Source organism: Acuticoccus mangrovi (assembly GCF_016411865.1).
Lineage (GTDB): Bacteria > Pseudomonadota > Alphaproteobacteria > Rhizobiales > Amorphaceae > Acuticoccus > Acuticoccus mangrovi.
In genome coordinates, this window is sequence record NZ_JAEKJA010000015.1 from 1 (window position 1) to 192907 (window position 192907).

Below are 192907 nucleotides of genomic sequence, written 5' to 3' on the forward strand. Positions count from 1 at the left end.
TCAGTCGGCGACCGGGTCAGTTTTCCAGCGGCGGCAACACCGCCCGCGGTCATCGCATCTCAACGGCAAGGTCGAACGGGTGCAACGGACCGCGCTGGAGGAGTTCTGGCCGACGGTCGACCTCAAAGACCCGGAGCTCGAAGCGCGATCGGCGGAGTGGCAGAACGTCGACAACTGGGTGCGTCCGCACGGCAGCCTCGGCGGCATCGCTCCCACCGGCAAGGACATCGCTGCGTCGTATGACCCGAACGCCGAGCCCATTCTGCCGCGCAACCACTGGTCAGCGCGACGCTGACGATTGAAACGATGTCAGCAGATCACACAGCTTGCCTCGCGTGCCGCTCGGCAGAAGCGGCGCGAGGCCCTCGAACTGCGCCTCGCTTAGCCATGAAGTGCTCTCGGATCATGGCGATCTCCCTTCGGAGATCGTGGAAGCAGATCCGCCTTTACCAATCGTGCTTATGAGCCATCGGGGAATTCGGGGCTGCTGATTGGTCGGCTGGCGGCGACACTTCTGGGAGCGGATGCCTGGAAGGAGGGGAGCCATGAGCCGATTTGCCGGATTGGACCTGTCGATGGAGACGACCGCGATCTGCGTCGTCGACGACAAGAGCAGCAGGATCACCGCGGTGAAGGTGGAGAGCACGCCGGCGGCGATCGCCGAGGCGCTGTCGGATGCCGGCCCGATCGAGCGCGCAGTGATCGAGACCGGGCGGATGGCGGCAGCGATCTGCCTCGGCCTCAGGGAGCTCGGCATCCCTGTCGTCTGCCTCGATGCGGTCCAGGCCCACCAGAGCCTGAAGGCGATGAAGGCCAACAAGACCGATCCGGGTGACGCGGCGGGCCTGGCGCAGCTGGCACAGACCGGCTTTTACAAGGAGGTACACGTCAAATCGGCCCCGGCCCAGGGCGTGCGGTCGGTGATCACGGCCCGCTCGCATCTCGTCGAGGCCCGCGTCAGGCTGGACAACACCATCCGCGGATTGTGCGTGGCGTTCGGCATCAAGGTCGGCCCCAGCCAGGGCAAGGACTTCGTCGCCCGCGCCGAGGCGGCGATCGGAGTGCCCGGCCTCGGCGAGGCGGTCGCATCGCTGCTTGGCGTGCGCGAACGGTTGGTTCGGGAGATCAAGCGGCTCGACCGTATGCTCGTCGTGTTCAGCCGCCGGTCGAGTGCCTGCCAGATCCTCATGGGCATTCCCGGTGTCGGGGTGCAGACCGCCGCAGCCTTCGCCGCAGCTATCGACGACGCCGGCCGCTTCAAACGCCCCCGCTCGGTCGGCGCCTCCTTCGGCCTCGTGCCGAAACGCCATCAATCCGGCGAGCTGGACTGGGTCGGCCGCATCACCAAGCAAGGCGACACCATGGTGCGCAAGCTCCTCTACGAGGCCGCCAACTCCATCCTCACCCGCAGTCGCCGGACCTTCGGGCTGAAGACGTGGTCGTTGAAGATCGCGCGACGGCGCGGGCTGAGGAAGGCCCGTGTCGCGCTGGCTCGTTGCCTCGGGGTGATCATGCACGCGATGCTGCGCGACGGCACCTTGTTCGAGGCGTGAGAGCGCGTAGTCTGAGAGGGCCAGAGGGGTTCGGCGTTCGCCGACCCAATGACGGTGTCCCGAGAGGGGACGCAGGGACAGATGAGCTGCGAAGGTACCGGATAAGCCTGGTCTGCCAGAGCCCGCTTCGAGTCATTGCACCACCCGGCCTTGTGAGACCCGATAGCGCACGGCGTCCACCACCGCGCGGATCGTCAGTGCGGACAGATCAATGAAACCCTCGACGGCACACCGCAACCGCAGCGCAAATTACAGATCCTCAGCCTAAGCGCTCTTACGGTCTCCCGAACGTCGTGACGAGAGCAACGGACAGGCTGGCACTCGATGACCTCGGCAGTGGATGAGAGGGTCCCTCCGCAGCGCACCGGCCAATGTGTCTTGAGTTAGAATTTGCCTCCTTCTATATTAAAAATTCATGTGGATATCTGAGATTCCTGCGCAATGAGCATGCCGACGAAGAACACCGCACTGGCAACAGACACGCCCCCGAAACCGACAGGTTACTCGCATACCTATTCTTTAAAATATGCGTCTTGTGTTTCTTGGCCGCGAAGCGGCCATCACCTCTTGGTGAGACTCCTCTCTGCTGCTTTCGGCGACAGTTTTCAATATTGCGAATATTACAAGGCTCAACAGGAGCCGGGCCATGATTGCTGCGGCAGCTTTCCGTGCACCAAGCCGGGAATCTCGATGAGCAAGCAGCATGATTTTGATCTGAAACACGATCTTCCGAGAGACGCCCGTTTGATCGTTCAATTTCGCAAGTTCCTTCCCGCGGTTGTCTCTGAATACGAACTTTACTGCAATAAACGCCCGGCTGAGCATGATACAAAGGCATCTTTTATCCGATATGCACGCGGCAGAGCAAAAGAATACCCTATCTTCATCCACAAATGGGTTCGGACTCCTCGGAGCAATCGCGTGGTCATCGACTATGACGATCTCATGCAGTCACCGAGTGAACAGTTGAATCGCGTCGCCAAATTCTATGGAGTTGACCTAACCGCCGTGGATTTAGATGAAATCCTCAATTCCGCTCGACATATAAGCTTTAAAAGCGGCAAAGCGGCTGTGCACCAGGCAACCGGAGTCAAGAATCGGCGAGACTACAAAAATTTTCGTTATTATGATGAGAAATTATTTGGTCTCCTACAGAAAGAATCTGAGAATTACCCCGAATAACAAATGACTGTTTATATCATCAGAATAAATTACGACTTGTAACTGCCTCGCCCATCGCAATGTGACCTTGGTGGGGTGAGGATGCCGGAGTGCTTGGAGCACCGCACGAGCGCGGACATTGGTCGGAGACGACCCGTGACTGCACCGGGGCGTGTACCATCCAAGCGATGAGGCGGTGGGCGAGGTCACTGCTCTGTCGACGGACGTGGCGATCCGATCGACCGGATTTGACGTCACCTGCCGACCTGCTTCACCCACGCCGCCGTTGACACCGCCACCGACGGCAACGTGACCGCTCCATCCCCGATCATGGTCCAAACTTCGGAACCTCATCTCGTCGCTCGGCTTGAAACGAGCGCGAAAGGGCTAAAGCACGATCGCGCCGAGTGCCGCTCACTCGCCATTTGTTCAATTCGCCGTCGCAAGCCGCCGCGGTGCACGACGGTTTGCGCTCGGAATGGTCGCCGCGTCGATCAAGTCAGTCGCCACACCACAAGCGCTTCTCGCGATCGATTTGGATCTGCACGGCGGCCTCGCTGATCATCGCAAATGAAGGTGCCTCGCAAGATCACGATGGGGAGGTCGGTGGCTCAGACAACTCGAGTCGCTTCGCTCGCACTGATGCGCGAGACTGGGCGGATTTCACCCACGACGGGCTATCGACTTGATGTGCGGTGCCTCTTCGTCGCCCCTAAAGCAGGCACCGAGTGGTTCGATCGAAACGGATCGAGCCACTCGGCATATTCTCTGATAGATCGATTTTTCGAGACATTTGAGTGATTTAGGCTCAGACTCTCGAACCGAGAGGCGGGCCTCAAATGTCTCGGCCGATCCACGAGAGTGGTTGGATAAGGGCTTCAGCGTCGCCCCCCCCCCCCGGCACGGGGTGCCCCGCCCGCTCACACGCCTCGCCCCACCTACAGTCGGTAAACGTCGCATCTTGAAATAGGCGTGCTCGGCGGGTCGCTGCGATGCTGCGATCAACCAGACGGCATGATCGGTGCCGCCTGACGGGCGAAGGGACGTGACGGATCCCTATGTCCGGCAACCGGTTGAGCGCTCAAAAGCTTGTCAGGCATCTGTCGCATGGAGAAGCGGGCGATCCCCGGACCAGTCGTCGTCGAGCGGTCGACGGTGTCGTGGATGTGCTCCGGCGATTGCCGCCGGCGCGATATCCCTGCGACCTTCAGCCCACGGACAAGCGTCTGCGAAAACCTCGACAAATGGTCGACGCATTCGCCTCTGCCGAGTCTTCTTCCGAGGAGTCGCAGAGTAACATACTGAATCTCAAGGCTGATCTCCCATCCCCAACCGGTCGTGCCGACAGTCATGCGCTTGTTATGATATAACATTATTGCAGCGCTGGAGTTTGTCCGCACTTTGGGAAACGGAGACACCATGCTGTCCTGCCAACGTCTTGCCCTGCTTCTGGGGGTTTCGGCCGCCCTCGTCCTGCCGGCCTCGGCGCAAGAGGCGCCCGCCAAGAACGTCATCCTGATGATCACCGACGGTGCCAGCATCGAGACCTGGCGCGCGGCGAGCTACTATCGCTTCGGCGCGCTCGGCCACGAGGTCTACGACGACTTCGACGTCAAGCTGTTCGCCTCGACCTACCCGCTGAACACCGAGCGCGAGCCGACGATGACCAACGAAGGCGCCGTGACCTTCGACCCGGCCGAGCTCTGGGCCGCGGTGCCGACCGAGACCGTCTACGAAGGCTCGCTCGGCGACTATCAGGGTTATTTCGTGGGCTATGACTATGCCCGCCACGACTATACCGACAGCGCGGCCGCCGGCACGGCGCTCGCGAGCGGCCAGAAGACCTACAACAACGCCCTCAACTGGTCGAACACCGACACGCAGCTGAAGCACATCGGCGAATATGCCGTCGAGAGCGGCCGCGCGCTCGGCTCGATCTCCTCGGTCCAGTGGAGCCACGCGACCCCCGCCGCCTTCCTCGGCCACAACCGGAGCCGCAACAACTACGAGGCGCTCGGCCAGGAGATCATCGGCTCGGGTCTCGCCACCGTGGTGATGGGCACCGGCCACCCCTACTTCGACCAGAACGGCGCGGCCGTCGCCGCGCCGGGCGACAAGGCGTTCCGCTATGTCGGTGGCCGCGAGGCCTGGGCGCGCCTTGCGAACGGCGAGACCGAGTACAAGCTCATCGAGAGCAAGGCGGACTTCGAGGCCCTCGCCGCCGGCACGCTCGACATGGGCGGCAAGGAAAAGCTCATCGGCACCGCCGAGAATGCCGCGACCCTCCAGTTCAACCGGCCGGGCGTCGCGATGGGCGACATGCTCGACAACGTGCCCGACCTCGCGACGATGACGCTCGGCGCCATCGCGCTGCTGTCGCAGGACGAGGACGGCTTCTTCCTGATGGTCGAGGGCGGCGCCGTCGACTGGGCCGCGCACGCCAACAACCTGCCGCGGATCATCGAAGAGCAGATCGACTTCAACGAAGCGGTCGAGGCGGTGGTCGCGTGGATCGAGGCGAAGAGCTCTTGGGACGAGACGCTCGTGATCATCACCACCGACCACGGCAACGGCCTGCTGCAGGGGCCGAACTCGGACGAGGTGGCCTATGCCCCGGTGATCAACCAGGGCGCGGGCGCGCTGCCGCTGGTGCGCTGGAACTCCGACACCCACACCCGCGAGCTGGTGCCGCTCTATGCGAAGGGTGCGGGCGCCGACTTCTTCCTCGACGCGGCGACGCCCGAGCCCGGCCTCGCGATCTACGACGTCGCCGAGGAGAGCCGGCAGTATGTCGACAACACCGACGTGTTCCGTGCCGCAATGCATGCCTTCGGCCTGACCGAAGACGCGCGTTAGTCCATCCCTTCGGGGCGCCCGCCGACGAGCGGACGCCCCTTTTCTCGGGCACGTTTTCCATGAAAATTCTGCAACGCCTCGCTCTCGCCGCGCTGCTCGGCGCCGTCGCGACACCCGCCTCGCACGCCTTCGATGCCGCGGCGCTGCCGCAGACGGCGAGCGGCCACGCCTACGCCGAGGTGCGCCGCGCCGTGCGCAAGGCCGATGCGCTCACGATCGAGCTGCGCTTCGTGACCGACGAGGCGGGCTATTCGGGCGAGGCGATCTACGCCGATCTCGACGAAGCGAGCCTCGGTGCGATCCACGTCGAGGCCGGCGGGCGGCGCTACGATCTCGCCCGCGACGCGGCCGGCAAACCGCGGGCGCCGACCGCGCTGGAGCTCACGTTCAACTACGATCCGTCGAAGAACCCGCGCGTTGGGTCGTGGAAAGGGGTGTTCTCCGCCCCGCCCGGCGACGTCGTCGACGCGACCCTCTTCCTGCCGAACGTCGCCGTGATCGGGCCGTTCGCGATCTCCGATCACTGATCGGGACGGATCGGCCGCCGCCCTCGGACGACCCCTACCCCGGTCGGACGAAGGCGGCGCGGGCGCGTTCGACCGCCTCGTGCACGGCGCAGTCCGGGACGTGGTCGTTGATGAGGCCCATCGCCTGCAGGAAGGCGTGAACGGTGGTGGGGCCGACGAAGCGCCAGCCGCGCCGCTTGAGGTCCTTCGACAGCGCGATCGAGGCGGGCGACGTCGAAGCGCTCTGCGGTGGCGCGCGGTCGGCGGCCTGCGGCTCGAAACCCCAGACATAGGCGGCGAGCGAGCCCTCCCGCCGCACCATCTCCTGCGCCCGTTTGGCGTTCTCGACGACGGCGGCGATCTTGCCGCGATGGCGCACGATGCCCTCGTCGGTAAGGAGGCGAGCGATGTCGGCCTCGGTGAAGCCGGCGACGGCGTCGATCTCGAAGCCGCGGAAGGCTCTGCGGAAATTCTCGCGCTTGGCGAGGATGGTGCGCCAGCTGAGGCCCGACTGGAAGGTTTCGAGGCACAGCTTTTCGAAGAGCCGACGATCGTCGCCGACGGGGAAGCCCCACTCGGTGTCGTGGTAGGCGAGGAACTCGGGCGCGGCGGCGCACCAGCGGCAGCGCGGCCGGCCGTCCGGCCCGGGGATCGTCGAACCCATCGCTCAGGGCGCCAGGAACGCGAGCCGCGCGTCGGTGCGCCCCGGCGCGACCTCCAGGATGTCGGCGACGACGACGCCCTGTGCGACGAAGGGGTCCTCGTCGACGCGCCGCTCGAGCGCGGCGCGTGAGGCCTCGTGGGCGAGGATCGCGCCGCCGATGCCCGGCAAGAGGCTGCCGACGAGGAGGAAGACGCCGTCGTCGAAGCCGCGCTCGATCCACGCCTTGTGCCCCTCCATGAGCGGGGGCGCCTTGGTTTTGTCGGCGAAGAGCAGGGTGATGATGAACATGGGTGCTCCGTCAGGACGGCCGTTGGGGGGCGGTGGGGGTCGGCCGCGACGCCTCCCCGACCTCGGCGGCGAGCCACGCGGTGAGGGCCGCGACCTCGCGGTGGATGATGGCTTCGTCGTGGAAGGCGGTGGCGAGCGTCGCGATGCCCTGGCTGCGCATCAGGACGTGGAGGGCGAGGCTGTCGGCGTCGGCGGCGCGGCCGAGCGCCGCGAACTCCCCGGCGAGCCAGCCGCGGTAGGCGCCGAAGATCGCGGCGGCGTCGTCCTGGGCGGCATGGTCGAGCTTGGCGAGCTCCTCGCAGAGGGTGCCGACGGGACAGCCGTAGGCGATGATCTTCGCCCGGTTCATGACGAGGATGTCGATGAAGCGGCGGATGCGGGCGACGGGCGACGAGGCGCCCTCCTCCCATGCCGCGAGCATCGCCTCGGTGGACGCGAGGCGGCGGGCGATGACGGCGCCGAGAAGCTCGTCCTTGGTCTTGAAGTGGTAGTAGAAGTTGCCGCGCGAGAGCCCCACCGCCGCGGCGATGTCGGCGAAGGAGGTGGCCGCGTAGCCGTTTTCGTAGAAGAGCCGGTCGGCCGCCTCGACGATGTGTTCGCGGGTGTCCGTCGCGCCCATGGTCCTCACCCTCGCTCCGGTGACGCTCGTGACGGCGGGGCGGCTCGCGGCGTGGTCGCCGAGCCCTCTAGGTCAAGCGTCCTACGAAGCTCTTTAGGTCGAGTGACCTAGAGGGTCAAGTGCCGTCGGCGGCTTGCGACGCTCGCGGGCGACGCTTCGAGGTGGTGTGCGGGACGGCGGGGTCGCGTCGTTCGGATCTGCTGCGGGCGCATCATGAGGTGGCGCGACGCGGGGCACGTCTTGCGGCGAGACGCCGCCCGGTGCGTCGTGGGCGGGACGTCGCCCGATGCGTCGTGGGGCGGAGCGTCGCCCGGTGCGTCGTGGGCGGAGCGTCGCCGGGCGGCGATGCCCGGGCGCTCCGCCCGTCCGGTCAGAAGGACAGGACCGAGGTGCCGCCGCCGTCGACCACGAACTCGGAGCCCGTCAGATAGGCGGACTCGTCGGCCGCGAGGAAGACGACGACGTTGGCGACGTCGCTCGTCTCGGCGATGCGGCCGATCGGGGTCAGCCGCTGACCGAGCTCGCCTTGCGACATCCCCGTGGTCTTTTCGGCATACTCGGCCATCGCGGTCTTCACATAGGTGGGGTGGATCGAGTTCACGCGGATGTTCTGCGGCGCGAGCTCGGCGGCGAGATCCTTGGTCATGATCCGCACCGCCCCTTTGCTCGCGCCGTAGAGGGCGTGGCCGGCCGCACCCTGGAGCCCCGCGACCGAGGACATGTTGATGATCGATCCACCGCCGCGCTCCACGAGATAGGGGATGACGTGCTTGGCGCCGAGGAACACGCCGGTGACGTTGATCGCCATCAGCTTGTTCCAGGTTTCGAGCGAGGTCTCGGTGACCGGCGCGATGATATAGATGCCGGCGTTGTTGACGAGGACGTCGACGCCGCCGAAGGTCTCCTTGGCCTTGGCGAGGACGCTGATCCAGTCGTCTTCGGAGGCGACGTCGTGCTTAAGGGTCAGTGCTTCGCTGCCGGCCTTGGTGACGAGATCGGCCGTCGTCTTCAGGCCGTCCATGTTGATGTCGGTCGCGACGATCTTGGCGCCGCCTTTGGCGAAGAGCTCGGCGGTCGCACGGCCGATGCCGGCCCCCGCTCCGGTGATGACGACGACCTTCCCGCTCACTGTCAGGCTCATGGTTTCTTCTCCAGTCCCAGCGATTGACGCTCAGTGTCGGCGCAGGATCGGCCCGGGCTGTGGGACGGCATGCCGTTGCGGCATCCCTTCGAGCCACCGTTCGGGTGCCGCGACGGGGCGGCGCCTGCGCCACCTGCGACCTTCGGCCGATGACCGCCGATCGCAAAGGGATCGATGCCCGATCCGCCGTGCAGCGTTGTCGCACGCCGCCGCACCGACGCGCTGCGCGGACGCCGATGCCGCCCCGCCACCACGCGGCCATGGGATGGTTCGGAGCGCTCGTCGACGGCGGATGAGGTGGGTCCTTGCGCTGACGACACAGCACTCATCGACGTCGCCCGCCATGGGGTCGTGGAAATTGGGTTGATGCGCTCAAGTCGAGCTTTGGTGAGCCACGAGTGATCGGACGTGAGCAATTCGCCCTGCTCATGTGGCTGACGCGTTGCGCAGGAGACGAATCCCCGAAGCTGCCATTCGCGATGGGGCGCGTTCAGCACAGACCGCGAGCAGGCGATCTGGAGGTATTGGCCCATTCCGGTTGTTCAATAGAGTGTGAAGAGACCCCGTTAGCGGACATCGGGCGGGGTGGCCCGCCTCCACTCAAAACTCGCCGAGCTCGGAAGTTTCGAGAGGTCGAGTTTCACGAGACAGATTTGGGAGGTGGTGCCTTCAACCGAGTGAGGCGGTCGCGACGGGGCGCTGACAGGAGACGAAAACGTTCGTTTTTGATAGTATGGCTGCCCGGCTTGCGGACGAAGCTCCCGGCCGCAACGTCGCCAAAAATGCAGATCGCCGCGCTTTCCGGACGGATCACGCTTGGAACAAGCCATCGCCAACCCAGGTCGGTATTTTCCAGCACCTCCGCTGGTCTACAGTCGGACGAGGCTCGGCGGAATGGCTTCCGGTCGGTAGCTTGCCTACGGACCCTTATGATAAACTGTGGTACTCGTGTTCCGGTCTTTCGCTTGTATGGAGATTTGGATGTCCCGTATTGCTGTAAGTACTTTTTTGCTCGAGCACTTCTTCCGCTGCCTGGTATTTCTTCTGACTTGCCTTGCCCCGTACTTCGCGATGGCCCAAGATGCACCGCTGGTCGGTCACTGGAGCGGGCGCTATGGGCTCTGCAACGGGGCCTTTGTCGATGTTGAACTCGACATTGGACTGCCGAATTACAACGCGACCGGATACAGTGGCTTTCTGACTGCAAAGACCGCAAGCGCCACCGGCACCGCTAAAGCGCGGATTGCCTACGAGGATTTCGATCCCTTCCAGACGGTCATCGGCTTGCGCGACTGGCAGGGCCTGCCCGAAGACATGCAGGCATCCGATTTTTACGCTGCACGTTCGAAAGGCGGCACGGGGATCTCAACGACAGAAGAGAAATCCTGCAAGACACTATCACTGAGCAAAGCGCCCTGGCCGGAGATGTCGGAAGTCGACCGAAAGGCGCTCTTCAACCGCGGACTAAACGGTAAGTGGCAAGCGGAAATGGCCTGTGATCAAGTGGGTGAGGTCGCCATCGACGTCGCCTTCCGAATGGATCCGGTCTCGGGGGCGTTGCAGGCCGAGATGGCGCTGTCGCCTTTGACGCAAAACGATCGCGTTCCGCGCGCACGCTTTGTGTCGCGGGTCGATGCGCTTCCCGACGGCCGGCTGCGCCTTCTACCCGTCTTGCATATGTCGGAGCCCGCCGACTATTCCCCGCCGCCGCCCACGCTGGCAATCGCGCTGAGCAATGACGGGCAGGAGCTCGAGGGCGAGCAGGTGGGGCTCTATGACGAATGCGGCCCAGTGGCGGGCTGGAAGATCGAGGACGGCCCGCCACCGGTTGTCCTGTCAGACGATGAGATCTCGGCGGCCAACAACTTTGCCCTCAGCCTGAGCGGCCCGTGGTACGGACGGGTTCAATGCACCGACGGCGCATATGTGACCTGGCTGACCCTAGAGCAGACCGGGGACGGGATCTTCATCGGAAAGCAGAAAGCCAAGGGTCGCGGAAAGGCCCCGGGGTTCGAGATTCACACGCTTTCGGGCCGGGTCGACCCGATTGGCCCTGCGCTCGACCTCAATCCGTTGGAGCTTCTTGGCGGCGGCACCGACGGGTTCTCGCTTTTACCAACCCGGCTCTGGCCGTCGGGTGAAGAAGGTATGCTGGCGGCAGAGATCAATCGGGCCGGCTGCGACGAGGCGATTTATCGCCAGTATCCAGTTCCCGACGTCGCCGTCATGACCCAGCCCGGCCCGTCCCAGACGACGATCTTCCAGCGCGATACACGGCGGCCGAACCGGCTGCGGGTAGCCAAACCCGAAACCGCCTGCGCCGCCTATGAGGACTGGATGGCGCAGGCCGGCACCGATGCGTTCATAGGGACCGTCGTGCGCGCTGGCTCGGAGCACTACGGACGTCTACCGATGTTGCTTCAGGACAGCCAGTTCGTGCCGTTCTTCGGCCTGCCATATGATGAGCTTGCCGGCAGCGATCAGGTCGAAGTCGAGCTCGGCCGGTTGGGAATGACCTGCCGGAAGCAGTTCCAGGCACAAGGCGGCCTGCCTCCGGAGTTCAATCGCTTTAACAGCTTTCTGAAGGTCGCAATGCAGGTGGACCCGAACGATCCGCTGCGGCTGATGGTCGAGGATCTGGCCTTGCCGGACGGTTCTCTCGATATGTTCCGGGAGTATCTTGCGGCGCTTCCCGACACGAAGATGGGATTAAATGCGCTTGATCGGCTTCCTCCGGACATCGCGGCGCTGCGCGACCGAATGACGACCGCGGAGCGCGCGGTGGGCGACGATCTGATCGAGACCCGGCGCGTCGAGATCCGGGAGGCAATTGTCGACGGCTATGTGGCCGAGCTTTCGAGGGAGGAGGCAGACAAAGCACGGATCGTAGAGCTAGAACGCGAAGCCGCGACCTTGCCGCGCCCTCTGGTCGATAAGCTGGAGGCGGCGCTCAACGCTGCAAAGGCGCGGCGCTTCGACCTCCAGGAACGCCAGGCAAAGGCGCAGGCGCAGGCCAAGCGGTCTCAGGTCACTCTCGACGCGAACCGGATCGTCGACGAGATGTACAGCAAAGCCTTTGGCACCGATCCGATGGCGCGGATCAAGAAACTGGCCGAGCTTATGGGCAACGGGATGACCCGGGACGAAGCTATCGCCGCGCTGAATAGCCCCGAGAACCTGGCGCAGGAAGAAACGGAGCGGCGGGAACGTGTCGGCTGGATTTATGCACCAGAACCGCTTTATGCGCAGATGCGCAACCCTTATTACCTATCGATGCTCTATACTGGCCAGATGCACATGACGTCGCCCAATGTCTATTTCGCGGTGGCCTACTGGTATCTGGTCCTGTCCGGCAGCGCCTATGCCAAATGTATGCCGGATGCCGCTAAATATGAAAAGACGACTGTCTACACGCAGTACGAACGGAACGGATTTCTGCCGCCTGTCGTGACCAACCAGTCTGAGACTTCGCAGATGGTCACCATCAACCGTCGCTTCGCCGATGTGTTCCCGGTGCTCTACCGCGCGATCACGCAGCAGGACGGCTCAAACCCGCGCTATATCTTCGATTTTGCCAACAAGGGCCGATTCATGCCTACCGTCGGTGTAAAACCGACCCAGCTTACCGACTATTCGCGCGAGGACTTGATTCACGACATCGGAGTGATCCTGGCGTCCGAGCCTTGCGATAGCGAGATCCACAAACGCTTCGAAAACGCGATCGACCCGATCCTGGACGAGTTGCGGAACTTCAAGCCCGGCCTTGGTGCGTTGAAGCGCTAGACTAGCACAGCCCGTTGCGGTCGAATCGTGGCGATTGGAGCAACGTCTGGCAGTGCCATGCGCGCGGCCAGGCAAGCGCGTCACCGCATTTGGTGGGTTATCCGAGGTCTTCCTCCCTGCAACAGCGTCAGCCAGTCTCGAGACGCGTGAAAGACACGGATCAGCTCGATCCCGTCACCGCCCTCCAGAGGGCGGTAGAGGATCAGAGCTGTCGCCGGCGTCGCCAAGGCTTGCGGGGTCGCGACTGTCCCCGGACACTGGGACGACCTTTCGCCATCGCGACCTCTCAAAATCGGTGGTTTTCGCGAATGCCGAACGTCCGCTTCGAAGGATCCTGCCTCGCGCAGCCTGCGTCCGCAATGGGCACAAATGTTCGCACTGGTTCGGTGTCGCCGACAGTACATGTAGGGTCACCAGTAATGTCCGCTTCCCGTCCACAAAGCACGACGATTGGCGTTGCTCCCTCCCCCCTCGCCTCATCCGATGCGGACGGTGTCGGGATCGCTGGCGGCGACGGGGGGCCAGAGCGACAGAACCTCCGGGTCGTGACCCGGTAGGATGATACCGTCCTCGCCGGCGAGCTCGCGCAGGCGGCGGTAGCCCTCGAGCGTCGCCGGATAGTCGAACAGCACCGGGAAGGCGTCGTCCCTGTCCATCAGCCGCGTGAGATGCAGCGCGTCGGAGGCGACGACGACGCGGCGCGGCCCCTCGACCGTCAGCACCTGCAGCCCCATCGAGTGGCCGCCGATCAGATGGGCGGCGACGCCCGGCGCGAGCACATAGTCGCCGTCGTGGAACACCACCTGCTCGCGATAGACGAGGCGCACCGCCGCCACCACGTCGTCGACGTCGAACGGCCGGCGGATCGGCTTGTGCACCATGTAGCGGCCGGTGGCGAAGGTCATCTCCTTGTCCTGCAGGTGAAAGCGTGCGTTGGGGAAGGCGGCGAGGTTGCCGGCGTGGTCGTAGTGGAGGTGGGTGATGACGACGTCGGCGACGTCCTCCGCCGCGATGCCGATGCTTGCGAGCGCCGCCACCGGATGACGCAGCAGCGTGCGCCCGCGCGCCCGCGCCGCCGCCTCGCTGAACCCGGTGTCGACGAGGATCACTCGCGCCCCGTCGCGCACCACCCAGACGAAGTAGTCCATCCGCCCCATCCGGTCGTGCACGTCGGCGTCGAGCGGCACGCTCAACAGCGTGGAGTCCAGCGTCGCATACCGCAGCGCCAGCACTTCCCATCGACCGGACATGGCTTCCTCCCCGTCCCTATTGTCATACAATCATATAATGATTTGCCCGATCGCCCTCCCCCCGGCCCGGCGCCGGGCCGACGATCGCGCGTTAGACTCGCGATGATATTGACAGATTGTCTGATTGCATGAAATCACAAGATTCTAATCCATGGGGACCCCGATGAAAGAGCTCTCACCACCCTGCACCATCGCCTTCATAGGCCTCGGCCAGATGGGCGCGCCGATGACCGTGAACCTCCTGAAGACGGGGTATGGGGTTCGCGGATGCGACCTGTCGCCGGCGGCACGCGAGGCGCTGGAGGCGGCCGGCGGCACGGCCTTCGCCTCGCCCGCCGAAGCGGCGGCGGGCGCCGACGGGGTCATCACGATGCTGCCGAACGGGCGCGTGGTGCGCGACGCGCTCCTCGGGAACGGCGGCGCCGCGGCGGTGCTCGCCCCCGGCACGGTGGTGATCGACATGAGCTCCAGCGCGCCGATGGACACCCGCTCCCTCGGCGAAGACCTCGAGGCGGCCGGCCTCAACCTCGTCGACGCGCCGGTGTCGGGCGGCGTCGCCAAGGCGATCACGGGCACGCTCGCGATCATGGCGGGCGGGCGCCCCGAGGTCGTCGCCGCGGCCAAGCCGGTGCTCGCCGTGCTCGGCGGGCGGATCTTCGAGACCGGCGCGCTCGGCTCCGGCCACGCGACGAAGTCGATCAACAACTTCGTCGGCGGCGCGGGCGTCGCCGCCGCGCTCGAGGCGCTGGTGCTCGCCAAGTCGTTCGGGCTCGACCTCGACCTTCTCGTCGACGTCCTCAACGCCTCGACGGGGCGCAACAACGCCACCGAGAACAAGCTCAAGCAGTTCGTGCTGTCGGAGACCTTCGCCGCCGGCTTCGGGCTGGCGCTGATGGCCAAGGACATCGGCATCGCCGACGGGCTCGCCGAGGACATGGGGCTGGAGCTGCCGACGCTGCACAACATGGCGAAGCTCTGGGCCGACGCCACCGCGGCGCTGCCGAAGGGTGCCGACCACACCGAGCTCTACCGCTATCTCGCCGAGCGGGCGACGGCCGCGACATGACCGCCCGCGACCCGGCCCGGCGCGCGAGCGGCCCGGCCGGCCCCTTTCTCGACCCCGTCCTCTGTCTCGCCCCCCTCCTCTTTCTCGACCTTTGAATCGGAGAACAACAATGACCGACTCTTCCAAGATCACGAGTACCGCGCCCGACGGGTCCGACTTCACCGAGAAGTTCAAGAACGGCCTCAAGACGCGCCAAGAGGTGCTGGGCGATCAGTACGTCGCCGCCTCGGTGAACAAGGCCACCCCGTACAATTTCCCGATGCAGCAGCTCGTCACCGAGTATTGCTGGGACGAGATCTGGAACCGGCCGGACCTCGACCGCCGCTCCCGCTCGATCCTCAATCTCGGCATGATCTCGGCGCTCGGGCGCAATCACGAGCTGAAGCTGCACGTGCGCGGCGCGATCAACAACGGCCTCAGCAAGGAGGAGCTGCGCGAGATCTTCATGCAGGTGGCGATCTACTGCGGCGTTCCGGCCGGCATCGACAGCTTCCGGATCGCGCAGGAAGTCTTCGACGATATGGGCATCTGAGGGCACTCGGCGCCCGGCCCGCCGCGCGGCGGGTCGGGCGTCGCGTGTCGCGGGAGGACAAAGGACAGGAATGATGAGAACACGCAGCGCGATCTTGCGCGAATCCGGGATGTCGACGCCCTACGCCGAGAGCCGGCCGATCACGATCGAGGACGTCGAGCTCAAGGGCCCGGGCCGCGACGAGGTGCTGGTGAAGATCGAGGCCGCCGGGGTCTGCCATTCCGACCTGTCGGCGATCGACGGGGCCCGGCCGCGCCCGTTGCCGATCGCCCTCGGCCACGAGGCCTCGGCGCGGATCGAGGCGGTGGGCGAAGGCGTGACCAAGCTCGTCCCCGGCGATCCGGTCGTGATGTCGTTCCTGCCGGTGTGCGGGGAGTGCCCGATGTGCGCGGAGGGGCGCGCCGCCCTCTGCGAGGAGGGCTATGCGGCGAACGCGGCGGGCACGCTGCTGTCCGGCGCGCGCCACATCCATCTGCGCGGCCTGCCGGTGAACCACCACAGCGGCGTCTCCGCCTTTTCCGAGTATGCCGTGGTCTCGACCAAGTCGGTGGTCAAGATCACGCCCGAGATCGACCTCACCACGGCCGCCGTGTTCGGCTGCGCCGTGATGACGGGCGTCGGCGCGGTGATGAACACCTGCAACGTCTCGCCGGGCGAGTCGGTCGCGATCATCGGGCTCGGCGGCGTCGGCCTCTCCGCCCTCCTCGGCGCGGTGGCGAGCGGGGCCTATCCGATCATCGCCATCGACATCGCCGACGCCAAGCTCGAGCAGGCGAAGACGCTCGGGGCGACGCACGTCTTCAATGCGGGCGACCCCGACATCGTCGAGCAGGTCAAGGAGGCCAGCAAGGGCGGCGTGCGCTACGCGATCGAGATGGCCGGCAACACCCGCGCCTTCGACCTCGCCTACAAGATCGCGCGGCGCGGCGGCGTCACCGCCACGGCGGGCCTCACCAACGTCAACTCACGGTTCGAGATCTCGCCGCTGCCGCTCGTCGGCGAGGAGCGCACCATTCTGGGCAGCTACATGGGCAGCTGCGTGCCTTCGCGCGACATCCCCCGATATATCGAGCTCTATCGTGCGGGACGGCTTCCCGTCGACCGGCTGATCTCGAGCACCGGCCCGCTCAGCGAGATCAACGAGGCGTTCGACAAGCTGCGCAAGGGCGAGGTGATCCGCCATCTGCTGATCCCCTGAGGGGACGCGATGCCCGACCGCGGAGGGTCACGCCTCTTCGCGGTCGGACGGCGTCGCGTTGCTGCGCATATAGTCCAACGCGACGTGGGCGGCGTTGTGGATGTGGCGCCGGCAGGCGTCGCCGGCAGCGGCGACGTCGCCGGAGCGGATCGTCGCCGCGATCTCCTGGATCTCGGTGATGCTGTGCTTCAGCCGGTCGGGCTGGGTCATCGAGGTGAAGCGCAGCAGGTTGATGCGGTTGTGGAGGCTCGTCAGCGTCTGGGCGACGAACTTGTTGCCGCAACCGTTCAGGAGAAGATTGTAGAACTCGGTCTTCGTGGCGACGAGCGCCTCCCGCTCACCGGAGTGGGCGGCGGCGACGAACGCCTCGACCGCAGCGTCGAGCTTGGCGAGGAAGGCGCCGTCGGCACGCGCGGCGCACTGCTCGCCGGCATAGCCTTCCAGTAGCCCCCGCAGCGCGTAGAGCTGCTCGGCCTCCTCGATGCGGATGTTCGACACGGAGGGACCGCGATGAGGCAGGCTTTCGATCAGGCCTTCGGCCTCGAGCTGGCGCAGTGCCTCGCGCACGGAGGTGCGGCCGACCCCAAGGATCTCGCAGAGTTCGCGCTCGATCAGCCGCTGGCCGGGCTTGAAGAGGCCGGAGGCGATCGCCTCGCGCAGCTTCTCCTCGACCCGGCCGCGCAGCGTGGCGCTCTTCCGTTCAACCTGTAGATCCAGCTTGTTCATCCCGCTCCTTCCAACCTCGCACGGCAGCGGTCGGATCGCGACGGGCGCGTTCCCCCTCCGCCGGCGCCTGCATGACACCATAAGATCGTAGGCAAGTCATATTGTCGACCAGGAGCGTATCGGCAACGCCCCGGCGCGCGGAGCCCCACCGCGCCCTGGTCATAGCACCAGGGCTGTGAAGTTGAAGGCGAGCGCCAAAACCAGGAGCTGCATCAAGATGAAAGGAATAACCCCGCGATAGATGTCCGAGACGGAGAATTCTCGCGAGGCGGCGGAACGGAAATAAAAGAGTGCAAAGCCGACCGGCGGCGTGAGGAAAGAGGTCTGCAGGCAGATCGAGAAGAGGATGGTGAACCATACGAGATCGTAGCCGAGATCGGACACGATCGGGGCGACGAGCGGCAGCACGATCAGCGTGATCTCGATGTACTCCAGGAAGAAGCCCAGGATGAAGACGATCGCGAGGATGGCGATGACGACGCCCGATCCCTCGAACGGCAGGCTCTTCAGGAGACCTTCGATCAGCTCGTCGCCGCCGAGGCCGCGCAGCACCAGCGAGAAGGCGGTGGCGCCGATCAGCACGCCGAAGATGAACGCCGTCATGCGCGTGGTGGCGGTGCAGACCGACCAGAAGGTGCCCCAGGTGAGCTTGCGGTTGCAGGCGGCGAGCACGGTGGCGCCGAAGGCGCCGACGCCGGAGGCCTCGGTGGGGGTGGCGATGCCGGCGAAGATCGAGCCGAGCACGGCGACGATCAGGAGCGCCGGCGGCACCACCGCGCGCAGGATGTCGAGCGCGGCCGCGAGCGAGAACTTGTCGTTCCCGTCGACCGCGGGGTAGCGCTGCGGCGCCAGGATGCCGGTCACGATCAGGTAGACCGCGTAGAGCCCGCCCAGCATGAGGCCGGGCAGCAGCGCGCCGCGGAAGAGGTCGCCGACCGGCAGAGCGAGCTGGTCGGCCATCAGCACCAGCATGATCGAGGGCGGGATCAGGATGCCGAGCGTACCGACGGAGCAGACCGTGCCGGCGATGATCCGCCGGTCGTAGCCCGACTTCATCATCGTCGGCACCGAGAGCGTCGCGAGGAGGACCACGGAGGCGCCGACGATGCCGGTTGAGGCGGCGAGCACGATGCCGACGATCGTGACGCTCAGCGCCATGCCGCCGCGGACCCGGCCGAACACGCGCGAGATGTTGTGGAGGAGCTGCTCCGCCGCGCCCGACCGGTCCAGCATGAAGCCCATGAAGACGAACATCGGCAGGGCGACCATCACCCAGTTGTTCATCAGGCCCCAGATCCTGTCGACGATCAGCGACAGGAAGGACATGTCGACGCCGATCCAGGTGTCGAAATAGGTGTCGAGCACGATCGAGAGGATGGTGAAGAGGAAGGCGACACCACCGAGCAGCCAGGCCACCGGGAAGCCGGTGAACAGGAGCAGAATGAAGGTCGCCATCATGGCGACGGCCATCGAGTCGGTTTCAGACATGGGAAGCTTGTGACCTCAGGCGCGGCGGGTGCCGAGCTGGCGGAAAGCGACGAAACAACGGATCAGCCGCGACAGCGCGGCGAGGACAAGCATCAGGCTGCCGATCGTGATGAAGCCCTTGACGATCCAGCGGGAGGGCAGCCCTCCAGGAGAGTTCGACGTCTCGCCGAGGATCCAGGCGTTGGCCACGAAGGGGAGCGAGTACCAGAAGATCACCGTTGCGATCGGGATCAGGCAGAACATCAGGCCGAAGATCTCGATGACGATCCGGGCCCGGCGCGGCAGGAGCTGCTGGGCGACGTCGACCCGGACGTGGTCGTCGGTGACGACGGCGTAGGACAGTCCGAACAGGAAGCCGGCCGAGTAGATGTGCCACTGGAGTTCTTCGAGAGAAACCATCCCCATCGAGAACGCGTAGCGCGCGACGACGTTGAACAGGATGACCCCGATCAGGACGCCCCAGAGCGGGGCCAGCACCTCGTTGAACTTGACGATGAAGCCGTCGAGCGCGGCGCAGACCGCCGGCCGCTCGGCGGCGAATACGCTGTCGGTGACCTCGCCGACTCCGGGGGCTTCTGCGGACATACGACTGCCTTCACACTAGGAAAGAGGGGGAAGCGGCGCCTCCCCCCGGTTTCGGTCGATGGGACGTCAGTCGTCCTGCGCGGGCAGAACGTCGAAGATCGAGTCGAAGTCCCGCGGCAGGTAGGCGAGCCGCTTCCAGCGGCTGTACTGGGACATGAACTTCGCCATGCTGTTGTAGATCTTCGCATAGCCGGGGTCACTGTCGATCTGCTCCTGGATCACCTTCTTGGAGGCCTCGCGCAGCTCCAACAGCAGCGGCTCGGGGATCTCGCCGATGTTCACGCCCTCCTTCTCGAACTTGGCGAGGGTCGGGCCCTGCTGGCCTTCACCGAAGGTGATGCCCTTGGCGTTGGTCGCCATGCAGGAGGTCTCGATCTGCGCGCGCTGCACGTCGTCGAGGTCGTTCCAGGTGTCGAGGTTCACCACCAGGTAGTGCGCCGCGATGAGCTGATGCCAGCCGGGGAAGTAGTTGTACTTGGCGATCTGGTAGAAGCCGAGACGGTCGTCGATGGACGGCATCGAGAACTCGGTGGCGTCGATCGCCCCCTTGTCGAGCGCCTGATAGAGCTCGCTGCCCGGCAGCACCGTCACCGACGCGCCGAGCGACTGGACCACGGAGCCACCGACGCCGGCGAAGCGGATCTTGAGGCCCTTGAGGTCGTCGACGCTCTCGAAGGGCTTGCGGAACCAGCCCGCCGTCTCCGCACCGACGGTGCCGCACGGGATCGGCTTGATGTTGTGCGGGGCGTAGATCCCGTCGACGATCTCGCGGCCGCCGGCCTCGTAGAGCCAGGCGTCGTATTCCCAGGGCTCCATGCCGAACGGCAGCCCGCCGATGATGCTCGCCGCCGGCACGATGCCGGTGTCGTAGCCGATCCAGATGTAGCCCGCTTCGAGCTTGCCGGCCTTCACCGCCTCCAGCACGCCGAGCGCGGGGACGATCTTGCCGGGCTCCTCCAGGCGGAAGCGGATGCTCCCACCCGACACGCTCTCCACCGTCTTGGCGAGATACTTCGCCATGTCGCCGAGCACCGGCAGCTCGGAGGGGAAGGACAGCGGGATCCGCCAGCGGATATCATCCGCATGCGCCGCAGTCGCGGTCAGCGCCGCGAGCGCGGCGCACAAGAGGGTCCGTTTGATGGGCATGGGGATCTCCCTATTGGATTTATGAACCGTTATGTCCGCACAACTTTCATAGAATCAGACAATCTGTCAATAGTGCCTCGTCCCGCCCTCATTGCGGGACACACACTGGCAAAACTGAGACAAGGGAGAGTGCGATCGTGGGTGATCTTGACGGAAAGGCGGCGATCGTGACGGGCGCAGGCAGCGGCATCGGCCGTGCCACGGCCGTCCTTTTGGCACGGGAAGGCGCCCAGGTCGCCGTGGTGGACAAGAACGAGGCGAGCGCCAACGCGGTGGCGGCCGAGATCGGCGCGGCGGCCGCGGCCTTCACCGCCGACGTCGGCCGGTCCGACGAGGTGCGGGCGATGGTGGAGGGCGCCGAAGCGCGCTTCGGCCGGCTCGACATCCTGATCAACAACGCCGGCTATGGTTTTCGCGGCAACGTGGTGTCGATCGAGGAGGACGCCTGGGACGCGCTGATGGCGGTCAACCTCAAGGGCGTCTTCCTGTGCTCCAAGTACGCGATCCCGGCGATGGAGCGCGTCGGCGGCGGCGTGATCGTCAACACCACCTCCTATACGGCGACGAGCGCGATCGCCGACCGGGCGGCCTACGTCGCCTCCAAGGGGGGCGTCAGCGCGTTGACGCGGGCGATGGCGCTCGACCACGTCAAACAGAATATCCGGGTCAACGCGGTGGCGCCGGGGACGATCGATTCGCCCTATTTCGCCAAGATCTTCGCCGCCGCCCCGGACCCCGACGGGCTGCGCGCCCAGTTCGACGCGCGTGCGGCGATGGACCGCATGGGTCAGCCGGAGGAGATCGCCGAGGCGATCCTGTTCCTCGCCTCCGGCCGCTCCAGCTTCGCGACCGGCAGCGTGCTGACGGTCGACGGCGGCTCCTCGATCGGCAACCATCTCGTCGAGTGACGGAGGGGGCGAGGGAGCGCACGCCCCCTCGCCCCGCCCTCAGACGACGCTGCAGACGTACTTCAGCTCCAGATAATCCTTGATGCCGTAGCGCGAGCCTTCGCGGCCGAGGCCGGACTGCTTGACGCCGCCGAACGGGGCGACCTCGTTGGAGATGAGCCCGGTGTTGTGGCCGACCATGCCGTATTCGAGCGCCTCCGACACGCGCACCATGCGGGCGTGGTCGCGCGTGTAGAAATAGGCGGCGAGGCCGTAGATGGTGTCGTTGGCCATGCGGATCGCCTCCGCCTCCTCCTCGAAGGTGAAGATCGGTGCCATCGGGCCGAAGGTCTCCTCGCGCGCGACCATCATCTCGGGCGTCGCGTCGGTGAGGACGGTCGGCGCGAAGTAGCACCCGTCGCGCCGCTCGCCGCCGCACAATAGCCGCGCCCCCTTGGCGAGGGCGTCGCGCACGTGCGCCTCCACCTTGTCGAGCGCCGCCTCGTTGATCAGCGGGCCGATCTCGACGCCGGGCTCGGTCCCCTCCCCGACCCGCAGCTTGCCCACCTCGGCGGCGAGCTTCTGGGCGAACGCGTCCTTGACGCCGCGCTGCACGAGGATGCGGTTGGCGCACACGCAGGTCTGCCCGGCGTTGCGATATTTCGACAGCATCGCCCCGGCGACGGCGGCATCGAGATCGGCGTCGTCGAACACGATGAAGGGCGCGTTGCCGCCGAGCTCCAGGGAGAGCTTCTTGATGGTGGGAGCGCACTGGGCCATCAGGAGCCGGCCCACCTCGGTGGAGCCGGTGAAGGAGAGCTTGCGCACCGTCTCGCTCTCGGTGAGGACCTTGCCGATCTCGCGCGCCGGCCCGGTGACGATCTGCAGGACGCCGGCGGGGATGCCCGCCCGTTCGGCGAGGACGCCGAGGGCGAGCGCGGTGAGCGGCGTCAGCTCGGCGGGCCGCACGATCATGGTGCAGCCGGCGGCGAGCGCGGGCGCCGCCTTGCGCGTGATCATCGCCGCGGGGAAGTTCCAGGGGGTGATCGCCGCCGTGACGCCGACCGGCTGGCGCAGCACGGTGATGCGCTGGTTCGGCTGCGGCGCGGGGATGGTGTCGCCGTAGACGCGCTTGGCCTCCTCGGCGAACCACTCGACGAAGGAGGCGGCGTAGAGGATCTCGCCACGCGCTTCGGCGAGCGGCTTGCCCTGCTCGCGCGTCATGATGAGGGCGAGGTCGTCGGCGTTCTCCACGAGGAGCTCGAACCAGCGCCGCAGCGCCGCCGAGCGCGCCTTGGCCGCAAGGCCCGCCCATTCGGGCTGGGCGCGCCGGGCGGCCTCGATGGCGCGCTCGACCTCGCCGGGGGCGAGCATCGGCACCACGCCGACGACGGTGCCGTCGGCCGGGTTGGTGACGCCGATCACCTCGCCCGAGGCGGCCTTGATCCAGGCGCCGTCGACGAGGCAGGCGTCTTTGAGGAGGGAGGCGTCTCGGATCTCGGCCATGGCGTACCTGTCGATTGTCGGAAGGTCTGCACTTTATGGGGCAGGCTTATAGGCAGTCAATCAGACAATATGACGATGCGAGGGCTTGGGGGCCGGGGGTTGGTGCGCGCCTGGGGTGGCTTCGCGGGCGCGCGACGGGGATGTGGGGAGCGGACGTGTGGTGCATCTCGTGACGCGCGCGCTGGTGGGCGTCACGCGAGGATGCTGGGCGCGAAGGGGGTTTGGGGCTTGGGCCGGGAGATGGGATGAGCGGCGCTTGGGCGCTCTCCGGCGGCCGAAGCGGGTGGTTCTTGTGAGGGTGGTCGGAGAGCAGCTGCCTTGTGCCAATTCCGACCATACAGTCTCGGATGCGAGCCGGACCGAAGCGAACATTGGCAGGATTGCGAAAACCACGGTTATTGAGAGACCACGGCGCTTAAGCTTTTGACCTACTCCAATTTCACTCGGCGGCTACACAAACTCGGAGACGGATATTCCTGCATGAGAGCGAGTTGGCAGGCAAAAGCGGCTCCCGAATGCCCCACGCCTGTCGTTCACGCAAGAGAGAACGAGCTCGAATAGCAATGATTGGCTTTTCGTGCATCTCGTCAGCCGTGCAGAGAGCGCTGACGGCCGCATCTTTTCACCATCGCGTGGTATTGTGGGGCTTCCGCTTTGCCCTTTTTACTGCTAGTATTCCATTTTGTGAACTCTCAGCGTTGTCGTAGTACTAGATGTACACGGCAGGGCGTTGAATGCGATTCGGCCTATCGAAATATCGACGACGATCCCCTGCATGTCGTTGAAAATCAAGGCACACGCGAATGGTTCAAAGAAATCACCAAGCCCGAGACAATAATATTGAATGCACAGGTGCCGCAGAAAGCATCAACATTCGCGCCGAAGGACTTACCCGCCCTGAGCGCGAGAAAGCAATCAAAGGAGAACTCCGCGCCGCATATTTTAGAAGCATTTCCGGTGTATTTGTAGTGCTAATTGGAGTCTTTCTAATCTTTCTTGGAATAGGGGATGTTGTTGATTTTGGATTTGAAGCGCCGGCCCTTGTAACTAAAATTACTAATTCAAGCCCGGGGCTAGTCATCATAATCATTGGCGCTGTTCTTATATTAACAGGCAGTCCGAATATAAATATAAAGTAAGAAATGTTAATGTCAATTCTTAAGGCTACAATACTAACAATGCTATTCTCAACCGCATTGTCACTGACAATTGCTCTGTCTATTATTGTTTTATTTTTCAGATTTGTTATATTATCTTTACTACTTTGTATATTTTATTATATTGGAGAATATTTATTCTTTATAATAACTGAAAGGCACAGAGATTTAAACATTTACTCACAGATTTCGAGTGGTATTACTCTAATATTTGTCATTTCTGTTTTATTAACATTGATAGTTATTGTATATTCTGTGATTGTCTTTCTTTTTGGGCCTTTAATTATTTTATCCAGCACTCGCAATAGCAAAATGAAATCGAGCAATGTCGCTGACAGAAAACTTGACGCTGTCAATCAATACGTTGCAAATACAATGAGAAGAGAGATTGTAAAATTATTCACGGAAGCCCGAAGATTTTATGTCGGGGCAATTATTACTGGTTTCAGCAAGAGATTTATTCTTGATCGGAGGGTATCTGAATTAATGTCAGATGCCCAAGTGGCAGCTATTCTATACCATGAATACAGTCACTTCAGTGAAGGCACAACATTCCCATATATATTCTTGAGACGTGTTCACATATCTACTGAATTTTTGGCACAACAACTTTGCGCTACCGGAAATGAATCCCTATATTCTACTATGATAAAGTGGTCTACTTGTATTATCCCAGATTTCTTTTCAGCAAGAACTCTTATTAGAGATAGTATACGCGATGCAAATTTTATCATTGTTTCTTTATGCAGATATACTGTGAAGTATTTTATTAGGCGGTTTCGGCTTGATTTTTGGGTTGCTGAATTTGTCGCTGATTCGCGTGCGGCGCAGTATTGCGGGGCAAACGCCCTTGGTAGCGCTCTTGTCAGACTCTCCGCGCTTCAGCTTATCGACAGCCTTGAAACCATACCAAGCGAAGAAATATTTCTCCGAAACTGGCGATTATTAGCAGGAAAATACACTGAGACTCACCCATCAATTAACGATCGACTCAATAATATCGGGTTCAAACAAATCAATGATATTGTTATCATCGCGTATAGAGACTACAGATCAACGTTTGTAACAAACAACCCGTCGAGAAATTACTTAGCGCCGCGCGTTATTGATCCGATCGATACGAGCGGCATTGCAATCATTGGTTTCGCATTCGTCGAAATGCATGAATGCTAGGTGTACGATTTACTCTCGTATGAGGTGAAACGTCATCACAATGAGGCGGGGTTAATCCCTCTGAGCTTTACACCGGACCAGCGCCCAGATTGATGGACAGCGCCTTACCTGAGCGCCCCGGCTGCGGGCGAACGCAGTCCCATTGTCTTGTTCTCAAACGGCTCGGGCCATCGAACTCTCTCCCGTCCAGGGACCTGCACGCCCACCTTGCGCAGTTTTGGCACTCAGCGGGCAGCCGCGAGTACCATCGAAAACGAACGATTTTGCTTCTTGTCAGCGCCCCTACCGGGTCCGCCCCAATCCGTTGGGGCACCCCCTCCCAAAACCATCTCATGAAACCCGGGTTCTCGAAACCTTTGTGCTCAGCGAGTTTTGAGAGGAGACGAGGCGCCCTCGACCGATGTCCGCGTCCCGAGTCTGTTCACCTTCGATTTAACTGCAACTCCGGGCCAAAAGCCCACGCTCTCCGTCCCCAAACGCCCGCCTCCGCCAAACCATCCTCCCCTCCCCAGAGCCGTCCGCCGCGGACGCGTGCGCCGTCTGCGCCGCCGGGGCGGGGCGGCGTCGCGCAATGTCGCAGGGGCGGCGGAATCGACGCGGCGATGGGCATCGGGGGCTTGCCGCCTTATGACGGGCCGCCAATTGCGGTGAGGGTCGGTGCGCAGGGTGGTCTGCCGGTCCACGTGTCGTCGACCATCCCAAATGCGGGGACAGCCATGCGCAGAACGATCCGGGCCGCCACGGCGCACGGCCGGGGCCGGACCCACCAAGGACGCTCCCCGGCGTGACCCTCGCGCGGCTCCCGAACGTCCTCGCGGCCCGGCTCGGCCTCTCCCCCCTCTGGCTGATCAGCGGCGCGATCCTCCTCGTCATCATCGCCAACACCGTGGCCCAGGTCCGCCTCAACACGTGGAACGGCGACTTCTACGGCGCCATCGAGAAGCGCGACTTCGCCACCTTCCTCAACCAGCTCGTGGTGTTCCTGATCCTCGCGGCGGCGCTGCTCGTGTTCGTGGTGAGCCAGACCTGGCTCACCGAGATCGCCAAGGTGCGGCTGCGCGAGAAGCTCACCGGCGAGCTTCTCGACCGCTGGCTCCAGCCGCGCCGCCCGTTCGAAATGAGCCTTGCGGGCGAGATCGGCGCCAACCCCGACCAGCGCCTTCAGGAGGACGTGCGCCACCTCGCCGAGCTCTTCGTCGGCCTCGCGGTGGGCCTCCTCCAGTCGACGCTCCTCCTCTTCACCTTCATCGGCGTGTTGTGGACGCTGTCGACGCCGATGCCGCTCCACGTCTTCGGCACCACCATCGTGGTGCACGGGCTGATGCTGTGGGGCACCCTCCTCTTCTCCATCGCCGGCTCGGTGCTCACCTGGTGGGTCGGCGCGCCGCTGGTGCGCCTGCATCAGCGGCGATACGCGCAGGAGGCGCAGTTCCGCTTCACCATCGTGCGCGCCGCCGAGGCCGCCCAGGAGATCGCCTTCCACCGTGGCGAGAGCCGCGAGCGCCGCACCATCGGCGGTGCCTTCGCGCAGACGGTGGACGTGATGATCGCCCTCGCCGGGGCGACGGCGCGGGTCACCTGGGTGACGTCGGGCTACGGCTGGCTCGCCATCGTGGCGCCCGCCGTGGTGGCGGCACCCGCCTACTTCTCCGGCGCGCTGACCTTCGGCGAGCTGATGATGGTGGTGCAGGCGTTCTACCAGGTGCAGCAGTCGCTGCGCTGGTTCGTCGACAACTACGGCACGATCGCCGACTGGCGGGCGACGCGCCACCGCGTCGACGAGTTTCGCGACGCGCTCGACGCGGTGGAAAAGCTCGGCGCCGACGCCGAGCGCATCACCGTGCGCCCCCACCCCGAGGGCAAGCTCGCCTTCGAGCGGCTGCGGATCAAGCTGCCGCAGGGCGCCGCGAAGTTCGACGACGAGAGCGTCACCATCGCGCCCGGCGAGCGGGTGCTCATCCTCGGCGATGCGGGGGTGGGCAAGAGCATGCTGTTCCGCGCGATGGCGGGGCTGTGGCCGTGGGGCAGCGGCACGATCTACCTGCCGCCCGAGGACGAGGTGGCGTTCCTGTCGCAGCGCCCCTACCTGCCGCTCGGCGATCTGCGGGCGGCCCTCTCCTACCCCGACGATCCCGACCGATGGAGCGACGACACCTATCGCGAGATGCTCGCCCGCGTCCATCTCGACACCTATGCCGGTGACCTGCGCGTCGCCAAGCGATGGGACCGGGAGATGACGGTGGAGGAGCAGCAGCGCCTGTCCTTCGCGCGCCTGCTCTTGCAGCGCCCCCGCTGGGTGTTTCTCGACGAGGCGGCGAGCGCGTGCGCGGAGGACCATCGCGCGACGATCATCACCGTGCTCCAGGAGGAGCTGCGCGGGGTGGCGGTGGTGGGCCTGTCGCGCGAGCCGCAGACGAACGGGCTGTTCCAGCGCCGCATCACGCTGCGGCGCTGCGAGGCGCCGAGGTTGCGGCTCAAGCTGCCCTCCGGCGGCGCGACGGCAACGGGCACCGACGCCGATACTGCCGCCGACGGCGCCCCCGTGCCACCGTTGCCGGCCACCAAGCCGCCGCGGCCGCGCACCGAGGACGTCGAGCCCGGCACCACGACCGCGGTGCGCGTCGCCGGCACCAAGCCCTCCGCCTCCGAGCCGCGGGAGGGTTGAGACCGAGCCCGACCGGCCGCGACCGGGTTAGGCGCCCGTGCAGAGCGTGTCGGCGCGGGCCGGCCTTTGCGCCAGGCGTTGCTCGAAGTCCGCGGCGAGGTCGGCGACGCTGATCGCGCCGAAGCGGGCCATCAACAGGGCCTCCGCCTCGCCCAAGGTCTGTTCCAAGCGCGCGTCGACGGCCTGCTCGACGAGGCAGTCGGGTCGATCGGCGTGCGGACCGATGCTGAAGAGCGGCGGCTCACCGATCGCCCGATAGACGTCGAGCAGCGTGATGGCGTCGAGACCACAGGCGAGCGCCCAGCCGCCGCCGTGCCCCTTCTCCGACGTGACGTAGCCCTCGTCCCGCAGTCCCGCCATCATCCGGCGCACCACGACCGCGTTGGTGCCGAGCATCCGCGCGATCTCGTCCGACGTCACGCGCATCGCGTGCCGATCCATATGGATCAGCACGTGGAGCATGCGGGACATGCGGCTGTCACGGGGCATCGGGTCGTCCTTCGAGGTCGCGGCGATCTCTAGCAGCTCTCACGTAACAATGAAAGTTTTCTGAGTTGACGCCTTCGGCTACATCATGCAACTCGTCGAAGTACATAACGGGAGGGTAGTCCTATGGAGTTCGATGTCGTCATCGTCGGTGGCAGCTTCGCGGGTCAGGCTGCGGCGCTGCAGCTGGGTCGCGCGCGTCGGCGGGTCCTGATGGTGGACGCCGGGCGCCCGCGCAACCGCTTCGCCCGCTCTTCTCATGGCTTTCTCGGCCAGGACGGGCAGACGCCCGCCGCCATCATCGCGACGGCCACCCGCCAGCTCGCCGTCTACGGGACGGTCGACGTCCATCAGGGGGAAGCCACCGATGCGGTCGCGACCGCCGACGGGTTCGCCGTGGCGCTCGCCGACGGCAGGGAGATCACCGCGAGGAGCCTGATCCTCGCGACGGGGGTCCGGGACATCCTGCCCACGCTGCCGGGTCTCGAAGAGCGCTGGGGGATCAGCGTGTTGCACTGCCCCTACTGCCACGGCTACGAGCTGAACCAGCGTCCTCTCGGTGTCCTCGCGACGAGCGAATTGGCCCTCCACCAAGCGATGCTGGTGCCGGACTGGGGGCCGACGACGCTGTTCACCCAAGACGCCTTCACGCCCACGGCCGAGCAGCGGGCCGAGCTCGCGGGCCGCGGGGTGCGGATCGAGCCAACGCCGGTCGCCGAGCTCCTCGGCCCGGGCTCCGCGCTCGAGGCCGTCCGCCTCGCCGACGGCAGGACGGTCGCGCTCTCGGGCCTCTTCGTGGCACCGCGGACGGAGCCCGTCAGCGATCTCGCCGAGCGGCTCGGCTGCGCGAGCAAGGCGTCCCCGCTCGGGCCGATCGTCTCTGTCGACGAGCGCCAGGGCACGTCGGTGCCCGGCGTGTTCGCCGCGGGGGACATGGCGCACCCGATGGCGAACGCGACCCTTGCCGCGGCCGCCGGCGTGATGGCGGCAGGCGGGGCACACTACGGACTGATCCACGGCCGCTGAGAGCCTCCGCGACGCGCCGCAGACGCGCGGGATGGGCGCATGTCTGGCCACATCCGCCGGCCGCGCGCCGCTCTGGGTCGTGGACGCATTGGCAGGCGACTGTGACGGCGGCGAGAGCGGTGCCGGCGAGGCGGTCTTCGGCATGGCGATCCGCATTGGGTGGCGATCCGGCGGCGGCTCTTCAGCTCGCAGAACATGCGCTCGAGGACGTTGCGGCGGCGGTCGGCGCGCCGATCGAGGGGATGGGGCGTGCGGCGCGGGGCGGTCGAGGGGACGGTCGCCTCGATGCTGTCCCTTTTGCCCCGGCGGCGGAGCGGTCCGCCTCGAGGGACTGCTGTCGAGCGAGAGTTCGTCCGGGACCGCTCCCGTTGCCGCCATTTTCTCAGAGATGCGCCACCCGATGCGGCGCCGGGACCATCTGTTGACGCGGCCGTAGACGGTCGCCGGTCGTCGACCCGAGATCAAATTCCGGCGTGTTCTCCCGGCCCGGCCGGCTCGGGGCCGGCCGGGCATGCCCGCTGCTCGGCATCGCCGGAGAGCGACGACACATAAGATAACACGTCTTAAAGAACGGGACCGGCCCGAGCGCGTAGTCGGCTGTCACCTTCATCGATCTGCTGAAAGCGACACGACATGCGCGCGCCACGCTCCGTTCGCTGGGGTCTCGCGAGAGACCCCAGTATCCGCGCAGACCACACGGGGACAGGAGTTCTCGACCGTCCCTCGACGAGGGGAACGAACAGAAAGGAGCTGCTGCGGCACATCAAGCGCGCCTATGGCGCGTTTGCCCAGGCCGTTCCCGGCATTTGGCCGGGGGACTCGATCTATGGCGAGCGCCAGCTCGACGAGTTCGGCAGATGGCTTGCGAGCCTCGGCGCGATCTATCACCTCCAACGCATGATTGCCCTCGACATCCCCTGGTGGAATGTCGACGCCACGGCCGTGATCGCCGATTTCCTGACGTGCCGCCCCGATGCACGTGTCTTCGAGTACGGGAGCGGCGCCAGCACCGTGTGGCTCGCGCGCCGTGCTCGCGAGGTGCTCACGGTGGAACATGATGCGCTCTGGGCGTCCGATGTCGCCGTGGCGTTGTCTGGTCGTGACCGTGTTCGTCAGATCCTCGCCGGCAGCGAGAGCGACGACGTCGGTCCATCCTATGCACGTTCGATCGAAGGCCATGGGCTCTTCGATCTCATCGTGATCGACGGTCGCCACCGTGCCGACTGCCTCGCCGCCGCCGTGCCGCACCTCGCGCCGGCCGGCCTCATCCTGTTCGACGACAGCGGCCGCGCGCGGTACCGGCCGGCGATCGCCAACTGCGGCCTGATCGAGATGCACTATTTTGGCTTATCCTACTGCGTCGTCTATCCCGATCACACGAGCATCCTCGCTGCTCCGCCGGTGCTTGCGATCTGACAGCGGCATTGCTCGGCGGCGACCGCTTCGGGGTCGACGGGCAGAGCGAGCCCGTTCGAGGCCGCTCAAGAGATGTGGTCGGCTTGGCGTTTGGGGGCCCGCCAGTCGATTGCCTCACCCGTGAACTCGGTCGAGGCCGCATTCACCCGGGCGACGGTCGCGTCCCGCAGATGCATGGTGAGACCTGTTGCCGAGGCGCGCTGTCGAAGCGGTCGCTGCCGGGTCGTTGGCGGCGGGCGGGTCGATCCATCGGCGGCCGGTCTCGAGGGCGTGCGGAACGCCGTCGATCACGCGCCGGTCATCCGCCCGTCGCTTGGCCGTCCTGCCGTGCGAGGAGTGCGGCTCGATCGCCGAGGCTCGGCAGCGCGTCGACGAAGCCGCCGACGAACTCCGAGCCCCACGGGAAGAGGTCTTCCCCGGTGTGAAGAGCCCGGGCCAGCACCGCCGGAACGGCTTCGGGACCGAGCAGGTCGTGCGCGAGCGGCACCCAGCTCATGAGGTGGCGGGAGGAGTGGTAGCCGCGCAGGAACGTGAGGTCGGTGGCGAACGGGTTCGGCCCGTGCGCCGGGTTCGGAAACATGTTCTTCCTGGCGAGGTGGTGGACGATCGTGGGGTCCTCCACGCCCGCGGCAAGGGCCGCGATGGCGCGCTCCAGCACGGCGCGATCGACGAGCGCCTCCCCCGCGATCGCGCCGATACGCGTCAGCGTCACGAGAAGCATGACGGCAAGGTTCGAGTATGCCAGGGCGCTCGCGCCGCGCACGATCTCGCTCGGGAAGAAGCCGTCGGCGTCGATTTGGCCGACGAAGCGGTCGATGTGCGCGCGGGCGAGGTCCATCATGCCGGCGTCGCCGTCGATATTCGCCCAGAGCGCCAACGCGGCGGCGCGCATGAGAAGGTGGTTGTTGCGCGAGCTGAGCCGCAGCGGGTCGGACGCTCGTTCCGGCTCCGCCGCCAGCGGGGCGACGACGGCGGCGACGTCGCGACGGAGCGAGGCATTGCTCGCGAGAAGGGCGTCGGCGGCGGCGAGCGCGGTGAAGAAGCTCTTTGCGACGGCGAAGGTTTCCGCCGCGCCCGCCTCGGGGCGAAGCAGCGGCGAGAGGACGCGCCGATGGGCCGCGACGAGGGGACCGAGCCGCGCCGTCGCGTCCTCGGCCGCCGCAGGAGCGCCGCGCGTGCGGGCAAGCGCCACGGCCATCAGCGCGAAGTTCGCGACCTTCAGCCAGCCCTCGCGCGCGCTGAGGGGCGCGTCCGCGGGAGGCTCCGGGGGAAGGGTCGGGATCGGCACGAGGGGTGCCGCGTCGGACCCGCTGTCGGCGCCCTCGGACCAGGCGTCGGTCCTAAGGAAGCGCTGCGTCAACCAAAGTCACCGAGGAGCCATTCCTGGATGCGCCGTTCGACGGAGCGGACCGTCTCGTCGCTGAGCTGCGACGACATCTCCTCGTAGAGCTCCTGCGAGCTCGCGTGGCCGGCCCGGGCGGCGAGGCCGTACCAGAACGCCGCCTCCTCGGTGCTCGGCTGCGGCGCCGTCCCGCGGCGATACATGTCGCCGAGGTTGGTATAGGCGGCGCGCCGGCGCAGCTGGGCCGCGCGGCGATAATATTCGAAGGCCTCGGCGTTGTCCTGCGCGACCCCCTCCCCCTTGCGGTAGGCGGTGGCGAGGTTCACGAGAGCCGACGGATCGCCGAGCTCGGCCCCTCGCGCGAAATATTCGGCCGCCTTGGCGAGATCCTTCTCCACGCCGAGGCCGCCGCGGTACATCAGGCCGAGCTTGTCGAAGGCGGTGGGATAGTCCTGCTCGGCGGCGCGGTTGAACCACATCAGCGCCGCGTCGTAGTCCTTCGGCCGCTTGGGCGTGCCCTGAAAGGCCATGACGCCCACGTTGTAGGCGTCCTCGCGATGGCCGCGCTCGGCGGCATAGAGAAAATATTCGTAGGCCTCGTCCGGATCGCGGGGGACGCCGTTGCCCTTTTTGTAGTGGTTGCCGAGGTTGTGGTAGGCGCCGAGATAGCCCGCGTCGGCGGCCGCCTTGTTCAGCTCCAGCGCCTCGGCGAACTCGCCCGCCTTGTCGAGCGCACGCGCGAGGTTGGTCATCAGCCGCGGGTTCTGCGGGTCGGCCGCGAGATCGGCCCGGCAGGCCCGGATGGCGGGCGCCGGCTTCATCAGCGCGTAGTCGATGCCGGGGTGGATCCGCTCAGGGTCGGAGGGATGGCCGGCGAGAATGTCGCATTCGGTGATCTCCTTCCCGGTGGAGGCTTCGGGCAGCAGGAAGAGATCGCGGGTCAGCGACGAGTTCTCCCAGGGCACCTGCTTGAAATCGGTGGCGCCGATGACCTCGGAGCGCGTCAGCTTGAACACGCTCTCGATGCCGAGGCCCGGCTTCCGCAGGCTGTCGGCGAGCGCCCGGGAATAGGGGCTGTTGCTGCCGTCGCCGTCGAGGGCGACGCGACCAGGGGCAGTCGAGAACGCGATCAAATTGCCGGTGAACGCCACCTCGATCGGGGCCAGGCCACGCGAGGTGCCGCCCGCGAGCGAGCGATAGCGGCCATCCTCGAACGGGTTGTTGCGGCAAGCGTCGAAGATGAAGATGTTGGCGATCGTCTCGCGATCCTTGAACATGCGCAAGAGATCGTTCGCGGACAGCGAGACGAACGGCAGATCCGACGGCGTCTCGGGCGCCGCGTCGACCGGCACGAGGTAGTTCTCTCCGTCGACCTGCACGCCGTGGCCGGCGTAGTAGACGATCGACACGCTGCCCGGCGTCAGCTCCTGCGCATAGGCGAGGACGGTCCGGTTCATCGTCACGTAGTCGGCGTCGATCGCGACCCGAACGTCGAAATCAAGCGCGCGCAGCGTGTCGGCGATAAGCTCGGCATCGTTGTGCGCGTTGCGCAGGTCCGCGACGTTCTTGTAGGAGGCGTTGCCGATCACCAGCGCGTGCCGGCCCGCCGTCGCCGGCACCACGTCCACCTGCGCCGCCGCCCCTGCGAGCGAGGCGACGACGACAAGCGCGGCAAACAAGACGGGAAGACCCCACCGGTTGATCGGCAGCATAGCGCAGCATCCTTGGTTGGCCCGACCAATGCGACTTGGGTGATCTCGACGCGGGCCGCCGGCACGCACCGGCGGGCGCGCCGTACTAGTAGTTCGAGCTCGCCACCCGAGCCGTCGTAGATTTCGCGCGCTTCTGTGAGCTAACCCGACGCTTCTGCTGGGTGGTGGCCGGCTTCGTCGTGGTGGTGGCGGTGGTGGTCACGCGCGGAGCGCTCACCGGCTCGACCTGAGGCCGCTCGTCCTGCACCTGACATCCTGCGGTGATGATCGCCGTCGACATCAAAGCGCCGGCAACGGAAAGCAAGCCGCGGAGGCTGGGCATCTACCGACTATCCATTTGCTGATGAAATATTATCGAATTTCCATTTGTTCCTAAAGATCTACCATGTTCGCCACATAAGCGTCAAACCCGATTCCGTACGTCAGGACCCAGTTCGGCTGCCATTTCTCGCGAATCAGCGCGAAGCGACGGCGGACGAATGCGGCGGTCTCCGCGGCGGGAGCGGCGAGCGGCCGACGCGTCGCGGGCGGCAGCACTTCGACGGTGAGGTCCCGGCGCACGAACGGTGAGAGATCGGGGTCGGAGACGACGAACACGACCCGGTCGAAGCGGGCGAACTGCCCAGGCGCCGCGGTGAGAAAGTCCTCGGTGGCGCGCGCCGAGCGTTCGAGCAACAGAACGAGCGCGAGCGAGGCCGGCGGGGCTTCGGCAAAGAGGTAGAGCTCGCTCGGGCCTTCCGCGGGGGGCGTCGGCGGCGCGGCGGCGCGCAGCCTCGTGAGCCAGCTCAGCACGCTTCGTCCGCCGCGCCCCGAAGCGGCGTCCATATTCCTATGGACAGTCGCCGACTTCGCATGGTGTGGTTCCCGCCGGCCCCGCGACCGGCTGCTCCACCAGATCCTTCCCCTCGATGGTGCACTACACCGATCTCCTCTTCATCGCAGATCCGCGTTTTCCCGGCGGGACCTCGACCGCGCTGGCGACGGAAATCGCGGCGGCGCGCAAGCTCGGCATAGCCTCCGCGCTCTTGCCCGTGAAGGGACCGGCGCTCGTCAAAGGATGGCCGTTCCACGCCGAGATCCGGGCCGCCCTCGACGCGGGCGAGACGCGCCTCGTCGAGCCGGGCGCCCGCATCCACGCGCGCGTCGCCGTGATCCATCACCCTTCCCTCTTCGAACTCTTGCCGTGCACCCCGTTGCGCGTCGAGGCCGACGTCGGCGTCATCGTCCTGCATCATCCCCGGTTCGATGCGGCGGGCAAGGTGCAATACGACCTCGAGCGCGTCGTCGCCAACGCGCGGACGGCGCTGGGTACCGAGCTCCGTCTCGGACCGGTCGGGCCGCTCGTTCGCCAGCAGCTGCCGCCGGACGGGGTCGCCGGGGCGCCGCTCCTGTCGCGCGACTGGGTCAACATCATCGACGTCGACGACTGGCCGGCCCGCGGCGAGCGGCCCGTGGCGGCGCCCGCGCGCATCGGCCGCCACTCCCGCCCGAGCCTGGACAAATGGCCGACGACGCTGGAGACGGCGCTCCTCGCCTATCCGGACGATCCGGCGTTCGAGGTCTCGATGCTCGGCGCAGACCGCTTCCTCGCCGACCGCTACGGCCACGTGCCGCTCCACTGGCGGCTGCGGCCGTTCGAGGCGGGCGTCGTGAAGGACTATCTCACCTCGCTCGACTTCTACGTCTACTATCACGCGGACGACTGGATCGAGGCGTTCGGGCGCTCGATCCTCGAGGCGGCGACCGTCGGCCTGGTGGTGATCCTGCCGCCGCACTTCGAGGCGCTGTTCGGCCCGGCCGCGATCTACCGCGAGGCGGACGCCGTCGCGACCACCATCGCCCACTTCGCCGCCCGCCCCGCCGAGTACGCCAAGCAGAGCGCGCGGGCCCGCGCCCACGTCGCGAAGACGTTCGGCCCGCACACCCTGCGCGAGCGCCTGGAGCTCCTCGACCCCGAGCGGATCACCCTGTCGAAGGCCTGGCCGAAGCCGGCATTTCCCCTTGCGGCGGCCCCGAGCCCGAAGCGCGTCGTGTTGATGTCCTCCAACGGCGTCGGCCTCGGCCACCTGACCCGGCTCCTCGCGGTCGCGGACCGGTTGCCGGCCGACGTCGAGCCGGTGTTCCTGACGCTGTCGCGCGCCGCCGGCCTCGTGGCGCAGGCGGGGTACATGGTCGAGTACCGGCCCTTCCACCGCGGGCTCGACTGCTCGATCACCGCGTGGAACGCGAACCTTGCCGAAGACATCGTCGACGTCCTCTCCTACTACGGCGCGCAAGCGTTCGTGTTCGACGGCAACATGCCCTATGCCGGCGTCGTCGAGGCGCTCGAGACGCTCTCCGACCGCCGTTCCGTGTGGATCCGGCGCGGGTTCTGGACCGACGGGCACCGCTCGGCGTTGGCGAAGGCCGGCGCGTTCGACGCGGTGATCGAGCCCGGCGACATCGCCGGCGCTCTCGACACCGGGCCGACGGCGGGGGCGCGTGCGGGCGTCCACCTCGTGAACCCCATTGTTCGCGGCGATCCCGACACGTGTCTGCCGCGGGCGGAGGCGCGCCGGCAGCTGGGGCTTGCCGCCGACGGCGTCCACGTCCTCCTGTCGCTGGGCAGCCGCACGAACTTCGAGTTCGGCGATGCGCCGGGCCTCCTCGTCGACATGCTCGCCGCCCACGACGGCGTGCACATCCACGATCTGCGCTCCCCGCTCGCGACCCGCGTGGCCGACGAGCGGCCGGACGGCGACGGGGCACGGGCCGACGGGGCGCGGGCCGACGGGGCCGCCGGCGCCGTGCTCCCCCTCGAGCGTTATCCGATCTTTCCCTTCCTCCATGCCTTCGACTTCCTCGTCGGCACCTGCGGCTACAACACGTTCCACGAATGCGTGCTGGCGGGACTGCCGGCGATCTACGTGCCCAACGACGCGCCGGAGATGGACCGGCAGGACCTGCGGGCGCGCTTCGGGGAGATTGCCGGGTTCGCGCGCGTGGTCTCCACCGCCGACCCCTACGTCGCGCGGCAGGCCGTGGCCGACCTGATGGACGCGCCGACGCGGCGGGCGATGGCGCGCCGGGCCGCCGCGTTCGCCTCCGCCAACGGCGCCGCCGAGGTCGCCCGCTTCGTGAGCGAATATGCGAACCTTCGCAAGATGGGGTCGCGCAGCGAGGTCGTCGCCGCCCGCGGCGGTGGCGGGCAGGCTGCCCGCCAAGGCACCGTCGGCCGCCCCGCCACCAAGGACGGCAGCGCCAAGACGACCGTCAAGGGCCGGTGAAGAGGCCGATGCGGCCGGCCTGACAGCGCGTGTTGCCGAGCGCGGCCACGACGCGCTCCGGCTCCGGCGCGGCTCCGCCGGAACGCCGCAACAGATCGTGCAGGCCGAGCGGCGGCCGCTCGCAGAACAGCGCCACGAGCTGATCGGCGCCCGCGGGAGGCGCGACGCGGAAGCGCATCGTCGCGGGCCCGCGCAGCGGGGCGAGCCGCTCGACGCCCGGAGGCTCGAGCCCCCACTGGACGGCCCCATCGCTCGCGATGTTGAAGAGCGTCAGGTAGGCAAGGCTCGACGAGGGCGGCGTGAAGCGGAAGCCGACGATGGTGCCGATCGGATGGCGGCGCGGCGGCTGCAGCGCCGCGACGCCTGCGGGTGCGAGGTGCGGGTCCTTCAGCGCATCGACCGTCGCGACGAGTTGGGCACGGCGCACCTGCGCGAGCGCCGCATCCACGCTCGCGACCGTCATGATCCGGTCGCCGGTGCGGTTGTAGACGGTCCATCCGTCGTCGGCGGCCTCGAAGGTCACCGCGGCGCCCCGCCCGCCGGGCACGCAGACGGCACAGGCGGCAAGGTCGAACGGAGCCGGCCCGACGAAGTGGACGGAGACGGGGCCCGGCAGTCTGGCATCGTCGAGCGCCCCCGCGGACGGCCGCGCGGTGGTGCCGCTGCGGCGGCCGAGCGGCAAGGCGACGGCCGCGCCGTCGCGCGGCACGACGCGCGGCTGCTGCTGCTGCTCCATGGCGGTGAACACCCGGTCTTCCAGATAGTCGCCGAGCTCGGCCTGGGACAGCACGCCGTCCTCGTCGGCATCGGCCTCGCCGTCGATGGCGCGGGCGAAGAACCAGGAGAGCGCACCGTGCGCCTCGCCCTCGAAGCTCGTCTCCATCACGAGGCGGCTCTCGGAGGCGGTGGCGAAGACCTGAGTGACATGCGGCGGCGGCGCGGCCCCCTCCTCCGGTACGGCGTCCGCGACGACCTCGGCCTCTGCGCTTTCGGCGGGTGCCGCGAACTCCTCGAGCGGCAGTTCCCACACCCCGGCATTGCGGCTCAGTCCGGTGATCCGGGCGGCGATGTCCCGTTCCAGCCCGGCCGCGTGGCAGGCATCGCTGACGAAGACGATGCGCGTCGGCGCGGCGGCCAGGAACATCGCCTGCAGCGCATCGTCCGTCAGCCGGCCGAGGCTCGGCCGCGCGGGATCGAAGTCGTGGAAGAGCAGCGTCTCGTCGCGCCCGTCGGTGGTCTCGTCGAATGGCGGCCGGGTCTCGATCTCCTGCCCGCCGTGGCCGGAGAAGGTGACGAGCACGACATCGTCAGGCCCGGCCCCGGCAAGCGCCCGGTCCCAGGCCTGCAGGAAGGCGGAGAGGGTCGCCCGATCGTCGATGAGGAGCTGCTCGGGCGGCACGACGACGCCGGCGGAGCGCAGCGCGCGGGCGATCTCCTGCGCATCGTTGCGCGCGCCGGCGAGGTCGGTCGGCGGAGCGGCCGCGCCGGGGTCCGGAAAATGCGCATAGTCGTTGATCCCGACGATGACAGGGCGGATCTCGGCGCGGGCATCGGCGAGGGCGCCGGCGGATGCGACGAACCCTCCGGCGAGAACGGCGAGGACGAGCCGCCGGATAGGCGAGGTCACGATCGCTGCTCGAGCACCACCTCGACGCGGCGCGCGATCGCCCGCCGCTCCTCCTGGTCGTAGGCGTCGTCGGAGGTGAGCACCGGCGGCTCGCTCTCGCCCTTGCCCAGAACGACGATGCTCGCCGCGACGCCCGCATCGAGCAGCGCCTCGCGCACGCTGCGCGCCCGGCGACGCGAGAGCTCGAGATTGTAGGCCTCGTCGCCCACCTCGTCGGTGTGCCCGACGAGGGTGACGTGGGCGATATTCGCGACGATCAGGAAGGCGGCGAGGCGCTCGGCCTCGCGGCGCCCCTCCTCGGTGAGCGTGTTGGAATCGAAGGCGAAGCGGATCGGCGCAAAGATGCGGGCCTCGGAGACTCCGGCGGCGGCTCCGTCGCCGCTCCCGACCGTGGCTTCGGCGGTCTGTTGGGCTCCAACCGTCGGTTCAGATTGGGCGGTCTCGTCGGTGCCGCCGTCGCCGGCGGTTCCGGGTGCGGGGTCGGCGGGCGCGTCCGGATCCCAGGAAAGGCCGCGCGTGAGGTAGCGCAGCGCGCCCGTCGGCTCGCCGCCGCGCGAGAGGGTGGTCTCGAGCGAGCCGGCGAGCATCATGTTCTCCTGCGCGAGCTTGGCGAGGGTGCGGGCTGGCGCGTCCGTCCAGGGACCCGGCGGGGTGACGGCGGGATCGGTCAGCGCGTCGATGGCGGCATTATAGTAGCGGGCCGCGGCGGCCCGCTCGCGCCGGGAGGCGGCGACGTCGCCGCGCACGGCGATGACGGCCCAGTGCAGGGCGGGCGCTTCCGACAGCGCCTGTTCGGCCCCGGCGGCGTCGCCTTCGGCGAGGCGCTGGCGGGCGATGGCCGCGATCGCCGCGGAGGCCTGGCGGCGGACCGTGCTTCGCGCCGCGCCCTGGCAGCCGCCCGCCTCGGCCGCGGCAACCATCTGGAGGACCTCGGCCGGCGCGTCGGCGCGAACGGCCGACTTGAGCCGTCCGCCGTCGAGCGCGCAGGGCCCACCCGCGGCAAGAACCGGCGCGGCGGGCGCCGTCAGCAGCGCGGCCGCGGCGAGGGGGATGGCGAAGCGGGGCAGAAGCGGCATGGCTGGCCTTCCGTCAGTCGGTGCGCGGGGCGACGGCGAAGCGCATCACCGCGGTCGCGCGGTCCGGCTCGGCATCGTCGGCGACGGCAGCGGCCGTCCCGTCGGCTGCGGCGAGCGCGGCCTCGACCCTGGCCGCGTCGTCTTCGCCGAGGATGCGTCCCGCGTCCGACGGCCCGGCCGCGCACGCCGGCCCCTTGATGTGCCGCACGGAGCCGAGCGCCAAGGGACCCGCATCGCAGAGGGCGACGAAGGTCTCCTCCCCCGCCGACGTCAGCGTCGCCCGTCCGGTGGGCGGGAAATAATAGGGGGTCCGCGCGGTCATCACCACGTGCGGAGTCCGCGGGTTCGGCACCAGGAGGCACAGCTCGCCGTCGGCGCTCGCGTTGAGGATCGTCAGCCGACAGTCGCGCCGGCTGACGATGCCGACGCGGAAGCTGTCGCCGACACGATAGGCGTCGCGGTCGGGGACGAGGTAGACCTCGTTGCGCTCGACCGCGGGGACGGGCGCGACATCGGCCGCGGCCGCCTTGGGCGGCGGCGGCTCGCAGCCTTCGAGGATGACGGGCTCGGCGAGCGCACGGAAAGCCGCGATGGCGCGTCCGTCCGCAGCATCGACACGCACGGCGAGCGCGTTGGCGGCGCGCCGGTCGGGCCGCACCACGATCGATGCGACCTCGGAGGGGGGTGCCGAGCCGCCCTCCCCCACAGCCTCCCCGATCGCCCCGTCGGCGCGCAGCTGCGCCGAGAGGCGGGCGACGAGGTGGCGCAGCTCCGGCGCGATCTGGCATGTCTCGGCGACGTTCGACGTCACCTCGATCGCCGGGGACACGGCAAGCCCCGCCGCCGCGATCGAGCGGAGCGCCGACTTCAGCCCCGGTCCCAGAAGGACGTAGTCCGCGTCCGCCCCATAGGTGCGCTTCCTGACCCGGAAGGTCGCCGCATCGAGGGCGAGGACAGCGGTTTCCGAGCAGCCATATTCACCGTGGCGGTCGCGGCCGAGAAGGTTGAGCTGGACGACGACCTCGTCGGGAGACGGCCGGATCGCGTCCGCCGTGAGCACCAGCGGGGCCTCGTAGCGCCGCTGCAGCGTCTCGACGAGTTCGCGCCGGGCCTCCTCGCCGCCGTGCAGCAGCGTCGGCAGGACGTCGACGGTCTCGATCTGGTTGGCGCGCCACAGCGCGATGGAGTTGACGGCACCGGTGATCGCGATGTTGACGAACGTGCGGTCGACCTCGGTGAAGCGCAGGGTCGTGCGGGGCACGCCGATGACCAGCACCTCGCGCACCTTGTCACCCTCGACCTGGAGGCAGCCGCTGATGCGCTCGGCCATCGGACCGAGCGCGGTGGCGAACGCGTCCTCGAGGTCCTGCGCGCGCGCCGGGGTGGCGAGCGCCAGCACCAATGCGACGACCGCGCCAACGTAGGCCCTCGTTCCTCCCATGCCGTTCCTTTCGACCTGTGGCGTGCATCTCACATCAGAAGACGCCGATGCCTCAACCTACGATTCTGTGAACGGCACGGACAAGCGGCCTCGGGCCGGACCCGTGCGACGGCCCGAAGGCGGCGGGCGGGACAACGACCGACGCGCCTCCCCTTCCGGCGCGCCGCGCCGGCTCGCACGCACCTCGCCGAGGGCGGGGACGGGTGCTCGCCCTCGGCGTCTCGGCGCGTTATGCGGCGAGTGCCACCGCGTCGGCACCGGCGGGCTGGAAGAGCGGGCAGCTCGGATCGGTCACCGCGCGCCAGATGGCGTCGACGACATCGCGAGATTGCGTGACGACGGCGCCCGCGGCCTCCATGTGAGCGGCGAGCACCTCGTCGGCGAAGGCGCGATAGGGTTCGGGAATCCCGGCCACCTCCGCCATCTTGCCGCGCGCGTTGTCGGCGAAGCGGGTTCCGGGGGCGAGGCCGGGCACCACCAGGCGCGTGCGGATTCCGAATGGCGCGAGCTCCAGCGCGAGACACTGGGTGAAGGCGTTCACCGCCGCCTTGCTGGCCGTGTAGATCGGCAGCAGGGGCAGTGACTTGAGCGTGGTGCTCGACGAGACGTTGACGATCGTGCCCGCGCCACGCTCGCGGAACTGGGGCAGCACGGCGCGGATCATCTCCATCGTGCCGAAGGTGTTGGTCTCGAAGATGTCGCGGATCGCCGCTTCCGGCGTTCCCTCCAAAGGCCCCATCCAGCCGATGCCGGCATTGTTGACGAGGGCGTCGATGGGGCCTGCCGCCGCCACCGCACGGTCGATCGAATCGCGATCGGTGACGTCGAGCGGCAGGATGCGCAGCCGGTCCGAGGTGGGCAGCACGTCCTGCCGCGGGCTGCGCATCGTGGCGACGACCGACCATCCCCGGTCGAGGAAGTGGCGTGCGGTCTCCAGCCCGAAGCCGGAGGAGCATCCGGTGATCAATACGCTGTTCATGATCGCGTCTCCTGTTCTTGGACGCCTCGGCATATCGACGTTGCGGCTCGGACTTTCTATAATCGGAAGTCCGCCGTTCTCCATTGATCGTCCGACATGTCCGACCCTCTCGCCGAGATCATCGCCCTCCTGCACCCGCGCGCGCCGTTCTCGAAGATGGTGGAGGCCGCCGGCGCCTGGCGTGTCCGGCGGGCGGAGGTGGGGCAGGTCTACTACTGTCTGCTGCTCGCCGGCCGGGTCCGTCTGGACGTGAACGGCAAGCCGCCCGTGGAGCTGAGCGAGGGCGACTTCGTCCTGGTGCCGGCGACGCAGAATTTCGCCGTGTCGAGCGTCGATCCCGTCGCGCCGCCGGGGTTCGAAAGCCGCCCCCTCGTCCGCCCGGACGGGACCGTGCGGGTCGGCCCCGAAGACGCTCCCGTGACGGTCAGGCAGCTCGTCGGCTATTGCAGCTTCGGCTCGCCCGACGCGGGGCTGCTCGTGTCGCTTCTGCCCGACATGGCCGTGGTGCGGGGGGAGCGGCGGCTCTGCGATCTGGTGCGCCTGGTGCGGGAGGAGGCGCGGGCCGAACGCCCGGCGCGGGACGTCGTTCTGGAGCATCTGCTGCAGGTGCTTCTGATCGAGGCCCTGCGCTCCTCCACCCAGACGAGCGGAACGCCGGGGCTGCTGCGCGGCTTGGCGGACGACCGGCTGAGCGGCCCGCTCCGCGCCCTCCATGCCGCGCCCGACAGGGCCTGGAGCGCCGCGGACCTTGCCCGCGAGGCGGGGCTGTCGCGCTCCGCCTTCTTCACGCGGTTCAACCGGGTGGTGGGGATGGCACCGATGGAATATCTCCAAAGCTGGAGGATGACGCTCGCGAAGCACCTGCTGCGCTCGGGGCGGCACGGCATCGCCGAAGTCGCCGCGCGGACCGGCTACGGCTCGGCCAGCGCCTTCAGCCTGGCGTTCTCCCGCCGCGTCGGCCAGCCCCCGGCCCGCTACGCCCGCGGCGACTGAGCGAGCCCGGCCCGCGGGCGGGGCGGGTTCGACGGCACCGCAGCTCCGGCGCCGACACGGTTCTTCCCTCCGCGCCCTCCGACGACCCTCCCCGCCAAGGTCAGAGTCATGTGATGGTGATGGCCCTCTCCCGCCGAGAGCGGCAGCCGGCGGTGCGTGACAGCGGGCCGCCGGCGCGGTGGCAGACGGCACCCGCGCGGATGGCGCGGGCCGGGAGCGGCCATCGCGATGTTCGTCCTACTCGCACATGGCGTTGTGAAGCCGGTTCATCAGATCGACGGCATCTTGAACGCAAGCCGGATGGACGGCAGCCTCCAGCAAGTCCTCCACCCGCATCACCGCGGCATTTGCGGCTTCGGCCTTCAAACGCCCCTCCCCCGTCAGCCTGGCGAGCTGGCGGCGACCGTGACGAGCGTCCTGTCGCCGCTCCACCAACCCCGATCCTTCCAGCTTCGTCAGAACGCCCTGCATCGACTGGGGGGTGATGAAGGCCCGCTCGGCAAGGTCGGCATTGGTCTGGTCCGGCCTCGCGTTCAGTTCGGCCAACACCGCGTATTGGGCAGGACTGAGCCCGAGCGGTCTGAGCGCCTCCTCCATGCGCCGATGCAGGGCATGCTGCGCCAGCTTCAGCCGGTACCCCAGCAACGGGGTCATGTCCTTGGTCATTGCTATATCAGGCACCTTATATTATATCAGGATCCTGATACTACCCATCCACCCGGAGGAGGCAACCATGCCCGGACTGATCGGCCCCGACTTCATCGCCCTCCAAACCGAAGACCTTCAGGCGGCCAAAGCGTTCTATGGAGACCGGCTGGGTCTGCCGGTGCTGCACGAGACGCCCGACGCTGTGGTGTTCGACAGCAAGCCCGCTCCCTTCGCGGTCCGAAAGCCCTTGGTGGATCTCGATGCGGCGCCGGGGAAGCTGGGATGGGGCATCGCCCTCTGGTTCGGCTGCGACGACGCCGATGCGACGCACGAGGCGTTGCAGGCGGCGGGCATCGCCATCGCCTTTCCGCCGAAGGACGGTCCGTTCGGCCGGTATTTCGCGTTCCGCGATCCGTTCGGCTACACGATCACGGTTCACACCGCGTGACGACACGCTCGTGGATCCGTGTCGCGAGCCGCGCCCCCGTCAAGATCGCCGAGGTGGGTGGGTCTCGTCAGTTCCACCACGGCCGGGGGCGCCGATCCGGCGGACGGTTGTCGGCTTGAGGTGGCGTCGCCGACCATTCGCCCCGTGAACGCACGGGTGACGGCGCGCCCATTGCCGCCTTCACGGCAAGCGGCACGGCGCGTCCGGAAGCGATCCACCCTGCGGACCAGTCCGACGGCGTCCAGCCCTGGCGCTGAAATGTCGACTATCGGCTTGCGCGCGAAGCACCGATCCCCGCTTTGCTCGGCCGGCCGTCGCTCTCCCACGCAGACCATGTTCCGTCACCGTTCGCACAAAACCGGACTGTAGCGGGACTACCGGCTGGCCGCACGCCGCCGCTCTCGCGTCGTCCGCCCACACCACCATTTGCGGCAGCTTTTGGCCCAGAACCACCGTTCATTTTGACGTTAAGTGATCTGCGGGGCGGACATCTCCGAATGGCGGCATTGTTCGCCAAGGAACGGCCCATTCTTCCTAACGGGCGCCGGGGCCCTCGGGGAGACGAGCTCCCTTCCGCGACTCCGACGCTACCACCTCCGCAACCGACAGGGGGCCGCGAGCGCCGCCGCGACGAGCGCCTCGCCCACCCCGGCAAGTTCTGACGTGGTGCGGGTTTCGATGGGGCGGTCGGCGAGAATCCGCATGGTCCGGTCCTTCGGTCACTGACGCGGCGCGTAACAGCCGAACACGGTGGGATGATGAAGGCTGGGTTCGACCGAGGAGGATGCCTTCGGTTGCGGCGCGCTGCGCGGTCTGGCAACCTGTTGTCGACGTCCGGGAGCAGGCCATGGCTGTGATCGCGCGGGACGGACGACGGGTGGCCTTTGGGGGGCGGCGGGCGGCCGATCTGTTTCGCACCGCCGAGCCGGAGGCTTCGCGCGCCGGCGTCGTCTTCGACAGCGCCGACCTGCCAGCGCGCCACCGCTACGAGGCCTTCCGCGCCTTCTGGGGTGGGCTTTACGACGTCCGTGCCCCGACAGAGCCGGCGCACGACGCACGCGCCCTCGTCAAGCTGTGGACACTGGGCGAGGTCACCTTGGGGCAGCTTCTTTTGCCGCAATGCAACAGCTTCCGCTCGGCGAGGCAGGCGAAAGCGTTTCACGGGGACGTCCTCGTCCTGCGCATTCCGACGCAGGGGACGATGCGTTTCGTGCTCGACGGAGAGATGGCGCTGCTGCGCCCCGGCGCGGCCTATCTGTGCAACGAGATGGCGCCGTGCGCCTGCGTCCACGGTGAGGACTTCGCTCTTTCCGTGCTGGTCGTCCCGTTCGACGCGGTCGGCTACGATCCCTACCGCCACCCGCGCATCACCACGATCCCGCTCGATACGGCGGTCGGGCGGGTGCTCATCGCCCTGGTCGAGGCGGCGTCGCGGGAGGTCGCGAGCGCGGGTCGAGAGGGGTTGTGCGCCCCGCTCATGGCTTTCCTGCGGGCGCTGCTCGCGGACCTTTATCAGGGCGGGCCCGACGAGCCGTCGGTGGAGGCGTTCCGCGCCCTTGCGATGCGGCTCTACCTCGAGGAGCACCTCTTCGACGAGACGATCGACGCCAGCACCATCGCGCGCGCCGTCGGCACCTCGCGCGCCTCGGTCTATCGGGTGTTCCAGGGCGAGGGCGGCGTGCGGCGTGCGGTCCACCGCCGGCGGCTGCGCGGGGCGCTGATGGACCTTGTGGAAAATGAGGCGGTGCGCGGTGCCATCGGCCAGGCGGCACAGCGCTGGGGCCTCATCGACGCGAGCCGCTTCGCCAGGATGTGCCGGGCCGAGTTCGGCTACCCGCCGGGCGCCGTGATGGAGTTCCTCAAGACACCGCCGGAGACCGTCGCCTGAGGCGGTGGGGTGAGCGGACGGGAGTCTCACCAAATTTGAGATTCTGAACTATATTTGTCTAGTTTCCATTCTGCTATAGATCCGACAGTATTAGAGTGGTCGGATCCGTGAAATTATCTCATTTATTGCTCGTTCTTGGATCGAGAGGGTTGATCATGGCGACGATCGACTATGACGAAATCATGGCGCGTAGCCGTCCGAACAGCGCCCTCCGCACGCAGAGGCCGAAAGGCTCTGCGCCACCGGACGGCTGATCGTCGCCGACGCGCAGCCCCGACGTCAGCATAGCCCTGAAACAGCAGTGAACCGACCCGGCCGGCCGCCCCGCGCCGGTCCCAAATCGTCGTGCGCCCATGCTGCGCTCAGCAACGAGAGCACGACGTTCACAGAGGGAGGCCTCGATGAGCCTGGTCGCACTCAACCACACCAACGCAACCGTCTTCGGCGAGGACGACAACGCCGGCTACCCGACCAACTGGTACATCGAGTACGGCAGCGACTGGAGCTCGCTCTCCGGCAGCTACACTGGCTACGAGATCGAGCCGAGCGTCATCGCGTATTACGGCGGCAACGACCTGCTGATCGACAGCTTTCACGTCAGCTTCATCGGTGCCAGCGACGCCACCTCGGACGATTCCTTCTCCGCCCCCGGTACCGGCAGCATCGCCGCCACCGGGCCGGGCAACGACACGCTGACCGGCTCCCAGAGCGTCGACACCCTCCTCGGCGGCGACGACGACGACCACCTGACCGGCAACAACGGCAACGACCTCCTCTACGGCGACTACGCGAACAACCTCACCGACGAATACAGGGTCGGCGAGCAGAACACCGACCTCTCCGGCGGCGACACGATCGATGGCGGCGACGGCAACGACACGCTCTACGGCAACAGCGGCGACGACGTGCTGTCGGGCGACAACAACAACGATCACATCGAAGGAGACGACGGCGACGACTCGATCGATGGGGGTTCCGGCAACGACTACCTGTCAGGCGGCGATGACGACGACACGCTCGACGGCAGCGACGGCAACGACACCCTCCTCGGCGGCGACGGCGACGACCTGCTGCAAGGCGGTGACGGCGCCGACAGGCTGAGCGGCGGCGACGGCAACGACCAGCTCTATGGCGGTCCGCGCGGCGACGGCTACACCGACATCCTCACCGGCGGGGCCGGGGCGGACGCCTTCTACCTCTCCTACACCGACAGCTCGTCCGGCAATACCGACGGCTTCTGGGCGAGCTTCGCCAACACGTACCTGCCGGGCATCGGCGCGTCGGCCGTCTCCGCCGGCGTCACCGCGCTCGGCAAGACGGTGGCACCGGAGTTCTTCGACAACCCCCTCGGCGCGATGGTGCTCGGCGGCCTCTCGACCGGCCTCGGCGATTTGACCGAGGAAGGCATCGACCACCTCCTCGGCATCCACAAGTCGAGCACGCCCAAGCCGACGGGCGAAGACACCATGGTGGTCACCGACTTCGACCCGCGCGAGGACGTCCTGTTCCTCCCTACCGCGACGGGGACGACGCTCATCATCGAGGTCGTCTGGTTCGCCTCGAGCAGCGACAGCGCCGGCGGCCTCACCGGCTACGGCCTCAAATTCACCGACGGGGACGCCGACACGCTGTTCGCCGAGGTCTTCATCGATACCGACTTCCTCGCCGAGTTCGGCATCACGTCGGAATCCGAGGCGGCGACCGACCTCATCACCGACATCGTCTCGACCTCGATCTTCCTCAACGAGGACGGCGCCTATTCGGGCCGCCAGACCGATTTGTCGGACCCCACCGCGACCGACTTCGACAGCTCCGTCTACCCCTTCCCGACCGACCCCGACGACTATACCAGCGGCACGCTCCCCGCCGTCACCTCGACCATCGCCCTCGAGGCGCCCTCGGGCACGCAGACCCAGGTGCTCGGCGCCTTCGGGCCGCTGATCCTGCTCGGCGCCACCCACGCCAACCCCGCCTCCCTCGCCGGCACCAACTTCGGTGACCTGATCTTCCTCACCAACGACGGCTTCGCCCCCGACGATTGGGACGACGCGGGCATCGTCGAGCAGGTTTCCACCGCCTCGCTCATCCTCGGCTTCGACGGCAACGACATCATCAACGGCTCGATCGGCCAGGATGACATCAACGGCGGCGACGGCGACGACATCATCTACGGCTGGGGCGCTGACGACGCTCCCAACCGCGACCAGCTCTACGGCGGCGACGGTGACGACACCTTGTCCTCCGCCAAGGCGCTCGGCGGGCGCGCAGCGGCCGACTTCTTCGGCGACGACGGATCCGACACCGTCTCTTTCGCCTACTCCCGCTACACCGTCTATGCGAGCCTTGCCGAGGGCACCGGCTACAACGGCGGCGACACCGATACCGACATCTACGACTACTACACCTTCACCGACGTCGAGAACCTGACCGGCACCGCCCTCGACGACACCCTCGTCGGCGACGACAACGACAACGTGCTGCAAGGCAACGCCGGCAACGACAGCCTCGACGGTGGCGCGGGCACCAACACCGCCTCCTACGCCGACAACGACGGTCCGGTCGCCGTCGACCTCAGCGCAGTCACCGACGACACTGTGGCGGGCCTCGAGTACGACCTCGACGGCGACCTCATCTCGACCGACACCCTCATGGGGTTCGAGAACCTCATCGGCTCGGCCTACGCCGACACGCTCACCGGTGACGACGACGCCAACCTCATCGCCGGCAGCGGCGAGAATGCCATGTCCTACGATCTCGGCGACAGCTTGTCGGGCGGCGCGGGCGACGACACCCTATTCGGCTACTCCGGCGACGACTCGATCGACGGAGGCGACGACGACGACCTGATGTCGGGCGGCGACAACGACGACAGTATGACGGGCGGCGACGGCGATGACACCATAAGCGGCGATGCCGGCGACGACACCCTTTCCGGCGGCGACGGCAGCAACACGCTCAGCTATGCCGCCAACACCGGCAAGGTCGTCGTCACCCTCTACGACGACACCGTCACCGGCGCGAGCGAGACAAACGCCGACGAGTACGGCGCCGATGGCAGCTCGCAAGCGGACACCGTCGTCAGCAGCGACATCGCGGTGGAGTTCGACACCGTCATCGGCTCGGCCTACGACGACAGTCTCATCGGCAACGACGGCGACAACGACCTCGAAGGCGGCGACGGCGACGATACGATCTACGGCGGCGATGGCGATGGCGACGACACCGTGAGCGGTGGCGACGGCGACGATACGATCGACGGCGGCGACGGCGACGACAGCGTGAGCGGTGGCGACGGCGACGACACGATCGACGGCGGCGTCGGCGACGACACCGTGAGCGGCGGCGACGGCGACGATACGATCTACGGCAGCGACGGCGACGACACCGTGAGCGGCGGCGACGGCGACGACTCAATGGACGGCGGCGGCAACGAAGACTCGATGGTCGGCGGCGCCGGCGACGACACCGGGCGCGGCGGCGACGGCGCCGACTCAATGGCCGGCGGCGGCAACGAAGCCTCGATGGACGGCGGCGCCGGCGACGACACCATGGAGGGCTACTACGGCCTCGACACGATCTCCGGTGGCGACGGCGACGATTCGATCTCCGGTGGCGAAGACGATGACACCATAAGCGGCGATGCCGGCGACGACACCCTTTCGGGCGGCGAAGGCACCAATACGCTCAGCTATGCCGCCAACACCGGCAAGGTCGTCGTCACCCTCTACGACGACACCGTCACCGGCGCGAGCGAGACCAACGCCGACGAGTACGGCACTCATGGCACCTCGCTAGCGAACACCGTCGTCAGCAGCGACATTGCGGTGGAGTTCGATACCCTCATCGGCTCCGCCTATAACGACAGGCTCACCGGCAACGGCGACGCCAACGACCTCGAAGGCGGCGACGGGGACGATACGCTCGACGGCGGCGATGGCGACGACACCCTGAGCGGTGGCGACGGCGACGACTCAATGGACGGCGGCGGCAACGAAGACTCGATGGACGGCGGCGCCGGCGACGACACCATGGAGGGCTACTACGGCCTCGACACGATCTCCGGTGGCGACGGCGACGATTCGATCTCCGGTGGCGAAGACGATGACACCATAAGCGGCGATGCCGGCGACGACACCCTTTCGGGCGGCGAAGGCACCAATACGCTCAGCTATGCCGCCAACACCGGCAAGGTCGTCGTCACCCTCTACGACGACACCGTCACCGGCGCGAGCGAGACCAACGCCGACGAGTACGGCACTCATGGCACCTCGCTAGCGAACACCGTCGTCAGCAGCGACATTGCGGTGGAGTTCGATACCCTCATCGGCTCCGCCTATAACGACAGGCTCACCGGCAACGGCGACGCCAACGACCTCGAAGGCGGCGACGGGGACGATACGCTCGACGGCGGCGATGGCGACGACACCCTGAGCGGTGGCGACGGCGACGACTCAATGGACGGCGGCGGCAACGAAGACTCGATGGACGGCGGCGCCGGCGACGACACCATGGAGGGCTACTATGGCCGCGACACCATCTCCGGTGGCGACGGCGACGATTCGATCTCCGGTGTCCAAGACGATGACACCATAAGCGGCGATGCCGGCGACGACACCCTTTCGGGCGGCGAAGGCAGCAACACGCTCAGCTATGCCGCCAACACCGGCAAGGTCGTCGTCACCCTCTACGACGACACCGTCACCGGCGCGAGCGAGACCAACGCCGACGAGTACGGCACCGATGGCAGCTCGCAAGCGGACACCGTCGTCAGCAGCGACATTGCGGTGGAGTTCGATACCCTCATCGGCTCGGCCTACGACGACAGCCTCATCGGCAACGACGGCGACAACCTCGTCATGGGCGAAGGGGGCGACGACACGCTCGACGGTGGCACAGGGACCGATACGCTCGAGGGCGGTGACGGCGACGACATCTTTACAATCGGGAATTCCGACGAGCTCGCGGTGATCGAAGACTTCACCCAGGGTGAAGATCTCCTCGGCCTCGCAAACGGATATACCTACGAGGATCTCACCTTCTCCGGTTCGAACATCGTCCTGACGGACAGCACGACCATCGCGACGTTGACGAATTTCGACACCACGACGCTGACCGAGAACGACTTCGTCGCGCTCGACGCCGTCGCCGCGCCCGATCCGGTGACCGACGGCGGCCCGGCGACGTCCGGCGACGACAGTCTCCTCGGCTCGAACGAGGCCGACACGCTGAAGGGCCTCGCCGGCAACGACATCCTCGACGCCCACGACGGCGACGACGACCTCTTTGGCGATGGCGACAACGACGTGATCGGCGCCGCCGGCGGCGACGACTTCGCCAACGGCGGCTCCGGCGACGACACCATGACGGGCGGGGCGGGCGAGGACACCGTCCTCGGCGGCTCAGGCGAGGACGTCCTCGCCGGCTGGAGCGGCGACGACCAGATGAGAGGCGGTGCGGGCGACGACCGCATGAGCGCCGGCTCCGGCGAGGACACCATGGACGGCGGCTCGGGCGACGACCAGCTCGTCGGCAATGCCGGCGACGACAGTCTCGCCGGCGGCACGGGCGACGACACCATCAAGGCCGGCACGGGCGTTGACACCGTCAAAGCCGGCCTGGGCGACGACAGCGTCGCCGGCGGCGACGGCGACGACCGCCTCTTCGGCGACGCGGGCGCGGACGTCATCTACGGCGGCGATGGCAACGACTTCATCGTCGGCAACGCCGGCGACGACAGTCTCGCCGGCGGCACGGGCGACGACACCATCAAGGCCGGCACGGGCGATGACACCGTCAAAGCCGGCATGGGCGACGACAGCGTCGACGGCGGCGACGGCGACGACCGCCTCTTCGGCTACGCCGGCGCGGACGTCATCTACGGCGGCGATGGCAACGACTTCATCGTCGGCAACGCCGACGACGACCTCCTCTTCGGCAACGCCGGCGACGACACGCTGCAAGGCAACGCCGGAAACGACACGCTGTGGGGCAACGCCGGAGCTGACAGCTTGGAAGGCGACGCCGGTGCCGATGTTCTCCTCGGCGGGCTCGGCGACGACGTCCTCAGCGGCGGCAGCGACGCCGACGAGCTCTCCGGCGGCGACGGTGACGACTGGCTCGATGGCGGCGCCGGCACCGACACGCTGAAGGGTGGGGCCGGCGAGGACACCGTCCTCGGCGGCTCGGGCGAGGACGACCTCGATGGCTGGAGTGGTGACGACCAGATGAGAGGCGGCTCGGGCGACGACCGCATGACCGGCGGCACGGGCGACGACACCATCAAGGCCGGCACGGGCGACGACAGCGTCGACGGCGGTGACGGCGACGACCGCCTCTTCGGCTACGCGGGCGAGGACGTCATCCACGGCGACGATGGCGACGACTTCATCGTCGGCAACGCCGACGACGACCTCCTCTTCGGCAATGCCGGCGACGATACGCTACAGGGCAACGCCGGCAACGACATATTGTGGGGCGACGCCGGAGCTGACAGCTTGGAAGGCGACGCCGGTGCCGATGTTCTCCTCGGTCAGCTCGGCGACGACGTCCTCAGCGGCGGCAGCAACGCCGACAAGCTCTCCGGCGGTGACGGTGACGACTGGCTCGATGGCGGCGCCGGCGCCGACACGCTGAAGGGCGGGGCCGGCAACGACGTCTTCGTGCTTGCCGCTGGCGAGGGCATCGACCGGATTCTCGACTTCACCGCCGGTTCCGACCTCATCGGCCTCGACGACCTCGCTTACGGCGATCTCGACTTCGCCGGCAATGCCATCCTCCTCGACGGCGAAGAGCTCGCGCGGCTCGCCGGCGTCCTCACCTCGACCTTGAGCGAGACCGACTTCGTCCACCTTTGAGGGTGTTTGGGCGGCGCAGCCCGTCACCGCGCCCTACGCAGCTCTGCCCTCGCACGAGGAAGGCGAACCATGGCCTTCGTGCTCAAGCACGGGCGGCCACACGGCAGGCCTCGGCCGCGGGACCTGCGTAACGGATCCTGCGCTGGTTGCCAGCTACTGGGCGGCAGCCGGCCGGGATGAAGCGCGTCATCCGCCTCTCGGAAGAAGATTGCGCAATCCCCGTGAGCGACGGCCCCGATCCTGCCGCCTTCGTGATGCCATCCGGTGTCGAAGTCCGTTCGGTCGCGATCCTAAGCATGCGGATCCACCACGCTCCGGACAGCCAGTTCGGGGGTCGGTTGGGAAATCTTCATCTCACCGCTCCCTCTCGAACCGCATCGAGGGCACCACTCCACGCTCCAGGCTGCGGATCGACTGTGCGGACATCCGCGCCGAAGTTGGCACCGCCACCCATCGAATCACCGCCATGCCCGGGTATCACACAGCTCTCAGGCATTACATCTCGGTAAGGCGCCGCTCGTATGGGTTGTGCGGCGACCGACCGCCGATAACTTCTGCACAATGGCCTGCTGCCGGTTTCCCGTCCTCAGCGACGGATGGTGCGCGTGGAATCCAGGTTCGCAGTTGGCACCTCGGCGCTTTGGGGCGGGCAATCCCGCCGAGCGAACGAGCAAGTCGACGGGCGCTATCGCCTGTGGCCGATTCCGTTGAAAAACTCGCTGTTTGCCGCGGCGGCGATCGGGGTGGTGGCGACCGGCTTGATGCGGTCGCCCTGCCGTCAGGCGGTGACCGGTCGAGTGCCGGCAGGGATGAGCTTGGCGAGCTTTCGGAGGTTCTGGGCGGTGGCGGCGAGGTGGAACTCGTCGCGAGCGCCGTTCGGGCCGCGCAGGCGTAGTCGATCGAGCTTGAGTATGCGCTTGAGGTGCGCGAACAGCATCTCGACCTTCTTCCGCTCGCGCCTCGATGTCGCGTAGACCGGCGTGGCCGCGATGTCCCTCGCCATATCGCGGGCCCCTTCGTGGATCGAGCGCAGGATCTTGCGAGCCGGCTCTTTCGGGCAGCATCTCGGCTTGAGGGCGCACGCATCGCAGTCGTGCTTGCTCGCGCGGTAGCGCATGAGACCCAGCGCATCGACGTTGGCGCCGGTCTTTCCAGGGCGGCGGAAAGCGCGCAATTCGGCGCCGCCGGGGCAGGTGTAGAGATCGCGCCCATGATCGTAGGCGAAGTCGGCCCTACTGAAGGTGCCGTCGCGACGGCCCGAGTGGTCGAACACCGGGATGTGCGGCTCGATGCCGTGCTCGTGGACCAGCCAGGCCAGCATCTCGGCCGAGCCGTACGCACTGTCGCCCATCAAGCGCTCGGGGTAGAGGCCGCGGTCCATCGACCGCTCGATCATGCGCCTGGCCGCCAGAACCTCGGCCTGACGGATCGCCGTGGTCGCTTCCACATCGACGATGATCGCGTGTTGGACGTCGATGAGATAGTTCGTGGAATAGGCGAAGAAGGCCTGTCCGCCGTGCGCGCCTGTCCAACGCGCGGCCGGATCGGCCGGCGAGATGAACTTCGGCGTAACCTCTGTTGCCGCACCGAACGCGGCATCGTCGAGAGTGGCGAGGTACTCCCGAGCCGCACGCCCCGTCGAATGAGGCGGCAGTCCGGACGTCCCCTCGACGCCTTTCTGCCGGCTGGCCTCAGCCTTGATCAGGCTGGCGTCGACGGCGAACCCATCCCCACCGACCAGGCCCTCCTCGATGCAGCGGTCGAGCACCGCCTCGAACAAATGCCGAAGGAGATCGCTGTCCCGAAAACGCCCGTGCCTGTTCTTGGAAAAGGTCGAGTGGTCCGGCACCCGTCCTTCGAGGCCGAGGCGGCAGAACCAGCGGTAGGCGAGGTTGAGATGGACCTCCTGACACAGCCGCCGCTCGGATCGGATACCGCAGCAGTAGCCGACGATGAGCATCCGGATCATCAACTCCGGATCGACCGAGGGCCGTCCCGTGTCGCTGTAGAAGGCCTTCAGGTGCGAGCGCATCTCGGTGAGATCGACAAACCGGTCGATGGCACGCAGGAGGTGATCGGCTGGCACGTGCCGCTCGAGGCTGAACTCGTAGAACAGGGCCTCCTGCATCTGCGTCCGCTCACCCATCATCGCCGAATCCTCCGAGGCCCCGAAGGAGTGAATCAGCACTTCGGCATCACAGCAACGCCGACTTTTTCAACGGAATCGGCCCATTCCGGCCGTTCAAAGCGGGGCTTAAGGAGCTCCGAAGCGGACGTCCCCGGATGGCGGCCCGCTCCCCGTCGGGACGACCCGTGACCAAAGAGAGATCGTCCAGTTCCGGGTCGAGCAACTCCAAAGTCGACGTTCACATCCGGCGGCCGGGTCCGGCGATCAAGGAAGCAGACCGGCAATTCAACTCGGACCGCGCTGCCCGAAATCGTCGCGTCACGTGGCAAGTGAACGGGCAAGGCGAACGGGGTTGTAGCCGATCTGGCCATAGACCCGTCGGGATACGAGGCCGTCGCGCTCCAACCGCTTCAAGCATGGTCCCACGCTGTTGCGGGACAGGCCCGCGATCTCGCCGAGTTCGTGCTGGGTGCAGGGAACGAAGGTTTCGGCATCGATGGTCCTTATGGGGCCGGCCAGTCGGATCAATGTGTTGATGATCTTGCTGCGGACATCGCCCCGAACGAGGGTCGAAGCCAGCATCAGCGCATTATCCATGTGGGAAACGGTCAATCTGGCGAAGTAACGCCAGGTTCGCGTATCGAGCGTCTCAATCACCTGCAGTTCGCGGGCGGGGAGGTGGAGAATCTCGACATTTGTGCGGGCCCGCACCTCGACCCGGCGCTCCGATGCGGTGACCGCGGCCGCCTCCCCGACCCACCAGCCCGCTCGCGCAATGTAGACGAGTTGCGGCGGAAAGGGTCCTGAAGCCAGCAGCACGTCGGCGAACCCCTCGACCATGCCGTAGATCCCGCCGGGAGGATCGCCAAGCGAATAGAGGCGTTGTCCGACGGGCATTTTCCGCAACTCGCAGCGATCGAGCACGAGCTCACGAAACGGGGCCGGTTGCTCCGAAAGCCAGCCGATCTCGCTGGCGACCATTTTTGCGTCTGTAGGGGTCATGGAAAATTTGTCCGCCAGTTGCACACCGGTGTGCAACTTAGGGCAGTAAGTTGGGATACCTTCGCGAGTCAAAAGCAGCAAAAAGCGGACAGGCACCACTCCAATCAAATTGCGGCAACAACAGGTGCGTTTCCGCGCCACGTCTTGGGTCGGCCGTCAAAGATGATCCCATTCGACGAGACGGCCCCTTGACGTTGACGAGAGTGCGGCTCGGTCGATCGACTTTGCGTCACTCTCCCATGGCGTAAACGCCCAGGTCCGCGCCGGAATGCTGGGGCTGGCGCTGCGCGCTCATCAAACAAGGGGGGTCCAATGCTCAATAAATTGACCGTGTCGGCGATGGCGCTGCTCGCCTTCGGCGTGACCCATGCCGAAGCTCAGCAATGGCCGGACCGCACCACGTTGCCGATACCGCTCGCCCCATTCGAAGGCACGATCGGCGAGACCTATCAAGAGTCCCAACCCGATTGGCAGGAGCCGGTGGCGGCGCCGGAAGGCGCACCCAACATCATCGTCATTCTGCTCGACGACGTGGGGTTCGGCCAGACCTCCACGTTCGGCGGGCTGATCCCGACCCCTGCGCTGGACCGGCTCGCGGAAGAGGGCCTGCGTTTCACCCGCTTTCACACCACGGCCATCTGCGGGCCGTCGCGCGCGGCCCTGCTCACCGGACGAAACCATCATACCAGCGGTAACGGGTTCCTGATGGAATGGGCGACCGGATTCCCGAGCTACTCCACCATGCTCTCGCGCGAGACGGCAACCATTGGCCAGATCCTCAAGGACAACGGCTACGCCACCTGGTGGTTCGGCAAGAACCACAATACGCCCGACTGGGAGCAAACCGTCACCGGCCCCTTCGACCGATGGCCGACGGGGATGGGCTTCGATTACTTCTACGGCTTCAACTCCGGCGAGACCCACCAGTATTACCCGGTGCTGTTCGAGAACACGACCCCGGTCGAACCCGACAAGACCCCGGCGGAGGGGTACCACTTCATGACCGACATGACCGACCGCGCCATCGCGCGCATGAAGTTCGCCAAGTCGGTCGCGCCGAACAAGCCTTTCTTCATGTATTTCGCGCCGGGGGCGATGCACGCCCCGCACCACGTCACCGCCGAATGGCGCGACAAGTTCGACGGGGCGTTCGACATGGGCTGGGAAGCTTATCGCGAGCAAGTCTTCGATCGGCAGAAGACGATGGGGATCGTTCCGCCCGACACCGTGCTCACGTCGCGCCCCGACTGGGTGCCCGCCTGGGAGACGCTGACCGACGTACAGAAGGAGGTCTACGACGATCTCATGGAAAACTTCGCGGGCTACTTCGCCTTTACCGACCATGAGATCGGCCGCCTGCTGGACGCGGTGAAGCACCTGCCGGACGGCGAGAACACGTTGGTGATCTATATCGTCGGCGACAACGGCGCCTCGTCCGAGGGCGGGCCGGACGGCACGCTGAACGAGATCATGAACCTCAACGGCATCCCCTCGAACCTCGAGGACATCAAGGCCAATCTCGACAAGCTGGGGGGGCCGCAGTCGGAGCCGCACTATCCGGTCGGTTGGGCGTGGGCCGGAAACACGCCCTTCCAATGGGTCAAGCAGGTCGCCTCGCATCTCGGCGGCACGCGTAACCCCATGGTTGTCAGTTGGCCGGCGCGGATCGAGCACGACAACGCTCCGCGCACCGCCTTCCTTCACCTCGTGGACGTGGTGCCGACGATCCTCGAAGCGGCCCATATCCCGATGCCGGCGACGGTGAACGGTGTCGTCCAGAAGCCGTTGGAAGGCGAGAGCTTTCTGGCGAGCTTCACCGACCCTGACTACAAGGGTCGAAGCCAGCAATATTTCGAGGTCTTCTCCAACCGCTCCATGTATGCCGACGGCTGGAAGGCCGACGCCCAGCACACCTTCCCTTGGCGACAGGACTACGCGCCCGGCAACTGGGACGAGGACGAATGGGAGTTGTACAACCTCGACAAGGATTTCTCCGAGGCCAACGATCTCGCCGCCCAGTACCCTGAGAAGCTCGAAGAGTTGAAAGCGATGCTCGACGAGGCTTTCGAGAAATACGGCGTGCTGCCGCTCGACGACCGTGGTTCCGCACGTCTTGCAATCGCCAAGCCGCCGGTGCCGGGCGCAGACGAGGATGCCACCACCTTCACCTACTTTGAGGGTGCCACACGCATCGCCGAGCCCGCCGCACCACCGATGAAGAACCGCTCCTGGACGCTCACGGCGAACGTCACGACCGAGGGGGCCGATACCGAGGGCGTCATCCTGGGCTTCGGCGGCGTCGCGGCCGGCCTGGTGCTCTACCTCGACGCCGGCGTTCCGGTCTTCGACTACAACCTTTTCGAGAAGCACACCGTGGTGAAGGGCACCGAGCCGCTGTCTGGCGGCGAGGCCGAGATCACCCTCGACTTCGCCTACCAGGGCGCAGAGGGCGAAGTTGGTAAGGGCGCCGAGATCGTTCTGTCCGTCAACGGTCGCGAAGTGTCGCGAGGCGGCATGGACTCGACCGTCGCCGGGCGCTTCGGCATCGATACTTTCGGCATCGGCGAGGATAGCGGACAACCTGTCACCGAGGAGTACGAAGCGCCGTTCTCCTTCACGGGCACGATCGAGAAGGTCGTCGTGGAGGTCCGGTGAATCGGCTCATCTGCAGCCACTTCAACGAAAACGCTGTGTGAGTCTGCACTGCGTTTTCGTTGGACATTCTGGGACACGCTCAACGTCTGCTTCTGACACCATGTGCGCGGGTTCAATTGGAGCAGTCGTTCCGCTCAAGGTTGGACCTTCTCCGAAGCACACGCCCCCGGATCGCGGCCAGGTTGCCCCGAACCCAGCTCAGGGGAATCGCGCATCGGGACTCTTTTCATCTGAACTATCCACTAGCGAGAATAACCCGAGAAGGGAGGTTTGAGACCACCCTTACCGGTCATCTGCTGTCGAGCTACGAACGCTATCTCGCCAATATCGAAACGGATGACGTATTTCCCCGGATATGGGTCCGCGCTCCCGCCAAGGAAAGAGCAAAACTAGGAGTTGTTAGGTGGATCATGAAAAAACTATTGATCGCTGTGGGGATTGCTACTCCCGTTCTTGTTCTTCTCGTCTGGGTATTTTCGGGCTCGACCGAGGAGGATTACCAGCGAGCGCTGAAGTGCGCCTCCGCGTCGCGCCGAGCGCTCAGCTTAGGCGTCGTCAAGACCGAGAGTGTGCCGAAAATTAAGGCTCTCTTGCGTGGTTTTGAAGACGAGGCCGAGAAATTGAGCAGAAGGTTGGGAAAGCCGGCCGGGCACGCATCGAGAGACCTTCATCTTGCGGAATTTTCTGTTCTAAAATTAGGCGATGTGGACTTCGTCTTAGGGGAGTACGATTGTTGGAGCTGACAACGCGTTCCGGGGGAGTATTTAACGGCACGACGTTCCGAAGAGCTCGGCAGGCGACTTTACCGCCAGAGCGGCCCGCAAGGCTCCGAATAATTCGATTCCCGATACCTTAATGGCTGCGCCGCGCTCGGCACTGCGCTGCATGAGCTGGGTGCCGTCCATCATGGAGCGGGTCGCTCGATCCCACTCCGCGACGGTCAGGACGTCGCGAGCGCGGAGCCCGGACGAGAGCACGATGCGCCGTGCAGCGCCCCCCTACCGCCCCTGTGCATCCTGCTGGGCCTCGATCCTCTGGGTGCGCTGGTCGGTGGAGCGGACCTGCACCTCGATGGAGGAGACGGCGGGGACGAGGTCGTCGAGGCGGTCGTCCTGGCGGGCGTTCTCGGCGGTGACGGCCTTGATGCGCTCGCCGTTGGTCTCGATTTTCTCCAGCGCCCGCACGAAGCTGTTGGAGGTGGTCCACATCGCCGTCACCGCGCCACCGCCGGAGAGGGTGAGGAGCACGAACCCGAGGCGCGCCCACACCCACCACACCTTCTTGCGCGCCTGATCCTCGGCGCACTGCTGATACTCCGCCTTCCTCAGCCTCTCCTCTTGCTTGATCTGCCGCGAGCGCTCCTCGGTGTAGCTCTGCAGCGTGTCCACCACCGTCGTCACCTTGCGGTCGACCTCGTCGACGCGGCGCGAGAGGTGGTCGTGGCGCTTGCTGAGGTCCTCCACGCGGGCGTGCACGTCCTCGACGCTGTTCGGCATCGTCCCCCGCCCAATCGCGGAAGGACGAGCGGAAGCCGTGGACAGTAAACTTTCGCTCGTCCCCACATCGACGCCGCACGAGCTGGGTTAAAGCCATGTCACTGAGAGGGTTCGTCAGTCGTGCGCCGGGAAAGGGGATGGAGAACTTTTCTTGCCCCTTTAGAACCGCCAGTGCCGGCGCGGTGAGCGGCACGCGGTGAGGTCGAGTTGCCTTCATGCGCTCGGCTGGGACGGTCCAAACGGCGTCGTCAAAGTCAATCTCGTCCCACGTCATCTTCCGAACCTCGCCCGAGCGAGCGGCAGTGAGGATCAGAAATGTGAGCGCCCGCGCTGCGCTGCCATTGACGCTACCGAGGTGGGCGACGAAGCCCGGCACGTCTTGCCAGGGTATCGAAGCGTGATGCCCTCTCGATAGCTTCACCGGCTTGGGCAGCACCATGGACAGGCGGCCACGCCATCGGGCCGGGTTGTCCCCGGCCCGCCATCCGCGCGTCGCGGCATAGTCGAGCACCCGCTCTATGCGCCCTCGCAAACGGGTCGCCGTTTCCGGTTTGGCCTGCCAGATCGGGGTGAGGCAGGACAGCACGGCTTCTCCATCAACCTCGTTGACCGGTTTGTCGGTGAGTGCGGCAGCATGCGTCGCAAGCGTCGCGCCCCACTGGGCTCGGTGTTTCGGGTTGCGCCACGACGCTCCCATGGCCTCGATGAAGGCGTCGGCTGCGGCTCCGAATGTCGGGGACGAGACCTTGGGCTGTGAGGCAGCATGGCGCTCATCGATCGGGTCGACGCCATCGCGAACCTTGGCCCTCGCCACGTCCGCCGCGCGGCGCGCCTCCGCGAGCGACAGCGTCGGAAATGTCCCGAGCACCATCTCGCGCCGACGTTTGTTGAGGCTTTAGAGATGGACCCACTGCTTCGCGCCGCAGGTGCGAACGCGAAGATAGAGCCCACCGCCGTCGGCGTACCGCCCCGGCTTGGCAACGGCCTTGACCTCGGCGACCGTCAATCTGGCCATGCTTGCCCCACAGATCGCATCTTTGTGCCCCACAGATTGCCCCACAGGAGAGGTGCGGCTACGTGGCGGACGAAGCGGCTAGATGCGTCGAGGAAAGCGGAAAACGCCAGGGATTTAGGGGCTCTTGGCGATCGCGGTCGGCCGGTGAAGGCCCATGTGGCGGAGAGAGAGGGATTCGAACCCTCGGAACGCTTGCGCGCTCAACGGTTTTCGAGACCGCCCCGTTCGACCACTCCGGCATCTCTCCCGCGGCCGGCAACCTAGTGGCACTCACGCGCCGCCGCAAGGTGCATCGCACCGTGCGGTCCGCTACGGTGGCGAAAAAGTCGGGGAGGACAGGGCGTGGAACATCTCGGGTTCGTGGGCGTCGGGCTCATGGGCGAGGGAATCGCCTCGTCCGCCATGCGGCGCGGCCATCGGCTGACCGTCGTCGCCCACCAGAAGCGCGCCGCCGTCGACCGGCTCGTCGCCGCCGGGGCGCAGGAGGCGACCTCGCTCGAGGCGCTCGCCGCCACAGTCGACGCCGTCGCGATCTGCGTGACCGACGCCCCCGCCGTCGAGGCCGTCGTGGCGGGGCTCGGCGCGGGACTGCGGCCCGGCCAGATGATCCTCGACATCTCGACGTCGCAGCCCGCGACCTCGCGGCGCCTCGCCGAGGCCCTCGCCGATCGGGGCGTGCGCTTCGTCGACGCGCCCGTCACCGGCGGACCAGACGACGCGATGGCCGGGCGCCTCGCGACGCTCCTCGGGGCGGGCGAGGACGACGCGCCGCGGGCGCGCGCGCTCGCGGACGCCTGGTCGGCCAAGGTGCGCCACTTCGGCGCCGTCGGCACCGGCCACACCGCGAAGCTCATCAACAACTTCGTCACCCAGGGCACGATCGCCCTCCTCGCCGAGGCCTACGGGCGGGCCCACCGCGCCGGGGTCGACTGGCACGGCCTCCACGACGTGATGCTCACCGGCGCGGCCCGCTCCGGCACGCTGGAGCGCATCGTGACCCCCGCCCTCGACGGCAACTTCGACGGCCTCCCCTTCACCGTCCGCAACGCCGAGAAGGACGTGCGCTACTACGCCGCCCTCGCACAGGAGATGGACGGCGCCCCCTCCCCCATCGCCGACGCCCTCCATGCGACGTTCTCGGCACACGTCGACCACGGCCGGGGCGACGCGTTCGTCTCCCGCCTCCTCGACCCCGACGTCGACGCTGCCGCCAACCGAAGCATCGACGCCGATAGCGATGCCGGCACCGGGCGGTCGTCCTGAGGCGTCCGGGCCGGCGATCACCCACCCGCCCATCAGCCGAGCGTCGGGCCGGGCCGTTCGGCCGCCAGGCGGTCACCAGAAAGAAAAAAGGACATCAGGGATGGATATGACGAATGCGCTGCCCGAGGACGCGGGAGCGCGGCTTCTGGGACGGGTCTGGCGCCCCGGCATCGGCCCGGCGGTGGTGACCGTGCGGGACGGCGACGTGATCGACATGACGAGCCGCGACCACCCGACGGTGCGCGACGTGACCGAGGCGGCCGACCCCGCCGCCGTCGTCGCCGCGGCCGAGGGCGAGGCGATCGGCAGCGTCGCCGACATCCTCTCCAACGCCGACGAGGCGACCCGCGACCGGGACAAGCCCTATCCGCTCGCCCCGATCGACCTTCAGGCGGTGAAGGCGTCCGGCGTGACGTTCGTGACGAGCCTTCTGGAGCGCGTCATCGAGGAGCAGGCGCGCGGCGATCCCTCGCGCGCCGCCGCGCTACGGGAGGAGATCGCCGGGGTGATCGGCACCGATCTGTCCAAGCTCACACCGGGCTCCGAGGAGGCGATGGAGCTCAAGGGCGTGCTCCAGGCGCGGGGCGTGTGGTCGCAATATCTGGAGGTCGGCATCGGACCGGACGCGGAGATCTTCTCCAAGGCTCAGCCGATGAGCGCCGTCGGCCATGGCGCCTTCGTCGGCCTCCACCCCGTGTCGCGCTGGAACAATCCAGAGCCGGAAGTGGTCGTGGTGGTGCGCTCCGACGGCACCATCATCGGCGCAACGCTCGGCAACGACGTCAACCTGCGCGACGTGGAGGGCCGCTCCGCCCTCCTCCTCGGCAAGGCCAAGGACAACAACGCCTCCGCCGCCCTCGGCCCCTTCATCCGCCTCTATGACGGCTCGTTCGGCCCCGCCGACGTCGCCGCCGCCGACATCTCCCTCACCATCGAAGGCACCGACGGCTTCCGTCTCGAAGGCGGCTCGTCGATGTCACAGATCAGCCGGTCGCCCACGGCGCTGGTTGGCGCCATGATGGGGCCGCATCATCAATATCCGGACGGCGTGGTGCTCTATTGCGGCACGATGTTCGCCCCGATCGAGGATCGCGACGGCCCCGGCGAGGGCTTCACCCACCACGACGGCGACGTCGTCGCGATCGCGACGCCGACGCTCGGGGCGCTGATCAATCGGGTGACGCTGTCGACGACGGCCCCGCCGTGGACCTTCGGCGTACGCGCCCTGATGAGCAACCTCGCCGAGCGCGGCCTGCTCTGACGCGCCGGCCCGCCTCTGCTCGGGCCGCCGTCGCCCGATCTCCCGCATCGGCCCGGGCGGCATGCCGCCCGGGCTCTTCTGCGCGACTGTGGGGGTTTGGCTACTCCGCCGCCTCGCGGGTGAAGCGGGGCGCGACGGCGGCGACGCGCGGCGGGTGGGCCGGTCGCAGATCCCGGCTCGTCAGCGAGTGGTTCGGGCTCAGGTAGGGATCGCTGAAGAGGACGTCGCTCCAGCGCGACGTCATCAGCGCCTTCTCGCGGGCGAGCCGCGCCCGCTTCGCCGGCGTCCGGTCGAGGCCGCGCGACTGGGACTCCAGATGGTAGGCCGCCGCGTAGGGCGTGTAGAGCACCCGCAACCCCGTCTCCGCCGTCACCCTGAGGCAGAGGTCGACGTCGTTGTAGGCGATCGACAACACCTCGTCGAAGCCGCCGACCGCCTCGAACACCTCCCGCCGCATCGCCATCAGCGCCGCCGTGACGGCGGACAGCGTCTGCGCGTGGCGGAAGCGCCCGTGGTCGGCGCGCCCGAGGTCGCTGTGCCCCTTGAGGAGGTGCGAGCCGACACCGCCGATCCCGAGCGCCACGCCGCAGTGCTGGTTGGTCCCGTCCGCGTAGGAGAGGCGTGCCCCGACAATGCCGATGTCCGGCCGCAGCGCCTGACGCACCATCTCGTCGAGGGTGCCCGGGACCGGCTCGGCGATGTCGTTGTTGGCGAACACGATGATGTCGCCGCGGCTCTCGGCCACGGCGAAGTTGTTCACGGTGGAGTAGTTGAACGGATCGGGGACGTAGAGGATCCGCACCCGCGGATCGCTGACGAGGCGGCGGAAGGCGGCGAAGGTCGCCTCCTCGCGGCTGTCGTTGTTGACGATCAGGATCTCGATGTCGAGGTCGCCCGCGTCGGCGAGGAGCGAGTGCACCAGCGGCTCGAAGAGAGCGGCCCGGTCCTTGGTGGGAATGATCACCGAGACCGAGAGCGGGGTCGCCGGCCGCGGCCACAGGATCCGCCGGCCCTCCTCGTCGATCACGAGGGGCGCGGCGACGCCGCGAGCAGCGGCCTCGCCCTGCAGCAGGGCGGAGACGAACGCGCTCTGCCACTTGGCGCGCGGCGGCTGGCCCATCGCGCGATGGGCGAGGACGCGGGGGATGTGGCAGATCGCCCGCGACGCGACGGCCCGAGCGACCTTCACCGCGAGGGTCGCGGTGTCGAGCGGCAGCGGCGAGGTGGCGACGGCGTCGCGCGCCGCCTCGGCCCGCATCGCGGTGAGACCCGAGAAGACGTCGTCGGTGAGCGCCCGGTCGGGGCAATAGGCGGTCTTGAAGCGGGGCCGGCGCCGGGTGCCCATGGCGTCGAGAAGATCGTCGTCGCTATAGAAGAGCACGGCCTCGCGCTCGGCGGCGGTGGTGCGCAGCAGCGTCGCGAGGGCGCCGTCGGCCACCACGTCGCCCGCCGCGCAGAGAGCGACGATCTCGCCGGTCGCCTCGCCGATCGCCTGCTTCAGTGTGCGCCGGTGATCGGCCGGGCCGGGGCCGAAGTGGATGATCTGCGCGCCGACGTCCTGCTGGCGGATTGACGCCTCGGTCTCGGCGAGGGCGGCTCGCTCCGACACCTTCAGCGTGCGCGTTTCGATGAGCACGGTGAGGCTCGGCCAGCCCGCGGCCGGCGGCGCGAACGGCTCGGCGGCGGCCCGCTCGACCTCCTCGATCCACCGCTCATATTCGCCCTGGCGCGGGCCGTCGGCGCAGCCCGCCATCTGGGTCGAGGGCGGGATGAGGGGCGGCATGCGAAAGGTCGAGACGGTCGAGGCCGCCTCGCTCGGCAGGCGCACCAGAGCCGGTGCGTCAATCAGCGCCCCGTCGCTCCCCTTCACGGCGACGGCGACGCGGTGGGCATGGCCGTCGCGCAGGAAGGGCGGCGTGCGGAAGCGGAAGCGCATCTGCTCGGCGGCCCCCGACGCGCCGCTGACGCGCTGGCCCACTCGCTCGGTCCAGGTGGGGGTTGCGGCCACGGCCGTATCGGCCCACACGTCGTCGACGAGAAGATCGACGAGGAGAGGGGCGGAGCCGTGGTCAAGCGTGCTGTGGAAGCACCAGCCGGCGATGGTGTCCTGGTCGAGGCGGTCGAGCGCTCCGAACACCGTGCGCACGTCCTGACACAGGCCGCGGCTCGCGCGCAGCGTGGCCGGCGCGTAAATGCGGGCGCTGTGGGAGCGGTCGAGGCTCGTCCAGTGCTCGCGCGGACCGAGGCGCCCATCCTTCAGCCGCTGCACGGAGAACTCGAGCTCGCACCGCGCGGGGCCGAGCTGGCGCATCTTGAAGCGCGCCATCACCAGCGCGGAGCGCGACAGCACGAGCTCGAAGCCGCAGAAGCCGTCGCGCTTATGGTGCGTTGCGAGATCGGGGCGATAGAGATCGGCACGCGCGGCGCCGAGAACGACCCCGGCCAGCGTTGCGGTGACGATCAGCGGTTCGGACGGATCGGCAGGTCCCCACACCCACCCTCGAACGACACCGTCGTCGATTTCCTCGATATAACCGTCGAGAGGCAACACATTCACCGATCCGGCCCGTCGGGCGCAAAAAATAATCTACGCTGTCATAACGAGCGGATGATACTCGTCAAGCCAAAGCCTGTCACGAGCCCATAAGTTGTATCAAGCGCCTCAACTGAGGCGACTCGTGATTGAAACACACGCAACCTGTTCAAATGCTAAACATCCAGACAATTCGTGAGGAACTGTGAAGATCTTCATTGGTTATGACGCGCGAGAAGACGCAGCATATCAAGTGTGCCGCCGCTCAATTCTTCGTCATTCGGCGGAAACGGTGTCGGTGCATCCGCTGAAGCAAGATGTCGTGCGCGAACTGGGGCTCTATACGCGGTCCGCGGACATTGGCGCGGCCACCGCGTTTTCGCTGACACGGTTCCTAACACCCTATCTTGCGGCCTCCGACGACTATTCTGTCTTCGTCGACTGCGACTTTTTGTTCACCGTGCCGGTCGAAACCGTGCTTGACACGCTCGAACCCGGCAAGGCGGTGCACGTGGTGAAGCACGACTACGTGCCGCGCCAGGCGATGAAGATGGATGGCCGCACGCAGGCGAAATATCCGCGCAAGAATTGGTCGTCGTTCATGGTCTTCGATGGCCGGCATCCGAAGGTGAAGGCGCTGACGCCCGAGATCGTCAACACCGCCACGCCGGCGTTCTTGCACCGGTTTCAATGGCTCGACGACGAGGATATTGGCGAACTGAGCCGGACGTGGAACTTCCTCGTGGGCGAATACACGCCGCCGGCAACGCTTCCTGCGGCGATTCACTACACCAACGGCGGACCGTGGTTCGAATCGTGCGAGGCGGTCGACTATGCCGACCTCTGGACCGCCGAAGCGAAGGCCCTCCATCTGTGATATGGCGGCGCCGGTTCGGCCTTCGCACTCGCGGAAAAAAGTCGGCCGAATCGGCGCGCTTCGTCGTCGAATCCGAATGTGGCGGTGAATGCCGTGGATGGGCCTTCGGGCCGCCACAATTTGAAATCAACCTCACCGTGCAAAGCGTTCCGATACGCGAGTGCCCGCGCACCATCGCGCGCCCCGACGTCGACGCGGTCGTCGGGGGCGACGGCGGGGCCAAGGGATTCGTCGTGCGCACCGGACCCGTCGCCGGCTGGCTGTCGCTCATCGCGCCGGAGCGCCGGCCCGAGGCGGCGCTGAGCTTCGCCGGGCGGTCCGTCGCCATCGCGCCGGCGCCTGCCGAGGGTGCGATGGCGAGCCTCGGCACGCTGATCGCCGACATGTGGCTCGCCGACGCGCGGAGCCTGCGGCTGCGCACCCGCGGCGGGGTCAGCGGCGCGCGGCTCGTTCAGGCCGACGGCACGCTCCACATCGCCGACGCTGCGGCCGGAGATGGCGAGGCGGAAGCGATCCTCACCCTCGCCCTCGCCTCCCCCTATGCGCCGGCTCTCCTTCTTCTCGACACGGCCGCGGGGGGCGAGATCGACCTGTTGCCGTTCCCGTCGCTGCTGCGCGGGGGACTGCACGCGGCCGAGGCGCTCGCCACCGCCGGGGATGCGGCGGGCCTACCCGCCCGCGCCGCCGAGCTCGCCGCCCGCCTGGCGCTGCCCCATCCGCGCCGCACCCTCCACGTCGCGCCGGCGCGGCTCGGCACCGAGCCGATGGCCGACCCGGCGCTCGCCCGCTTCGTCGCCGACCACGCCGAGTGCGTCGCCGAGCCCGCCGCCGCCACCCTCAGCCTCGCCGCCGACGCGCTGCCGACCCTTGCCGCCCTCGCCGGCCCCGCGGCGGGCGTCCTCGAGGTCGACCCCGCGCCCGGCGGCGCGACCTGGCTGGTGCGGCGCCGCACGAGCCCGGCGCTCGCCGCTACGACGCCCGACCGGGCGCCGCCGCCGCGGGAGGACGCCGGGGCGAGCGCGCCCGCCGCGATCCACCGGCGCCACATCGCCGACGAGGGGCTCGACCCGCTCCTCTTTCCCCTCGCCGCCGCCTCCTTCCCCGGCGCCGACGCGACGGCGATGCCCATCGTCGCGATCCTGCCGGGCGGAGGCGGCGCCGACGGGCCGCTTCGCGAATCGCTCGCGCCGCTCGCGATCTCGCCCGTCGACCTCACCGGCGACTTGCGGCCGCTGAGCGCGCTCGCGGCGGAGGGGCGGCCGGTGCTCTTCCTCGATCGGGCGATGCTCCTCCACGATCCACGCGTCGTCGCCGCCCTCGCCGCGATGGTCGCCGTGCCGGGGATCGCGACGGCCGGCCCGATGATCCTGCGCGAGCCCGCGGAGGGCGACGTCACCGCCTACGATCGGGTGCGCAGCGCCGGCCTCTTCCCGACCCACGCCGCCGTCGACGCCCCGTGGCGTCCCGCGGTGGGGCGCGTGCCGGCCGCGGCGGCGCTCCTTGCCCGCGAGACCTATCTCGTCGCCGCCAACGCCCCCGAGGCGGTGATGGTAGCAGCAGGCGCCCTCGCCGCTCACGGGGCCGAGAGTATCGCCGATCCCGCCGCCCTCGCCCATCTCATGGCGCGCGCGTCGGCCGCGGGGCTCGACCACGCCGCCACGACCTGGTTCAGCGTGTTCGATCGTGGCGCCCTCGCCCGGCCGCCGCTGCCGCCCGCCTTCGAGGCGCCGCCGCGGCCCGTCACCCTCGTGCGTCGCCTTCTCTGATGCGGATCGCGATCGTCACCCCGTCGGCCGCCTTCGCCGAATCGGCCGGCGCCCGCATCCGCTATCGGCGGATGATCGAGGCCGCGGCGGAGGGCGTGACGATCGAGCTCGTCCCTATCGACCGGATCGATCGCACCGCCGACGCCTACCTCTTCTCCAAGACCTATCAGATGGCCGCGCCCGCCATCGCCTACGGCCTCGCCGCCGCCGGCAAGCGCGTCGCCCTCGACGTGTTCGACGACTATTTCAGCGAGCGCGGCGACGTGCGGCTGCAGCGCTTCCATCGCTGGTTCGCCGACATGAGCCGGGCGGTCCACCGCGTCGCGGTGTCGACGCCGGCGATGAAGGCCCGCCTCGACCCCCGCCTCGTCGTTCCCGCGACGGTGATCGACGACCCCGCCCCCACCCTCGATCCCGACGGTCTTGCCGCCCGTCTCGCCGAGAAGGCGGCCCGCCTCGTCCCCGGGCAGCTCAACCTCCTCTGGTTCGGCATCGCCGCCAATCCCTATTTCGCGGCGGGGCTCGGCGATCTCGCCGCCTTCGCCCACGCCCTCTCCGGCGAAGCGAGCGAGGCCGACGGCGGACGGCACCACCTGACGATCCTCACCAACCCGCACGGGGCGAGCGAGGCGACGCTCGCCGCCCTCGCCGCCGCCCCCGTCGACGTGACGTGGCGCAGCTGGAGCGAGGCCGCCGAGGCGGCGGCCCTCGCCGAGGCCGACGTCGCGGTGCTGCCGGTCAACGCCGGCGCCTTCTCCACGGCGAAGTCGCTCAACCGCGCGGTGACGGCGCTTGCGGCAGGCACCCAGGTGCTCTCCCTCGGAGCGCCGCTCTACCGCCCGCTCGCCCCCTTCCTCTACCGCGACCTCGCGTGCCTGCGCCTCGATGCGGCGGCGGGCGTCCTCAGGCTGCGGCCCGGCCGGGTTCCGCGGCTCGCCGATGCGCTCGCGCGCGTCGCGAGCCCGCGGACGGCGGCGGCGCGCCTCGTCGACCTCTTCTCGGACATCGAGCCGGAGCCGCGGCCGCCCCACGCCGTCGTCCTCGGCGACCGGCTGGAGCAACCGGCGCTGCTTGGCGCGAGCGGCGCCCTCACCGTGTCGGCGGCCGACGGGCTCTCCGCCGACATCCGCGTCGGCGCCACCATCACGGTCGCCGACGGGGTGGCGGAGCGCCTTGCCGGCAGCTGGCAGGGATCGGGCGCGCCGCTCCCCCCGCTCAGCGGCCACGGGGTGATCGACCTCGTGCGCATGCGCGCCCGCCTCGCGACGCTCGAAGCGACCGCGCGACGGCTCCTTCCCAACCACACCCTCTTCGTGGCGCACGAAGAAATTCTCGCGCCATGAGCCTCACCTTCGTGGTCTCGCTGATCCAGGACGTCGCCGTGCTCGCCCCGCTCGTGCGCCGCGCGGCGGGGCGCGACGTCGCCTTCCTGGTCGCCGACCGCCTCGCCGAGCAGCCGAGTGCGGCGGCGCGGGTGGCCGCCCTCGTGGGCGAGGCGCCGGTCCACGCCTTCGACCACACGACCGACGCCCTCATGGCGCTCAACGGGCGCCGCGGCCTCGTGATCCTCGCCTCGGAGTCGCGCTCGATCCACCACCGCCCGACCCACGCGCTGGCGGCGGCGCTGCCGTCCCGCTTCGTCTCGGCGACCCTGCAGCACGGCTACGAGTGCATCGGCTTCCTGCACAACCGGGCGCACGATCTCGGCCGCGCCGACGCGGGCTTCGCCGCCGACATCGTCTGCGGCTGGTTCGCCGCCGAGCGAATGCCGGACGTCCCCGCCGCCGACCGCGGCAAATTCATGACGACGGGCTCCACCCTCTTTCTCGACGAGGGTCCCGCGGACTGGCTCGACGCTCTGATGGCGGGCGCCTCCGCCCCCTCCCACAGCCGCACCGGCGGGCTGCTAGTGTGCGAAAATCTTCAGTCCGTGCGCCTTGCGGGGGCGCCGCGGGCGGCCTTCCTCGATGCGCTGACGGAGGTGGCGCGGCACCGTCCCGTCACCGTGCGGCCGCACCCGGCAGGACCCTTCGCCAAGGGGGAGATCGCACCCCCGCCGGGCGTGAAGCTCGATGGTCGGCCGGTTGAGACGGCCGATCTCGGCCTCTATCAGGCCGCCATCTCCGCCCCCTCCACCGTGCTCCTCGACCTGATGCGCTACGACGTGCCGGTCGCCGTCTGGCGCGACGCCGACCACATCGTCGACGACAGCCTCTACGGCACGCTTCCGCGCGTGACGACGGCGGCCGACTGGCTCGCCTTCGCCGACGCCGCCGAGGACGCCGCCCTCATCGAACGGCAGCGCGCCTTCATCCGCGGCCTCGGCTTCCCCGCCGACACGCGCGGCCGCTTCGACGCCCTCCTCGCCTTCGGCGAGACGGGCTGAGGGCCCGGCGCCCCGGCCCGGCGTCCCGGCCCAGCGCCCAGGAGGCCCCGACCGCCTCAGGCGAAGTAGGCCGGCTGATCGAGGTCGCTCAACAGGCCCGGCTCGGTCGGCGCGAAACCGACGCGCTCCCGCGTCAAGGCGCTCGACGCGGGCATATCGGCACCGGCGAAGTCGGCGAACCAACCGAAATGCTCCGCCGGACGCGATTCCACCGGCACGCCGAGCCGCTTGCCGATGACGGCGGCGATCTCCTTGAAGGCGATCCCCTCCTCGGCGACGGCGTGATAGACGGCGGCCGGAAGCCCGGCCTCGAGGGCGAGACGATAAAGCCGCCCGGCATCGTTGCGGTGGACTGCGGGCCAGCGGTTCAGCCCCTCGCCGATATAGGCGGATACCCCCGTCTCGCGGGCCATGCGGATGAGGATCGGCACGAAGCCGTGGTCGCCGACGCCGTGGACCGAGGGCGCGAGGCGCATCGTCGCGGCGCGCACGCCGCGCTCGGCGAGAGCTTGCGCCGTCGGCTCCGACCGACGCGGATGGGCCGGGTCGACCCGCACCGGATCCTCTTCGCTCACCACGCGGCCCGGCGCGATCATCGCCAATCCGGACGTCACGAGCAGCGGCTTGTCGGAGCCTTCGAGCGCCGCCCCCATCGCCTCGATCGCACGCCGATCCTCCTCGCAGTTCGCCGCGAATTTCGTGAAGTCGTGGTTGAAGGCGGTGTGGATCACCGCGTCGGCGGCAGCCGCGGAGCGGTGCAGAAGGTCGAGGTCGCCGAGGGTGCCGGAGACGACGGTGGCGCCCTTCTCGGCGAGGGCGGCGGCTTTCTCCGGCGAGCGCGCCAGCCCGCTCACGCGATGGCCGGCGCCGAGCAGCTCGCCGACGACGACCGTGCCGACCCACCCCGTCGCCCCGGTTACGAACACATGCATCGTGCAGTTCTCCATTGGTCTGGCGAACCACTTCGGTGCATGTCCTATCATGTTAAAGTCGTGAGATTATCCTAGTATAGGAGCCAACAGGATGGCCGCCCCGTCCAACGTCCCCTCCAACGCCTCGTCCGACAGCGCCTCGCTCGGCGCCTATCTGAGGGACCGCCGCCTCCGGCTCGATCCGATGGCGTTGGGCTTTCCCGCCGCGCGGCGGCGCACGCCGGGTCTGCGGCGGGAGGAGGTGGCGCAGCGCGCCAACATCAGCGCCACCTGGTACACCTGGCTGGAGCAGGGGCGCGGCGGCGCCCCCTCGGCGGACGTGCTCGATCGGATCGCCCGCGCCCTGATGCTGACCGAGGTCGAGCGCGAGCACGTCTTCATCCTGGGTCTCGGCCGCGTGCCGGAGATCCGCCACCAGTCCCCGGCGGGCATCACACCTCGGCTTCAGCGGGTGCTCGACACGCTCGATGCCTGCCCGGCGATCGTCAAGACGGCGACGTGGGACATCCTCGCCTGGAACCGTGCCGCGGCCGCCGTTCTGACCGACTACGACGCCCTGCCCCCCAAGGAGCGCAACGTGCTGCGGCTGATGTTCACGAGCCCGCAAGTGCGGGCGGCGAACCCCGATTGGGAGAGCGTCGCGCGGTTCGTGGTGGCCGTCTTCCGGGCGGACTCGGCGCGGGCGGGCGCGGTGTCGGCCATGGAGGCGCTCGCCGAGGAGCTCTGCCGGGAGAGCCCCGAATTCGCCGCGATGTGGCGCGAGCACGACGTGCGCGGCTTCGGCGAGGGCGTGAAGCGCCTGCGCCACCCCGTGCTCGGCGAGCTCGCGCTCGAATATTCGGCCTTCGCCGTCGACGGCCGGGCCGACCTCGCGATGCTCGTCTATAACCCCCTCCACGCCGAGGACCGAGACCGCATCCGCACGCTCGCCGCCAAAATGACGCCCTCCTCCCCACCCGTCGCAGCCGGCGACACCACGGCGACGGACGAGCGATGACGTCTGCGACAGGACGACACCAACGCCGTTCGGGCGGACCGATCCCCGTCTTCGGCAGCGGCCTGCGGCAAGGGGCGGGCGGTGGGGCGCCCGCCCGGGGGCGCTATTCGATGGCGTCGATGACCGTCTCGAGCGTCGAGAACATGGTCTCGATCTCCTCCTCCGAGACGATGAGCGGCGGCGACAGGGCGATGATGTCGCCGGTGACGCGCACCATCAGCTCGGCCTCGAAGGCGCGCTCGATCACCTCGTAGCCGCGGGCGCCCGGAGCCCCGTCGCGCGGCGCGAGCTCGATGGCGCCGACGAGACCGAGATTGCGGATGTCGATCACGTTGCGACGGTCGCGCAGGCGATGGATGCGCTCCTCCCAGAGCGGGGCGAGCGAGGCGGCGCGGGCGAAAAGATCCTCCTCGGCGTAGACGTCGAGCGTCGCAAGGGCCGCGGCGCAGGCGAGCGGGTGACCCGAATAGGTGTAGCCGTGGAAGAACTCGATGCCGACATCGGCATTCTCGAGCACCGTCTCGTAGATCGCGTGGGAGGCCACCGCCGCGCCCATCGGCACCACCGCGTTGGTGAGGCCCTTGGCGAGGGTCATGATGTCGGGCGTCACGCCGAAATAGTCGGCCGCCGTCGCCGTGCCGAGACGGCCGAAGGCGGTGATCACCTCGTCGAAGATCAGGAGGATGCCGTACTTGTCGGCGATCTCGCGCAGCCGCGCGAGGTAGCCCTCGGGCGGCAGGAGCACGCCGGTCGAGCCCGCCATCGGCTCCACGATCACCGCCGCGATGGTGGAGGCGTCGTGAAGCGCGATGAGGCGCTCCAGATCGTCGGCGAGCTCCTTGCCGTGCGCCGGGCAGCCGCGCGAGAAGGCGTTCTCGGGCAGGTGGGTGTGGCGCATGTGGGCGACGGGCTGCACCTGCGCACCGAAGGCGAGACGGTTCTTGGCGATGCCGCCGACCGCCATGCCGCCGAAGCCGGAGCCGTGATAGCTGCGCTCGCGCCCGATGAAGCGGATGCGCTGACCCTCGCCGCGGGCGCGGTGGTAGGCGAGCGCGATCTTCATCGCGCTGTCGGCCGCCTCCGAGCCGGAGTTGGTGAAGAACACGTGGTCGAGCCCGGCCGGGAAGAGCTGCGCGAGGCGAGCGGCGAGCGTGAAGGCCGCCGGGTGGCCGTACTGGAAGGTGGGCGCGAAATCGAGCTCGGCGACCTGCCGCTGCACCGCCTCCACGATCTTCGGTCGGGCGTGGCCGGCGTTGACGCACCAAAGGCCTGCCGTCCCATCGAGGATACGGCGGCCGTCGTCGGTGACGTAGTGCATGTCCTTGGCCGACACGCACAGGCGTGGCGATGCCTTGAAGGCGCGGTTCGCCGTATAGGGCATCCAGAAGCTGGCGAGATCGTTGGGGCGGTTGACGCGGGCGTCCATGGGCACTCTCGAGCGTTCGTGGGCCGCTATGGCGTGAGCGGCCGGACTGGTGTCAATCCGGCCCTCATAGCATCCGCTTAGGCCGGCGTCAGCGGTGGACTTAGCGAAACCCGTGCCAACGTGTCGTCCACCGTGAGATGGGGCCGGTCCTCCTCGTGGGTGGCGACGAGGGTGGCGGCGGCGGCGCTCGCGTAGATCACCGCATCGCCGAGGTCGAATCCGGCGGCGAGACGCACCGCGAGCGCGCCGCAGAAGGCGTCGCCGGCCCCATGGGTGGAGGCGACGCGGATCTCGTGGGCGGCGAGCGTCGCGACGCGGCCCTCGCCGGCGATGGCGAGGCCGTCCTCTCCCGCCGTCACCACCACCGACGGGGCGCGGGGCGCGAGCGCCCGGGCGGCGGCCTCGGCGCTTGCGAGATCGATCACCGGCGCGGCACCGAAGCCCTCCGCCTCGATGGCGTTCACCACCAGGATGTCGGTGAGCGTCAGCATCCTGTCGTCCACCTCCTGCACCGGGGCGGCGTTCCAGATGACGCGGCAGCCGGCCGCCCGCGCCACCTCGGCGGCGGCGACGTTCGCCTCCATCGGCGTCTCGTTCTGAAGGAGGAGCACGGCGGCCCCTTCGATCGCCCGACGGGCGGCACCACTGATCGAATCGCGCTCCAGCGCCGCGTTGGCGCCCGGCACGAACACGCCGCGATAGTCGCCGCTCTCGTCGAACAGCGCGACGGTGAGGCCGGAGACGCCGTCGGCGGAGCGCAGCACGCAGCCGGCGTCCACCCCTTGCGCCTTGAGGTTCGCAACCAGCGCATCGCCGAGCTGGTCGGCGCCGACGCGGCCGATCATCGACACGGTCGCGCCATGGCGGGCGGCCTCGATCGCCTGATTGCCGCCCTTGCCGCCGCACTTCGGCGCCCAGCTGCGCGCCGGCGAGGTCTCGCCCATGCGCGGCACCGAGGCGCCGCTGACGAGGATATCGTAGTTGAGACTCCCCACCACGGCGATGCGCGGGGGAGCGTTTCGAGGGTCGTCGCTCATGGCGCGACATTCTCCTCTCGGAGGGTCGCAGTCAACGCGGCCACCCCATCAAGCCGTTGGAAAAACAGCCGGCCTCGCGCGGCCCTTCGCCACCCGGAGAGCCCGAGCCACGCCGTCAGCGCACGGTGATGGTCTTCTCCATCACATCCACCGTGACGCCGTCCCGCCTCACCTCGTAGCGCACGGTGTAGTCGCCCGGCGCGAGGCCGCCGCGGGTCCTGCGGCCGGCAAAGCGCATCGACTGGGCCTTGTCGCCGGCGACCGGCGCAGTGTCGTCGATGGAAACGCCCGGCCCCTCCACCACGATGCGCTGCTCGTCGCCCTCTTCGAGGCCGATCGCGAGGCCGTAGCCCACGATCGCTCCGGCCCCGGCGGCGAGCGTCTCGCCCATCGCGTCGGCTTCGATCATCGGAATGGTGACGGGGCCGTCGTGGAAGCCCACCGTCAGGACGTGGGTGGGGCCGACCGCCTCGAGCGCGGCGTCGGTCTCCTCGTCCCAGAGCGGGGTTCCGGGTGCGCCGCAGGCGGCCTCGCCCATCACTGCGCCGGTGAACGGGTCGACCACGTTCCTGCCATCCATGAACTGGACGTGGACGTGATGGAACTCCGCCATACCCGACGCGCCGATCACGCCGAGCCGATCGCCCTTCGCCACCCGCTCGCCCGGGCGCACCGCCACCGAGCCGGGCGTCAGATGGCAATATTGGCTGGTGAAGCCGCCGCCGTGGTCGATGACGATGCCGTTGCCGCACGCCCGGTCGGACGGAACGTCGATCGGGGCGTCGAAACGCTGGTCGGGCACCCCGTCGCGCACGCGCAAGACGGTGCCGTCGGCGGGAGCGAGCACGTCGACGCGGGCGCCGGGGGGAACGCGGAAGTCGGTGCCCTTGTGGCCCTCGCTCGACATGTGGCCGCAGCGATAGTCGGCGACCCCCTCGCCTGGATCGACGTCGACATATTTCTGCACGAAGCAGGTCTTGCCGGGCACGCAGTCGACCGGGAGCGACAGGGAGGGCGGCGCCGCGTCGGCGGGCGTCGCGAGGAGGACGAGGAGAAGGAGCGCGCCCCTCATGCGGCGAGCGTGCCGCCGAACACGGCCTTCAGTTCGCCCGGCCGGAACACGCCGCGCTCGGTGACGAGGGCGGTGACGAGGCGCGCCGGGGTGACGTCGAAGGCGGGGTTCGCCGCGGGCGTGCCGGGCGGGGCGATCCGCACCGTCTCGATACGGCCGTCGGCGGTGCGTCCGGCAAGCTCGGTCACCTCGGCCGCGTCGCGCTCCTCGATGGGCACCTCGTCGCCACTTCCGAGCGAAAGGTCGAGCGTCGGCGACGGCAGCGCCACGTAGAAGGGCACGCCGTTGTCGTGGGCGGCGAGCGCCTTCAGGTAGGTGCCGATCTTGTTGCAGACGTCGCCGTTCGCCGCGGTGCGGTCGGTGCCGACGATGCAGAGATCCACCATGTCGCGCCGCATCAGGTGGCCGCCGGCATTGTCGGCGACGAGGGTGTGCGGGACGCCGGCCTCGCCGAGCTCCCAGGCGGTGAGCGAGGCGCCCTGATTGCGCGGCCGCGTCTCGTCCACGAACACGTGGACGGGAATGCCGGCGGCGTGCGCCTTGTAGATCGGCGCCGTCGCCGTACCCCAGCCGACGGTGGCGAGCCAGCCGGCATTGCAGTGGGTGAGGATGTTCACCGTGCCCCCGCGGGCGGCGTAGGCGGTCTCGACGAGGGCGAGGCCGTGGTCGCCGATCGCGGCATTGAGGGCGACGTCCTCGGCGGCGATCGCCTCCGCCTCGGCCCAGGCGAGCGCCGCCCGGTCGGCCGGCCCCGCCCCGGCGAGGCGCGCCATCATCCGCGTCAGCGCCCAGCCGAGATTGACCGCCGTGGGGCGCGTTGCGAACAGCGTGTCGCGCGCTGTCCCGAGCCCGGCGTCGGAGGGATCGGCGTCGGCGGCGATCGCCATGCCGTAGGCCGCCGTCGCGCCGATGAGGGGCGCCCCGCGCACCCGCATCACCTTGATCGCCTCGGCGACGTCGGCGACCGTTCCCAGCCGACGCGTCGCGTAGCTGTGCGGCAGCAGGGTCTGATCGATGATCTCGACGCCTCCGTCGCCGGTCGCCCAGATGGTGCGGCGGGCGTTGCCTGCGGCGCGCGCGAGGGTCACCGGAGGCTCTCCGAAGAAAGGGCTGCGGTCGGTCGGTCCATCGCTCTCCTCGCGTCCGTTGCCGCCTCTATAGCGCGTCGGGCCGGCGGGTGTCTTCCCTCCGAACTAACCCACCGTCCGCACCTTGCGCAGGTCCGTTCAGGTCAGGGCGAGCGCGGCCTCGACGGCGGCGCGGGTCGGGATCGGCGCGATCGCCCCATATCCCTCCACCGACAAGGAGGCGGCCGTGTTGGCGTAGTGGGCGGCCGCCGCGACGCTGCCGTCGCGCAGCCAGGCGGCGAGGAAGGAGCCGTCGAAGCAGTCGCCGGCGCCGCTCGCGTCGACCAGCGTGGTCGTGCGCGGCGGCACGTCGTAGAGGGCGTCGCCGTCGGCGACGAGCGCGCCCCCCTCCCCCAGGGTGAGCGCCACCACGGAGGGGCCGAGGCGCTGGTAGAAGGCGACGATCTCACGCGGGTCGTCGAGGCCGGTCAGGGCCTTGGCGTCGTCGAGGCCGGGCAGCGCGATGTCGACATAGGCCATCGCCCCGTGGATCACGGCGCGGGCGCGCTCCAGCGGCCAGAGCCGGCTGCGCAGGTTGAGGTCGTAGGCGACCTTCACGCCCGCCTCGCGCGCGATCCGCATCGCGGCGAAGCAGGCGTCGGCGGCGCTCGCCGAGATCGCCTGGCTGATGCCCGAAAGATGCAGCACCTTCGCAGCGCGGATCGCCTCGGCGGGCACGTCCTCCGGCCGCATCAGGCTCGCCGCCGAGCCGGCCCGCCGGTAGGAGAAGACGTGGCCCCCTTCGCCGTGGTGGACGAAATAGATGCCGGTCGGAGCGTGGGGGTCGCAGGTGACGAAGTCCGTCGCGACCCCCTCCTCGGCCCAGAGACGCATCAGGCCGTCGCCGAACTCATCGGTGCCGATGCGGGCGATCATCGCCGTTTCGGCGCCCTGCCGGGCCGCCGCGATCGCGACGTTGGAGGTATCGCCGCCGAAGCCTTCGAGCCACCGGCCGTCGGTCTGCTGGTTGAATTCGACGAGCGGCTCACCGAGCGCAACGATGTCCATCAGGCGAGCGCCTTCGCGGCCTCGGCGAAGCGCTGGGCGTCGGCCGCCACCTCGGCGACGCTCTTGCCGGGCTTATAGAGAGCGGAGCCGATGCCGACGCCATTGGCGCCCCCGGCGATCCATTCGCCGATATTGCCGGCGTCGACGCCGCCGGTGACGATGAGGATCGTCTCCTTGGGCAGCACCGCCCGCAGCGCCTTCACCACCTTGGGGCTCATGCCGTCGCCGGGGAAGAGCTTCAGCGCGTCGGCTCCCGCATCGAGGGCGCGGAAGGCCTCCGACGGGGTGAACACCCCGGGCACCGAGATGAGGCCGCACCGCTTCGTCGCCCGCACCACCTCCTCGTTGAGGTTGGGGGAGACGATGATGGTGCCGCCGGCATCGGCGACGCGGGCGACGTCCTCGGCCTGGAGCACCGTGCCGGCGCCGACCACGGCGTCAGCGGAGAAGCGGTCGGCCTGCAGACGGATGGAGCGGAAGGGGTCGGGCGAGTTGAGCGGCACCTCCATGATGGGCACGTCGGCGGCGACGAGCGCCTCGCCGACGCCGACCGCCTCGTCGGGTGAAATTCCGCGCAGGACCGCGACGATGGGCAACTTCGCCAACGCCTCTTGGAGTTCCATGGCCGACCTTCCATTGACATCAAGGGGATCGCGGCTTTGCCGCCTCAGCACCTCTACCTGCCGCGCCACCGCGCCGGCGTCAACGCGGAGAGGACCGCCGCCGGGCCGCCGTCAGCGCGCTCTGGCGCGGGCGATCCTCGCATGGCAGCGCGTGGCGCTCTCCGACGGCACGGTGATCGCCGCGACGCCGAAGGCGGCGAGCGCGTCATGGTAGCGCCCGGCGAGATCGGAGGCGCCGATCACGAAGGCCTCGCGCGCGTCGGCCGCGGCGCTCGCGACCTCCGCGCCGATCAGGAGGCCGGAGAGGAAGCCCGGCACGTCGTCGTCGGCGAGGCGGCCCATCAGCCCCTCGGCGCGGATCGCGAAGAGGCGGTTGAGGAGGTCGCCGGGCGCGCTCATCCCGCGCGCCGCATCGAGGCCGCGGGCAAAGCCCGCCCCGTCGCCGGGGTCGGTGCCGAACATCTTGGACAGGATGGTGTGACCGGCGAGCGCGGCGTAGACGTCGCCGGTCATGTAGGTGTGGAAGCCGGTGATGGCGCCGGCCTCCACGGTGACCCACTTGGAGTGGGTGCCGGGCAGGATGAAGAGCCCGTCGTCGCGGCCGAGCGCGTCGAGGGCGCCGAACACCTCCGCCTCCTCGCCGCGCATCACGTCGGCGAAGGTGTCGCCGGCGATGCCGATGGCGACGCCGGGAACGATCACCACGTCGCCGAGCCCGTCGGTGGGCACCGCGATGACCGCCGCCGCGATGGCGTCGAGGTCGGCGGGCGTTGCCACATAGGGCGCCTCGACCCAGCCCTGCCGGCTACCGACCATGCCCGACATCACGATGGGCGCGTCGGGATGGGCCGCCCGCCATGGCCCGACGGCGGCCGCGAGGGCTGGCTCGAACCCGCCCTCGCCCACCCGCATCAGCCCGGCCTCGGACTCAGTGCGGTCGATCACGGTGCCGTCGTCGGAGACGAGATAGGCGCGCAGCCGGCTCGTCCCCCAATCGACGCCGATCAGCATCAGTGGCTGTGCCGCGGGGTGAAGGTGCGGGCGATCTTCTTGTACTTCACGGCGGGCTTCAGAACCATGCCGCGCGAGAGCTGGTCGACGCAGGAACGCTGCATCTCCTGCCACGGCGTCTGGCTCTGCGGGTAGTGGTAGCCGCCGGCGTCGTCGAGCGCCTCGCGACGGGCCTCGAGCTCCTCCTCCGACACGAGGATGTCGGCCCGCCCCTTGTTGAGGTCGATGCGCACCCGATCGCCGGTCTTCAGCAACGCCAGACCGCCGCCCGCCGCCGCCTCGGGCGAGGCGTTGAGGATCGAGGGCGTGCCGGAGGTGCCCGACTGGCGCCCGTCGCCGACGCAGGGCAGCTCGCGGATGCCCTTCCTGATGAGGTAGTCGGGCGCGCGCATGTTCACCACCTCCGCCGCGCCCGGATAGCCGATCGGCCCGGTGCCACGAATGAAGAGGATGCAGCTCGCATCGATCTCGAGCGAGGGATCGTCGATCTTGTGGTGATAGTCCTCCGGCCCGTCGAACACGATGGCGCGCCCCTCGAAGGCGTCCGGATCGTCGGGGTTGGACAGGTAGCGCTCGCGGAACTCGGGGCTGATCACCGAGAGCTTCATCACCGCCGCGTCGAACAGGTTGCCGTGCATCACCTTGAAGCCGGCGCTCTTCTTGAGGGCGGTGTCGAAGGTGCGGATCACCTCGGGGGCGAGGATCTCGGCGTCGCGGCAGTTCTCGCCGATGGTGCGGCCGTTGGCGGTGATCGCGTCCTCGTGGATGAGCTCGTGCTTGATCAATTCGGCCACCACCGCCGGCACGCCGCCGGCATGGTGGAAGTCCTCGCCGAGATATTCGCCGGCCGGCTGCAGGTTCACGAGCAGCGGCACGTCGAGCCCGACGCGCTCCCAGTCCATCACGTCGAGCTCGACGCCGATGTGGGTGGCGATGGCGTTGATGTGGATCGGCGCGTTGGAGGAGCCGCCGATCGCCGAGTTCACCACGATGGCGTTCTCGAACGCCTTCTTGGTGAGGATGTCGGAGGGCTTCATGTCCTCGTGCACCATCTCCACGATGCGCTTGCCGGTGAGGTAGGCCATCGCGGCCCGCTCCTTGTGGGGGGCGGGGATCGCCGCCTGTCCCGGCAGGCTCATGCCGAGGGCCTCGGCGAGCGAGTTCATGGTGGTCGCCGTGCCCATGGTGTTGCAGTAGCCCGCCGAGGGCGAGCCGGAGGCGACGAGCTCGATGAAGCCCTTGTAGTCGATCTCGCCGGTGGCGAGGAGCTTGCGCGCCTCCCAGATGATGGTGCCGGCGCCGGTGCGCTGACCCTTGTACCAGCCGTTGAGCATCGGACCGCCGGAGAAGGCGATCGCCGGAATGTCCACCGTCGCCGCCGCCATGAGGCAGGCCGGGGTGGTCTTGTCGCAGCCGATCGTCAGCACCACGCCGTCGAGCGGGTAGCCGTAGAGCACTTCGACGAGGCTCAGATAGGCGAGGTTGCGGTCGAGCGAGGCGGTCGGCCGCTTGCCGGTTTCCTGGATCGGGTGGATCGGGAACTCGAGGGCGACGCCGCCGGCGTCGCGGATGCCTTCGCGCACCCGCTTGGCGAGCTCCACGTGGGGCCGGTTGCAGGGCGAAAGGTCCGAACCCGTCTGCGCGATGCCGATGATCGGCTTGTCGCCCTGAAGCTCCTCCTGCGTGAGGCCGAAGGTTAGATAGCGTTCGATATAGAGGGCGGTCGCCGACGGATCGGTAATATCATCGAACCATTGGTGGCTGCGAAGCTTTGGCTTTTCTGGCACTGGAGGTCCTCCCCGGAATTCGACGAGGTGTAAACCAAATCCGGGCGAGGACAAGTCGGGAGACGGGACCCGTCAGCGTCCGGCGAGGCGGCTGCCCTGGCTTGCCGTCGCGGCGTCCGTCCACCAGTCGAGGGCGGCGGACGCGTAGCGCGCGCCCTCCGACAGCGCCTCCCGGGCGAGCGAGAACGGCGTCGGGAACGGCGTGCGAATGATGCCCTCGACCTCGCCCGGCTGGGTGATCAGCCGCCCGCCGAGCCGGCGCGTGATCCGCTGCATAGAGCCGTTCTCGGCAAGGCACAGCATGACGAGCGTGTGGATGCCGTGGTTCTGGGCGATGGTCACGAGGTGCTGCAGCAGGCGTCGGCCGATCCCGCGGCCCTGGAAGGCGGGCTCCACGCTGAAGGCGGTCTCGGCCTTGTTCTCCCCGGCCGGATGAAGCTCGCCGACGCCGCGCAGGACGCCGTCGACGAAGGCGCCGACGAGGACCACGCCCGGCTCGGGCTGGCGCCCGGCGTAGCGCACGAGCCCCGCATCGCCGATGGCCCGGCCGAAGCGCGAGCGCCGCGCTTCCGCGTCGAGCCGCTTCAGATGCTCCACGAAGAGCTTCTGTTCACCGCGGCTGAGCCGCCTGATCACCATGTCCGCCGCGAGGGGAGCCTCGCCGCGGTCCGTCACACCGGCCGTCACGGCATTTTCTCCTAACCGAATGTACGGTCAGGACATTGCGCTTCGAAACCGGTTTGACCAGCCACGCCTTGTGCATCGCAGCATTGCAGATGCGAGGCGGCTTGGTGACGGTATACGTCCGAACAACCGGGCGAAGTCGGCGACGACCCCGCCCGGCTGCGACCTTTTCCAACTCTCAGGTGCTGCGGCGCACCATGACGCCGTCCCGCTTCAGCACGTCGGGCAGCAGCTCCACCCCGTGGCCGGGCGCCTCGGGAATGCTCAGCATGCCGTTCTTCACGATCGGCAGCCCCGTGACGAGGTCATTGTACCATCCCTTATAGAACGCCCGGACGCTCTCCATGATGAGCGCGTTCGGGATGTGCATCGCGAGCTGCGAGCCCGCGGCGTAGCCCACCGGGCCGGTGCAGTCGTGCGGGGCGCAGGGCACCTTCCAGGCTTCGGCGAGGGTGGCGATCTTCTTGGCGTCGGTGAAGCCGCCGCACCAGCCGAGGTCGAACATCGCGACCCCCACCGCCCCGGTCGCGAGCATCTCGCGAAAGTGATGGATCGAGGACAGCGTCTCCGACACGCACACCCACGATTCGCAGTGGGCCGCGTAGTCGGCGACGTCGGCGGGGTTGTCGAGGCGGAACGGGTCCTCGTGCCAGTAGGTGTCGTACTCGGCGAGAATGCGGGCGAGGCGCTTCGCCATCGGCAGCGACCACAGCGAGTGGAACTCCACCATGATGTCCATCCGATCGCCGACGGCGCCGCGGATCTTCTCGAACGGCTCCAGCGCGCGGGCGAGCTCCTCCGGCGAAATGTCGCGGCCGCCGGTCCGCTCCGCAGCGGTGTCGAAGGGCCAGATCTTCATGCCCGTGACGCCCTCTTCGAGCAGCGAATGGGCGAGCTCGTCGGCCCGGTTGAGGAAGGCGTCGAGATCCTCGTAGTCGCCCGTCATGTCGAGGGCGTAGTTCGAGGAACGCTGGCCGATCGCCTTGCGCATGTAACCGGAGCCGGCGCAGGTGTTGTAGGTGCGGATCTCGTCGCGCGCCCGCCCCCCGAGGGCATCGGCGACGGGGCGGCCCTGCGCCTTGCCGACGATGTCCCAGAGCGCGATGTCCACCGCCGACGCGGCCCGCGTCTCCACGCCGGCCGCGCCCCAGCCCAAATAGGCCTCGAGGCTGGCCCGCCGTTCCGGGATGCGCAGCGGGTCGGTGCCGATCAATCGCGGTGCGCACCATTCGTGAATGTACGTTTCGACGGTCTGGGGTGCCTTGCTCGACTCGCCAAGCCCTGTCACTCCTTCGTCCGTCTCGATCCGAATCCACAAAAGATTCTCGAACGGCGGAATACGAACGGTCTCAATGGCGTTGATCTTCATGGGCGGCCTCCTCCTGTTTTTCGGAATGGCTTAGCCGCGGCATCGGACCTTGCAAAGTCGTGCGAGGTGGCGTTGGAACGAGGCACCGCGATGTATCGGTCGGAGTTTAATAAAGTCGCGATGTCTGGTCCCCTCAGACGGCACGTCCTGCTCCTGCAGGGTCCGCCGTCGTCCTTCTTCCGCGTGCTCGAGCGCGCGTTCCGCGATCGCGACATCCAGGTCACCAGGGTGCTGCTTCATGCGGGCGACTGGCTGCGCTCCGGCGGCAAGGGGGTGCCCTACCGTGGCCGCCTCGACGGGTTCGACGCCTTCCTCGACCGCCTCGTCGGCACGCTGAAGATCACCGACATCCTCTATTTCGCCGATCGCACGCCCTATCACCGGGTGGCGCAGCGGGTGGCGAACCGGCGCAGCATCACCCCATATGCGGTGGAGAACGGCTATCTGCGTCCCGACTGGCTGACGCTGGAGCCGGGCGGCATGGGCGCCTTCTCGCGCTTTCCGGCCGAGCGCGCCGCCATCGAGGCGCTCGCGGAGGGCGCTCCGCCGATCGACGACACCGTTGTCTATCGCCATTCGTTCGCCACCGAAGCCTACCACGACGTCAGCTACACCCTCACGCGCCTTGCCGGCAGCCTGCGCTACCCCCACTACGAGCGTGATCGGCCAAACCATCCGATCCTGGAATATGTCTCCTGGCTGCCGCAGCTCATCCGCCGGCAGGTGGCACGCACGCGCGCGCCCATGCAGATGCGGCGGATCACGCAGGAATCGAAGCCGTTCTTCCTCTTCCCGATGCAGCTTCAGGAAGACTACCAGATCCGGCACAACTCGCGATACACCGACTTGCGCGAGCTCGTCGAAGAGATCTTCTCCTCCTTCGCCCGCGCCGCGCCGCCGGAGACCGCCCTCCTCGTCAAGATCCATCCGCTCGACAACGGCCTGCAGAACTGGCAGCGCGTGCTGAAGCGGGCGAAGCACCGCCACGGCCTCACCGGGCGCATCCGCATGCTGTCGGCGGGTTCCTTGCCGGAGATGCTCGCCAACTGCGAGGGCGTCGCCCTCGTCAACTCCACCGTGGGCCTCTATTCGCTGCGGGCCGGGCGGCCGACCAAGGCGCTCGGCGCGGCGATCTACGACCTGCCCGGCCTCACCGACCCGCAGCCCCTCGACGACTTCTGGAGGACGCCGCATCCGCCCGACATGGCGTTCGTCGACGCCTTCGTGCGCGCCCTCGCCCGGGCGACCCAGCTCAAGGGCTCGTTCTACGACCCTGCCGGCATGAAGGTGGGGGCGACCGAGATCGTCCGCCGCGTCGCCGCCGGCTTCGGCGCGAGCGACATGTTCGTGACGCCGCCCCCCCGCCTCGGCCGCGCCCGCGCCATGGGCGTGCCGATGGAGCTCACCGACGCCGACATGCAGAAACGCGTCGAGGACATGGCAAGACTGTGGTAAGAGGGATCAGGCAAGTCTGAGGCGCGGGAGGCAAGTCTCTCGACGGAGCAACGCGACTTTTGGCCACCAAAACCGTCACAGCCCGCATTCTGCGAACGGCTCGCACCGCGCTGATCGGCATCGGCGTGTTTTCGTTCGTCATCAACCTGTTGATGCTGACCGGGCCGATCTACATGCTGCAGATCTACGATCGCGTGCTGGCGTCGGGATCGATCCCGACGCTCATCACGCTGTCGATGATCGTCATCGTGCTCTACGCCTTCATGGCCGCGCTCGACCTCATCCGCCAGCGCATCCTCATCCGCATCGGCCACACGTTCGACGACGAGATCGGCGCCACCGCCTTCGCCTCCTACGTCGATGCGCCGATGAAGCTCGGCACCCTCGCCGCCCACGCCCAGCCGATTCGCGACGTGGACCAGCTGCGCCAGTTCTTCTCCTCCACCGGCATCACCGCCCTCTTCGACATGCCGTGGATGCCGCTCTACCTCGCCGTCGTCTACATGGTGCACCCGGCGCTCGGCCTGCTCGCAACGGTGGGTGGGGTGTTTCTCATCGTCATCGCCATTCTCACCGATCGGATGGCGCGCCAGGCGGTGGCCCAGTCGAGCGAGACCTCGACCAAGCGCAGCCTCTTCGCCGATTCGGCCCGCCGCAACGCGGAGGTCGTGCGCGGCATGGGGATGCTCGGCGGCATCGGCTACGTGTTCGCCGACCTCAACCGCAGCTTCCTGCGCGCCAACGCCCGCTCGGCCGAGATCGTCTCCACCTCCACCGTGCTCACCAAGGTGTTCCGCCTGTTCCTCCAGTCGGCGATCCTCGGTCTCGGCGCCTTCCTCGCGGTGGAGCAGCTCATCACCCCCGGCTCGATGATCGCGGCCTCGATCATCATGAGCCGCGCGCTGCAGCCGATCGAGGCGGCCGTCGGCAACTGGCGGCAGTTTCTCGGGTCGCGCCAGTCCTATCGCCGCCTCAACGCCACGCTGGAGGCGACCGACGACAGCGAGCGGATGGAGCTGCCCGTTCCCCACGCCACGGTGGCGGTCGATCACATCGCGGTGCTCCCCCCCGGCGGCCGCACCCCGATCCTCCACGACGTCAGCTTCTCCCTCAAGTCGGGCGAGGCGCTCGGCGTCATCGGCCGCTCGGGCTCGGGCAAGTCCACCCTCGCCCGCGCCCTCGTCGGTGTGTGGCCCACCGCCCGCGGCACCGTCACGCTCGACGGCGCGCCCATCGGCCAATATCCCGCCGGCGCGCTCGGCCGCCACCTCGGCTACCTGCCGCAGGACGTCGAATTGTTCGAAGGCACCGTCGCCGACAACATCGCCCGCTTCGATCCCGACTTCGCCCCCGAGACGGTAGTGGCAGCAGCCCGCGCCGCCGGCGTGCACGACCTCGTCCTCTCCTTGCCGGAGGGCTACAACACCGTCCTCGGCGAGAGCGGCGCGACGCTCTCCGGCGGCCAGCGCCAGCGCATCGGCCTCGCCCGCGCCCTCTACGGCGACCCCTTCCTGGTGGTGCTCGACGAGCCGAGCTCCAACCTCGATTCGGAAGGCGAGGCGGCGCTCACCGCAGCCGTCGACGCGGTGAAGGCGCGCGGCGGCATCGCCGTCATCGTCGCCCACCGCCCCTCCACCGTGCGCAGCGTCGACAAGCTCCTGATGATGGGCGACGGTCGCATGCTCGACTACGGCCCGCGCGACGAGATCCTCGCCAAGGTCACCCGCCGCCGCACCGACGTGCGGATGGTGCCCACCGAGGCCGCGGAATGACCGCGCCCAACGATCCGCCGATCTTCGCCATCTCCATGCGGCGCTACGTGACGATCGGCTTCCTCACCACCTTCGTGCTCGTCGTGGGGTTCGGCGGCTGGGCGGCGGTCGCCCGCATCGCCGGGGCGGTGGTCGCCTCCGGGGTGCTCGTGGTTGGCTCCAGCGTGAAGGACGTGCAGCACCGCGAGGGGGGCATCGTCGCGGCGATCCACGTGGAGAACGGCGACCGGGTTCACGCCGGCGACGTGCTCGTGGAGCTCGACGACACCCAGCCCCGTGCCGGCCGCAACCTCGTCGCCGCCCAGCTCGAGGCGCTGCAGGCGCGCGTGGATCGCCTGGCCGCCGAGCGCGACGGCAAGGACGCGGTGGCGTTCCGCCCCGCCCTCCTGGAGCACGCGGAGGATCCCGCGATCACCGAGCTCCTCGCCGGCCAGAGAGCCGTGTTCGCCGCCCGCCGCGCCACCCTTTCCGGCGAGACCGAGCAGCTCGACGAGCAGATCAACCAGCTCCAGGAGCAGATCGGCGGCCTCGAGGCGCAGCAGACCGCCAAGCGCCAGGAGATCGAGCTGGTGCGGGCCGAGCTCGGCGACCTCAACGCCCTCCTCGCACGCGACCTGGTGCCGCGCTCGCGCGTCACCGCCCGCGAGCGCGAGGCTGTGCGGCTCGACGGCGAGGACGGCGAGCTCACCGCCCGGATCGCCTCCGCCCGCGGCCACGTCGCCGAGATCCGCATGCAGATCCTGCAGGTGGAGAAGGAGTTTCAGCGCAAGGTGCTCGACGAGATCACCGAGCTGCAGACCGAGATCGCCACCCTCACCGAGCGCACCGTGGCCGCCGACGACGAGCTCTCCCGCGTCGCCGTCCGCGCTCCGGTCGACGGTCTCGTCCACGAGCTCGCCGTCACCACCGTGGGCGGCGTGGTCGCGCCCGGCGCGACGCTCATGAAGATCGTGCCCCAGACCGACGATCTCGTCGTCGAGGCGCACGTCTCGCCGATCAACGTCGACGAGATCGCCCCCGGCCAGATCGCCGAGGTGATGATGACGGGCCTCCCCTCCCGCGTCACGCCGCGCCTCAACGGCACCGTGACGCGCGTGTCGCCCGACCGCATCGTCGACGAGCGGCGCGGCCTCGACTACTTCACCGTCGACGTGAGCCTCTCGAAGACGGAGCGCGCCCGCCTCGGCGACGTGGCACTGATGCCGGGAATGCCCGCCAGCGTGTTCATCCGCACCCGCGAGCGCACCGTGCTCGACTACCTGGTCGAGCCGCTGATGAACGCGGCCGATCTCGCCCTCACCGAGAGCTGAGACTGTGGGCAACGGCCCGGGCTTAACGCCTCATTAACCACGAAAATTTACCAAAAAGGCGTTCCAAGGGGCGTCTTTATGCGTGGCATCATCCTGTGCCTGGTCGCCGGTCTGCTCGGCGCGTGCGCGCGCCAGGGCGCGGTGCCGGCCACCTACGGCAACGCGCCGACCAACGCGGTGGACCTTGCCAGCGCCGACGGACTATTCTTCCTGCAGAGCCCGCAGACGGGCTTCCTCGAGGCGGCGCCGAACATGCAGGTGACCGCCTTCTCCCCCTCGCCCGAAACGCGTCGGATACGCCGGCCGCAGCGCGCAGCGGCGCCGGAGATCGGCGACGGCCGCGTCGTCGTCTCCTCCCAGCGCGGCGACGTCGTGGTGCGGCAGGAGCCGATGCCGGAGATCACCGTTCGCCCGATGCCCGCCGCGCCGGCCGCCCCCGTGGCGCGCATCGCGCGACCCCCGGCCCCCGCAGCGCCCGAGGCCGGCAGCATCACCGACGCGTTCGGCGCCGCCTACGACACCAGCCCCGCCATCAACCGCGTGCGGGCGGACCTGCGCGCCGCCGACGAGGAGATCGCCGTCGCCAAGGCCGGCAACCGGCCGACGGTCACCGCCAGCGTGTCCGGCGGCCTCGCCCACACCCGCGAGTTCAACACGCCGACGGGCTACGGCACCTCCGCGACGCTCTCCGAAGAGCAGACCCCGGCAACCCTGTCGCTCAACATCTCCCAGCCCCTCTTCCGCGGCTTCCGCACGCGCAACGCCACCCTCCAGGCGGAGGCCAACGTGCGGGCGGAGCGTGAGCGGCTGCGCGCCACCGAGCAGGATGTGTTGCTTCAGACCGCCCTCGCCTATCTCGACGTGCGACGCTATCGCGCCGGCGTCGCGCTGCGCCGCAAGGATCTCGCCTTCCTTGAGGAGCAGGTGTCCGCCGCGAGTGCCCGGCAGCGCTTCGGCGAAGGCACCCGGACCGACATCGACCAGGCCGAATCGCGCCTTGCCGAGGCGCGGGCCTCGCTCGCCTCGGAGGAAGCCTCGCTCGGCAACGCGGAGGCGCGCTTCATGGAGGTCACCGGCCTCTCCCCCGGCGCCGCCGCGTCGGACATCGACGTGGCGAGCCTGGTGCCGCCGAGCCTCGGCGAGGCACTGCGCCGTGGCGAGGCCGCAAGCCCCGACATCAGCCGCGCCCTCCACGAAGCCGACGAGGCCGGCTATCAGGTGAAGGCGCTCCAGGGTGAAGCGCTCCCCTCGGTCTCGCTCAACGGCCGCCTGCAGACCGACATCGACTCCTCCGATTCGGACCGCGACGAGGCCGCCGAGCTGCGCCTCAGGGTGGACATCCCGATCTATCAGGGCGGCCGCGTATCGGCCCAGGTGCGCCGCGCCAAGGAGCTCCATGGCGGCGCCCGCATCGCGGTGGATCTCGCCCGCAACTCGGTGCGCGCCGACCTCGCGAGCGCCTGGTCCACCTACACCGCCTCGCTGATCGCGATCCGCGCCGCCGACGCCTCGGTGGCCTCGGCCCGCCGCGCCGTCTCCGGCGTGCTCGAGGAGCTGAGCGTCGGCCAGCGCACGACGCTCGACGTGCTCGACACCCAGCGCGACCTCGTGGCCGCCGAGATCACCCGTCTCACCGCCAGACGCCAGCGGGACGGCGCCGCCTTCGAAATCCTGCGGGCGATGGGAGAGCTCGACATCGGCCTCCTCGGCCTCAACGTGCGCCCCTATAATCCGCAGGAGCACTACGCGGCCAGCAAGGACCGCTGGGCCGGCATGCGCACCCCGGACGGACGCTGAGCCGGCCGACTGGACCCATGCTCCCGCTCACCGCTGGCCCTCGTGCCATGGTGCCAGAGGCGTTTTAGTCTCCCCAAGCAAGGTGGGAGACCTATGACGACTGTAATCCACGGTGGCACCCTCATCGACGGCAGCGGCGCCGACCCGATCGCCCGAGGTGTCGTCGTCATCGAGAACGGCGTGATCACCGCGGCCGGCCCCGAGAGCGCCGTGACGGTCCCGAGCGGCGCCGAAAGGCTCGACGCTTCCGGCCGCACCGTGCTGCCGGGCTTCATCGACACCCATGTCCACGGCACCTACCGCGCCCGCGACATGCGCCAGCACCTCCTCAACACCCCCACCTACAACGTCTTGAAGTCCACCGAGGTGCTGCGCGAGACCCTCGCCTGCGGCATCACCATGGCGCGCGACATGGGCGGCGCCGACGCCGGCTTCCGCGAGGCGATCGCCGAGGGTGTCATCGACGGGCCGCGGCTCCAGGTCTCGCTCGGGATGATCTCCCAGACGGGCGGTCACGGCGACTATTGGGTGCCCGCCGGCATGCGCATCCAGAAGCGTGCGTGGCTCCCCAACACCGTGTGCGACGGCGTCGACGAGATGCGCCGCATGGTGCGCGAATTCCTGATGCGCGGCGCCGACTTCATCAAGATCTGCGCCACCGGCGGCATCACCTCGATCACCGATTCCTGGGACGAGCCGCAGTTCACCATCGAGGAGATCAAGACCGCGGTGTCGGAGGCCACCACCAAGCACAAGGGCGTCGCGGTCCACGCCGAGGGTCTCGCCGGCATCAAGAACGCCGTCGCCTCGGGCATCCACTCGCTGGAGCATGGCTGGTTCATCGACGAGGAGTCCATCGACCAGCTCCTGAAGCACGACACCTGGTGGGTGCCGACCCTCGCCCTCGTTCCCCTCTCGGTGGAGCACCGCAAGAAGAACACGGCCTGGGCGAGCCATCAGATGGGCCAGGAGGACGTGAAGGACGCGCAGATCCTGTCCCTGATGGAAAATCAGATCCCCATCTGGAAAGAGGCGGTGAAGCGCGGCGTGAAGATCGCCATGGGCACCGACCAGTCGCACCGCCTGCTCGTCGGCGAGAACATGAAGGAGCTGCGCTTCATGATCGACTGGCTCGGCATGTCGGAAATGGAGGTGATCGTCGCCTCCACGACCAAGGCCGCCGAGTGCATGGGCCGGTCCGACGTCGGCGCCCTGAAGGCGGGCTGTCTCGCCGATGTGCTCGTGGTCGACGGCAACCCCTTGGACGACATCACCATCCTCGAAGAGCGCGAGCGGCTGCATCTCGTCATGAAGGACGGCCGCGCCTTCACCAACCGCCTGTCGGCGTGAGGAGACACCCATGCTGCTGAACCGCTTCATGATCCGGCCCCTGATCGAGCAGGGCCTGCGCGAGGAGATCTCCTCCGGCGACACCACCGGCGGCTTCCTCGTCGGTGACGACCCGGTGCAGACCGCCAACATCTACGCGAAGGGCAAGGGCATCGTCTGCGGCATGCTGTTCGCCGACGAGACCATCCGCCAGATCGAGCCGGAGGCGGAGATCGAATATTGCGTCCAGGACGGCGACGTGGTGGAGCCCGGCACCGTCCTCATGCGCATCAAGGCGCGCGCCTCGACCTTCTTCATCATCGAGCGCTCCGGCCTCGACTGGCTGCAGCAGCTCTCCGGCATCGCCACCAAGACGCGCCGCTACGCCGATCTCGTGAAGCACACGGGCGTGCGCATCACCGACACCCGCAAGGGCTGGCCGGGCCTCAGGATGGTGCAGAAATACGCCGTGCGCGTGGGCGGCGGGCACAACCACATCTTCAACCTCGCCAACTGCGTCCTCGTGAAGGACAACCACATCAAGATCGCCGGCTCGATCACCGAGGCGGTGAAGGTCCTGCGCGCCTCGGCCCAGCACACCTTCAAGTTCGAGGTGGAGTGCGAGAGCCTCGAGATGGTGGAGGAAGCCCTCGCCGCGGGCGTCGAGATCATCATGTTCGACAACATGGACCTCGACGAGATGAAGGTGGCGCTGAAGCTCGTGAACGGGCGCGCCCTCTGCGAAGCCTCCGGCGGCATCAACGAGACCACCATCGTGCCCATTGCCGAGATCGGCGTCGACATTATCTCGATTGGTGATCTCACCCACACGGTGAAAGCTCTCGACATCAGCCTCGATGTGAAGGACATCAAGCCGAGCGCCCATCGCACCATCGGCCGGCTGAAGGCGGTCGGGGGCTGACGCTCCCGCTGCGGTTGCGCCCGCTGTCCCGTCCCTGAGGCCGAGGCGTCTCGGCTCGGGTCTTCGGGCGCTTCCGGCCGGCTCGCGCCCTCCCCCCGCACCCGGGCGCGGCCGGCCGGCACTTCCCCAGCGGCGCCATCGGAAAGGCCCGCCATGACGCTACCCGCCTCGATCGACACCTTCGTGTTCGATCTCGACGACACCCTCTATCGCCGCTCCTCTCGCCTCCACGAGGCGATGATCGACCGCGTAGTGATGTTCATCCAGGAGATCGCCGGCGACGAGACCACCGCCCGCGCCCTCCACAAGACCTACTACGAGCGCTACGGCGCCTCGCTCGTGGGGTTGATGAAGCACCACGACGTCGATCCGCTCGACTTCATCGGCTTCGTGCACGAGGTGGACCTCTCCCCCATCGGGCGCGGCGAGGGGCTCGCCGACGCGCTGGAGCGGGTGCCCGGTCGACGGCTGATCTTCACCAACGGCTCGCGCCGCCACGCCGAGCGTGTGCTCGCCCACCTCGGCATCGCCCACCTCTTCGAGGCGGTGTGCGACATCGAGGCGTGCGATTTCGTCGGCAAGCCGAGCCCCGCGGCGTTCCAGACGCTGATGCGCGACCACGCCGTGGACCCGCACCGGGCGGTGATGTTCGACGACCGCCTGCCCAACCTCCTCACCGCCCATCAGATCGGCATGCACACCGTGCTGATCGACGAGCACGGCACGTCCGAGCCCGCCGACCACGTGCACGCCACCGCCGCGGAAATCGCCGAGTTCCTGTCCCTCGTCTTCGGCGAGCCGGAGCCGTCTCGATAGAGCGTCCTGCGCTCCATCTCGCCGGCAGCACACGCCTCGCCCGTGTGCGCTCTAGGCTCCGCCGCTGCGGATCTCGGCCTGGGCGTTGACGAGGCGGGCAAGCTGGCGCATGCGGCGAAGCGGGCGCTCGCCCTCGAGCCCGGCAAGGTCCTCCGGCAGCCACAAGACGATCGTGTCGTCGTCGCGCAGAAGGCGGATGCGCGGCAGCACGCCCGGCGTTCCCGGCGCCAGCACGTAGGCGACGCGGCAGACGGCGGCGAGGACCTTCGCCCGCTGCTCCATGCGCGGCGAGCACAGCCCCTCCACCGCCGGCTTGGCGCGGGGATCGGCGATCCCGCCATAGCGGTCGTGGAGCACCCGCGCGATGTAGCTGCGGCCGGGATGGTCGACGCCGTAGAGCGCCGCGTTGGAGACGATCGCCAGCGCCTGGTCGCCGCGATAGTCCGGGTGGGCGCGCCAGCCGATGTCGGAGAGGAGACACGCGGCGACGCGCAGACGCTCCTCCTCCTCGGTCTCCCTGAGGCCGAGGGTGCGGAAGGCCGCGCCCGCCCACTCGATGAGCTCCGTCGCGTGCTGCGGCGAGCGGGCCCTCAGGAGGGCGAGCTCCTCGGTGGCGAGAAGCAGCGGATCGCGCCGCCGCTCCGCCGCATCGAGACCGCTGTAGATGAGCCCTTCACGCACGCCGAGGGCGGAGGCCACCACCTGGTCGGGCTTGCCGATCTCCACGATCGCCTTCAGCACCGCCGCCCCCCAGGGCACCAGACTGCGGCGCCCCTTGGAGATCACCCGATCCTCGTCGAGACCCTCGACCCCCTCGGAAAGGATGCGCTCGCAGAAGGCCGCCATCTCCGCGCCCGGCACCGAATAGTGGTGCATCACCGACAAGGGGTAGTTGGTGACCGCCATGTGGAGGCGCACCAGCGAGCGCCAGGTGCCGCCCACGGCATAGAAGGTGCGGCCAGCAAGCAGCGGCAGCTGCCGCGAGCCCGACAGCATGTCGGTGACGATCTCGCAGCCGCGCCGCAACGCGTTGCCCGCGTCGTTCTTGAGGCGCAGGGTGCCGAGAGGAAAGCTGTCGCCCGGACCGAGGCCGCCGTCGCCGACGTCGATCAGCTCCAGCGACCCGCCGCCGAGATCGCCCACCACCCCATCCGGGCTCCAGAAGCCGCAGAGCACGCCGTTGGCGGCCATCTCGGCTTCCTCGCGTCCGTCGAGCACCCGCACCTTCTGCCGCGCGATGCGCTCGATGTCGGCGATGAAGTCGGCCCCGTTGGTCGCGACGCGGGCAGCGGCGGTGGCGAGGATCGTCACCTGCCGCACGTCGGCATCGCGGATCAGCAGCATGAAGCGGCGCAGCGCCGCGAGCGCCCGCCCCATCGCCTCGTCGGAGAGGCGGCCGTTCTCGGCGAGCCCCTCGCCGAGGGCGGCGAGCACCTTCTCGTTGAAGAGGACCGTCGGCGCCCGCGAGGCCCGCTCGTAGATCACGAGACGGACCGAGTTGGAGCCGACGTCGATCACCGCGACAGCGCCCGATCCCATGCGCGGACCCTGCGCGGTTGCCGCGGCGATCGCGGCGGTATTCGACGAACCCGTCACGGGCGACGCGGTTTGAACATCTTCGGCGACGACAACTCGAGCGCCCGACCGCGGCCGGACAGCGACGGGTTGGTCATGAAGTATTTGTGCGCGTTCACGGCTTCCTCGCCATCCTGCACCCTGATCCTTTCGTGGCCGCCGTCGGACGTCACCCGCCAGCTCTGCTCGTTGTCGCGCAACGATGCCACCATGATCTGGTCCAAAATCTGTTCGTGGACAGTGTCGTTGTCGATGGGAACGATGGTTTCGACGCGCCGGTCGAGGTTGCGCGGCATCAGATCGGCGGAGCCGATGTAGACCACCGCATCGCGCGAGGGCAGCGCCGAGCCGTTGCCGAAGCAGAAGATGCGGCTGTGCTCCAGGAAGCGGCCGACGATGGACTTCACCCGAATGTTATCGGAAAGGCCCGGCACGCCCGGCCGCAGACAGCAGATGCCACGCACCACGAGGTCGATCTCGACGCCGGCGGCGGAGGCGTCGTAGAGCGCGTCGATCACCTTCGCGTCGACGAGCGAGTTCATCTTCATCCAGATCGCGCCGGGGCGGCCCGCCTTCACGTGCGCGACCTCCGCGGCGATGTGGTCGAGGATGCGCGGGCGCAGCGTGATCGGCGACACGGCGAGGCGCGACAGCTCCGCGGGCTCGGCATAGCCCGTCACGAAGTTGAAGACGCGGGCGACGTCCTGCGCGATCACCGGGTCGGCGGTGAAGAAGGAGAGGTCGGTGTAGATCTTCGCGGTGACCGGGTGGTAGTTGCCCGTGCCGATGTGCACGTAGGTGGCGAGCCGGCCCCCCTCCCGCCGCACCACCATCGACAGCTTGGCGTGCGTCTTCAGCTCCAGGAAGCCGAACACCACCTGCACCCCCGCCCGCTCCAGGTCGCGGGCCCAGCGGATGTTCGCCTCCTCGTCGAAGCGCGCCTTGATCTCGATGAGCGCGGTGACCGACTTGCCGGCCTCCGCCGCGGCGATGAGGGCGGCGACGATGGGGCTGTCGTTGGAGGTGCGGTAGAGCGTCTGCTTGATCGCGAGCACGTCCGGGTCGCGCGCGGCCTGGGCGATGAACTGGACCACCACGTCGAACGATTCGTAGGGATGGTGGATCACCATGTCCTTGGCGCGGATCGCGGCGAAGCAGTCGCCCCCCTGCTCGCGCACACGCTCCGGAAAGCGGGGCGTGTAGGGCTGGAACTTGAGGTCCGGCCGATCGAGCGAGACGAGCTGGGAGAGGTCCTTCAGCGCCAGGAGCCCGTCCATCAGCATGATGGCGCTCTGGTCGACGCCGAGCGCGGAGGCGACGAAGTCCCTGAGGTCCTCCGGCATCGAGGCCTCCACTTCGAGCCGCACCACGCTGCCGCGCCGACGCCGCTTCAGCGCGCTCTCGAAGGTGCGCACCAGGTCTTCCGCCTCTTCCTCGATTTCGAGGTCGCTGTCACGGATGACGCGGAAGGAGCCGGTGGCGAGGATCTCGTGCGCGGGAAAGAGCCAGTGGAGGTTGAGGCGGATGGCGCTGCCGAGGCCGATGAAGCGGGCCGTGCTGCCCTCGCTCTCGAGGCGGATGAAGCGCTCCACCTGGGCCGGGATGCGCACCAGCGCCGTGCGCTTCTCCCCGTCCGGCGCCTTGAGGTGGAGCGCCAGCGAAAAGCCCAGATTGGGGATGAAGGGAAAGGGGTGGGCCGGATCGATGGCGAGCGGCGTCAGCACCGGGAAGATGTGGTTGAGGAAGGTCTCCTCCAGCGCGTCGAGCTCGCCCTCGGTCAGCTCGTCGCGCTCGGCGATCTCGAGGCCGGCCTTGGCGAGCTCGCCGCGAAGCTCGGCGAGCTGGCGCTGCTGCTGGCGCTGCAGCTCGGCCACCGCCGCGTTGATCTTGACGAGCTGCTCGGACGGGGTGAGCCCGTCGTCGCTCATCGCATCGACACCCGCCCGCTGCTGGGCGATCAGCCCGGCGACGCGCACCATCAGGAACTCGTCGAGATTGTTCGCCGAGATCGACAGAAAGCGCAGCCGCTCCAACAGCGGGTGGCTGGCGTTGTCCGCCTCCTCCAGCACCCGCTCGTTGAACGACAGCCACGACAGCTCGCGGTTGGTGAACCGCCGCGGGCTGTGCCGCAGATCCTGAATAGGTTCCTTCGGAGGCGCCTCGGGCGCCTCCATACCTGCCGAGTCCGCCATTGCCGCCCCCCGAAGTGTCAGCCCTCGGCGGGGCTATGGCACAATGTCGTCCGAGGGTGAACCGCTCTCGCGCAACACTCGCGCCGCAAGTGGCCGCGTCGGCGCCCGCCGCTCGGCAAGGCCCCTGCGGTCGATCTCCTCCACCACGGCGCGGGCGGCGTGCAACGTCCGCTCCATCCGCATCAGGAGATAGTTGACCACCGCGGGGTCCACCGGAAGCTGCCGCTCCATGAACGTCTCCATGATGACGCGGCGCATCAGCGCATCGTCCGGCGCGTCGAGCATCACTTCCGGCACGGCCCGCAGGCGGGAGGCGAGGTCGGGCAACCTCACCCCGGCGCGAGAGCCGGTGAGGAGGAGCGTGGTGCCGGCCGCCCGCACGGCGTTGATGAGGTGGAACAGCGCGCGCTCGTCGGCGGCCTCCATGTCGTCCACCGCGACGGCGGTGCGGGCGAGCTCGACGGCGTCGGCCGCGGCAAGCTCGGCACCCTCGACGAGGCGCCCGCCGACCCGCTCGGCGAACACGGCGGCGAGGTGCGACTTGCCGGAGCCGCTCGGCCCGCCGACCATCGCGACGGGATGCGGCCATCGCGGCCAATCGTCGAGCACGCGGTAGGCGTCCTCGTTCGACGGCGTGATCACGGTCGCGGGCGGTGTCGTCACCGGGGCAAGGTCGAGGGCGAGCTGGATCATGTCCGGTCCATCCGAGACGACACGCCGCGGGAGACTGCGCGGCACGACGACCCTAGCGTGCAGCGTGCCGGGCGCGACCCGATGGCCCGCCTCCTCACCGCTATGCACAGAACGAACAGGGACGGCTTGTTGATAAGCTTCCCATCGGCCGCGAATGATGGCACGTCGCCCATCGGCTCCCGATACACCGACGGAAGGTCCCGCATCAATGTCCGAGAACCCCCGCGCCCACTATGCCGCGGCCGGCGTGAACGTCGACGCCGGCGATGCGCTGGTCGACCGCATCAAGCCGTTCGCGGCGGCGACGGCGCGGCCCGGGTCGTCCCCGTCCCTCGGAGGGTTCGGCGGTCTGTTCGACCTCGCGGCGGCCGGCCACGCGGGCTCCCTCCTCGTCGCCGCCACCGACGGGGTCGGCACCAAGCTGCGCCTCGCCGTCGATCTCGGCGTGCACGAAGGGGTCGGCATCGACCTCGTGGCGATGTGCGTCAACGACGTCATCGCCCAGGGCGCCGAGCCGCTCATCTTCCTCGACTACTATGCGACGGGGGTCCTCGACGTCGACGCGGCGGCGGCGGTGATCCGCGGCATCGCCGAGGGCTGCCGGCAGGCGGGCTGCGCCCTCGTCGGCGGCGAGACGGCCGAGATGCCCGGCCACTACAAGCCGGGCGACTACGACCTCGCCGGCTTCGTGGTGGGCGCCGTGGCGCGCGACGCGGTGCTGCCGCGCGACACCGTCGCGGAAGGCGACGTTCTCCTCGGCCTCGCCTCCTCCGGCGCCCACTCCAACGGCTATTCGCTGATCCGCAAGCTCGCCGCCGAGTGCAGCTGGTCGATGGAGGAGCCGTTCGGCGAGACGACGCTCGGCGCCGCCCTCCTCGCCCCGACCCGCATCTACGTGAAGTCGGTGCTCACCGCCCTCAAAGCGCACGGCGCGGCGGTGAAGGGGATCGCCCACATCACCGGCGGCGGCATCACCGGCAACGTCCCCCGCATGCTGCCGACGGGGCTCGCCGCCGAGATCGAGCGAGGCGCCCTCTTCCGCCATCCGCTGATGGAGTTCATCAAGTCCGAGGGCGATCTCGACGACGCCTCGATGGAGGCGACGTTCAACTGCGGGGTGGGCCTCGTGGTGGCGGTCGCGCCGGAAGCGGCCGACGCCGTCGCCACCACCCTCGGCGAGGCGGGCGAGAGCGCGCGGATCATCGGCCGCGTCGTGCCGCGCCCCGCCGACGGCGAAGGCTGCGCGATCCTGTGAGCAGCAAGGTCCCCGTCGCCGTCGTCATCTCCGGACGCGGCAGCAATTTCGTGGCGCTCGCCGAAGCCGCCGAGGCGGCGGACTATCCGGCAGAGATCGTCGCCGTCATCTCCGACCGGGCGGACGCGGTGGGTCTCGCCCGCGCCGCCGAGCGCGGCATCGCGACCCACGTGGTGCTGCGCCGCGATCACCCGACCCGCGCCGCCTTCGACGACGCTCTCGACGCCGCGATCCGCGCCTCGGGGGCCGAGCACGTGTGCCTTGCCGGCTTCATGCGCATTCTGGGCCCCGAGATGGTCGCGCGGTGGGAAGGGCGGATGCTCAACATCCATCCCTCCCTGCTGCCCGCCTTCAAGGGGCTCGACACGCACCAGAGGGCGCTCGACGCCGGGGCGAAGTTCCACGGTGCGAGCGTTCACCTCGTCACCGCCGAGCTCGACGACGGGCCGATCGTCGCCCAGGCCGCCGTGCCGGTGATGCCCGACGACGACGCCGAGAGCCTCGCCGCCCGCGTTCTCGCGGTGGAGCATCCGCTCTATGTGGCGGCGCTCGCGGCCCACCTCGGCCGGAGCGCCGGCCGGCCCGACGCGACGCCCGTGTTCAATCCGCCGCTGCCGCGCTGAATGGTGCTGCGACCTCGGCGATCAATCGCCGGGGTAGCTCAGCACCGAGAACACCTCCACCCCCTGCGCGCGCAGGAGCTTGGAGCCACCGATGTCGGGCAGGTCGATGGTGAAGGAGGCGGCCGCCACGGTGCCGCCCACCCGCTCGACGAGCTTCACCGCCGCCATGGCGGTGCCACCGGTGGCGATGAGATCGTCGACGAGCAGCACCCGCGCCCCCTTCGGCACGGCGTTCACGTTGATCTCCACCTCGCTGGTCCCATACTCCAGCGTATATTCCTCGCGGTAGACCTCGGGCGGCAGCTTGCCGCGCTTGCGGATGGGCACGAAGCCCTTGCCCATCGCCATCCCCATCGCGCCGCCGATGATGAAGCCCCGCGCGTCGACGCCGACGATGAGGTCGATGCCCGCGTCGCGGAACGGCGCCGCCATCGCCTCGATGGTGACGCGCAACCCATCGGCATCGGCGAACAGCGTGGTGACGTCGCGGAAGATGATGCCGGTCTTCGGGTAGTCCGGGATGACCCGCACCAGCTTCTCGATGTCGATCGTCGAGGCGTCCATTCTCAGCTCCGCGACAGGACGCGGCCGGCGACCGCGTCGAGTTTGGCAAGGAGCGCCGGATCGCGCGCCTCGGGCGTGGTGATGATGGCGGTTTCGAGGGCCATGTCGGACCCCGTGGAGCAGGGCTCGCGGGTGGGAGGGGTCGCGGCGGCGAGCGTCGCGACGAGATTGCGCGCGGCGTCGGCGTTCTGCGTCATGGTGGCGATGATCGACATGATGTCGACCTCGCCGTGCTCGGGGTGCCAGGAATCGAAGTCCGTCACCATGGCGACGGTGGCGTAGGCGATCTCCGCCTCGCGCGCGAGCTTGGCCTCCGGCATGTTGGTCATCCCGATCACGTCCGCCCCCCAGGCCCGGTAGAGCTGGGATTCGGCGAGCGAAGAGAACTGCGGACCTTCCATGGCAAGATACGTGCCGCCGCGGCGGACGGGCACGCCCACCACCTTGGCCGCCGCCTCCACCCGGTCGCCGAGATCGCGCGACACCGGGTGCGCCATCGATACGTGCGCCACGCAGCCGTTGCCAAAGAAGGATTTCGGCCGGGCGAAGGTGCGGTCGATGAACTGGTCGACGATCACGAACATTCCCGGTGGCAGATCCTCCCGCAGCGAGCCGCAGGCCGACAGCGACACGAGGTCGGTCACCCCCGCCCGCTTCATCACGTCGATGTTGGCGCGGTAGTTGATCCCCGTCGGATCGAGGCCGTGCCCCCGGCCGTGGCGCGGCAGGAACACCATGCGGGTGCCGTCGAGCGTGCCGCGCAAGACCTGATCGGACGGCTCGCCCCAGGGGCTCTCGATCGTCTCCCACTCTCCCTGAAGGCCCGGCAGCTCGTAGAGCCCGGAGCCGCCGATGATACCCAAGGTGACGTCCATCAATCGTCCTCGTAGTCCACGCCCATGAGGATGAGGCCGACCGCGGGCGCCACCGGCCCGCAAGCCGCGCGTCGGCGCGCCTTGAGGGCCGCCGTCATATCGTCAGGCGTCCAGCGGCCGAGCCCCACCTCGACCAGAGACCCCACCATGGACCGAACCTGATTGTGAAGGAAGGATCGGGCCGAGGCTTCCACGGTCACGAGATCGCCGTCGCGGGCGACGTCGAGCCTGTCGAGGGTGCGCAGCGGGCTCTTCGCCTGGCACTGCGCGGCGCGGAAGGTGGTGAAGTCGTGGCGGCCGAGAAGGCGCGCCGCGCCCATCGCCATCGCTCCCGTGTCGAGCGGCGGGGCGACCTGCCAGGCGAGCCGGTCGAGGGCGAGCGGCGGCCGACGATTGAGGATGCGATAGAGATAATGCCGCCGCCGCGCCGAGTGGCGGGCGTCGAAGGTCTCGTCGACGCGAGCCGCGGCGAGCACGGCGACCGGCTCGGGCCGCAGGTGGGCGTTGATTGCGTCGCGCACGGTGTCGGCGCGCCACTCACGGGCGAAGTCGAGGTGGGCGACCTGGCCGCGCGCGTGGACGCCGGTGTCGGTGCGGCCGGCGCCGAAGACACGCGTCGGTGCGCCACAGAGCTTTTCCGCCGCCTCCTCGAGCGCCTGTTGCACGGAGCGGCCGTTCTCCTGGCGCTGCCAGCCCACGAAGGGGCCGCCGTCATACTCCACGAGGAGCCGATATCGGGGCAAGCTAGACGGCCCCGAACCGGTCGCCGACGGCGATCCGTGCCCCCCGCAGGAAGGCGTCGGTGTCGACGGGACCCTTCCCCGCCCGCTGCACCCGCGTCGGGCGGATGGCCCCCACTGCGCAGGCGATGGTGAGGCGGTCGTCGAGGACGGTGCCGGGCTCGCCCTCCCCGTCCACCACCACCACATTGAGGATCTTGAGACGCTCGGTCTTGTCGCCGACCCTCATCGTGGTGTGGGCGCCCGGCATCGGATTGAGACCGTGGATGTGGTTGCGCACGGCTTCGGCGGACGCGTCGAAGTCGATCACGGCCTCGGCCTTGTCGATCTTGTTGGCGTAGGTCGCGCCTTCCACGGGCTGCTTCTCCAGCGTGAGGGCGCCCCGCTCGAGCCCGCCGAGCGCCCGCCCCATCAGGTCGGCGCCGAGGCGGGAGAGTCGCTCGGTCAGCTCGCCCGCCGTATCGTCCGGGCCGATCGCGACGCGCTCCACCATGGCGACGGGACCGGTGTCGAGGCCCTTCTCCATCTTCATGACGCAGACGCCCGTCTCGGCGTCGCCCGCCATGATGGCGCGCGCCACCGGGGCGGCCCCCCGCCAGCGCGGCAGAAGCGAAGCGTGGACGTTGAACGCTCCGAGGCGCGTCGCCTGGAGCACGCTCTCGGGCAGGAGCAGCCCGTAGGCGACCACCACCGCCGCATCGGCCTCGAGCGCCGCGATGGCGCCCGCCTCCTCGCGCAGGCTCGTCGGATGGCGCACCTCGATGCCGAGCGCGTCGGCCGCCTCGTGCACCGCCGAGCGGCGCTCGGCCATGCCCCGCCCCGCCGGCCGCGGCGGCTGGGTGTAGACGGCGCAGATCTCGTGGCCCTGGCCGACGATCTCCATCAGCGTCGGCACCGCGAAGGGCGGCGTCCCCATGAAGACGACGCGCATCACGGGCGCACCCCCTCGCCGGCCGACGCGTGCCGCGCCGTCCGCGCCATTGCCCGACGATCGATCATGCGTGCTTGGCCTGCTTCTGGAAGCGCTTCGTCACCCGGTCGCGCTTCAGCCGCGACAGGTGGTCGATGAAGAGAACGCCGTTGAGATGGTCGATCTCGTGCTGGAGGCAGGTGGCGAGGAGCCCCTCGGCAGCCACCTCCCGGCGCTCGCCGTCGCGGTCGAGATAGGTCACGCGCACACAGGCGGGCCGCGTCACGTCCTCGGTATAGTCGGGGATCGACAGGCAGCCTTCCTCGTAGGTGGAGGTCTCCTCCGAGGCTTCGAGGATTTCCGGGTTGACGAGCACCATCGGGTTGGGGTCCGCTCCCTCCTCCGTCACCACGTCGCAGACGATGATGCGTTCGAGCACCCCGATCTGCGGCCCGGCGAGGCCGATGCCGGGGGCCTCGTACATCGTCTCGAGCATGTCGTCCGCCAGCGTGCGGACGCGCTCGTCCACCGCCGCGATGGGCTCGGCCACCTTGCGCAGGACGGGATCGGGCAGAATGAGGATGGGACGTTTCGCCATATTGGCGAAATATGACCCCGCGGGGACGCGGTCAACATTGTCAAACCGCGCATCTGCCGCCTACGCTCCGGCGCATCCTGAAAATCGGCGGAGTTTCCATGGCTTCTCTTCTGACGGTCGGCAGCTGGCGCGCGGACGCCTGGGTGAAGGCGTTCCACACCGCGGCCCCCGGCCGCACCTTCTACCTCTATGGCCGCGACGAGTACGACCCCGCCGAGATCCGATACGCCATCACCTGGCGGCCGCCCGCGGGCCTTCTGCCGAGCCTGCCGAACCTCCAGGCCATCTTCAATCTCGGCGCCGGCGTCGACGGCGTCCTCGCCGATCCCGACCTTCCGGATCTGCCGGTGGTGCGCCTCGTCGACGACACGCTGACGGGGCCGATGGGCGAGTGGGTCGCGCTGCAGGTCCTCACCCATCACCGCCGAGCCCTCACCTATCTCGCCCAACAGGGGCGCCAGGAGTGGGAGGAACACGACCAGCCGGTCGCCTCGCAGGTGCGCGTCGGCATCATGGGCTACGGCATCCTCGGCTCCCACTGCGCCAAGGTGCTCACGACGCTCGGCTACACCGTGTCCGGCTGGTCGCGATCGCCGAAGCCCGCCGACGTGCCGCTCCATGTCGGCGCCGAAGGGCTCCCCGAATTCCTCGCGAACACCGACTATCTGGTGGTGCTCCTGCCGCTCACGCCGCAGACCCGCGACATCATCGACGCCGAGCTCATCGGCCAGCTGGCGCAGGACGGGGTGATGGGCGGACCGGTCCTCATCAACGCCGGACGCGGCGGGCTGCAGAACGAGGACGACCTTCTCGCCGCGCTGCACTCCGGCACCCTCGCGGGGGCGAGCCTCGACGTGTTCCAGACCGAGCCGCTGCCCGCCGACCATCCGCTGTGGACGGCGCCCAACCTCGTCATCACCCCCCACGCCGCGGCGCCGAGCAACCCGACGGCGGTCTCGCGCTACATCACGGGCCAGATCAGCGCGTTCGAGGCGGGCAAACCGCTGCAGAACGTGGTCGAACGCGGCCGCGGATACTAGGGCGCGTGGGGCCGGCGCGCCTATGCACGGCGCGCCCTTCTCAGCCTCGTTGCAAAATGGTCTAGTCTCGTCAGATCGATGGGCTGCATCGCGCGGCCGGCCAAAGGTAGCTCTATGTACGACCTCGTCATTGCGAATGGCACCGTCGCCACGGCGGCCGACGTCTATCGGGCCGACGTCGGCATCAAGGACGGGGTCATCGTGGCGCTCGGCCGTGGCCTCACCGGCGCGGCCGAGACCATCGACGCCGCCGGGCGCTACGTGCTGCCCGGCGGTATCGACAGCCACGTCCACATCGCCCAGCCCTCCGGCGAGGGGATCGTGATGGCCGACGACTTCGAGAGCGGCACCCGCTCCGCCCTCTTCGGCGGCAACACCACGGTGCTGCCCTTCTGCATCCAGGAAAAGGGTGAGGCGCTGCGGACCGCCCTCACCGACTACCACGCGAAGGCCGCCGGCAACTGCTACACCGACGTGTCCTTTCATCTCGTCATCTCCGACCCGAGCGAGGCCGTGCTCGGCCAGGAGCTGCCCGCGGCGGTGGCGGACGGCTACACCTCGTTCAAGATCTTCATGACCTACGAGGCGCTGCGCCTCAACGACGCCGAGATCCTCGCCACCATGGACACCGCCCGCCGCACCGGCGCGCTCGTCATGGTCCACTGCGAGAACGAGGACGCCATCCGCTTCCTCGTCGACAAGTTCACCGGCGAGGGCCATCTGGAGCCGCGCACCCATGCGACGACGCGGCCGGTGGTGGTGGAGCGCGAAGCCACTCACCGCGCGATCAGCCTCGCCGAGGTGGTCGACGTGCCGGTGGTGATCGTCCACGTCTCCAACGGCGCGGCGATGGAGGAGATCGCCCGCGCCCGCGCCCGCGGCCGCCCGATCGTGGGCGAGACCTGCCCGCAGTATCTGATGCTGACGGAGGACGACCTCTCCGGCATGGACTGGGAGGGGGCGAAGTTCGTCTGCTCGCCGCCGCCGCGCGACAAGGCGGAGCAGACGAATATCTGGCGCGGTATCGAGACGGGGATCTTCGACCTCTTCTCCTCCGACCACTGCCCGTTCCGCTACGACGACGATCGCGGCAAGCTGAACCCCAAGGGCCGCAACGACTTCCGCCACATCCCGAACGGCATTCCGGGGGTGGAGACGCGGCTGTCGATCCTCTTCTCCGAAGGGGTCATGAAGGGGCGCATCGATCTGCCGCGCTTCGTGGCGATGACCGCCACCAACCACGCCAAGACCTACGGCCTCTACCCGCGCAAGGGCACGATCGCGGTGGGATCCGACGCCGACATCGCCATCTGGGACCCCGATGCCGAGCGCGTCATCCGCCACGCCGAGCTCCACGATGCGGCCGACTATTCGCCCTACGAGGGCATCGCCGTGCGGGGCCGGCCGGAAACGATGATCCTGCGCGGCAAGGTGATGGTGCGCGACGGGGCGCTCGTCGGCGAGAAGGGCTATGGCGCCTATCTGCCCCGCGGCCTCTCCGATCGCGCCAAGCCGCCGACGGAGTGAGCCGGGCGGCGGGGGATGGCGACAGGACCGCCGAGGCTCGCCCGTTCCGCCCGGCGCCGCTATAGTCACACGATGTTCAGCCGACACTCAGGCTGGGACGTGTCAATCGTTCCACGGGACCGCTGAAGTCGGAATGGAGAGGTCCATGAAGCCCATCCTGCTGGCCGCCGCGGCGATGCTGCCGGCGACGCTCGCCGCCGCGCAGAGCTTTCAGACGGCGCTGCCCGTAAGCCCCGCCGAGCGGCGCTCCATCGAGGCGCGCCTCAGCACGATCCTCGACTATGCCAACACCGGCGAGGTGAGCCGCTTCAACCTGCCGAGCGGGCGGGTCGTCGCGGTGCGCACCTATCAGCCGGTGCGCCGACGCGGCGAGCCGCCGTGCCGCGGCTATCGCATCGACCTCGACGGCGAGGGCGGCCACACCGCCGTCGACGGCTTCCGCTGCCGCCGGCCGGACGGGGCGGCGTGGGTGATCGTGGAGCCCGAGATCGTGGTCGCCCAGGAGAGCGGCCCGCTCGATCTGCGCAGCCCCTTCGACACGCCTACGCAGCCGCCGCAGGGCGAGCCGCCCTTCAACCCCTTCTCCACCGAGCCGCGCCGCCCCGGCGAGCCGCTCTATGCCGACGAGCCGATCTATCCGGACGAGCGTGCGCCGATCGTGACCGGTCCGGCGCCGATCCCCCGCCCCGCCCCGCGCGACGAGGTGGCGAGCGCCCCGCCCGCGGAGACCCCCGCCGATGCCGCACCAGCCTCCACCCCCGCCGCCCCGCAGACGACGGTGGCTGAGGGGATCGAGGGCGGTGATCTCGGCACCCTTTCCGACACGGCGCAGACGGCGGCCGACCCGGTCGCGTCGCAGCGCGTGCGACAGGTGATCCCGGCAACGGGCGACAACGCTTCGGAGGGCGGCACCCCTGCGCCCTCGACCGACACGGCGAGCGCGACCGCCACCCCGCCGGCCGCCGACACGACGTCGCAGGCGGAGGTCGGCTCCAGCGTGCTCGCCCGCTCCCCGGCCGCTCCCGCCGCACCCACCGCCCCTGCCGACCCCGCAGCCGGCTCCACCCGGATCGTCGGCGAGCGCGACGATGCCGGCGGCGCAAGCTATGCCGGCGACGCGCAGATCGTGGGGGCGCTGGTCGATCTCGACTATCTCGCCAGCGAGACCGCCGACGCGGCGGCCGTTGAGAAGGCGATCGACGAATTCGCCCGTGACGAGCGCTTCGCCCTCCCCGTCTCGCCCGACGCTCTGGCGGCGAAGCTCAGTGCGGCGCTCGACCGCTCCGAAGCGCTGCCGCGCTGTCCCGCGGACGGGCCGGCCGGCAGCATCTGCATCAGCGCCAACTGATCGACCTCGCGTCCCGAGCCGCCGCGCGGTTCAGGGCGCGAGGCTCACCTTGGCCACCGTCGGGCTCTGCACCACGCGCACGGAGAGGTTCGTCGCCTCCGTCACCGGCACGCGCACCTCCCGCCCGCCTTCGATGGTGTAGACCGCGCCGTCGATGCGCACGCGGAAGGGACCGTCGGCACCGATCACCCGCGTCCCCGTCGCGGCGGGGATGCGCAGCCAGCCATCCTCCGCACGCACCTCGGTCACCTCCGCCTGACGCTGCAGCGGGGCGACGAGGCGCCGCGTGATGCCGAGATCGACCGCGCCCGTCACGTCGAGCCACCACGCCCCCGCCCCGGCAACGCCGAGGAGCAGGAGGGCGAGCATCAGCGTGCCGGCGAGGCTGCCGGTCTTGCTGCGACGGCGGCGGGTGGGCATCACCTCGCGCGCCTCCTCGCGGCGCACGGCGACGTCGTCCTTCATCGCGGCGATCACCACGCGAGGCTCGCGCTTGCGCGCGCCGCGCCGGCCCGCCGGCGTCACCGCCAGCTCCGAGCCGGTGGCGGGCCACTCGCGCCCGCGCCGTGGACGGACGGGCTCCACCGGCCCCAGCGGCGGGGCCTTGGCGCGCGGATCGTCCCGCCTCACGTCGATGTCGTCGAGATCGGCATCGTCGTGCTCGACCTCGTCCTCGGGCGCCTCGGCGACGTCGTCGGGCTCGGGTTCGGCGAGCTCCTCCTCGACGGTCGCGTCGAGCGGAGGGGCATCCTCGGTCGGCGTTTCGTCGACGAAGACGAGCTCCTCGTCGAGCGCGCCCTCGAGGCGGGCGGCGAGGGAATCGGGTCGCGGTTGGGGCGTGTCGCGCAGCGGAGCGCCGTCCGGCGTCACCGCGGCGGGCGAGTTGGGGGTCTGTGGCGCGCCAGGCGTGCCGGTGGGGAAGTCGATCCCGCACACGGGGCAGCGATAGGCGCCCGCGACCACGGGTTCGCCGCAAGCGCGGCAACGAAAGAAGGCTCGAGAGGCCAAAAAACACGCCCCCTTCTACAGGATGGCCGGCGAATGCCACGCTCGGCCGGCATGGTCAAACAGTGAGCTGAAACAAATGATACCTGCCGGGCGCGACGCCGTCGGGCAACGGCAGCGAAACGGCCTTGTCAAATGGAAGGACAAAACTTGTCACGATGATGGCATCGGGACGCGCCACGGCGAGGATCGCCGGGGCGAGCCACCCGCCGATCGCGGCGTTGCCCACCGCGTCCGCCGAGCCGAGATCATTGTGAATGAGAGCGGCCCGCCGGCCAAGCCTCGGAAGCGAGGCCGGAAGGGTGTCGCGGATCTCGCCGATCACCATGTGGTGGGCATCCGGCAGCACGCCCACCGCCGCCTGGACGAAGTTGTCGAAGGCGAACACCTCGCGGTCCGGAAACAGGGCCACGAGGTGATCGTAGGTGCGCCCGGCGCCGATGCCGAGGTCGATGATCGGCCCGTCGATGCCGACGAGGCGCTCGGCTGCGGCGTCGAGCAGCAGCCGCTGGGCGCTCATGCGGCGAATGAAACTGTCGAGGCGGCTCATTGGAGGTGGATCAGGCCGCCTTGCGATAGAGCCAGTAGCGCCCGAGCTCGGCGTCGGCGCTGCGCGGCATCTCCTCGAAGCCCGGCATGTCGAGCGCGATGCCGCTCGCCACGTAGCCGCCGGGTGCGGTGCGCTCGCTGATCTGCGGGGCGAGCCAGGCGGCCTTGGCGAGATCGGCGGTCGGGTCGCCGGTGCCGAGGTCGCAATGGACGAGCGCCGCCGGTCGCTTCACCCGCGGCCCGCAATAGGCGAGCGTGTCCCGGATCTCGCCGATGATCATGTGGTCGCCGTCGGGGATCGACGCGGGATGGGCCGTCACCGCGCGATCGAACACGAAGATCTCGCGGCCCGGCAGGATCTCGCGCAGGTGATCGAAGGTCCGCCCGTTGCCGAGGCCGAGCTCCAGCACGGGACCGTCCACGTCGGCGATCATCTCGGCGACGCGTTCGAGGAACAGCTTCTGCGCCGTCATGCGGGCGATGAAGACGTCGAGGCGGCTCTTGCGGCGGTTGGGCGCCGCGGCGGCGGGCACGTCGCTCACGAGCGCAGCGCCGAGCGCAGCCGCTCGGGGTCAGGCATGCCCTTCTGGACGAGTTCGGGATTGTCGCCGGCGGTGTAGATCTTCAGCACGCCACAGTTGAAGATGCGATCGACGAAGGACTGGTCGATGCGCACGGTGCGGATCGATTCCAACTCGATCTCCAGGCGCTCCTTGCTGAAGACGCCGCGCGACAGGAGCACCCGCTCCTCGCCGACGGTCAGGAGGGTGCAGCGCGTCTTGATCCACCACACGATGAGCCAGACGATGCCGACGCCGATCGGCACCAGCACGCAGGCGAGGAGGAAGTAGCCGGGCTCGTCCGCGAACATGCGCGGGTGCTCCTGGTAGCGCGGTTTCAATGTGGCGGGACTGTCAATCATCGGTCAATGCGGCCTTCGTGGCGTGGGCAGATGAGATCATGCAACTTACGCACCGCGCGCGCTGCGCAGCGCGGCGCGGAGACGGTCGGGATCCGGCAGGCCCGCTTGCACGATCTCCGGATTGTCGCCGGCGGTATAGACCTTCAGGATCCCACAATTGAAAATGCGGTCGACGAAGCTTTGATCCACGCGGACCGCGCGAATCGATCCCATCTCCACCTCGACGCTCTCCTTGCTGAAGATGCCGCGACGGAGCGTCACCCGCTCTTCGTCGATGGTGACGAGGGCCGATCGGTTGGTGATGTACCACCAGACCAGCCAGATGATGCCGACGCCGAAGGGAACGAGCAGGCAAGCCAGGATGAACTTTCCCGGCTCGTCGGCGAACATGGTGGGGTGTTCTCGGTAGGTCGGGGTCATGACGAGCCTTCTGTTGGGCGATGCCGCGTCCCCCATATGGGGGCGCGATAGGGCCGGCGCGACTCGTGTCCCGCGGAAGCCCGCATACCCCAAGGCCGTGCGCGGCGCCAGCCGTCGCCCGGCCACCGTCGCACTCAACGCGCCGCCCCGCACCACCGTTCCCCCGCGCGCCACCGCGGGGAAGACGCGCGGCAGTACCCGCGCGCCCGGCCGCCACGCCGGCGATCGCCCGATCGAACTCGGACCCTAGCGCCGGTTCAATGAACTCACGTTCACCGAATCGGCTCCAGCTTCTTTGTCTGCGCGCGTTCCGAGCGGAAAACCGGCTCCACTCTTCCTGAACGCGCTAGTGGAAGTGCTCGTAGCGGATGGTGCGGTAACGTCCCGGAGCGATGAGCCTTCGGCAGCACACGTTGACGGAGTGCAGTGGCCCTTCGATCTCGCGGCGCCAGAACGCGAGGAAGCGCTCGAGCACCGGGAAGTCGGGGGCCTGGTCGTAGTCCTGCCAGACATAGGTCTGCAGAATGCCGGGGTGGTCGGGTAATCTGTAGAAGATCTCCGCCGTCGTGAGGCTGTAGCCGGCAAGCTGCCGCTCCAGAGCCGACGCCATAGCTGCCCTCCATTGTGCGACAGCGAAAAGTCTGCCATGTCGGCGCCGAGAAGCAAGCCGGCAAATCGAATTTCGCCCAGCATCACAACAGCTTAGCTTGGCAGCCACCATGGTGGACTGCTAGCAGCCCTCCCCTTGGGGCAAGGTGTCGGCCTTGACCGCGCGCCGTTTTCCCATCGGCCGATCGGGACCGACGGTGGTATCGGTCGCCACCTGATGCTCGATCTCGGCGTTGAGCTCGGCGCCCGCGAGCAGGATCACGAGCGAGACGTAGAGCCACATCATGAAGCCGATGATGGCGCCGAGCGAGCCATAGGTCGCGTTGTAGTCGGCGAAATGGGCGAGGTAGAAGGAGAAGGCGGCCGACACGGCGATCCACATCACCGCCGTCGCCAATGTGCCCCAGGAGATCCACCGCCAGCGCGGCGGCCGGCGCGACGCTCCGTACTTGAACAGGAGGCCGATCCCGACCACCAGCACGAGGAGGAGGATCGGCCACCGCAGCACCGAGATCAGCGTCGCCGCGGCGCTGCCGAGGCCCACATAGCCGAGGACGGCCGGCACCACCACCGTCGCCGCAAGGAGCGCCACGGCACCGAAGATGCCGGCGATCGTGAAGGCGAAGGACGTGAGGGTGAGGCGGACGAAGCCGCGCTTCTCACTTTCGTTGTAGGCGATGTTGAGCGCGGAGAAGAGCGCCTTCACCCCGGCGTTGGCGCTCCAGAGCGCCACGCCGAGGCCGATCGCGAAGCCGACGCCGAGCTGCCCCTGCGGCTGCGAGGCGAGACGCTTCAGCTCGCCACTGACGATGTCGATGCCCGACTGCGGCATGACGCCGGCGAGAAGGCCCATGTGCCCGTCCACCGTTCCCACGTCGGCGACGAGCCCATAGAGGGCGACGAAGGCGGTGAGCGCCGGGAAGACCGCCAGGATGAGGAAGAAGGTGGCCCCGCCGGCGATCAGCGAGACGTTGTCCTCGCCGATCGCCTGCCAGGTGCGCACGAGGATCGCCTTCCAGCCGGCGAGCGGAATGGCAAGGACGCTCCCGGCCTCACGGCCGCCAGCGCAGGGCAATGTCGCTTCGTCGCGCATCGATCACCTCCATCTCGACCCTAAAGCGCTCTCGGCAAGCGCCGGTTCCGCCCCCGGCGACACCTGCGAGGCCAAAGCGCGGCGAAATGCGCACCAAAATCAGGTTGATTGAGGCTCGGATTACTAGACTGAGCGCGGCAAAGCGCTTCTCGCGCCGCAACCCGTCGGCTACAAGAAGGCACGGGCCGCCTTTCGCGCGGCGTAGCGATCGGCACCGAGGGGAGCACCGTGGCCGACACTAGACTGCCTGTTGCGCCGCACGCTCACGGACCGTCGCGCCGAGGACACATGCGCCCTCCATCCTCTCCCGCCCACCCTGGACAATTGGCGGACAAGGCCGCCTGATGATGCTGCGTTTTGCCTACAACACCAATGGCTGCACCCATCACCGGCTCGACGACGCGATCGAGATGATTGCCGATGCGGGCTACTCGGGCGTGGCCCTCAGCCTCGACGTGCACCACTTCGACGCTTTCGCCGACGATTATGAACGTCACGCCGAACGCCTTGCCGCTCGCCTCGCCGCCCTCGATCTGGCCGCGACCGTGGACGCCACCGGCCGCTACGTGCTCGACCCGCGCGATCCCTACGCCCCGAGCCTCATCGATCCCACCGCCGAGGGACGGGCGCGACGCCTCGCCTTCCTGGAGCGGGCGATCCGCGTGGCGGCGATCTGCGGGGCGGAAGCGGTGTCGTTCGGCTCCGGCCGGCCCAAGCGCGGGGCGAGCCAGCAGGAGACCGGCGCCCATCTCCTCGACGGGCTGAAGCAGGTCGCCGACCTCGCCGCCGCCGCCGGTGTTCCGGCGGCCCTCGCGCCGACGCCCGGCCACATGGTCGCGACCCTCGACGACTTCAAGCTGGTGCGCGATGCGGTGAAGCAGATGACCGAGGCACCTCTCGCCCTCTCCCTCGATGCGGGTCATTGCCTCCTCGCCGGCGGCACCGATCCCCACGCGGCGGCGAAGGAATATGCGACGGTGCTCGCAAGCCTTTCGATCGAGGACGTGCGCCGGCCAAGCGGCGACAAGGTCGCCCTCGGCGACGGCGAGCTCGACGTCGCCGCCCTCCTCGCCGTGCTCCAGGACATTGACTTCGACAAGCTGATCGTGGTCGGCATGCCGACGCGCTCGCACGTGGCGCACGCGTCGATCCCGGCCGGGCTCGACTACGTGGAGGAGCGGCTGCCGAGCGACTGAGGGGACGGCCGGGCGGCCCCCCTCGCCCGGCTCACCCTCGCCCGGTCCGGGCCTCAGGCGACGCGGTCGCCCTTCTTCACCTTCACCGCGCGGCTGTCGGCGGCGGGCAGCATCTTGCCCGCGTCGCGCGTCACCACCACGTCGAGCACGGTCGGCCCGTCGGTGCGGGCGAAGGCCTCGCGGAACGCCGCCGGCAGCGCGTCGGGCTCGGTGACGCGGATGCCCGCCGCGCCCATCGCCCGGGCGACGGCGGCATAGTCCGTCTCGTGGAGGTCCGAGGACTGGTAGGACCCCTCGCCGTACATCAGGTGCTGCAGCGCCTTCACGTAGCCCGATGCGGCGTTGTTCACCACCACGATGGTGACGGCGAGGCGCATGCGGATCGCCGTCTCGAGCTCGCCGAGCGTCATGTTGAAGCCGCCGTCGCCCGTCAGCGCCACCACGGTGCGCCCGGGCGCGGCGAGCTTCGCCCCCATCGCCCCGGGCAGACCGTAGCCGATCGAGGCGAAGCCGCGGTCCGGCACATAGGCCCGACCCGGCAGGCGCGTGTCGAAGAGCAGGCCACCCCAGTGCGCCGCGAACCCGCCGTCGGCGATGAAGATGCCGTCGTCGGGAAGCTCGGCGCGCATGTCGCGGATCAGCCGGCCCATGCCGATCGGCACCTCCTCGCTGTCGTAGCGGGGGGCGGCCTCCTTGCGCCAGGCGGCCATCTTGTCGGCGATCTCGGCATGGTAGGCGGCGCGCCGCGCCTTCGCCTCACCCGCGCCCGGCGACAGAGCCGCCGCGAGATCCTGAAGGCCCGCCCGCGCGTCGCCCCAGAGCCGCACCGTGGGCTCGAAGGTGCGCCCCATCTCCTCCGCCACGATGTCGAGGTGGATGATGGTGCGGTCGGTCGGCGGCACGATGTAGCGCTTGGTGGCGATCTCGCCGAGCTTGCAGCCCACGACGAGAAGCGCGTCGGACACGGCGATGAGATCGTTGGCGATGCGGTCGTAGCGGCCGAAGAGGCCCGCCGACATCGGGTGGGTGCAAGGGATCGCCCCCTTGCCCGTCATCGTATGGGCGACGGGGATGCCGTTCTCCTCGGCAAAGCGCGTCAGGACCTCGGCGGCGCCGGAAAGGTGCACGCCGCCACCGGCGAGGACCATCGGCCGCTCGGCGCGCGCGAGGATCGCGGCGGCCTCGTCGAGCGCATCGGCGTCGGGCCGGCAGCGCAGGGCCGGCACACTCGCAAAGATCGGGTCGACGTGGAACGCCCCCTCCTCGAAGCCGTGGGTGCCGTGGGCGATGTCCTCCGGCACGTCCACCACCACCGGGCCGGGGCGACCCGTGGTGGCGATCTCGAAGGCGCGCCGCATCATCTCCGGAATGCGGGCGACCGATTCGAGACGCAGGAAGGCCTTCACCGCGGGCTTCAGGATCGCCGCCTGATCGGTCTCCTGCGTCATGTTCTTGCCGGCGTGGTCGCGGTTGGCGTCGCCCACGATCACGACGAGCGGACTGCCCGCGTTGAGCGCCTCGACGAGGCCCGTCACGAGGTTGGTCGCGCCCGGGCCGAGCGTCGCGTCGGCGAGCCCCACCCGACCCGACACCTTGGCGTAGGCATCGGCGAGGAAGACGGCGCAGCGCTCGTCGTTGATGAGGTGATGATCGAGGCCGAGGCGGCGGGCCGCGTCGTAGAAGGGCAGGAGCTGGAAGCCGCCCATGCCGAACATCGGGCCGCCTTCGGCCGCCTTGATCATCTGGGCGAGCGCCTCGCCGCCGGTCATCTCGTTGGTCACGTGGGATCCTTCTTGCTCGGCGCCGGGCGACGGACGGCGGCCGCGTTCTGGGCGATGGTGACCCCCATTCCTGAGGCCATGTAGCCGCCGTCGACGAAGAGGGTCTGGCCGGTGACGTAGCTCGCCTCGTCGGAGGCGAGGAAAGCGACCGCATGGGCGGTCTCGCGCTCCTCGCCATAGCGGGCCATCGGGATGGTGCGGACGTAGTCGGCGCGCATTTCGGCGGTATGGCCGGCGCGCGACATCGGCGTGTCCACCGGGCCCGGACCCACGGCGTTGGCGGTGATCCCGTAGGGGCCGAGCTCCAGCGCCATCTGGGCGGTGAGGTGGATGAGCCCCGCCTTCGCCGTACCGTAGGCGACGCGGCCGAACCCGGCCCGGGCGCCGGAGATCGAGGTGATGGACACGAAGCGCCCGCCCGCCCCCATCGCGACGAGGTCGCGCGCAGCGAGCTGATAGAGCAGAAAGCCGGCGGTGAGGTTGACGGTCAGCGAGGTCTCGAAATTGTTGAGGTCGGTGTCGAGAAAAGGCGCGACGGAGGCGTAGCCGGCGGCGTGGATGACGACGCCCGGCGGTCCCATCAGATGCACCGTCTCGTGATAGGCGCGGCGCAGTGCATCGGCCTCGGAAACGTCGCAGCGGAAGGCGGCGGCGTCGGGCAGGGCCGCCGCCATCTCGGCGACGTTGGCGCCGCGGTCGAAGAGGGCGACGCGCCGCCCCGCCGCGGCAAGCCGCTGGGCGATGGCGAAGCCGAGGGCGCCGGCACCACCCGTGACAATGGCGGTTCGCGGCACCGGAAGGGGTTCGAAGGGGGGCGCGATGGCGATCATGCTGCGGGTACCGTGAGTGTGAGGCCACCGTCGACGGGCAAAGCCACGCCGGTGATGTATCGGGCGGCGTCGGAGGCGAGGAAGGCCGCCGCGTGGGCGACGTCGAAGGCGCTCCCCTGACGTTTCATGGGCGGAGCGGCGGCACGACGTGCGGCGAGATCCTGCGCCGCGGTCGCCCGCCCCGCGATCATAGCCGCCACGTGCGGCGTGTCGATGAGGCCCGGCATGATGACGTTGGAGCGGATGCCCTCGGCGGCATGGGCGACGGCGATCGTCTGCGACAGGCGATTGAGCGCCGCCTTCGAGGCCTCGTAGGAGACGTAGGCGTAGCCGCCGGAGGCGACGGCGGCGACGGAGGAGATGAACACGAACGCCCCGCCGCCCGCGCGCCGCATCGCCGGCAGCGCCGCCCGCGCCGCGAGGAGGGCGGCGTCGACGTTGATCGCGAACACCGCCGACCAGTCATCGAGGCTCGTCTCCTCCACGCCGCCCGGCCGGCTGACGCCAACGTTGTAGTGCACCACGTCGAGCCCGCCGAACCGCGTCTCGGCGAGGTCGACGACGCGGGCGACGTCCTCCTCCCGCCGCACGTCGGCCGCGACGGCGACGGCCTCGCCGCCCTCCCCGACGATGATGTCGACGGTCTCCTTGGCCGCGGCCTCGTTGACGTCGACGGCGACGACCTTCGCCCCTTCGCGGGCGAACACCACCGCAGCGGCCTTGCCGTTGCCCCAGCCGGGCCCGACCGAGCCCGCCCCGAACACCACCACGCGCTTTCCCGAAAGACGTTCCGGCACCCGCCCCTCCCCGCTCATTGTGTCATCGTCCCGGGCAGCCACAGCACGATCTCGGGGAAGAGGAGCGCGAGGGCGAGCACGAGGAGCTGCAGCAGCACGAACGGGATGATGCCTCGGTAGATCGCTCCCATCGACACCACGTCCCCGGCCGCGCCCTTCAGATAGAAGAGAGCGAAGCCGAAGGGGGGCGTGAGGAAGCTCGTTTGCAGGTTCACCGCCACGAGGACCGCGAACCAGTAGACGAGGTCGCCGCGCGCCACGTGGTCGCCGAGGTCCATGCCGGCGACGAGCGGCGCGAAGATCGGCAGCACGATGAGCGTGATCTCGATCCAGTCGAAGAAGAAGCCCATGGCGAAGATCATCGCCATCATGGCGAGGAGCAGCCCCCAGTCGCCGACATTGAGCGCCTGGGCGGTCTCCACCAGGAAGCTGTCGCCGCCGACCTTTCGGAAGATGTAGGAAAACGCCGTCGCCCCCACGAAGATGAAGAACAGCATGGCGAGGGTGCGCACCGAGCCGTCGGCGCTCTGGAAGAGCACCTTGCGGTTCAGCCGGCCGCGCACCAGCCCGATGAGGAGCGCCCCCACCGCCCCGACGCCGGAGGCCTCCGTGGGTGTGGCGAAACCGCCGAGGATCGAGCCGAGCACCAGGATGATGAGGAGAAACGGCACCACGAGGGCGACGACGGTGTCCTTCAGGAGGCCTTTGCGCTCCTCCGGCGGTGGCGGCGGCGCCTTGGGGGCGACCTCCGGCCGCAACGCCGCATAGCCGGTGATGAAGAGGACGTAGAGCACCGACAGCAGCAGCCCCGGCACCAGCGCCGCCACGAAGAGATGCCCGATCGAGACCGACAGCAGGTCGCCCATGAAGACGAGCATGATCGAGGGCGGGATGAGAATGCCGAGGGTGCCGGCGGAGGCCACCGTGCCCGCCGCGAGCGAGGGCCGGTAGCCGCCCGCCACCATGGTGGGCAGGGCGAGCACGGTGAGCATCACCACCGACGCGCCGATGATGCCGGTCGCCGCGGCGAGGATCGTGCCCATCAGCACCACCGCGAGACCGAGCCCGCCCGGCACCACGCGCAAGAGGCGCTGCAGCGTGAGAAGCAGATCCTCCGCGATCCGCGTTCGCTCCATGACGAGGCCCATGAAGATGAACATCGGCGCCGCCACGAGCACCGGGTTCTCGATGGTGCCGCCGAAGATGCGGTTGGGGATCAGCGTCGCGTGGACGAGGCGCATCTCCCCCGTCGCGATGGCGATGATGCCGAAGACGAGCGAGATGCCCATCAGCATGATCGCCACCGGCGCGCCGGAGAAGAGGCCCACCACGAGGGTGGCGAACATCAGGCCGGGAAGCGCCCCGTCGAGCATTTCGGGCATCACGGCCGCCTTTCGGGGGTGGCGGGACGGTCGGCGTGCGGGCCGGTCTCCACGAAGCCTTCCGAGGCGTCTCGCTCGAACGGGTCGGCGAGGAGATCGGGCCGCTTCAGCGCCACGTAGGCACGCAAGGCCACCGCCACCCCGCCGAGCATCGCGAGCACCGCCGACAGCGGCACCGCCGACTTGATGATCCAGCGCTCCGGCAGGCCGACGCCGCCGGTCGACCCCTCGCCGCGGACGAAGGCGCGCCAGGCGAACTCGGTGCCGTAGATCGTCACGAAGACCATGAAGGGGATGAGGAAGAGGACGATCGCCGCAATCTCGATCCGCAGCCGGGTGCGGCCGGAGAAGGAGGTGGAGAACACGTCGATACGCACGTGCGCGTCCTTCAGGTAGGCGTAGCCGAAGGCGAGCACGGCGATGGCGCCGTGCAGATGCCATTCGAGCTCCTGCAGCATGAAGGAGCCGGTGGCGAAGAAGCGGCGGCCGATGACGTCGTAGATGATCACGGCGGCGAGCACGAAGAGCAGGCAACCGCACAGGAAGGCGAAGATGCGGCATGGCCACGAGAGCCACGCCGCAACGGTCAGTGCGCTGCGCATCATGGGGCTCGTCGGCTCGCGTGGACGCCCGGCCTCGCCGCCCGGCATGAGATGCGCAGCACGATGGTCACCTGCCGCCTACTTCAGGTAGCCGTAGTCGGCCCAGTCGGCATACTTCTCGTGGAAGTCCTGGAGGCTCTTCCAGGCGCGGGCGAAGTCCTCGTCCTCGGCGGACATCTCGGCGGCGACTTCGAGCCAGGCGCCGCGGAAGGCGTCGAGCATCTCGTCGTTCCACTTGTGGAACGTCACGCCCTTCTCACGCAGGGTCGCCATCGGCTCCAGCTGCATCGATTCCCCGCGCGCGCTCGTCAGCGCCACGTTGGCCGCGCACACCTCCTCGATCGCGGCCTGGTCGCGCTTCGACAGCCCCGCCCACACGTCGGTGTTGATGATGAAGGTGATGAGGCTCGTCTGCTGGTGCCAGCCGGGGAAGTAGTAGTTGTCGGCGTAGGTGTTGAGCTCGAGATTGAGGTCGATGGCGGGGAACGACATCTCCGCCGAATCGATGGTGCCGAGCCGCAGCGCCGTCATCGTGTCGGCCGGCGGCAGCGACTGCGCCTGCACGCCGAGCTTCTGCATCACCCGCGCCCCGAGGCCGAAGATGCGCATCTTGAGGCCCTGAAGGTCCTCCACCTTCTCGATGGGCTTGCGGAACCAGCCCGACGCCTCCGGCACCAGGATGGTGCAGAGCACGGAATGGATGTCGTAGCGCCCGCCGATCTCGTTCCACAGCTCCCGGCCTCCGCCATAATACCACCAGGCGGTATATTCCTTCACGTCCGGCCCGAAGGGCGGCGCGGTGAAGAGGCCGGCGGCGGGGATGATGCCCTGGGCGAAGCCCGGCGAGTACCAGCCCGCGTCGACGGCGCCCGTCGACACCGCGTCCCAGATTTCGTTGGAGGCGACGATGGCGCCCGGATCGTTGAACTCGATGTTCAATTCGCCGTTGGTCAGGGTCGAGACGCGCTCGCCCAGCTCGCGTCCGGTGTCGCCGAGGAGCGGCAGAGTGCCGGCGTAGATCGACTGCATCACGAGGTCGGTGGCCTGCGCGGACGTCGCGAGGCCGAGCGCGGCCAGCGCCGCAAGAGACTGCTTCAACAAGGGATTTCCTCCGCCCTATTCTTTTGTCGGACCGTTGATCGGCCTCTCACTCGCTTCTAGCCCGTTCGCCGCATGCGACACAATGACATTGGTCAGGCGACCGCCTTGACTCCCGTCATCGTGCGCACCCGTTCGGCGATCTTGTCGGCGGTGACGCGCAGGACGTTTTCCATGGTGGGCGCGTAGGCGATCGGCGCGCGTGGCGATCCGAGCCGGGCGATCGGCGACTTCAGCACCGCGTGCTCGGCGACCGTCGCGGCGATCTCCGCGCCGAAGCCCGCCACCGCCACCGCCTCGTGGGCGACGAGACAGCGCCCGGTCTTGGCGACCGAGGCGAGCACCGCCTCCTTGTCCCACGGCCACAGGGTGCGCAGGTCGATCACCTCGGCGCCGATGCCCTCGCGCGCCAGCTCCTCCGCGGCCTTCGCCGCCTCGTGAACGCATGCCGACCAGGACACGATGGTGACGTCGCTGCCCGCCACCATCACCCGCGCCTTGCCGAGCGGATCGGCCTCCGCCTCCTGCGGCACCTCGCCTTCGAGGGGCCACAGATTCTTGTGCTCCATGTAGACGACGGGGTCGTCGCACCGGATCGCGGCGAGGAGGAGGCTGTAGTTGTCGGCCGGCGTCGCCGGGCAGACGACGACGAGGCCGGGAATGTGGGTGTACCAGGCCTCCAGCGACTGCGAGTGCTGGGCGGCGGAGGAGCGCCACATGCCGATCGGCTCGCGCACGGTGATCGGCACCTTGGACTGGCCGCCGAACATGAAGCGGGCCTTCGCCGCCTGGTTCACGAGTTCGTCGACGGCGCAGAGGGCGAAGTCGCTGAAGCGCATCTCCACCACCGGCCGCGTTCCGGTCATCGCCGCACCGCAGGCGACCCCCATGATGGCGGCCTCCGAGATCGGCGCATCCGACACCCGCCCGGGCCCGAAGCGCTCCACGAGCCCCTTGTATTGGCCGAACACGCCGCCGCGGCCGAGGTCCTCGCCGAGGCACCACACCGTCGGATCGGCCTCCATCGCCTCGGCGACGGCCCGCTTGCCGGCTTCGATATAGGTCGTCATCGCGCCGCTCCTCAAAAGGCCATGACGCGGGGCGAGCCCACGTCCTGCACGTCGTCGAAGGCGCCGTCGGCGTCCGGATAGGGCTGGGCGGAGGCGAAGGCGGCGTCCTCGGCCATCGCGCGGGCGACCTGCGCGACGTCGGCGTCGAGATCGGCGGCGGCGACGCCGGCGAGCTCGAGATGCGCCCGCGCCCGGGCGATCGGGTCTTCCTCGGCGATGCGGCGCGCCACCTCCTCGGCCGGCCGGTAGGCCCCGGGGTCGGCCGAGGTGTGGCCGGTGTGGCGGAAGGTGACGGCGTGGATCAGGAACGGTCCCTCCCCGCCGCGCACCCGCGCGATCGCCTCGCGGGCGAGCTCGTCGACCGCCCCCACGTCGTTGCCGTCGACCCGCTCGGCGGCGATTCCGAGGCTTTCGGCCCGCGCCTTGGCGCCCTCACCGGCCGTCATCGCGCGGGTGCGCGTGGTCGCCGCCCAGTCGTTGTCCTCGCACACGAAGAGCACCGGCAGGGCGAACACCTTCGCCCAGTTGAGGCCTTCGAGGAACGGGCCGCGGTTGATCGCCCCGTCGCCGAACAGACAGCAGACGATGCGGTCGTCACCGAGCAGCTTGATGGCGTGGGCGGCGCCGGAGGCGATGGTGATGTTCGCCGACACCACCCCGTTCGCCCCCAGCATGCCGACGCCGAAGTCGGCGATGTGCATGGAGCCGCCCTTGCCGCCGCAGTTGCCGCCGACGCGGCCGAACAGCTCGCACATCATCGCGCGCGGCTCGGCCCCCTTGGCGAGGGTGTGGCCGTGGCCGCGGTGGGTGGAGAGCAGCCGATCGTCGCGCCGCAGGTTGCCGACGATGCCGACCGCCACGGCCTCCTGACCGATCGAGGGATGAATCGCGCCCAGAACCCGACCGTCCTTCGCCGCCTCGATGGCTTCGAGCTCGAAGGCACGGATCTCGTTCATGCGGCGGAACTGATCGCGCAGACGCGCGACGTCCACGTTCGCCGTCATCGCGTGATGGCGGACGGGATCGGAAGATGAAGGGGCGACACGCGGCGTTTCCTTGGGATGTTGTATTGTTTTTCCGAATGGTATCTGGTCGTACCAGTTGGTCAAGAGACCGCCGGACCCCGTCCGCGACAAGAGTCTGCCCACAACAAGAGTCTGCCCATGGAAGCGCCCCTCCTCGCCCATACCGTCACCAAGCTGAAGGGAGCCGCCGGACGCGTCGTCGTGTGCGGCTCGCACGGGGGGGCCTATGCCGGGCTCCTCGCGGTCGAGGCGGGGCTGAGGGGCATCCTTCTCAACGACGCCGGCGTCGGGCGCGAGGACGCCGGCATCGCCGGCCTCGACGTGTGCGAGGCGTCCGGCATGGCGGCGGCGGCGCTCGGCCACACCACCTGCCGGATCGGCAACGCCGAGGACGCGCTCGCCCGCGGCCGCGTGACGTTCGTCAACCCGTCGGCCGAACGCCTCGGGATCGAGCCCGGGATGACGGCGGCGGAGGCGGCGGACCGGCTCGCGGGCGCCCCGCTGCCGATGCGCCCGCGCGCCGACGCCGACGCCGAGCACCGCCACGAGGAGACGATCAACGGCTGGCATCTCGCGATCTGCGACTCCGCCTCGCTGATCCGGCCCGGCGAGGACGACGGGTGGATCGTCGTCACCGCCTCCCATGGCGGCGTCGTCGGCGACGATCCGGCGACCGCGAGCAAGGCCGACGCCGCCCTCCTCGCCTTCAACGACGCGGGGGTGGGGCTCGAGGATGCGGGCGTCTCCCGCCTACCGGCGCTGCAGGCCCGCGGCATCGCCGCCGTCTGCGTCGACTGCGCCAGCGCCAAGATCGGCGACGGCGCCTCCACCTACGAGGACGGCGTGATCAGCCATATGAACGCCGCCGCCACGGCGATGGGCGCGACGGCGGGCGAGCCGCTCGCAAGCTTCATCGCCCGCGTGACGGCGGCGCCGCGCAGCTGAGGGCTCCGCTCAGGGCGCGGGCTCGGCGGCGCCGGAAGGTCCCTCGGTCCGATCGGGCAGGAAGAGGCCGGCCGCCTCGAAGGCGGCACGCATCTCGGCAACGCCCTGCTCCACCCCGTAACGCGTCTCGATGAGGCGGCGCGCCGCATCCGCCACCGCCTGCCAGCGGGCGGGATCGTCGTAGATCGACAGGATGGCGGCGACGATGTCGGCCGGCTCGTCGGCGACCAGCGCCTCGCGCCCCGGCGTGATCGCGATCCCTTCGGCGGCCACCGCGGAGAGCACCGAGGGGATCCCCGCCGCCATCGCCTGGAACACCTTGCCCTTCACCCCCGCGCCACTGCGCAGCGGGGCGACGAAGAGGCGATGGCGGTCGAACATCGCCTGAAGATCGGCGACGTGGCCTCCCACCACGATGCCGTCGATGCCCGCAAGCGCCTCCTGGGCGTAGGCGCCGTAGGCCGTGAAGGCGACGTCGGGCCGCCGCTCGGCGAGGCGCGGCGCGACCTCGGCGGCGAACCAGCGGACCGCCTCCACGTTGGGCGGATGGTGGTAGTTGCCGAGGAAGGCGAGCCCCGCCCGTCCCGCGAACGGTGCTGGCAAGGGCTGCACCCGCTGCACCCAGGGCGCCTTCACCACCGCCACCTCCGGGCCGGTGTGGGAGAACACCACCGACGCCTCGACGTCGGAATAGCTCAAGACCGCGTCGGCGCAGCGCATCGCCGCGAGCTCGCGGGCACGGGTGGCGCGGGCCGCCTCCAGAGCCGCCGCGTCGCCCGACTGCGTCGCGCCGCGCAACTCGCGCAGGAACTGGAGATCGGCGAGGTTGAGGAGGATCTTGGCGTCCGGCGCATAGCGCTCGATGGCCGGAAGCAGCGCCTCCGCCACCTGGAAGCGGGTGACGTAGACGGCGTCGAACTCCCTCCCCCGCGCCTCCAGGAAGGCTTCCATGGATGTGGCGAAGGGGGCGTGGATCACCTCCACCCCCATCGCCTGCATCGCTTCCGCGTAGCGCGGCAGATACTCCATCGAGCGCGGCAGCAGCGTGACCTTGGCGCCGAGGGCCTGGATGAGGCGGATCTCCTCCTCCGCCGCCACGCTGCCGGCATCGACGTCGGTGCGTGGCAGCTCGATGAGGACGAAGAGGACGCGCGCCGTCACGTTGCGGTCGTGGGCGGCCCAGGCCGGTAGCTCCGGCGGCCGCCGATGCGCCCAGGTCCGCTTGAAGACGGGCGCGTTGAGCGCCTGGTGGCGCTTGATGCCGGCGCTCTCGTCGACGCCGTGCGAGCCGCCCTCCGAATGAACCACCACCGCGCCCGGCGCGTAGCGCACCCGCCGCCCCGCCTCGCGCGCCTTGAAGCAGAGATCGACGTCCTCGAAATAAGCCGGCGCGTAGATCTCGGAGAAGCCGCCGACGGCGCGCCACAGCGCGGCGTCGACGAGGAGGGCGGCGCCGGACACGTAGTCGACCTCGCGCCCATAGGAATAGCGGGGGTCGAAGGGGTTGCCGCCGCGCCCGACCATCGTCGGATCGCCGTTGTGGTCGATCGAGCCGCCCGCATCCTGCAGGGCGCCGTCGGGATAGATCACCTTGGGGCCGACGATGCCCGTTCCCGGAAAGGCGTCCATCGCGGCAAGGAGCGCGTCGAGCCATCCCGCCGTGACTTCGGTGTCGTTGTTGAGGAAGAGGATGTGGCGACCGCGCGCCTTCGCAGCGCCGGCATTGGCGGCGCGCAGGAAGCCCGTCGAGTGGTCGTGCCTCACCACCCTTAGCCCCTCGTGCGCGGCGAGCGCCCCGGCGGTGCCGTCGGCGGAGCCGTCGTCCGCCACGATCACCTCGAACGTCGCCTCGACCGGCGCGAAGAGGAGCGCGGCGAGGGCGATGAAGGTGAGGCCGTAGCCGTCGTGCACCGGGATCACCACCGAGACGGCCGGCGTTTCGTGCTGGGGAAAGCGCAGGGGGAAGGGTTCGACCTGCTGCGGACCCGCCACGAGGGCGTCGTGGAGCGCCGGCAGATGGGCGACGAGCCAGGGGTCGAGCGGCGCCTTGGCGGCGGCACGCGCGTGGGCGAGGAGCGCGCGATAGCGGTGCTCGGCGAGCGGCGAGCCGAAGCCCGGCAGCGGCGGCACCACCTCCTCCGCGATGCGCGTCCACGGTGTCGCGTGGGCGGGCGCGCTCGCAAAGCCCACCGCGAGGCGGCCCGCCTCGCTGACGAGCTCGAGGCGATGGCTCCGCCCGTCGAAAAGGGCGGTGAGGTCCTCCACCACGCAGCCCGTCGCCTCCGCGGACGGCGCGCTGACCATTTCGGCGACGGCGCGGCCGTCGGCGAGCACCACCGCCTCGCCCGCCCAGCGTCCGGCGTCGGCGGTGACGATGCGCCCCTCCATCGCGATGCGCCCGACCCCGTCGAGGGCGCGGCGCTCGCCGATCGGATACCGCTCGCGGCCGGCACGGACCACCAGCGGCATCGGTGGCGCGCCGCGCGAAGGCTGAGGAAGCGGCGCCTCCATCAACAGGAGATCGCCGTTGCCGAGACCCTGGAGCAGCGGCCCGAGCGGGGTGAGGCGGCGGGCGACAGGCCGCACACCGTCGCCCTCGGCAAGCTTCAGCCCGGCGAAGAAGGCGTAGGCCTCCTCCGCCCCCGCGAGCGGCGTGAGGGTGATCTTGAAGCGCAGGGCGACGGCACCCGGCGGCACGTCGACGGTCGCCGCAAGGTGGCTGTAGCCGTCGGGATGGCGGCCGCCGAAGGCTTCGGGCACCGGCGTCGGCGCGGCCCCGACATAGCGGTCGCTCGCGTCGTAGAACTCCACGCGCACCTCGAGCACCCCGCGATGGGCGGCGAAGAGGCCGCGCCAGCGGACCTTGCGGGAGGCGACCGGCAGCGCCTCGCCGAGCTCGGGGTCGCGATAGGCGATGTCGACGGGTTTCAGCGAGGCGCGCGCCGCGACGTTCACCCGCATGAAGAGGGTGTGGCCGTCGGCGAGCTGCCAGTCGGGCGCGACGTCCCGGCCGAGCACGGCGTGGCCGCCGTCGAGGTAGGTGCGCCAATGGGTGGCGACATCCTCGCCGGCGGGGTCGGAGAGAAGATCGACGTCGGCAAGGCGCGTGCCGACGGGGAGGAAGGGTCGCTCGTCGAGGCCGAGCCGCAGGCCCGGGGGCGCCGCGATCAGGAGCCGGTCGTGCCATGCGGCGACGACGCGGAAAGGGGCCCCTTCGGGTGCGGCAAGGGCGGCCGACACGCTCTGGACGGCAGCCTGCTCGGGCACGCTGCGCTCTTCCGGCGCGCCCGCCGCCTCGGCCTTCGCGCGCCGCTTGTTGAAGAACATAGACCCCCGCTGCGCACCCGTCGTTCGATCCCCCGGTTTGGCCGGCCGGTGCGTGTCGCCGGTCAAACCAGGGCAAGGCCCCCCGCTCCGGCATGGATGAGGCGCACCACGACGCGCTCAAAGCCGGGATCGGCCACCTCGTGCGGGCGCGCCTGCGGGGTCGAGCCGAATCGCCGCCCGCATGGCGAGAGCGATCAGCACCCGGACGGCCGCGCCGCCACCGATGGCGTGGTAGTTCGAGCCCGCGCCATAGGCAACGCCGAACGCCGACAAGACGCGAGGATCACGCCGATTGCGACCGACGATTGCCGATGGCTGCGACGAGCGCCCTTCCGCCCGACACTTGCCGCGACCGTCGCCGCCCACCTCCACGACACGTCGCAGCGGCTGGCGGCGCCGGAAACGCTCGCAGCGACGGGCGGCACGAGAACGAGCGCCGCCGGGTTCCCCGATGCGGTCCCGCCGGCGTGTGCGGCGTCTCGGGGGCGATCGTCGGGCGAGAGCGAGAGGCGTCGCCCGGCGGAGTGGATGCCCCGGCCGCCCACGCTGCGCAGTGATGCGGCGAACGACCTCGCCGGCGGCGGCGGCAGCGGCGGGCGACGTGGCGGGCCGCAGCGCTTCCTATCGGATCCCCGTCAGCCCGCGGCGATCAGCTCTTCGAGACATTGGGTGGTCCAGTGGCCGACGTCGTCTCGCGCGACGCTCGCGATGAGCGCGCGGTGCCGCTCGCGCCGCTCCCGCAGCGGCATCGCGAGGGCCCGCTCGATGGCACTCGCCAAGCCGTCCGCATCGCGCGGGTCGACGACGAGGGCGGCCTCCATCGCCTCCGCCGCGCCGGCGAAACGGGAGAGGACGAGCACGCCGGGGTCGTCGACGTCCTGGGCCGCGACGAACTCCTTGGCGACGAGGTTCATGCCGTCGGCGAGCGGCGTCACCAGCCCGACGTCGGCGTGGGCCATGAGGTGGGCGACCGCACGCCGCCCGTAGGGTCGCGTCAGAAGCTGCAGCGGATGGCGCGAGAGCGAGCCGAACTCGCCGTTGATGCGCCCCGCGAGCGCCTCCACCTCCTGCCGGAGGTGGGCATAGGCCGAGACCGAGCCCCGCGAGATCGGTGCGATCTGAGTCAGCACCACCTCGTCCGCCCGCGCGGGGTCGGCCGCGAGGAAGGCGCCGAACGCGGCGAGCTTTTCCGGCAGCCCCTTCGAATAGTCGAGCCGGTCGACGCCGAGGATGGCGCGGCGGCCGCCGAGACCGTCGAGATAGGCGCGCACCTCCGGCGGCGTCGGGGCGTAGAGCTCGCCCCGCAGGGCGCCGACGTCGATGCCGATGGGCAGCGCCTTGATGCGCACCCGCTCGCCGAACGCGCGCACCTCGATCACGCCCGGCCGGTTGAGCACCACCCCCTCCCCCAGCCCGGCGACGGCTTCGGCGAGGCGCGCGGCGTCCCGCGCGGTCTGCACGCCGATGGTGTCGAAGTGCATCAGCGCCTCGGCGAGCCGGCGCGCTTCGGGAACCGCGCGAAAGGCGGCGGGCTCGGGAACCGGAATGTGGAGAAACAGGCCGAGCGTCGACCCGACGCCCGCCTCCCGCAGCATTTTGCCGAGAAGCAGGAAGTGATAGTCGTGCACCCAGACGAGATCGTCGGGCCCGGCGATGCGGGCGGTCGCCTCCGCATAGGCCCGGTTGACCGCCGCGTAGGCGCGGAACTCGGCGGGGCGGTGCACCGCGAGGTCGGAGCGGCCGTGGAAGACGGGCCACAGAAAGGCGTTGGCGTATCCCTCGTAGAAGCCGCGATAGTCGTCGGCGGGAAGGTCGAGGAGGCTGTAGACGACGTCGTCGACGGTGGTGGCGGTGACGTCGGGCTCGGTCCCGTCGGCGATCGTCTTGCCCGACCAGCCGAGCCAGGTGCCGCCTTGGGCCGTCAGCGCGTCGCTGAGCGCCGAGGCGAGGCCGCCGGGCGACACCCCCTCGGAGGGCCGCGCGACGCGGTTCGACACGGCGATGAGCCGCCCTTCGATCTCGACCTTCTGATGTCGGGCCGGGCGGACCGCTGGAATGGCCTCGACGAAAAGAGAATTCTCAACGCCCAGCATGACCACCATCCGATTATATTCCTGTCATACGTAAACGCATGAACGGGCGGTTCGGTTCAGCTGGCGTTCACCGCCGTCTTCACATCTTTCCCGCGCAATCGCTGTCGCACCGCGCCGACATCCTTCCACGAGTCCTGCGTCAGGGTGTCGCCCACATGGAATGGGGCAGGCGTCTCGAGCTTTTCGAGGGCCTCCCACGTCAGGGGGCCGGCGAAGGGCGCCCCTTCGCGCGCGCGGGTCGAATAGGGGGCAACCGCCGACGCCTTCAGGTCGTTGCGCAGATAGTCGATGAAGATGCGCCCCTTCCGCTTCGCCTTGCTCATGTTGATGAGGTAGCGGTCGGGAAAATCCCCGGCGAGGCCGGCGGCGACCCAGCGCGTCCAGGCCTTCGCCTCGGCCCACTCCACCCGGCGCTCGATCGGCACCATGACGTGGAGCCCCTTGCCGCCGGTGGTCTTCACGAACGCGGCAAGGTCCATATCCGCGAGGCGCTCGCGCAGCACGAAGGCGGCGTCGCGCACCGCGGCGAAGGCGACCCCCTCGCCCGGATCGAGATCGAAGACCAGCCGGTCGGGCCGCTCCGGCCGATCGACCCGCGCCCCCCGCACGTGGATCTCCAGAACGCCCCGCTGCACGAGCTCGATGATGTCGGCGGGCTCTTCGGCGACGATCGCGAGGCCGTCGTCCTCGCCGATGTCGCGGGCCATGCGCTCGGGCAGCCCTTCGGGGTGACGCTGGTAGAAGCACGCCTTGGCCCGCCCCTGCGGACAGCGTACGAGCGTCAGCGGCCGACCCGCGACGTGCGGCAGGAGGAGCGCCATGTGCCGCTCGTAGTGGGCGGCAAGCGCCGCCTTGGTCACGTTCTGCTCCGGATAGAGCACCTTGTCGGGGTGGCTGAGGGGGACGTCGAACACGGTGGTCGCCATCGGCGTCTCCTTGTTTGCCGCGCCGTCCGGCCGGCCGGCGGAGCGGCGCGCGGGGGAAGCGGCGACCCGGTCGGTCTCGGTCGCCGGATGGTCGGAGGGAAGGCTCACCTCCTGCGCCGGAACGCCACTTTCGCCGACAAACACCGCATGACGCAGCATGCCCTCGTCGGTCATCGCGAGATAGGCGACGTCGACGACAAGGTCCGGCCGCACGAAGCGGTTCCCCCGCCCCGTCAGCTTCTGCGCGAAGGGTGAGCGCCGGGTGGCGCGCTCCCGAAGCGCGGCGAGCAGGCGCTTCGCATCGCTCGCCGAAAAGCCCGTGCCGACGCGACCGCACGGCACGAGCCGGTCGCCCGCATGGGCGCCGACCACGAGGGCGCCGAGGCCACCATTCTCGCCCACCGTGTAGGCGCCGACGACGAAGGGGGCCTCGCGTACCGCCCGCACCTTCACCCAGCCGTCATGGCGGCCGGAGCGATAGGGGCTTCCCGCCTTCTTGGCGATGATCCCTTCGAGCCCCAGCGCTTCGGCATGGGCGAAAAGAGCCTCCTGCTTGTCGGCGACGTGATCGCCGTAGCGGATCCGCCCCAAACCTTCGACGAGCGCGGTAAGACGCTGCTTGCGCGTCTCGATCGGCTCCTCGCGCAGATCCTCGCCGTCGACGAAGAGGGCGTCGAAGGCGACGTAGACCGCGCCGTCGGCCCCATCACGGAGACTGCGCTGGAGCGCGCCGAAATCGGACCGGCCGGCATCGTCGAACACCACCACCTCGCCGTCGAGCATCACGCCGCGCTCGGCGAGGCGGCCGGCCTCGTCGGCGATCGCGGGAAATCGGTCCGTCCAGTCCTTGCCGGTGCGGGTGAGGAGCGCGACCCGCCCCTCGGCGGCGCGCAGGATCATGCGGTAGCCGTCATACTTCACCTCGGCGAGCCAACCCTTGCCTCTCGGCACGCTCTTGCGGCTGCGGCAAAGGGCCGGCGCCACGAAGCGCGGCACCGCGGGAGAAGACTTCGCCGCGCGCTCGGCGGGGCGCTCCGCGTTCCTCCGTCGATCCTTGCCGGCTTGGTCGGGCGCCCCGTTCTTCCTGTCCTTCCCGGCATCAGGGTCGGGGTCGGCACTCCTCGCGATCTCGGCGAGGGTGCGACGGGTGACGACGGAGCGGGTGAAGCGCTCGGTGACGGCGCGCCCCGTCCGCCGAGCCTCCTCGTCGTCCACCTTGATGAGGAGCCATTGGGGCGGGCGCCCCTTCTCGGGCTTCATCCGCTCCAGATGCCAGCGCCCCTTGAGGCGCTCGCCGTGGAGCACGAACGACAGCGAGCCGGCGGCGAGGCCGTCGGCGGCATCCTTGCCGTCGGCCATCTCCCAGGTGCCCTCGTCCCACACCATCACCGTGCCACCCCCGTAGGCATCGGCCGGAATGGTGCCTTCGAAGCCCGCATAATCGAGCGGGTGGTCCTCCGTCTCCACCGCGAGGCGCTTGTCGGCGGGGTCGAGGCTCGGCCCGCGCGTCACCGCCCACGACTTCAGGACGCCGTCGTGCTCGAGGCGGAAGTCGTAGTGGAGGCGGCTCGCGTCGTGCTTCTGCACCACGAAGCGCGGCAGGCCGGCGGAGCGGCGGCCCCGCTTCGGGCGAGGCTCGGAGGTGCGATCGAAGTCGCGCTTGCTGCGGTATCGATCGAGGCCGGACACATCGACGCGGGACACATCAACGCCGGACACCTAGGCGCTTCTCGCCTGCCGCGTCCGCCCGCCGGAGGACTTCGCCGGCGTCTTGGCATCGCGGCTCGCCGTCTTGCCACCGCTCGCGCCCGCCGAGGCCTTCGACGAGGACGCGCCGGAGCGGCGGGCCGACTTGCCCTTCTTCGAGCCCGACCCGTCCTCGAGGCTCGCCTTGAGCGCATCCATGAGGTTGACGACGTTCGACGCACCGCCGTCCTTGCCGCCCTTCGGCGCCGCCACGCGCTTGCCCTTCAGCTTCTTGTCGATCAGGGCGCGCAGCTCCTCCTGGTAGCGGTCGACGAAGGAATCCGGGTCGAACTCCCCGGCGCGGGCGGTGATGAGCTGCTCGGCCATCTCCACCTGGTCCTTGGAGGCCTTCACCTCCTCGATGTCGTCGAAATAGGTGTCCGCCTCGCGCACCTCGTCGGCCCAGCGCAGGGTTTCGAGAAGGAGGCCACGGCCGCATGGCTGGATCGCCACGATCCGCTCCCGCTTTGCGAGCACGATCTGGCCGAGCGCCACCTTCTTCGCCCCCCGCAGCGCGTCGCGGATGGTGACGAACGCCTCGGTGGCGATCGCTCCGTCGGGCGTCACGAAATAGGGGCGATCGAAGTAGATCGGGTCGATGTCGGCGAGGTCGACGAAGTGGGTGAGGTCGACGGTGTGCATCGATTCGATGTCGAGCGCGTCGAGCTCCTCGTCCTCGATCGGGACGTATTTGCCGCGCTCGTACTCGTAGCCCATCACGATGTCGTCGCGGTCGACCGGCCCCTCGTCCGGCACGACATTTTGCTGGCGCACCCTCTCCCCGCTCTCGCGGTGGATGCGGTGGAGCGAGATGCGGTCCGTCGACGTCACCGCCGCATAGAGGCGGATGGGGAAGGAGACGAGGGCGAGGCGGATGTGGCCCTTCCAATAGGCGCGCGGCGCCATGGCGGCCTCAGTGGTTGCGCAGGGCGTCGACGAGCTCGCCCTTTTTCATCTTGGAGCGGCCGTCGATGCCGATCTCGCGGGCGCGGTCGTAGAGCGCGTCGCGGGTCCACTCCTCGTAGGGGGGCGCCTTGCCGCCGCGCTTGAAAGGCTTGTCGCCGCGCGCCTTGGCGTTGGCGATGCGGGCGGCCTTCTCCTTGCTTGCGCCGTCGCGGCGAAGCGCTTCGTAGGTGTCGTCGTCCTTGACGGTGGGGCCGGGATCCTTCCGGGTCGCGCGTTTCACCATGGCGGTCGATCCTTCGCTGACGGGCGGAGCGGTCGACATCCGTTCCGCCGGAACGAATCACCAACGCAAATCGCCGCCGCGACGTTCCGCGGAAAGTCAACCCCCGCTCGCCGTCTCCGGTTGCTCCGACAAAGGCGTGCTCGCGAATTCCGTGTCGAGGTGACGGGTGAGGATCTCGCCGTAGCTCGGGCTCCTCAGAAGCGACTGGATCGCCCTGTTCAGCCGTTCGCGCAGCTGGTCGTCGCCCTTGCGCACGGCGATGGCGGCGCCGCGCGAGAGCTCCATGGTGCGTTGCGCGGAGGTGGCGAAGCGGAACGGCTCGCCGAGCGGCGTCGACAGGAACTCGCGCTGCGCCGTCAAGGCCGGCGCCAACACCGCGTCGAGCCGGTGGAGAGCGAGATCGACCCACATGCCTTCCGAATTCGGATAGAGCCACACCGTGTTGGGCGGACGGAACGTCGAGATCAGATAGTCCGCCTGCGGGGTCCCGCTCACGGCGGCATAGACGGCGCGGTCCTCCGCCTCGAGGTCGTTCACGGCGGCCTTCGGCACGACGTAGCGCATCGACAGGCGGACATAGGGGTCGGTGAAGTCGACCTCGTCGGTGAGCTGCTGGTTGCGGGCGAGCGCGGCGACGGCGGCGTCGATGCGCCGCTCGCGCAGGGCGGAGAGCACGTCGTCGGCGGCGAGCGGCACGAGCTGGCAGGTCGCATCCATGATCGAGCAGAGCGCGCGGGCGACGTCGACGTCGAAGCCGGCGCGCACGCCGAAACGTCCGGCGGATGAGAAGGGCGGCGCGTCGTCGAGCACGCCGATCCGGTAGGAGAGCGACGTGGTCGCCGCGGCCGAGGTCGTCGGCGTGAGGCCGAGACCCAAGGCGGCGGCCGCTGCCGCGGCGGCGGGCGACGGGGCCGTCGGCACCGCCTCGGCCGGCGTGGCGGCGGGCGTCTCGCCTGCCGCGGGCGCCGCGGGCGATGCCGCCGCCGTGCCCGCCGCACCGTCGTCCTCGTCCTGGAGCGGCGTCTCTTCGAGCGCCACCGCCGGCGCAGCCGTCGGCCCATCGACCGCGGACGGCGTGGTCGCCGCCGCCTCGTCCGCGGTCGCCGGCGTCGTTCCGCTCGCGGCCTCGCCGACGGCGGATGGCGTCGCTTCGCTCGCCGCCTCGGTGGTCACGGCCGGCGCGCCGCTCGGGGCGGGGGCGGTCGCGGCGGCCTCCCCCTCGTCGGAGGCGGTGGTGGACGGCGGATCGACCGCCTCGGCATCCGCCGTGGACGGGGCGCTCGGCACCACCGCGGTGGGATCGGCCGTGTCCCCCTCCTCTTCCGCCGACGCCTCGCCCGCGGGAGCCGGGGCTATGGGCTCGGCTACACCGTCGGCCGGCACGGTCGGCGTCCCAGCGGTCGGCGTCCCAGCGGACGGCGTCACGGCTGGCGACGTCACGGCGGTGGGGGCCGCTTCGTCGTCGGCGAGCGCCATCGGCGGCGTCGCGATCAGAGCGACGGCCAATAGAGCGGTCAGCGTCCGCATCGATCCCCTCATCGGCCCGCCCCTCACATCGCCTCGCGCTCGGCCTGCGCGACCTGATCCAGGATGATCTTCATCGTCGCGTCGGCCTTGACTTCGCCGCGCACCATTGCCCGCACCGCGTCCGCCACCTGATCGGCGAGATCGAGATAGGCGATCCCGAAGCGGCGCACCGGCGGCGGCACCAGCCTATTCATGTGGCTCGCGATCGTGGCGAAGACGGGGCTCACCGCGAGCAGCTCCTCGTCGTCGTAGAGGGCGGGACGGGTCGGGGCGAGGCCGTGGTCGATCGCGGCGAGGCGCTGCTCGTCCGGCGAGGCGAGGAAGGTCGCGAGCGCCTTGGCGCTCTCCTGGTTGGCCGAGTGGCGCGACACGCCGACGAACCAGGTGGTCGCCATGATCGCCTCCGCGTCGGCGGCATCCTCCGCCGGCGGGCGCAGGAGTATCGACATCACGTCGGCGATCGGCGAGCCGACGAGGCTCGGCAGCGCCGTGGAGCGAGCGAGCAGCGCCGCGCTGCCGCCGCCGGTGAACTCGGCGAGCGCCTCGCTGCCCGTGGTGCTCGTCGCCGCGGCGGAGGTGATCACCCCGACGGTGTCGTTGAGCGCCTGTAACGCCACGAGCATGCGCGGCTCGTCGTCGAGCCCCTTGGCGCCGAAGCTGTAGGCCCAGTCGACGAAGAGGGGAAAGAGCGAGGCGCCGGCACCGCCGAAGGCGAGCTTGCTCGCCTCCTCCCCCGGCGCCTGCAGCAGGCTCTCGCGCAGCTGCGTCCACGCCTCCGGCCCTTCGCTGATCTGATCGGAGCGCAGGAACAACAGCGTGATCGCCATGTGCTGCGGCAGCCCGACCACCCGGCCGGTGCTGACGGCGACGTCGCTCACGGCCGGCAGCGCCGCTCGGGGGTCCGCTTCGTTGGCGAGTGTCGAAAGGTCGCTGGTGAGGGCCGGCGCCCAGGCATCGGGAAACTGAATCACGTCGATCCGCGGGCTCGATACGGAAAAGAGCGCCCGGTATCGCTCGAGCGCGCGCCGGTCCGTGGCGTCGGCCGACACCACGCGCACGGTGTGGCCGGTCGCCTCCTCGAAGCGGGCCGCCGAATCCCGGCACGCCGCCACGGCACGGCCCACATCGAGACACACGAGAGTGAGAGAATCGGCCCGTGCCACCCCCCCGGCAATGACGAAGAGCACGGCCGCCAGAACGAAACGCATGAACACTTCCCTTCGATGGCAGTCAGCTGATGCCGAGGCACGATGGCCTGCGACCCGGATCGGCGGCCGCCGGCGCACGCCGCGACCCCGCTTATTGTCTCCTCAGGCGCAGCGTCTTATACGCCGTGCTGCCCGCGCCTCAAGCCGACACCATCGTGAGCGGGCGGCAACGCCCGACGTTCCCGTCGCAGAGCGACGACCCGAAAAGCGTGACGAGCCTTGTATGCCGCGTATCTCGTGCATTTTTCTCTTTCTTCGACTGATCGGCGCCGCCGTTGTCGCAGCCACGCTGACGTTCGCCGGCGCAGCGGCCGCGCAGGACGTCGACCTCGTGAAGCTGCGCCGCTCGGTGGCCGAGGCGCAGCGTGACGCGCGCAATCTCGACATCGCGATCGAGCAGCGCGCGGCGGAGAACCAGCGCCTCGCCGACGCGCTCGACGTCGCCGACGTCCGCGAGCCGGTGACCTTTGCCGAGCTGCGCCAGGCGAAGTTCGAGGTGGACATCGCCCGCACGCGCCTTTCCACGCTCGACCACAGGCTGAGCGAGCAGATGGCGATGATGGGGGACCTCAACGCCGAGATCATCCGCCTCACGTCGAGCAACACGGGCGCGGCGGACACGCTGAAGCGCGTCGTCGAAGAGGCCGCCCTCGACTGGCGCTCGCGCCTGCGCGACATCGAGAACGACATGATCGGCAAGCTCACGCGCTTCCGCGAGCTGTCGGCCGAATATCTCTATCTGCGCCAGGAAGAGCTGCAGATCCTGCAGAGCGAGATCAGCCTCGACGCGATCACCGGGTCGGAGGGGGGCAAGGCCGACCCGATCATCGCCCGGCTGCGCGATCTCGTGACCCAGCTCTCGCGCACCGCGATGCAGCTTTCCAACGACGCGGCCAGCATCGAGACCTCGACGCCGGCCGCCGTCGAGCGGCGCAACCTGCTGCGCCTGCGCTCCGACGAGCTCCTGTTGCGCTCCACCGCGCGCCTCACCGACATCGTGATCGTGGAGGCGCAGAACGTCATCGACGGCGTGCGGCCGATGATCGACGAGCCGGCCGTGCCGATCCGCCTGTTCAACGAGGCGATCGGCGCGGTGGACGATGCCTCCGACGACCTCGGCGCGCGTCGCTCCATCATCTCCGACAATCAGACGGCGCTGCAGGACTTCAACCGCTTCCTCACCGAGCCCGGTAACCTGCAGCAGGCCGCGACGGGCCAAACCAACCGCATCCAGGCGCTGCGCCGGCTCCTCGAGACGCAGGACCGCGAAATCGGCGAGCTGCAGGACCGGCTCCTGTCGGTGCGCGACGCGCTGGTGAAGGAGCGCGCGGCGCGTCAGCGGGCCGCCCTCCTCCAGCGCGAGGTGGCGCGCACCGACCGCGGCGCCCGCGACCGCATCGCCGCCGAGATCGCCGACATTCCGAGCGAGCTGACACGCATCTACTCGGCCCGCGTCGCCGAGGTCGAGACGGCGATCGTGGTCGCCGACAACGAGCGCTTCGCCGTGCTCGCCGGAGCCCTCCTCGTCGTCCTCGCCCTCACCCTGTGGCTGCGCCAACGCGTGCTGCGCCGCTTCGTCGCCTCGCGCGCGACGCGGGCCACCGAGGTCCCCATCGAGGTCCTGAGGCGCAACCTCTTCTGGCTGTTTCCGGCGGCGGTGTGGGGCATCTTCTGCGCCACCTTCGCGATCTCGCGGTCGACGGCGGTGTCGGTCTTCACGCTCCTGATCATCCCCGCCGCGGCGGCGCTGCTGCGCGACCTGACGCAGGTCATCGTCGCCCACTCCACCGAGGGGCGGAAGCGGCGCATCGGCATCATCATCACCCGCTCCACCGAGGTGGCGATGGTGGCGACGGCGCTCGTCGTCTTCGTCTACGTGGTGCTCGACGAGGTGCCGCTGCTGCCCTCGACGCAGACCGCCATCGACCGCCTCGCCTACTCGGTGTTCGTGCTGAGCGGGCTGCCGATGCTGCTCTTCGTGTTCGTCTTCGCCAACACCGGCAGCAACAGCGCCTACGGCAAGGCGCGGCGCTTCATCGCCGCCGTCCTGTCGCTGCTGCCGCCCGTCGCCCTCATCGCGACGGGCGTCACCGGCCTCGCCGGCTACACCCAGCTCGCCAACATCATGCTGGAGAATCTCGGCATCGCCATCGCCATCGCGGCGACGCTCGCCCTCATCCTCGGTGTGCTCAACGACATCATCGAAGGGATGGCCGAGACGATCCGCGAGAAGGACCCGGCGCGCGCCTACTTCATGCGCTCCAACTTCCTGCAGCCGCTCAACCGGCTGCTCCAGGTGCTTCTCGCCCTCGTCGCGATCGCGGTGGCGGCGCACATCTTCGGCTGGTCGCAAGAAACGCCCGGGATCAGCCAGCTCGTCGAGGTGTGGCGCACCACCGTCTTCAGCGTGGGCGGACAGGGCTACAGCATCGGCAACGTGCTGATCGCGACAGCGGCGTTCGTCTTCGTGTTCTGGGCGGCAGCCTGGACGCGCCGCGTCGCCTACACGGTGATCTTCCGCCACCTGAAGGACATCGGCATCCGCCAGAGCCTTTCGGTGTTCGCCCAGTATGTGGTGATCGTGCTCGGCGTGCTCCTCACCCTGTCGGCCGTCGGCTTCGACGTCACGACGCTCACGGTGTTCGCCGCCTCCCTCGGCGTCGGCATCGGCTTCGGCCTGCAGAACGTCGTGAACAACTTCATCTCGGGCCTGCTCCTCCTCGTGGAGCGCCCGTTGCGCCTCGGCGACATCGTGACGGTGGGAGCGAACTCCGGCACGGTGAGCCAGATCGGCATCCGCTCGATGCGCCTCACCACCTTCGACGAGTTCGACCTCATCGTGCCGAACTCGGCGCTGATCTCGGACACCTTCACCAACTGGACGCGCACCAACAGCCAGATGCGCGTGCTGCTCACGGTGGGGATCGCCTACGACAACGATCCGGAAGAGGCGATCAAGATCGTCTACGAGATCCTGAAGGAGCACAAAGGCGTGCTGCGCTCGCCGGCGCCGATGGTGACGGTGGAGGAGTTCGCCGATTCCTCCATCAACCTGCGCGTCTGCTACTATATCGACCTGCGCGGCAACTACTCGGGTTTCGTCGTCAAGAGCGAGGTGCTGTCGGCCGTGTGGCGCCGGTTCGCCAAGGCCGGGATCACCATCCCCTTCCCGCAACGCGACCTGCACATCATCAATCCGTCGGGCGCAGCGCCCGCGGCAGTGCCGAGCCAGACGGTGCCCGAGCGACCCGAGAGCGCCCACGGCGAGTGGGTGGGCGACGCCATCGAGCTCGCCCAAGAGAACGCCAGCCAGGAGAGCGCCAAGGAGTAGCCGCCCGCCCCTGGCGGCGCGGCGGTCGCGTCAGCGCGGCGCCCAGATCGCGCACCAGGCGCCGGCGGCGACGCGCCCTTCCACCATGGAGCAGAGCCCGGACATCGCCTCCGGCCCCAGCCAGAAGGCGCAGCCGCCGCAGAGCTGGTCGCCATGGGGCGTGGCGCGGTAGCGCACCGACGCCTTCTCCACCCGCCGGCCGGCCGAGCCCGGCAGCGGGAACGCGGGCGCCCGGTGCCCACAACGCCGGGTGCGCCGAGCCTCGTCGATCAGGGTGGTGGGCATTGCGGACCTCATCGGGGATGGATCAAAATTAGAATAATTCAATTTCATAGATCGATCTATATCATAATAATTCTAATTTGAGTTTTACCCCGTCCCGCCTCGCCCACTGCGGCCGAATGGCGCGCGGCGCCTTGGACTTGCCGCAAATCGGACGGCATCGCGCCGCCCCTCGCGCCAGCCGTGCTCAAGGTGCAGGCAATCCCACTTTTGTATTCCCCCAATGCACTTGGCCTCAGGGGCGAACACGTCTAACTCTAGGTCCAGGGAGACGGGGATGACGATGGACTACGAGAAGCACTTCGCCGATAGCCTTGACGCCTTGCGCAACGAGGGCCGCTACCGCGTGTTCGCCGATCTGGAGCGGCATCGCGGCGCCTTCCCGCGCGCGCGACGACATCACAGCGGCGACGGTCCGTCCGACGTGACGGTGTGGTGCTCCAACGACTATCTCGGCATGGGCCAGAACCCCAAGGTGATCGCCGCGATGCACGAGGCGATCGACAAGTGCGGCGCCGGCGCCGGCGGCACGCGCAACATCTCCGGCACCAACCACTACCACGTCGAGCTGGAGCGCTCGCTCGCCGATCTCCACGGCAAGCCGTCCGCCCTCCTCTTCACCTCCGGCTACGTCTCCAACTGGGCGGCCCTCGGAACCCTCGCCGGCAAGCTCCCCGACTGCGCCGTCTTCTCCGACGCGATGAACCACGCCTCGATGATCGAGGGCATCCGCCACTCCCGCGCCGAGCGTCACATCTTCGCCCACAACGACCCCGAGGACCTCGACCGTCGCCTCGCCGCCGTCGACCCGGACCGCCCCAAACTCGTCGCCTTCGAGTCGGTCTATTCGATGGACGGCGACATCGCTCCCATCGCCGAGATCTGTGATGTCGCCGAAAAGCACGGCGCCATGACCTATCTCGACGAGGTCCACGCCGTCGGCCTCTACGGCCCGCGCGGCGGCGGCATCGCCGAGCGCGAGGGGCTGATGGACCGCCTCACGGTGATCGAGGGCACGCTCGGCAAGGCGTTCGGTGTGGTCGGCGGCTACATTGCCGCCTCCACGGCGCTGTGCGACTTCGTGCGCTCCTTCGCGTCCGGCTTCATCTTCACCACGGCGCTGCCGCCGGCGGTGGCGGCGGGGGCGCGCGCGTCGATCGAGCACCTGAAGACCTCGTCGGCCGAGCGCGAGGCGCATCAGGCCGTGGTGGCGAAGGTGCGCGCGCGGCTCAAGGCCATCGGCATCCCGCTGATGGACAATCCGAGCCACATCGTCCCGGTGATGGTGAACGATGCCGCGAAGTGCAAATGGATCAGCGACCTGCTGCTCGACCAGTACGGCATCTACGTCCAGCCCATCAATTATCCCACCGTGGCGAAGGGCACCGAGCGGCTGCGCATCACCCCCTCCCCGGTCCACACCGACGCGGACATCGAGCACCTCTGCCACGCCCTCAGCGAGCTGTGGTCGCAGTGCGCCCTCGCCCGCACCCGCGCCGCCGCCTGACCGGACGCCTCGCGACCCGCTGAGCGATCTGCCGCGGGGGCGCCTCGCGGCCGTCGACGAGAACGGCGCGCACGACGCCCGAGGCGACCGGGCTCGCCCGAGGGCACCCGGCGGACGCCGACCGCGGCAGACGGGACTCGCACGAAAGGATCGGCTAAGGGGGGCGGGAGACGGCGCCGGGAGGAAGCATGGTCGACATCGCGACACGCGTGTGGAACCACAAGTGGAAGATCGATCCGATCGTTCGCTCGCTGATCGACACGGACTTCTACAAGCTCCTGATGTGCCAGTCGGTCTTCCACAACAAGCCCGACACTCGGGTCGCCTTCTCGCTGATCAACCGCAGCAAGAGCGTGCGCCTCGCCGACCTCGTCGACGAGGGCGAGTTGCGCGAGCAGCTCGACAACGTGCGCTCGCTGTCCCTATCGCGCGGCGAGAGCACCTTCCTGCGCGGCAATACCTTCTACGGCAAGCGCCAGATGTTCCGGCCCGATTTCATGGCCTGGCTCGAGGCGCTGCGGCTACCGCCCTATCACCTCGAAAAGCGCGACGGGCAATATGAGCTCACCTTCGAAGGCCCGTGGCCGGAGGTGATGCTGTGGGAGGTGCCGGCCCTCGCCATCCTGATGGAGCTGCGCTCGCGCGCCGTGATGCGCGACATGGGCCGCTTCGAGCTCCAGGTGCTCTACGCCCGCGCCATGACCAAGCTGTGGGAGAAGGTGGAGCGGCTACGCGCCCATCCCGGCCTCACCATCGCCGATTTCGGCACCCGCCGCCGCCACTCCTTCCTGTGGCAGGACTGGTGCGTGCAGGCGATGATGGAAGGCCTCGGCGCCTCCTTCACCGGCACCTCCAACTGCCTCATCGCCATGCGGCGCGAGGTGGAGGCGATCGGCACCAACGCCCACGAGCTGCCGATGGTCTACGCCGCCCTCGCCGAGACCGACGAGGAACTCGCCGAAGCGCCCTATCGCGTCCTCGCCGACTGGCACGAGGAGCACGAGGGCAATCTGAGGATCATCCTGCCCGACACCTACGGCACCGAAGGCTTCCTGCGGCGCGCGCCGGACTGGCTCGCCGGGTGGACGGGGGTGCGGATCGACTCCGGCGACCCCGTCGTCGGCGCCGAGACCGCCATCAAGTGGTGGAAGGAGCGCGGCGAAGACCCGCGCGAGAAGCGCGTCATCTTCTCCGACGGCCTCGACGTCGACACGATGATCGACCTCTACGAGGCGTTCCGCGAGCGCGTCCGCGTGTCGTTCGGCTGGGGCACCCTCCTCACCAACGACTTCCGCGGCCTCGTGAAGGACGACGCCCTCGCCCCCTTCAGCCTCGTGTGCAAGGCGGTGTCGGCCAACGGGCGGCCCACAGTGAAGCTCTCCGACAATCCGCGGAAGGCGACGGGCCCCCTCGCCGAGATCGAGCGCTACAAGCGGGTGTTCGGCGTCGGCGAGCAGAAGCCGATGGACGTCACCGTGTTCGATGGGCTCGGCGGCGCGGTGTTCGGCGGCCTCGGCCGGCGGATTTCCTGCCTATCCGGCAGGGCACGGGGAATCCTCCCGATCGCGCTGCCGGCCATCCAAACCGGTTGAAGCCCCATCGGGAAACAGTCATTGTCCTCTCGCAGGGTGCCGACAGAGCGCCCGCGACAACAACCAAGAACGCCACGAACGGCGTCGACAACAAAGAACGCCAAGAATGGCGTCATGGGAGGACATTCATGAAGCTCAAGATCGTCGCGCTCGCGGCGGCCGTAGCGGCTGTCATCTCCTCGGCCGAAGCTCGCGAATGGCGGGGGTGGAACGTTCACCCGCCGGAATATCCCGTCTCCACCGGCATGGAATATTTTGCCGAACAACTGAAAGAGCGCTCCAACGGTGAGCTGACCGCGAAGGTGTTCCACTCCGGCGTGCTCGGCGACCAGCCCGACGCCATCGAGCAGGTGCGCGAGGGCGCGCTCGACTGGGCGGTGTTCAACTTCGGCCCGCTCGGCGCCATCGCGCCGGAGGTCAACATCACCTCGCTGCCCTTCATCTTCAAGGACGTGCCCTCCATGCACAAGGTCATGGACGGCCCGGTGGGCGAGGAGATGGCCGACGGGCTGCGCAAGATCGGGCTGGAGCCGCTCGGCTATTTCGATTCCGGCGCGCGCTCCTTCTACCACCGCGAGAAGCTGATCCACTCGCCGTCCGACATCACGGGCCAGAAGTTCCGCGTCATGGGCAACGAGCTCTACGTCGACATGATCGCCCAGCTCGGCGGCAACGCCACGCCGATGCCCTATGCCGACGTGTTCCAGGCGCTCCAGACCGGCGTCATCGACGGGGCGGAGAACAACTATCCCTCCTACGAATCCTCCGGCCACTACGAGGCGGCGAAGTTCTATTCGAACTCCCAGCACCTCATCCTTCCCGAGTGCCTGTGCATCAACAAGGATCTCTTCGACAGCCTGTCGGCGGAGCAGCAGGCGCTCTTGAAGGAGATCGGCCGGGAGGCCGCCGAGCTGCAGCGCGATGAGTGGGCCAAGCGCGAGGAGGTCTCCAAGGCGAAGGTGCTCGCCTCGGGCGTCGAGATCATCGAGATCGAGGACAAGGCCGCCTTCCAACAGCTGATGCAGCCCGTCTACGACAAGTTCCTGGCGGACAATCCCGACATGGCCCCGCTCATCGAGAAGGTGAAGGCGGCGCAGGACTAGGCCGGAAGGAACGGTCCGACCCGGGGGCGCCGCGATGATCGCCTTCATCGACCGCATCGGGGCGCTCCTCGCGCGGGCATTCCTGTTCGTGGCGGCCGTGGCGCTCTTCGCGCTGGTGCCGATGGCGGGGTGGCTGGTGTTCGGCCGCTACGTCCTCAACCGGTCGCCGACCTGGGTGGAGGCGACGAGCCTCGTCTTGATGCTCGTCGTCACCTTCGGCGTGGCGGCCGCCGCCACGCGCAGCGAGGAGCACCTGTCGATCGCCTTCGTGCGCGAGAGCTTTCCCCCGCCGGTGGAGCGCGTCATGCGCTTCGTCTGCCACGTGGTCCTCGCCGGGTTCGGCGCCTGGATGGCGCTCGCCTCCTACGAGAACACCGTCAACACCTGGTCGCGCCCGATCCCCCTCCTCCAGATCCCGGAGGGCGTGCGCCACCTTCCCCTCCTCGTCGGCGGGTTCGGCATCGCCGTGTTCTCCGCCATCCATGCCCTCAAGATGCTCGTCGGCCTGCCGCGCACCACACCGTCCGGCAGCGACGGCGACCCGGCGGTCTGAATGGAAACAGGTCTCATCCTGCTCCTCGGCGTGTTCGCCGTGGGCCTCTTCATCGGCATGCCCGTGGCCTTCGCGATGGGGGTCGCGGCGCTCGCGGCCTTCGTGCAGGCCGACTTTCCCGCCACCACCATGTTCCGCCGCGTGGCGCAGGGGGTGTCGGCCTTCTCGCTGCTCGCCATCCCCTTCTTCATCTTCGCCGGCGAGCTGATGCTTCACGGCGGCATCGCCCAGCGCCTCGTGCGCTTCGCCACCGCGCTCGTGGGCCACGTGCGCGGCGGGCTCGGCGTCGTCAACGTGCTCTCCTCGATGCTGTTCGGCGGCATCTCCGGCTCCGCCGTCGCCGACACCTCCGCGCTCGGCACCATCCTCATCCCCGTCATGAAGCGGGAGGGCTACCGGGCGGATTATGCGGTCAACGTGACCGTCACCTCTTCGATCGCCGGCATCGTGATCCCCCCGTCGCACAACATGATCCTCTTCGCCGTGGCGGCGGGCGGCGGCATCTCGATCTCCAAGCTGTTCCTCGCCGGCGTCGTGCCGGGGATCTTGATGTGCCTCTGCCTCGCGGTCGCGGCGTGGCTCGTGGCGCTGCGCCACGGCTATCGCGCCGAGCCGTTCCCGGGCGTGCGCGCGGTGCTCGTCGCCGCCCTCGTCTCGATCCCGGGCCTCTTCACCGCCGTCATCATCGTGGGCGGCGTGCTTTCCGGCATCTTCACCGTCACCGAATCGGGTGCCATCGGGGCGATCTACGCGCTCCTCGTGACGCTCCTCGTCTACCGCGAGCTGACGTGGGCGGGCTTCGTCGCCGCCGTCACCCGCGCGGCCAAGACGACGGGGCTCGTGATGATCCTCGTCGGCTGCGCCACGGCGTTCGCCTACATGCTCGCCTTCTACTCGGTGCCGACCCGCCTCGCCGAGCTGATGCTGACGATCTCGGACAACCCCATCGTCCTCCTCCTCCTCATCAACGTGATGCTGCTCGTCGCCGGCATGGTCATGGACATGGCGGCGCTGATCCTCATCACGACGCCGATCTTCCTGCCGATCGCCACCCAGATCGGGCTCGACCCGATCCAGTTCGGCATTCTGCTGATGATGAATCTCGGCCTCGGCCTCTGCACGCCGCCCGTCGGCGCCTGCCTCTTCGTGGGCTGCGCCATCGGCGGGGTGCGGATCGAGAAGGCGGTGGCGACGATCTGGCCGTTCTACATCGCCATCCTCGTCGCCCTTCTCCTCACCACCTACGTGCCGGCCGTGTCGCTGTGGCTGCCCGGCCTGGTGTTCGGCTGAGCCCTTCCCCCATTCGGCCGCGCCGCCCTGCTAAAGGACGACGCCCGTCGGGCGCTCGCGGTCGCCGTGGGCGGCGGCCTGAAGCGCCTCGAGACTTTGCCGCTGGTGGCCGCGCGCATCGAAATTGTCCGGCGACAGCCAGGCGTCCATGGCGCTTCTGAGGCGCGGCCAGTCGGCGTCCGTCATCGCGAACCAGGCGGTGTCGCGGTTGCGGTCCTTCACCACCATGTGCTGGCGGAAGACGCCTTCGAAGGCGAAGCCGAAGCGGGAGGCGGCGCGGCGCGACGCCTGGTTGGCGTTGTCGCACTTCCACTCGAAGCGGCGATAGCCGAGCTCGTCGAATAAGAGGCCGCCGAAGAGACGGATCGCCTCGGTGCCGCCCGGCGTGCGCCGCATGCCGGGGGCGAGGCAGATGTGGCCCACCTCCGCGACGCCGTGCTCGGGGCTGATGCGCATCAGGCTCATCACCCCGCCGGCCTTGCCGTCGTCCTTGGACACGAGCGCGAAGAACAGCGGATCCTCGCTCGCCGCCTGACGCGCCAGATGCTCGGTGTAGTCCTCCAGCGTATCGAAGGGGCCATAGGGCAGATGCGCCCACAACAGCCCCTTGGGATCGCCGGCGCGGTGGGCGGCGAACTGGTCGGCGGCATGGCGGGCCGGGTCGAGCGGCTCGAGGCGGATGAAGCGGCCCTCCAGCGGCTTGCGGGGCGGCCGCTGACGCGGTGTCCACCCGAGCGTCGGCCCACTCACGCCGCAGCCTCCACCACCGCGACGGCTTCGATCTCCACCATGGCTTCGCGCTCCACGAGTTCCACCACCTTCACCAGGGCCATCGCCGGAAAGTGGCGCCCCATCACCCTACGATAGACCGGCCCGAGATCGGCGAGGCCCGCACGGTAGGCCTCGATGTCGGTCACGTACCAGGTCAGACGGGCGATGGTGTCGGCGCGCCCGCCCGCCGCCTCCACCACGGCGACGACGTTCACGAGCGCCTGCTCCACCTGACCGAGAAAGGTGTCCGGGAAGCTTCCGTCCGGCCGCCAGCCGATCTGGCCGCCGACATGGACGAGGGGTCCGTCCGTCACCATGCCGTTGGCATAGCCGACGGGATTGGGCCATCCCTCGGGCTGGACGGCGCGAAGGAGTGCGCTCATCCGCCGGCCTCCTCGGCCGCCCTGGTCCGCAGTGCGAACCGCTGCAGCTTGCCCGTCTCCGTGCGCGGCAGCGCGTCCACGAAGTCCACGGCGCGGGGATATTTGTAGGGCGCGAGCTCCGCCTTCACGTGGTCCTGAAGTGCCTTCACCATCGCCGCATCGCCCTCGTGCCCCTCCTTCAGGACCACGTAGGCTTTCACGATCTGGCCGCGATCCGGGTCGGGAGCGCCCACGACGCCCGCCTCCGCCACGGCCGGATGAGTGAGAAGGCCGCCCTCCACCTCCGGTCCCGCAATGTTGTAGCCCGACGAGATGATCATGTCGTCGGAACGGGCCTGATACCAGAAGTAGCCGTCCTCGTCGCGGATGTAGGTATCACCTGTGACGTTCCATCCTTCGAGGACGTAGTCGTGCTGGCGCGGGTCGGCGAGATAGCGGCACCCGGTGGGCCCACGCACGGCGAGGCGGCCCGGCACGCCCGGCGGGCACTCCGCCCCCGTCTCGTCGATCACCTTGGCCTCGTAATGCGGCACCGGCAGGCCCGTCGCCCCCGGCCGCACCGTCTCCTCCGAGGAGCCGATGAAGATGTGCAGCATCTCCGTCGCGCCGATCCCCTCGGTGATCTTGATGCCGGTCGCCGCATACCAGGCGTCGAAGGTCGCCTTGGGCAGCGCCTCGCCGGCCGACACGCACTTGCGCAGGGTGGAGATGTCGTGCTCGGCGAGCTTGTGCAGCATCGCCCGATAGGCGGTCGGCGCCGTGAACATCACCGTCGCCCGATATTTCTTGATGGCGGCGAGGAGGTCGTCGGGCGAGGCCTTCTCGAGGAGGATCGAGGTGCCGCCGATGCGCCAGGGAAACAGCACCAGTCCGCCGAGGCCGAAGGTGAAGGCGAGCGGCGGCGAGCCGATGAAGCGATCGTCGGGCGAGGCGCGCAGCAGGTGATGGGCGTAGCAGTCGCAGATCGCCAGCATGTCGCGATGGTAGTGCATGGTGCCCTTCGGCACCCCGGTCGTGCCGGAGGTGAAGCCGATGAGGCAGACATCGTCGGCCGCCGTGTCGCAGGCCTCGAACTCGTCGCTCGCGACGGCGAGCGCGGTGAAGTGGCCGGCCGTGTCGAAGGTCAGCATCTTGCAGTCGCGCCCGGCGACGGCCTTCTCCATCTCGTCCTTCAGCTTCTCGTCGGTGATCGCGAGGCCGATATGCGCCTTGTCGATCATCACGCCGAGCTCCTTGGCGCGCAGCAGCGGCATCGTCGCGACCACGATCCCGCCGGCCTTGATGATGGCGAAGTAGATCGCCGCCATCATCGGGTTGTTGGCCGAGCGCAAGAGCACCCGGTTGCCCGGCACCATCCCTTCCGCCACCAGGATGTTGGCGATGCGGTTCACGACCTTCTGCAGCTCGGCATAGGTCCACTCCACGCCCTCGCCGACGAGCGCGACGTGCTCGCCCCGCCCCTCGCTCACGTGGCGGTCGATCAGCTCCACGGCGCAGTTGAGATGCGTCGGATAGTCGAGCTTCTCGAGGTTCAGAAAGGTCGGCTGGGCTGTCGGCGACGGCAGGTTGTCGCGCGCGAAGGTATCGACATGGGCGGAGTGGGTCATCGGGCGGCGTCCTCCGGCACGCTCGCCGCGAGCACTTGACGGGCAATGACGATCTTCTGCACTTCCGAGGCTCCTTCGTAGATGCGCAGAGCGCGGATCTCGCGGTAGAGGTGTTCGACGAGGGTGCCAGTGCGCACGCCGTCGCCGCCGTGGAGCTGCACGGCCTGGTCGATGACCGTCTGCGCCGTCTCGGTGGCGAAGAGCTTGGCCATCGAAGCTTCGCGGGTGACGCGAGGCGCGCCTCGGTCACGCGTCCAGGCGGCGCGATAGACGAGAAGCGCGGCCGCATCGACGCCGAGCGCCATCTCGGCGATGGCCGCCTGGGCGAGCGGCAGGTCGCCCATCGGCGCGCCGAAGAGGTGACGCGTGTGGGCGCGGGTGAGCGTCGCCGCGAGGGCCGCCCGCGCGAAGCCCAGCGCCGCCGCGCCGACGGTGGAGCGGAACACGTCGAGCGTCGCCATCGCGAGGCCGAAGCCGCGGCCCGGCGCGCCGATGCGGTTCGCGAGCGGCACACGGCACCCCTCGAAGGAGAGGCGCGCGAGGGGATGGGGCGCGATCACCTCGAGCCGCTCGACGACCGAGAGCCCCGGCGTGTCGGCATCGACCACGAAGGCGGAGAGGCCCTTCGCCCCCGCACCTTCGCCGGTGCGGGCGAACACCACGTAGAAGTCGGCGATGCCGCCGTTCGAGATCCAGGTCTTCTCGCCGTCGAGGATCACGCCGTCGCCCTCGACGCGGGCGGCGAGCTCGATGGCGGCGACGTCGGAGCCCGACTTCGGCTCGGTGAGGGCGAAGGCCGCCACCGCCTCGCCGGCCGCGACACGGGGGAGATAGCGCGCCTTCTGCTCGGCGGTGCCGGCGAGCGCGATGGGGCCGGCGCCGAGACCCTGCATCGCGAAGGCGAAGTCGGCGAGGCCGGAGTGGCGGGCGAGCGTGTCGCGGGCGAGGCAGAGGGTGCGCACGTCGTGCGGCTCGGCGACGGCGGGGGCGAGAAGCCCCGCCTCCCCCATCGCGACGACGAGGCGGCGGCAGGAGGCGTCGACGTCGCCCTCGTCGGTGAGGCTTGCGGCGTGGGCGCCGGCCCATCGGGCGATCTCTTCGGCGAAGGCGCGGTGGCGCTCCTCGAAGAAGGGCCACGACAGCGTCTCGGCGAGAGGGTCGGCCATCAGTTCCCCTCGAAGACCGGCTTCGACTTGTTGGCGAAGGCGTGGAAGGCGCGGTGGTAGTCCTCGGTCTGCATGCAGAGCGCCTGGGCGACGGCCTCCTGGTCGATCGCCTCGTCCACCCCCATCGCCCACTCCATGTGCAGCATCTTCTTGGTGATGCCGTTGGCGAAGGTGGGTCCGTCGGCGAGCCGGCGGGCCATCGCCTCGGCCTCCTCGACGAGCGCATCGGCGGCGACGAGGCGGTTGAAGAAGCCCCAGCGCTCGGCCTCCTCCCCACCCATCACGCGGCCGGTGAAGAGAAGCTCGGAGGCCCGCCCCTGACCGATGATACGCGGCAGGATCGCGCACGCCCCCATGTCGCACCCGGCAAGGCCGACACGGTTGAAGAGGAAGGCGACCTTGGCGTCGGCGGTGCCGAAGCGGATGTCGGAGGCCATGGCGAGGATCGCCCCGGCGCCGACGCACACGCCCTCGACGGCCGCCACGATGGGCTGCGGACACGCCCGCATCGCCTTCACCGTGTCGCCGGTCATCTGGGTGAAGTCGAGGAGGCCCTTGGTGTCGCGCTCGAGGAGCGGTTCGATGATCTCGAACACGTCGCCGCCGGAGCAGAAGTTGCCGCCGGCGCCCGTCAGCACCACCGCCTTCACCCTGTCCTCGTGGCGGAGGGCGCGGAAGGTGTCGCGCAGCTCCGCGTAGCTCTCGAAGGTCAGCGGGTTCTTGCGCTCGGGGCGGTCGAGGGTGATCGTCGCCACCTTGCCCTCGACCTTCAGCGCGAAATGCTGCGGCCGGTAGTCGGCGAGCGGCAGGGTGATCATGAAGCGGTCGCTCACGTGGCCTCCTCGACGCTGGTGCGCGCTTCCTTCAACAACGTCGACAGAGCGGCGCGCGAGGCGTCGTCGAGCCCGGCGAACAGCCCCTCGACCCAGCCCCGATGGGCTTTCGCCATGGTGTCGAACAGCGCCCGCCCCGCCGAGGTCAGCGAGACCACGGCCGAGCGACGGTCCTCCTTGGCGACGCGGCGCTCCACGAGGCCGTCGTCCACCAGGCGGTCGACGAGGCCCGTCACGTTGCCGTTCGTCACCATCAGGCGGCGCGACAGCTCGCCGAGGGCGATCGGCTCCGGGGCCTTGGCGAGCTGCGCCATCAGATCGAAGCGCGGCAGGGTCATCGAGAACTCCGAGCGCAGGCGGCGCGACAGCTCGCCCTCGACGCGGTTGGCGGTGGCGAAGAGGCGCAGCCAAAGCCGCAGCGCATCCGCCTCGTCGCGCGCTTCGACGACGGCGCGATTGACCGCGTCCATCACATCACCTCTCCACCGGCGACCACGATCGCCTGCCCCGTGACCGCCGCCGCGCCCGGCCCGACGAGCCAGCGCACCGCGTCGGCGACCTCCTCCGGTGCGACGAGGCGGCCCATGGGGCTCGTGGCGGCGAGCGCGGCGCGGGCGTCGGCCTCGCTGCGGCCGGTCTTCGCCATGATCCGGGCGACGCTCGTCGCGGTCATCTCCGTGTCGGCGAAGCCGGGGCAGACGGCGTTGGCGGTCACCCCCGTCTTCGCCGTCTCGAGCGCCAGCGAGCGGATCAGGCCCAGAACGGCGTGTTTGGTCGCCGCGTAGGCGCCGGCATAGGCGTAGCCCTTCAATGCCGCGGTGGAGGCGATGGCGACGATGCGGCCGAACCTGCGCTCCAGCATCCCCGGCAGCACCAGGCGGATCGCGGCGAGCACGCCCGCCACGTTGACCTCGAAGAGGCGGGCGAGCAGCTCCGGCTCGGTCTTGACGATGGGGGCGGTGTCCGACGCTCCGGCGGCGGCGACGAGCACGGTGACGGGACCGAAGCGGGCCTCGGCCGCTTTCACGGCGGCGGCGAGCGCGGTAGCATCGGTGACGTCGGCGGCGAAGGCCGCCGCGCTGGGGAGGTCGCCGGCGGCCGCCTCGAGCGGACCGAGCCGCCGCCCCAGAAGGGATGTGCAATAGGTGGGCCCGAGCGTCGCCGCCACCGCGCGGCCGAGCCCGGTACCACCGCCCGTGATCAATACATGCCCGTCCATGGCGCCAATGTGCGCTTGTCGGGAAGTTACTTCAAGCCTAAAATAATGGCGTCAACGGGAGAATGGCGATGCGCATTGCGGTGATCGGCGGCGGCCCGGCCGGCCTTTATTTCTCGATCCTCTACAAGCAGACCGATCCGAAGGCGGAGATCCGCGTCTTCGAGCGCAACCGCCCGTCCGACACGTTCGGCTTCGGCGTGGTGTTCTCTGACGAGACCTTGCAGAACTTCGAGGCGCACGACGCCGAGAGCTACCGCCTCATCACGAGCCGCTTCGCCTACTGGGACGACGTTGAGGTGAACTTCAAGGGCAGCCGCTACCGCATCGGCGGCAACGGCTTCTGCGGCTGCTCGCGCAAGACGCTGCTGGAGCTGTTGAATTACCGCGCCTCCGAGCTCGGCGTCGAGATCGTCAACGGCACCGACCTGTCGATCGACGAGATCCTGACGCTGTCAGAGGAGTGCGACCTGGTGGTCGCCGCGGACGGCATCAACTCGATCGTGCGCCAGCACTTCATCGAGCACTTCAAGCCGTCGACCGACCTGCGCCCCAACCACTTCTCGTGGATGGGCTCGACCCGCCCGCTCGACGCCTTCTCCTTCTTCTTCGAGAAGAACGACGACGGCCTCTTCATCGCCCACGCCTATCAGTACGAGCCGGGCGCCTCCACCTGGGTGATGGAGACGGACCCCGAGACCTTCGAGCGCGCCGGGCTCGGCCGGATGAGCGAAGCGGAGAGCGCGCGCTATCTGGAGGGAGTGTTCGCCGAAGCGCTCGACGGGCATCCGCTCCTCATCAACCGCTCCATGTGGCGCAACTTCCCGATGATCCGCAATGAGCGCTGGACCATCGGCAACATCGTCCTCCTCGGCGACGCCAAGGCGACGGCCCACTTCTCCATCGGCTCCGGCACCAAGCTCGCCATGGAGGACTCCATCGCCCTCAACGACGCCCTCGCCCGCCATCGCGACGTCGCGACCGCCCTCGCCGCCTTCGAGACCGGGCGCCGCGAGGAGGTGGAGAAGACGCAGCATTCGGCCGACGTCTCCCTCGTGTGGTTCGAGCGGCTGGGGCGCTATTGGGACATGGACCCGGTGCAGTTCGCGTTTGGCCTGATGACCCGCGCCAAGGCGATCACCTACGACAATCTGGAGCTGCGCGCGCCGGAGTTCGTGGAGGACGTCGCCCGCACCTTCGCCCGCGGCGTGCGGGCGGCGGGCTTCGACGTCGACGTCGAGCACCCGAAGCCGCCGATGTTCCAGCCCTTGCGCCTGCGCGACATGGTGCTCGCCAACCGCGCCGTCGTCTCGCCGATGGACACCTACTCCGCCGTCGACGGCGTGCCGCAGGACTTCCACCTCGTCCACTACGGCGCCCGCGCGATGGGCGGGGCGGGCCTCCTCTACACGGAGATGATCTGCGTCTCGGCGGAGGGCCGCATCACCCCGGGCTGCAGCGGCCTCTATACCGACGCGCAGGAAGCCGCATGGCGGCGCGTGGTGGACTTCGCCCGCGCCCATTCGAGCACCAGGCTGTGCTTCCAGATCGGCCACTCGGGCCGCAAGGGCGCCACGAAGCTGATGTGGGACGGGATCGACCAGCCCCTCGACGAGGGAGCGTGGGAGACGATCGCCCCCTCCCCGATCCCCTATTTCCCCCACTCGCCGGTGCCGCGCGAGATGACGCGGGCCGACATGGACGCCGTCACGGCGAGCTTCGTCCAGGCGGCGGAGCGGTGCGCGCGCCTCGGCGTCGACATGATCGAGGTGCACTGCGCCCACGGCTATCTCCTCGCGAGCTTCCTCTCCCCGCTCACCAACCACCGCACCGACGCCTACGGCGGCAGCATCGAGAACCGCCTGCGCTTTCCGCTCGAGGTGTTCGACGCGGTGCGCGGGGTGTGGCCGCAGGAAAAGCCCATGTCGGTGCGCCTCTCGGCGACGGACTGGGCGGAGGGCGGCATCACCGGCGACGACACGGTGGAGATCGCCAAGGCGTTCGTGGCGCACGGGGTGGACCTCGTCGACGTCTCCAGCGGCCAGACCGTGCCGGAGGCGAAGCCCATCTTCGGCCGCATGTTCCAGACGCCCTTCGCCGAGCAGGTGCGCGCCGAGGCCGGCGTCGCGACGCTCGCCGTCGGCGCCATCACCTCCGCCGACCAGGTGAACACTATCCTCGCCGCCGGCCGGGCCGACCTCGTCGCCCTCGCCCGCCCGCACCTCGTCAGCCCCGCCTTCACCCTCCTCGCGGCCGCCGACTACGGCGTCGCCGACGTCGACTGCCCGCCGCAATATTATGCCGGCCGGGACCAGGCGTTCCGCAACGCGCCGCGCGCTCGGCAGGAATTGAAGGAGCTGAGGTTGAAGGCCCGCCCCCGCCACCGCTATCAATCGGAGCGAGGTCGCGCCGCGGCGGAATAGGCCGCCGCAGCTTGTTCGGCCATCGCTTGTCGTTAAGATTATATTAACTCTGTTCGTTAACGATTTGAGCGGTGGGGCGGCAGCCTCGGCAGACCATGGGAGCGAGCCGATGCGCGGGACGACACGCCGGAGCAGCCTTCGAAGCCTCGTGGCCGTCGCACTCTCGCTCGCGACCGCCGGCGCCGCCATGGCGCAGGCGCGGATTCCCTTTCCGCCCATCGACGGCCTCATCATCCGGTCGGACGACTACCAGCCCCTGCCCCACCCGAAGCCCGGTCTCGTGGCGACCTTCGCGGCCGGCTGCATCCCGACGAGCCCGGAGCTCGCCTGGGCCGCTCTTCCCCGCAGCCTGCGCGAGGTGCCGATCGAGGAGATGATCGGCCAGCTTCTCGTCATCAGCTTCTCCGGCAAGACGGTGAAGGACCCGGGCGTCGCCCTCGCGGCCCGGGAGATCGCCGACGGCAGCATCGGCGGTGTCCTCTATTTCCGCCACAACGTGGGCTCGGCGGCCGACGTGCGGGCGGTGAACGCCCTCTTCACCGACGCTCATCCCGACCTTCCCGCGATGATCGCGATCGACCAGGAAGGCGGCGCGGTGATGCGGGTGAAGCCCAGCGAGGGTGCGCCGGCGACCCCGTCCGCCCGCGACATCGCCACGACGAGCCCCGCCGAGGCGCGCGGTGCCTATCTCGCGATGGCCGACAATCTCGCCGACCTCGGCTTCACCACCAATTTCGGGCCGGTGGTGGATCTGGAGGTGAACCCCGACAATCCGGTCATCGCCCGCTTCGGCCGCGCCTATGGCGCCGAGCCCAAGGCCGTGATCGCCTATGCCGAAGCCTTCATCGAGGCGCACCACGAGGCCGGCATCGGCACGGCGCTGAAGCACTTTCCCGGCCACGGCTCCTCCACCGCCGACAGCCACGAGGGCGCGATCGACCTCAACGCGACCTGGTCGCGGCGCGAGATGGTGCCGTTCCGCGAGCTCATCCGCCGCCACGAGGTGGACATGGTGATGATCGGCCACCTCGATCTCGACGGCCTGTCCGGGCCCGGTGGGTTGCCAGCGTCGCTGTCGCCCAACGCCATCGACGTGTTCCTGCGCGACACCCTCTGCTACGGCGGTCTGGTCGTCTCCGACGATCTCGCGATGGACGCGGTGTCGGCCCGCTGGTCGCCCGAGGAGGCGGCGCTCAAGATGGTCGAGGCGGGCGGCGACATCGCCCTCCTGTCGCTGTCGGGCAAGACGGGGATGGCGCCGGTGAAGGAGATCACCCGCCGTCTCGCCGCGGCGGCCGCCGCCGACCCCAAGATCGCCGACAAGATCCGCTACGCCTACGCCCGCGTGGTGCACCACAAGCTCGACTTCGCCGAGAAGCGCCGCGTGTCGAGCCGCAGCCGCGCACCGACCCCCACCCAGTGGGCGCAGGTCCGCTGAGGCGCTTGCCGCCGACGGCCGCGGACCACTCGTCCGATTGAGAACTGCGCACGCCGCCGGCGGGACAACCGACGAGGGAACCCGATGAGCGACTACGCCGCCTTCGCCCGGCTCGAACGTGACGGCTGGTGGGATGCCGACACCGCCCGCTCCTATGCCGAGGGCTTCGCCGCCGCCTCCGCCCAGTGCGTCCCCGAAATGATCCGTGCCAGTGGCGCGCGCCCGGGCTCCAAGGCGCTCGATCTGTGCTGCGGCCACGGGATCGTCGCCGAGGGGCTCCTTGCGGCGGGAGCCCGGGTCACCGCCCTCGACTTCTCCGCGGCGATGCTGGCGATGACCGCCGTGCGCGTTCCCTCGGTCACGCTCGTGCGCGGCGACGCTATGCGCCTTCCCTTCGCCGACGACGGCTTCGACGTCGTCACCATCGGCTTCGGCATTCCCCATGTGCCCGACGCGGCAGTGACGCTCGCCGAAGCGAACCGGGTGCTGCGGCCCGGCGGGCGCATCGTGCTGTCGGCCTGGCGCGACGTCGGCAGCGCGGGCGCGTTCGGCTGCGTCTACGGCGCCGTGCGCGACCATGGCGATCCGTCCGTCGCTCTGCCGCCCGGTCCCGACGCCCACACCTTCGCCGATCCCGAGCGCGCGTTTCCGGCGCTTCGGGAGGCCGGCTTCCGCACCCCGGAGATCGCCGTGGTGGAGAGCGCCTGGCAGGTGGAGGACCCGGCGGCGCCGTTCGACTACTTCATCGATGGCACGGTGCGGGGCGCGGCGCTGCTGCGGCCGCAGTCCGCCGAGCGGCGGGCCGCGATCCGCGAGGCCGTCGCCGCCACCGTACGCCGCGAGTTCGGCAGCACCGCCCCGTGGCGCGTGCCGGTGCCGGCGGCGATCGTCTCCGCCCTCGCCTGAACGCCGGATCCGTCGAAGCTCAGGTGCTCACCCGAGCGCCGCCGCCACGTAGGGCGGCAGCGCGAAGGCCGCCCGATGCACCTCCGGCGACCAGTAGCGCATCGTCAGGGGATGTTCCCGATGGCGGGCGGTCAGCGTCTCGAGCGACACCCGACGTAGGGCATCGCCGTCGCTCGAGAGGCCGTGCGCCAACGGGCCGCCGGTATAGCTCGGCACGGTGGTGAGGAAGAAGGCGACGTCGCCGAAGACGCCGCGCAGCGTTCCGGCATGGCCCCTCATCCAGTCGGGCGTCAGGAACGGCATGCCCGACTGGGTCACGAGCGCCCCGCCCGGCCGCAACACGCGCCGGCAGTCGCGATAGAACGCCTCGCCGAAGAGCACGGCGCCGGCACCGATCGGGTCGGGCGAATCGACGATCACCACATCGAAGCGATCGGTGGTCGTCGCGACGTGCCGCACCCCGTCGTCGATCACGAGGTCGAGGCGCGGATCCTCGAACGCGCCCGCCGCGACATCGGGGAACTCGGCGACGGCGAGATCGACCACCGCACGGTCGATCTCCACGAGCCGCACCCGCGCCACGTCGTGCCGCAAGACCTCGCGTGCGACGCCGCCGTCGCCACCGCCGATGATCAGCACCTCGCGCACCGCGCCGTGGGCGTAGAGCGGCACGTGAGCCATCATCTCGTGGTAGATGAACTCGTCGGCCGTGGTGATCTGGTAGGCACCGTCGAGCACCATCACGCGACCGAAGGTGAGGTTCTCGAACACGCCGAGATCCTGCGCGCTGTCGAGCACCCGCACACCGTTCTCGGCGCGCAGCACCGTGCGGAAGCCGGCCCGTTCGCTGACGGTCTCGACCACCCACTCGCCGTTGTCAGCCATGTTTCAGATGCCGCGACCGCGCAGAAGCTCGCTGACGGCCACGTTGCTGGCGCTGAAGGCCTCGCGCAGCACCTCCACGCACGCCTCGGGCTGCGTGTCGCCGCACATGAAGATGTCAAGCGCGGCGTACTGGTGCTCCGGCCAGGAGTGGATCGAGATGTGGCTCTCGGCCAGCACCGCGACGCCCGACACACCGCCGTTCTCGTCGAAATGGTGGAGATGGACGTGCAGCAGCGTCGCGCCGGCCACCTCCACGCACCGCCGCAACGTCGCGTCGATGTGGTCGATGTCGTCCAGCCTTTCGCCGCCATAGACGTCGACGATGAGATGAGCGCCGGCGCACCTCACGCCGTCGCGCACCATCACGTGCTCCTCGCCTGCCGTTTCCGGCATCGCGGTGTCCTGCGATGCGTCCCAATCCACGACCTCGTCGATCGCGTCAGCCAAAAGGCGGTGTTGTGCCATCCGCTCCCCGTTCACCCCGAGCTTGCCAATAGTTCCATGACGATAAAATCGTCGACCGCCGATTTCAAGGAATGAAGCGCGCTCAGTGCGCACATCTTTCGCGACGTTTTCGCGCCTGCAGAAATGCTCTTGCGGTGGCTTTCGACAGCCATATATCTCGGCCCGAGATATATCGAACCGGGATATAGCCACGCGAGGATCGCCTTTGTCCACCGATACGCTGAGCCCCGTGAGCACCCTGTGCCTTGCCATTCTCCAATGCGGCGAGGCGACGGGTTACGAGATCAAGAAGGAATCGGTCGAAGGCGATTATCGTTACTTCGTCGACGCGAGCTACGGCTCGATCTATCCGGCCCTCGCCCGCCTTGCCAACGACGGATACGTCACCGTGCGGGAAGAGACCCATCCCGGCCGGCCCATCCGTAAGATCTATTCCATCACCCCGGAGGGGACAGATGCGCTCATTGCCGCACTGTCGCAGCCGCCGGGACCCGACCAGCGCCGCTCCCGCTTCCTGCTCGTCGCAAAGTCCGCGCCGCATCTGCCCGCCGCCGTGGTCAAGGCGGCCGTCGACGAGCGCCGCCGTCTCCTGACGGAGGAGATGGAGCACTTGAGGCGGATCACCGCCGACTATTCGGACGAGCCGAGCGTCGCCTGGATCGTCGGCTACGGGCTCGCCTGCATGGGCACGTCGCTCGACTACCTCGAAAAGAATGCTGACGACCTCGTGGCCATCGCGAAGCCGCCGCTGGCGGACGCGGCGGAATAGGGATCATCATGAACGCCAAGATCATCCTCGCGCTCGTCATCGCGGGCGGCATCGCCGCGTGGATGGCGACGGGAACGCTCGTCGTGTCGGGCACCGCGCAGGAGGCGACACCGCGTCCGCCGGCGGAGCGCTCGGAGGCGAACGACGCCCCCTTCAGCGTGCGCGTCGCGACGCTCACGGCGGTCGATCGGCCGCGCTCGCTCAAGATGCGCGGCCGCACGCGCGCCGATGCGCTGGTCTCGGTGGCCGCCGAGACCGGCGCCCGCATCGCCGAGCGCCTGGCGCACCGGGGCACCAAGGTGGAGCCCGGCGACGTACTCTGCCGCCTCGAGGAAGGCGCCCGCGCCGCCCAGCTCGCCCAGGCGAAGGCGGAGGCCGCACGCGCCCAGCTCGACTTCGACGCCGCCACCAAGCTGCGCGGCCGGGGCTTCGAATCGGAGACCCGCGTTGCCACCACGCGCGCCGAGCTCGACGCCGCCCAGGCGAGCGTCGCCGCGGCCGAGCTGGAACTCGCCCGGACCGTCGTCGAGGCCCCCATCGCCGGCATCGTGCAGGAGCCGATCGCCGAGGTCGGCGCCCGGCTCGCCGTGGGCGACGTCTGCGCCACCATCGTCGATGCCGACCCGATCGTCATCACCGGCCAGGTCTCCGAACGCGACATCTCGCAGGTGCGCGAAGGGGTGACGGCCGAGATCACCCTCGTCACCGGCGAGAGCGTGAAGGGCACCGTTGTCTTCATCTCGCGCACCGCCGATGCCGATACGCGCACCTTCACCGTCGAGATCCACGTCCCCAATCCCGATGGGACGCTGCGCGCCGGCGTGACCGCCGAGGCCCGGATCCCGCTGCCCGCGATCAAGGCGCATCGCCTGTCGCCCGGCATCCTCACCCTCGCCGACAACGGCGCGGTGGGCGTGCGCACGGTCGGCGAGGACGACAAGGTCGCCTTCATGCCGGTCAAGATCGTGATGCAGGACACCGAAGGCTTCTGGGTCACCGGCCTTCCCGACGTCGTCACGGTCATCACCGTCGGCCAGGACTATGTGATCGACGGGCAGACCGTCGACCCGGTCAAGGAAGCGAACGACGCATGAATGGCTTGCTCGAAGGGCTGCTCAGTCGGCCCCGCAGTCTCATCACGCTCCTGCTCTTCCTCGTCACCGCCGGCGCGGTCGTCTACACGACGATCCCCAAGGAGGCTAACCCGGACATCGACGTCCCCGTCTTCTACGTGTCGATCACCCAGCAGGGCATTTCGCCGGAGGACGCCCAGCGCCTCCTCGTAAAGCCGATGGAAAAGGAGCTCCGCGGCCTCGACGGGCTGAAGGAGATCCGCGCCGTCGCCTCCGAATCCCACGCAGGCATCATCCTCGAGTTCGAAGCCGACTTCGACAAGGACGAGGCCCTCGCCGACGTGCGCGACAAGGTCGACCAGGCGAAGGCCGACCTTCCTGAGGACGCGGAGGAGCCGACGATCACCGAGACCAACTTCTCGCTGGTCCCGACGATCGTCGTCGCCCTCTCCGGCGACGTTCCCGAGCGCACCCTCTACCAGCGCGCCAAGGAGCTTCAGGACCAGATCGAGGCGATCCCCACCGTGCTCTCGGCGGATCTTTCGGGGGCGCGCGACGAGCAGCTCGAGGTGCTCGTCGATCGCACGCTGATGGAAAGCTACGGCCTCAACCCGGTGGAGCTCCTGCAGTCGCTTCAGCGCAACAACGCGCTGGTGCCGGCCGGCTTCATCGACACCGGCGAGGGCCGCTTTTCGGTGAAGGTGCCGGGCCTCGTGGAGACCCCACAGGACGTCTACTCGCTGGTCATCAAGCAGCAGGCCGAAGGCGTCGTCACCGTCGGCGACGTCGCCACCGTGCGGCGCACCTTCGAGGACCCCACCACCTTCACCCGCGTGAACGGCCGCCCCGCGATCACCATCGAGGTGGTGAAGCGGCTCGGCGAGAACATCATCGAGAACAACCAGGCCGTCCGTGACGCGGTGGAGGAGACCACGGCGGACTGGCCCGATTCGATCAAGGTCGACTACCTGCTCGACCAGTCGAACTTCATCTACGAGGTGCTCGGCAGCCTCGAGGCGTCGATCTCCACCGCCATCGTGCTCGTCATGATCGTGGTGGTGGCGGCGCTCGGCTTCCGCTCCGCCCTGCTCGTGGGCATCGCGATTCCCACCTCGATCCTGCTCGGCTTCCTGGTGCTCTCCGGCCTCGGCATGACCGTCAACATGATGGTGATGTTCGGCCTCGTGCTCACCGTCGGCCTCCTCGTCGACGGCGCCATCGTGGTGGTGGAATATGCCGACCGGCGGATCGCGGAGGGCGCCTCCCGGGCGGACGCCTTCCAGGAGGCGGCCAAGCTCATGGTCTGGCCGCTGATCTCCTCCACGGCGACCACCCTCATCGCCTTCCTGCCGATGCTCCTGTGGCCCGGCGTCGCCGGCGAGTTCATGAGCTACCTACCGATCATGGTGGTGATCGTGCTGACGGTGGCGCTCGTCACCGCCATGGTCTTCCTGCCGGTGGTGGGCGCGCTCCTCTCCAACGCGATCATCGCCGGCCTGTTCGCTGGCATGGTGGTCGCGGCGGGCGCGGTGATGCTCCTCGCTCCCTTCGGGGCGATGGCCTACGTGGCGGCCGTCGCTGGCTTCCTCGGCGCCGCGATCCTCACCACCTCGCTCGCCAACCGCTGGGCGGCGCGCCGGCCGAAGACGCCGCCAATCCCGCACGAAACGCTGTTCAACCCGTCCGCGGTGCGCGGCGTCACCGGCCTCTATGTGCGCGTGCTGCGTCTTCTCGCCGGCAACGTCGCCGGCGTCGTCCTCACCGGCGTCGCCGTCGTCGGCATCGCCGTGTGGGTGATGATGCTCTTCAGCGCGAACAACAAGGGCGTGGAGTTCTTCGTCAACGAAGAGCCCGACGTCGCCGTGGTGATGGTGTCGGGCCGCGGCAACATGAGCGCCCGCGAGGCCCTCAACCTCGTCAAGGACGTGGAGCGCGAGGTGCTCGCCGTCGACGGGGTGGAGGACGTCGTGACCAAGGCCTTCCCGTCCGGCGCGAGCTCCGGCAGCGGTGGCGGTATCGGCGACGTGAACGACAAGCCGGCCGACCTCATCGGTCAGCTCCAGGTCGAGCTCGTGAACTATTGCTGCCGTCGCCCGGCGCTCGACATCTTCGAGGACATCCGCGCGCGCACCGCCTTCCCGGGCATCAAGACCGAGGTGCGCAAGGTCGAAGGCGGCCCGCCGACCGGCAAGGACATCCAGCTTCAGGTCTCCTCCAACAACTACGACACACTCCTCGCGGTGACGAAGAGGGTGCACGACCACGTGGCGACGGTCGAAGGGCTGCGCGACGTGGAGGACGACCGCCCCCTCCCAGGCATCGAGTGGCAGCTCGACGTCGATCGCGAGGAGGCCGGCCGCTTCGGCGCCGACGTGCAGACGGTCGGCCAGATCATCCAGCTCGTGACCAACGGCGTGCTCCTGTCGCGCTACCAGCCGGACGATTCGGACGATCAGATCGACATCCGCATCCGCTTCCCCGAGCAGGACCGGACGCTGCGCCAATTCGCCGACCTGCGCCTGCCGAGCTCCAGCGGCCTGGTGCCGATCATCAACTTCATCGACATCACCCCGCAGCAGCGCGTGTCGGCGATCACCCGCATCGACGGCCAGTTCGCGATGACGGTGAAGGCGGACGTCCTCGACCAGCAGGGCTACGACCTCAACGCCAAGATCGCCGAGCTCGACGCGTGGGTGAAGAGCCAGACCTGGCCCGACGGCGTGACCTTCATGTTCCGCGGCGCCAACGAGGACCAGGCGGAGGCGATGGGCTTCCTCATGAAGGCGATGATCGCCTCGCTGGTGATGATGTTCCTGGTGCTCGTCACCCAGTTCAACAGCTTCTACCAGACGGCGCTGACGCTCCTGACGATCATCCTTTCGGTGTTCGGCGTGCTCCTCGGAATGGTCATCACCGGGCAGAAATTCTCGGTCATCATGACCGGGACGGGGGTGATCGCGCTCGCCGGCATCGTCGTCAACAACGCCATCGTGCTGATCGACACCTTCAACCGGGAGCGCACGTTGCAGCCGGACATGCTGACGGCGGTGCTCTCCACCGCGGCGCAGCGCGTGCGACCCATCCTGTTGACCACCATCACCACCATCGCCGGCCTCATCCCGATGGCGACCGAGGTCAACCTCGACTTCTTCTCCCGCACCATCGCGGTGGGCGGCATCACGGCGGTGTGGTGGGTGCAGCTCTCGACGGCGATCATCTCCGGCCTCGCCTTCTCCACCATCCTCACCCTGGTGGTGGTGCCGGTGATGCTGGCGATGCCGGAGACGGTGTCGCGCCGCTTCGGCCGCCGCGGCTCGGCGGCGGCGGCGCCCAGCGCGCCGCTCGCTCCCGCCGCACCGCCGGCCGCGCCCGCCCCCGTCGCGGCGACGCCCGCGCTGCCGATGGTGGCATCCGCCGAGGTGGCACCGGCGCCGACGGTGGAAGAGACGGCCGAGACCTACGCGCAGACGGCCGCCCCGCACCCGCCGGTTGCCGCTCCGGGCCACGCGGCGGCGACGCGGGCCGAAGCCCCGCCGCTCGACGTCTACGCCCCCGTCGTAGCGCCCCAGCGACGGCCGGGGGACGAGCGCCGGCCCCACGTGAAGCAGGCGGCCGAGTAGCCCGCCGGCGCGGCATCCGGGGTGGCGCAGGCCCCTCGGATGCCCTACTTGCGACTTGTTCGCGCTCTAATCATCCCAACACGAGGCGGTCGCATGACCACCACTTCACCAGGCGTCTCGGCCGGCCGCGGCGAGACGCTGAAGGCGCTCCGCCGCCTCTGGCCCTATATGTGGCCGACCGATCGACCGGATCTGAAGGGCCGCGTCGCCATCGCCATCGTGGCCCTGGTGGCAGCCAAGCTCGTCACCGTGCTGATCCCCTACACCTACAAGTGGGCGACGGACGCGCTGACGTCCGGCGAGTTCGGCCCGGCCGCCGAGCGGATCGCCGAGACGACGCCGGGCTGGAACATGCCGGCCTTCATCGTCGCGCCCATCATGCTGGTGATCGCCTACGGGGCGGGGCGCATCCTCTCCACCGGCTTCAACCAGCTCCGCGACGCCCTCTTCGCCCGCGTCGGCCAGCATGCCGTGCGCCGCCTCGCGCGGCGCACCTTCGTGCACCTCCACGACCTGTCGCTGCGCTATCACCTGCAGCGGCGCACCGGCGGCCTCAACCGGGTGATCGAGCGCGGCGTCAAGGGCATCGAAACGCTGGTGCGCTTCACCATCCTCAACTCGCTGCCGACGGCGCTCGAGTTCGCGTTGGTGGCGGCGGTGGTCGCCTACCAGTTCTCCTTCACCTACGTCGGCGTGATCGCGCTCGTGGTGGTCGCCTATGTCTGGTTCACGGTGCGGGCCTCGCAGTGGCGCATCACGATCCGGCGCGAGATGAATGATTCCGACACCGACGCCAACGCCAAGGCGATCGACAGCCTGATCAATTACGAGACGGTGAAATACTTCAACAACGAGGCGATGGAGACGCGGCGCTTCGATCGCTCCATGGCCGACTACGAGACGGCGGCGATCAAGTCGTGGACCTCGCTCGCCTGGCTCAACATGGGGCAGACGGTGATCTTCACCGTCGGCCTCACCGTTCTCATGGTGATGTCGGCACGGGCGGTGATGCGGGGCGAGCAGACGCTCGGCGACTTCGTGATGGTGAACGCGCTGCTGATGCAGCTCGCCATTCCGCTGAACTTCATGGGCTTCGTCTATCGCGAGATCAAGCAGGCCCTCGCCGACGTGGAGGCGATGTTCGCCGTGCTCGAGATCCCGCAGGAGGTGACGGACCGGCCCGACGCCGTCCCGCTTGAGGTCGACGGCGGCACGGTGCGCTTCGACAACGTGTCGTTCCACTACGACCCCGAGCGGCCGATCCTCCACGGCATCAGCTTCGAGGTGCCGGTGGGGCGCACCCTCGCGATCGTCGGCCCGTCGGGCGCCGGCAAGTCCACCATCTCCCGCCTCCTCTACCGCTTCTACGACGTGACGGGCGGCCGCATCCTCGTCGACGGGCAGGACGTGCGGTCGGTGACGCAGGATTCGCTTCGCCGCAACATCGGCATCGTTCCCCAGGACACGGTGCTCTTCAACGACACCATCGCCTACAACATCGCCTACGGCCGGCCCGAGGCCACGCGCGAGGAGGTGGAGGCGGCGGCCGACATGGCGCAGATCGGCGCCTTCGTGCGCGCCCTGCCGCATGGCTTCGAGACCGAGGTCGGCGAGCGCGGTCTCAAGCTCTCCGGCGGCGAGAAGCAGCGCGTCGCCATCGCCCGCACCATCTTGAAGGCGCCGCCCGTCCTGATCCTCGACGAGGCGACCTCGGCGCTCGACACGCGGACCGAGGAGGATATCCAGGTGGCGCTCGACGAGGTGGCGAGCGGTCGCACCACGCTGATGATCGCCCACCGCCTCTCCACGGTGGTGCGGGCCGACGAGATCATCGTGCTCGAGGCGGGCCGGATCGTGGAGCGCGGCACTCACGCCAGTCTGGTGGAGCGCGGCGGCGTCTACGCCGCGATGTGGAACCTCCAGCGCCAGGAGGCGGAGATCCCGCCGCCACCCCCGCAGCCGCCGCGTCCACCCTCGGTGCGCGAGCGCGAGGAGGCGATGCGCTGAACTTTGCCGACGGCCTGGAGTGACATATATCCACTCCATGTGGCGCAGCGTGATTATGTTCATTCTGGCGGTTTCGGCGGCACTGCCTGCGGCGGCGGGCCTCAATCCGTCCGCCGTGGCGCCGGTGGCCACCGCGGGCCCCGGCCCGCTGATCGCGGTGCACGGCTGCCACGCCAACCCGTTCTTCGACGGGCGCGGCTGGCTGCACCGCCACGAGGGGCCCGACTGCCGCACGGTCCCGGTGCGTCCGCTCCTCGGCATCCACATCTGCTCGAAGGTGGCGCGGGCCTGCGAGAAGGCCTGTGGCACGGCACGCCATCCGGGCCGCTGCCTGCGCCTCTGCTACGTGCGCAACGCGCCGCGCGTCTGCTGAGACGCCGCCCGCCCTATTTCGGGATCTCTCCCTTCGGATGGGCGACGACGCCGTCGGCGCTCGGCAACGGCACGTCCTCCAAGGTGAGGCCGCTGGTGAGGACCCAGTAGACGCCGCCGAACACCACGAAGGAAAGCAGCGAGGTGATGATCACCTTGCGCCACATCCGCGGCAAGGCGGGCGCGCCGGGCTCCGCGCCGCTCACCCGCTCATGCGCGGGGTCGGGCCGCCGATCGCCGAACGGCAGCACCAGGAACAAGAGAAGCCACCAGATGATGAAGTAGATGGCGATACCGCTGCCAAGTCCCATCAGACTTCTTCGATCTCCGTCAGCACGCCGCCCATGTCCTTGGGATGGATGAAGAGGACGGGCTTGCCGTGGGCGCCGATCTTGGGCTCGCCGTCGCCGAGGACCCGCGCGCCGCTCGCCACGAGCTGGGCCGCGGCCGCCCTGATGTCGCCCACCTCGTAGCAGACGTGGTGGAGCCCCCCCGCCGGGTTGCGCTCCAGGAAGGCGGTGATCGGCGAGCCGGGGCCGAGCGGTTCCAACAGCTCCACCTTGGTGTTGGGAAGGGTCACGAACACCACCCGCACGCCATGCTCGGGAAGGTCCACCGGGTCGGAGACCTCCGCCCCCAGCGCCTCGGCATAGACCTTCGATGCGGCCGCCACGTCGGCGGTGGCGATCGCCACGTGATTCAATCGCCCGATCATAGCCCCTCCCTGTGTCCGCCTACCTCTCCGTGGCGACGAAGACGTGGCAGATCGGTTTCTTGCCCCAGCGCTGAGACATATGCGAGCGAATCGCCCGGCGGGAGGCCTGGGCCACGACGTCGCGGTCGCGCCGGCGGTGCCGCGGGATGCTCTCCACCGCCGCCGCCACCTCGTCGACGAGCAGCTCGCGGAAGGTCTCGCCGTCGTCGTCCCGGCTCGGGATGCCGATGAGCACCAGCTCCGGGTCGTCGGCGAGCTCGAAGCGCCCATCGAGCGTCACGAGCGCGGTGACCACGCCGGCGAACGCCAGCGACCGGCGTTCGCGCACGTTGGCCGCATCCGGATGGCGCAGGAGCTTACCGTCGAGCAGCAGCACGTCGACGGCAACCTGATCCACCACCTCGGCGGGATCGGGCGCGAGGCGAACCATCTTGCCGTTGCCCGTCATCACCACTTCGGGGATGCCGCTGGCGCGGGCGAGCGCGGCCTGGGCGGCGAGATGCATCGGCTCCCCGTGGACCGGCACCAGCACCCTGGGGCGCAGCCAGCGGTAAAGCTCCACGAGCTCGTCGCGCCGGGGATGGCCGGAGGTGTGGACGAGGCCGTCGGCATCCGTCACCACCTCGATCCCCTGTAGGGCGAGGCCGTTGATGATCTGGTTCACCGCCTTCTCGTTGCCCGGAATGGTGCGTGAGGAGAACACCACTCGGTCGCCGGGCGAGAGGGCGACGCGGGGGTGCTCGTCGCTCGCGATGCGCGCGAGGGCGGCGCGGTCCTCGCCCTGGCTGCCAGTGAGGAGCAGCAGCACCTTCTCGCGCGGAAGATGGCCGAAATCGTCCTCCGAAAGGGTCGCGGGCAGACCGTCCATGAAACCGCACTCGGCGGCGACGGCGATCACGCGGCGCATCGCCCGCCCCATCACCACCACGTGCCGGTCGGCCGCCATCGCCGCCTCCAGAATGGCGCGGATACGGGCGACGTTGGAGGAGAAGGCGGTCACGGCGACCCGGTGCGGCGCGCCGGCGACCACCTCCTTCAGCCCCTCGGCCACATCGTGCTCGGAGGGCGAGCGGCCGGGGCGCATGGCGTTGGTGGAGTCGCACAGGAGCGCCAGCACCCCCCGATCGCCGATCGCCTTGAGACGATCGGTGTCGATGGGGCGGCCGATGCCGGGCGTCGGGTCGATCTTCCAGTCGCCGGAGTGCATCACCGTGCCGAAGGGGGTGGTGATCGCCAGCGCGTTGGGCTCGGGAATGGAGTGGGAAACGGGCACGAGCTCGACCTGGAAGGGCCCGAGCTCCAACGTCTCGCCCTGCTCCACCACGCGCACGTCGGGGCTGTTCTGCCGGCCGTTCTCGATGGCCTTGGCGCGCAACAGTCCCGCGGTGAAGCGGGTCGCGTAGACCGGCACCTCGAGGCGCGGCCACAGCTCCAGGAGCGCGCCGTAGTGGTCCTCGTGGGCGTGGGTGATCACGATACCGAGGAGGTCGTGCTTTTCCTCCTCGATGAAATCGATGTCGGGAAACACCAGGTCGACGCCCGGCGTTGTTCGCGGATCGGCGAAGCTGATGCCGCAATCCACCATCAGCCACTTCCGGTCATGCACCGGGCCAAATCCGTAAAGGCCCAGATTCATGCCGATTTCGCCGACCCCGCCGAGCGGCAGGAACACCAGCTCGCTGCCGGCTTCACTCATAGCTACTCCGTACGAAAACATCGCCTGCGGCGATCGGCTCCCTGCTGCCGTCCCGGTCCAGGATCAGCCGGCCACTGTCATCGAGACCGACGAAGCGGCCCTCGCGCGTCTCGTCGTCGAACCGTACGGCGACCTCGCCGCCGATCCCGACGGACCGGGCGAGCCATCGCTCACGCATCGCGGTGAGCCCGCCCGGCCGGGACAGTATATCGATCGTCGCGTCGAGAATGGGGCAGAGCGCAATCCATACATCCTCCGGCGTGGCTTGGGGATGATGCGCGCAAAGGTTGGTCGCAGCAACGTCTTCCGGATGGTGGGCGATGTTCACTCCGATGCCGATGACGACGCGCCGGCGGTGAGGCTCGGCCGCGCTCATGCGCGCCTCGATGAGGATGCCGCAAACCTTGCGGCCCTCGATGAGAACGTCGTTCGGCCACTTCAGTTGCGGCGAGAGGCCGGTCGTCTCCTCGATGGCGTCCGCCACGGCGACGGCCACCGCCAGCGGCAGGAAGCCGAACGCGTCGCCCGAGAGCGTCGTCGACGTCGCAAACGAAGCATAGAGATTGCCGGCTTCGGAGACCCAGGGCCGGCCGCGTCGGCCGCGGCCAGACAGCTGGCGCTCGGCGATCACCCACACCGGACGGCCGTCCTCGACGAGGCGTTGCATCGCCTCGTCGTTGGTGGAGCCCACGTCGCCGAGACGGATGACCGCCGGCGACCGGGCCTCCCCGCTCACAAAAGCAGGCTCTTCGCGGCGGTCAGCGCGGCCGACAGGATCGGCGTCCACACGAGGAAGAAGAAGACGGTGAACCCGCTCGCGACCGCCAGCACCACCCGCAGTTCCGCGGCCATCGGCTCGAAGCGGTCCTTCGGCTCGTCGAACATCATCACCTTGATGATGCGCAGGTAGTAGAAAGCCGCCACCGCCGAGGACAGCGCGCCGATGACTGCGAGCGGCAGAAGGTCGGCCTCCACCGCGGCGAGGAAGACGTAGAGCTTGCCCCAGAAGCCCACCAGCGGCGGAATGCCCGCGAGGGAGAAGAGCAGCGCCGTGAAGGCGACCGCCATCCAGGGCTTGGTGCGGATGAGGCCGGAGAGGTCGGCGATATCCTCCACCATCCCCTCGTCGGCGCGGCGCATGGACAGGATGCAGGCGAAGGAGCCCAGCGTCATCACGAGGTAGATGGTCATGTAGACCACCACGCCGAGAATGCCCTGCTCGGTGCCCGCGGCGATGCCGATCAGCGCGTAGCCCACGTGACCGATGGACGAATAGGCCATCAGCCGCTTGATGTTGGTCTGCCCGATGGCGGCGAACGCGCCGAGCAGCATCGAGGCGATGGACAGGAAGATGACGATCTGCTGCCACTGGATCATCGCCGGCTCGAACGCGTCGGACACGACGCGGACGAACAGCGCCATCGCGGCGATCTTCGGCGCCGACGCCATGAACGCGGTGACCGGGCTCGGCGCTCCCTCGTAGACGTCCGGCGTCCACATGTGGAACGGCACCGCCGACACCTTGAAGGCGAGGCCGGCGAGCACGAACACGATGCCGAAGACGATGCCGAGACCCACGCCCTCCGCGCCGATCGCAGCGGCGATGCCGGCGAACTGGGTGGAGCCGGTGAAGCCGTAGATCAGACTGATGCCGTAGAGCAGCATGCCCGACGACAGCGCGCCGAGGACGAAATATTTGAGGCCCGCCTCCGTGGAGCGCACCGAGTCGCGGTTGATCGAGACGGCGACGTAGATCGCCAGCGACTGCAGCTCCAGCCCGAGATAGAGGGCGATGGTGTCGTCGGCGGAGATCATCAGCATCATGCCGACGGTCGCGAGCAGCAGGATCACCGGATATTCGAACCGCGAGAAGGCCTGGTGGCGGGCGTAGCCCATCGTCATCGCCACCGTCACCGCCGCTGCGATCAGGGTGAGGATCTTCATGTAGCGGGCGAAGGCGTCGAGCACGAAGGCGCCCTCGAAGGTGGTGCGGTCGGTGGGCATGAAGCCGAGCACCGCGGCGCATCCGAGCATCGCCACGATGGTGAGGACGCTGATCGTCGGGGTGACGTCTTCCTTGTCGAAGGCGCCGATCATCAGGAAGGCGATGGCGGCGATCGCGAGGATCAGCTCCGGCAGGAGCGGAAAGAGGGACGGAAGGGCGTGCGCGTCAGCCATCATTCACTCGCGGGCGTCTGTTCGGAGGCCGCGTCGGGCTCCCCGTGATTGTCGGCAGGCGCCGCATGATCGTCGGACGCCTCCTCTGCGTGGCCAGTCTCGCCATGGCCAGACTCGCCGTGGCCGCCGCCGGCGGGCGTCATGCCCGCGGCTTCGAGCCCCCTCTCCACCGCATCGGTGGAGGAGCCCGACACCATGGCGAATTCGGATGCGTCGATCGCCGGCCCCTTCGGCCCGCCCGTCGCCTCGGCGACGCTGCCGACCAGCGCGTTCACCGACGCGTCGGTCACGCTGAGGACGGGGTTCGGGTAGACGCCGAAGACGATGGTGAGGACGATCAGCGGCACCATGATGAACTTCTCGCGCAGCGAGAGGTCGAGCATCCGGCGCATGGATTCCTTCTCCAGCGGACCGAACACCACCCGGCGATAGAGGAACAGGGCGTAGGCTGCCGACAGGATGACGCCGGTCGTCGCCACCACGGCGGCGAGCGTCGACGTCTTGTAGGTGCCGACGAGCGTCAGGAATTCACCCACGAAGCCGGAGGTGCCGGGCAGCCCGACGTTGGCCATGGTGAACACCATGAAAGCCGTCGCGTACCAGGGCATCCGCTGGACGAGGCCGCCATAGGCGGCGATGTCGCGAGTGTGGGTGCGATCGTAGACCACGCCGACGCAGAGGAAGAGAGCCGCCGACACGATGCCGTGCGACAGCATCAGATAGATCGAGCCCTGAATGCCCTGCACGTTCATGGCGAAGATGCCCATGGTCACGAAGCCCATGTGGGCGACCGACGAATAGGCGATCAGCTTCTTCATGTCCTGCTGCACCAGCGCCGTCATGGAGGTGACGACGACGGCGATGGCCGACAGCGAGAAGACCAGCCACGCAAGGTCCGCCGACGCGTCGGGGAACATCGGCAGCGAGAAGCGCAGGAAGCCGTACCCGCCCATCTTCAGCATGATGCCTGCAAGGAGCACCGAGCCCGCGGTGGGCGCTTCGACGTGGGCGTCCGGCAGCCAGGTGTGGACCGGCCACATCGGCATCTTCACCGCGAAGGAGGCGAAGAAGGCGAACCAGAGCCACATCTGCATGTCGGTGGGGAACTGATAGTTCATCAGCTCCGGAATGGAGGTGGTGCCGGCCTGCCAGTACATCGCGATGATGGCGATGAGCATGAGGAGCGAGCCGGTCAGCGTGTAGAGGAAGAACTTGAACGTCGCGTAGATGCGCCGCGGCCCGCCCCAGGCGCCGATGATCAGGAACATCGGGATCAGGCCACCTTCGAAGAAGATGTAGAAGATCACGATGTCGAGGGCGCAGAAGACGCCGATCATCAGCGTCTCGAGCACCAGGAAGGCGACCATGTACTCGCGCACCCGGTCCGTCACCGACTTCCAGGAGGCGAGGATGCAGAACGGCATCAGGAAGGTGGTGAGGATGACGAACAGCATCGAGATGCCGTCGACGCCGAGGTGGTAGCTGACGAGGCCGGGGATCCAGTCGCGCTTTTCGACGAACTGGAAGCCGGGGTCCGACGGGTCGAACCAGATCCACAGCCCGAGCGACAGGATGAAGTTGAAGACCGTCGTGACCAGCGCGACGCGGCGGATGTTCTCCACCGCCGTGTCGTCGTTGTCGCGTACGAGGAGGATGTAGGCGACGCCGACGAGCGGCAGGAAGATCAGGATGGTGAGGAGCGGCCAATCGCTCATCAGAAGTACCCCCGATCGAGGGCGATCATCACGGTCACGAACACGGCGATCCCGGTGAGCATCACGAAGGCGTAGTGGTAGAGGTAGCCGGACTGGAAGCGATGGGCGAGCCCGGCGATGTCGCGCACCCGGGCGGCGATGCCGTCGGGGCCGAAGCCGTCGATCACCCGTCCATCCCCCTTCCAGAAGAGGCGGCCGAGGGCGCGGACGGGGCGGACGAAGATGCGGTCATAGAGCTCGTCGAAGTACCACTTGTTCAGGAAGAAGCGGTGCACCGCCGGGAAGGCCTCGATGAAGCGCTTCGGCAGCGTCGGCACCAGCATGTAGGTGACGAGCGCGACGATGAAGCCGAGCACCATGACCACCGTCGGTGCGATCACCGCCCAGCCCGGCACCTCGTGCATGGCGTGCAGCACGTGGTTGGCGGCGCTCGTGAAGATCGCCCCGTTCCAGAAGCCGCCGTCCGTCGGGTGCTCGAAGGAGTGGGCGAAGACGTAGCCGCCGACGAGCGCGCCGAGGGAGAGAACGGCGAGCGGGATCAGCATGTTGGGCGGCGACTCGTGCGCATGCTTCAGCGTGTCGGCCGAGGCGCGGCTGGTGCCGTGGAAGGTCATGAAGAGCAGGCGCCAGGAGTAGAAGGAGGTGAGCAGCGCCGCCCCCACCAGCATGATCCAGGCGTAGGTGGCGAAGGGGTTCTGGCCGACGAAGGAGGCCTCGATGATGGCGTCCTTGGAGAAGTAGCCGGCCGTGAGCGGAAAGCCCGTCAGCGCCAGCGAGCCGATCAGCATGCCCGCGTAGGTGTAGGGGATCTTCTTCCACAGTCCGCCCATGCGGCGCATGTCCTGCTCGTCGTGCATGGCGTGGATCACCGAGCCGGCACCAAGGAAGAGCAGCGCCTTGAAGAAGGCGTGGGTGAAGAGGTGGAACACGGCGATGCCGTAGGCCCCCACCCCGAGGGCGGCGAACATGTAGCCGAGCTGGGAGCAGGTGGAGTAGGCGATCACCCGCTTGATGTCGTTCTGGGCGCAGCCGATGGTGGCCGCGAACATCGCCGTGGAAGCGCCGACGAAGGTGACCACCGCGAGCGCCGTCGGCGCAAACTCGAAGAGCGGCGACATGCGCGCCACCATGAAGACGCCCGCCGTCACCATGGTGGCGGCGTGGATGAGGGCGGAGACCGGCGTCGGGCCCTCCATCGCGTCGGGCAGCCAGGTGTGGAGGCCGAGCTGGGCCGACTTGCCCATGGCGCCGACGAAGAGGAGCAGGCAGGCGAGCTCCAGCGCCGGCACCTCGAAGCCGAGGAAGCTGAACGTCATCGTCGACAGGGTCGGCGCGGCGCCGAAGATCACGTCGAACGACACCGCCCCGGTGATGGTGAAGATGGTGAAGATGCCGAGGAGGAAGCCGAAGTCGCCGACACGGTTGACGACGAAGGCCTTGATCGCCGCAGCGTTCGCCGAGTGGCGATCGTTCCAGAAGCCGATGAGGAGGTAGGAGGCGAGACCGACGCCCTCCCAGCCGAAGAACATCTGCACCAGGTTGTCGGCCGTCACCAGCATCAGCATCGCGAAGGTGAAGAGCGACAGGTAGGAGAAGAACTTCGCCTTGGCCGGATCGTGCGCCATGTAGCCGAAGGAGTAGAGGTGCACCAGCGCCGACACGGTGTTGACGACGACGAGCATCACCGCCGTCAGCGTGTCGATCCGCAGGCGCCAGGCAATCTCGAGATCACCGGAAACGATCCACTCGGCCACCGGCACCCGATCCGTCGGGGCGTCGTTGAAGCCGTAGGCGATGAACACGATCCAGGAGAGCACGGCGCAGACGAACAGCAGCGCCGTGGTCACGACCTGCGCCGTGAGCGCTCCGGTCTGCCGCCCGAAGAGGAACGCGAACAGGAAGCCGACGAGCGGCAGGAAGACGATGAGTTCCACCATCGGGGGTCAGCCCTTCAACGTATCGATGTCTTCCACCGCGATGGAGCCGCGGTTGCGGAAGAAGGCGACGAGGATCGCGAGCCCGATGGCCGCCTCGGCTGCGGCCACGGTGAGCACGAAGAGCGCGAACACCTGGCCGACGAGATCGCCGAGCGCCTCGCTGAAGGCGACGAAGTTGATGTTGACCGCGAGCAGGATGAGCTCGATCGACATCAGGATCACGATGACGTTCTTGCGATTCAGAAAAATGCCAAACACCCCGATAACAAAAAGGATGGCGGCGACCGTGAGGTAGTGTGACAGACCGATCATAGTTGCAGGCCTCGGCCGGATGCGACGTCGCGCACTTCCATGGTGTCCTCGCGCCGGCGGCTCACCTGGGCGCCGACGTCCTGCCGCTTGGCCCGGCTGGAGTGACGCAGCGTCAGGACGATGGCCCCCACCATGGCGACCAGCAGGATCAGGCCGCAGATCTGAAAGTAGAAGGCGTACTTGGTGTAGATCACGTGGCCGAGCGCCTCGGTGTTGGTCATCGCGTCGGGCGGCGGAATGGGCACGACCGGCGCGCCGGCGATGACCGGCGCGATGGTGTAGGCCCCGAGCACCAGAACAAGCTCGACGAGCAGCACCAGACCCACGGTTGCACCGACGGGGAGATACTGCATCACGCCATGCCGCAACGCAGCGAAGTCCACGTCCAGCATCATCACCACGAAGAGGAACAGCACCAGAACCGCGCCGACGTAGACCACGATCAGGATCAGCGCGAGGAACTCGGCCCCGGTGAGCATGAACAGGCCCGCCCCGTTGAGGAAGGCCAGGATCAAAAATAGGACCGAATGGACTGGATTCCGCGACGAGATGACCAACAGCGCGGAGGCCACCATCACAGCGGCGAACAGGTAGAAGAACAGCGCAACCAGGGTCATTCAGCGTCTCTCGCACGCAAGGGTTCGGGAATGCGGCGGTGGGGGGCAACCGTCGACGGCCCCCCGTCTCTTAGCGGACGCACCATCGCGCGTCCACCGCCCCTATCACCCACAACCCAGCTGTCCGCAATCTCCGCGCGCGCTTCGGCCGCAGCGGCTCAACGGGAAAGCTCCCGCCGCACGTCGACGATGCGGAAGATCAGCCCCGCGAACAGCATCACCACGGCGAGAAGCACCACCGCGTTGGCGGCCGCTCGCGGATAATTGAGGAACTGGATGTCGTTGGAGATCCCCGACGTCGCCGAGCCGGAGAGCCCGCCCGACATCACCTTCACCACGAAGAAGTCGCCCATCACCAGCGCCACCACGAACAGCGAGCCGAGGGCGATGCCGGTCTTCGAGAGGGGCAGCACCACGTTCCAGACAACGCCGAAGCGCGAGGCGCCCGCGTCGTAGGCGGCCTCGAGCAATGCCCGATCGATTCGCGCCATGGAATTGAAGATCGGCACGATCATGAAGAGCGTGAAGAGGTGCACGTAGGCGACGACGACAGCGAAGTCGGAAAACAGCAGCCAGTCGAGCGGCTGCGTGATCAGCCCGGACTGGACGAGGGCGTCGTTGATCAGCCCCTCGCGCCCGAGCACCGGCCGCCACGAGATCATGCGGATGATGTTGGAGGTCCAGAACGGCACGGTGCAGACGAGGAAGAGCGCGATCGCCGTCAGCGTGTTGCGCACCTTGAAGACCAGGAAGTAGCTGATCCAGAAGCCGATGAACATCGTGATCACCAAGGTGATCAGCGTGAACTTGATGGTCGAGAGGTAGAGGTGAAGGTTCGTCGCGTTGGTGAGGATGTCGATATAGTTGGTGAGGGTGAAGTCGGGCTGCAGGCCGACGAGCATCACGTAGCGGTAGAAGCTCACCGTCACCACCAGCGCGATGGGCAGCACCACGAACACCGCCAGCACCAGCACCAGCGGCAGGACGAGGAGATAGGGAGCCAGGGGGTTCGATTTCATTCCTCGTCCTCTTTGGAGCGCAGCGGGTCACCACTCGACAGGGCGGAGCTGACGAGCCCCGTCGGCACCGCGATGACGCCGAGGGCCAGCATCAGCATGAGACCGGTGAAGAGGCGGCCGCCGGCGGTGATCGGGTAGACGTCGCCGTAGCCCACCGTCGTGAGCGTCACCACCGCCCACCACATCGCGTCGGGGATCGAGCCGAACGCCTCCGGCTGCGCGTCGTGCTCGAAGAAGTAGATGCCCGTCGCACAGAGGTAGAGCACGATGATCGCGACGGCGGCAAACACCACGAGCTCGTCGCCGACCGTGCGCACCGCCCGGCCGAGGCGCTCCAGCGCGCGCACGTAACGCGCGAGCTTCAGGAGGCGCAGGACACGCAGCACGCGCAGTGCCCGGATCGAGCGCACGTCGTAGCCGAGGAGCAGCAGCGTCGGCAGGATGGAGATGAGGTCGATGATGCCGAAGAAGGAGAAGACGTAGCCGAGCCGTCGCGGCGCCGCGTAGAGCCGCAGGAGATATTCGGCGCTGAACACGCCGACGATCACCCACTCCTCGACGAGGAAGATCCCGTGCCAGGCCGGCCCGAACGCCGGCATCGTCTCGAGGGCGATCGTCACCACCGACACCAGGATGAGCCCTTGGAGGAAGAAGGCCACGCTGCGGCCGAAAACCGGATCCTCGCCGTCGAGGATCGCCTGAATGCGTTGTCGGCTCATCGTCGCTTCCACGATCAAAGGCGCCCGACGGCCTCCTCATCGCAGCCTCAGCAGGAGATGTTGCCCGAGCAGCTTACGATGTTGACGTCGGTGGTCACAGCCCCGCCGACCCTGACCGTCGTCGCGCCGTTCTGACAGCCGGCGAGGCCCACGACGAGCGCGGCCACGCCGACGAGGGGGAGGAGACGTCCCCTCCCCGACCGCCACCCGCTCAGGCGGCGTTGAACTCGTTCCACTTGCCGAACAACAGCGGCGCGTTGTCCATGAGATTGTTCCAAACCGCCACCTTGGAGAAGCGCTCCTCGTAGGAGCCACCGTCGCGCACGTCGCCGGCCTTGTTGGTCACCTCGCCGGTCGGGCTGGTGATCGGCGCCGTCGCGGCCTTGCCCTCGTAGAAGAAGCCCCACTCGTTCTCCGTCAAGAAGTCTTTCGCCTTCTCGGGGATCGAGATGTAGTAGCCCTGCTTGGCGATGAAGCCGCCGACCCAGCCCGACAGGTACCAGTTGAGATACTCGTAGGCCGCGTCGCGCTTGAGGCCGTCGAGGTGGCTCATCATGGCGAGGCCGTTGCCCCAGCCGCGATAGCCCTCCTTGAGCGGCTGATAGACGCAGTTCACCCCCTGGGTGCGCACCGCCGTCACCGCCGGCGACCACATCGACTGGATCACCACCTCGCCCGAGGCCATCAGGTTCACCGACTCGTCGAAGGTGTTCCACAGCGCCCGCCAGTGGCCCGCCTTCTTCAGCTCGATGAGCTTGCCCACCGTCTGGTTGATCTCGTCGGGCGTCAGGTTGCCGCGGTCGCCGTAGGTCATCTCGCCGGCGGCCTGGAGCGCCATCACCGCGTCCATGATGCCGTTGGTGGGAATGTTCTGGATCGCCGCCTTGCCGCGGAACTTGGGATCGATCAGCGAGGCCCAGGAGGACACCTCGCCGTCGATCTTGTCGGGGCGGATGCCGAGCGTGTCGGCGTTGTAGACGCTCGGCACGAAGGTCGCCCAGCCGGTGGGCCCGGTCGCGAAGGAGGTGGCGTCGGCGCTCTCGCGATACATGTACTCGAACGGCGAATCGCCCTCGCGCGACACCTCCTTGCCGGCGAAGGTGCCGTCCTTATAGAGCGGCGTCACCTGATCCCACGTCTCGATCTTCGACACGTCGATGCCCTGGGTCGTCCCCTGCGGCACGAACACCTTGGCCTGCCAGATCTCCGAATCGGCGATGTCGATGGAGGTCGGATCGTTGATCATCCGGTTGATCAGGCCCGGATGGTCGACGACGCTCATCTCCACCTTGAAGCCGAGGTCCTCGCTCGCCTTGCGGGCGATGTCGATGAGCGTCGAGTAGCTCATCCCGGTGTGGTTCAGCGTGATGTTCTTGATGTTCTGCGCCCAGACGGTGGGAAAACCCGTGACCGCCGTCGCCGCGCCGGCTGCCGCCGCGCCCTTCAGAACGCCACGCCGCGAAATCTTGTCGCCCATGCCCCGCTCCTCTTCGCATTCTTTGGATCGAGTGGATCCACCCTTTGCCCGAGGCCTGCAATATCAAGGCCATCCGGGCGTTCGAACGATGGCATTTTTCGCGCCCCGGTGAAACGGTCGAGCGGCCTCCGCGGGCGTCCATCGGACGCCTGCGCCGCGCCTTGTCGCACCCTGCAGGGGGCCGCAGCGGTGGTGGCCGGCGCGATCGCTCCCATATGACACGGTGCGATCGTCCGACGCCAAGAGAGATAAACCATGCCTTCTCGTCACCGCCTCCGCGCTCTTCTCGCGCTCGCCGTGCTCGCCACGAGCTTCACACTCGTGACCGCCGACTTCGCCGAAGCGCGACGCGGCGGCTCGTTCGGCAGCCGCGGCTACCGCACCTATTCCGCACCCGCGCCGACCCGCACCTCGCCGAGCACGGCCGCGCCCATCAACCGCTCCATGACGCCGCGTCAGACGACGGGCTCGCCCAACGCCGCCGGCGCCACGACCGCCCGGCAGACGCGCCGCGGCGGCCTGTTCGGCGGGCTCGCCGGCGGCCTTCTCGGCGGGCTGATGCTCGGCGGCCTCGTCGGCATGCTGATGGGCCACGGCCTCGGCGGCATGGCCGGCTTCTTCGGCCTCCTGCTGCAGATCGGCCTCGTGATCCTCGTCGTCTCGTTCGTGATGCGGATGTTCCGCGGCCGGCGCGAGCCGGCGTTCGCCGGCGGGCGCATGGATGCGCCCCATCAGAGCCCCTACGCCGGCTTCGGCAACGGCGGCACGGGTCCGACGCGAACCGCCGGCGGAACTCAGAGCCCCAGCGGCCTCTCCGGTCATCCGGGCGCCGACGTCGCGGACATCGACGCCGAGCCGCTGACGGCGACCGGCGCCGACGAGATCGGCATCACCGCCGACGATCTCGACGCCTTCGAGCAGCTCCTCGCCGAGATCCAGGCGGCCTATGCGCGGGAGGACTTCGCCGGCCTGCGCGCGCGCTGCACGCCCGAGATCGTCTCCTTCTTCTCCGAGGAGCTCAGCGAGAACGCCATCAACGGCGTGCGCAACGACGTGACCGACGTGCACCTCCTCCAGGGCGACCTCGCCGAGGCCTGGCGCGAGGACGACGAGGAGTATGCGACCGTCGCCATGCGCTACTCGAGCGTCGACGTCATGCGCAACCGCAACACCGGCGAGATCGTGGAGGGCGACCCCGCCCCCACCGAAACGATGGAGGTGTGGACCTTCGTCCGCCCCGTCGGCGGCGCCTGGAAGCTCTCCGCCGTCCAGGAGTAGCCCCTCACCCGCCTCGGATGCGGCGCGCGCCCGCCGCATCCCGCACGACGGATCCCCGACACTGCGCTCGCAACACCCCGGCGGCTTTCGCCCCGGGGTGTTTTCGTTCAGAGGCGGCACGGGGCCGCGACCGGCGATTTGACAGCACGAGGGCGAGCGCCCAAAACATACGCATTATTTATACATTCAATTCAGGTGATTTATGAGCGTCTACGATGAGGAGTTCTTTAAGCTCGTCTCGCTGCTCGGCGATCGTCCCGTCGAATTTCCCACCCTCCGGCCGGCGCACGTCGCCCAATGGATCCTCGAATCCGACCGCGGCCTCTCCGATCTCGCCCGCCGCTTCCACAATTTCGGCGGCATGAAATATCGCAGCGAGCTCGCCGGCATCGCCCTCCCGATCGCCTACGAGGCGCACGACGGGCTCGACACCTACTGCGCGTTCCCCGACAACGCCGCGTTCCTGGAGGGCTATTTCCGCTTCCTCGACCGCTCGCCCTACAGAGGCTGGCGTGACCATGCCGCGAGCCCGGAAGCCTTCCTGAGCTTCATCGGCCCGATCTGGGCCGGCGATCCGGCTTACGTGACCAAGGTCCTCGGCCTCCTGCCCGAGGCGAGCGATCTGCTGAAGAACGCCACCACTGCTGGGGTCGACGACGCGGCGCCCGATCCCACCCCGTCGGTGCCCGGCCGCCCCTATATCCGCCTCGACGGCGCCCAGGCGGTCGCCACCGGCTTCGACGGCCTCAAGATCAGCTACAAGGGCGACGCCGGCTGCCCCTACGGCATCGTCGCGACGCAGGGCCGGCGCCCCTTCACGGGCATCATTTTGCACCACACCCAGCCCGGCAAGAGCGCGGCCTGGTACGTGCGCTACCAGATCGACGGCGATTCCGACCGCGGCGGCCATTTCGGCTACCACTTCTATATCGGTGAGGACGGCACCGTGCTGCAGGGCGCTCCGCTCGACAAGCGCACCAACCACATCTCGAGCAAGGCCGACATCCGGCGCTCGATCGGCAGCCACCTGCGCAACAGCAACGCCATCGGCGTCAGCTTCGTGGGCGCCGGATTTCCGAGCGGGTCGAAGCCCACCCCGTTCCAGGAGGCCGCCGCCGAGGTGCTCGTCTACGCCCTCGCCGACCACTACGAGATCCCGTTCGACAGCGTCTTCGGCCACGGCGAGATCCAGCGCAACCGCATGGCGAGCGAAGGGCGCGACGTCGCCCAGCGCATCCGCAGCTGGTAACGGGCGGCGGGCTCAGGCGAGCGCGCGACGCTCGGCCCGCAGCACCTCCGTCGCCTCGAGGTCGAGGCCGTAGTCGTAGCCGTCGTCGGTGCGCGAGAGCACCACGCCGTAGTCGACCCGCGCCGCCTCCGGCGTCACGAATCCGTCGAGCACGTCGTCGAGCACCTTCTCCGGGTCGCGCTCCAGCGGGTCGCCGTAGCCGCCGCCGGAGGGGGAGTAGTAGGAGATCACATCGCCCGCCTCGACGCGCAGGCCGGAGAGCTTGGCGGGCTCGTTGCGCACCTCGTCGGGGCGGTTGATGTTGGAGACGGTGAGCTGGCCCACCGCGCCTTCCTTGCCGCCGAAGATGCCCCAGGGGGTGTCCTCCTGGCGGTCGCTTTCGTGCGTCATGAAGCCCGGCGTGAGGAAGCGCTGGCTCTTCACGACGCCCTGCCCACCGCGGAACTTGCCGGCGCCGGGCGCGATGTCGTCGCGCACCTCGTAGCGGTCGCAGATGAGGGGCAGGTGCATGCCGAGGTCCTCGAGCGGGTTGTTGCGCGTGTTGCGCATCAGCTCCTCGACCGTGTCCGGCCCGTCGGAGGTGGGGCGCCCCCCCATCGCCGCCTCGTTGACCTCCAGGAACACCCAGTAGTCGCCCGACGGCCGCACGCCCGAGAAGGCGGCGAAGGAGAGGGTCGCGGCGTTCCCGGCCGTCACCTTGTCCGGGATCACCGGGGCGAGCGCCTTGATGATGAGGTCGACGAGCCGCTGGATCTGGCAGAAGCGCGCCTCCGCCGCGACCGGCGCCGACGGGTTGAAGATCGACCCCTTGGGCGAGGTCACTTTGACCGGACGGAACGAGCCCTCGTTCTGCGGGATGTCGACGTCGTGGGTGTAGGTGTCGAGGAGCAGCGCGCGGAAGGCGAAGAAGCAGGCGACGTTGGTCGACCCCTCGAACGGCACGTTGAAGCAGGTGGGGACCTGGTCGGAGGAGCCGGTGGTGTCGACCTCTACGCTGTCGCCGCGCACCTTCACCGTAACCTTCACCGGCAGGTGGACGCCGCGGTTGCGGCCATCGTCGTCGAGGAAGCCCTCGGCGGTGTAGTCGCCGTCGGGGATCTTGGCGATCTCGGCGCGCAGCATGCGCTCGGCGTAGTCCATCAGCTCGTCGCAGGCGGCCTTCACGTCGGCCTTGCCGTACTTCGCGAACAGCTCCTCGAAGCGGCGCACGCCGAGCTCGGCGGAGGCGATCTGCGCCTCGAGGTCGCCCATCACGAGGCTCTTCACCCGCGTGTTGTCGGCGATGAACTGCCACAGCGCCTCGTTGCGCACGCCGCCGTCGTAGAGCTTGAGAGCGTTCATCAGCATGCCCTCGGCGTACATGTCCGGCACGTCGATGATGAGGCCCGGCGTCGCCGCGCCGATGTCGACGTGGTGCGCGGTGTTGGCCGAGAAGCCGACCAGCTCGCCCTCGAAGAACACCGGCATCACGATGGCGATGTCGGGCGAGTGGCTCGCCCCCTCGTAGGGGTGGTTGTGGATCACGCAGTCGCCCGGCTTCCAGGCTTCGTTGGGGATGCGCTTGCCGATGCCGCGCAGATAGCCGGGGAGCGAACCGATGTGCATCGGCGTCGAATCACTCTCGCAGAGGGTGTTGTAGCCGGTGTCGAAAAGGCCCGCGCCGAGGTCCTGGCTCTCCCGGATGATGGACGAATAGCTCATCCGGTAGAGGACGTTGCCCATCTGCTCGGCGATGGAGTGCAGCGCCCCGCCGATGACCTGGAGCGTGATCGGGTCGATCTGAGCCATGAAGAACCTCCGCTAGCACGTCCATACTAGGCAAGGCCGAGGCCAAGTGCGAGCCGCCATCGTGCGCGCCCGTCCCGCCCTCGGCGCGCGCGGGATGCCGCCTGGAAACGATTCCAGAAAAGTGACAGAAGTTTCCAACGGATGCGCATTTATTGCGCCCGCCTCCTCGCCGAAATCCCGATCCACGGCTCGAATCCTGGAACAGGAAGACGCAATTTGTGCGCTTTCCTCTTGCCAACAGACATGACCGATGTCATATTGTCGTCATCAAACAGCGGGGGATGATCGCGCGGCCAACTGGCAAGCGGCCAACCGCAAGGGGAAGCGCCGATGTGTGACGCGCAGCACAGCCCCCGGGCGGAATAAACGCCACATTGCATGCGTTGTAACCAAGTCGCCCACGGCGAGACGCCGGGGAGCGCTCTGATAAGAAAGGGTTTTAAGATGATGGGACGCTTCTTGGTCGTGGGCCGCGCCAGCACGCTGCCCCGTCACCACAACCCCGCCGAGCCGACCTTCGAGGATCTCGTGCGCACCAACCACCGCCGCGACGACTACGAGCGGCGCCACTGGAACCTGCGGGACCGCCCGAGCCCGTCGGCGGCGGCCGCCATCGGTCGCCCCTTCATCGAGCCGGCCGAATAGGCGCACACGTCGGCGTGACGCGCGATCCCTCGCAGGCGCACAGCGTGCTCCCATCGGCGGCAGCGTGACACGAGACGATTTTCATCGGCGATCGCGACGGATCGCCCTCCGAGCAAAAACGGCCCGCCTTCCGGCGGGCCGTTTTTGTTGCGGGTCGGTGTAGCGGTGGCGGTCAGTCGCGCGTCAGCCGCAGATCGCCGTGGAGGATCACCGTCGCCGTCCAGCCCGGCGGCACGAGGGTGGTGGAATTGTGCTGCACGATGATCGCCGGCCCGCTCACCCGGTCGTCCGCGCCGAGGTCGCCGCGACTGTAGCGGGGCGTATCGTGGGCGGTGCCGTCGTCGAAGGTGGTCGGACGGTGATACATCACCGCCTCCGCCGGATTGGTCCGCCCGCCGTGGCCGAGCTCGGGCACGGTGAGCGAGCCCGCCCCCGCCCCAGCGATGAGACGCAGGGTGATCGCCTCGGTCAGCTGGTCGCGGAAGGCGTGGCCGTAGACCTGCTTGTGGGCATCGTAGAAGGCGTCGATCACGGCCTGCTTGGTCTCCGCCGTCAGCGGGCCGTCCGGCAGGTCGGCGCGCAACTCGAAGCCCTGTCCGACATAGCGGCACTCGGCGACCTTCTTGTAGACCCGCGCCTCGGGGGGCACGCGGTCGGCGTCGAGCTGGGCGTCGGCGAGGGCGCGCAGGGCGTCGAAGTCGGCGTTGAGCTCGGCGAGCTCCTCGTCGGACGCCGTGTTCATCACCGTCAGCACCGAGTGGGTGTACTCGTACTGGAGGTCGGTCACGAGGAGCCCCATCGCGGCGGTGATACCGGGCTGGAGCGGGCTGATGACGTCCTTCGCCTTGATGATCTCGGCGAGAGCCGTCGCGTGGAGCGGCCCCGCCCCGCCGAAGCCCATCAGGGTGAAGGTCCGCGGATCGATGCCCTTCGCCACCGAGTTGGCGTTGATCGCGAGCGCCATGTTGTTGTTGATGATCCGCAGCACGCCGAGGGCCGCCTCCTCCACGCTCATGCGCAGCGGCTCGGCGATGTGGGTGCGGATCGCCTCGCGCGCGAGGGCCTCGTCGATGGTGAGGTCGCCGCCGAGGAACTGGTCGGGGTCGAGCCGGCCGAGCACCACCTGGGCGTCGGTCACGGTGGGCTCCGTGCCGCCCTGGCCGTAGCAGGCCGGCCCCGGCGCCGCCCCGGCCGAACGCGGCCCGACGCGGAAGGCGCCCCCGGCGTCGATATGGGCGATCGAGCCGCCACCGGCGCCGATGGCGTCGATGTCGATCATCGGCACCAGCACGGGGAGCGCGGCGACCTCCGTGTCGCGCGGGTTCTTGATGCGCACCTCGCCGTCCTGGATCACCGAGATGTCGGCCGAGGTGCCACCGATGTCGATGGTGATGATGTCCTTCGCGCCGGCGGCCTCGCCCGTCCACTTGCCGCCGATGACACCGCCCGCCGGACCCGACAGGAGCAGCCCCACCGGCCGCTCGCTGGAGTTCTCCACCGTGGAGATGCCGCCGTTCGACTGCATGATGCGCACGATCGCCTCGACCCCGGCCTCCTTCAGCCGCGCTTCGAGGCGCTTCAGATAGGCGCTGGTCTTGGGGCCGATATAGGCGTTCATGGCGCAGGTGGAGAAGCGCTCATACTCGCGGATGACGTTCACCACCTCCGACGAGCAGGACACGAACGCGTCCGGCATCACCTCCTCGACGATGGCCTTGGCGCGCTTCTCGTGACTGTCGTTGAGGAAGGCGAACAGGAAGCCGATGATGACGGCGTCGAGCCCGCGCTTCTTGAAGAGCTCGGCGGCGGCGCGCACCTCGTCCTCGTCGAGCGGCACCTCCACCTCGCCGGTCGGCGGCATGATGCGCTCGGTGATCGCCAGCCGGTCGCGCCGCTTCACGAGCGGCTTCGACTGCCAGGGCACGTCGAACTGGAGCGAGAAATTGTGCGGCCGCTTGTGCCGCGCCATGTGCAGGATGTCGCGGAAGCCCTTGGTGGTGAGCATGCCCACCCGCGCGCCCTTGCGCTCGATCACCATGTTGGTGGCGACCGTGGTGCCGTGCAGCACCATGTCGATGGTCGACGGCTCGATGCCCGCGATTCTGCAGATCTCGGTGACGCCCTTCACCACCCCCTCGGACTGATCCGCCGGGGTCGAGGGAACCTTGTGGACGACGATGCCCTCGCCGGGACGGTCCAGCACGATGTCGGTGAAGGTGCCCCCGACGTCCACGCCCACACGGATCATGTGCTCACCTCGTTGATTGTCTTAATGATTGCGGATGCACGCTTCGTGCCGTGGCTATCCTCGTCTCACGTCATGGCCGCGGCAATTCTGCCCGCACGTCCATACGACGCAGCGCGATCTCGCGACAGAGCTTGATGGTGGGCTTGAGGGCAAAGAGGATCGAGCCGATGAGGAAGAGCCATGTCCCGCCGGTGGTGAGGCTCGGGTAGAAATAGAGGATCGAGCCGGCGACGAAGCAGAAGGCCGCCAGGAAGTCCACCACGGTCCGCGCGAACTCGAAGCGCGCGTACACCGTATTGTGGCGATCGCTGAGCGTGGCGTTGTCCGGATGAAAGAGCGACATGGGCGGGGACGTGTCTCGGCGCGGTCGGATCGATCGCGCCAGCCTCGCACCGGTGGCGGGCGGAGCGCAACCTACCCCGCCGTCTCCACGAAGGTCAGCCGGTTCGCGAACGGGTCGGTGATGGTGATCTCCGTGGTACCCCAAGGCGTCGCACGAGGCTCACCCGGGCGGGCGTAGCGATAGTTCGCCGCGCGCAGCCGGACCGTCCAGTCGGCGAGCCCCGTCACCGCGATGCGCACGTGGGCGCCGGGTGCCGCGTCGCCGTGATGCTCCGACAGGTGAAGGTCCACCCCCTCGCGCCGGATCCCCATATAGAGCGGGAATTCCTCGCCGTAACGGTGCTCGAACACGACCTCGAAGCCGAGGAAGTCGATGTAGAACTCCCTCGCCTTCTCCGTGTCGAAGATCCGCAGGATCGGCGTTACCGCGGCCATCGGGTCCTCACGCGAAGACGCGGTCGAAGATCACGTCGACATTGCGCAGGTGCGCCTTCTCGTCGAACGCCGCCGCCAGCGCCTCCGGCGAGATGCTCACGGCAATGTCCGGATCGGCCATGATGAGATCCTTGAAGCGCCCCTCGCCCGCGTGGGCGCGCATCGCGTTGCGCTGGACCATGCGGTAGGCGTCCTCGCGCGACACTCCGGCGACGGTCAGCGCCAACAGCACCTGCTGCGAGTGGAAGAGGCCGCCGAGCATCGCAAGGTTCGCCGCCATCCGCTCCGGCTTGATCACGAGACCCTCGACGACGCCGGCGAGGCGGTTGAGGGCGAAGTCGAGCGTCACCGTGGCGTCGGGGCCGATCATCCGCTCCACCGAGGAGTGGGAGATGTCGCGCTCGTGCCAGAGGGCGACATTCTCCATCGCCGGCAGCGCGTAGGCGCGCACCATGCGGGCGAGCCCCGTCAGGTTCTCCGTCAGCACCGGGTTCTTCTTGTGCGGCATCGCGGAGGAGCCCTTCTGGCCCTTACCGAAGGCCTCCTCCGCCTCGCCAACCTCGGTGCGCTGCAGGTGGCGGATCTCCGTGGCGAGACGCTCCACCGAGGAGGCGACGACGCCGAGCGTCGCGAAATAGGCCGCGTGCCGATCGCGCGGGATCACCTGGGTGGAGACGGGTTCCACCTTCAGCCCCATCTGGGCGGCCACGTGGGTCTCCACCCGCGGGTCGATGTGAGCGAAGGTGCCGACGGCGCCGGAGATCGCGCAGGTGGCGACCTCCTCGCGCGCCGTGATGAGGCGGGTGCGCGCCCGGTCGAACTCGGCATAGGCCTGGGCGAGCTTGAGGCCGAAGGTGGTCGGCTCGGCGTGGATGCCGTGGCTGCGGCCGATCGTGGGGGTGTACTTGTGCTCCATCGCCCGCGTCTTGAGGGCGGCGAGCAGGCGCTCCACGTCGCTGATGAGGAGGTCGGTGGCGCGGGCGAGTTGCACCGCGAGCGTGGTGTCGAGGACGTCCGACGACGTCATCCCCTGGTGCACGAAGCGCGCGTCGGGCCCGACGATCTCGGCGAGGTGGGTGAGGAAGGCGATGACGTCGTGCTTGGTCTCCCGCTCGATCTCATCGATCCGGTCGACGTCGAAGACGGCGGCTCCTCCCTTTTCGCGGATGGTGCGGGCGGCCTCCTGCGGGATCGTGCCGAGATCGGCCATCGCCTCGGTGGCGTGGGCCTCGATCTCGAACCAGATCCGGAACTTCGTTTCAGGGGACCAGATGTTCGCCATCTCCGGGCGGGAGTAGCGGGGGATCATGGGAGGCTCCTCGCGTTGGGCACCGCGCTGTGGGCTGCGACGAGGCGCCGGCCGAGCGGTTTCAGGATCATGGGAAAGAAGAAGATGGGCAATTGGCTGAGGGCAAAGATCAGCCAGACCATGTCGTCGATCTGGGTCACGCCGAGGGCGGCCACCACGAGGCCGGCGTTGCGGTTGCCGGCGGCGTACCCCATCGCCACCGCATCGACGCCGACGAACGGGCGGAACACGGCGTAGGTCAGCGCCATCTGGGCGAGGGCGAAAGCGAACGACCCGACGGTGATGCCGAGCGTCAGCCCGGGATCGGTGAGGAGGCGTGCCCCCACCCCGTCCATCGCGCCGAGGGCGAAGATGATGGCGACGACGACGCTCACCGTGTCGAGCACCGGCCGCGCCGCCGCCACCCGACCGGGGCCGAGCAGGCGCCGCAGCAGGAAGGCCAAGGCGAACGAGGCCGAGATCATCAGGGCGAGGCGCAGCGCGAGGTCGACCGCGCTGATCGGCATCGTCTCGGCGACGAAGAAGGAGGCGATGGTGGGCGCGGTGATCGGCATGACGACGGTGCCGATCAACGTGACGGCGAGCACCAGGGCTCCGTCGAGCCCCATCAGCATGGCGAAGGCCGGCGCCGAGACGATGGGCGGCGGCGCCACGAAGATGAAGATGATGGTGAGCCCGAGCGGCAGGGCGAAGGGCGGGCCGAGGAGGACGGCGAGGCAGAGGAGCGTCAGCGGGAACACCACCACGAGCCAGAGCCCGGCGCAGATCGCCGGCAGCGGCCGCCGCACCCGGGCGAAGAAGGACGCGACGTCGACCCGCAGCATCGACACGGTGAGCATCGTCAGCACGCAGTAGCCGAGAAACGGGCGCAGCGCGTCCGCGAGCCCCGGCAGAACGAGACCGAGGAGCGCGGCCCCCGCGATGATGCGGGTGGAATTGCGGCTGATAAAAGTGAACGGACCCATGGAGGGCTTCTCATCCACCTTCCGGGTCCGCCGCGCAAGCCTGCGCTGCACGAGGTCGAGCCGGGCGGCGGGCGCGGCATGCGGCTGCACACGCACGGCGTGGCAGGACGCCCCCCACCATGGCATAAGGCGGCCGTTGCACCTTCGAGGAGACCCAGATGGTCGTCACCACCGAGCGCCACGGCAAGACCGGACTCATCGTCGTGGACAATCCGCCCGTGAACGCCCTCTCCCAGGCCGTCCGCTCCGGCATTCTGGAGGCCGTCCAGACCCTCGACGCCGACCCCGAGATCGACGTGATCGCGCTGCTCGCCGAGGGTCGCACCTTCATCGCCGGCGCCGACATCCGCGAGTTCTCCGCCCCGCCCAGCGAGCCGCTGCTTCCGGCGGTGGCGGCGGCGATCGTCGGCAGCGCGACGCCGGTCGTCTGCGTGATCCACGGCACCGCGCTCGGCGGCGGCTTCGAGATGGCGCTCGCCTCGCACGCCCGCGTCGCCCTCGCGGGCGCCAAGGTGGGCCTGCCGGAGACGACGCTCGGCATCATTCCGGGTGCCGGCGGCACGCAGCGCGCGCCCCGCCTCGCCGGCATCGTCGCCACGGCCGATCTGGTGATTTCCGGCAAGCCCATCTCCGCCGGGGAGGCGCTGAAGAAGGGCCTCGTCGACCGCGTGGTGGAGGGTACCCCGCGCGAGGCCGCCCTCGCCGCCGCCGAGGCGGTGCGAGACGGCAGCCTCGCCACCCGCCGCACCGACGCGCTGCCTCCCGCCGAGCCCGCGCCCGACGAGATCGCCGGCTGGCGCGCCGAGCTCGCGGCCCGACCCGGCACCTTCGCCCTCGAGCAGGCGGTGTCGGCGCTCGAAGCCTCGAGCGGCCCGATCGAGGACGGGCTCGCGACGGAGCGGCTTCTCTTCGAGACCTGCCGCGCCTCGCCGGAGCGGGCGGCACGGGTGCACATCTTCTTCGCCGAGCGCGAAGCGTCCAAGGTGCCGGAGCTGAAGCGCGCCGAGCCGCGGCCCATCGCGCGTGTCGGCGTGATCGGCGGCGGCACGATGGGAGCCGGCATCGCCGCGGCCTGCCTCCTCTCCGGCTACGACGTGACGATGGTGGAGCGGGACGACGAGGGTGCCGCGCGGGGCCGCGCCACAGTCGAGGGCGTGCTCGACGGGTCGGTGAAGCGCGGCCGCCTCTCCGCCGACAAGCGGGCGAACATGGCGTTCTCCGCCGGGAGCGACTTCGCCGACCTCGCCGACTGCGATCTCGTGATCGAGGCCGCTTTCGAGGACATGGCGGTCAAGAAGGAGCTGTTCGGCCGCCTCGGCGAGGTGGCGCGGGCGGATGCCGTGCTCGCCACCAACACCTCCTATCTCGACGTCGACGAGATCGCCGCCGCCAGCGGGCGGGCGGGCGACGTCGTCGGCCTCCACTTCTTCTCTCCGGCCTACGTGATGAAGCTGCTCGAAGTGGTGGTGGGCGAGAAGACCGCGCCGGACGTGGTCGCGACCGCCTTCACCGTAGCGAAGCGCCTCGGCAAGATCGCAGTCTGGTCCGGGGTCGGCGACGGCTTCATCGGCAACCGCATCTTTCTCGCCTACCGCCGCACCGCCGACATCATGATGGAGGACGGCGCCTCCCCCTACGACATCGACCGCGCGCTCGTCGCATGGGGGTTGCCGATGGGTCCCTATCAGGCCGCCGACTTCGCCGGCCAGGACATCGGCTGGGCGACCCGCAAGCGCCGTGCCGCGACGCGCGATCCCAACGAGCGCTACGTGGCGATCGCCGACAAGGTGTGCGAGCGGGGCTGGTTCGGCCGCAAGACCGGTCGCGGCTTCTATCTCTACCCGGAAGGCGCGAAGTCGGGGGTGCCCGATCCAGAGGTGCTGGCGCTGATCGAGGAGGAGCGCCGGGCGAAGGGGATCGTGCCGCGAAACTTCACGGACGAAGAGATCGTGAACCGAATTCTGTGCACAATGGTTAACGAAGGAGCCCGCGCGGTGGATGCCGGAGTGGCCCGGCAGGCGTCCGATGTCGACGTCGTCATGGTCAACGGTTACGGCTTCCCACGCTTCCGCGGTGGCCCGATGAAGGCCGCCGACATCGCCGGCCTCCCGGGAATCCTTGACGATTTGAAGCGTTTCGCCGCCGACGACGCCACCGCCTTCGCCCCGGCGCGGCTGATCGAGGAATGCGTCGCCGCCGGGCGGCCGTTGGTCTAGCGCTCATTCGGCCATTGATCTACATTATATATCCGACGGGGAACGGTCGGCATCTTCCGTTCCCTGATCGACCGTGCAGCAACCAACAGGCGTGACGTGCAGCAGAGGGTGTGCAGTCCCAGACCCGGGGAAGATTGGCGAGCGCGCCTCAGAGGCTGCCTCGTTGAAAGCGGCAAGACTCGCGCTCAAGTCTGCAGCGAGGCCGGCCTCAACCCGGCCTACCTCACCCAAATTCTGGAGCAGAAAGGGGCGACGCCGCGGATCGACAATCTGCAGAAGCTCGCCGTCGTCCTCGGAACGAGCGTCACCTACCTCGTCGACGGGATCGAAATGTCGTCCGACAGCAACGAATGCCTGGCCCTCTACTCCAAGCTCACCGCCGAGCGTCGCAGCGCTGCGCTCATGCTGTTGCGCGATATGGCCGCCGCGTCGACCAAGTAGGCTTTGCGCGATCGACGTCAGCCGGTAGGAGAGCGGACCGCCGTATGGCAGCATGAGTCGCCATCCGACCGTTCGACAGCCTGCGAAGCCGAAAGCCGACGATGAGTGACGAACAGACCGTCATCTGTATGAAGTGGGGCACCGCCTACGGGCCCGACTACGCCAACACCCTCTTCAACATGGTGCGCCGCCACACGACGCGGCCGCTCCGCTTCGTCTGCTTCACCGACGACGAGCAGGGTCTCGATCCCGCGATCGAGACGAAGCCGCTTCCGCCGATCGACCTGCCGGAGAGCCACCGCTGGAAGGCCTGGCGCAAGATCGCCCTCACCCAGAAGACGCTCGACGACCTGACCGGCAACGTCCTCTTCCTCGACCTCGACGTGGTGGTGACCGGCGGCATCGACGACTTCTTCGACTATGCGCCCGAAGCGACCTACTGCGTCATCGAGAACTGGACGCAGCTCGGCAGCGGCATCGGCAACACCTCGGTGTTCCGCCTCACGGTGGGCTCCCACACCGAGGTCTACGACACGCTGATGGCCGACCCCGCGGGCACGGTCGCCAAGCACAAGAACAGCCAGACCTTCCAGTCGCGCACGATCTCCTCGCACACCTTCTGGCCGGCGCCCTGGTGCGTCTCGTTCAAGCACACCCTGCTGCCGCCGTTCCCGCTCAACTTCGTCAAGACGGCGCCGCTGCCGCCCGACGCCAAGGTGATCTGCTTCACCGGCTATCCCAACCCCGACCATGCCCGCGACGGGGTGTGGCCGGAGAAGGTCTGGTACAAGCGCCTGCGCAAGCACGTGCGGCCGACCCCGTGGATCGCCGAGCACTGGCGATGACCGATGTGCTCGTCCTGACCGACGGTGTCGCCGGCCACGACAGGGCATCCGACGGAGTTCTCGCCGCCCTTTCCCGCCACCACACGACCGAAGCCGGATGGCTCGGCATCGCCGAGGTGCGGCCGCGGTCGCGGCGCATCGCGCGCACCTGCGCCGCGCTCGGCGCGCCCGAGGCCTTCCTCTCGCGCAACACCCTCCTCGCACCGGACCGGGTGGCGCCGACCTTCGCGAGCCGGCGGCTGGCCGACTGGCCGGCCCGCGCCGACATCGTCCTGTCCACCGGCCCCTCCACGGCTGCCGCCAACATCGCCGCCGCCCGCAAATACGGCGCCCGCAACATCTATTGCGGGTTCGCCAAGTGGCCGGTGCTCGGCTTCTCGATGATCCTGTCGCCCGTCGTCTCGCGCTCGCCCCACGTCGCCTTCGCGCCGCGGCCGACGCGGATCGATGCCGACGCGCTGCCCCGACCGCGCCATCTGGTGGATGGGCAGGAGCGCCGCATCGCGCTCCTCTTCGGCGGCGAGACCAAGCACTACGCCTACACAGAGCGCGACATGGATGCGCTCGCCGAGGCCTGCCGTGCCCTCCTCGAGGCGCGGCCGACCTGGTCGCTCGTGGTGTTCGATTCGCGCCGCACCGCCTCCCGCCTCTTCGATCGCGTGGCGAGCGCCCTCGCTCCGCTCGCCCCCCGCGCCACGGTGCATCGCTTCACCGACGGGGGCATCGCCTCCAACGCCGAGGCGTTTTCCGCCGACATCGTGCTCGTCTCCGCCGACAGCCTCACCATGGTGACGGAGGCGATCGCCGCCGGCCGCCCTACTCTCGTCGTCCGCGCCGACGCCTATCGCGGGCCCGATCGCGACGTCAGGGAGCTTGCCGACCTCGCGGCCGCCCGCATGATCGGCCGCACCACCTTCGGCAAGCTCGACCTCGCCGCGCTCCACGCCACGCCGATGCCGACGACGATTTCGCAGCCGGCCGCCCTAAGTGCCCTCCTACAATCCAAGGGATTTTGATGAGGACGGAGCCGTGGTCCAACTCAAGCGGGTCGTTCAGCGTCTGACGGGTCGGCAGGGCAGAGCACCGAAAGAGCCGCCCCTTGCGGTGAACGACGTGCTGATCCGACGATCGATCGAGGATTCGGCCGACTTCATCGAGCCCTATCTCGCCCATTCGCTGCTGATCCGTCGGACCACCCAGATCCGCGACTTCGCCATTCGCCGCGTTCCGCCCGACGGGATCGTGATGGAGCTCGGCGTCTATCAGGGTGCCGGCATCAACCAGTTCGCCGACGTGCTCGCCGCCCGCGGCGACAGCCGCACCCTCTACGGCTTCGACGCCTTCAAGGGGCTGTCGGAGGACTGGTTCGGCAAGTCGATCGCGGCCCGCGCCAACTTCGACCGCAAGGGCCGCCCGCCGAAGGTGCGGCCCAACGTGGAGCTGGTGGTGGGGTGGGTGGAAGAGACGCTCGCCCCCTTCCTCGCCGCACACCCCGGCCCCGTCGCCTTCGTGCACCTCGATACCGACACCTACACCCCGGCGCGCCTGGCGCTGGAGCTCCTGAAGCCGCGCTTCGCCGCCGGATCGATCGTCCTGTTCGACGAGCATCACGGCTACCCGAACTGGCGCAACGGGGAGTATCGGGCGCTGACGGAGGTGTTCGAGCCGGACGACTACCAATACACCGCCTTCGCCAGCCAGCAGGCGGTGATCCGCATGAGGGGCTAGCGCGCGTTCAGGAACAGTGGAGCCGGTTTTCCGCTCGGAACGCGCGCAGATAAGAAAGCCGGAGCCGGTTCGGTGAACGCGAGCTCGTTGAACCGGCTCCAGCGCACCGAGCGGGCGGCCCGCGACCTAGTCCTCGAGGATGCGGCGGGCGGC

At 68.8% G+C, this 192907-nt stretch carries 158 protein-coding genes, 1 tRNA gene and 1 pseudogene; 65 read left to right on the plus strand and 95 right to left on the minus strand.

All coding sequences use genetic code 11. The features are described from left to right. The 5 genes from JCR33_RS16580 to JCR33_RS16600 all read left to right on the plus strand — a co-directional run. On the plus strand, window positions 1-295 hold a 295-nt coding region (locus JCR33_RS16580), incomplete at its 5' end, for an integrase core domain-containing protein (RefSeq protein ID WP_198883233.1). A gap of 250 nt (window positions 296-545) precedes the next feature. Next, the gene (locus JCR33_RS16585) at window positions 546-1553 is read left to right on the plus strand and encodes an IS110 family RNA-guided transposase (protein ID WP_198883234.1); all 1008 of its coding nucleotides are present in this window, start codon (window positions 546-548) and stop codon (window positions 1551-1553) included. 441 nt (window positions 1554-1994) lie between these two features. Continuing rightward, window positions 1995-2735 carry a sulfotransferase domain-containing protein gene (locus tag JCR33_RS16590; protein WP_198883235.1) on the plus strand — a complete coding sequence of 247 codons (741 nt, stop codon included), beginning with the start codon at window positions 1995-1997 and terminating at the stop codon, window positions 2733-2735. A gap of 1398 nt (window positions 2736-4133) precedes the next feature. Beyond that, window positions 4134-5570 carry an alkaline phosphatase gene (locus JCR33_RS16595; protein ID WP_198883236.1) on the plus strand — a complete coding sequence of 479 codons (1437 nt, stop codon included), beginning with the start codon at window positions 4134-4136 and terminating at the stop codon, window positions 5568-5570. Window positions 5571-5629: 59 nt separating this feature from the next. Further along, window positions 5630-6097: a hypothetical protein gene (locus tag JCR33_RS16600; protein WP_198883237.1), complete on the plus strand. Its 468-nt coding sequence runs from the start codon at window positions 5630-5632 to the stop codon at window positions 6095-6097. Window positions 6098-6131: 34 nt separating this feature from the next. On the opposite strand, the gene JCR33_RS16605 is transcribed toward JCR33_RS16600, so the two are convergent. The 4 genes from JCR33_RS16605 to JCR33_RS16620 form a co-directional block, all read right to left on the minus strand. Continuing rightward, the gene (locus tag JCR33_RS16605) at window positions 6132-6740 is read right to left on the minus strand and encodes a DNA-3-methyladenine glycosylase I (protein WP_198883238.1); all 609 of its coding nucleotides are present in this window, start codon (window positions 6738-6740) and stop codon (window positions 6132-6134) included. Between the two features lie 3 nt (window positions 6741-6743). Then, complete coding sequence (locus tag JCR33_RS16610) at window positions 6744-7028, minus strand: YciI family protein (protein WP_198883239.1); 285 nt, start codon at window positions 7026-7028, stop codon at window positions 6744-6746. Between the two features lie 10 nt (window positions 7029-7038). Continuing rightward, window positions 7039-7647, minus strand: a complete 609-nt coding sequence (locus JCR33_RS16615) for a TetR/AcrR family transcriptional regulator (RefSeq protein ID WP_198883240.1) — start codon at window positions 7645-7647, stop codon at window positions 7039-7041. Between the two features lie 370 nt (window positions 7648-8017). After that, window positions 8018-8788, minus strand: a complete 771-nt coding sequence (locus JCR33_RS16620; RefSeq protein WP_198883241.1) for an SDR family NAD(P)-dependent oxidoreductase — start codon at window positions 8786-8788, stop codon at window positions 8018-8020. A 981-nt stretch (window positions 8789-9769) separates the two neighbouring features. On the opposite strand from JCR33_RS16620, the gene JCR33_RS16625 reads away from it, so the two are divergent. Next, window positions 9770-12571 carry a hypothetical protein gene (locus tag JCR33_RS16625; protein WP_198883242.1) on the plus strand — a complete coding sequence of 934 codons (2802 nt, stop codon included), beginning with the start codon at window positions 9770-9772 and terminating at the stop codon, window positions 12569-12571. A gap of 476 nt (window positions 12572-13047) precedes the next feature. Here the strand turns inward: JCR33_RS16625 and JCR33_RS16630 are convergent, their stop codons facing one another. After that, window positions 13048-13821, minus strand: coding sequence for an N-acyl homoserine lactonase family protein (locus JCR33_RS16630; protein WP_198883243.1), 774 nt, complete (start codon window positions 13819-13821; stop codon window positions 13048-13050). Between the two features lie 163 nt (window positions 13822-13984). Between JCR33_RS16630 and JCR33_RS16635 the strand changes: the two genes are divergently transcribed. The 3 genes from JCR33_RS16635 to JCR33_RS16645 all read left to right on the plus strand — a co-directional run bounded on the left by JCR33_RS16635 (window position 13985) and on the right by JCR33_RS16645 (window position 16617). Beyond that, window positions 13985-14887 (plus strand): NAD(P)-dependent oxidoreductase, encoded by a 903-nt coding sequence (locus JCR33_RS16635; protein WP_198883244.1) that lies wholly within the window; start codon window positions 13985-13987, stop codon window positions 14885-14887. 109 nt (window positions 14888-14996) lie between these two features. Then, window positions 14997-15419 carry a carboxymuconolactone decarboxylase family protein gene (locus tag JCR33_RS16640; protein ID WP_198883245.1) on the plus strand — a complete coding sequence of 141 codons (423 nt, stop codon included), beginning with the start codon at window positions 14997-14999 and terminating at the stop codon, window positions 15417-15419. Between the two features lie 73 nt (window positions 15420-15492). Next, entirely contained in the window at window positions 15493-16617 is a 1125-nt protein-coding gene (locus JCR33_RS16645; protein WP_198883246.1) for a zinc-dependent alcohol dehydrogenase family protein, read from the plus strand. 27 nt (window positions 16618-16644) lie between these two features. On the opposite strand, the gene JCR33_RS16650 is transcribed toward JCR33_RS16645, so the two are convergent. The 4 genes from JCR33_RS16650 to JCR33_RS16665 form a co-directional block, all read right to left on the minus strand. Beyond that, a complete protein-coding gene (locus tag JCR33_RS16650; protein WP_198883247.1) occupies window positions 16645-17343 on the minus strand; it encodes a GntR family transcriptional regulator in 699 nt (232 codons plus the stop codon). Window positions 17344-17502: 159 nt separating this feature from the next. Then, window positions 17503-18831, minus strand: coding sequence for a TRAP transporter large permease (locus JCR33_RS16655; protein WP_198883248.1), 1329 nt, complete (start codon window positions 18829-18831; stop codon window positions 17503-17505). 15 nt (window positions 18832-18846) lie between these two features. Further along, on the minus strand, window positions 18847-19416 hold the full coding sequence (locus tag JCR33_RS16660) for a TRAP transporter small permease subunit (protein WP_198883249.1): 570 nt from the start codon (window positions 19414-19416) through the stop codon (window positions 18847-18849). Between the two features lie 66 nt (window positions 19417-19482). After that, window positions 19483-20562 carry a TRAP transporter substrate-binding protein gene (locus JCR33_RS16665; protein ID WP_198883250.1) on the minus strand — a complete coding sequence of 360 codons (1080 nt, stop codon included), beginning with the start codon at window positions 20560-20562 and terminating at the stop codon, window positions 19483-19485. Between the two features lie 137 nt (window positions 20563-20699). Here JCR33_RS16665 and JCR33_RS16670 point away from each other — a divergent pair, with 137 nt between their 5' ends. Then, window positions 20700-21470 (plus strand): SDR family oxidoreductase, encoded by a 771-nt coding sequence (locus JCR33_RS16670; protein ID WP_198883251.1) that lies wholly within the window; start codon window positions 20700-20702, stop codon window positions 21468-21470. A 39-nt stretch (window positions 21471-21509) separates the two neighbouring features. Here the strand turns inward: JCR33_RS16670 and JCR33_RS16675 are convergent, their stop codons facing one another. Further along, window positions 21510-22955: an NAD-dependent succinate-semialdehyde dehydrogenase gene (locus JCR33_RS16675; RefSeq protein WP_198883252.1), complete on the minus strand. Its 1446-nt coding sequence runs from the start codon at window positions 22953-22955 to the stop codon at window positions 21510-21512. Between the two features lie 803 nt (window positions 22956-23758). On the opposite strand from JCR33_RS16675, the gene JCR33_RS16680 reads away from it, so the two are divergent. The 3 genes from JCR33_RS16680 (at window position 23759) to JCR33_RS16690 (ending at window position 27950) form a co-directional block, all read left to right on the plus strand. Beyond that, entirely contained in the window at window positions 23759-24094 is a 336-nt protein-coding gene (locus JCR33_RS16680; protein ID WP_198883253.1) for a hypothetical protein, read from the plus strand. A 39-nt stretch (window positions 24095-24133) separates the two neighbouring features. Further along, the gene (locus JCR33_RS16685; protein ID WP_198883254.1) at window positions 24134-25285 is read left to right on the plus strand and encodes a M48 family metalloprotease; all 1152 of its coding nucleotides are present in this window, start codon (window positions 24134-24136) and stop codon (window positions 25283-25285) included. 784 nt (window positions 25286-26069) lie between these two features. Further along, window positions 26070-27950, plus strand: a complete 1881-nt coding sequence (locus tag JCR33_RS16690) for an ABC transporter ATP-binding protein/permease (RefSeq protein WP_198883255.1) — start codon at window positions 26070-26072, stop codon at window positions 27948-27950. A 27-nt stretch (window positions 27951-27977) separates the two neighbouring features. On the opposite strand, the gene JCR33_RS16695 is transcribed toward JCR33_RS16690, so the two are convergent. Continuing rightward, window positions 27978-28439 carry an Rrf2 family transcriptional regulator gene (locus tag JCR33_RS16695; protein WP_198883256.1) on the minus strand — a complete coding sequence of 154 codons (462 nt, stop codon included), beginning with the start codon at window positions 28437-28439 and terminating at the stop codon, window positions 27978-27980. Window positions 28440-28562: 123 nt separating this feature from the next. Here JCR33_RS16695 and JCR33_RS16700 point away from each other — a divergent pair, with 123 nt between their 5' ends. Both JCR33_RS16700 and JCR33_RS16705 read left to right on the plus strand, forming a co-directional pair. After that, window positions 28563-29462: an NAD(P)/FAD-dependent oxidoreductase gene (locus JCR33_RS16700; protein ID WP_198883257.1), complete on the plus strand. Its 900-nt coding sequence runs from the start codon at window positions 28563-28565 to the stop codon at window positions 29460-29462. A gap of 633 nt (window positions 29463-30095) precedes the next feature. Next, window positions 30096-30878 (plus strand): class I SAM-dependent methyltransferase, encoded by a 783-nt coding sequence (locus JCR33_RS16705; RefSeq protein WP_198883258.1) that lies wholly within the window; start codon window positions 30096-30098, stop codon window positions 30876-30878. Window positions 30879-31176: 298 nt separating this feature from the next. On the opposite strand, the gene JCR33_RS16710 is transcribed toward JCR33_RS16705, so the two are convergent. The 4 genes from JCR33_RS16710 to JCR33_RS16725 form a co-directional block, all read right to left on the minus strand. Beyond that, a complete protein-coding gene (locus JCR33_RS16710; protein WP_198883259.1) occupies window positions 31177-32238 on the minus strand; it encodes an alginate lyase family protein in 1062 nt (353 codons plus the stop codon). Then, window positions 32235-33932 carry a caspase family protein gene (locus tag JCR33_RS16715; RefSeq protein ID WP_198883260.1) on the minus strand — a complete coding sequence of 566 codons (1698 nt, stop codon included), beginning with the start codon at window positions 33930-33932 and terminating at the stop codon, window positions 32235-32237. The genes JCR33_RS16710 and JCR33_RS16715 overlap by 4 nt, the downstream gene beginning before the upstream one ends. An 85-nt stretch (window positions 33933-34017) precedes the next feature. Further along, entirely contained in the window at window positions 34018-34254 is a 237-nt protein-coding gene (locus tag JCR33_RS16720) for a hypothetical protein (RefSeq protein ID WP_198883261.1), read from the minus strand. A gap of 50 nt (window positions 34255-34304) precedes the next feature. Beyond that, window positions 34305-34724, minus strand: coding sequence for a hypothetical protein (locus JCR33_RS16725; RefSeq protein WP_198883262.1), 420 nt, complete (start codon window positions 34722-34724; stop codon window positions 34305-34307). A 116-nt stretch (window positions 34725-34840) separates the two neighbouring features. On the opposite strand from JCR33_RS16725, the gene JCR33_RS16730 reads away from it, so the two are divergent. Further along, the gene (locus JCR33_RS16730; RefSeq protein WP_198883263.1) at window positions 34841-37198 is read left to right on the plus strand and encodes a hypothetical protein; all 2358 of its coding nucleotides are present in this window, start codon (window positions 34841-34843) and stop codon (window positions 37196-37198) included. Here the strand turns inward: JCR33_RS16730 and JCR33_RS16735 are convergent. The 4 genes from JCR33_RS16735 to JCR33_RS16750 all read right to left on the minus strand — a co-directional run bounded on the left by JCR33_RS16735 (window position 37185) and on the right by JCR33_RS16750 (window position 42321). Beyond that, window positions 37185-38825 carry a caspase family protein gene (locus tag JCR33_RS16735; RefSeq protein ID WP_198883264.1) on the minus strand — a complete coding sequence of 547 codons (1641 nt, stop codon included), beginning with the start codon at window positions 38823-38825 and terminating at the stop codon, window positions 37185-37187. The two genes, JCR33_RS16730 and JCR33_RS16735, sit on opposite strands and share 14 nt — an antisense overlap. Then, window positions 38822-39901 (minus strand): OmpA family protein, encoded by a 1080-nt coding sequence (locus tag JCR33_RS16740; RefSeq protein ID WP_198883265.1) that lies wholly within the window; start codon window positions 39899-39901, stop codon window positions 38822-38824. The genes JCR33_RS16735 and JCR33_RS16740 overlap by 4 nt, the downstream gene beginning before the upstream one ends. A gap of 13 nt (window positions 39902-39914) precedes the next feature. Beyond that, window positions 39915-41342 carry a DUF4384 domain-containing protein gene (locus JCR33_RS16745; protein WP_198883266.1) on the minus strand — a complete coding sequence of 476 codons (1428 nt, stop codon included), beginning with the start codon at window positions 41340-41342 and terminating at the stop codon, window positions 39915-39917. 229 nt (window positions 41343-41571) lie between these two features. After that, the gene (locus JCR33_RS16750; RefSeq protein ID WP_198883267.1) at window positions 41572-42321 is read right to left on the minus strand and encodes an SDR family oxidoreductase; all 750 of its coding nucleotides are present in this window, start codon (window positions 42319-42321) and stop codon (window positions 41572-41574) included. A 96-nt stretch (window positions 42322-42417) separates the two neighbouring features. Between JCR33_RS16750 and JCR33_RS16755 the strand changes: the two genes are divergently transcribed. Further along, window positions 42418-43314, plus strand: a complete 897-nt coding sequence (locus JCR33_RS16755) for an AraC family transcriptional regulator (protein ID WP_198883268.1) — start codon at window positions 42418-42420, stop codon at window positions 43312-43314. Between the two features lie 237 nt (window positions 43315-43551). On the opposite strand, the gene JCR33_RS16760 is transcribed toward JCR33_RS16755, so the two are convergent. Further along, window positions 43552-43980 carry a MarR family winged helix-turn-helix transcriptional regulator gene (locus JCR33_RS16760; RefSeq protein ID WP_198883269.1) on the minus strand — a complete coding sequence of 143 codons (429 nt, stop codon included), beginning with the start codon at window positions 43978-43980 and terminating at the stop codon, window positions 43552-43554. A gap of 67 nt (window positions 43981-44047) precedes the next feature. Here JCR33_RS16760 and JCR33_RS16765 point away from each other — a divergent pair, with 67 nt between their 5' ends. The 3 genes from JCR33_RS16765 to JCR33_RS16775 all read left to right on the plus strand — a co-directional run bounded on the left by JCR33_RS16765 (window position 44048) and on the right by JCR33_RS16775 (window position 53152). Further along, window positions 44048-44410, plus strand: a complete 363-nt coding sequence (locus JCR33_RS16765; protein ID WP_198883270.1) for a VOC family protein — start codon at window positions 44048-44050, stop codon at window positions 44408-44410. A gap of 847 nt (window positions 44411-45257) precedes the next feature. Continuing rightward, entirely contained in the window at window positions 45258-46298 is a 1041-nt protein-coding gene (locus JCR33_RS16770) for a helix-turn-helix domain-containing protein (protein WP_198883271.1), read from the plus strand. Between the two features lie 401 nt (window positions 46299-46699). Continuing rightward, window positions 46700-53152 (plus strand): calcium-binding protein, encoded by a 6453-nt coding sequence (locus JCR33_RS16775; protein ID WP_198883272.1) that lies wholly within the window; start codon window positions 46700-46702, stop codon window positions 53150-53152. A gap of 778 nt (window positions 53153-53930) precedes the next feature. On the opposite strand, the gene JCR33_RS16780 is transcribed toward JCR33_RS16775, so the two are convergent. Further along, complete coding sequence (locus JCR33_RS16780; RefSeq protein ID WP_198883382.1) at window positions 53931-55301, minus strand: transposase; 1371 nt, start codon at window positions 55299-55301, stop codon at window positions 53931-53933. Between the two features lie 297 nt (window positions 55302-55598). Beyond that, window positions 55599-56261, minus strand: a complete 663-nt coding sequence (locus tag JCR33_RS16785) for a Crp/Fnr family transcriptional regulator (protein ID WP_211110360.1) — start codon at window positions 56259-56261, stop codon at window positions 55599-55601. 333 nt (window positions 56262-56594) lie between these two features. Here JCR33_RS16785 and JCR33_RS16790 point away from each other — a divergent pair, with 333 nt between their 5' ends. Beyond that, window positions 56595-58937, plus strand: a complete 2343-nt coding sequence (locus JCR33_RS16790) for a sulfatase-like hydrolase/transferase (protein ID WP_198883274.1) — start codon at window positions 56595-56597, stop codon at window positions 58935-58937. 410 nt (window positions 58938-59347) lie between these two features. Beyond that, a complete protein-coding gene (locus JCR33_RS24730; RefSeq protein WP_211110361.1) occupies window positions 59348-59680 on the plus strand; it encodes a hypothetical protein in 333 nt (110 codons plus the stop codon). Between the two features lie 255 nt (window positions 59681-59935). Here JCR33_RS24730 and JCR33_RS16800 read toward each other — a convergent pair whose 3' ends face one another. The 3 genes and pseudogenes from JCR33_RS16800 to JCR33_RS16810 form a co-directional block, all read right to left on the minus strand. Next, window positions 59936-60433, minus strand: a complete 498-nt coding sequence (locus JCR33_RS16800; protein ID WP_198883276.1) for a hypothetical protein — start codon at window positions 60431-60433, stop codon at window positions 59936-59938. Window positions 60434-60464: 31 nt separating this feature from the next. Beyond that, window positions 60465-61448, minus strand: a pseudogene (locus JCR33_RS25655) (tyrosine-type recombinase/integrase); the annotation flags it as partial. A gap of 157 nt (window positions 61449-61605) precedes the next feature. Continuing rightward, window positions 61606-61695, minus strand: a tRNA-Ser gene (locus JCR33_RS16810). A gap of 95 nt (window positions 61696-61790) precedes the next feature. Here JCR33_RS16810 and JCR33_RS16815 point away from each other — a divergent pair. Both JCR33_RS16815 and JCR33_RS16820 read left to right on the plus strand, forming a co-directional pair. After that, window positions 61791-62711 (plus strand): NAD(P)-dependent oxidoreductase, encoded by a 921-nt coding sequence (locus JCR33_RS16815; RefSeq protein WP_198883277.1) that lies wholly within the window; start codon window positions 61791-61793, stop codon window positions 62709-62711. Between the two features lie 106 nt (window positions 62712-62817). Next, window positions 62818-63972, plus strand: coding sequence for a fumarylacetoacetate hydrolase family protein (locus JCR33_RS16820; protein ID WP_211110369.1), 1155 nt, complete (start codon window positions 62818-62820; stop codon window positions 63970-63972). Between the two features lie 100 nt (window positions 63973-64072). Here the strand turns inward: JCR33_RS16820 and JCR33_RS16825 are convergent, their stop codons facing one another. Continuing rightward, window positions 64073-66523 carry a glycosyltransferase family 2 protein gene (locus tag JCR33_RS16825; RefSeq protein ID WP_198883279.1) on the minus strand — a complete coding sequence of 817 codons (2451 nt, stop codon included), beginning with the start codon at window positions 66521-66523 and terminating at the stop codon, window positions 64073-64075. 187 nt (window positions 66524-66710) lie between these two features. Here JCR33_RS16825 and JCR33_RS16830 point away from each other — a divergent pair, with 187 nt between their 5' ends. The 4 genes from JCR33_RS16830 (at window position 66711) to JCR33_RS16845 (ending at window position 71534) form a co-directional block, all read left to right on the plus strand. Beyond that, window positions 66711-67382, plus strand: coding sequence for a hypothetical protein (locus JCR33_RS16830; RefSeq protein ID WP_198883280.1), 672 nt, complete (start codon window positions 66711-66713; stop codon window positions 67380-67382). A 233-nt stretch (window positions 67383-67615) separates the two neighbouring features. Next, entirely contained in the window at window positions 67616-69148 is a 1533-nt protein-coding gene (locus tag JCR33_RS16835; protein ID WP_211110362.1) for a hypothetical protein, read from the plus strand. Then, window positions 69148-70491, plus strand: a complete 1344-nt coding sequence (locus tag JCR33_RS16840) for a hypothetical protein (RefSeq protein WP_198883282.1) — start codon at window positions 69148-69150, stop codon at window positions 70489-70491. The genes JCR33_RS16835 and JCR33_RS16840 overlap by 1 nt, the downstream gene beginning before the upstream one ends. Next, a complete protein-coding gene (locus tag JCR33_RS16845) occupies window positions 70488-71534 on the plus strand; it encodes a hypothetical protein (protein ID WP_198883283.1) in 1047 nt (348 codons plus the stop codon). Before JCR33_RS16840 ends, JCR33_RS16845 begins: the two co-directional genes overlap by 4 nt. A 56-nt stretch (window positions 71535-71590) precedes the next feature. On the opposite strand, the gene JCR33_RS16850 is transcribed toward JCR33_RS16845, so the two are convergent. Then, window positions 71591-72466 (minus strand): SDR family oxidoreductase, encoded by an 876-nt coding sequence (locus JCR33_RS16850; RefSeq protein WP_198883284.1) that lies wholly within the window; start codon window positions 72464-72466, stop codon window positions 71591-71593. Window positions 72467-72557: 91 nt separating this feature from the next. Between JCR33_RS16850 and JCR33_RS16855 the strand changes: the two genes are divergently transcribed. Further along, window positions 72558-73463: a helix-turn-helix transcriptional regulator gene (locus JCR33_RS16855; RefSeq protein ID WP_198883285.1), complete on the plus strand. Its 906-nt coding sequence runs from the start codon at window positions 72558-72560 to the stop codon at window positions 73461-73463. Between the two features lie 103 nt (window positions 73464-73566). On the opposite strand, the gene JCR33_RS16860 is transcribed toward JCR33_RS16855, so the two are convergent. The 10 genes from JCR33_RS16860 to JCR33_RS16905 all read right to left on the minus strand — a co-directional run bounded on the left by JCR33_RS16860 (window position 73567) and on the right by JCR33_RS16905 (window position 84607). Then, window positions 73567-74889 carry an aspartate aminotransferase family protein gene (locus JCR33_RS16860; RefSeq protein WP_198883286.1) on the minus strand — a complete coding sequence of 441 codons (1323 nt, stop codon included), beginning with the start codon at window positions 74887-74889 and terminating at the stop codon, window positions 73567-73569. Between the two features lie 77 nt (window positions 74890-74966). Further along, the gene (locus JCR33_RS16865; RefSeq protein ID WP_198883287.1) at window positions 74967-75926 is read right to left on the minus strand and encodes a PfkB family carbohydrate kinase; all 960 of its coding nucleotides are present in this window, start codon (window positions 75924-75926) and stop codon (window positions 74967-74969) included. A gap of 115 nt (window positions 75927-76041) precedes the next feature. Then, window positions 76042-76998 (minus strand): M23 family metallopeptidase, encoded by a 957-nt coding sequence (locus JCR33_RS16870; RefSeq protein WP_198883288.1) that lies wholly within the window; start codon window positions 76996-76998, stop codon window positions 76042-76044. Next, the gene (gene mtnA / locus JCR33_RS16875; RefSeq protein WP_198883289.1) at window positions 76995-78086 is read right to left on the minus strand and encodes an S-methyl-5-thioribose-1-phosphate isomerase; all 1092 of its coding nucleotides are present in this window, start codon (window positions 78084-78086) and stop codon (window positions 76995-76997) included. The genes JCR33_RS16870 and mtnA overlap by 4 nt, the downstream gene beginning before the upstream one ends. A gap of 138 nt (window positions 78087-78224) precedes the next feature. Then, window positions 78225-79133 carry a sugar kinase gene (locus JCR33_RS16880; protein ID WP_198883290.1) on the minus strand — a complete coding sequence of 303 codons (909 nt, stop codon included), beginning with the start codon at window positions 79131-79133 and terminating at the stop codon, window positions 78225-78227. Then, on the minus strand, window positions 79133-79756 hold the full coding sequence (locus JCR33_RS16885; protein ID WP_198883291.1) for a 2-dehydro-3-deoxy-6-phosphogalactonate aldolase: 624 nt from the start codon (window positions 79754-79756) through the stop codon (window positions 79133-79135). The genes JCR33_RS16880 and JCR33_RS16885 overlap by 1 nt, the downstream gene beginning before the upstream one ends. A 111-nt stretch (window positions 79757-79867) precedes the next feature. Beyond that, window positions 79868-80767, minus strand: a complete 900-nt coding sequence (locus JCR33_RS16890; protein WP_198883292.1) for a 2-dehydro-3-deoxygalactonokinase — start codon at window positions 80765-80767, stop codon at window positions 79868-79870. After that, window positions 80767-82554 (minus strand): IlvD/Edd family dehydratase, encoded by a 1788-nt coding sequence (locus JCR33_RS16895; RefSeq protein ID WP_198883293.1) that lies wholly within the window; start codon window positions 82552-82554, stop codon window positions 80767-80769. Before JCR33_RS16895 ends, JCR33_RS16890 begins: the two co-directional genes overlap by 1 nt. Before the next feature lie 72 nt (window positions 82555-82626). Next, entirely contained in the window at window positions 82627-83241 is a 615-nt protein-coding gene (locus tag JCR33_RS16900; RefSeq protein ID WP_198883294.1) for a GNAT family N-acetyltransferase, read from the minus strand. 175 nt (window positions 83242-83416) lie between these two features. Continuing rightward, the gene (locus JCR33_RS16905) at window positions 83417-84607 is read right to left on the minus strand and encodes a mandelate racemase/muconate lactonizing enzyme family protein (RefSeq protein ID WP_198883295.1); all 1191 of its coding nucleotides are present in this window, start codon (window positions 84605-84607) and stop codon (window positions 83417-83419) included. Between the two features lie 120 nt (window positions 84608-84727). Between JCR33_RS16905 and JCR33_RS16910 the strand changes: the two genes are divergently transcribed. The 7 genes from JCR33_RS16910 to JCR33_RS16940 all read left to right on the plus strand — a co-directional run bounded on the left by JCR33_RS16910 (window position 84728) and on the right by JCR33_RS16940 (window position 94008). Next, window positions 84728-86062 carry a capsule biosynthesis protein gene (locus JCR33_RS16910; protein WP_198883296.1) on the plus strand — a complete coding sequence of 445 codons (1335 nt, stop codon included), beginning with the start codon at window positions 84728-84730 and terminating at the stop codon, window positions 86060-86062. 59 nt (window positions 86063-86121) lie between these two features. Next, window positions 86122-87834 carry a type I secretion system permease/ATPase gene (locus JCR33_RS16915; RefSeq protein ID WP_198883297.1) on the plus strand — a complete coding sequence of 571 codons (1713 nt, stop codon included), beginning with the start codon at window positions 86122-86124 and terminating at the stop codon, window positions 87832-87834. Beyond that, window positions 87831-89144: an HlyD family type I secretion periplasmic adaptor subunit gene (locus JCR33_RS16920; protein WP_198883298.1), complete on the plus strand. Its 1314-nt coding sequence runs from the start codon at window positions 87831-87833 to the stop codon at window positions 89142-89144. The genes JCR33_RS16915 and JCR33_RS16920 overlap by 4 nt, the downstream gene beginning before the upstream one ends. A gap of 78 nt (window positions 89145-89222) precedes the next feature. Then, the gene (locus tag JCR33_RS16925) at window positions 89223-90941 is read left to right on the plus strand and encodes a TolC family outer membrane protein (protein WP_198883299.1); all 1719 of its coding nucleotides are present in this window, start codon (window positions 89223-89225) and stop codon (window positions 90939-90941) included. A 93-nt stretch (window positions 90942-91034) separates the two neighbouring features. Next, entirely contained in the window at window positions 91035-92291 is a 1257-nt protein-coding gene (locus JCR33_RS16930; RefSeq protein WP_198883300.1) for an amidohydrolase family protein, read from the plus strand. Window positions 92292-92301: 10 nt separating this feature from the next. Further along, a complete protein-coding gene (nadC, locus tag JCR33_RS16935) occupies window positions 92302-93192 on the plus strand; it encodes a carboxylating nicotinate-nucleotide diphosphorylase (protein WP_198883301.1) in 891 nt (296 codons plus the stop codon). A 153-nt stretch (window positions 93193-93345) separates the two neighbouring features. Further along, window positions 93346-94008, plus strand: a complete 663-nt coding sequence (locus JCR33_RS16940; RefSeq protein WP_198883302.1) for a pyrimidine 5'-nucleotidase — start codon at window positions 93346-93348, stop codon at window positions 94006-94008. A gap of 51 nt (window positions 94009-94059) precedes the next feature. Here JCR33_RS16940 and JCR33_RS16945 read toward each other — a convergent pair whose 3' ends face one another. Genes JCR33_RS16945 through JCR33_RS16955 form a run of 3 tightly spaced genes read right to left on the minus strand, consistent with a single transcriptional unit; the run spans window position 94060 to window position 98468 of the window. Beyond that, complete coding sequence (locus tag JCR33_RS16945; RefSeq protein ID WP_198883303.1) at window positions 94060-95547, minus strand: Ppx/GppA phosphatase family protein; 1488 nt, start codon at window positions 95545-95547, stop codon at window positions 94060-94062. A gap of 53 nt (window positions 95548-95600) precedes the next feature. Further along, window positions 95601-97775, minus strand: coding sequence for an RNA degradosome polyphosphate kinase (locus JCR33_RS16950; protein ID WP_198883304.1), 2175 nt, complete (start codon window positions 97773-97775; stop codon window positions 95601-95603). 33 nt (window positions 97776-97808) lie between these two features. After that, window positions 97809-98468 (minus strand): P-loop NTPase family protein, encoded by a 660-nt coding sequence (locus tag JCR33_RS16955; RefSeq protein ID WP_198883305.1) that lies wholly within the window; start codon window positions 98466-98468, stop codon window positions 97809-97811. 208 nt (window positions 98469-98676) lie between these two features. On the opposite strand from JCR33_RS16955, the gene purM reads away from it, so the two are divergent. Beyond that, a complete protein-coding gene (purM, locus tag JCR33_RS16960; RefSeq protein WP_198883306.1) occupies window positions 98677-99723 on the plus strand; it encodes a phosphoribosylformylglycinamidine cyclo-ligase in 1047 nt (348 codons plus the stop codon). Continuing rightward, window positions 99720-100346 (plus strand): phosphoribosylglycinamide formyltransferase, encoded by a 627-nt coding sequence (purN, locus tag JCR33_RS16965; RefSeq protein ID WP_198883307.1) that lies wholly within the window; start codon window positions 99720-99722, stop codon window positions 100344-100346. The genes purM and purN overlap by 4 nt, the downstream gene beginning before the upstream one ends. 21 nt (window positions 100347-100367) lie before the next feature. Here purN and JCR33_RS16970 read toward each other — a convergent pair whose 3' ends face one another. From JCR33_RS16970 to def, 5 genes are all read right to left on the minus strand, one after another. Next, window positions 100368-100910 carry an adenine phosphoribosyltransferase gene (locus JCR33_RS16970; protein WP_198883308.1) on the minus strand — a complete coding sequence of 181 codons (543 nt, stop codon included), beginning with the start codon at window positions 100908-100910 and terminating at the stop codon, window positions 100368-100370. A gap of 2 nt (window positions 100911-100912) precedes the next feature. Then, on the minus strand, window positions 100913-101785 hold the full coding sequence (locus JCR33_RS16975; protein WP_198883309.1) for an S-methyl-5'-thioadenosine phosphorylase: 873 nt from the start codon (window positions 101783-101785) through the stop codon (window positions 100913-100915). Next, on the minus strand, window positions 101785-102528 hold the full coding sequence (truA, locus tag JCR33_RS16980) for a tRNA pseudouridine(38-40) synthase TruA (RefSeq protein WP_198883310.1): 744 nt from the start codon (window positions 102526-102528) through the stop codon (window positions 101785-101787). Before truA ends, JCR33_RS16975 begins: the two co-directional genes overlap by 1 nt. Window position 102529: 1 nt before the next feature. Then, window positions 102530-103456, minus strand: a complete 927-nt coding sequence (gene fmt / locus JCR33_RS16985) for a methionyl-tRNA formyltransferase (protein ID WP_198883383.1) — start codon at window positions 103454-103456, stop codon at window positions 102530-102532. A 64-nt stretch (window positions 103457-103520) separates the two neighbouring features. Next, window positions 103521-104033, minus strand: coding sequence for a peptide deformylase (def, locus tag JCR33_RS16990; RefSeq protein WP_198883311.1), 513 nt, complete (start codon window positions 104031-104033; stop codon window positions 103521-103523). Window positions 104034-104131: 98 nt separating this feature from the next. Here def and JCR33_RS16995 point away from each other — a divergent pair, with 98 nt between their 5' ends. The 3 genes from JCR33_RS16995 to JCR33_RS17005 all read left to right on the plus strand — a co-directional run bounded on the left by JCR33_RS16995 (window position 104132) and on the right by JCR33_RS17005 (window position 107948). Continuing rightward, window positions 104132-105073 (plus strand): 2-hydroxyacid dehydrogenase, encoded by a 942-nt coding sequence (locus tag JCR33_RS16995; RefSeq protein WP_198883312.1) that lies wholly within the window; start codon window positions 104132-104134, stop codon window positions 105071-105073. Window positions 105074-105187: 114 nt separating this feature from the next. Further along, a complete protein-coding gene (gene hydA, locus JCR33_RS17000) occupies window positions 105188-106600 on the plus strand; it encodes a dihydropyrimidinase (protein ID WP_232372637.1) in 1413 nt (470 codons plus the stop codon). Window positions 106601-106745: 145 nt separating this feature from the next. Next, window positions 106746-107948, plus strand: coding sequence for a hypothetical protein (locus tag JCR33_RS17005; protein WP_198883314.1), 1203 nt, complete (start codon window positions 106746-106748; stop codon window positions 107946-107948). A gap of 30 nt (window positions 107949-107978) precedes the next feature. On the opposite strand, the gene JCR33_RS17010 is transcribed toward JCR33_RS17005, so the two are convergent. From JCR33_RS17010 to JCR33_RS17040, 7 genes are all read right to left on the minus strand, one after another. Further along, the gene (locus JCR33_RS17010) at window positions 107979-108911 is read right to left on the minus strand and encodes a hypothetical protein (RefSeq protein ID WP_198883315.1); all 933 of its coding nucleotides are present in this window, start codon (window positions 108909-108911) and stop codon (window positions 107979-107981) included. Window positions 108912-109011: 100 nt separating this feature from the next. Then, window positions 109012-109503 carry a class I SAM-dependent methyltransferase gene (locus JCR33_RS17015; protein WP_198883316.1) on the minus strand — a complete coding sequence of 164 codons (492 nt, stop codon included), beginning with the start codon at window positions 109501-109503 and terminating at the stop codon, window positions 109012-109014. Window positions 109504-109513: 10 nt separating this feature from the next. Further along, a complete protein-coding gene (locus JCR33_RS17020) occupies window positions 109514-110044 on the minus strand; it encodes a class I SAM-dependent methyltransferase (RefSeq protein WP_332461217.1) in 531 nt (176 codons plus the stop codon). After that, window positions 110041-110424: a PH domain-containing protein gene (locus JCR33_RS17025; RefSeq protein ID WP_232372638.1), complete on the minus strand. Its 384-nt coding sequence runs from the start codon at window positions 110422-110424 to the stop codon at window positions 110041-110043. The genes JCR33_RS17020 and JCR33_RS17025 overlap by 4 nt, the downstream gene beginning before the upstream one ends. A gap of 45 nt (window positions 110425-110469) precedes the next feature. Then, window positions 110470-110844, minus strand: a complete 375-nt coding sequence (locus tag JCR33_RS17030; RefSeq protein ID WP_198883318.1) for a PH domain-containing protein — start codon at window positions 110842-110844, stop codon at window positions 110470-110472. Window positions 110845-111190: 346 nt separating this feature from the next. After that, window positions 111191-111454: an usg protein gene (locus JCR33_RS17035; RefSeq protein ID WP_198883319.1), complete on the minus strand. Its 264-nt coding sequence runs from the start codon at window positions 111452-111454 to the stop codon at window positions 111191-111193. A 120-nt stretch (window positions 111455-111574) separates the two neighbouring features. Beyond that, the gene (locus tag JCR33_RS17040) at window positions 111575-112546 is read right to left on the minus strand and encodes a YihY/virulence factor BrkB family protein (protein WP_198883320.1); all 972 of its coding nucleotides are present in this window, start codon (window positions 112544-112546) and stop codon (window positions 111575-111577) included. 344 nt (window positions 112547-112890) lie between these two features. On the opposite strand from JCR33_RS17040, the gene JCR33_RS17045 reads away from it, so the two are divergent. Beyond that, the gene (locus JCR33_RS17045; RefSeq protein ID WP_198883321.1) at window positions 112891-113742 is read left to right on the plus strand and encodes a sugar phosphate isomerase/epimerase family protein; all 852 of its coding nucleotides are present in this window, start codon (window positions 112891-112893) and stop codon (window positions 113740-113742) included. Between the two features lie 53 nt (window positions 113743-113795). On the opposite strand, the gene JCR33_RS17050 is transcribed toward JCR33_RS17045, so the two are convergent. From JCR33_RS17050 to JCR33_RS17085, 8 genes are all read right to left on the minus strand, one after another. Then, complete coding sequence (locus tag JCR33_RS17050; RefSeq protein WP_211110364.1) at window positions 113796-115523, minus strand: thiamine pyrophosphate-binding protein; 1728 nt, start codon at window positions 115521-115523, stop codon at window positions 113796-113798. Further along, a complete protein-coding gene (locus tag JCR33_RS17055) occupies window positions 115520-116353 on the minus strand; it encodes an SDR family NAD(P)-dependent oxidoreductase (RefSeq protein WP_198883322.1) in 834 nt (277 codons plus the stop codon). Before JCR33_RS17055 ends, JCR33_RS17050 begins: the two co-directional genes overlap by 4 nt. Then, window positions 116350-117150 carry an SDR family NAD(P)-dependent oxidoreductase gene (locus JCR33_RS17060; RefSeq protein ID WP_198883323.1) on the minus strand — a complete coding sequence of 267 codons (801 nt, stop codon included), beginning with the start codon at window positions 117148-117150 and terminating at the stop codon, window positions 116350-116352. Before JCR33_RS17060 ends, JCR33_RS17055 begins: the two co-directional genes overlap by 4 nt. Before the next feature lie 14 nt (window positions 117151-117164). Then, window positions 117165-118532, minus strand: a complete 1368-nt coding sequence (locus JCR33_RS17065) for a TRAP transporter large permease (RefSeq protein WP_198883324.1) — start codon at window positions 118530-118532, stop codon at window positions 117165-117167. Then, window positions 118532-119134 carry a TRAP transporter small permease subunit gene (locus tag JCR33_RS17070; RefSeq protein WP_198883325.1) on the minus strand — a complete coding sequence of 201 codons (603 nt, stop codon included), beginning with the start codon at window positions 119132-119134 and terminating at the stop codon, window positions 118532-118534. Before JCR33_RS17070 ends, JCR33_RS17065 begins: the two co-directional genes overlap by 1 nt. Before the next feature lie 78 nt (window positions 119135-119212). Further along, complete coding sequence (locus JCR33_RS17075) at window positions 119213-120232, minus strand: TRAP transporter substrate-binding protein (RefSeq protein ID WP_211110366.1); 1020 nt, start codon at window positions 120230-120232, stop codon at window positions 119213-119215. A gap of 95 nt (window positions 120233-120327) precedes the next feature. Further along, on the minus strand, window positions 120328-121302 hold the full coding sequence (locus JCR33_RS17080; RefSeq protein ID WP_198883326.1) for an alpha-ketoacid dehydrogenase subunit beta: 975 nt from the start codon (window positions 121300-121302) through the stop codon (window positions 120328-120330). Between the two features lie 11 nt (window positions 121303-121313). Further along, entirely contained in the window at window positions 121314-122294 is a 981-nt protein-coding gene (locus tag JCR33_RS17085; protein WP_211110367.1) for a thiamine pyrophosphate-dependent dehydrogenase E1 component subunit alpha, read from the minus strand. A 171-nt stretch (window positions 122295-122465) separates the two neighbouring features. Here JCR33_RS17085 and JCR33_RS17090 point away from each other — a divergent pair, with 171 nt between their 5' ends. Then, complete coding sequence (locus tag JCR33_RS17090) at window positions 122466-123272, plus strand: hypothetical protein (protein WP_198883328.1); 807 nt, start codon at window positions 122466-122468, stop codon at window positions 123270-123272. 9 nt (window positions 123273-123281) lie between these two features. Here the strand turns inward: JCR33_RS17090 and JCR33_RS17095 are convergent, their stop codons facing one another. The 7 genes from JCR33_RS17095 to JCR33_RS17125 form a co-directional block, all read right to left on the minus strand. Then, a complete protein-coding gene (locus JCR33_RS17095; protein ID WP_198883329.1) occupies window positions 123282-126599 on the minus strand; it encodes a glycosyltransferase in 3318 nt (1105 codons plus the stop codon). A 635-nt stretch (window positions 126600-127234) separates the two neighbouring features. After that, window positions 127235-128692 (minus strand): alpha,alpha-trehalose-phosphate synthase (UDP-forming), encoded by a 1458-nt coding sequence (locus JCR33_RS17100; RefSeq protein ID WP_198883330.1) that lies wholly within the window; start codon window positions 128690-128692, stop codon window positions 127235-127237. Window positions 128693-128748: 56 nt separating this feature from the next. After that, entirely contained in the window at window positions 128749-131337 is a 2589-nt protein-coding gene (gene ligD, locus JCR33_RS17105) for a DNA ligase D (protein WP_198883331.1), read from the minus strand. Continuing rightward, window positions 131338-132270, minus strand: a complete 933-nt coding sequence (gene ku / locus JCR33_RS17110; RefSeq protein ID WP_198883332.1) for a non-homologous end joining protein Ku — start codon at window positions 132268-132270, stop codon at window positions 131338-131340. A 7-nt stretch (window positions 132271-132277) separates the two neighbouring features. Next, on the minus strand, window positions 132278-132553 hold the full coding sequence (locus JCR33_RS17115) for a DUF7218 family protein (protein ID WP_198883333.1): 276 nt from the start codon (window positions 132551-132553) through the stop codon (window positions 132278-132280). Window positions 132554-132649: 96 nt separating this feature from the next. Beyond that, complete coding sequence (locus JCR33_RS17120; RefSeq protein WP_198883334.1) at window positions 132650-134080, minus strand: transporter substrate-binding domain-containing protein; 1431 nt, start codon at window positions 134078-134080, stop codon at window positions 132650-132652. A gap of 23 nt (window positions 134081-134103) precedes the next feature. Next, window positions 134104-135288, minus strand: a complete 1185-nt coding sequence (locus JCR33_RS17125; protein ID WP_198883335.1) for an extracellular solute-binding protein — start codon at window positions 135286-135288, stop codon at window positions 134104-134106. Between the two features lie 223 nt (window positions 135289-135511). Between JCR33_RS17125 and JCR33_RS17130 the strand changes: the two genes are divergently transcribed. Further along, on the plus strand, window positions 135512-138619 hold the full coding sequence (locus JCR33_RS17130; RefSeq protein ID WP_198883336.1) for a mechanosensitive ion channel domain-containing protein: 3108 nt from the start codon (window positions 135512-135514) through the stop codon (window positions 138617-138619). A gap of 30 nt (window positions 138620-138649) precedes the next feature. Here the strand turns inward: JCR33_RS17130 and JCR33_RS17135 are convergent, their stop codons facing one another. Further along, window positions 138650-138904, minus strand: a complete 255-nt coding sequence (locus tag JCR33_RS17135) for a high-potential iron-sulfur protein (protein WP_198883337.1) — start codon at window positions 138902-138904, stop codon at window positions 138650-138652. Between the two features lie 280 nt (window positions 138905-139184). Between JCR33_RS17135 and hemA the strand changes: the two genes are divergently transcribed. From hemA to JCR33_RS17160, 5 genes are all read left to right on the plus strand, one after another. Continuing rightward, window positions 139185-140408 carry a 5-aminolevulinate synthase gene (hemA, locus tag JCR33_RS17140; RefSeq protein ID WP_198883387.1) on the plus strand — a complete coding sequence of 408 codons (1224 nt, stop codon included), beginning with the start codon at window positions 139185-139187 and terminating at the stop codon, window positions 140406-140408. A gap of 188 nt (window positions 140409-140596) precedes the next feature. Beyond that, on the plus strand, window positions 140597-142000 hold the full coding sequence (gene pncB, locus JCR33_RS17145) for a nicotinate phosphoribosyltransferase (protein WP_198883338.1): 1404 nt from the start codon (window positions 140597-140599) through the stop codon (window positions 141998-142000). Window positions 142001-142128: 128 nt separating this feature from the next. Further along, window positions 142129-143103, plus strand: coding sequence for a TRAP transporter substrate-binding protein (locus JCR33_RS17150; protein ID WP_198883339.1), 975 nt, complete (start codon window positions 142129-142131; stop codon window positions 143101-143103). A gap of 34 nt (window positions 143104-143137) precedes the next feature. After that, window positions 143138-143656 (plus strand): TRAP transporter small permease, encoded by a 519-nt coding sequence (locus JCR33_RS17155; RefSeq protein ID WP_198883340.1) that lies wholly within the window; start codon window positions 143138-143140, stop codon window positions 143654-143656. Continuing rightward, the gene (locus JCR33_RS17160) at window positions 143657-144946 is read left to right on the plus strand and encodes a TRAP transporter large permease (protein WP_198883341.1); all 1290 of its coding nucleotides are present in this window, start codon (window positions 143657-143659) and stop codon (window positions 144944-144946) included. Window positions 144947-144976: 30 nt separating this feature from the next. Here JCR33_RS17160 and JCR33_RS17165 read toward each other — a convergent pair whose 3' ends face one another. The 7 genes from JCR33_RS17165 to JCR33_RS17195 are packed head-to-tail and all read right to left on the minus strand — an operon-like array spanning window position 144977 to window position 150925. Continuing rightward, entirely contained in the window at window positions 144977-145696 is a 720-nt protein-coding gene (locus tag JCR33_RS17165; RefSeq protein ID WP_198883342.1) for a GNAT family N-acetyltransferase, read from the minus strand. Continuing rightward, complete coding sequence (locus JCR33_RS17170) at window positions 145693-146100, minus strand: RidA family protein (RefSeq protein WP_198883343.1); 408 nt, start codon at window positions 146098-146100, stop codon at window positions 145693-145695. The genes JCR33_RS17165 and JCR33_RS17170 overlap by 4 nt, the downstream gene beginning before the upstream one ends. Further along, window positions 146097-147707, minus strand: a complete 1611-nt coding sequence (locus JCR33_RS17175; RefSeq protein ID WP_198883344.1) for an AMP-binding protein — start codon at window positions 147705-147707, stop codon at window positions 146097-146099. Before JCR33_RS17175 ends, JCR33_RS17170 begins: the two co-directional genes overlap by 4 nt. Further along, window positions 147704-148873 carry an acyl-CoA dehydrogenase family protein gene (locus tag JCR33_RS17180; RefSeq protein ID WP_198883345.1) on the minus strand — a complete coding sequence of 390 codons (1170 nt, stop codon included), beginning with the start codon at window positions 148871-148873 and terminating at the stop codon, window positions 147704-147706. Before JCR33_RS17180 ends, JCR33_RS17175 begins: the two co-directional genes overlap by 4 nt. Then, complete coding sequence (locus JCR33_RS17185) at window positions 148873-149691, minus strand: enoyl-CoA hydratase family protein (protein WP_198883388.1); 819 nt, start codon at window positions 149689-149691, stop codon at window positions 148873-148875. Before JCR33_RS17185 ends, JCR33_RS17180 begins: the two co-directional genes overlap by 1 nt. Window positions 149692-149702: 11 nt before the next feature. Next, window positions 149703-150176 carry a MarR family winged helix-turn-helix transcriptional regulator gene (locus tag JCR33_RS17190; protein ID WP_198883346.1) on the minus strand — a complete coding sequence of 158 codons (474 nt, stop codon included), beginning with the start codon at window positions 150174-150176 and terminating at the stop codon, window positions 149703-149705. Beyond that, window positions 150176-150925 carry an SDR family NAD(P)-dependent oxidoreductase gene (locus tag JCR33_RS17195; RefSeq protein WP_198883347.1) on the minus strand — a complete coding sequence of 250 codons (750 nt, stop codon included), beginning with the start codon at window positions 150923-150925 and terminating at the stop codon, window positions 150176-150178. Before JCR33_RS17195 ends, JCR33_RS17190 begins: the two co-directional genes overlap by 1 nt. A gap of 68 nt (window positions 150926-150993) precedes the next feature. Here JCR33_RS17195 and JCR33_RS17200 point away from each other — a divergent pair, with 68 nt between their 5' ends. The 3 genes from JCR33_RS17200 to JCR33_RS17210 all read left to right on the plus strand — a co-directional run bounded on the left by JCR33_RS17200 (window position 150994) and on the right by JCR33_RS17210 (window position 155689). Further along, entirely contained in the window at window positions 150994-153345 is a 2352-nt protein-coding gene (locus JCR33_RS17200; RefSeq protein ID WP_198883348.1) for a bifunctional salicylyl-CoA 5-hydroxylase/oxidoreductase, read from the plus strand. A 148-nt stretch (window positions 153346-153493) separates the two neighbouring features. Continuing rightward, window positions 153494-154783, plus strand: a complete 1290-nt coding sequence (locus tag JCR33_RS17205) for a glycoside hydrolase family 3 N-terminal domain-containing protein (RefSeq protein WP_198883349.1) — start codon at window positions 153494-153496, stop codon at window positions 154781-154783. Between the two features lie 84 nt (window positions 154784-154867). After that, window positions 154868-155689, plus strand: a complete 822-nt coding sequence (locus JCR33_RS17210) for a methyltransferase domain-containing protein (protein ID WP_198883350.1) — start codon at window positions 154868-154870, stop codon at window positions 155687-155689. A 27-nt stretch (window positions 155690-155716) separates the two neighbouring features. Here the strand turns inward: JCR33_RS17210 and speE are convergent, their stop codons facing one another. Together speE and speD are read right to left on the minus strand one after the other, a co-directional pair. Further along, entirely contained in the window at window positions 155717-156574 is an 858-nt protein-coding gene (speE, locus tag JCR33_RS17215) for a polyamine aminopropyltransferase (RefSeq protein ID WP_198883351.1), read from the minus strand. 3 nt (window positions 156575-156577) lie between these two features. Beyond that, window positions 156578-156967: an adenosylmethionine decarboxylase gene (speD, locus tag JCR33_RS17220; protein ID WP_232372639.1), complete on the minus strand. Its 390-nt coding sequence runs from the start codon at window positions 156965-156967 to the stop codon at window positions 156578-156580. A 277-nt stretch (window positions 156968-157244) separates the two neighbouring features. Between speD and JCR33_RS17225 the strand changes: the two genes are divergently transcribed. The 5 genes from JCR33_RS17225 to JCR33_RS17245 all read left to right on the plus strand — a co-directional run bounded on the left by JCR33_RS17225 (window position 157245) and on the right by JCR33_RS17245 (window position 164881). Continuing rightward, window positions 157245-157808, plus strand: coding sequence for a PadR family transcriptional regulator (locus JCR33_RS17225; protein WP_232372640.1), 564 nt, complete (start codon window positions 157245-157247; stop codon window positions 157806-157808). Between the two features lie 8 nt (window positions 157809-157816). Then, entirely contained in the window at window positions 157817-158902 is a 1086-nt protein-coding gene (locus tag JCR33_RS17230; RefSeq protein ID WP_198883352.1) for an efflux RND transporter periplasmic adaptor subunit, read from the plus strand. Beyond that, window positions 158899-162501, plus strand: coding sequence for an efflux RND transporter permease subunit (locus JCR33_RS17235; RefSeq protein WP_198883353.1), 3603 nt, complete (start codon window positions 158899-158901; stop codon window positions 162499-162501). Before JCR33_RS17230 ends, JCR33_RS17235 begins: the two co-directional genes overlap by 4 nt. Before the next feature lie 93 nt (window positions 162502-162594). After that, window positions 162595-164508 (plus strand): ABCB family ABC transporter ATP-binding protein/permease, encoded by a 1914-nt coding sequence (locus tag JCR33_RS17240; protein ID WP_198883354.1) that lies wholly within the window; start codon window positions 162595-162597, stop codon window positions 164506-164508. A 55-nt stretch (window positions 164509-164563) separates the two neighbouring features. Further along, entirely contained in the window at window positions 164564-164881 is a 318-nt protein-coding gene (locus tag JCR33_RS17245) for a hypothetical protein (RefSeq protein WP_211110368.1), read from the plus strand. A gap of 13 nt (window positions 164882-164894) precedes the next feature. Here JCR33_RS17245 and JCR33_RS17250 read toward each other — a convergent pair whose 3' ends face one another. The 12 genes from JCR33_RS17250 to JCR33_RS17305 form a co-directional block, all read right to left on the minus strand. Next, window positions 164895-165191, minus strand: coding sequence for a DUF1467 family protein (locus JCR33_RS17250; RefSeq protein WP_198883356.1), 297 nt, complete (start codon window positions 165189-165191; stop codon window positions 164895-164897). Further along, window positions 165191-165595, minus strand: coding sequence for a methylmalonyl-CoA epimerase (gene mce / locus JCR33_RS17255; RefSeq protein WP_198883357.1), 405 nt, complete (start codon window positions 165593-165595; stop codon window positions 165191-165193). Before mce ends, JCR33_RS17250 begins: the two co-directional genes overlap by 1 nt. A 19-nt stretch (window positions 165596-165614) precedes the next feature. After that, window positions 165615-167291: a ribonuclease J gene (locus JCR33_RS17260; RefSeq protein ID WP_198883358.1), complete on the minus strand. Its 1677-nt coding sequence runs from the start codon at window positions 167289-167291 to the stop codon at window positions 165615-165617. Next, window positions 167284-168078: a biotin--[acetyl-CoA-carboxylase] ligase gene (locus JCR33_RS17265; RefSeq protein WP_198883359.1), complete on the minus strand. Its 795-nt coding sequence runs from the start codon at window positions 168076-168078 to the stop codon at window positions 167284-167286. Before JCR33_RS17265 ends, JCR33_RS17260 begins: the two co-directional genes overlap by 8 nt. Next, on the minus strand, window positions 168024-169472 hold the full coding sequence (nuoN, locus tag JCR33_RS17270; protein ID WP_198883360.1) for an NADH-quinone oxidoreductase subunit NuoN: 1449 nt from the start codon (window positions 169470-169472) through the stop codon (window positions 168024-168026). Before nuoN ends, JCR33_RS17265 begins: the two co-directional genes overlap by 55 nt. Beyond that, window positions 169469-171184 carry an NADH-quinone oxidoreductase subunit M gene (locus tag JCR33_RS17275; RefSeq protein WP_198883361.1) on the minus strand — a complete coding sequence of 572 codons (1716 nt, stop codon included), beginning with the start codon at window positions 171182-171184 and terminating at the stop codon, window positions 169469-169471. The genes nuoN and JCR33_RS17275 overlap by 4 nt, the downstream gene beginning before the upstream one ends. Further along, window positions 171184-173121 carry an NADH-quinone oxidoreductase subunit L gene (gene nuoL, locus JCR33_RS17280; RefSeq protein WP_198883362.1) on the minus strand — a complete coding sequence of 646 codons (1938 nt, stop codon included), beginning with the start codon at window positions 173119-173121 and terminating at the stop codon, window positions 171184-171186. The genes JCR33_RS17275 and nuoL overlap by 1 nt, the downstream gene beginning before the upstream one ends. 6 nt (window positions 173122-173127) lie before the next feature. Beyond that, window positions 173128-173433 (minus strand): NADH-quinone oxidoreductase subunit NuoK, encoded by a 306-nt coding sequence (nuoK, locus tag JCR33_RS17285; RefSeq protein ID WP_198883363.1) that lies wholly within the window; start codon window positions 173431-173433, stop codon window positions 173128-173130. Further along, the gene (locus JCR33_RS17290) at window positions 173430-174050 is read right to left on the minus strand and encodes an NADH-quinone oxidoreductase subunit J (RefSeq protein ID WP_198883364.1); all 621 of its coding nucleotides are present in this window, start codon (window positions 174048-174050) and stop codon (window positions 173430-173432) included. Before JCR33_RS17290 ends, nuoK begins: the two co-directional genes overlap by 4 nt. Window positions 174051-174208: 158 nt before the next feature. Beyond that, complete coding sequence (locus tag JCR33_RS17295) at window positions 174209-175069, minus strand: ABC transporter permease (RefSeq protein ID WP_198883365.1); 861 nt, start codon at window positions 175067-175069, stop codon at window positions 174209-174211. Continuing rightward, window positions 175066-175788 (minus strand): ion transporter, encoded by a 723-nt coding sequence (locus tag JCR33_RS17300; RefSeq protein ID WP_198883366.1) that lies wholly within the window; start codon window positions 175786-175788, stop codon window positions 175066-175068. Before JCR33_RS17300 ends, JCR33_RS17295 begins: the two co-directional genes overlap by 4 nt. 211 nt (window positions 175789-175999) lie before the next feature. Then, complete coding sequence (locus JCR33_RS17305; protein ID WP_198883367.1) at window positions 176000-177265, minus strand: ABC transporter substrate-binding protein; 1266 nt, start codon at window positions 177263-177265, stop codon at window positions 176000-176002. Between the two features lie 255 nt (window positions 177266-177520). Between JCR33_RS17305 and JCR33_RS17310 the strand changes: the two genes are divergently transcribed. Together JCR33_RS17310 and JCR33_RS17315 are read left to right on the plus strand one after the other, a co-directional pair. Next, window positions 177521-178543, plus strand: coding sequence for a Tim44 domain-containing protein (locus tag JCR33_RS17310; protein WP_198883368.1), 1023 nt, complete (start codon window positions 177521-177523; stop codon window positions 178541-178543). A 202-nt stretch (window positions 178544-178745) separates the two neighbouring features. Then, window positions 178746-179792: an N-acetylmuramoyl-L-alanine amidase gene (locus JCR33_RS17315; protein WP_198883369.1), complete on the plus strand. Its 1047-nt coding sequence runs from the start codon at window positions 178746-178748 to the stop codon at window positions 179790-179792. Between the two features lie 12 nt (window positions 179793-179804). On the opposite strand, the gene JCR33_RS17320 is transcribed toward JCR33_RS17315, so the two are convergent. Then, the gene (locus JCR33_RS17320) at window positions 179805-181580 is read right to left on the minus strand and encodes a hydantoinase B/oxoprolinase family protein (protein ID WP_198883370.1); all 1776 of its coding nucleotides are present in this window, start codon (window positions 181578-181580) and stop codon (window positions 179805-179807) included. Between the two features lie 447 nt (window positions 181581-182027). Here JCR33_RS17320 and JCR33_RS17325 point away from each other — a divergent pair, with 447 nt between their 5' ends. Then, window positions 182028-182225, plus strand: a complete 198-nt coding sequence (locus JCR33_RS17325; protein WP_198883371.1) for a hypothetical protein — start codon at window positions 182028-182030, stop codon at window positions 182223-182225. Window positions 182226-182397: 172 nt separating this feature from the next. On the opposite strand, the gene JCR33_RS17330 is transcribed toward JCR33_RS17325, so the two are convergent. From JCR33_RS17330 to JCR33_RS17350, 5 genes are all read right to left on the minus strand, one after another. Then, a complete protein-coding gene (locus tag JCR33_RS17330; protein ID WP_198883372.1) occupies window positions 182398-184473 on the minus strand; it encodes a hydantoinase/oxoprolinase family protein in 2076 nt (691 codons plus the stop codon). A gap of 70 nt (window positions 184474-184543) precedes the next feature. Beyond that, on the minus strand, window positions 184544-184816 hold the full coding sequence (locus tag JCR33_RS17335; RefSeq protein WP_198883373.1) for a YrhK family protein: 273 nt from the start codon (window positions 184814-184816) through the stop codon (window positions 184544-184546). 71 nt (window positions 184817-184887) lie between these two features. After that, complete coding sequence (locus JCR33_RS17340; protein WP_198883374.1) at window positions 184888-185250, minus strand: glyoxalase superfamily protein; 363 nt, start codon at window positions 185248-185250, stop codon at window positions 184888-184890. A gap of 7 nt (window positions 185251-185257) precedes the next feature. Continuing rightward, window positions 185258-186559, minus strand: coding sequence for an adenylosuccinate lyase (gene purB, locus JCR33_RS17345; RefSeq protein ID WP_198883375.1), 1302 nt, complete (start codon window positions 186557-186559; stop codon window positions 185258-185260). Then, window positions 186556-187524 carry a sodium:proton symporter gene (locus JCR33_RS17350; RefSeq protein ID WP_198883376.1) on the minus strand — a complete coding sequence of 323 codons (969 nt, stop codon included), beginning with the start codon at window positions 187522-187524 and terminating at the stop codon, window positions 186556-186558. The genes purB and JCR33_RS17350 overlap by 4 nt, the downstream gene beginning before the upstream one ends. Before the next feature lie 158 nt (window positions 187525-187682). Here JCR33_RS17350 and JCR33_RS17355 point away from each other — a divergent pair, with 158 nt between their 5' ends. The 5 genes from JCR33_RS17355 to JCR33_RS17375 all read left to right on the plus strand — a co-directional run bounded on the left by JCR33_RS17355 (window position 187683) and on the right by JCR33_RS17375 (window position 192754). Further along, window positions 187683-189740 (plus strand): 3-hydroxyacyl-CoA dehydrogenase NAD-binding domain-containing protein, encoded by a 2058-nt coding sequence (locus JCR33_RS17355; RefSeq protein ID WP_198883377.1) that lies wholly within the window; start codon window positions 187683-187685, stop codon window positions 189738-189740. Window positions 189741-189848: 108 nt separating this feature from the next. Beyond that, complete coding sequence (locus JCR33_RS17360; RefSeq protein ID WP_198883378.1) at window positions 189849-190181, plus strand: helix-turn-helix domain-containing protein; 333 nt, start codon at window positions 189849-189851, stop codon at window positions 190179-190181. A 101-nt stretch (window positions 190182-190282) separates the two neighbouring features. Further along, window positions 190283-191026, plus strand: a complete 744-nt coding sequence (locus JCR33_RS17365) for a glycosyltransferase family protein (RefSeq protein WP_198883379.1) — start codon at window positions 190283-190285, stop codon at window positions 191024-191026. After that, on the plus strand, window positions 191023-192042 hold the full coding sequence (locus tag JCR33_RS17370; RefSeq protein ID WP_198883380.1) for an ELM1/GtrOC1 family putative glycosyltransferase: 1020 nt from the start codon (window positions 191023-191025) through the stop codon (window positions 192040-192042). The genes JCR33_RS17365 and JCR33_RS17370 overlap by 4 nt, the downstream gene beginning before the upstream one ends. Window positions 192043-192130: 88 nt before the next feature. Then, window positions 192131-192754 carry a class I SAM-dependent methyltransferase gene (locus tag JCR33_RS17375; RefSeq protein WP_198883381.1) on the plus strand — a complete coding sequence of 208 codons (624 nt, stop codon included), beginning with the start codon at window positions 192131-192133 and terminating at the stop codon, window positions 192752-192754. Window positions 192755-192907 lie beyond the last annotated feature (153 nt).

Bases quoted from the DNA above. Each gene is read 5' to 3' on its own strand.
- JCR33_RS16585 (WP_198883234.1), top strand. From the start codon at position 546: ATGAGCCGATTTGCCGGATTGGACCTGTCGATGGAGACGACCGCGATC.
- JCR33_RS17030 (WP_198883318.1), bottom strand. From the start codon at position 110,844: ATGACCCCGACCTACCGAGAACACCCCACCATGTTCGCCGACGAGCCG.
- JCR33_RS17275 (WP_198883361.1), bottom strand. From the start codon at position 171,184: ATGAGCGATTGGCCGCTCCTCACCATCCTGATCTTCCTGCCGCTCGTC.
- JCR33_RS16920 (WP_198883298.1), top strand. From the start codon at position 87,831: ATGACCGCGCCCAACGATCCGCCGATCTTCGCCATCTCCATGCGGCGC.
- JCR33_RS16655 (WP_198883248.1), bottom strand. From the start codon at position 18,831: ATGTCTGAAACCGACTCGATGGCCGTCGCCATGATGGCGACCTTCATT.
- speD (WP_232372639.1), bottom strand. From the start codon at position 156,967: ATGCCGGAAACGGCAGGCGAGGAGCACGTGATGGTGCGCGACGGCGTG.
- JCR33_RS17315 (WP_198883369.1), top strand. From the start codon at position 178,746: ATGAGCGTCTACGATGAGGAGTTCTTTAAGCTCGTCTCGCTGCTCGGC.
- JCR33_RS16890 (WP_198883292.1), bottom strand. From the start codon at position 80,767: ATGCTGATCGGCGTCGATTGGGGGACGAGCCGGCTGCGCGCCTATCTC.
- JCR33_RS16905 (WP_198883295.1), bottom strand. From the start codon at position 84,607: ATGAAGATCAACGCCATTGAGACCGTTCGTATTCCGCCGTTCGAGAAT.
- JCR33_RS16970 (WP_198883308.1), bottom strand. From the start codon at position 100,910: ATGGACGCCTCGACGATCGACATCGAGAAGCTGGTGCGGGTCATCCCG.
- nuoN (WP_198883360.1), bottom strand. From the start codon at position 169,472: ATGATGGCTGACGCGCACGCCCTTCCGTCCCTCTTTCCGCTCCTGCCG.
- JCR33_RS17330 (WP_198883372.1), bottom strand. From the start codon at position 184,473: ATGATCCGTGTGGGCGTGGACGTCGGGGGCACCTTCACCGACATCGTG.
- speE (WP_198883351.1), bottom strand. From the start codon at position 156,574: ATGGCTGACAACGGCGAGTGGGTGGTCGAGACCGTCAGCGAACGGGCC.
- JCR33_RS16745 (WP_198883266.1), bottom strand. From the start codon at position 41,342: ATGGGAGGAACGAGGGCCTACGTTGGCGCGGTCGTCGCATTGGTGCTG.
- JCR33_RS17235 (WP_198883353.1), top strand. From the start codon at position 158,899: ATGAATGGCTTGCTCGAAGGGCTGCTCAGTCGGCCCCGCAGTCTCATC.
- JCR33_RS17230 (WP_198883352.1), top strand. From the start codon at position 157,817: ATGAACGCCAAGATCATCCTCGCGCTCGTCATCGCGGGCGGCATCGCC.
- nuoK (WP_198883363.1), bottom strand. From the start codon at position 173,433: ATGATCGGTCTGTCACACTACCTCACGGTCGCCGCCATCCTTTTTGTT.
- JCR33_RS16620 (WP_198883241.1), bottom strand. From the start codon at position 8,788: ATGAGCCTGACAGTGAGCGGGAAGGTCGTCGTCATCACCGGAGCGGGG.
- JCR33_RS17335 (WP_198883373.1), bottom strand. From the start codon at position 184,816: ATGTCGCTCTTTCATCCGGACAACGCCACGCTCAGCGATCGCCACAAT.
- JCR33_RS16800 (WP_198883276.1), bottom strand. From the start codon at position 60,433: ATGCCGAACAGCGTCGAGGACGTGCACGCCCGCGTGGAGGACCTCAGC.
- JCR33_RS16780 (WP_198883382.1), bottom strand. From the start codon at position 55,301: ATGATGGGTGAGCGGACGCAGATGCAGGAGGCCCTGTTCTACGAGTTC.
- JCR33_RS16925 (WP_198883299.1), top strand. From the start codon at position 89,223: ATGCGTGGCATCATCCTGTGCCTGGTCGCCGGTCTGCTCGGCGCGTGC.
- JCR33_RS16615 (WP_198883240.1), bottom strand. From the start codon at position 7,647: ATGGGCGCGACGGACACCCGCGAACACATCGTCGAGGCGGCCGACCGG.
- JCR33_RS16640 (WP_198883245.1), top strand. From the start codon at position 14,997: ATGACCGACTCTTCCAAGATCACGAGTACCGCGCCCGACGGGTCCGAC.
- JCR33_RS17370 (WP_198883380.1), top strand. From the start codon at position 191,023: ATGACCGATGTGCTCGTCCTGACCGACGGTGTCGCCGGCCACGACAGG.
- JCR33_RS17120 (WP_198883334.1), bottom strand. From the start codon at position 134,080: ATGCGGACGCTGACCGCTCTATTGGCCGTCGCTCTGATCGCGACGCCG.
- JCR33_RS17200 (WP_198883348.1), top strand. From the start codon at position 150,994: ATGCGCATTGCGGTGATCGGCGGCGGCCCGGCCGGCCTTTATTTCTCG.
- JCR33_RS17115 (WP_198883333.1), bottom strand. From the start codon at position 132,553: ATGGTGAAACGCGCGACCCGGAAGGATCCCGGCCCCACCGTCAAGGAC.
- JCR33_RS17160 (WP_198883341.1), top strand. From the start codon at position 143,657: ATGGAAACAGGTCTCATCCTGCTCCTCGGCGTGTTCGCCGTGGGCCTC.
- JCR33_RS16770 (WP_198883271.1), top strand. From the start codon at position 45,258: ATGGCTGTGATCGCGCGGGACGGACGACGGGTGGCCTTTGGGGGGCGG.
- hydA (WP_232372637.1), top strand. From the start codon at position 105,188: ATGTACGACCTCGTCATTGCGAATGGCACCGTCGCCACGGCGGCCGAC.
- JCR33_RS16765 (WP_198883270.1), top strand. From the start codon at position 44,048: ATGCCCGGACTGATCGGCCCCGACTTCATCGCCCTCCAAACCGAAGAC.
- JCR33_RS16600 (WP_198883237.1), top strand. From the start codon at position 5,630: ATGAAAATTCTGCAACGCCTCGCTCTCGCCGCGCTGCTCGGCGCCGTC.
- JCR33_RS17080 (WP_198883326.1), bottom strand. From the start codon at position 121,302: ATGACGACCTATATCGAAGCCGGCAAGCGGGCCGTCGCCGAGGCGATG.
- JCR33_RS16855 (WP_198883285.1), top strand. From the start codon at position 72,558: ATGGCCGCCCCGTCCAACGTCCCCTCCAACGCCTCGTCCGACAGCGCC.
- JCR33_RS16880 (WP_198883290.1), bottom strand. From the start codon at position 79,133: ATGGACATCGTTGCGCTCGGTGAGCCGCTCGTCGAATTCAACCAGCAG.
- JCR33_RS17175 (WP_198883344.1), bottom strand. From the start codon at position 147,707: ATGACCCACTCCGCCCATGTCGATACCTTCGCGCGCGACAACCTGCCG.
- JCR33_RS17005 (WP_198883314.1), top strand. From the start codon at position 106,746: ATGAAGCCCATCCTGCTGGCCGCCGCGGCGATGCTGCCGGCGACGCTC.
- JCR33_RS17130 (WP_198883336.1), top strand. From the start codon at position 135,512: ATGCCGCGTATCTCGTGCATTTTTCTCTTTCTTCGACTGATCGGCGCC.
- JCR33_RS16775 (WP_198883272.1), top strand. From the start codon at position 46,700: ATGAGCCTGGTCGCACTCAACCACACCAACGCAACCGTCTTCGGCGAG.
- JCR33_RS16675 (WP_198883252.1), bottom strand. From the start codon at position 22,955: ATGGCCGAGATCCGAGACGCCTCCCTCCTCAAAGACGCCTGCCTCGTC.
- JCR33_RS16660 (WP_198883249.1), bottom strand. From the start codon at position 19,416: ATGTCCGCAGAAGCCCCCGGAGTCGGCGAGGTCACCGACAGCGTATTC.
- JCR33_RS17260 (WP_198883358.1), bottom strand. From the start codon at position 167,291: ATGAGTGAAGCCGGCAGCGAGCTGGTGTTCCTGCCGCTCGGCGGGGTC.
- purM (WP_198883306.1), top strand. From the start codon at position 98,677: ATGTCCGAGAACCCCCGCGCCCACTATGCCGCGGCCGGCGTGAACGTC.
- JCR33_RS17015 (WP_198883316.1), bottom strand. From the start codon at position 109,503: ATGAGCCGCCTCGACAGTTTCATTCGCCGCATGAGCGCCCAGCGGCTG.
- JCR33_RS17025 (WP_232372638.1), bottom strand. From the start codon at position 110,424: ATGATTGACAGTCCCGCCACATTGAAACCGCGCTACCAGGAGCACCCG.
- JCR33_RS16945 (WP_198883303.1), bottom strand. From the start codon at position 95,547: ATGGGATCGGGCGCTGTCGCGGTGATCGACGTCGGCTCCAACTCGGTC.
- JCR33_RS17100 (WP_198883330.1), bottom strand. From the start codon at position 128,692: ATGCTGGGCGTTGAGAATTCTCTTTTCGTCGAGGCCATTCCAGCGGTC.
- JCR33_RS17350 (WP_198883376.1), bottom strand. From the start codon at position 187,524: ATGGGTCCGTTCACTTTTATCAGCCGCAATTCCACCCGCATCATCGCG.
- JCR33_RS16785 (WP_211110360.1), bottom strand. From the start codon at position 56,261: ATGGTCGCCAGCGAGATCGGCTGGCTTTCGGAGCAACCGGCCCCGTTT.
- JCR33_RS16975 (WP_198883309.1), bottom strand. From the start codon at position 101,785: ATGGACGTCACCTTGGGTATCATCGGCGGCTCCGGGCTCTACGAGCTG.
- JCR33_RS16995 (WP_198883312.1), top strand. From the start codon at position 104,132: ATGGCTTCTCTTCTGACGGTCGGCAGCTGGCGCGCGGACGCCTGGGTG.
- JCR33_RS17365 (WP_198883379.1), top strand. From the start codon at position 190,283: ATGAGTGACGAACAGACCGTCATCTGTATGAAGTGGGGCACCGCCTAC.
- JCR33_RS16850 (WP_198883284.1), bottom strand. From the start codon at position 72,466: ATGCATGTGTTCGTAACCGGGGCGACGGGGTGGGTCGGCACGGTCGTC.
- JCR33_RS17055 (WP_198883322.1), bottom strand. From the start codon at position 116,353: ATGATCGCCATCGCGCCCCCCTTCGAACCCCTTCCGGTGCCGCGAACC.
- JCR33_RS16595 (WP_198883236.1), top strand. From the start codon at position 4,134: ATGCTGTCCTGCCAACGTCTTGCCCTGCTTCTGGGGGTTTCGGCCGCC.
- JCR33_RS17035 (WP_198883319.1), bottom strand. From the start codon at position 111,454: ATGGCGTCGGCTCTGGAGCGGCAGCTTGCCGGCTACAGCCTCACGACG.
- purB (WP_198883375.1), bottom strand. From the start codon at position 186,559: ATGATCCCCCGCTACTCCCGCCCGGAGATGGCGAACATCTGGTCCCCT.
- JCR33_RS16645 (WP_198883246.1), top strand. From the start codon at position 15,493: ATGAGAACACGCAGCGCGATCTTGCGCGAATCCGGGATGTCGACGCCC.
- JCR33_RS17210 (WP_198883350.1), top strand. From the start codon at position 154,868: ATGAGCGACTACGCCGCCTTCGCCCGGCTCGAACGTGACGGCTGGTGG.
- JCR33_RS16715 (WP_198883260.1), bottom strand. From the start codon at position 33,932: ATGCTGCCGATCAACCGGTGGGGTCTTCCCGTCTTGTTTGCCGCGCTT.
- JCR33_RS17180 (WP_198883345.1), bottom strand. From the start codon at position 148,873: ATGGCCGACCCTCTCGCCGAGACGCTGTCGTGGCCCTTCTTCGAGGAG.
- JCR33_RS16610 (WP_198883239.1), bottom strand. From the start codon at position 7,028: ATGTTCATCATCACCCTGCTCTTCGCCGACAAAACCAAGGCGCCCCCG.
- JCR33_RS17310 (WP_198883368.1), top strand. From the start codon at position 177,521: ATGCCTTCTCGTCACCGCCTCCGCGCTCTTCTCGCGCTCGCCGTGCTC.
- JCR33_RS16840 (WP_198883282.1), top strand. From the start codon at position 69,148: ATGCGGATCGCGATCGTCACCCCGTCGGCCGCCTTCGCCGAATCGGCC.
- JCR33_RS16720 (WP_198883261.1), bottom strand. From the start codon at position 34,254: ATGCCCAGCCTCCGCGGCTTGCTTTCCGTTGCCGGCGCTTTGATGTCG.
- ku (WP_198883332.1), bottom strand. From the start codon at position 132,270: ATGGCGCCGCGCGCCTATTGGAAGGGCCACATCCGCCTCGCCCTCGTC.
- JCR33_RS17185 (WP_198883388.1), bottom strand. From the start codon at position 149,691: ATGATCACCCTGCCGCTCGCCGACTACCGGCCGCAGCATTTCGCGCTG.
- JCR33_RS16680 (WP_198883253.1), top strand. From the start codon at position 23,759: ATGGTTCAAAGAAATCACCAAGCCCGAGACAATAATATTGAATGCACA.
- JCR33_RS17250 (WP_198883356.1), bottom strand. From the start codon at position 165,191: ATGGGACTTGGCAGCGGTATCGCCATCTACTTCATCATCTGGTGGCTT.
- JCR33_RS16665 (WP_198883250.1), bottom strand. From the start codon at position 20,562: ATGCCCATCAAACGGACCCTCTTGTGCGCCGCGCTCGCGGCGCTGACC.
- JCR33_RS24730 (WP_211110361.1), top strand. From the start codon at position 59,348: ATGAAAAAACTATTGATCGCTGTGGGGATTGCTACTCCCGTTCTTGTT.
- JCR33_RS16685 (WP_198883254.1), top strand. From the start codon at position 24,134: ATGCTATTCTCAACCGCATTGTCACTGACAATTGCTCTGTCTATTATT.
- JCR33_RS17340 (WP_198883374.1), bottom strand. From the start codon at position 185,250: ATGGCCGCGGTAACGCCGATCCTGCGGATCTTCGACACGGAGAAGGCG.
- JCR33_RS17065 (WP_198883324.1), bottom strand. From the start codon at position 118,532: ATGCCCGAAATGCTCGACGGGGCGCTTCCCGGCCTGATGTTCGCCACC.
- JCR33_RS16760 (WP_198883269.1), bottom strand. From the start codon at position 43,980: ATGACCAAGGACATGACCCCGTTGCTGGGGTACCGGCTGAAGCTGGCG.
- nuoL (WP_198883362.1), bottom strand. From the start codon at position 173,121: ATGGTGGAACTCATCGTCTTCCTGCCGCTCGTCGGCTTCCTGTTCGCG.
- pncB (WP_198883338.1), top strand. From the start codon at position 140,597: ATGGTCGACATCGCGACACGCGTGTGGAACCACAAGTGGAAGATCGAT.
- mce (WP_198883357.1), bottom strand. From the start codon at position 165,595: ATGATCGGGCGATTGAATCACGTGGCGATCGCCACCGCCGACGTGGCG.
- JCR33_RS17245 (WP_211110368.1), top strand. From the start codon at position 164,564: ATGTTCATTCTGGCGGTTTCGGCGGCACTGCCTGCGGCGGCGGGCCTC.
- JCR33_RS17295 (WP_198883365.1), bottom strand. From the start codon at position 175,069: ATGAAATCGAACCCCCTGGCTCCCTATCTCCTCGTCCTGCCGCTGGTG.
- JCR33_RS17155 (WP_198883340.1), top strand. From the start codon at position 143,138: ATGATCGCCTTCATCGACCGCATCGGGGCGCTCCTCGCGCGGGCATTC.
- JCR33_RS16705 (WP_198883258.1), top strand. From the start codon at position 30,096: ATGCGCGCGCCACGCTCCGTTCGCTGGGGTCTCGCGAGAGACCCCAGT.
- JCR33_RS16860 (WP_198883286.1), bottom strand. From the start codon at position 74,889: ATGGACGCCCGCGTCAACCGCCCCAACGATCTCGCCAGCTTCTGGATG.
- JCR33_RS16695 (WP_198883256.1), bottom strand. From the start codon at position 28,439: ATGCCCCGTGACAGCCGCATGTCCCGCATGCTCCACGTGCTGATCCAT.
- JCR33_RS16955 (WP_198883305.1), bottom strand. From the start codon at position 98,468: ATGATCCAGCTCGCCCTCGACCTTGCCCCGGTGACGACACCGCCCGCG.
- JCR33_RS16910 (WP_198883296.1), top strand. From the start codon at position 84,728: ATGTCTGGTCCCCTCAGACGGCACGTCCTGCTCCTGCAGGGTCCGCCG.
- JCR33_RS16740 (WP_198883265.1), bottom strand. From the start codon at position 39,901: ATGCCGCTTCTGCCCCGCTTCGCCATCCCCCTCGCCGCGGCCGCGCTG.
- JCR33_RS17190 (WP_198883346.1), bottom strand. From the start codon at position 150,176: ATGGACGCGGTCAATCGCGCCGTCGTCGAAGCGCGCGACGAGGCGGAT.
- JCR33_RS17320 (WP_198883370.1), bottom strand. From the start codon at position 181,580: ATGGCTCAGATCGACCCGATCACGCTCCAGGTCATCGGCGGGGCGCTG.
- JCR33_RS16650 (WP_198883247.1), bottom strand. From the start codon at position 17,343: ATGAACAAGCTGGATCTACAGGTTGAACGGAAGAGCGCCACGCTGCGC.
- JCR33_RS17125 (WP_198883335.1), bottom strand. From the start codon at position 135,288: ATGCGTTTCGTTCTGGCGGCCGTGCTCTTCGTCATTGCCGGGGGGGTG.
- JCR33_RS17355 (WP_198883377.1), top strand. From the start codon at position 187,683: ATGGTCGTCACCACCGAGCGCCACGGCAAGACCGGACTCATCGTCGTG.
- JCR33_RS17135 (WP_198883337.1), bottom strand. From the start codon at position 138,904: ATGCCCACCACCCTGATCGACGAGGCTCGGCGCACCCGGCGTTGTGGG.
- JCR33_RS16845 (WP_198883283.1), top strand. From the start codon at position 70,488: ATGAGCCTCACCTTCGTGGTCTCGCTGATCCAGGACGTCGCCGTGCTC.
- nadC (WP_198883301.1), top strand. From the start codon at position 92,302: ATGCTGCTGAACCGCTTCATGATCCGGCCCCTGATCGAGCAGGGCCTG.
- JCR33_RS16590 (WP_198883235.1), top strand. From the start codon at position 1,995: ATGAGCATGCCGACGAAGAACACCGCACTGGCAACAGACACGCCCCCG.
- JCR33_RS17170 (WP_198883343.1), bottom strand. From the start codon at position 146,100: ATGAGCGCACTCCTTCGCGCCGTCCAGCCCGAGGGATGGCCCAATCCC.
- hemA (WP_198883387.1), top strand. From the start codon at position 139,185: ATGGACTACGAGAAGCACTTCGCCGATAGCCTTGACGCCTTGCGCAAC.
- JCR33_RS16635 (WP_198883244.1), top strand. From the start codon at position 13,985: ATGAAAGAGCTCTCACCACCCTGCACCATCGCCTTCATAGGCCTCGGC.
- JCR33_RS16605 (WP_198883238.1), bottom strand. From the start codon at position 6,740: ATGGGTTCGACGATCCCCGGGCCGGACGGCCGGCCGCGCTGCCGCTGG.
- JCR33_RS16870 (WP_198883288.1), bottom strand. From the start codon at position 76,998: ATGAGGGGCGCGCTCCTTCTCCTCGTCCTCCTCGCGACGCCCGCCGAC.
- JCR33_RS17150 (WP_198883339.1), top strand. From the start codon at position 142,129: ATGAAGCTCAAGATCGTCGCGCTCGCGGCGGCCGTAGCGGCTGTCATC.
- JCR33_RS16750 (WP_198883267.1), bottom strand. From the start codon at position 42,321: ATGAACAGCGTATTGATCACCGGATGCTCCTCCGGCTTCGGGCTGGAG.
- JCR33_RS16885 (WP_198883291.1), bottom strand. From the start codon at position 79,756: ATGGAACTCCAAGAGGCGTTGGCGAAGTTGCCCATCGTCGCGGTCCTG.
- JCR33_RS16700 (WP_198883257.1), top strand. From the start codon at position 28,563: ATGGAGTTCGATGTCGTCATCGTCGGTGGCAGCTTCGCGGGTCAGGCT.
- JCR33_RS17070 (WP_198883325.1), bottom strand. From the start codon at position 119,134: ATGCGCAGCGCACTGACCGTTGCGGCGTGGCTCTCGTGGCCATGCCGC.
- JCR33_RS16940 (WP_198883302.1), top strand. From the start codon at position 93,346: ATGACGCTACCCGCCTCGATCGACACCTTCGTGTTCGATCTCGACGAC.
- JCR33_RS16820 (WP_211110369.1), top strand. From the start codon at position 62,818: ATGACGAATGCGCTGCCCGAGGACGCGGGAGCGCGGCTTCTGGGACGG.
- JCR33_RS16930 (WP_198883300.1), top strand. From the start codon at position 91,035: ATGACGACTGTAATCCACGGTGGCACCCTCATCGACGGCAGCGGCGCC.
- JCR33_RS17305 (WP_198883367.1), bottom strand. From the start codon at position 177,265: ATGGGCGACAAGATTTCGCGGCGTGGCGTTCTGAAGGGCGCGGCGGCA.
- JCR33_RS17045 (WP_198883321.1), top strand. From the start codon at position 112,891: ATGATGCTGCGTTTTGCCTACAACACCAATGGCTGCACCCATCACCGG.
- JCR33_RS16950 (WP_198883304.1), bottom strand. From the start codon at position 97,775: ATGGCGGACTCGGCAGGTATGGAGGCGCCCGAGGCGCCTCCGAAGGAA.
- JCR33_RS17300 (WP_198883366.1), bottom strand. From the start codon at position 175,788: ATGAGCCGACAACGCATTCAGGCGATCCTCGACGGCGAGGATCCGGTT.
- JCR33_RS17040 (WP_198883320.1), bottom strand. From the start codon at position 112,546: ATGCGCGACGAAGCGACATTGCCCTGCGCTGGCGGCCGTGAGGCCGGG.
- JCR33_RS16865 (WP_198883287.1), bottom strand. From the start codon at position 75,926: ATGAGCGACGACCCTCGAAACGCTCCCCCGCGCATCGCCGTGGTGGGG.
- JCR33_RS16790 (WP_198883274.1), top strand. From the start codon at position 56,595: ATGCTCAATAAATTGACCGTGTCGGCGATGGCGCTGCTCGCCTTCGGC.
- def (WP_198883311.1), bottom strand. From the start codon at position 104,033: ATGGCGAAACGTCCCATCCTCATTCTGCCCGATCCCGTCCTGCGCAAG.
- JCR33_RS17325 (WP_198883371.1), top strand. From the start codon at position 182,028: ATGGGACGCTTCTTGGTCGTGGGCCGCGCCAGCACGCTGCCCCGTCAC.
- JCR33_RS16755 (WP_198883268.1), top strand. From the start codon at position 42,418: ATGTCCGACCCTCTCGCCGAGATCATCGCCCTCCTGCACCCGCGCGCG.
- JCR33_RS17195 (WP_198883347.1), bottom strand. From the start codon at position 150,925: ATGGACGGGCATGTATTGATCACGGGCGGTGGTACCGGGCTCGGCCGC.
- fmt (WP_198883383.1), bottom strand. From the start codon at position 103,456: ATGCGCGTCGTCTTCATGGGGACGCCGCCCTTCGCGGTGCCGACGCTG.
- JCR33_RS17090 (WP_198883328.1), top strand. From the start codon at position 122,466: ATGGAAGCGCCCCTCCTCGCCCATACCGTCACCAAGCTGAAGGGAGCC.
- JCR33_RS16630 (WP_198883243.1), bottom strand. From the start codon at position 13,821: ATGTCCGGTCGATGGGAAGTGCTGGCGCTGCGGTATGCGACGCTGGAC.
- JCR33_RS17240 (WP_198883354.1), top strand. From the start codon at position 162,595: ATGACCACCACTTCACCAGGCGTCTCGGCCGGCCGCGGCGAGACGCTG.
- JCR33_RS16625 (WP_198883242.1), top strand. From the start codon at position 9,770: ATGTCCCGTATTGCTGTAAGTACTTTTTTGCTCGAGCACTTCTTCCGC.
- JCR33_RS16730 (WP_198883263.1), top strand. From the start codon at position 34,841: ATGGTGCACTACACCGATCTCCTCTTCATCGCAGATCCGCGTTTTCCC.
- JCR33_RS17290 (WP_198883364.1), bottom strand. From the start codon at position 174,050: ATGACCCTGGTTGCGCTGTTCTTCTACCTGTTCGCCGCTGTGATGGTG.
- JCR33_RS17095 (WP_198883329.1), bottom strand. From the start codon at position 126,599: ATGTTCTTCAACAAGCGGCGCGCGAAGGCCGAGGCGGCGGGCGCGCCG.